Annotated in this window: 224 protein-coding genes, 1 tRNA gene, 1 other RNA gene, 1 pseudogene, 1 riboswitch and 1 other annotated feature (2 of these 229 cut by a window edge); of the genes and pseudogenes, 177 read left to right on the top strand and 50 right to left on the bottom strand. The window is 44.6% G+C overall.

Translation table 11 applies throughout. From position 1 onward, the window contains the following. The 27 genes from comFA to minJ all read left to right on the top strand — a co-directional run. Positions 1–736, top strand: the 3' portion of a protein-coding gene (gene comFA / locus ACZ07B_RS14640; RefSeq protein WP_464877351.1) for an ATP-dependent helicase ComFA. Its footprint begins 656 nt before the window's first position; the window shows 736 of its 1,392 coding nt (coding positions 657–1,392); the start codon falls outside the window, past its left edge; its stop codon occupies positions 734–736. Between the two features lie 59 nt (positions 737–795). After that, a complete protein-coding gene (gene comFB / locus ACZ07B_RS14635; protein WP_015483764.1) occupies positions 796–1,092 on the top strand; it encodes a late competence protein ComFB in 297 nt (98 codons plus the stop codon). After that, positions 1,056–1,778: a comF operon protein ComFC gene (gene comFC, locus ACZ07B_RS14630; protein WP_464877350.1), complete on the top strand. Its 723-nt coding sequence runs from the start codon at positions 1,056–1,058 to the stop codon at positions 1,776–1,778. Before comFB ends, comFC begins: the two co-directional genes overlap by 37 nt. Before the next feature lie 73 nt (positions 1,779–1,851). Then, complete coding sequence (locus ACZ07B_RS14625) at positions 1,852–2,271, top strand: TIGR03826 family flagellar region protein (RefSeq protein WP_464877349.1); 420 nt, start codon at positions 1,852–1,854, stop codon at positions 2,269–2,271. Positions 2,272–2,351: 80 nt separating this feature from the next. Beyond that, positions 2,352–2,618 carry a flagellar biosynthesis anti-sigma factor FlgM gene (gene flgM / locus ACZ07B_RS14620; protein ID WP_015384783.1) on the top strand — a complete coding sequence of 89 codons (267 nt, stop codon included), beginning with the start codon at positions 2,352–2,354 and terminating at the stop codon, positions 2,616–2,618. A gap of 15 nt (positions 2,619–2,633) precedes the next feature. Then, positions 2,634–3,116, top strand: a complete 483-nt coding sequence (flgN, locus tag ACZ07B_RS14615) for a flagellar protein FlgN (protein ID WP_464877348.1) — start codon at positions 2,634–2,636, stop codon at positions 3,114–3,116. An 18-nt stretch (positions 3,117–3,134) separates the two neighbouring features. Beyond that, positions 3,135–4,658, top strand: a complete 1,524-nt coding sequence (gene flgK / locus ACZ07B_RS14610) for a flagellar hook-associated protein FlgK (RefSeq protein WP_003228001.1) — start codon at positions 3,135–3,137, stop codon at positions 4,656–4,658. A 10-nt stretch (positions 4,659–4,668) separates the two neighbouring features. Next, positions 4,669–5,565 carry a flagellar hook-associated protein FlgL gene (flgL, locus tag ACZ07B_RS14605; protein ID WP_015714797.1) on the top strand — a complete coding sequence of 299 codons (897 nt, stop codon included), beginning with the start codon at positions 4,669–4,671 and terminating at the stop codon, positions 5,563–5,565. Positions 5,566–5,611: 46 nt separating this feature from the next. After that, positions 5,612–6,187, top strand: a complete 576-nt coding sequence (locus ACZ07B_RS14600) for a DUF6470 family protein (RefSeq protein WP_024572058.1) — start codon at positions 5,612–5,614, stop codon at positions 6,185–6,187. A gap of 20 nt (positions 6,188–6,207) precedes the next feature. Next, positions 6,208–6,639, top strand: coding sequence for a flagellar assembly protein FliW (fliW, locus tag ACZ07B_RS14595; protein ID WP_003228007.1), 432 nt, complete (start codon positions 6,208–6,210; stop codon positions 6,637–6,639). Then, positions 6,633–6,857, top strand: a complete 225-nt coding sequence (csrA, locus tag ACZ07B_RS14590; RefSeq protein WP_033884178.1) for a carbon storage regulator CsrA — start codon at positions 6,633–6,635, stop codon at positions 6,855–6,857. The genes fliW and csrA overlap by 7 nt, the downstream gene beginning before the upstream one ends. A 143-nt stretch (positions 6,858–7,000) precedes the next feature. Beyond that, a complete protein-coding gene (gene hag, locus ACZ07B_RS14585; RefSeq protein WP_033884628.1) occupies positions 7,001–7,840 on the top strand; it encodes a flagellin Hag in 840 nt (279 codons plus the stop codon). Between the two features lie 232 nt (positions 7,841–8,072). Continuing rightward, entirely contained in the window at positions 8,073–8,402 is a 330-nt protein-coding gene (flaG, locus tag ACZ07B_RS14580; protein WP_015714794.1) for a flagellar protein FlaG, read from the top strand. A gap of 17 nt (positions 8,403–8,419) precedes the next feature. Beyond that, the gene (locus ACZ07B_RS14575; protein ID WP_015714793.1) at positions 8,420–9,916 is read left to right on the top strand and encodes a flagellar hook-associated protein 2; all 1,497 of its coding nucleotides are present in this window, start codon (positions 8,420–8,422) and stop codon (positions 9,914–9,916) included. Between the two features lie 21 nt (positions 9,917–9,937). Further along, on the top strand, positions 9,938–10,339 hold the full coding sequence (gene fliS / locus ACZ07B_RS14570) for a flagellar export chaperone FliS (RefSeq protein ID WP_014481041.1): 402 nt from the start codon (positions 9,938–9,940) through the stop codon (positions 10,337–10,339). Then, entirely contained in the window at positions 10,336–10,677 is a 342-nt protein-coding gene (gene fliT / locus ACZ07B_RS14565; protein ID WP_014481040.1) for a flagella biosynthesis regulatory protein FliT, read from the top strand. Before fliS ends, fliT begins: the two co-directional genes overlap by 4 nt. A gap of 9 nt (positions 10,678–10,686) precedes the next feature. Continuing rightward, a complete protein-coding gene (locus ACZ07B_RS14560; protein WP_029318318.1) occupies positions 10,687–11,064 on the top strand; it encodes a DUF8042 domain-containing protein in 378 nt (125 codons plus the stop codon). 190 nt (positions 11,065–11,254) lie between these two features. Continuing rightward, positions 11,255–11,824: a ribosome hibernation promotion factor gene (hpf, locus tag ACZ07B_RS14555; protein WP_003228031.1), complete on the top strand. Its 570-nt coding sequence runs from the start codon at positions 11,255–11,257 to the stop codon at positions 11,822–11,824. Between the two features lie 167 nt (positions 11,825–11,991). Beyond that, positions 11,992–14,517 carry a preprotein translocase subunit SecA gene (gene secA / locus ACZ07B_RS14550; protein ID WP_024571530.1) on the top strand — a complete coding sequence of 842 codons (2,526 nt, stop codon included), beginning with the start codon at positions 11,992–11,994 and terminating at the stop codon, positions 14,515–14,517. A gap of 69 nt (positions 14,518–14,586) precedes the next feature. Continuing rightward, positions 14,587–15,688 (top strand): peptide chain release factor 2 gene (gene prfB, locus ACZ07B_RS14545; protein ID WP_010886623.1). Its coding sequence is split into 2 segments (ribosomal slippage): positions 14,587–14,658 and positions 14,660–15,688, totalling 1,101 coding nucleotides; the frame shifts between segments, so codons are not numbered across the junction. Between the two features lie 167 nt (positions 15,689–15,855). After that, positions 15,856–16,701, top strand: coding sequence for a YitT family protein (locus tag ACZ07B_RS14540; protein WP_015483762.1), 846 nt, complete (start codon positions 15,856–15,858; stop codon positions 16,699–16,701). 48 nt (positions 16,702–16,749) lie between these two features. After that, entirely contained in the window at positions 16,750–17,088 is a 339-nt protein-coding gene (gene cccB, locus ACZ07B_RS14535) for a cytochrome c551 (protein ID WP_003242725.1), read from the top strand. A 231-nt stretch (positions 17,089–17,319) separates the two neighbouring features. Beyond that, positions 17,320–18,006, top strand: a complete 687-nt coding sequence (gene ftsE, locus ACZ07B_RS14530; protein ID WP_003228039.1) for a cell division ATP-binding protein FtsE — start codon at positions 17,320–17,322, stop codon at positions 18,004–18,006. Next, positions 17,999–18,889, top strand: coding sequence for a permease-like cell division protein FtsX (gene ftsX / locus ACZ07B_RS14525; protein WP_077671158.1), 891 nt, complete (start codon positions 17,999–18,001; stop codon positions 18,887–18,889). The genes ftsE and ftsX overlap by 8 nt, the downstream gene beginning before the upstream one ends. 139 nt (positions 18,890–19,028) lie before the next feature. Beyond that, positions 19,029–20,471: a carboxy-terminal processing protease CtpB gene (ctpB, locus tag ACZ07B_RS14520; protein WP_086344377.1), complete on the top strand. Its 1,443-nt coding sequence runs from the start codon at positions 19,029–19,031 to the stop codon at positions 20,469–20,471. Positions 20,472–20,854: 383 nt separating this feature from the next. Further along, on the top strand, positions 20,855–21,208 hold the full coding sequence (gene swrA, locus ACZ07B_RS14515) for a swarming motility protein SwrAA (protein ID WP_015251121.1): 354 nt from the start codon (positions 20,855–20,857) through the stop codon (positions 21,206–21,208). 78 nt (positions 21,209–21,286) lie between these two features. Further along, on the top strand, positions 21,287–22,480 hold the full coding sequence (gene minJ / locus ACZ07B_RS14510) for a cell division topological determinant MinJ (protein WP_003228042.1): 1,194 nt from the start codon (positions 21,287–21,289) through the stop codon (positions 22,478–22,480). 47 nt (positions 22,481–22,527) lie between these two features. Here the strand turns inward: minJ and ACZ07B_RS14505 are convergent, their stop codons facing one another. From ACZ07B_RS14505 to ACZ07B_RS14495, 3 genes are all read right to left on the bottom strand, one after another. Continuing rightward, entirely contained in the window at positions 22,528–23,862 is a 1,335-nt protein-coding gene (locus ACZ07B_RS14505; RefSeq protein WP_029725985.1) for an MFS transporter, read from the bottom strand. Positions 23,863–23,892: 30 nt separating this feature from the next. Further along, positions 23,893–24,462 (bottom strand): TetR/AcrR family transcriptional regulator, encoded by a 570-nt coding sequence (locus ACZ07B_RS14500; RefSeq protein WP_017695297.1) that lies wholly within the window; start codon positions 24,460–24,462, stop codon positions 23,893–23,895. Between the two features lie 75 nt (positions 24,463–24,537). After that, on the bottom strand, positions 24,538–27,033 hold the full coding sequence (locus ACZ07B_RS14495) for a PEP/pyruvate-binding domain-containing protein (RefSeq protein WP_217020121.1): 2,496 nt from the start codon (positions 27,031–27,033) through the stop codon (positions 24,538–24,540). Between the two features lie 447 nt (positions 27,034–27,480). Between ACZ07B_RS14495 and ACZ07B_RS14490 the strand changes: the two genes are divergently transcribed. From ACZ07B_RS14490 to hag (ACZ07B_RS14475), 4 genes are all read left to right on the top strand, one after another. After that, a complete protein-coding gene (locus ACZ07B_RS14490) occupies positions 27,481–27,711 on the top strand; it encodes a CsbA family protein (protein ID WP_003228053.1) in 231 nt (76 codons plus the stop codon). Between the two features lie 185 nt (positions 27,712–27,896). Further along, on the top strand, positions 27,897–29,882 hold the full coding sequence (gene uvrB / locus ACZ07B_RS14485) for an excinuclease ABC subunit UvrB (protein ID WP_003243787.1): 1,986 nt from the start codon (positions 27,897–27,899) through the stop codon (positions 29,880–29,882). Between the two features lie 7 nt (positions 29,883–29,889). After that, complete coding sequence (gene uvrA, locus ACZ07B_RS14480) at positions 29,890–32,763, top strand: excinuclease ABC subunit UvrA (protein WP_033884617.1); 2,874 nt, start codon at positions 29,890–29,892, stop codon at positions 32,761–32,763. A 338-nt stretch (positions 32,764–33,101) separates the two neighbouring features. Then, a complete protein-coding gene (gene hag / locus ACZ07B_RS14475; protein WP_029318328.1) occupies positions 33,102–33,923 on the top strand; it encodes a flagellin Hag in 822 nt (273 codons plus the stop codon). Between the two features lie 198 nt (positions 33,924–34,121). Here the strand turns inward: hag (ACZ07B_RS14475) and ACZ07B_RS14470 are convergent, their stop codons facing one another. After that, entirely contained in the window at positions 34,122–34,352 is a 231-nt protein-coding gene (locus tag ACZ07B_RS14470; RefSeq protein ID WP_003235419.1) for a hypothetical protein, read from the bottom strand. A 217-nt stretch (positions 34,353–34,569) separates the two neighbouring features. Between ACZ07B_RS14470 and yvlA the strand changes: the two genes are divergently transcribed. The 5 genes from yvlA (at position 34,570) to ACZ07B_RS14445 (ending at position 40,650) form a co-directional block, all read left to right on the top strand. Further along, positions 34,570–34,896, top strand: a complete 327-nt coding sequence (yvlA, locus tag ACZ07B_RS14465) for a protein YvlA (protein WP_003244375.1) — start codon at positions 34,570–34,572, stop codon at positions 34,894–34,896. 24 nt (positions 34,897–34,920) lie between these two features. Next, positions 34,921–36,018: a DUF4097 family beta strand repeat-containing protein gene (locus ACZ07B_RS14460; RefSeq protein WP_014481027.1), complete on the top strand. Its 1,098-nt coding sequence runs from the start codon at positions 34,921–34,923 to the stop codon at positions 36,016–36,018. A 4-nt stretch (positions 36,019–36,022) separates the two neighbouring features. Then, positions 36,023–36,220, top strand: coding sequence for a PspC domain-containing protein (locus tag ACZ07B_RS14455; RefSeq protein WP_015384763.1), 198 nt, complete (start codon positions 36,023–36,025; stop codon positions 36,218–36,220). A 1-nt stretch (position 36,221) separates the two neighbouring features. Further along, entirely contained in the window at positions 36,222–36,581 is a 360-nt protein-coding gene (locus tag ACZ07B_RS14450; RefSeq protein ID WP_003228066.1) for a phage holin family protein, read from the top strand. A 199-nt stretch (positions 36,582–36,780) separates the two neighbouring features. After that, a complete protein-coding gene (locus ACZ07B_RS14445; protein ID WP_464877347.1) occupies positions 36,781–40,650 on the top strand; it encodes a lamin tail domain-containing metallophosphoesterase family protein in 3,870 nt (1,289 codons plus the stop codon). A gap of 21 nt (positions 40,651–40,671) precedes the next feature. Here the strand turns inward: ACZ07B_RS14445 and nagR are convergent, their stop codons facing one another. From nagR to nagA, 3 genes are read right to left on the bottom strand one after another with little or no spacing between them, the layout of a single operon-like run. After that, positions 40,672–41,403 (bottom strand): N-acetylglucosamine utilization transcriptional regulator NagR, encoded by a 732-nt coding sequence (gene nagR / locus ACZ07B_RS14440; protein ID WP_015251129.1) that lies wholly within the window; start codon positions 41,401–41,403, stop codon positions 40,672–40,674. 17 nt (positions 41,404–41,420) lie between these two features. Next, positions 41,421–42,149 carry a glucosamine-6-phosphate deaminase gene (nagB, locus tag ACZ07B_RS14435; protein ID WP_129092734.1) on the bottom strand — a complete coding sequence of 243 codons (729 nt, stop codon included), beginning with the start codon at positions 42,147–42,149 and terminating at the stop codon, positions 41,421–41,423. After that, on the bottom strand, positions 42,146–43,336 hold the full coding sequence (gene nagA, locus ACZ07B_RS14430; RefSeq protein WP_014481023.1) for an N-acetylglucosamine-6-phosphate deacetylase: 1,191 nt from the start codon (positions 43,334–43,336) through the stop codon (positions 42,146–42,148). Before nagA ends, nagB begins: the two co-directional genes overlap by 4 nt. A 181-nt stretch (positions 43,337–43,517) precedes the next feature. Between nagA and hprK the strand changes: the two genes are divergently transcribed. The 5 genes from hprK to hprF are packed head-to-tail and all read left to right on the top strand — an operon-like array spanning position 43,518 to position 47,404. After that, positions 43,518–44,450, top strand: coding sequence for an HPr(Ser) kinase/phosphatase (hprK, locus tag ACZ07B_RS14425; RefSeq protein ID WP_024571931.1), 933 nt, complete (start codon positions 43,518–43,520; stop codon positions 44,448–44,450). A 13-nt stretch (positions 44,451–44,463) separates the two neighbouring features. Next, positions 44,464–45,273 (top strand): prolipoprotein diacylglyceryl transferase, encoded by an 810-nt coding sequence (gene lgt / locus ACZ07B_RS14420; RefSeq protein WP_003242661.1) that lies wholly within the window; start codon positions 44,464–44,466, stop codon positions 45,271–45,273. A 23-nt stretch (positions 45,274–45,296) separates the two neighbouring features. Next, entirely contained in the window at positions 45,297–46,235 is a 939-nt protein-coding gene (locus ACZ07B_RS14415) for a nucleoside recognition domain-containing protein (RefSeq protein ID WP_086344372.1), read from the top strand. Then, entirely contained in the window at positions 46,232–46,882 is a 651-nt protein-coding gene (ppaX, locus tag ACZ07B_RS14410) for a pyrophosphatase PpaX (RefSeq protein ID WP_041055175.1), read from the top strand. Before ACZ07B_RS14415 ends, ppaX begins: the two co-directional genes overlap by 4 nt. 3 nt (positions 46,883–46,885) lie before the next feature. Further along, a complete protein-coding gene (hprF, locus tag ACZ07B_RS14405) occupies positions 46,886–47,404 on the top strand; it encodes a heptaprenylglyceryl phosphate O-acetyltransferase (RefSeq protein WP_086344371.1) in 519 nt (172 codons plus the stop codon). A gap of 19 nt (positions 47,405–47,423) precedes the next feature. Here hprF and pelC read toward each other — a convergent pair whose 3' ends face one another. Further along, positions 47,424–48,089: a pectate/pectin lyase PelC gene (pelC, locus tag ACZ07B_RS14400; protein WP_003242578.1), complete on the bottom strand. Its 666-nt coding sequence runs from the start codon at positions 48,087–48,089 to the stop codon at positions 47,424–47,426. Positions 48,090–48,328: 239 nt separating this feature from the next. Beyond that, entirely contained in the window at positions 48,329–49,081 is a 753-nt protein-coding gene (locus ACZ07B_RS14395) for a C39 family peptidase (RefSeq protein WP_003243552.1), read from the bottom strand. Positions 49,082–49,331: 250 nt separating this feature from the next. Between ACZ07B_RS14395 and ACZ07B_RS14390 the strand changes: the two genes are divergently transcribed. From ACZ07B_RS14390 to ACZ07B_RS14290, 21 genes are all read left to right on the top strand, one after another. Continuing rightward, the gene (locus tag ACZ07B_RS14390) at positions 49,332–50,507 is read left to right on the top strand and encodes an ATP phosphoribosyltransferase regulatory subunit (RefSeq protein ID WP_124059586.1); all 1,176 of its coding nucleotides are present in this window, start codon (positions 49,332–49,334) and stop codon (positions 50,505–50,507) included. Next, positions 50,500–51,141, top strand: coding sequence for an ATP phosphoribosyltransferase (hisG, locus tag ACZ07B_RS14385; protein WP_015251138.1), 642 nt, complete (start codon positions 50,500–50,502; stop codon positions 51,139–51,141). The genes ACZ07B_RS14390 and hisG overlap by 8 nt, the downstream gene beginning before the upstream one ends. Further along, the gene (gene hisD, locus ACZ07B_RS14380) at positions 51,138–52,421 is read left to right on the top strand and encodes a histidinol dehydrogenase (RefSeq protein ID WP_124059216.1); all 1,284 of its coding nucleotides are present in this window, start codon (positions 51,138–51,140) and stop codon (positions 52,419–52,421) included. The genes hisG and hisD overlap by 4 nt, the downstream gene beginning before the upstream one ends. Continuing rightward, the gene (hisB, locus tag ACZ07B_RS14375) at positions 52,418–53,002 is read left to right on the top strand and encodes an imidazoleglycerol-phosphate dehydratase HisB (RefSeq protein WP_042975253.1); all 585 of its coding nucleotides are present in this window, start codon (positions 52,418–52,420) and stop codon (positions 53,000–53,002) included. The genes hisD and hisB overlap by 4 nt, the downstream gene beginning before the upstream one ends. Then, positions 53,003–53,641 (top strand): imidazole glycerol phosphate synthase subunit HisH, encoded by a 639-nt coding sequence (gene hisH / locus ACZ07B_RS14370; protein ID WP_124059214.1) that lies wholly within the window; start codon positions 53,003–53,005, stop codon positions 53,639–53,641. Continuing rightward, positions 53,638–54,375, top strand: a complete 738-nt coding sequence (hisA, locus tag ACZ07B_RS14365; RefSeq protein ID WP_024571939.1) for a 1-(5-phosphoribosyl)-5-[(5-phosphoribosylamino)methylideneamino]imidazole-4-carboxamide isomerase — start codon at positions 53,638–53,640, stop codon at positions 54,373–54,375. Before hisH ends, hisA begins: the two co-directional genes overlap by 4 nt. Further along, positions 54,372–55,130 carry an imidazole glycerol phosphate synthase subunit HisF gene (gene hisF, locus ACZ07B_RS14360; RefSeq protein WP_003244585.1) on the top strand — a complete coding sequence of 253 codons (759 nt, stop codon included), beginning with the start codon at positions 54,372–54,374 and terminating at the stop codon, positions 55,128–55,130. Before hisA ends, hisF begins: the two co-directional genes overlap by 4 nt. Next, positions 55,127–55,756, top strand: coding sequence for a bifunctional phosphoribosyl-AMP cyclohydrolase/phosphoribosyl-ATP diphosphatase HisIE (gene hisIE / locus ACZ07B_RS14355; RefSeq protein ID WP_285299222.1), 630 nt, complete (start codon positions 55,127–55,129; stop codon positions 55,754–55,756). The genes hisF and hisIE overlap by 4 nt, the downstream gene beginning before the upstream one ends. A gap of 245 nt (positions 55,757–56,001) precedes the next feature. Continuing rightward, on the top strand, positions 56,002–56,727 hold the full coding sequence (locus tag ACZ07B_RS14350) for a lipoprotein (protein ID WP_003244157.1): 726 nt from the start codon (positions 56,002–56,004) through the stop codon (positions 56,725–56,727). A gap of 1 nt (position 56,728) precedes the next feature. Beyond that, positions 56,729–58,639, top strand: a complete 1,911-nt coding sequence (locus tag ACZ07B_RS14345) for a DUF6792 domain-containing protein (RefSeq protein WP_464877346.1) — start codon at positions 56,729–56,731, stop codon at positions 58,637–58,639. Positions 58,640–58,653: 14 nt separating this feature from the next. Then, a complete protein-coding gene (locus ACZ07B_RS14340) occupies positions 58,654–59,013 on the top strand; it encodes a hypothetical protein (RefSeq protein WP_086344365.1) in 360 nt (119 codons plus the stop codon). Between the two features lie 164 nt (positions 59,014–59,177). Beyond that, positions 59,178–60,947 (top strand): multidrug resistance ABC transporter ATP-binding protein/permease BmrA, encoded by a 1,770-nt coding sequence (gene bmrA / locus ACZ07B_RS14335; protein WP_086344364.1) that lies wholly within the window; start codon positions 59,178–59,180, stop codon positions 60,945–60,947. A 125-nt stretch (positions 60,948–61,072) separates the two neighbouring features. Continuing rightward, on the top strand, positions 61,073–62,527 hold the full coding sequence (locus tag ACZ07B_RS14330; protein ID WP_130572893.1) for a tetratricopeptide repeat protein: 1,455 nt from the start codon (positions 61,073–61,075) through the stop codon (positions 62,525–62,527). A 380-nt stretch (positions 62,528–62,907) separates the two neighbouring features. Continuing rightward, positions 62,908–64,317, top strand: coding sequence for a peptidoglycan DL-endopeptidase CwlO (gene cwlO, locus ACZ07B_RS14325; protein WP_134154536.1), 1,410 nt, complete (start codon positions 62,908–62,910; stop codon positions 64,315–64,317). A gap of 218 nt (positions 64,318–64,535) precedes the next feature. Beyond that, positions 64,536–65,486 (top strand): thioredoxin-disulfide reductase, encoded by a 951-nt coding sequence (gene trxB / locus ACZ07B_RS14320; protein ID WP_003228139.1) that lies wholly within the window; start codon positions 64,536–64,538, stop codon positions 65,484–65,486. 318 nt (positions 65,487–65,804) lie between these two features. Then, positions 65,805–66,281 carry an 8-oxo-dGTP diphosphatase gene (locus ACZ07B_RS14315; RefSeq protein ID WP_010886622.1) on the top strand — a complete coding sequence of 159 codons (477 nt, stop codon included), beginning with the start codon at positions 65,805–65,807 and terminating at the stop codon, positions 66,279–66,281. Between the two features lie 24 nt (positions 66,282–66,305). Continuing rightward, positions 66,306–67,193 (top strand): RNase adapter RapZ, encoded by an 888-nt coding sequence (gene rapZ / locus ACZ07B_RS14310; RefSeq protein ID WP_003243903.1) that lies wholly within the window; start codon positions 66,306–66,308, stop codon positions 67,191–67,193. Position 67,194: 1 nt separating this feature from the next. Continuing rightward, positions 67,195–68,148: a gluconeogenesis morphogenetic factor gene (gene mgfK, locus ACZ07B_RS14305; RefSeq protein WP_003244450.1), complete on the top strand. Its 954-nt coding sequence runs from the start codon at positions 67,195–67,197 to the stop codon at positions 68,146–68,148. A gap of 22 nt (positions 68,149–68,170) precedes the next feature. Further along, a complete protein-coding gene (gene whiA / locus ACZ07B_RS14300; RefSeq protein ID WP_003228147.1) occupies positions 68,171–69,121 on the top strand; it encodes a DNA-binding protein WhiA in 951 nt (316 codons plus the stop codon). A gap of 23 nt (positions 69,122–69,144) precedes the next feature. Further along, positions 69,145–69,402, top strand: coding sequence for an HPr family phosphocarrier protein (locus ACZ07B_RS14295; RefSeq protein ID WP_003219835.1), 258 nt, complete (start codon positions 69,145–69,147; stop codon positions 69,400–69,402). Further along, positions 69,403–70,167, top strand: a complete 765-nt coding sequence (locus ACZ07B_RS14290) for an arylamine N-acetyltransferase family protein (protein ID WP_134154534.1) — start codon at positions 69,403–69,405, stop codon at positions 70,165–70,167. It abuts the gene before it with no gap. A 35-nt stretch (positions 70,168–70,202) separates the two neighbouring features. On the opposite strand, the gene ACZ07B_RS14285 is transcribed toward ACZ07B_RS14290, so the two are convergent. Next, positions 70,203–70,412, bottom strand: a complete 210-nt coding sequence (locus tag ACZ07B_RS14285) for a hypothetical protein (RefSeq protein ID WP_134154532.1) — start codon at positions 70,410–70,412, stop codon at positions 70,203–70,205. A gap of 146 nt (positions 70,413–70,558) precedes the next feature. On the opposite strand from ACZ07B_RS14285, the gene psdR reads away from it, so the two are divergent. The 4 genes from psdR (at position 70,559) to psdB (ending at position 75,113) form a co-directional block, all read left to right on the top strand. Then, on the top strand, positions 70,559–71,272 hold the full coding sequence (gene psdR / locus ACZ07B_RS14280) for a two-component system response regulator PsdR (RefSeq protein ID WP_015384738.1): 714 nt from the start codon (positions 70,559–70,561) through the stop codon (positions 71,270–71,272). After that, entirely contained in the window at positions 71,266–72,336 is a 1,071-nt protein-coding gene (gene psdS / locus ACZ07B_RS14275) for a two-component sensor histidine kinase PsdS (protein ID WP_134154530.1), read from the top strand. The genes psdR and psdS overlap by 7 nt, the downstream gene beginning before the upstream one ends. 82 nt (positions 72,337–72,418) lie before the next feature. Beyond that, positions 72,419–73,198, top strand: coding sequence for a lantibiotic ABC transporter ATP-binding protein PsdA (psdA, locus tag ACZ07B_RS14270; RefSeq protein WP_003228167.1), 780 nt, complete (start codon positions 72,419–72,421; stop codon positions 73,196–73,198). Continuing rightward, complete coding sequence (psdB, locus tag ACZ07B_RS14265; protein WP_134154528.1) at positions 73,173–75,113, top strand: lantibiotic ABC transporter permease PsdB; 1,941 nt, start codon at positions 73,173–73,175, stop codon at positions 75,111–75,113. The genes psdA and psdB overlap by 26 nt, the downstream gene beginning before the upstream one ends. A gap of 37 nt (positions 75,114–75,150) precedes the next feature. Here psdB and ACZ07B_RS14260 read toward each other — a convergent pair whose 3' ends face one another. After that, the gene (locus ACZ07B_RS14260) at positions 75,151–76,128 is read right to left on the bottom strand and encodes a 2-hydroxyacid dehydrogenase (RefSeq protein ID WP_464877345.1); all 978 of its coding nucleotides are present in this window, start codon (positions 76,126–76,128) and stop codon (positions 75,151–75,153) included. A 382-nt stretch (positions 76,129–76,510) separates the two neighbouring features. Here ACZ07B_RS14260 and ACZ07B_RS14255 point away from each other — a divergent pair, with 382 nt between their 5' ends. Together ACZ07B_RS14255 and ACZ07B_RS14250 are read left to right on the top strand one after the other, a co-directional pair. After that, complete coding sequence (locus ACZ07B_RS14255; protein WP_010886620.1) at positions 76,511–77,104, top strand: beta-class carbonic anhydrase; 594 nt, start codon at positions 76,511–76,513, stop codon at positions 77,102–77,104. An 18-nt stretch (positions 77,105–77,122) separates the two neighbouring features. Further along, entirely contained in the window at positions 77,123–78,715 is a 1,593-nt protein-coding gene (locus ACZ07B_RS14250) for a SulP family inorganic anion transporter (RefSeq protein ID WP_003244488.1), read from the top strand. 25 nt (positions 78,716–78,740) lie between these two features. Here the strand turns inward: ACZ07B_RS14250 and ACZ07B_RS14245 are convergent, their stop codons facing one another. Then, positions 78,741–79,061 (bottom strand): MazG nucleotide pyrophosphohydrolase domain-containing protein, encoded by a 321-nt coding sequence (locus ACZ07B_RS14245; RefSeq protein ID WP_003242570.1) that lies wholly within the window; start codon positions 79,059–79,061, stop codon positions 78,741–78,743. 116 nt (positions 79,062–79,177) lie between these two features. Here ACZ07B_RS14245 and ACZ07B_RS14240 point away from each other — a divergent pair, with 116 nt between their 5' ends. From ACZ07B_RS14240 to pgmB, 10 genes are all read left to right on the top strand, one after another. After that, a complete protein-coding gene (locus ACZ07B_RS14240; protein WP_014665480.1) occupies positions 79,178–79,753 on the top strand; it encodes an LOG family protein in 576 nt (191 codons plus the stop codon). 205 nt (positions 79,754–79,958) lie between these two features. Next, positions 79,959–80,909, top strand: coding sequence for a LacI family DNA-binding transcriptional regulator (locus ACZ07B_RS14235; protein WP_217002854.1), 951 nt, complete (start codon positions 79,959–79,961; stop codon positions 80,907–80,909). A gap of 112 nt (positions 80,910–81,021) precedes the next feature. Further along, positions 81,022–82,791, top strand: a complete 1,770-nt coding sequence (gene mdxD / locus ACZ07B_RS14230; protein WP_464877344.1) for a maltogenic alpha-amylase — start codon at positions 81,022–81,024, stop codon at positions 82,789–82,791. 95 nt (positions 82,792–82,886) lie between these two features. Next, positions 82,887–84,140, top strand: a complete 1,254-nt coding sequence (gene mdxE / locus ACZ07B_RS14225) for a maltodextrin ABC transporter substrate-binding protein MdxE (RefSeq protein WP_464877343.1) — start codon at positions 82,887–82,889, stop codon at positions 84,138–84,140. A 41-nt stretch (positions 84,141–84,181) separates the two neighbouring features. Further along, complete coding sequence (gene mdxF, locus ACZ07B_RS14220; protein WP_029318351.1) at positions 84,182–85,489, top strand: maltodextrin ABC transporter permease MdxF; 1,308 nt, start codon at positions 84,182–84,184, stop codon at positions 85,487–85,489. Continuing rightward, a complete protein-coding gene (mdxG, locus tag ACZ07B_RS14215) occupies positions 85,490–86,326 on the top strand; it encodes a maltodextrin ABC transporter permease MdxG (protein WP_015251161.1) in 837 nt (278 codons plus the stop codon). Between the two features lie 4 nt (positions 86,327–86,330). After that, the gene (locus ACZ07B_RS14210; protein ID WP_144482853.1) at positions 86,331–87,215 is read left to right on the top strand and encodes a DUF1189 domain-containing protein; all 885 of its coding nucleotides are present in this window, start codon (positions 86,331–86,333) and stop codon (positions 87,213–87,215) included. Beyond that, complete coding sequence (gene mdxK, locus ACZ07B_RS14205) at positions 87,193–89,466, top strand: maltose phosphorylase (protein ID WP_464877342.1); 2,274 nt, start codon at positions 87,193–87,195, stop codon at positions 89,464–89,466. The genes ACZ07B_RS14210 and mdxK overlap by 23 nt, the downstream gene beginning before the upstream one ends. Then, entirely contained in the window at positions 89,459–91,144 is a 1,686-nt protein-coding gene (gene malL / locus ACZ07B_RS14200) for an oligo-1,6-glucosidase (RefSeq protein WP_464877341.1), read from the top strand. Before mdxK ends, malL begins: the two co-directional genes overlap by 8 nt. Beyond that, entirely contained in the window at positions 91,141–91,815 is a 675-nt protein-coding gene (gene pgmB, locus ACZ07B_RS14195) for a beta-phosphoglucomutase (protein WP_464877340.1), read from the top strand. Before malL ends, pgmB begins: the two co-directional genes overlap by 4 nt. A gap of 62 nt (positions 91,816–91,877) precedes the next feature. Here pgmB and clpP read toward each other — a convergent pair whose 3' ends face one another. After that, positions 91,878–92,471 carry an ATP-dependent Clp endopeptidase proteolytic subunit ClpP gene (gene clpP / locus ACZ07B_RS14190; RefSeq protein WP_003228214.1) on the bottom strand — a complete coding sequence of 198 codons (594 nt, stop codon included), beginning with the start codon at positions 92,469–92,471 and terminating at the stop codon, positions 91,878–91,880. A gap of 269 nt (positions 92,472–92,740) precedes the next feature. On the opposite strand from clpP, the gene ACZ07B_RS14185 reads away from it, so the two are divergent. Next, positions 92,741–92,816: transfer RNA gene (locus ACZ07B_RS14185), tRNA-Arg, on the top strand. Between the two features lie 400 nt (positions 92,817–93,216). Here the strand turns inward: ACZ07B_RS14185 and cotR are convergent. Beyond that, complete coding sequence (gene cotR, locus ACZ07B_RS14180; protein ID WP_024573362.1) at positions 93,217–94,179, bottom strand: sporulation hydrolase CotR; 963 nt, start codon at positions 94,177–94,179, stop codon at positions 93,217–93,219. A 189-nt stretch (positions 94,180–94,368) separates the two neighbouring features. Here cotR and ACZ07B_RS14175 point away from each other — a divergent pair, with 189 nt between their 5' ends. Both ACZ07B_RS14175 and ACZ07B_RS14170 read left to right on the top strand, forming a co-directional pair. After that, on the top strand, positions 94,369–94,650 hold the full coding sequence (locus ACZ07B_RS14175; RefSeq protein WP_217002861.1) for a poly-gamma-glutamate hydrolase family protein: 282 nt from the start codon (positions 94,369–94,371) through the stop codon (positions 94,648–94,650). 2 nt (positions 94,651–94,652) lie between these two features. Further along, entirely contained in the window at positions 94,653–95,165 is a 513-nt protein-coding gene (locus tag ACZ07B_RS14170) for a DUF3231 family protein (protein ID WP_014478056.1), read from the top strand. Between the two features lie 35 nt (positions 95,166–95,200). On the opposite strand, the gene ACZ07B_RS14165 is transcribed toward ACZ07B_RS14170, so the two are convergent. The 6 genes from ACZ07B_RS14165 to sacB form a co-directional block, all read right to left on the bottom strand. Next, positions 95,201–95,521: a QacE family quaternary ammonium compound efflux SMR transporter gene (locus ACZ07B_RS14165; RefSeq protein ID WP_003228222.1), complete on the bottom strand. Its 321-nt coding sequence runs from the start codon at positions 95,519–95,521 to the stop codon at positions 95,201–95,203. After that, the gene (locus ACZ07B_RS14160) at positions 95,521–95,856 is read right to left on the bottom strand and encodes a DMT family transporter (RefSeq protein ID WP_217002862.1); all 336 of its coding nucleotides are present in this window, start codon (positions 95,854–95,856) and stop codon (positions 95,521–95,523) included. Before ACZ07B_RS14160 ends, ACZ07B_RS14165 begins: the two co-directional genes overlap by 1 nt. Positions 95,857–95,937: 81 nt before the next feature. Continuing rightward, the gene (locus ACZ07B_RS14155) at positions 95,938–96,522 is read right to left on the bottom strand and encodes a TetR/AcrR family transcriptional regulator (RefSeq protein ID WP_175405003.1); all 585 of its coding nucleotides are present in this window, start codon (positions 96,520–96,522) and stop codon (positions 95,938–95,940) included. Between the two features lie 94 nt (positions 96,523–96,616). Then, complete coding sequence (gene aspP / locus ACZ07B_RS14150) at positions 96,617–98,179, bottom strand: aspartate/proton symporter AspP (protein ID WP_003228228.1); 1,563 nt, start codon at positions 98,177–98,179, stop codon at positions 96,617–96,619. Positions 98,180–98,285: 106 nt separating this feature from the next. Continuing rightward, the gene (gene levB / locus ACZ07B_RS14145) at positions 98,286–99,836 is read right to left on the bottom strand and encodes a 2,6-beta-fructan 6-levanbiohydrolase (RefSeq protein WP_464877339.1); all 1,551 of its coding nucleotides are present in this window, start codon (positions 99,834–99,836) and stop codon (positions 98,286–98,288) included. A gap of 76 nt (positions 99,837–99,912) precedes the next feature. Next, positions 99,913–101,331, bottom strand: a complete 1,419-nt coding sequence (gene sacB / locus ACZ07B_RS14140) for a levansucrase (RefSeq protein ID WP_153256516.1) — start codon at positions 101,329–101,331, stop codon at positions 99,913–99,915. A gap of 680 nt (positions 101,332–102,011) precedes the next feature. Here sacB and ACZ07B_RS14135 point away from each other — a divergent pair. From ACZ07B_RS14135 to padC, 5 genes are all read left to right on the top strand, one after another. After that, a complete protein-coding gene (locus ACZ07B_RS14135) occupies positions 102,012–102,578 on the top strand; it encodes a C1q-like domain-containing protein (RefSeq protein WP_341284183.1) in 567 nt (188 codons plus the stop codon). A 148-nt stretch (positions 102,579–102,726) separates the two neighbouring features. Then, positions 102,727–104,082 (top strand): serine hydrolase, encoded by a 1,356-nt coding sequence (locus ACZ07B_RS14130; protein WP_464877338.1) that lies wholly within the window; start codon positions 102,727–102,729, stop codon positions 104,080–104,082. A 15-nt stretch (positions 104,083–104,097) separates the two neighbouring features. Next, positions 104,098–104,781 carry a broad specificity amino-acid racemase RacX gene (gene racX, locus ACZ07B_RS14125; RefSeq protein WP_464877337.1) on the top strand — a complete coding sequence of 228 codons (684 nt, stop codon included), beginning with the start codon at positions 104,098–104,100 and terminating at the stop codon, positions 104,779–104,781. Positions 104,782–104,912: 131 nt separating this feature from the next. Next, positions 104,913–105,368 carry a DUF3237 domain-containing protein gene (locus ACZ07B_RS14120; RefSeq protein ID WP_464877336.1) on the top strand — a complete coding sequence of 152 codons (456 nt, stop codon included), beginning with the start codon at positions 104,913–104,915 and terminating at the stop codon, positions 105,366–105,368. A gap of 22 nt (positions 105,369–105,390) precedes the next feature. Then, the gene (padC, locus tag ACZ07B_RS14115) at positions 105,391–105,876 is read left to right on the top strand and encodes a phenolic acid decarboxylase (RefSeq protein ID WP_003228238.1); all 486 of its coding nucleotides are present in this window, start codon (positions 105,391–105,393) and stop codon (positions 105,874–105,876) included. 26 nt (positions 105,877–105,902) lie between these two features. Here padC and ACZ07B_RS14110 read toward each other — a convergent pair whose 3' ends face one another. The 3 genes from ACZ07B_RS14110 to slrR form a co-directional block, all read right to left on the bottom strand. After that, positions 105,903–106,094, bottom strand: coding sequence for a hypothetical protein (locus tag ACZ07B_RS14110; RefSeq protein ID WP_003228241.1), 192 nt, complete (start codon positions 106,092–106,094; stop codon positions 105,903–105,905). Between the two features lie 2 nt (positions 106,095–106,096). After that, on the bottom strand, positions 106,097–107,566 hold the full coding sequence (pnbA, locus tag ACZ07B_RS14105; protein WP_217020150.1) for a para-nitrobenzyl esterase: 1,470 nt from the start codon (positions 107,564–107,566) through the stop codon (positions 106,097–106,099). Between the two features lie 74 nt (positions 107,567–107,640). After that, positions 107,641–108,099 (bottom strand): HTH-type transcriptional regulator SlrR, encoded by a 459-nt coding sequence (gene slrR / locus ACZ07B_RS14100; RefSeq protein WP_003228245.1) that lies wholly within the window; start codon positions 108,097–108,099, stop codon positions 107,641–107,643. Between the two features lie 245 nt (positions 108,100–108,344). Here slrR and ACZ07B_RS14095 point away from each other — a divergent pair, with 245 nt between their 5' ends. The 15 genes from ACZ07B_RS14095 (at position 108,345) to ACZ07B_RS14025 (ending at position 124,085) form a co-directional block, all read left to right on the top strand. Then, the gene (locus tag ACZ07B_RS14095) at positions 108,345–109,049 is read left to right on the top strand and encodes a YveK family protein (protein WP_217002868.1); all 705 of its coding nucleotides are present in this window, start codon (positions 108,345–108,347) and stop codon (positions 109,047–109,049) included. 5 nt (positions 109,050–109,054) lie between these two features. Beyond that, a complete protein-coding gene (epsB, locus tag ACZ07B_RS14090; RefSeq protein ID WP_128738262.1) occupies positions 109,055–109,738 on the top strand; it encodes a protein tyrosine kinase EpsB in 684 nt (227 codons plus the stop codon). Between the two features lie 234 nt (positions 109,739–109,972). Next, on the top strand, positions 109,973–111,793 hold the full coding sequence (locus tag ACZ07B_RS14085) for a polysaccharide biosynthesis protein (protein ID WP_172401337.1): 1,821 nt from the start codon (positions 109,973–109,975) through the stop codon (positions 111,791–111,793). An 11-nt stretch (positions 111,794–111,804) separates the two neighbouring features. Beyond that, positions 111,805–112,950: a glycosyltransferase family 4 protein gene (locus tag ACZ07B_RS14080; protein ID WP_464877335.1), complete on the top strand. Its 1,146-nt coding sequence runs from the start codon at positions 111,805–111,807 to the stop codon at positions 112,948–112,950. Next, positions 112,947–113,783, top strand: coding sequence for a glycosyltransferase EpsE (epsE, locus tag ACZ07B_RS14075; protein ID WP_003244557.1), 837 nt, complete (start codon positions 112,947–112,949; stop codon positions 113,781–113,783). Before ACZ07B_RS14080 ends, epsE begins: the two co-directional genes overlap by 4 nt. Continuing rightward, complete coding sequence (locus ACZ07B_RS14070; protein WP_464877334.1) at positions 113,776–114,930, top strand: glycosyltransferase family 1 protein; 1,155 nt, start codon at positions 113,776–113,778, stop codon at positions 114,928–114,930. The genes epsE and ACZ07B_RS14070 overlap by 8 nt, the downstream gene beginning before the upstream one ends. Beyond that, positions 114,927–116,030 carry a biofilm exopolysaccharide biosynthesis protein EpsG gene (gene epsG, locus ACZ07B_RS14065; RefSeq protein ID WP_015714749.1) on the top strand — a complete coding sequence of 368 codons (1,104 nt, stop codon included), beginning with the start codon at positions 114,927–114,929 and terminating at the stop codon, positions 116,028–116,030. Before ACZ07B_RS14070 ends, epsG begins: the two co-directional genes overlap by 4 nt. 24 nt (positions 116,031–116,054) lie before the next feature. Further along, positions 116,055–117,089: a glycosyltransferase family 2 protein gene (locus ACZ07B_RS14060; protein ID WP_029318366.1), complete on the top strand. Its 1,035-nt coding sequence runs from the start codon at positions 116,055–116,057 to the stop codon at positions 117,087–117,089. Between the two features lie 4 nt (positions 117,090–117,093). Beyond that, positions 117,094–118,170: a polysaccharide pyruvyl transferase family protein gene (locus tag ACZ07B_RS14055; protein WP_464877333.1), complete on the top strand. Its 1,077-nt coding sequence runs from the start codon at positions 117,094–117,096 to the stop codon at positions 118,168–118,170. Continuing rightward, positions 118,167–119,201, top strand: a complete 1,035-nt coding sequence (locus ACZ07B_RS14050; protein ID WP_130572873.1) for a glycosyltransferase — start codon at positions 118,167–118,169, stop codon at positions 119,199–119,201. The genes ACZ07B_RS14055 and ACZ07B_RS14050 overlap by 4 nt, the downstream gene beginning before the upstream one ends. After that, a complete protein-coding gene (locus ACZ07B_RS14045; protein WP_217020160.1) occupies positions 119,198–120,715 on the top strand; it encodes an MATE family efflux transporter in 1,518 nt (505 codons plus the stop codon). The genes ACZ07B_RS14050 and ACZ07B_RS14045 overlap by 4 nt, the downstream gene beginning before the upstream one ends. Beyond that, positions 120,712–121,320, top strand: coding sequence for a sugar transferase (locus ACZ07B_RS14040; protein WP_014480945.1), 609 nt, complete (start codon positions 120,712–120,714; stop codon positions 121,318–121,320). The genes ACZ07B_RS14045 and ACZ07B_RS14040 overlap by 4 nt, the downstream gene beginning before the upstream one ends. Next, positions 121,317–121,967, top strand: coding sequence for an acetyltransferase (locus ACZ07B_RS14035; protein WP_086344342.1), 651 nt, complete (start codon positions 121,317–121,319; stop codon positions 121,965–121,967). The genes ACZ07B_RS14040 and ACZ07B_RS14035 overlap by 4 nt, the downstream gene beginning before the upstream one ends. 4 nt (positions 121,968–121,971) lie before the next feature. Further along, positions 121,972–123,138, top strand: coding sequence for a DegT/DnrJ/EryC1/StrS family aminotransferase (locus tag ACZ07B_RS14030; protein ID WP_217020162.1), 1,167 nt, complete (start codon positions 121,972–121,974; stop codon positions 123,136–123,138). Beyond that, positions 123,117–124,085, top strand: coding sequence for a polysaccharide pyruvyl transferase family protein (locus ACZ07B_RS14025; RefSeq protein WP_217020164.1), 969 nt, complete (start codon positions 123,117–123,119; stop codon positions 124,083–124,085). Before ACZ07B_RS14030 ends, ACZ07B_RS14025 begins: the two co-directional genes overlap by 22 nt. 9 nt (positions 124,086–124,094) lie before the next feature. On the opposite strand, the gene yvfG is transcribed toward ACZ07B_RS14025, so the two are convergent. Then, positions 124,095–124,313 carry a protein YvfG gene (gene yvfG, locus ACZ07B_RS14020; protein ID WP_003219905.1) on the bottom strand — a complete coding sequence of 73 codons (219 nt, stop codon included), beginning with the start codon at positions 124,311–124,313 and terminating at the stop codon, positions 124,095–124,097. Positions 124,314–124,391: 78 nt separating this feature from the next. On the opposite strand from yvfG, the gene rpoN reads away from it, so the two are divergent. Beyond that, a complete protein-coding gene (gene rpoN / locus ACZ07B_RS14015) occupies positions 124,392–125,702 on the top strand; it encodes an RNA polymerase factor sigma-54 (RefSeq protein ID WP_128993432.1) in 1,311 nt (436 codons plus the stop codon). Positions 125,703–125,728: 26 nt separating this feature from the next. Here rpoN and lutP read toward each other — a convergent pair whose 3' ends face one another. Next, positions 125,729–127,420, bottom strand: a complete 1,692-nt coding sequence (lutP, locus tag ACZ07B_RS14010; protein WP_464877332.1) for an L-lactate permease LutP — start codon at positions 127,418–127,420, stop codon at positions 125,729–125,731. A 227-nt stretch (positions 127,421–127,647) separates the two neighbouring features. On the opposite strand from lutP, the gene lutR reads away from it, so the two are divergent. The 7 genes from lutR to ganB all read left to right on the top strand — a co-directional run bounded on the left by lutR (position 127,648) and on the right by ganB (position 136,552). After that, positions 127,648–128,370, top strand: a complete 723-nt coding sequence (gene lutR, locus ACZ07B_RS14005) for an L-lactate utilization/bacilysin biosynthesis transcriptional regulator LutR (protein WP_003228277.1) — start codon at positions 127,648–127,650, stop codon at positions 128,368–128,370. A gap of 181 nt (positions 128,371–128,551) precedes the next feature. Next, positions 128,552–129,544 carry a galactan degradation operon transcriptional regulator GanR gene (ganR, locus tag ACZ07B_RS14000; RefSeq protein WP_134154492.1) on the top strand — a complete coding sequence of 331 codons (993 nt, stop codon included), beginning with the start codon at positions 128,552–128,554 and terminating at the stop codon, positions 129,542–129,544. 140 nt (positions 129,545–129,684) lie between these two features. Then, entirely contained in the window at positions 129,685–130,950 is a 1,266-nt protein-coding gene (gene ganS / locus ACZ07B_RS13995; RefSeq protein ID WP_124059157.1) for an arabinogalactan oligomer ABC transporter substrate-binding protein GanS, read from the top strand. A gap of 39 nt (positions 130,951–130,989) precedes the next feature. Further along, entirely contained in the window at positions 130,990–132,246 is a 1,257-nt protein-coding gene (gene ganP, locus ACZ07B_RS13990) for an arabinogalactan oligomer ABC transporter permease GanP (protein WP_029946017.1), read from the top strand. A gap of 3 nt (positions 132,247–132,249) precedes the next feature. Next, positions 132,250–133,101: an arabinogalactan oligomer ABC transporter permease GanQ gene (gene ganQ / locus ACZ07B_RS13985; RefSeq protein WP_198878484.1), complete on the top strand. Its 852-nt coding sequence runs from the start codon at positions 132,250–132,252 to the stop codon at positions 133,099–133,101. A gap of 18 nt (positions 133,102–133,119) precedes the next feature. Beyond that, positions 133,120–135,183: a beta-galactosidase GanA gene (gene ganA / locus ACZ07B_RS13980; protein WP_101169616.1), complete on the top strand. Its 2,064-nt coding sequence runs from the start codon at positions 133,120–133,122 to the stop codon at positions 135,181–135,183. Between the two features lie 79 nt (positions 135,184–135,262). Further along, a complete protein-coding gene (gene ganB, locus ACZ07B_RS13975) occupies positions 135,263–136,552 on the top strand; it encodes an arabinogalactan endo-beta-1,4-galactanase (RefSeq protein WP_130572867.1) in 1,290 nt (429 codons plus the stop codon). Between the two features lie 52 nt (positions 136,553–136,604). Here ganB and rsbP read toward each other — a convergent pair whose 3' ends face one another. Further along, positions 136,605–137,816 (bottom strand): phosphoserine phosphatase RsbP, encoded by a 1,212-nt coding sequence (gene rsbP, locus ACZ07B_RS13970; protein ID WP_130572866.1) that lies wholly within the window; start codon positions 137,814–137,816, stop codon positions 136,605–136,607. 35 nt (positions 137,817–137,851) lie between these two features. Then, complete coding sequence (gene rsbQ / locus ACZ07B_RS13965; RefSeq protein WP_003228292.1) at positions 137,852–138,661, bottom strand: sigma factor SigB/phosphatase RsbP regulator RsbQ; 810 nt, start codon at positions 138,659–138,661, stop codon at positions 137,852–137,854. Between the two features lie 283 nt (positions 138,662–138,944). Between rsbQ and ACZ07B_RS13960 the strand changes: the two genes are divergently transcribed. From ACZ07B_RS13960 to ACZ07B_RS13910, 11 genes are all read left to right on the top strand, one after another. Further along, positions 138,945–139,850 carry an ABC transporter ATP-binding protein gene (locus ACZ07B_RS13960; protein WP_464877331.1) on the top strand — a complete coding sequence of 302 codons (906 nt, stop codon included), beginning with the start codon at positions 138,945–138,947 and terminating at the stop codon, positions 139,848–139,850. Continuing rightward, the gene (locus tag ACZ07B_RS13955; protein ID WP_464877330.1) at positions 139,851–140,588 is read left to right on the top strand and encodes an ABC transporter permease; all 738 of its coding nucleotides are present in this window, start codon (positions 139,851–139,853) and stop codon (positions 140,586–140,588) included. 3 nt (positions 140,589–140,591) lie between these two features. After that, positions 140,592–141,707, top strand: a complete 1,116-nt coding sequence (gene yvfT, locus ACZ07B_RS13950) for a two-component system sensor histidine kinase YvfT (protein ID WP_335449606.1) — start codon at positions 140,592–140,594, stop codon at positions 141,705–141,707. A 16-nt stretch (positions 141,708–141,723) separates the two neighbouring features. Continuing rightward, positions 141,724–142,326, top strand: coding sequence for a two-component system response regulator YvfU (yvfU, locus tag ACZ07B_RS13945; RefSeq protein WP_015251201.1), 603 nt, complete (start codon positions 141,724–141,726; stop codon positions 142,324–142,326). Positions 142,327–142,448: 122 nt separating this feature from the next. After that, positions 142,449–142,778 carry a PadR family transcriptional regulator gene (locus tag ACZ07B_RS13940; protein ID WP_041333190.1) on the top strand — a complete coding sequence of 110 codons (330 nt, stop codon included), beginning with the start codon at positions 142,449–142,451 and terminating at the stop codon, positions 142,776–142,778. Continuing rightward, entirely contained in the window at positions 142,775–143,392 is a 618-nt protein-coding gene (locus ACZ07B_RS13935; RefSeq protein ID WP_341284163.1) for a DUF2812 domain-containing protein, read from the top strand. Before ACZ07B_RS13940 ends, ACZ07B_RS13935 begins: the two co-directional genes overlap by 4 nt. A 174-nt stretch (positions 143,393–143,566) precedes the next feature. Continuing rightward, a complete protein-coding gene (gene lutA / locus ACZ07B_RS13930; protein ID WP_042975336.1) occupies positions 143,567–144,283 on the top strand; it encodes a lactate utilization iron-sulfur protein LutA in 717 nt (238 codons plus the stop codon). A gap of 26 nt (positions 144,284–144,309) precedes the next feature. Next, entirely contained in the window at positions 144,310–145,749 is a 1,440-nt protein-coding gene (lutB, locus tag ACZ07B_RS13925) for a lactate utilization iron-sulfur protein LutB (protein WP_014480926.1), read from the top strand. After that, positions 145,749–146,471 carry a lactate utilization protein LutC gene (gene lutC / locus ACZ07B_RS13920; RefSeq protein ID WP_064671573.1) on the top strand — a complete coding sequence of 241 codons (723 nt, stop codon included), beginning with the start codon at positions 145,749–145,751 and terminating at the stop codon, positions 146,469–146,471. The genes lutB and lutC overlap by 1 nt, the downstream gene beginning before the upstream one ends. A 107-nt stretch (positions 146,472–146,578) precedes the next feature. Then, entirely contained in the window at positions 146,579–147,613 is a 1,035-nt protein-coding gene (locus ACZ07B_RS13915; protein WP_464877329.1) for a glycosyl hydrolase family 18 protein, read from the top strand. A 97-nt stretch (positions 147,614–147,710) separates the two neighbouring features. Beyond that, positions 147,711–147,946: a binding site (T-box leader), on the top strand. 68 nt (positions 147,947–148,014) lie between these two features. Then, the gene (locus ACZ07B_RS13910; RefSeq protein ID WP_101169610.1) at positions 148,015–149,358 is read left to right on the top strand and encodes an amino acid permease; all 1,344 of its coding nucleotides are present in this window, start codon (positions 148,015–148,017) and stop codon (positions 149,356–149,358) included. Positions 149,359–149,398: 40 nt separating this feature from the next. On the opposite strand, the gene ACZ07B_RS13905 is transcribed toward ACZ07B_RS13910, so the two are convergent. Next, complete coding sequence (locus tag ACZ07B_RS13905; protein WP_029946021.1) at positions 149,399–150,316, bottom strand: DMT family transporter; 918 nt, start codon at positions 150,314–150,316, stop codon at positions 149,399–149,401. Positions 150,317–150,415: 99 nt separating this feature from the next. On the opposite strand from ACZ07B_RS13905, the gene ACZ07B_RS13900 reads away from it, so the two are divergent. Beyond that, a complete protein-coding gene (locus ACZ07B_RS13900; RefSeq protein ID WP_003243271.1) occupies positions 150,416–151,294 on the top strand; it encodes a LysR family transcriptional regulator in 879 nt (292 codons plus the stop codon). A gap of 156 nt (positions 151,295–151,450) precedes the next feature. Further along, positions 151,451–152,461: an LLM class flavin-dependent oxidoreductase gene (locus tag ACZ07B_RS13895; protein WP_106610879.1), complete on the top strand. Its 1,011-nt coding sequence runs from the start codon at positions 151,451–151,453 to the stop codon at positions 152,459–152,461. A 48-nt stretch (positions 152,462–152,509) separates the two neighbouring features. Here ACZ07B_RS13895 and araR read toward each other — a convergent pair whose 3' ends face one another. Beyond that, on the bottom strand, positions 152,510–153,598 hold the full coding sequence (gene araR / locus ACZ07B_RS13890; RefSeq protein ID WP_003243070.1) for an arabinose utilization transcriptional regulator AraR: 1,089 nt from the start codon (positions 153,596–153,598) through the stop codon (positions 152,510–152,512). 203 nt (positions 153,599–153,801) lie between these two features. Here araR and araE point away from each other — a divergent pair, with 203 nt between their 5' ends. The 8 genes and pseudogenes from araE to ACZ07B_RS13850 all read left to right on the top strand — a co-directional run. Further along, a complete protein-coding gene (gene araE / locus ACZ07B_RS13885) occupies positions 153,802–155,196 on the top strand; it encodes an arabinose-proton symporter AraE (RefSeq protein WP_003243899.1) in 1,395 nt (464 codons plus the stop codon). Between the two features lie 297 nt (positions 155,197–155,493). Further along, positions 155,494–156,516: a gapA transcriptional regulator CggR gene (cggR, locus tag ACZ07B_RS13880; RefSeq protein ID WP_077671067.1), complete on the top strand. Its 1,023-nt coding sequence runs from the start codon at positions 155,494–155,496 to the stop codon at positions 156,514–156,516. A 46-nt stretch (positions 156,517–156,562) separates the two neighbouring features. Further along, on the top strand, positions 156,563–157,570 hold the full coding sequence (gene gap / locus ACZ07B_RS13875) for a type I glyceraldehyde-3-phosphate dehydrogenase (RefSeq protein WP_003219957.1): 1,008 nt from the start codon (positions 156,563–156,565) through the stop codon (positions 157,568–157,570). Positions 157,571–157,886: 316 nt separating this feature from the next. Next, a complete protein-coding gene (locus tag ACZ07B_RS13870) occupies positions 157,887–159,071 on the top strand; it encodes a phosphoglycerate kinase (RefSeq protein ID WP_003243051.1) in 1,185 nt (394 codons plus the stop codon). A gap of 30 nt (positions 159,072–159,101) precedes the next feature. After that, a complete protein-coding gene (gene tpiA / locus ACZ07B_RS13865) occupies positions 159,102–159,863 on the top strand; it encodes a triose-phosphate isomerase (RefSeq protein ID WP_077671068.1) in 762 nt (253 codons plus the stop codon). After that, a complete protein-coding gene (gpmI, locus tag ACZ07B_RS13860; RefSeq protein WP_003228330.1) occupies positions 159,856–161,391 on the top strand; it encodes a 2,3-bisphosphoglycerate-independent phosphoglycerate mutase in 1,536 nt (511 codons plus the stop codon). The genes tpiA and gpmI overlap by 8 nt, the downstream gene beginning before the upstream one ends. Positions 161,392–161,420: 29 nt before the next feature. After that, positions 161,421–162,713: a phosphopyruvate hydratase gene (gene eno, locus ACZ07B_RS13855; RefSeq protein WP_003228333.1), complete on the top strand. Its 1,293-nt coding sequence runs from the start codon at positions 161,421–161,423 to the stop codon at positions 162,711–162,713. 93 nt (positions 162,714–162,806) lie between these two features. Further along, a pseudogene (locus ACZ07B_RS13850) lies at positions 162,807–163,101 on the top strand (MFS transporter); the annotation flags it as partial. A gap of 45 nt (positions 163,102–163,146) precedes the next feature. On the opposite strand, the gene ACZ07B_RS13845 reads toward ACZ07B_RS13850, so the two are convergent. Continuing rightward, complete coding sequence (locus ACZ07B_RS13845) at positions 163,147–163,608, bottom strand: GNAT family N-acetyltransferase (protein WP_160831774.1); 462 nt, start codon at positions 163,606–163,608, stop codon at positions 163,147–163,149. Positions 163,609–163,734: 126 nt separating this feature from the next. On the opposite strand from ACZ07B_RS13845, the gene ACZ07B_RS13840 reads away from it, so the two are divergent. Continuing rightward, the gene (locus ACZ07B_RS13840) at positions 163,735–165,552 is read left to right on the top strand and encodes a zinc ribbon domain-containing protein (protein WP_464877328.1); all 1,818 of its coding nucleotides are present in this window, start codon (positions 163,735–163,737) and stop codon (positions 165,550–165,552) included. 35 nt (positions 165,553–165,587) lie between these two features. Here the strand turns inward: ACZ07B_RS13840 and ACZ07B_RS13835 are convergent, their stop codons facing one another. Continuing rightward, the gene (locus ACZ07B_RS13835) at positions 165,588–166,286 is read right to left on the bottom strand and encodes a zinc ribbon domain-containing protein (protein ID WP_185183964.1); all 699 of its coding nucleotides are present in this window, start codon (positions 166,284–166,286) and stop codon (positions 165,588–165,590) included. A gap of 131 nt (positions 166,287–166,417) precedes the next feature. Beyond that, entirely contained in the window at positions 166,418–167,032 is a 615-nt protein-coding gene (locus ACZ07B_RS13830) for a PH domain-containing protein (protein ID WP_003243118.1), read from the bottom strand. A 149-nt stretch (positions 167,033–167,181) separates the two neighbouring features. On the opposite strand from ACZ07B_RS13830, the gene ACZ07B_RS13825 reads away from it, so the two are divergent. After that, on the top strand, positions 167,182–167,817 hold the full coding sequence (locus ACZ07B_RS13825) for an NAAT family transporter (RefSeq protein WP_003228343.1): 636 nt from the start codon (positions 167,182–167,184) through the stop codon (positions 167,815–167,817). A 16-nt stretch (positions 167,818–167,833) separates the two neighbouring features. Here the strand turns inward: ACZ07B_RS13825 and opcR are convergent, their stop codons facing one another. Next, positions 167,834–168,391 (bottom strand): opuC operon transcriptional regulator OpcR, encoded by a 558-nt coding sequence (opcR, locus tag ACZ07B_RS13820; RefSeq protein WP_003228345.1) that lies wholly within the window; start codon positions 168,389–168,391, stop codon positions 167,834–167,836. 263 nt (positions 168,392–168,654) lie between these two features. On the opposite strand from opcR, the gene opuCA reads away from it, so the two are divergent. Genes opuCA through opuCD form a run of 4 tightly spaced genes read left to right on the top strand, consistent with a single transcriptional unit; the run spans position 168,655 to position 172,096 of the window. Continuing rightward, positions 168,655–169,797 carry an osmoprotectant ABC transporter ATP-binding protein OpuCA gene (gene opuCA, locus ACZ07B_RS13815; RefSeq protein WP_038829384.1) on the top strand — a complete coding sequence of 381 codons (1,143 nt, stop codon included), beginning with the start codon at positions 168,655–168,657 and terminating at the stop codon, positions 169,795–169,797. Between the two features lie 22 nt (positions 169,798–169,819). After that, positions 169,820–170,473: a glycine betaine/carnitine/choline/choline sulfate ABC transporter permease OpuCB gene (opuCB, locus tag ACZ07B_RS13810; protein WP_464877327.1), complete on the top strand. Its 654-nt coding sequence runs from the start codon at positions 169,820–169,822 to the stop codon at positions 170,471–170,473. A gap of 19 nt (positions 170,474–170,492) precedes the next feature. Next, complete coding sequence (opuCC, locus tag ACZ07B_RS13805; RefSeq protein ID WP_464877408.1) at positions 170,493–171,404, top strand: osmoprotectant ABC transporter substrate-binding lipoprotein OpuCC; 912 nt, start codon at positions 170,493–170,495, stop codon at positions 171,402–171,404. 17 nt (positions 171,405–171,421) lie between these two features. Next, complete coding sequence (gene opuCD / locus ACZ07B_RS13800) at positions 171,422–172,096, top strand: glycine betaine/carnitine/choline/choline sulfate ABC transporter permease OpuCD (protein WP_014478003.1); 675 nt, start codon at positions 171,422–171,424, stop codon at positions 172,094–172,096. Between the two features lie 31 nt (positions 172,097–172,127). Here the strand turns inward: opuCD and ACZ07B_RS13795 are convergent, their stop codons facing one another. Next, positions 172,128–172,661 (bottom strand): GbsR/MarR family transcriptional regulator, encoded by a 534-nt coding sequence (locus tag ACZ07B_RS13795; protein WP_014480910.1) that lies wholly within the window; start codon positions 172,659–172,661, stop codon positions 172,128–172,130. A gap of 283 nt (positions 172,662–172,944) precedes the next feature. On the opposite strand from ACZ07B_RS13795, the gene opuBA reads away from it, so the two are divergent. From opuBA to opuBD, 4 genes are read left to right on the top strand one after another with little or no spacing between them, the layout of a single operon-like run. Next, on the top strand, positions 172,945–174,090 hold the full coding sequence (opuBA, locus tag ACZ07B_RS13790) for a choline ABC transporter ATP-binding protein OpuBA (protein ID WP_086344325.1): 1,146 nt from the start codon (positions 172,945–172,947) through the stop codon (positions 174,088–174,090). Between the two features lie 16 nt (positions 174,091–174,106). Continuing rightward, positions 174,107–174,760, top strand: coding sequence for a choline ABC transporter permease OpuBB (opuBB, locus tag ACZ07B_RS13785; protein WP_017695164.1), 654 nt, complete (start codon positions 174,107–174,109; stop codon positions 174,758–174,760). 11 nt (positions 174,761–174,771) lie between these two features. Then, a complete protein-coding gene (gene opuBC, locus ACZ07B_RS13780) occupies positions 174,772–175,692 on the top strand; it encodes a choline ABC transporter substrate-binding lipoprotein OpuBC (RefSeq protein ID WP_464877326.1) in 921 nt (306 codons plus the stop codon). Between the two features lie 16 nt (positions 175,693–175,708). Further along, a complete protein-coding gene (opuBD, locus tag ACZ07B_RS13775) occupies positions 175,709–176,389 on the top strand; it encodes a choline ABC transporter permease OpuBD (protein ID WP_128993418.1) in 681 nt (226 codons plus the stop codon). A gap of 39 nt (positions 176,390–176,428) precedes the next feature. Here opuBD and ACZ07B_RS13770 read toward each other — a convergent pair whose 3' ends face one another. The 4 genes from ACZ07B_RS13770 to rghR all read right to left on the bottom strand — a co-directional run bounded on the left by ACZ07B_RS13770 (position 176,429) and on the right by rghR (position 179,531). Beyond that, complete coding sequence (locus tag ACZ07B_RS13770) at positions 176,429–178,129, bottom strand: methyl-accepting chemotaxis protein (protein ID WP_464877325.1); 1,701 nt, start codon at positions 178,127–178,129, stop codon at positions 176,429–176,431. 127 nt (positions 178,130–178,256) lie between these two features. After that, complete coding sequence (gene catR, locus ACZ07B_RS13765; protein ID WP_003242888.1) at positions 178,257–178,583, bottom strand: catDE operon transcriptional regulator CatR; 327 nt, start codon at positions 178,581–178,583, stop codon at positions 178,257–178,259. A gap of 91 nt (positions 178,584–178,674) precedes the next feature. Continuing rightward, positions 178,675–179,094 carry a helix-turn-helix domain-containing protein gene (locus ACZ07B_RS13760; RefSeq protein WP_014480905.1) on the bottom strand — a complete coding sequence of 140 codons (420 nt, stop codon included), beginning with the start codon at positions 179,092–179,094 and terminating at the stop codon, positions 178,675–178,677. Positions 179,095–179,123: 29 nt separating this feature from the next. Continuing rightward, complete coding sequence (gene rghR, locus ACZ07B_RS13755; RefSeq protein ID WP_003220034.1) at positions 179,124–179,531, bottom strand: transcriptional repressor RghR; 408 nt, start codon at positions 179,529–179,531, stop codon at positions 179,124–179,126. Between the two features lie 151 nt (positions 179,532–179,682). On the opposite strand from rghR, the gene ACZ07B_RS13750 reads away from it, so the two are divergent. Then, positions 179,683–179,916: a helix-turn-helix domain-containing protein gene (locus tag ACZ07B_RS13750; protein WP_009968172.1), complete on the top strand. Its 234-nt coding sequence runs from the start codon at positions 179,683–179,685 to the stop codon at positions 179,914–179,916. 39 nt (positions 179,917–179,955) lie between these two features. Here the strand turns inward: ACZ07B_RS13750 and ACZ07B_RS13745 are convergent, their stop codons facing one another. Continuing rightward, positions 179,956–180,726, bottom strand: a complete 771-nt coding sequence (locus ACZ07B_RS13745) for an alpha/beta fold hydrolase (protein ID WP_003228381.1) — start codon at positions 180,724–180,726, stop codon at positions 179,956–179,958. A 149-nt stretch (positions 180,727–180,875) separates the two neighbouring features. Here ACZ07B_RS13745 and secG point away from each other — a divergent pair, with 149 nt between their 5' ends. The 11 genes from secG to azoRB all read left to right on the top strand — a co-directional run bounded on the left by secG (position 180,876) and on the right by azoRB (position 190,751). After that, positions 180,876–181,106 carry a preprotein translocase subunit SecG gene (secG, locus tag ACZ07B_RS13740; protein ID WP_003220028.1) on the top strand — a complete coding sequence of 77 codons (231 nt, stop codon included), beginning with the start codon at positions 180,876–180,878 and terminating at the stop codon, positions 181,104–181,106. A gap of 131 nt (positions 181,107–181,237) precedes the next feature. Then, positions 181,238–181,978: an alpha/beta hydrolase gene (locus tag ACZ07B_RS13735; RefSeq protein WP_003242610.1), complete on the top strand. Its 741-nt coding sequence runs from the start codon at positions 181,238–181,240 to the stop codon at positions 181,976–181,978. 18 nt (positions 181,979–181,996) lie between these two features. After that, complete coding sequence (gene rnr / locus ACZ07B_RS13730; RefSeq protein WP_003228386.1) at positions 181,997–184,336, top strand: ribonuclease R; 2,340 nt, start codon at positions 181,997–181,999, stop codon at positions 184,334–184,336. 144 nt (positions 184,337–184,480) lie between these two features. Next, the gene (gene smpB / locus ACZ07B_RS13725) at positions 184,481–184,951 is read left to right on the top strand and encodes an SsrA-binding protein (RefSeq protein WP_003220025.1); all 471 of its coding nucleotides are present in this window, start codon (positions 184,481–184,483) and stop codon (positions 184,949–184,951) included. Between the two features lie 176 nt (positions 184,952–185,127). Then, positions 185,128–185,490: a transfer-messenger RNA gene (ssrA, locus tag ACZ07B_RS13720) on the top strand. 182 nt (positions 185,491–185,672) lie between these two features. After that, on the top strand, positions 185,673–186,467 hold the full coding sequence (locus ACZ07B_RS13715; RefSeq protein ID WP_003228388.1) for an SDR family NAD(P)-dependent oxidoreductase: 795 nt from the start codon (positions 185,673–185,675) through the stop codon (positions 186,465–186,467). Positions 186,468–186,577: 110 nt separating this feature from the next. Beyond that, positions 186,578–187,150: a TetR/AcrR family transcriptional regulator gene (locus ACZ07B_RS13710; RefSeq protein WP_124059112.1), complete on the top strand. Its 573-nt coding sequence runs from the start codon at positions 186,578–186,580 to the stop codon at positions 187,148–187,150. Beyond that, entirely contained in the window at positions 187,147–187,506 is a 360-nt protein-coding gene (locus tag ACZ07B_RS13705; protein ID WP_024572579.1) for a DMT family transporter, read from the top strand. The genes ACZ07B_RS13710 and ACZ07B_RS13705 overlap by 4 nt, the downstream gene beginning before the upstream one ends. Next, positions 187,503–187,904 carry a YvaD family protein gene (locus ACZ07B_RS13700; RefSeq protein WP_017695155.1) on the top strand — a complete coding sequence of 134 codons (402 nt, stop codon included), beginning with the start codon at positions 187,503–187,505 and terminating at the stop codon, positions 187,902–187,904. Before ACZ07B_RS13705 ends, ACZ07B_RS13700 begins: the two co-directional genes overlap by 4 nt. A 165-nt stretch (positions 187,905–188,069) precedes the next feature. After that, positions 188,070–189,956: an FUSC family protein gene (locus ACZ07B_RS13695; protein WP_464877324.1), complete on the top strand. Its 1,887-nt coding sequence runs from the start codon at positions 188,070–188,072 to the stop codon at positions 189,954–189,956. Positions 189,957–190,115: 159 nt separating this feature from the next. Further along, positions 190,116–190,751, top strand: a complete 636-nt coding sequence (gene azoRB, locus ACZ07B_RS13690; protein WP_003235159.1) for an FMN-dependent NADH-azoreductase AzoRB — start codon at positions 190,116–190,118, stop codon at positions 190,749–190,751. Between the two features lie 36 nt (positions 190,752–190,787). Here the strand turns inward: azoRB and iolW are convergent, their stop codons facing one another. After that, positions 190,788–191,864, bottom strand: coding sequence for a scyllo-inositol 2-dehydrogenase (gene iolW / locus ACZ07B_RS13685; protein ID WP_464877323.1), 1,077 nt, complete (start codon positions 191,862–191,864; stop codon positions 190,788–190,790). 127 nt (positions 191,865–191,991) lie between these two features. Between iolW and csoR the strand changes: the two genes are divergently transcribed. The 7 genes from csoR to ACZ07B_RS13650 all read left to right on the top strand — a co-directional run bounded on the left by csoR (position 191,992) and on the right by ACZ07B_RS13650 (position 199,607). Further along, positions 191,992–192,297 (top strand): copper-sensing transcriptional repressor CsoR, encoded by a 306-nt coding sequence (gene csoR, locus ACZ07B_RS13680; RefSeq protein WP_003228404.1) that lies wholly within the window; start codon positions 191,992–191,994, stop codon positions 192,295–192,297. 73 nt (positions 192,298–192,370) lie between these two features. Beyond that, positions 192,371–192,580 (top strand): copper chaperone CopZ, encoded by a 210-nt coding sequence (gene copZ, locus ACZ07B_RS13675; RefSeq protein WP_003244260.1) that lies wholly within the window; start codon positions 192,371–192,373, stop codon positions 192,578–192,580. Positions 192,581–192,663: 83 nt separating this feature from the next. Next, positions 192,664–195,075, top strand: a complete 2,412-nt coding sequence (gene copA, locus ACZ07B_RS13670; RefSeq protein WP_464877322.1) for a copper-exporting P-type ATPase CopA — start codon at positions 192,664–192,666, stop codon at positions 195,073–195,075. Between the two features lie 416 nt (positions 195,076–195,491). Next, a complete protein-coding gene (locus tag ACZ07B_RS13665; RefSeq protein ID WP_464877321.1) occupies positions 195,492–197,600 on the top strand; it encodes a heavy metal translocating P-type ATPase in 2,109 nt (702 codons plus the stop codon). A 119-nt stretch (positions 197,601–197,719) separates the two neighbouring features. Continuing rightward, the gene (bdbD, locus tag ACZ07B_RS13660) at positions 197,720–198,388 is read left to right on the top strand and encodes a disulfide bond formation protein BdbD (protein ID WP_003228414.1); all 669 of its coding nucleotides are present in this window, start codon (positions 197,720–197,722) and stop codon (positions 198,386–198,388) included. A gap of 4 nt (positions 198,389–198,392) precedes the next feature. Continuing rightward, a complete protein-coding gene (locus ACZ07B_RS13655) occupies positions 198,393–198,809 on the top strand; it encodes a disulfide oxidoreductase (RefSeq protein WP_015384637.1) in 417 nt (138 codons plus the stop codon). Between the two features lie 186 nt (positions 198,810–198,995). Beyond that, positions 198,996–199,607 carry a trimeric intracellular cation channel family protein gene (locus ACZ07B_RS13650; RefSeq protein ID WP_003228419.1) on the top strand — a complete coding sequence of 204 codons (612 nt, stop codon included), beginning with the start codon at positions 198,996–198,998 and terminating at the stop codon, positions 199,605–199,607. A gap of 109 nt (positions 199,608–199,716) precedes the next feature. Here ACZ07B_RS13650 and ACZ07B_RS13645 read toward each other — a convergent pair whose 3' ends face one another. Further along, positions 199,717–200,151 carry a hypothetical protein gene (locus ACZ07B_RS13645; protein ID WP_464877320.1) on the bottom strand — a complete coding sequence of 145 codons (435 nt, stop codon included), beginning with the start codon at positions 200,149–200,151 and terminating at the stop codon, positions 199,717–199,719. 575 nt (positions 200,152–200,726) lie between these two features. Here ACZ07B_RS13645 and helD point away from each other — a divergent pair. The 4 genes from helD (at position 200,727) to ACZ07B_RS13625 (ending at position 209,047) form a co-directional block, all read left to right on the top strand. Then, positions 200,727–203,051, top strand: coding sequence for a DNA helicase IV (gene helD, locus ACZ07B_RS13640; protein WP_464877319.1), 2,325 nt, complete (start codon positions 200,727–200,729; stop codon positions 203,049–203,051). A gap of 170 nt (positions 203,052–203,221) precedes the next feature. Further along, positions 203,222–205,039: an assimilatory sulfite reductase (NADPH) flavoprotein subunit gene (locus ACZ07B_RS13635; RefSeq protein WP_464877318.1), complete on the top strand. Its 1,818-nt coding sequence runs from the start codon at positions 203,222–203,224 to the stop codon at positions 205,037–205,039. Between the two features lie 25 nt (positions 205,040–205,064). Continuing rightward, on the top strand, positions 205,065–206,780 hold the full coding sequence (cysI, locus tag ACZ07B_RS13630) for an assimilatory sulfite reductase (NADPH) hemoprotein subunit (protein ID WP_017696388.1): 1,716 nt from the start codon (positions 205,065–205,067) through the stop codon (positions 206,778–206,780). 254 nt (positions 206,781–207,034) lie between these two features. Then, complete coding sequence (locus ACZ07B_RS13625) at positions 207,035–209,047, top strand: Na+/H+ antiporter (RefSeq protein ID WP_124059098.1); 2,013 nt, start codon at positions 207,035–207,037, stop codon at positions 209,045–209,047. Positions 209,048–209,091: 44 nt separating this feature from the next. Here ACZ07B_RS13625 and yvgO read toward each other — a convergent pair whose 3' ends face one another. Beyond that, positions 209,092–209,577, bottom strand: a complete 486-nt coding sequence (gene yvgO, locus ACZ07B_RS13620; RefSeq protein ID WP_014480858.1) for a stress response protein YvgO — start codon at positions 209,575–209,577, stop codon at positions 209,092–209,094. 222 nt (positions 209,578–209,799) lie between these two features. Here yvgO and pgoN point away from each other — a divergent pair, with 222 nt between their 5' ends. Beyond that, complete coding sequence (gene pgoN / locus ACZ07B_RS13615) at positions 209,800–210,630, top strand: glyoxal/methylglyoxal reductase (RefSeq protein WP_015483687.1); 831 nt, start codon at positions 209,800–209,802, stop codon at positions 210,628–210,630. Between the two features lie 29 nt (positions 210,631–210,659). On the opposite strand, the gene modB is transcribed toward pgoN, so the two are convergent. Both modB and modA read right to left on the bottom strand, forming a co-directional pair. Next, positions 210,660–211,352 carry a molybdate ABC transporter permease subunit gene (gene modB / locus ACZ07B_RS13610; protein ID WP_124059094.1) on the bottom strand — a complete coding sequence of 231 codons (693 nt, stop codon included), beginning with the start codon at positions 211,350–211,352 and terminating at the stop codon, positions 210,660–210,662. Beyond that, on the bottom strand, positions 211,324–212,106 hold the full coding sequence (modA, locus tag ACZ07B_RS13605) for a molybdate ABC transporter substrate-binding protein (protein WP_251233246.1): 783 nt from the start codon (positions 212,104–212,106) through the stop codon (positions 211,324–211,326). Before modA ends, modB begins: the two co-directional genes overlap by 29 nt. 110 nt (positions 212,107–212,216) lie before the next feature. On the opposite strand from modA, the gene ACZ07B_RS13600 reads away from it, so the two are divergent. After that, entirely contained in the window at positions 212,217–213,143 is a 927-nt protein-coding gene (locus ACZ07B_RS13600; protein ID WP_464877407.1) for a substrate-binding domain-containing protein, read from the top strand. A gap of 28 nt (positions 213,144–213,171) precedes the next feature. Here the strand turns inward: ACZ07B_RS13600 and ACZ07B_RS13595 are convergent, their stop codons facing one another. Continuing rightward, positions 213,172–215,025: an LTA synthase family protein gene (locus tag ACZ07B_RS13595; protein ID WP_216995522.1), complete on the bottom strand. Its 1,854-nt coding sequence runs from the start codon at positions 215,023–215,025 to the stop codon at positions 213,172–213,174. Positions 215,026–215,124: 99 nt separating this feature from the next. Then, positions 215,125–215,607 carry a metal-dependent hydrolase gene (locus ACZ07B_RS13590; RefSeq protein WP_003228444.1) on the bottom strand — a complete coding sequence of 161 codons (483 nt, stop codon included), beginning with the start codon at positions 215,605–215,607 and terminating at the stop codon, positions 215,125–215,127. 166 nt (positions 215,608–215,773) lie between these two features. On the opposite strand from ACZ07B_RS13590, the gene sspJ reads away from it, so the two are divergent. Both sspJ and ACZ07B_RS13580 read left to right on the top strand, forming a co-directional pair. Continuing rightward, positions 215,774–215,914: a small acid-soluble spore protein SspJ gene (sspJ, locus tag ACZ07B_RS13585; RefSeq protein WP_003221612.1), complete on the top strand. Its 141-nt coding sequence runs from the start codon at positions 215,774–215,776 to the stop codon at positions 215,912–215,914. 116 nt (positions 215,915–216,030) lie between these two features. Further along, positions 216,031–216,210: riboswitch (Lysine riboswitch) on the top strand. 103 nt (positions 216,211–216,313) lie between these two features. After that, positions 216,314–217,723, top strand: a complete 1,410-nt coding sequence (locus ACZ07B_RS13580) for an amino acid permease (RefSeq protein ID WP_003228445.1) — start codon at positions 216,314–216,316, stop codon at positions 217,721–217,723. Positions 217,724–218,009: 286 nt separating this feature from the next. On the opposite strand, the gene ACZ07B_RS13575 is transcribed toward ACZ07B_RS13580, so the two are convergent. Further along, entirely contained in the window at positions 218,010–218,957 is a 948-nt protein-coding gene (locus ACZ07B_RS13575; protein WP_464877317.1) for an iron-hydroxamate ABC transporter substrate-binding protein, read from the bottom strand. A 207-nt stretch (positions 218,958–219,164) separates the two neighbouring features. Here ACZ07B_RS13575 and ACZ07B_RS13570 point away from each other — a divergent pair, with 207 nt between their 5' ends. The 6 genes from ACZ07B_RS13570 (at position 219,165) to ACZ07B_RS13545 (ending at position 225,305) form a co-directional block, all read left to right on the top strand. Next, positions 219,165–220,211 (top strand): FecCD family ABC transporter permease, encoded by a 1,047-nt coding sequence (locus tag ACZ07B_RS13570; protein ID WP_464877316.1) that lies wholly within the window; start codon positions 219,165–219,167, stop codon positions 220,209–220,211. Then, the gene (locus ACZ07B_RS13565; protein WP_024573356.1) at positions 220,211–221,221 is read left to right on the top strand and encodes a FecCD family ABC transporter permease; all 1,011 of its coding nucleotides are present in this window, start codon (positions 220,211–220,213) and stop codon (positions 221,219–221,221) included. The genes ACZ07B_RS13570 and ACZ07B_RS13565 overlap by 1 nt, the downstream gene beginning before the upstream one ends. A 15-nt stretch (positions 221,222–221,236) precedes the next feature. Beyond that, positions 221,237–222,046 (top strand): ABC transporter ATP-binding protein, encoded by an 810-nt coding sequence (locus ACZ07B_RS13560; protein WP_003243882.1) that lies wholly within the window; start codon positions 221,237–221,239, stop codon positions 222,044–222,046. A 170-nt stretch (positions 222,047–222,216) separates the two neighbouring features. Continuing rightward, complete coding sequence (locus ACZ07B_RS13555; RefSeq protein WP_042974746.1) at positions 222,217–223,410, top strand: efflux RND transporter periplasmic adaptor subunit; 1,194 nt, start codon at positions 222,217–222,219, stop codon at positions 223,408–223,410. After that, positions 223,394–224,083 (top strand): ABC transporter ATP-binding protein, encoded by a 690-nt coding sequence (locus ACZ07B_RS13550; protein ID WP_014480848.1) that lies wholly within the window; start codon positions 223,394–223,396, stop codon positions 224,081–224,083. The genes ACZ07B_RS13555 and ACZ07B_RS13550 overlap by 17 nt, the downstream gene beginning before the upstream one ends. After that, positions 224,076–225,305 carry an ABC transporter permease gene (locus ACZ07B_RS13545; RefSeq protein ID WP_014480847.1) on the top strand — a complete coding sequence of 410 codons (1,230 nt, stop codon included), beginning with the start codon at positions 224,076–224,078 and terminating at the stop codon, positions 225,303–225,305. The genes ACZ07B_RS13550 and ACZ07B_RS13545 overlap by 8 nt, the downstream gene beginning before the upstream one ends. Positions 225,306–225,338: 33 nt before the next feature. Here the strand turns inward: ACZ07B_RS13545 and rsiO are convergent, their stop codons facing one another. The 3 genes from rsiO to ACZ07B_RS13530 all read right to left on the bottom strand — a co-directional run bounded on the left by rsiO (position 225,339) and on the right by ACZ07B_RS13530 (position 227,239). Beyond that, on the bottom strand, positions 225,339–225,749 hold the full coding sequence (rsiO, locus tag ACZ07B_RS13540) for an acid stress-sensitive anti sigma factor RsiO (RefSeq protein ID WP_003243579.1): 411 nt from the start codon (positions 225,747–225,749) through the stop codon (positions 225,339–225,341). Between the two features lie 60 nt (positions 225,750–225,809). Further along, the gene (gene oxdC / locus ACZ07B_RS13535) at positions 225,810–226,967 is read right to left on the bottom strand and encodes an oxalate decarboxylase (RefSeq protein WP_015384622.1); all 1,158 of its coding nucleotides are present in this window, start codon (positions 226,965–226,967) and stop codon (positions 225,810–225,812) included. Between the two features lie 119 nt (positions 226,968–227,086). Next, positions 227,087–227,239, bottom strand: a complete 153-nt coding sequence (locus ACZ07B_RS13530; RefSeq protein ID WP_003244090.1) for a YvrJ family protein — start codon at positions 227,237–227,239, stop codon at positions 227,087–227,089. 201 nt (positions 227,240–227,440) lie between these two features. Between ACZ07B_RS13530 and sigO the strand changes: the two genes are divergently transcribed. The 4 genes from sigO to yvrG form a co-directional block, all read left to right on the top strand. After that, positions 227,441–227,971: an RNA polymerase sigma factor SigO gene (sigO, locus tag ACZ07B_RS13525; protein ID WP_014477957.1), complete on the top strand. Its 531-nt coding sequence runs from the start codon at positions 227,441–227,443 to the stop codon at positions 227,969–227,971. Between the two features lie 3 nt (positions 227,972–227,974). After that, the gene (gene rsoA, locus ACZ07B_RS13520) at positions 227,975–228,214 is read left to right on the top strand and encodes a sigma-O factor regulator RsoA (protein ID WP_021480583.1); all 240 of its coding nucleotides are present in this window, start codon (positions 227,975–227,977) and stop codon (positions 228,212–228,214) included. A gap of 152 nt (positions 228,215–228,366) precedes the next feature. After that, positions 228,367–229,080 (top strand): two-component system response regulator YvrH, encoded by a 714-nt coding sequence (gene yvrH / locus ACZ07B_RS13515; RefSeq protein ID WP_003243545.1) that lies wholly within the window; start codon positions 228,367–228,369, stop codon positions 229,078–229,080. Next, positions 229,077–230,686, top strand: the 5' portion of a protein-coding gene (gene yvrG, locus ACZ07B_RS13510; protein WP_015714690.1) for a two-component system sensor histidine kinase YvrG. Its footprint extends 133 nt past the window's final position; only the first 1,610 of its 1,743 coding nucleotides appear in the window; it begins with the start codon at positions 229,077–229,079; its stop codon lies beyond the right edge, outside the window. Before yvrH ends, yvrG begins: the two co-directional genes overlap by 4 nt.

Here is a 230,686-nt window from a genome sequence, read left to right as displayed (position 1 = left end):
GCTTTTGCGATATAAAGATGCAATCGATGTTATGATCATTGATGAAGTTGACGCTTTTCCATATTCTGCTGATCAAACCCTTGAATTCGCTGTTCAAAAAGCAAGAAAGAAAAACAGCACCCTCGTTTATTTAAGTGCAACACCTCCTAAAGAATTAAAAAGAAAAGCACTGAACGGACAGTTACATTCAGTTCGCATCCCCGCAAGACACCACCGGAAACCTTTACCCGAACCGCGCTTTGTATGGTGTGGAAACTGGAAGAAGAAATTAAACCGAAATAAAATTCCGCCAGCGGTGAAAAGATGGATAAAGTTTCATGTAAAAGAAGGGAGGCCTGTTTTTTTATTCGTTCCTTCCGTTTCTATTCTGGAAAAGGCTGCTGCGTGCTTTAGAGGTGTTCATTGCCGAACCGCATCTGTGCACGCGGAAGACAAGCATAGAAAGGAGAAAGTGCAGCAATTCAGAGATGGTCAGCTCGATTTATTAATCACAACAACAATACTGGAAAGAGGCGTCACAGTCCCCAAGGTGCAAACGGGTGTACTAGGAGCGGAATCACCTATCTTTACGGAAAGCGCACTTGTTCAAATTGCAGGAAGAACCGGCCGGCATAAAGAATATGCGGACGGCGATGTCATTTACTTTCACTTCGGCAAAACAAAGAGTATGCTCGATGCAAGAAAGCATATAAAAGAAATGAATGAATTGGCAGCAAAAGTTGAATGTACAGACTAGCCATTATTTGAAAACGTGGTACAGTATACTCATATAACCGATGATGAGGAGCTGTAAAAATGCTTGTCAATTCAAAAGAAATCGTAATGAAAGAACTGCTCGACCGATATATGGACCAGCTTCATATGGCCTGTACTTGCCAAGTATGCCAAAACGATGTATTGGCACTTTCTTTAAACAAAGTGAGTCCATCCTACGTTACTGATCTTAAAAAGATCGCATATACGAAAGCTGAGCTGGTAGATAAACAAAAAAACACAGCAATGCTTGTCATTTTGGCTGAATCTGCTGCTGTAGTTTCAGAGAGTCCAAGCGATTTATGTCAAACGAAACAGGAGGAGGCATTCATAAACTGATCTGTTTATTATGTGATTCGCAATTTTCTCAAGATGTTACATGGAGAGCCCTTTTTTTATTAAAGCCTGATGAAAAGGTTTGTTATTCTTGCAGAAGCAAATTAAAGAAAATCACAGGACATATCTGCCCCCTGTGCGGCAGACCTCAATCTGTTCATGCCGTATGCAGGGATTGCGAGGTGTGGAGAACAAGGAGCAGAGACAGTTTGCTATTGCGTCAAAACCGTTCAGTTTACACATATAATGATATGATGAAAGAAACGCTCTCCCGTTTTAAATTTAGAGGAGATGCAGAAATCATAAATGCATTTAAAAGTGATTTTTCTTCAACCTTTTCTAAGGTTTACCCCGATAAGCATTTTGTTCTTGTACCTATTCCGCTGAGCAAGGAACGGGAAGAAGAGCGCGGATTTAACCAGGCACAGCTCTTGGCAGAATGTTTAGACCGGCCTTCCCACCATCCCCTCATTCGCCTGAATAATGAGAAACAGTCAAAGAAAAAGAAAACAGAACGCCTGCTATCAGAGCGCATTTTTGATACAAAAAATAATTCAGCAGAAGGTATGGATATCATTTTAATAGACGATCTTTATACAACAGGCGCCACCTTGCACTTCGCAGCCCGCTGTTTATTAGAAAAAGGAAAAGCCGCTTCAGTGTCATCTTTTACCTTGATCAGAAGCTAAATGATTCTGTTTTTATGCCGATATAATCACTAGAAATTGACACAGGCATATTATCTAATAAGGAGAAAAAAAGATGGGAGAACTGGCTAATTGTCCGAAATGCAATGCTTTATTTTTAAAAACAAAGCTGCAAACCGTATGTCAGGCGTGTATTAAGGAAGAAGAAAAATCATTTGAGACTGTCTATAAATTTTTAAGAAAACAGGAAAACCGGCAATCAACTTTGAGCCGGATAACTGAGGAAACAGGTGTGGAAGAAGAGCTGATATTGAAATTCATCAGGCAGAAGCGAATTCAGATCACTCATCTCCCTAATTTGGCATACCCTTGTGAAAGGTGCGGGACATCGATTAGAGAAGGCAAGTTCTGCAAGGCTTGCCAGTCCGATATTAAGGATCAAATGGATCATTTGAACCACGAGGATGCTCTGGAAATCGAGAAAGAAAATAGTAAAAAAGACACATACTATGCCTATAATACCAAAAACAGCTGATTCCCTAAACTAACTGAAGACGCAGTCGATAAAAGGGTTAAGATTGTTTAAAGACTGCAACGGAAAGCGAGAGGAATCCTATGAAAATCAATCAATTTGGAACACAATCCGTTAATCCATATCAAAAAAATTATGATAAGCAAGCGGTGCAAAAAACTGCTGCACAGCCTCAAGATAAAATTGAAATTTCATCACAGGCTAAAGAAATGCAACATGCATCCGACGCAGTCGCTGGTTCACGACAGGAAAAAATTGCGCAGCTTAAAGCGCAAATTGAAAACGGGTCATACAAAGTAGACGCAAATCATATCGCGAAAAATATGATTAATTTTTATAAAAAGCAATAAAAAAGGAGAAAGCCCATGTCAGCGAAGGCAATTATTGAACAATTGAAGCGACTTTGCGTTCTGCATGAGCACCTGCTCACGCTGTCTGAAGAAAAGACGGAAGCGCTCAAAGCCGGCAAAACAAAAGAGCTTTCTAACATTTTGACAAAAGAGCAAAAATATATTCAAGCGATCACGCAGACAGAAGATGACCGGATCAAAACAACTTCGGCCTTTCTTGGATATAGCGAAAATAATACTATTTCCGCATGTATCGCCAAAACCTCAGGCAGTGAAAAGGAAGAGCTGCAACAACTATACGAATCTCTTTCTCAAGTTCTCGGACGTCTGAAAAAAGTAAATGAGATGAATAGGCAGCTGACAAGAGACGCGCTGCAATTCATCTCTATTTCGTACGATATGCTGGTTCCTAAGGAAAATAACTTCAATTACAGCAAATCAATTAAAGCTGAGCTGCCGAAAAGCAGCCAAATGAAACTGTTTGATTCAAAAGCTTAGCAGAAAGGAATTCAGAAAATGACATCTACCTTTATGGGGCTTGAAACTGCAAGGCGGGCGTTAAGCGCTCAGCAGGCAGCTTTAAGCACTACTGCAAATAACGTGGCAAATGCCAATACTGATGGTTATACAAGACAGCGGGTCTCATTGGAGGCAACTGACTATTTCCCTGCTGTATCCAAAAACGCAGAAAAAACAGCGGGACAAATGGGTACGGGCGTTCAAGGAAAATCAGTTGAGAGAATAAGAGATATCTTTCTTGACTACCAATACCGTCTTCAAAACAACAGTGCCGGATACTATGACACGAAGGCCAAAGCGCTGTCCCAAATGGAAGGCGTTTTAAATGAAACGGATGACAGCGGCTTGAACAGTGTGCTCAATTCGTTTTGGAATTCCCTGCAGGAATTATCGAATAATACAAATGAAGAAAGTGCACGTTCTGTTGTTGCTCGAAAAGGACAAGCTGTAGCTGAAACATTTAATTATATTTCTGAATCACTTACAAATGTCCAATCGAATTTAAAAGCAGAGCTAAATACAACTGTGTTGGATGTCAATTCTCTGCTTTCTCAGTTAAACAGTTTAAATAAGCAAATTGCACAAGTAGAGCCGGTCGGGCTTCTTCCGAATGGTTTATATGACCAGCGAGATTTGCTGATCGATAAATTATCCTCAATGGTTGATATCAAAGTCAGCTACAACAAATCAGGCGGGAATGCGCTTGCTTCTGCTGAAGGAACTGTATCAATTGAAATCCTCGATAAAAATAAACAGTCGCTAGGAACTGTTTTGGACGGTAAAAATTACGAGGTTTCAGAACTTGCAGCCAACTATGATAATGAAACTGGGTTAGTATCAAGTATTTCAATCGGAGATACAGCTGTGCAGGCGGAGTCCTTCAGCAGCAAGGGATCCCTTTTAGGATTTATAGAGTCCTACGGGTATATAACAGCAGACGGCCAAGAAAAGGGCGTATACCCGGAAATGCTTTCTGATCTTGACAATATGGCGCTTGAATTCGCGAAAGCTTTCAATGAAGTGCACAGAAATGGTGTGACCAAGAGCGGTGAACAAGGCGGAGACTTTTTTGATTTTACTGGCGGTGAAACTGAACCTGCCAAGGGCGCGGCGGGCAAGATCAAAGTGGCTGACAGCATAATAGATTCAAAAGGCGCAAACATTGCTTTCTCACTGACTGGTGCAGCCAACGATAACGCAAATGCTACAAAACTAGCAAATGTTTTAACCGGTAAAATTACTATTAACGGTAAAGAAACTAGTGTGTTAGATTATTATGCTGGTCTGATTGGCGAGCTAGGGATCGAAGCTCAAGAGGCTAATCGACTGGCGTCTAATACAGAAACACAGCTAAATGATGCTGACATAAACCGTCAGCAAATGAGCGCAGTTTCTTTAGACGAAGAAATGACGAATATGATTCAATTCCAACACGCATACAATGCAGCTGCAAGAATGGTGACTTTACAAGACGAATTGCTTGATAAAGTGATCAATGGCATGGGTGTTGGAGGAAGGTAGGTAGAGTCACATGAGAGTAACACAAGGCATGATACAGCAAAACTCACTGAGATATATCGGTTCGAGCTACTCGAAACTGGATAAACTCCAGTCGCAGATTTCTTCAGGGAAAAAAATCTCAAAAGCTTCCGACGATCCTGTAGTAGCAATGAAAAGCTTAAAGTATAATACGCAACTGTCTCAAGTGCAGCAGTACAAAAGCAATGCTTCTCAAGCCTTTACCTGGCTCGAAAACACAGAAACAAACATTACAGAAGGAATTGACATCTTGTCAAAGGTCAGAGAATTAGCGGTTGAAGCTCAAAATGATACAAACGGCGAGTCGGAGCGGCAAGCGATTGGCGTAGAGGTAAAGCAGTTAAAGGAACAGCTTTTAAATATTGCGAATACACAAGTGAACGGCAGATATATCTTTAATGGCACAAATTCAGATAAGCCTCCGGTTACAGATAACGGAGACGGAACTTATACAATTTCTGATACAGCTGATGTCGTAGTCAATATATCAAATAATATGTCATTGAAAGTGAATTCAGATCCAAAGTCAGCTTTTGGAGGCACTTCTGAAAGCGGGCAGAATGTATTTGAAATGCTTGATTCTTTTGAGAAAGCACTAAATTCTGGTTCGCTAGATGGCATGGACAGTGTTTTAGATGATATTGATCATTTTTCTGACGGCATGAGTGCTGAACGATCTGATCTTGGAGCGAGATATAATCGTCTTGAATTGGTTAATACAAGACTGTCAGCGCAAGAAGAAACAGCTACCAAAGTGTTATCAGACAATGAAGATGTAGAATTGGAAGAAGTAATTACTGAATTTATTGCGCAGCAAAGTGTGCACAGGGCTACTCTGGCCGTTAATGCGCAAATTGTTCAGCCTACATTGATTGACTTTTTAAAGTAAGCGGCTCTCAGGAGTTCGCTTTTTTTATAGTTCAGGAGGTAGAGTGATGCAGATTCCCAGATTGATTATGCATAGTGTTCAAGGAAAAATTGGTTTAACAACGACGCCTGCCAGCTTAAAAATGGAGCAGCCTCAAGCTGATCTAGAGATCGAACAGCCGAGTGCGGAAATGGAACTATCGGTGACACCTGGAAAACTCACGATTGACCAGACACAAGCATGGGAAGAATTAGACAGAAAGCATGTTTTCAAGAGAATTGAAGAAGCCGCACAACAAGGGCATGAGGATGTAATGGAGGGAATAGCGCGTACTGCAGAAGAAGGCGACGAGCTTATGAGAATTGAAAATAAAGGGAACCCAATCGCTTCGCAAGCAAGGAGGAACTCTGAAATGCACCAAATTCAATTAGGCGAAAATTATGCTCCTTCTCTATCTAGGGTGAAAATACAATATACTCCGTCACAGCTTGATGTTCAGATTACGCCGCGAAAGCCTGTTATTCAGGCTGAGCCGCATAAGCCAATTGTTGAATATACGCCAGGAAATGTTAAGGTTGACATGCTCCAATACCCTGATTTAAATATAGATGTAGAATACCCGAAAGAATCACCCGAAAAGTAAAAAGAAAAGGATCGTGAACAATGATCATTCATACGAAGTACCATGGCCAAATGAACATAAAAGAAGAACAAATCATTCTTTTTGAAAGCGGGATTCCAGGCTTTTTAGAAGAAAAACAGTTCGTCATACTTCCGCTTTCAGAAGACTCTCCATTCGTGGCACTGCAGTCCGTCACTTCAGAAAATCTTGCGTTTATCGTCGTAAGTCCGTTTATCTTTTTTAAGAATTATGAATTTGATCTTGATGAATCAACTGCTGAACTTTTGGATATCGATAATATTCAAGACGTAGAAGTCATGACAATATTGACTATGGCAGAGCCATTTGAAAAGTCTACTGCGAATTTATTGGCTCCCATTATTGTGAATCGCAAGAACATGATGGCTAAGCAAGTCGTTTTACACGACTCCTCATATACGACAAAGCATCCGATTGGAGGAGAATCATGCTAGTTTTATCGCGGAAAATAAGCGAAGCGATTCAAATAGGTGCTGATATTGAAGTAAAAGTGATTGCGGTTGAGGGGGATCAAGTGAAGCTTGGAATTGACGCCCCAAAGCATATTGATATTCACAGGAAAGAAATTTATTTGACCATTCAGGAAGAAAATAACCGTGCAGCAGCGTTATCCAGCGATGTGATCTCCGCATTATCCTCACAAAAAAAGTGAGGATTTTTTTATTTTTGTATTAACAAAATCAGAGACAATCCGATATTAATGATGTAGCCGGGAGAGGGCAAAAATGGCTCCGCCGATTACAAAATTGAGGCACAAGGACGTGCCTAAACAACATATTCAGGGAGGAAATAAAAATGAGAATTAACCACAATATTGCAGCGCTTAACACACTGAACCGTTTGTCTTCAAACAACGGTGCAGCACAAAAGAATATGGAGAAACTTTCTTCAGGTCTTCGTATCAACCGTGCGGGAGATGACGCAGCAGGTCTTGCGATCTCTGAAAAAATGAGAGGACAAATCAGAGGTCTTGATATGGCTTCTAAAAACTCTCAAGACGGAATCTCTCTTATCCAAACAGCTGAGGGTGCATTGACTGAAACTCACTCAATTCTTCAACGTGTTCGTGAGTTAACTGTTCAAGCGGGTAACACTGGTACTCAAGATGCAACGACAGACCTTCAAGCCATTCAAGATGAAATTGATAACCTTCTTGATGAGGTAGATGGAATTTCTCAACGTACAGCTTTTAACGGTAAAAACCTTCTTGATGGTACGCAGACAAATGGATTCACTTTCCAAATCGGTGCCAACAAAGGTCAACAATTAACAGTTAACATTGGGGATATGAGTACTGCGGCTACAGGTCTTGACATGTTAAAAGCAGATTACAAAGTAACAACAGCTACGGCAGCTAACACAGATGCGCTTTTAACTAAAGTAGATTCTGCAATTAACAAAGTATCTTCTGAGCGTGGTAAACTTGGTGCGGTACAAAACCGTCTTGAGCACACAATCAATAACTTGAGCGCTTCTGGTGAAAACCTGACTGCTGCTGAGTCTCGTATCCGTGACGTTGACATGGCTAAAGAGATGAGCGAGTTCACAAAGAACAACATTCTTTCTCAGGCTTCTCAAGCGATGCTTGCTCAAGCAAACCAACAGCCACAAAACGTACTTCAATTGTTACGTTAATTTTAAAAAAGACCTTGGCGTTGCCAGGGTCTTTTAATTTATATTTCTATCTCCGAATCATTCCTCATCCTGTCACTAACTCATGATATAATAACCGGATTCTCCACTAACTTTTTATAAATGTATTTCCAAACAAGAAATCTAAAACAGAAGATTTTTTTCCAAAAATATGTGTAATCTTATCTCCATTTAGTCGATATAAACGATAGATTGGGGCATAGGGGATGATCAATTGAACATTGAAAGGCTCACTACGTTACAACCTGTTTGGGATCGTTATGATACTCAAATACATAATCAGAAAGATAATGATAACGAGGTTCCTGTTCATCAAGTTTCAGATACCAATCTTGCTGAAATGGTGGGGGAAATGAACAAGCTTTTGGAACCTTCGCAAGTTCATCTGAAGTTCGAGCTTCATGACAAGTTAAATGAATACTATGTAAAGGTAATAGAGGACTCTACAAATGAAGTGATCCGCGAAATTCCACCAAAACGGTGGCTTGATTTTTATGCGGCTATGACTGAATTTCTTGGGTTATTTGTAGATGAAAAAAAGTAGAATAGGAGTGGTTTGAGATGGTCACAAGAATAACAGGTCTGGCGTCAGGAATGGATATAGATGATATTGTATCAAAGCTGATGCAGACAGAAAGAGCCCCGCTTGATAAGCTGAAGCAAAAAAAGCAGACTCTTGAATGGCAGCGTGACAGCTATCGTGAAGTCAATACAAAAATAAAAGAATTGCAAGATTATATGTCTAAAAATACGTTGACATATCCTAGCACGTATCAGAGCAAAACTGTGACAAGCTCTAATGAGTCTGTGTTAACTGCTACAGGAAGCGCAAGTGCACCAAACTCTTCTTCTACTGTTGAAGTGGCGAGCTTGGCAACCGCAGCAACGTATAAGGCAAACAATTATACGGGATACACTCAAGGCGATTACAATTTGGCATTTAACGTTGTTGCGCCTGGCGAAACAACGGCAAAAACAGTGAACATTAGTGTGACGAGCGCCGATACGATTGATAATGTGATTTCTAAACTTAACAGCTCAGATCTAGGAGTATCAGCTTTTAAAGATAAAATTTGGAATGGTACAGAGTACGTAGAAACAATTGCGTTTTCTTCTAAAGCAACAGGTGCAGGGGGCAGTATACAGGCAGCAGACTCTGCTACAGCTGACTTTATGTCCGGTCAGCTTGGTTTTTCTTTGGATGCTGATAATAAGCTCACTGCTTACAAAGAAGGCACAAATGCCAAAGTCACAATCAACGGCTTTGAAATGGAGAAGCTGACAAACAATTTCACGGTGAATGGTGTTACTTACTCGATTAAAAATACAACTGCAGCCACAGGCCCTGTTACCACATCTGTTTCTACTGATGTTGACGGGATTTATAACCAAATCAAAGAGTTTGTAGATAAATACAATGAAATGGTTGACAGCCTGAATGAAAAGCTGAAAGAAGAAAAATACCGAGACTATACTCCGTTGACAAGTGAACAAAAAGAAGCCATGTCCGATAAAGAGGTAGAGCTCTGGGAGGAGAAGGCGAAAAGCGGATTGCTTAGAAATGATTCCAGCATCAGCACCGGCACGAACCAAATGCGGACTGACTTTTATACTCAAGTTAATGCGGATGGGAAAACCTATCAATTGACAGAATTCGGCATAACAACCTCAAGTGCTTACCAAATGCGGGGGCATTTAGAGATTAATGAAGACAAACTGAAAGCCAAAATACAAGAAGATCCGCAAAGCGTTGCCGCTTTATTTACAAGTGGGTCGAACAGCAGCGCCTATAGTGATAAAGGGATTATGAAACGCATCGGTGACACCCTGAAAAGTACGGTGAAGAGCATTGAAGCAAAAGCCGGCAACTCGACAATGGGAACCAATGATTATTCAATCGGTAAAAATTTAAACACGATCAGCACAGATATTACCAAAATGCAGGACCGGTTGACCACAATAGAAAACCGCTATTATACAAAATTCAGTGCAATGGATTCTGCGATTCAAAAAATGAACGAACAAGCGTCCTATTTATCACAGCTTCTTGTACAATAAATGTAATTTGGAGGATGACACATGGCGATCCAAAATCCTTATACAGCCTATCAGCAAAATTCAGTGAATACGGCTACACCCGGTGAACTGACGCTTATGCTGTATAATGGCTGTTTGAAATTTATAAGACTTGCCTCTCAGGCCATCGAGAATGATGATATGGAACGTAAAAATGAGAATCTGATTAAAGCGCAAAATATTATTCAGGAATTAAATTTTACACTTAACCGTAACATAGAGCTTTCCGCTTCCATGGGTGCGATGTACGATTATATGTATCGAAGATTGGTACAGGCAAATATCAAAAATGATACGGGCATGCTGGCTGAGGTTGAAGGCTATGTAACAGATTTTCGCGATGCTTGGAAACAGGCCATTCAAAGTGAGCGGAAGGACCGGCACGGATCAGGCGGGATCGCATGAATAACATAGATCAACTATACACTGAGACGAAGAGTATGCTGTCACACATACAAAATACGCCGGAAAGCGATGAGCTTTTAAAACAAATTGAAGACTTTGTGGCTAAACGGTCTGAACTGATTCAGGAGATATCTCTGCCGCTTTCAGAAGAAGAGCGAAAGCAGATGAAGCTTGTGCTGACATGGGATCAGCTTATTGTGAAGGAAATGGAACGACTGAAGCAGTCAATCGCAGCAGAACTTCAGCAGATGAAAAGAAAACGTGTGATGCATACCACGTATTTAAATCCTTATAACAACATTACGATTGACGGCACATATTATGACAAGCGTAAATAGGTGAGTGCCTTGAAGAGCATTGAAGATTATACGCTTTTATCAGCTTATTATCATCTTCTTTTTACCATTGAAGAAGGGTTGTGTTATTTGATAGAGGCTGAAGAGAATTTATCAAAAACAGAAGGGGATCGGATCTACCAAGATCTGATCCAAGCCTTTTTTTATTTGGATTCAACACATTCAACACTTCTCTTCATTATGGATTCACGGTGTGCTGAAATTTGTGTGAAAGCATTTGACCAAATTTTTGCGGAGTTTGATCAATTGGTCTCTTTCTCTTTTCCCTCTCATGAGTTCTGTGAGTATTTAAAGGAATATTTTCTGATTCATTATAGAAAATGGATGCTGTCTATTCATCAATGTATGGAACCCTTTTTAATCAATTAGGCGTGAGTGAGGTATTTGTTTCGTTCAATCAGCATATACATATACCTCCGAACCGCCAATAACAGAGCAAATACAAACAAAATTCGACAAAGTTCACTGAATTTTCACAAAAGATTTATGTTTCAGCAGGAATTGTAAAGGGTAAAAGAGAAATAGATACATATCCTTAATAAAAGGGAGGCGTTCTTTGATGAACTATAACATCAGAGGAGAAAATATTGAAGTGACACCCGCGTTAAAGGATCATGTCGAGAGGAAGATCGGCAAGCTGGAGCGCTATTTTGACCATAGCGTGGATGCCGATGTGAACGTCAACTTGAAGTTTTACAATGACAAGGAGTCTAAGGTTGAGGTTACGATTCCGATGACAGATCTGGCGCTTCGGTCCGAGGTGCATAACGAGGATATGTACAACGCAATTGATCTCGCAACAAACAAACTGGAACGTCAAATCCGTAAGCATAAAACGAAAGTAAACCGTAAATTCCGTGAGCAGGGCTCTCCAAAATATTTATTGGCAAACGGCCTTGGCTCTGATACAGATATTGCGGTTCAGGATGACATAGAAGAGGAGGAGAGCTTGGACATCGTCCGTCAGAAACGCTTTAATTTAAAGCCGATGGATAGTGAAGAAGCGATCTTGCAAATGAATATGCTTGGCCATAATTTCTTTGTTTTCACAAATGCGGAAACAAACCTTACAAATGTCGTGTACCGCAGAAATGACGGGAAATATGGCTTAATTGAACCGACTGAATAATGAAGAGAAGCCTTCCGTGATGTCCGCGGAAGGTTTTTGTTTTTCTTATTTGCAAATTCTTTGGAAATAACAAAAGGTATGATATGATAATGAGAGGTATACATGGACTAGTAAATTATTTATACATGCCTTTAAAATAGGCATGTGATGATAGAGGAGCGTTATAAATGCTTGGAATTTTAAATAAAATGTTTGATCCAACAAAACGTACGCTGAATAGATACGAAAAAATTGCTAACGATATTGATGCGATTCGCGGAGACTATGAAAATCTCTCTGACGACGCGTTGAAACATAAAACAATTGAATTTAAAGAGCGCCTTGAAAAAGGGGCGACAACGGATGATCTTCTTGTTGAAGCTTTCGCTGTTGTTCGAGAAGCTTCACGCCGCGTAACAGGCATGTTTCCGTTTAAAGTCCAGCTCATGGGGGGCGTGGCGCTTCATGACGGAAATATCGCGGAAATGAAAACAGGGGAAGGGAAAACATTAACGTCTACTCTGCCTGTTTATTTAAATGCGTTAACAGGTAAAGGCGTACACATCGTGACTGTCAACGAATACTTGGCAAGCCGTGACGCTGAGCAGATGGGGAAAATTTTCGAGTTTCTCGGTTTGACTGTCGGCTTGAATTTAAACTCAATGTCAAAAGACGAAAAACGGGAAGCTTATGCCGCTGATATTACTTACTCCACAAACAACGAGCTTGGCTTCGACTATTTGCGTGACAATATGGTTCTTTATAAAGAGCAGATGGTTCAGCGCCCGCTTCATTTTGCGGTAATTGATGAAGTTGACTCTATTTTAATTGATGAAGCGAGAACACCGCTTATCATTTCTGGACAAGCTGCAAAATCCACTAAGCTGTACGTACAGGCAAATGCTTTTGTCCGTACGTTAAAAGCGGAGAAGGATTACACGTACGATATCAAAACAAAAGCTGTACAGCTTACTGAAGAAGGAATGACGAAGGCGGAAAAAGCGTTCGGCATCGATAACCTCTTTGATGTGAAGCATGTCGCGCTCAACCACCATATCAACCAGGCCTTAAAAGCTCACGTTGCGATGCAAAAGGACGTTGACTATGTAGTGGAAGACGGACAGGTTGTTATTGTTGATTCCTTCACGGGACGTCTGATGAAAGGCCGCCGCTACAGTGAGGGGCTTCACCAAGCGATTGAAGCAAAGGAAGGGCTTGAGATTCAAAACGAAAGCATGACCTTGGCGACGATTACGTTCCAAAACTACTTCCGAATGTACGAAAAACTTGCCGGTATGACGGGTACAGCTAAGACAGAGGAAGAAGAATTCCGCAACATCTACAACATGCAGGTTGTCACGATCCCTACCAACAGGCCTGTTGTCCGTGATGACCGTCCGGATTTAATTTACCGCACGATGGAAGGAAAGTTTAAGGCAGTTGCGGAGGATGTCGCACAGCGTTACATGACGGGACAGCCTGTTCTAGTCGGTACGGTTGCCGTTGAAACATCTGAATTGATTTCTAAGCTGCTTAAAAACAAAGGAATTCCGCATCAAGTGTTAAATGCCAAAAACCATGAACGTGAAGCGCAGATCATTGAAGAGGCCGGCCAAAAAGGCGCAGTTACGATTGCGACTAACATGGCGGGGCGCGGAACGGACATTAAGCTTGGCGAAGGTGTAAAAGAGCTTGGCGGACTCGCTGTAGTCGGAACAGAACGACATGAATCACGCCGGATTGACAATCAGCTTCGAGGTCGTTCCGGACGTCAGGGAGACCCGGGGATCACTCAATTTTATCTTTCTATGGAAGATGAATTGATGCGCAGATTCGGAGCTGAGCGGACAATGGCGATGCTGGACCGCTTCGGCATGGACGACTCTACTCCAATCCAAAGCAAAATGGTATCTCGCGCGGTTGAATCGTCTCAAAAACGCGTCGAAGGCAATAACTTCGATTCGCGTAAACAGCTTCTGCAATATGATGATGTTCTCCGCCAGCAGCGTGAGGTCATTTATAAGCAGCGCTTTGAAGTCATTGACTCTGAAAACCTGCGTGAAATCGTTGAAAATATGATCAAGTCTTCTCTCGAACGCGCAATTGCAGCCTATACGCCAAGAGAAGAGCTTCCTGAGGAGTGGAAGCTTGACGGTCTAGTTGATCTTATCAACACAACTTATCTTGATGAAGGTGCGCTTGAGAAGAGCGATATCTTCGGCAAAGAACCGGATGAAATGCTTGAGCTCATTATGGATCGCATCATCACAAAATATAATGAGAAGGAAGAGCAATTCGGCAAAGAGCAAATGCGCGAATTCGAAAAAGTTATCGTTCTTCGTGCCGTTGATTCTAAATGGATGGATCATATTGATGCGATGGATCAGCTCCGCCAAGGGATTCACCTTCGTGCTTACGCGCAGACGAACCCGCTTCGTGAGTATCAAATGGAAGGTTTTGCGATGTTTGAGCATATGATTGAATCAATTGAGGACGAAGTCGCAAAATTTGTGATGAAAGCTGAGATTGAAAACAATCTGGAGCGTGAAGAGGTTGTACAAGGCCAAACAACAGCTCATCAGCCGCAAGAAGGCGACGATAACAAAAAAGCAAAGAAAGCACCGGTTCGCAAAGTGGTTGATATCGGCCGAAATGCCCCATGCCACTGCGGAAGCGGGAAAAAATATAAAAATTGCTGCGGCCGTACTGAATAGTTCGCCCCGGCAAGTTTACTGACCGCGGCGCCTGCAGGCGCCTGCGGATCTTTTAATGAGGTGAATGAAATGGAATTATCAGAAATCAGAGCAGAGCTCGAAAATATGGCTTCTCGTTTAGCGGACTTTAGGGGGTCTCTTTGACCTCGAATCAAAGGAGGCCCGCATTGCTGAGCTAGATGAACAAATGGCTGATCCGGAATTCTGGAATGATCAGCAAAAAGCTCAAACGGTTATAAATGAAGCAAACGGTTTAAAGGATTATGTCAATTCGTATAAAAAATTGAATGAATCCCACGAAGAATTGCAAATGACTCATGATCTTTTGAAAGAAGAGCCGGACACTGATCTCCAGCTTGAGCTTGAAAAAGAACTAAAATCATTAACAAAAGAGTTCAATGAGTTTGAGCTTCAGCTTCTTCTCAGCGAGCCGTATGATAAAAATAACGCGATTTTAGAACTGCACCCTGGTGCTGGCGGTACAGAGTCACAGGACTGGGGCTCTATGCTTCTTAGAATGTATACAAGATGGGGAGAGCGCCGCGGCTTTAAAGTAGAAACACTCGATTACCTTCCAGGTGACGAGGCTGGAATCAAGTCAGTGACATTGCTCATCAAAGGACACAACGCTTACGGGTATCTCAAAGCAGAAAAAGGTGTCCATCGTCTTGTGCGGATCTCACCATTTGATTCATCAGGCCGCCGCCACACATCTTTCGTTTCATGTGAAGTCATGCCTGAATTTAACGATGAAATTGATATTGATATTCGTACGGAGGATATTAAAGTTGACACGTACCGTGCAAGCGGCGCGGGCGGACAGCACGTCAATACGACGGATTCAGCCGTTCGGATTACTCACTTGCCGACGAACGTAGTTGTGACATGCCAAACGGAGCGCTCACAAATTAAAAACCGTGAAAGAGCCATGAAAATGCTGAAGGCCAAGCTGTATCAGCGCAGAATTGAAGAGCAGCAGGCAGAGCTGGATGAAATTCGCGGTGAACAAAAAGAAATCGGCTGGGGCAGCCAAATCCGTTCTTATGTATTCCATCCGTATTCCATGGTAAAAGATCATCGGACTAATACAGAAATGGGGAACGTTCAAGCTGTAATGGATGGTGACATTGATACGTTTATTGATGCCTACCTGCGTTCTAAGCTTTCATAAGCTGAAAAACACACCTGATGCATACGGGTGTGTTTTTTTTATTCCTTATATCCTTGATTTCACTGCTGCTTTAGCATATTACCACTGTATTTGGGTGTTATTTACATCTAATCAGGGAAGGATTAAAATGCTATCGGAGAGCATTGGAAGAAACGGAGGATAATATGATGGACGTACGGAATAAAACATTGTGGATTTTGCGGGATTATGTATACATATTGTTAGGAGCAGCGATTACGGCCGTGTCCTTTAATGTATTTTTGCTTCCGAACAAGATTGCCGCCGGCGGTGTCAGCGGGATCAGTACGATTTTACAATCATATGGTTTTGAAGCAGCGTATGTACAGTGGATTATTAATATCCCTTTATTTATTGCTGGCGTCATTTTGCTCGGCGGGAAATTTGGACTAAAGACGCTTGCAGGTTCTGTGTTTTTGCCGCTAGTAGTGTTTCTGACAAGGGATATTCAGCCCGCCACTCATCATGAACTCTTGGCGGCGATTTTTGGCGGTGTCGGGATAGGTATCGGAATTGGTATTGTGTACTTAGGGAAAGGGTCGACGGGAGGAACAGCCTTGGCTGCACAGATCATTCATAAGTACTCCGGTCTGTCATTGGGGAAGTGTCTCGCCATCATTGACGGAATGATTGTTGTTACGGCTATGATCGTATTTAATATTGAGCAAGGCTTATATGCCATGCTTGGCGTCTATGTGTCCAGCAAAACCATTGATGTTGTGCAAGTCGGCTTTAATCGTTCAAAAATGGCGCTCATCATTACAAAGCAGGAGCAGGCTGTCAAGGAGGCTGTCTTACAGAAGATTGACAGAGGCGTGACAAAAATTTCTGCAGTCGGCGGATATACTGACGATGACCGTCCGATTTTAATGTGCGTGGTTGGGCAAACTGAATTCACCAAATTGAAACAAATCGTCAAACAGATTGATGAGTCAGCTTTTGTAATTGTAGCAGACGCGAGCGAGGTGCTGGGCGAGGGTTTCAAACGCGCTTAAACGAGGTTATAATATGGAAGAGATCGTAAAGGAGTTGTGCTTCTCAACATGAAATCAAAGTTATCGATACTAATGATTGGATTTGCGCTTTCTGTTCTGTTGGCTGCCTGCGGATCAAACGATGCAAAAGAAGAGAAGACAGACACTGGCAGCAAGACGGAAGCCACTGCATCTGAAGGGGAAGAATTATATCAGCAAAGCTGCGTAGGCTGCCACGGCAAGGATTTAGAAGGTGTGTCAGGGCCTAATCTCCAAGAGGTCGGAGGCAAATACGATGAACACAAAATTGAAAGCATTATTAAAAACGGCCGCGGCAATATGCCAAAGGGGCTTGTAGATGATAACGAAGCCGCTGTTATTGCCAAATGGCTGTCAGAAAAAAAGTAAGATAAAAACATCCTTGCCGAGTGCCGGCAAGGATGTTTTTATGCCTTGACATTGAATGAAAAGAAACTGTAATAGTATTATGTCTAAATTTGACGTATAATGAAGTGTATTGAAAAAGGGAACTTTCAGATTTTTCATCTTTTTACAAATGAATGGGTCATAAATTGTCGAATGCATTCGAAGAGTATGACCGTGTGATAGATAAAATGATATAAAAGATTAGGTGATTTCATGATAGAGATGAAGGAAGTATATAAAGCCTATCCGAACGGCGTAAAAGCGCTCAATGGGATTTCTGTTACCATTCATCCCGGTGAGTTTGTGTATGTTGTTGGTCCGAGCGGAGCGGGTAAATCTACTTTTATTAAAATGATTTACAGAGAAGAAAAACCGACAAAAGGACAAATTTTAATCAATCATAAAGATCTCGCGACAATTAAAGAAAAAGAGATTCCTTTCGTGCGCCGCAAAATAGGTGTTGTCTTTCAGGATTTCAAGCTTCTTCCGAAACTTACTGTTTTTGAAAATGTGGCATTTGCCCTTGAAGTGATTGGAGAACAGCCGTCTGTCATTAAGAAACGGGTGCTTGAAGTGCTTGATCTCGTGCAGCTGAAGCATAAAGCGCGACAATTTCCTGACCAGCTTTCAGGCGGGGAGCAGCAGCGTGTATCTATTGCCAGATCAATTGTGAACAACCCTGATGTTGTCATTGCTGATGAACCGACAGGAAACCTTGATCCGGATACGTCCTGGGAAGTCATGAAGACGCTGGAGGAAATTAACAACCGCGGGACAACAGTCGTGATGGCGACACATAATAAAGAAATCGTAAACACCATGAAGAAACGTGTCATTGCAATCGAAGATGGTATCATTGTGCGTGATGAGTCAAGAGGGGAGTATGGTTCATATGATTAAAATTCTCGGGCGCCACTTGCGTGAGAGTTTTAAATCTCTCGGGAGAAACACATGGATGACATTTGCATCCATTAGTGCTGTAACCGTTACGCTGATTTTAGTCGGCGTGTTTTTAGTGATTATGCTGAATTTGAATAACATGGCCACGAATGCTGAAAAACAAGTTGAAATCAAAGTGTTGATTGATCTGACTGCAGATCAGAAGGCACAGGACAAGCTTCAGAACGATATTAAGGAACTGAAGGGCATTCAGAGTGTCACTTTTTCATCTAAAGAAAAAGAGCTTGACCAGCTGGTTGACAGTTTTGGTGACAGCGGAAAATCCCTGACAATGAAGGATCAGGAAAACCCGCTTAATGATGCGTTTGTCGTCAAAACGACAGACCCGCATGATACGCCGAACGTGGCGAAAAAGATCGAAAAAATGGATCATGTTTATAAAGTCACTTATGGAAAAGAAGAGGTCAGCCGTTTGTTTAAAGTGGTCGGCGTTTCCCGCAACATTGGAATCGCGTTAATTATCGGCCTGGTATTTACGGCGATGTTCTTGATTTCCAACACCATTAAAATTACAATTTTCGCAAGAAGAAAAGAAATTGAAATCATGAAGCTTGTCGGTGCGACAAACTGGTTTATCCGCTGGCCGTTTTTCCTTGAAGGATTGCTGCTAGGCGTATTCGGTTCTGTGATTCCGATTGCACTGGTGCTGAGCACTTACCAATACGTCATCGGATGGGTCGTTCCAAAGGTTCAAGGATCATTTGTCTCTCTTCTTCCTTATAATCCATTTGTATTCCAAGTTTCGCTAGTGCTGGTTGCAATCGGCGCAGTAATTGGAGTATGGGGAAGTCTGACTTCCATCCGCAAGTTCCTGCGAGTATAAAGTGAAAAAGCCGTCCCGCTTTCGGGACGGCTTTTCATTTGCCTTCTTTTTCTTCTATGATTACATGAAATCTCCATCCTTTACATATACTATCTCTAGGTTTTGGTAAAGACAGTCTGGCATACAGGAGGAGTAAAGGATGAATCAAAAAATAATGGCTGTGATAGCAGCAGGGAGCATGCTGTTCGGAGGCGCCGGTGTATATGCGGGAATCAACCTGCTTGAGATGGATAAGCCCCAGACTGCAGCAGTTCCCGCGACGGCACAAGCTGACTCTGAACGGGATAAAGCTATGGACAAAATCGAAAAAGCGTATGAGTTAATTTCGAATGAGTACGTAGAAAAAGTAGATAGAGAAAAGCTGCTCGAGGGAGCCATCCAGGGAATGCTGTCTACGCTAAATGATCCTTATTCTGTTTACATGGATAAGCAGACAGCTAAGCAATTTTCTGATTCTCTTGATTCCTCATTTGAAGGCATCGGGGCTGAGGTTGGCATGGAAAACGGCAAAATTATTATTGTTTCCCCATTCAAGAAATCGCCAGCGGAAAAAGCCGGGTTGAAGCCTAATGATGAAATTATCAGCATCAATGGAGAATCGATGGCCGGCAAGGATTTAAACCACGCTGTGTTAAAAATAAGAGGAAAAAAAGGGTCCAGCGTTTCAATGAAGATTCAGCGGCCTGGAACGAAGAAGCAGCTGTCATTCCGGATCAAGAGAGCTGAGATTCCGCTCGAAACGGTTTTTGCATCAGAGAAAAAAGTACAGGGGCATTCTGTCGGATATATCGCCATCTCTACTTTTTCTGAGCACACCGCAGAGGATTTTGCAAAAGCGCTGAGGGAGCTTGAGAAAAAAGAAATAGAAGGACTTGTCATTGATGTACGCGGCAACCCGGGCGGATATCTTCAAAGTGTGGAAGAAATTCTTAAGCATTTCGTTACAAAGGACCAGCCGTATATTCAGATTGCTGAACGCAATGGAGATAAAAAACGTTATTTTTCAACATTGACCCATAAAAAAGCGTACCCTGTCAATGTGATTACGGATAAAGGCAGTGCCTCTGCATCAGAAATTCTTGCCGGCGCATTAAAGGAAGCTGGCCATTATGATGTTGTAGGCGATACGTCTTTTGGAAAGGGAACGGTTCAACAGGCTGTGCCAATGGGGGACGGCAGCAACATCAAATTAACACTTTACAAGTGGCTGACGCCAAATGGAAACTGGATTCATAAGAAAGGAATTGAACCGACCATTGCGATTAAGCAGCCCGATTATTTTTCCGCCGGGCCCTTACAGCTGAAAGAGCCGCTTAAAGTGGACATGAACAATGAAGACGTCAAGCATGCGCAGGTATTGTTAAAAGGTCTCAGCTTTGATCCGGGACGTGAGGATGGCTATTTCAGCAAAGACATGAAAAAAGCGGTTATGGCTTTTCAGGATCAAAACAAGCTGAATAAAACCGGTGTGATCGACACTCGCACTGCAGAGACATTAAATCAGCAGATAGAAAAGAAAAAATCAGATGAAAAAAATGATTTGCAGCTTCAAACAGCATTGAAATCATTATTTGTCAATTAAAGGAGATGGTATTCCATCTCCTGTTTCTTTGTGCTTAAAGATATTATGGATCATAAGTCACATAAAAAATGAGTTTTTGACAAGAAATTAAAAAAATTTTCACAAATAAACATTTATAAAGGACTGTTATTACCCGATATCAATATATGAGAGAGACTTTCTAACGAGTTAATATGCATTTAAAATGAAACTTTTGCAAGTTGCCTAGTCTTTGTTTACTTCATACAATATAAGAAGGTTCTAAAAAGAACAGTAATCAGGTTAATGGCAGCTGAACGACAGGTATTTAAAGAGTAACGTTAGCGAGAATGCTTGTTAGCACTCCAGTACTGCTGCTTATACTGGCCCGTGCTTATCTGTATAAAGAAAATGGGGGTTCACAATTGAAGAGGGCAAGTATTGTGCGTGAAAAAAAATATTATGAATTAGTGGAACAATTAAAAGACAGAACACAAGACGTAACATTTTCAGCTACAAAAGCACTAAGTCTTCTTATGCTGTTCAGCAGATATTTGGTCAATTACACCAATGTCGAATCAGTAAATGACATTAATGAGGAATGCGCCAAACATTATTTTAACTACTTAATGAAAAACCATAAGCGATTAGGAATTAATCTGACAGATATAAAAAGGTCGATGCATCTAATCAGCGGGTTATTGGATGTGGATGTAAACCACTATTTAAAGGATTTTTCACTATCGAATGTCACGCTGTGGATGACGCAAGAGAGATAAACTCTCCTGAGGATATCCAAGCCATTTAATATTTGATAGAATATGAGTAACATGTTTGGCTTGAGGCGGTGAGAGATAGTGTCTGTTCAATGGGGAATTGAACTGTTAAAAAGCGCGGGCTTGTTCTTCTTACACCCGCTTTTCTGGTTTTTTATCATCATAACCCTGGCTTTCGGCTATGTAAGAATCAAACGGGAACGAAAAACCTTTCATACAAGAATAGCAGATATTTATGATGATCTGAAATTTACATATACAAAGGGACTGATTCCAGGTCTTCTTTTGTCAGTTATTTTAGGTGGACTCGGAATATCGATTCCTCTCGGTTTACTTGCGATTATTGCCGTTATCACTGCAGCGGCAGCGTTCACTCTTCGCGCAAACTGGATGTCTGCTGCATATATCGTCAGTGTGAGTATGCTGATAGGTTTTGGACTGCAAATATATCAGGCGGAGCCCTTTCTAGAGAGATTTCCGCAAGGATTTGCAGTTGTTTGGCCGGCTGTGGCTGTGTTTCTAGGTTTGCTGATTATCACTGAAGGAGCGGTTGCTTATCGTTCTGCGCATGTGAGAACATCACCGGCACTTGTCGTAAGCAGCCGCGGTTTGCCGATCGGACAGCAGCTGGCAAACCGGGTTTGGCTTTTGCCGCTGTTCCTTCTCGTGCCCGGTAATGGTTTAGAATCGCACCTTAGCTGGTGGCCCGTGTTTACTGTTCCCGGCGGCTCATTCCATTTTCTATGGATTCCTTACTTTGTCGGATTTGGACAAAGGGTACAGGGATCACTGCCTGAAACGAGTATAAGGATCACAGCGAAACGCGTTTGTATTCTCGGTCTTGCTGTCGCAGTTCTCGGTGCAGCGAGTTTACTGTGGACGCCGCTTGCGGGTGCAGCGGTCTGTACTGCTTTGTTAGGGCGTATTTTTCTGTCCATAAAGCAAAGAGTGAATGATAACGCGGCTCCGTTTTATTTCTCGAAAAGGGATCAGGGCTTAATGGTGCTTGGGATTATCCCCAATACGCCGGCTGAGGATCTGGAATTGAAAATCGGGGAAATCATTACGAAAGTCAATGGCATACCGGTCAAGAACGTTTCTGATTTCTATGAAGCGCTTCAGCATAACCGTGCATATGTGAAGCTTGAAATTATCGGTTTGAATGGAGAAATTCGTTTTGACCAGCGAGCTTCTTATGAAGGAGAACATCATGAATTGGGCATCCTCTTCGTAAAGGATGACCGTGAAGACGAAGCAGCCGCTTCCGGATCATAAAAGGCAGCCCGGCACCGCAGGAAGATGCGATGCCGGGCTGTTTTGTGTTACGCTGAGTTTTTTTCTATCCGTGCCGTTTCATCAGATTTGATGCCCAATGAAACAAAAACGCCGATGATGGATACAGCAAAGAGAATCATAAATAGGATGTGATATCCCGAAATCAGGCCAATTAAGGCTGATGAAATGATGCTTCCGAAATAACGGAAGGTCGAGAAAATCCCAGATGCCACTCCTGACATACCGGGGTCTACTGTGGCAAGGGATGAAACCTGCATGCTGGTCAGACCGACTCCGGAAGCGAGCCCGCCAAGGATAAGAGAGAGCATGAGGAACAAGACAGAATGCGAGCTGCTTAACAGCAAAAATAATAGATTCGCACCAGCCATCATGGCAAATGAAAGAAAAATGATTTTTTTGGCTCCCCATTTGTGATGGAGCTGCGCTCCCACCCAGTTGCTGGCTGACATGAAGATCGAAAATACAGATAGTGCCATCCCGCTGTTAGATGTATTAAGCCCAAATTGGTTCGTCATAAATAACGGCATAATCAATAAGACGGCATACATCATCAAATTGCTTAACAAGACTGATAGATTCGCATTTGTAAAGGTTGAGCTTTTAAACAGTGCAAAGTCAATGATGGGGTGCTGGGTACGTTTTTCTCTTCTGAAAAAAAGCGGAACAAAAAGAAGTATCAATACACTGTATACCGCATATCCCCACGGAGCCTCATTTTTCGTCAGCAGGATAATTGAAACGATGCTGCCTGCAAGCAAGAGAGAGCCGATGATATCCAGCGGCGCGTCAGATTTATTTTCTTTATATTGAGGAAACATCGTTAATGCCGTAAATAAAGCAATGGCGAGGAACGGGATGTTGACCCAAAAAATCGAATGCCAGCTGAAGCTGTCAATCAGTATAGAGCCGATAAAAGGCCCGAGTGCTGCACCAAGTCCCGCGCCCAGTCCGAAAAATCCAAACACTTTCGGTAGGCGTTTTTCAGAAACAACATGCCGGATAATGGCAATGCTGTTTGGCGTAAGCAATGCCCCGCCGACAGCCTGCAATGCCCGAAAGACAATTAACAGGAGCAGACTCGGTGAAAGGGCGCAGCCTAGAGATGCGATTAGAAAAAGGCCGACTCCCCATAAGTACATTGTTTTATTGCCGTACATGTCACCGAGCTTTCCTGCAATCGGCTGTGTGACTGCCATCACGATTAAATAAACGGTAACCACCCAAGTGATGCTTGCGATGGACTCGTTATACGTATGGGAAATAGATGAGAGCGCGACCGCGATCATCGTTGAGTTAATGGGAACCAGAATGGCCCCCAATAATAGCGAGACGATCAGCGCCCATTCTTTTCTTGAGCTCATTGGGATCCTCCTTTTTATTATGCCAAGGAGTTAATCAGCAGAAATTCCTTTGACAAATAGAGCTGTGCTGTGCTCCAGCATTTTTTCCTGGGGCATTGATATGACCCGGTCTCCTAAGTGGAGACGGTGAATGAAATAACCGAAGATAATCGACATGAACACGTCGGAATTCTCCGCTTCATTTCCTGTCTGAATAACCCCTTTCTCACCCATCGTTTTGAGATAATCAACCAATAGCTGTTTCATAGATTGGGGATATTCAGTGACGTGGTTAATGACATCCTGAAACATGGCCGGTTCACGAAAGCTGATTTTAATGATATCTTTTCTATGTTCGAGCTCCTCCAAGAGACAGGTTCCGATATGAAGCAGGTCTTTGTACAAATCCCCTTCTGTTTGTTCCAAAATGCTGCCTCTGTTTGAAGAATGCTGAGAAAGCAAAGCCTCAACTAGTCCTTGTTTGTTTTTAAAGTTCCTGAAAATCGTCGCTTCACTTACATTTGCTTTTTCTGCAATTTCTTTTGTAGTTGTTGCGCGATATCCTTTTTTGACGAGCAGCTGCATGGCAGCGTCAAGGATTCTCTTGTTTGTCGGTCTCAATACGTTTCACCTCACGAATATACTGGCAGGACAAGTATACACCCGCCCCGCTTGTATAAGAAAGAGGGGGACGCATCAGGACCGGCTGACAACTGTGATTTTGCCGCTGCTTCCGTCAACAGTGATGATGTCACCGTCTCGCAGTCTTTCGGTTGCCGTGCGTGTGCCGAGAACGGCTGGAATGCCGTATTCACGGGCAATAATCGCAGCGTGAGACAAAATGCCGCCTGTGTCTGTAATAATCGCTTTGGCGTCTTGAAACAGGCTGGTCCATAGCGGTGTGGTCATTTTGCAAACGAGTACGTCTCCAGGCGCGAATTGAGAAAATTCATTGGCGTCCCGAATGATTTTCACCGGACCTGTCGCAATGCCGCTTGATGCCGCAATGCCAAAAATATGATTCTCTGTGTTTTTTTCATCCTCTATCACAGCGCCGACAATTTCTTCAGCAGCTTTGAGCTGTTCTTTTGTCGGGGTGCCGAGGTAGGCCGGGGCTTGGGCCAGCTCATACTCATGAAAAATCTGTCTGCGTTTTTCAGCCTTTTCTTGCAGGGATACAGGGTGAAGAAGCGCTTGTTCCACTTCGTCATCATATAAGAACCAAAGGTCCTCCCGATCTTGAATGACACCGTTTTCCGCCAGCAATTCACCTATCTTCAGCAGAAAGATTCTCGCCTTGGCATCCAGCATGGCGTCAATATAAAAGTGGTGATCATCTTTTATATTTGCAGAGTTCAGTGTCCATTGATAATAGCGATCAAATTCGGTGCGCAAACCGGGATCTTCTATGCTTTCCAAGAATTCATTGTATAATTTCTCTCGTTTTTCTTTCGTTTTCTGAAATTCATTGTCAAAATGATAGCCATTACGGACATAATTTTGAATATTGGCCAGAGCGAAATACGGATTTTCCATCCAGATTTGTTCAATCAGATCATGACTTTTAACAGATCTCCATCCGTATTCTTGCAAGAATTCATGGACGTTCTTCAGGAAGTGTCTTCCCTCATCTGTTTGTTCCAATTTCTCCTGGAGCTGTTCAGGCTTGTTGTTTTCAAAAATGGCCAGAAGGTTCGGGTTCTCCTGAACTTCCACAGAAAATAGCCATAAGCAACGGTCCGTTTCCAGTGATTTGTTCATTTTTCCTGTCAGCATCTCGTAAAAATGAGCGTTTTCGGACTCTCCTTGAATGTCCTGATACATCGCTTGCAGTTTGTTTGTTAAAAGGATTTGCGGGAAAACGATATTGAAGTGCTCTTCATAAGCCGTGAGATAAAAGGCCTTTAGTTTTTGAAAAGCATCCAGTGCGCTTTCTGCGGTATGCTCAGTTTGTGCGAGCTGGTCCAGTGTCCGGTAAAAAGGGAGGTATGTGTGATTAATGATGTCATACATATGCTCCGATAAAATCGGGAAAAGCTCTTTGCCGCAGTCTTCAGACGGAGGCTGCTGTCCGCCTTGGTTTTTGGAATAAATATGTCCGCGATAAAGTTTTACTTCATCAACAACTACACCAATCGGAAACTTTTGCATGCTCTTCTTCAAGCCATATTCCAACGCCGGCACGATGAAGGATGAAAATAACGGACTCACCGGACCTTCAATATTAGACTCCATGTTAAGCCAGAAATCATTCATATCAGTGTCGGTAATCATGAAGCTGCGTTTTTCTTCTGCCGCTTTTTTGTCCTGATCAATGGTTGTAATCGGACGAGCTTGCAGAAGGTATATTTGATGATCAGCAATTCCAAATTCTATATCGACAGGATATCCGTACAGGTCTTCGGTTTTTTTTGTGATTTCAGCCAATTCAATCACTTGTTCATCTGTAAGGCAAAGACGGCTGCGCATGTCTTCACTCGTTTCTTTTTCAGTAATTCCTTCTGCCGCAGACTCCATGTAGATTTCCTTTGCACCTATTTCTTTCTGAATCTCAAACGAAGATTTATTAACAATGAACGTGTCTGGGGTAACACTTCCTGAAACAACAGCTTCACCCAACCCGTAGCTGGCGCTGATTAAAAGCTCTCTATCATCATGGGTAACAGGGTTGCGGCTGAAGATAACACCTGACATTTCTGAATCGATCAGCCCCTGAACGACTATTCCCATTAACGGTTCTGCGATTTGATTGTTCATTTTTTTCTTATAGCTGCTGACCCGCCCAGAAAAAAATGAGGCCCAGCATTCTTTCACTTTAGCCAGAAATTCTTCCTCTGTTTTGATATTTAAGTAGGTTTCATATTGACCCGCGAATGAAGCGCCTTCTAAATCTTCCGAGGCAGACGAAGAACGCACGGCTACGGATCGATATGATTCTCTAAGCTTATAAAAGGAACTAGTCAGCTCATCTTTCAGCTCATCCGAAAATGTTCCGGAAATGATCCCGCTTTCGACGTTTTCACTAGTCTCTTGAAGCTGGTTGTCCTCCATAAAACGTGCGAGCGCATTCGTTTGAATAATAAACCCGTCCGGAACAGGAAGACCGTGTTTGGTCAATTTAATCAAATTCATTCCTTTTGCTCCAGCCAGCTGGCTGGACTCTTCTGCCTGGCGAAATAAAACAGAATACATATTTGAAACCCCTCTTTTCTCCATTCATTTTGTTTTTCTCTCTAGTCTTTTTATTGCGGAGCCTGTGTTTTAAAAAAATGATAGTAAACACTATCATTCAATTGTAGGTTTTCAGGAAAATGCTGTCAAACGCAGAAAGTCCTAAATAAAATGAATAGTTAAGTTAGTTAGATTATCATAAAAAATGCGGCCGTACTGGTACTGTATGCCTATTTTCTTTTATTCTCGGAATCTGGCGGCGGACTTGATGATGTAATAAAAAAAGTGCCGCTGATTAGAACAGCGGCACCATGGAATAAGTTTTGACCGGCACCAAAATGCAAATATGGTGATTGATTTTGGCTGAAAAGGGGTATGGTGTAGTAGAGGGAGCGAATGCACGATTGTCCGATTCTTCATTTTTTACTATAATCAGATCAGATGAAGAATCCCTGAGGAGGGTTTTTGTTGATTACAAAAGCCGTTTTTGCATTGTTTTTCCCTTTTATGCTTGTTGTTTTATTTACTAGAGTCACCTTTAATCATTATGTGGCGATCGCTTTAACAGCTGCATTGCTGTTTGCCTCTTATTTAAAAGGCTATACAGAAACGTATTTTATTGTAGGATTGGATGTTGTGTCTCTTGTGGCTGGCGGACTGTATATGGCCAAAAAAGCTGCAGAGAAAAAAGAAGAATAAATCGGACATAATGAATATAAAGACTGAATACCTGCTTTTACGTTTTAAAAGCAGGTTTTTTATACACAAAAACAGCTGGAAATAAAAAACCACCGAACTTTAGTTCGTATTTTTAGTGATTTTGCTTTCCATTGTGTTACTATATCTATAGGAAGATTTCGTTAAAGAAACGGAGGCTTATTTTTGTGAAAGATCGCTTTGAGTTAGTCTCGAAATATCAGCCCCAGGGAGATCAGCCGAAAGCCATTGAAAAGCTTGTGAAAGGAATTCAGGAGGGCAAGAAGCATCAGACTCTGCTGGGTGCAACAGGAACTGGGAAAACATTTACGGTGTCCAATTTGATTAAAGAAGTCAATAAACCGACTCTCGTGATTGCCCATAACAAAACCCTTGCTGGACAGCTTTACAGTGAGTTCAAGGAATTTTTTCCGAACAATGCTGTCGAGTATTTTGTCAGCTACTATGATTATTATCAGCCGGAGGCGTATGTGCCTCAAACGGATACATTTATAGAGAAAGACGCTAGTATTAATGATGAAATTGATAAACTGAGACACTCCGCCACATCAGCTTTGTTTGAGCGTAGAGATGTCATTATTATTGCGAGTGTGTCTTGTATATACGGCCTCGGTTCGCCTGAGGAATACCGGGAAATGGTCGTGTCACTGCGGACTGAAATGGAAATTGAGCGCAACGAGCTGCTCAGAAAACTTGTAGACATCCAATATGCCCGCAACGATATCGACTTTCAGCGCGGTACATTTCGTGTGCGCGGGGATGTAGTGGAAATCTTTCCGGCATCCCGTGATGAGCATTGTGTCAGAGTTGAATTTTTCGGTGACGAAATCGAACGGATTCGGGAAGTAGATGCGCTGACAGGAGAAATTCTCGGCGACCGAGATCATGTTGCGATTTTCCCGGCATCCCACTTCGTAACGCGGGCCGAGAAAATGGAGAAGGCGATTCAAAATATCGAGAAGGAGCTTGAGGAGCAGCTGAAGGTCATGCACGAAAACGGAAAGCTCCTTGAAGCGCAGCGTTTAGAGCAGCGGACAAGATATGATCTTGAAATGATGCGTGAAATGGGTTTCTGCTCCGGCATCGAGAACTATTCAAGACATTTGACTCTGCGGCCTCCAGGTTCAACGCCGTATACGCTTCTTGATTATTTCCCAGACGATTTTATGATCGTGGTGGATGAGTCGCATGTGACAATTCCTCAGGTGCGCGGCATGTTTAACGGAGACCAGGCGCGGAAACAGGTGCTCGTGGATCACGGCTTCCGGCTTCCATCAGCGCTTGATAACCGTCCGCTTCGTTTTGAGGAATTTGAAAAGCATATGCACAATATCGTGTATGTATCAGCAACACCAGGGCCGTACGAGATTGAACATACAGATGAAATGGTCGAACAGATTATTCGTCCGACGGGGCTTCTTGACCCGCTTATTGACGTCCGTCCAATCGAAGGTCAGATTGACGACTTGATCGGCGAAATTCAAGCAAGAATCGAGCGGAATGAACGGGTGCTTGTGACAACTTTGACGAAGAAGATGTCAGAGGATCTGACCGATTATTTAAAGGAAATCGGCATTAAAGTAAACTATCTGCATTCTGAGATCAAGACGCTTGAACGGATTGAAATTATCCGCGACCTGCGCCTTGGCAAGTACGATGTGCTTGTCGGCATCAACCTGCTGAGGGAAGGTTTGGACATTCCCGAAGTATCCCTTGTTGCGATTTTGGATGCGGATAAGGAAGGTTTCCTTCGTTCGGAGCGGTCGCTGATCCAGACCATCGGACGGGCAGCGAGAAATGCGGAAGGCCGCGTCATTATGTACGCCGATAAAATAACGAAGTCTATGGAAATTGCAATTAATGAAACAAAACGCCGCCGCGAGCAGCAGGAGCGGTTTAACGAAGAGCACGGCATTACGCCGAAAACGATAAATAAAGAAATTCGCGATGTCATTCGTGCCACAGTAGCAGCTGAGGATAAAGCGGAATACAAAACAAAAGCCGCGCCGAAGCTGTCGAAAATGACGAAGAAAGAACGCCAGAAAGTCGTTGAACAGATGGAGCATGAAATGAAGGAAGCCGCCAAGGCGCTTGACTTTGAGAGAGCCGCGGAGCTTCGCGATTTACTTTTAGAGCTAAAAGCGGAAGGATGATGAACAAATGGCTATGGATCGGATAGAGGTGAAGGGAGCCAGGGCGCATAACCTGAAAAATATAGATGTAACGATTCCGAGAGATCAGCTTGTCGTTGTCACGGGTTTGTCCGGATCAGGTAAATCCTCCCTTGCCTTTGACACGATATATGCTGAAGGACAGAGACGGTATGTCGAGTCGCTGTCTGCTTATGCCCGCCAGTTTTTAGGGCAAATGGATAAGCCGGATGTGGATGCAATTGAGGGGCTCTCTCCCGCCATCAGCATTGATCAGAAAACAACGAGCCGCAATCCGAGGTCTACTGTCGGTACGGTAACTGAGATTTATGATTATCTGCGTCTTTTATATGCGAGAGTAGGGAAGCCTCATTGTCCGGAGCACGGAATTGAGATTACATCCCAGACCATCGAGCAAATGGTGGACAGAATTCTGGAATACCCGGAACGGACGAAGCTTCAGGTGCTGGCGCCGATTGTCTCGGGCCGAAAAGGCGCTCATGTCAAAGTGCTTGAACAGATTAGAAAACAAGGCTATGTCAGAGTCAGAATTGACGGCGAGATGGCTGAGCTTTCTGACGATATCGAATTAGAAAAGAACAAGAAGCATTCCATTGAGGTTGTCATTGACCGGATTGTGGTGAAAGAAGGCGTGGCAGCCCGGCTGTCAGATTCATTGGAAACGGCGCTTCGTTTAGGTGAAGGACGGGTTATGATCGATGTCATCGGTGAGGAAGAGCTGATGTTCAGCGAGCATCATGCCTGTCCGCACTGCGGATTTTCAATTGGTGAGCTTGAGCCGCGTCTGTTTTCGTTTAACAGTCCGTTCGGGGCGTGTCCGACGTGTGACGGTCTCGGAATGAAGCTTGAAGTGGATGCCGATCTTGTCATCCCCAATCAAGATTTGTCATTGAAGGAGAATGCGGTCGCCCCTTGGACACCGATCAGCTCACAATATTATCCTCAGCTGCTTGAGGCAGTCTGCACCCACTACGGGATTGATATGGATGTGCCGGTCAAAGATTTGCCGAAGCATCAACTGGATAAAGTGCTGTACGGCAGCGGGGATGACCTGATTTATTTCCGATATGAAAATGATTTTGGACAAATACGCGAAGGTGAAATTCAATTTGAAGGCGTATTGCGCAACATTGAAAGACGCTATAAGGAGACAGGCTCCGATTTCATCCGTGAGCAAATGGAGCAGTATATGTCTCAGAAATCTTGTCCGACGTGCAAAGGCTATCGGTTAAAGAAAGAGGCGCTTGCCGTACTGATTGACGGCCGCCACATTGGAAAAATTACCGAGCTGTCTGTCGCCGACGCACTTGCCTTCTTTAAAGATCTTACCCTTTCTGAGAAGGATATGCAGATCGCCAATTTGATTTTGCGCGAAATTGTGGAGCGCTTAAGCTTTCTGGACAAAGTCGGCCTCGATTACCTGACATTGAGCAGGGCAGCGGGTACATTGTCCGGAGGAGAGGCGCAGCGCATCAGGCTGGCGACTCAAATTGGCTCGCGCTTATCCGGTGTGCTTTATATTTTAGATGAGCCGTCTATCGGTCTGCATCAGCGTGATAACGACCGCTTGATCAGCGCTCTGAAAAATATGAGAGACCTCGGGAACACGCTGATTGTTGTCGAACATGATGAGGACACGATGATGGCAGCAGATTATTTAATAGATATTGGACCGGGAGCCGGTATTCACGGCGGACAGGTGATATCTGCGGGTACGCCGGAAGAAGTGATGGAAGATCCAAACTCATTAACGGGCAGCTATTTATCAGGGAAAAAGTTTATCCCATTGCCTCCTGAAAGAAGAAAGCCGGACGGACGTTACATTGAAATTAAAGGTGCTTCAGAAAACAACCTGAAAAAAGTGAATGCCAAGTTCCCGCTTGGGACGTTTACAGCAGTTACAGGTGTTTCCGGTTCAGGAAAGAGTACACTCGTTAATGAAATTTTGCATAAGGCGCTGGCGCAAAAGCTTCATAAAGCGAAAGCGAAGCCCGGCAGCCATAAAGAGATTAAAGGTTTGGATCATTTAGACAAAGTCATTGACATTGACCAGGCGCCAATCGGAAGAACGCCGAGATCCAACCCTGCGACATACACCGGTGTATTTGATGACATTCGTGATGTATTCGCGCAGACAAATGAAGCGAAGGTCCGCGGCTATAAAAAAGGCCGTTTCAGCTTCAACGTGAAGGGCGGACGATGTGAAGCCTGCCGCGGAGACGGGATTATTAAAATTGAAATGCACTTCCTTCCTGACGTATACGTTCCATGCGAGGTGTGTCACGGCAAACGCTATAACCGTGAAACACTTGAAGTGGCGTACAAAGGAAAAAGCATCTCTGATGTGCTTGATATGACGGTTGAAGATGCTCTTTCTTTCTTTGAAAATATCCCGAAAATCAAACGCAAGCTCCAAACCCTTTATGATGTTGGTTTAGGTTATATTACGCTCGGCCAGCCGGCGACGACCTTGTCAGGCGGAGAAGCGCAGCGCGTGAAGCTCGCGTCAGAGCTGCACAAACGCTCGACCGGACGCACGCTCTACATTTTAGATGAGCCGACGACAGGTTTGCATGTCGACGATATCGCCAGGCTTCTTGTCGTGCTGCAACGGTTGGTAGACAACGGAGACACTGTACTGGTTATTGAGCACAACCTTGATATCATTAAGACAGCCGATTACATTGTGGATCTGGGCCCGGAAGGCGGAGCCGGGGGCGGAACCATTGTCGCGTCTGGAACGCCTGAGGAAATCACTGAAGTTGAAGAATCGTATACAGGCCGTTATTTAAAGCCTGTTATCGAACGTGACAAAGCACGCATGAAATCGCTCTTGAAAGCAAAAGAAACAGCTACATCTTAAAACCCTCTGTTAAGAGGGGACAGCTTGTCAGCTAGTCCATCCTTGGGCTTAGCAGGCAAGCTTTTTCTTTACGGCATAATAGGTTTAGAATCGTCTTTGGGTAAAATTTCTTTGGGAAAACGCCTAAACATTTACAAATTGCTGTCGATATATGAATTGAAAGGCGGATGATGATTTCCAAATTAAGCAGACAAATCCTATTAAGGGGCTTAAAGGCATCCTTAATCAATGACTGAATTTACATAGGTTAGAAGCTTTATTGGAATCTGATACGCCAGAAATCAAAGAAAAGGAAGTCTTTGATTTCAAAAACATATACACATGGAGGTATTTTTCACATGAGAATCAACCACAATATTGCAGCGCTTAACACATTAAACCGTTTGTCTTCAAACAACAGCGCGAGCTCAAAAAACATGGAGAAACTTTCTTCAGGTCTTCGCATCAACCGTGCGGGAGATGACGCAGCGGGTCTTGCGATTTCTGAAAAAATGAGAGGACAAATCAGAGGTCTTGAAATGGCTTCTAAAAACTCTCAAGACGGAATTTCTCTTATCCAAACAGCTGAGGGTGCATTGACTGAAACCCATGCAATCCTTCAACGTATGCGTGAACTTACTGTTCAAGCAGGAAACACAGGTACACAGCAAACTGAAGATTTAACTGCAATTAAAGATGAAATGGATGCTTTAACTGAAGAGATCGATGGAATTTCTCAACGTACTGAATTTAACGGAAAAAAACTTTTAGACGGTAGTGAAACAGCAGGATTTACATTCCAAATTGGTGCAAATGCTGGCCAAAATATTAATGTTACAATTGGCAACATGGATGCAACAACTTTAGGAGTAAAAGGTATCGATGTTTCAGCAGATGATTTTAGTTTTGACACTGAGATTGTTAAAATCGATAGTGCAATTACAAGTGTTTCAAACCAACGTGCTAAACTTGGTGCGGTACAAAACCGTCTAGAGCACACAATAAACAACCTTGGTGCTTCTTCTGAAAACCTGACAGCTGCTGAGTCTCGTATCCGTGACGTTGACATGGCGAAAGAAATGAGCGATTTCACAAAGAACAACATTCTTTCTCAAGCTTCTCAAGCGATGCTTGCTCAAGCAAACCAACAGCCGCAAAACGTGCTTCAATTGTTACGTTAATTTTGAACGGCTATCTCTTTCTGATAGTTACAGCTTGCCGACAGAGTCCATTAACTGGATGTGCCGGCAGGCTTTTTTTGTTACAATCATTTTGTGACAGCCAGGGAATCACTTGTTTTTTCAAAACAAAAAAGGCAAGATATTGTCATCTAACCTTTAGCTTTGTTTCAGTTATAATGAATGATATGTTTTCCGCAATTACAAAGTCTTCTTATACAGCTGCTTACTTACACTCATTAAATCTTGAACAATATGCGTGTTGCTGCTGTCGAGCAGCACTTTTATATATTGGATATCGTGAGAGATCGGGAAGGGTCCGTGAATCTGCTCAAGCTCGGCGATCATTTCACGATTCATTCTTTTTTGTTCATGAATCAGCTTTAACACTGATTCTTGTGTTACTGTATAGTCACTGGGATCTTTCTCCATTGCTTGTCCAGCCTCCTTGGTTGCCGTAAGCTTTTTACATATTGTAATCGGTATAGCCGGAAGATTCTACTTCTAAAACTTTTTAAAATCCAATTTCCGTAAATCGGAGCATGTCTAAAGAATGAATTTGAAACCTGAAGAGATTTTAAACGTATAAATAAGTAAAACGTCCCTGATCTTTTGTCATGGACAATTCACAATAGGAGTGTGGAATGAATTGAACCGTAATCAAGCTATTATTGCATCACTTTGTTATTTCAGTGTGTTTATTGCGCCAATCATTGTGCCGATTGTCGCTTATTTTGTTGTAAATGAGAAAGAAACAAAACGCCATGCGATACGCTCTCTTATTTCTCACATAGTTCCGTTTGTCGGCTGGCTGTTCCTTTTTATTGCTTTACTTGGCGGAGCCGTTGCGATTGATGGAGACAGCTTGCTTCCTGTATTTGTAATCATTGGGGGAGCGGTTATTTATTTCTTGGTTGTCATTGGCATTATCATTTGGAATGTGATTCAGGGCATTAAGGTCCTGCGTGCAGCATAAGTAGACAATGGGGAGGAGATCGTAATGATGCAAGAAAAGGAACGAATCCTTAAGCTTGTTGAGGAAGGAAAGCTTACAGCACAAGAAGCTTTGACACTGATTGAAAAGCTTGACAGCGACTACAAGGAAAAAGAAGAGAAAATCACAGCGCTCTCAGTTCACGTTCATGACGAGGAAGAGCCATTTACAACGGCAAAAAAAGAAAGTGGCAAGCCGTCTTTAGGAGCCAAGCTGTTTGACTGGATTGATTCTGCTGTGAAAAAGGTCAAGGAAGTTGACCTTGATTTAAACTTTGGCCATGCGTATGATGTTCAGCACATTTTTCAATTTAAAGATACTGACTTTTCCAGTGTTGAGCTGCAAATTGCGAATGGCAGCGTGAATATCGTCCCTTGGGAAGATGACGATATCAGAGCGGAATGCCAGGCGAAGGTATATCGCGCTGACAGCCAGGATGCGGCGAGACACGCATTTCTTCAGCATATTGAATGTGAAATCAAAGGAAATAAATTTTTTATCCGTACTGAGAAAAAGACGATGAAAACGAATGTCACTTTGTATATTCCTCAGAAGGAGTATGATAAGATTCGGGTGAAGCTGTTTAACGGTCCGGTCAGAGGGGAACATTTACATGTAAAAGAGTTCTCAGCGAAAACGACAAACGGCGTGCTGTCGTTCTCGCACTTAACAGCCGAAAAAGCCATAGCTGAAACGGCCAACGGGCAAATTAAACTCGCCAGCCACAGCTGCGGAACGATAGAAGCGGAAACCATTAACGGATTGATCGATCTCCGAGGGAAAAGCGAATCCATTGACGTTCAAAGCTTTAACGGAAATATTGCGATTAACGTAACAGAATCAGACTGCCGCTCCATTTATGCAAAAACAACGACTGGAAGTGTGGAGCTTGCGATTCCGGACGATCTCGCAGTGAAGGCAGAGCTGAAAAGCAATCTTGGTTCGCTGTCCCATGAATTAATGGATGTTGAGATGCTGAAGGAAAAAAATGATACCATTCAAAAAGAAATGATGTTCACTTCAAATCAGGCACATGATCAAAACATCACCGTCTTCTCAGAATCACTAACAGGCGCCATCAAACTAAAGTACTCACAGAGGTGATCGAATGAATAAGCTTTATCGCTCAGAAAAAAATAAGAAAATCGCCGGTGTTATCGGAGGTCTCGCGGAATATTTCAATTGGGACGCATCACTCCTCAGAGTCATAACTGTTATCTTAGCCATTATGACAAGTGTTTTCCCGGTTTTGCTCATTTATATCATTTGGATTTTTATCGTCCCGTCAGAAAGGGATATGAAATGACATGGTAAAATGGGCAGTCAGCATTTTAGTCAATGCATTGTTATTAATCGTCATTGATGGATATATTGACTCCATCCATATCAGCAGCATTGGGGCAGCGATTATCGCCAGCCTCATTTTATCGATCTTAAACGTGCTGATTAAACCGCTTTTAATTATCTTTACACTGCCGGTCACCATGGTGACGCTTGGGCTCTTCTTGTTTGTGATTAACGCCATCACGCTTATGATGACCGCGTCCATTATGGGTGACAGCTTTCAAATCGACGGCTTCGGCACAGCGATATGGGCATCCGTTATCCTGTCGGTCTTCCATTTGCTGATTCAAAAAGGCATTTTAGAGCCGCTTAGAAAAAAATAAAAAAAGCTGCCCGCAAAGGCAGCTTTTTTACATGTTCTGCAGCCTCCTTAAAAAATTGTGAAGTGAAGTGTTCGCTTTTTGTCAGCAGTCCCGCGTATATGTCGTATACTATCTGCTTTGTCAGATTGGATATTGTTTAAAAATGAACTCATAAGCTTCCCTGTTCAGACGCAAAATACATGAAAAGGGAGGTGCTTTGATGAGGAAATACACGGTTATTGCTTCTATATTACTGTCTTTTCTTTCCGTTTTGTCTGGCGGCCATCATGAATCGAAAGCTGTTCCTGTTGTACAGCAGGAACTATTTCAAACGCCTCATTACATACCCTTGCTTGAAAATCCTCCTCAAATTGATGTGAAAGCTGAAATGAGAAACAATCTAATGATTGAGGCTCAAGTTCGCGATAATTCGTATCAAGCATTTTCCGCCTTTCTTTTTTATAAACAAAGTAATGAGCTGGGCTACAAAATGGTGCCGATGGACCCGACCCCCGGAGCGGTCCGCAAGTTTTTGGCACAAATTCCGAAACGTTTGATTTGGAACAGCGAGCTTGAGTATTACATTGTGATGTCGAATGGGAAGCAGCGGGTGAAGTCGGAGACGAAGAAACTGAAGCTTGAAGGATACCAGGCTGACCTTGCCCATATTCCGGAGCTTCTGATCACAGAGCTGGCGGTTGATACGAAGAATATAGGACGCGCAGACGGTTATGAATTTATTGAGATTTTTAATACGACTGACAGAACGATTGATTTTAAAGACTACCATATCCGTTACCGCTACCCAAAAGAAGGGCCTGACTCCGATCTGATTTGGAGACCTGATGAAAGGATCTTGATACCATCCGGCGAAACGTTTGTCGTCTGGCTGAAGCCTGCCGGGCATCCAGAATTGACGTCAGAGGATTTCAATCGTTATTATCAGACACAACTAAAAGAAGGAAAAAATCTCGCGGTGATAGACGAGACAGAGGGTATGGCCAATACGAGGCCGCGGGCCGTTGTGATATCAACGAATACAGGAAAGGACATTTCGGTTGCGCATTATCGGAAACATGCGCTGCGCCGGCTGTCATCAGTGCTTTATAAGTATCCGCTGAACGGAACCGCAGAACTTCTGAACATTTCAATCGGGGAAAAGAATCCATCTCCCGGAACCGTATTACAGGCACAGGTGCCCGAGCAGAAACGGAAAATCAAGCTCGATAAAGAAAAGCCGGTCATTGAGGATTTAACTGACCGCAAGCCTGTCCGCCCTGCTGAAAGCATTGAGCTGCGGGCTGACATACGGGACCGAAGTCTAGTGAAAACAGCGGCCTTTTACTACCGGACGGATGAGAACAAACCGTTTAAGCGAATTCTTGCTGAAAAAGACCGCAACGATAATCTCTACCATTATATTGTGTATTCGCCTGAATTGATCGGGAAGGATCAGCTAGAGTATTATGTGGCGGCCGGGGACGGGATCAATGAAGCGAGAACGCCGGTCAAAATGATTGATATTAAACAAACAAGCAAGTCGCACGGTCTGCGGATGAATATTGAAAACAGAGACACGCTGTCGGGAACTCAATTTCTCAAAGCCACGACAGAAGGGCGAGCTGACAGCATTAAGCTATGGATTGACGGGAAAAAACAAGTGACAGAGCCCGCGATGGAAAAAGAAGTATATTTTGCATTCGATACGAGGAAAACGAACCTTTATTTTAAAAACGCGGTAACGATGGAAGGCAAAGTGCTAAAGGTGTTCGATGATACAACAAATAAATACCGCACCTATTCTGTTCCATTGCCAGAGACACTGCTTCGGAAAGGGAAGCAGCTGCAGCGTATTACGATACGATCGGGTTCGAAGGTGTCCCCGTTTGATACGGCTGAAAACCGTGATGACTTCTTAGTCAAAAACGCCCGATTGGTGTTATCGGATGGAACGGTGATCAGGGATCAGAGGGTGTCCCCTGAGAAGGAACTCTTTATTGGCGATAATCAGCGCTCGAATAAAAGCTGGCAATTTCAGTTCAATCTGCCTGACGGACTGTTTACATCACAGCTGCTGGAGTGGGACACATCAAAGCTTTCTGAAGGCGCTCACCATATTCAAGCAAGCGATGGCAAGGAAAATGTCAGCCTGGTTGTACGGGTAGATAATTCAGGACCTCACATTGAGCCGAATATCACCGAGGGGCAAACGTATAAAGGAAACCTTATCCTGCAGGCGGATATGTATGATAAATGGAGCAAAATTGAGGAAGCGAAGGCGTCTTTAGATGGAGAAAGCATTACACTCCCATATCATACGTCATCTTCTGACCTTTTGCCGGGAAAACATTCTCTAAAAGTGACAGCAACGGATCTCGCGGGCAATAAAACAGTGATTGAGAGGACGTTTAAAACCGAACGAGAGCATCCGGACCAGCCGGAGGTTATAGACAGCGAAGCCGACACGCATAAGGCCAAGCTTTCTGTACGGGTGAAAGATCCGACGAATGATGCCATGGATGTTGGTTTTTATAGGGGATTTCAATATACAGCGCGAAATCATGTGAAAATATTTAAGCACGCGTCACTGACTGAACCGCCGAAAAGCTTTGTGCCGGAAAATGAGACCCCATTTACGAATAAAGAATTGGAGCGGGTATCTGCTGCTGATGGAAAAACAGTATCGACAGAAAACAAAGAGCTTTTCCCTTATCATCGCTTTGAAGTGACGGTTGATCCATCAATTGATGAGAATGATCTGGCAGAAGCAGTCTGGAAGGGCAGTTCTTTGCCGGGGAGAAAGGTGACGATGTATGCTTGGAATTATCGGACAAACGAATGGCAGCCTGTTGACAGCTTCGTCGCGAAGGATGACAAACCGTTTACGCTGAGAGCGTCTGTGATTGCCGCCGATTTTGTACGGGAGTCGAAAATGAATGTGATTGTACAGGATGAAATTCCCCCTGCGGAGGATATGTACACATTTGTCTGGATGTCTGATACACAGTATTACGCCGAAAGCTATCCGCATATTTTTGATAAACAGACCGAATGGATAAAAGATAACCAAAAGCAGCTCAATATCAAATATGTGTTCCACACGGGTGATATTGTAGATGATTCCGCCGATATCAGACAGTGGAAAAACGCTGATCGGTCAATGTCCGTTCTGGATAAGAGCGGAATTCCTTACGGCGTGCTGGCCGGCAACCACGATGTCGGGCATAAGGACGGCTCCTACAGGGCGTTTGGCAAATATTTTGGCAGCGATCGTTTTGATAAAAAATTGCATTATGGCGGTTCCTATAAAAACAACCGCGGACATTATGACCTGATTTCTAGCAACGGCAATGATTATATCATGCTGTACATGGGATGGGGCATTACGGATGAAGACATCGCGTGGATGAATCAGGTGCTGAAGAAGCATCCTGACCGGATGGCCATTTTAGCTTTTCATGAGTATTTGCTGGTCAGCGGAAACAGAAGCCCAATCGGAGAGAAAATATTCAAAGAAATCGTAAAGCCGAACCCGAATGTCGTGATGGTGTTGAGCGGGCATTATCATAGTGCGATGAGAAAAACAGATGAGCTGGATGATGATGGTGATGGGAAGCCGGATCGTCTTGTGCATCAAATGCTGGCCGATTATCAGGGCGGGCCAGAAGGCGGTCAAGGGTATTTGCGTTTGCTTCAATTTGACCAAGCCAATGACATGGTGCACGTATCGACGTACTCTCCGTATGTAAAGGATAAGAACTACTATGATACGGATACCTATGGCAACAAGGATGAATTTTCCCTTTCGCTTGATTTGAAGCCAAGAATCAAAAAGGTGGAAACCGATTATTTTGAATGTAACGTATATACCAATGAAGAGCTCGGAAAACGGGAGCAAGTGAAGAGCGGGGACACAGCTGAATTCCGCTGGGATCATCTTGAACCGCAGTCTGTTTATTATTGGTACATTATAGTGGAAGACAGTTTTAACGGCAAAACGAAATCACCGATCTGGAAGTTCAAGACGAAAAAAGAGACATATCGTCCAGCACCAGACCAGTTTGATTTTCGCCATGTCTCCAATCCTTAAAAAGGGTTGGAGGCTTTTTTTTTATGAAAGACGATCCATATAGTGGACAAATGTATAACGGTCGCCTCTGTATACAGATTTTGCATGCTCAAAAGCAGTTCCGTTCTGCAGATATGTTGTTCGTTTGATTAATAGGACCGGCGCTCCCTTTTGAATACCAAGAATGTTCGCTTCTTCCGTGGTGGCAGCGCTTGGCTCAAGCTCCTGTTTTGCACGGGAAATCGGTATGCTGTTGTACCTTTCAATATGATCATAGATCGACGACTGAAAATGCGATTCGTTCAATTCACCCGCAAGCTCAAACGGAATATGTGAGGACTCAATCGCCATCGGAATATCATTTGCCAGCCGCACCCGAGTGATTTTATGGATAGAGGAGGGGTGCCCGCAGCCTAATATAGCCGCGAGTTCCTCAGTCGAATCAATAAGCTGATAATCAATGAGCCTGCTGCCCGGTGTCATCCCGCGGCTTTTCATATCCTCGGTAAAGCTTGTCAGCCCTTGAAGTGCTTGTTCCATTTTTGGCTTGCTGACAAAGGTGCCCCGCCCCTTCAGGCGATAGAGCAAGCCTTCATTAACTAAATTAGAAAGCGCCTGGCGAACTGTCATCCGGCTGATCCCGAATTGTTCGGCATATTCGCGCTCAGAAGGAAGAGGCATATCCGGCTGCAGCTCTCCGCTCTTAATTTGGTTTTTTAATTGCTCCATAATCTGATAATAAATCGGAATAGGCGATTGTTTATTGATATTCATAAGTCAGCATGTTCCTTTCAAGGTCTTAATGACGCGGCTTCACGATCAATCAAAACCGTAACATCGGAATGCAGGTGCAAAGCAGATGCGGGAAAATCTTCGCTTATGTTTCCTTCTAACAGCTTACGAACAGCTTCCGCTTTGCTTTTTCCAGAAATGAGCAGCAGAATGCGCTTGCTTGAGAGTATCGTTTGAATTCCCATTGTGAGTGCTTTTTTCGGCACGCTGTCTATGGAAGGAAAATATCTGGCATTCGCCTGGCGGGTTTGCTCATTTAATGTCACAACATGAGTTCGCGACTTGAAAGACGTTCCCGGTTCGTTAAAGCCGATGTGTCCGTTTCGGCCGATGCCGAGAAGCTGAATGTCAGTGCCGCCGAGGGAATCGACTAACTGTTCATACCGTCTGCATTCGGCCTCCAAATCGTCTGCATTTCCATTCGGAATAAAATGCCGGCTAGGCTTGCTGTCGATATGCTGAAAAAAACGGTCGTTCATATAGAAGTGATAGCTGTTCGGGTCATCGCTTGAAAGTCCGGCGTACTCATCCAAATTAACTGTAGTGATGTTTTGAAATGAGAGATTCTCAGTTTGGTGCAGGCGGATCAGCTCGCGATACGTGCCTTCCGGTGTGCCGCCCGTCGCTAAACCGAGAACAGCATCAGGTTTTTCTTTGATTGTATCTGCCGTTATTCTGGCTGCTATTTGGCTTAGCTCTTCATACGTTTGACATTCCATTACTTTCATATCTGGTCAGCCTCCTTGGATATAAATGCAATGTTTCCGCGGCAAATGGTGAGAATCACCTCGCAATCACTGCTGACAATCACCAAATCTGCATCTTTTCCTACAGTCACACTGCCTTTTCGGTCAAAGATGCCCAGCTGTTTGGCCGCGTTTGCAGAAGTTATATTAGCTATATCCGTCCAAGAGCAATTTGTAAACTCACGCATATGCCGTGCGCCTTCGTTCATTTTGAGGATCGAACCGGCAAGGGTTCCGTCTGAAAGAAGTGCTGTTCGTCCTCTTACCGTCACACTTTGGCCGCCAAACTCATATACGCCGTCTTTCAGGCCTTTTGCCCTCATGGAATCGGTAATTAAAATGAGCTTGCTGCTGCCTTTCGCCAAAAAAGCAAGCTTTGCAGCTAAAGGATGGGAGTGAATGCCATCGGCGATAAGCTCTGTCACAAACCCATCATGGGCCAGCGCCGTTCCGATCACTCCGGGCTCTCGGTGATGAAACGGGCTCATCGCGTTGTACAGATGAGTCATATGGCTCGCCCCTGCTTTTGCGGCATCCGACAGCAATGCGGAATCGGCATCCGTGTGCCCCATGGACGCGATAATCGATTCGTCTTTCAAATGGCGGATCAGTTCAAAATGCTGATCCTCCTCCGGCGCAAGTGTAACAATTTTGATCAGTCCGCCCGCCTCCTGCTGCCACTTTTTGAAAAGCGCAACATCCGAAGGCCTAATCCACTCTTTTGGCTGCGCTCCGGCTCTTTTAGGCGAAACAAAGGGGCCCTCTAAATGAATGCCGAGCAGTTCTGCACCTAATAAAGAGGACTCTTCAGCCGCTTTCCACTCTCTTGCGTTCACCAAAGCTTGAGAAATGTTCCCATGCTCTTGGGTAATCGTTGTGGCTAAAAAGCTCGTCGTGCCTTCTTCGGGCAGTCTTGACGACATGATGTCGAGCGTGGAAAAGCTAGCATCCATTGTATCTGCGCCATAGCCGCCGTGGATATGAATGTCAATCATGCCGGGAAGCAAAACGGAATCCGCAGGTGCTTGAATCTCTTTTGAATATGACTCCTTGGGCCGTTCTGTTGAGACTGTGCTGATTTTTCCGTCATTGATTCCGACATAGCCGTTTTTGATTACTTCATTTTCTGTCACGATCGCAATGTCTTTAATAAGAAGACTCTCTGCCATAGATGATCCGCCTTTCTGGAATTTGAATACCTTTATTTTACTCTTTTTCAGACTAGTGATCTAGACCAGCTGAGGTGTTTTCCCCCCTTTTATAAAATCTGTTTTAGGTTCAAGCCCGAAAGTGATAAAATGAAAGTATTGTGAGCAAGCTCGGGGCAGCCCGGAACAGGAGGAACATATCGTGGCAAAGGTTCGCACAAAAGACGTAATGGAACAGTTCAATTTGGAATTAATCAGCGGAGAAGAAGGAATTAACCGCCCGATTACAATGAGTGACCTATCAAGACCAGGCATTGAAATTGCCGGATATTTTACATATTACCCGAGAGAGCGCGTGCAGCTTCTCGGAAAAACAGAGCTTTCTTTCTTTGAACAGCTTCCGGAAGAGGATAAAAAACAGCGAATGGATTCTCTGTGCACTGATGTAACACCAGCTATTATTCTTTCTAGAGATATGCCCATCCCTCAGGAGCTGATTGACGCCTCCGAGAAAAATGGGGTGCCTGTCCTCAGATCGCCGCTGAAAACGACAAGACTGTCAAGCCGTTTAACCAACTTCCTTGAGAGCCGGCTGGCGCCTACCACGGCGATTCATGGCGTTCTTGTCGATATATATGGTGTCGGCGTGCTGATCACAGGAAAAAGCGGCGTCGGGAAAAGTGAAACAGCGCTGGAGCTTGTGAAAAGAGGGCATCGCCTTGTTGCCGATGATTGCGTTGAAATTCGGCAGGAGGATCAGGATACTCTTGTCGGAAACGCTCCGGAATTAATTGAGCATCTCCTTGAGATCAGGGGGCTTGGCATTATCAACGTGATGACGCTATTTGGCGCCGGCGCGGTCAGAAGCAATAAACGAATCACGATTGTCATGAACCTTGAACTTTGGGAGCAGGGCAAGCAATACGACCGTCTCGGGCTTGAGGAAGAAACCATGAAAATCATTGATACAGAAATCACAAAACTGACGATTCCCGTCCGTCCAGGCCGAAATCTGGCAGTCATCATCGAAGTGGCAGCAATGAACTTCAGATTGAAGCGGATGGGGCTGAATGCCGCTGAACAATTTACGAACAAGCTGGCGGATGTCATTGAAGACGGTGAACAAGGAGAATAGGAGTTGGCGTTAAATGAATGAAGCGATAGAACCACTCAATCCGATAGCTTTTCAGCTGGGGCCGTTAGCCGTCCATTGGTACGGAATCATTATCGGTCTCGGCGCTTTGCTCGGGCTGTGGATAGCGATGAGGGAAAGTGAAAAACGGGGGCTGCAGAAAGATACGTTTATTGATCTTGTCCTGTTTGCCATTCCAATTGCGATTATTTGCGCACGAATTTATTACGTTGCCTTTGAATGGGATTATTATGCGGCACATCCGGGAGAAATCATTAAGATTTGGAAGGGCGGCATTGCCATTCATGGCGGATTAATCGGCGCCATTTTAACGGGATATGTGTTTTCGAGAGTGAAAAACCTTTCGTTCTGGAAGCTTGCAGATATTGCCGCGCCCAGCATTTTGCTCGGCCAGGCGATCGGCCGCTGGGGGAACTTCATGAATCAGGAAGCGCACGGCGAGGCTGTCAGCAGAGCCTTTTTAGAAAACCTGCACCTGCCTGAATTTATCATCAATCAAATGTATATCAATGGGCAATATTATCATCCTACTTTTTTATATGAATCACTATGGAGCTTTGTCGGCGTCATTGTTTTACTGCTGCTGCGCAGAGCGAATTTGCGTAGAGGCGAGATGTTCTTGATCTATATCATTTGGTATTCAATCGGAAGATACTTTATTGAAGGAATGCGGACTGACAGCTTAATGCTGACTGATTCACTTCGCATCGCTCAGGTGATTTCAATCGTATTGATTGTTTTGGCTGTGGCAGCCATCATCTTCAGACGCGTCAAGGGATACTCGAAGGAGCGGTACGCGGAGTAGACGTCAACAAAGGGGGATGAGGGATGAAGAAGATCTTTCTGGCCGGTCTTGCAGCAGGTTTTCAAACAACATGGACGTTGGGTAAAGTGATTTTCCCGGTAACGCTATTGGTCACTTTGCTTCAGCATACCCCTGTCATGGATTGGCTTGTACGGCTGATCACACCGGTAATGAGTCTCTTCGGGCTTTCTGGTGAAGCAGCCATTCCGCTTGTACTGGGAAATATGCTGAATCTGTATGCGGGAATTGCCGGGATTTTAACATTGGATTTATCTGTGAAAGAAGTCTTTATTTTAGCTGTTATGCTTTCATTCTGTCATAACTTAATTATCGAATCGACAGTTGCCGCAAAGGTTGGTATCAGAATTGGCGTCATATTGGCGGTGCGCATCGGTTTGGCCGCTGTGTCAGCCATCGTCATCAACCTCATTTGGCATGGCGGACAGGAAACGGCGCAGTACGGTTTTATCGCTGCGAAGAGCGCCGCGCCAGACAGCTGGCTGGCAATGCTGGCAGAAGCTCTAATGAAAGCCGGACTTGGTGTTTTGCAGCTGGCGGCAATTGTCATACCGCTGATGATCATCATCCAGTTTTTAAGAGATTTAGGCTGGCTGCATCGGTTCTCCAGGTGGCTGTCTCCGTTTACGCAGCTGCTTGGCATGAATAAAAATACGTCTATGACGATGGTGGCGGGACTGACGATTGGTCTGGCCTACGGAGCGGGTGTCATGATCAAAGCTGTCGAGGATGATGGCGTGAGCAGGCGGGATATGACATTGGCATTTATATTTCTCGTTGCCTGCCACGCGGTCGTAGAAGATACACTTGTCTTTATTCCGCTTGGCATACCGGTCTGGCCTCTTCTTGTGATTCGTGTCACCACAGCAGTTCTGCTGACAATGGCTATTGCGCATACATGGAAAAAGTGGAAACCCTCAGCGGTTGGAAAGGAAGCAATATGAGTGACAAACAAGTAACGACAATTCTGTTTGATTTAGACGGAACGCTTATTAATACGAATGAATTAATTATCGCGTCCTTTTTGCATACACTGGAGCATTATTATCCGAGCAAGTATAAACGAGAAGATGTCCTTGCGTTTATCGGACCGTCTCTTTTTGAAACGTTCTCTTCGATGGACCCTGATAAATGCGAGGATATGATCGCCATGTACAGAGCATACAATCATGACATGCATGATTCACTCGTGACTGAATATGAAACGGTATATGAGACTCTGGATGCATTAAAAAAAGCCGGCTTTACATTAGGAATTGTGACAACAAAATTAAGAGATACTGTCAACATGGGCCTCAAGCTCACGGGAATCGGCGAATTCTTTGAAACAGTTGTTACCCTTGATGATGTGACGAATGCAAAGCCTGATCCCGAGCCTGTGCTTTTAGCGCTGAAACAGCTAGGAAGCGAGCCGGCGGAAGCCATTATGGTCGGAGATAATTACCACGATGTGCTAGCTGGGAAAAACGCCGGTACAAAAACGGCAGGAGTCGCATGGACGATTAAAGGGCCGGAAATGCTGGCGAAGTATGAGCCGGATTTTATGCTTGAGAAAATGAGTGATCTATTACAAATCGTTGGAGTGAAGTAATCTGTGAGAAAAACAGATCGTCATCCGGTCTCGGGGGCCAACTCACTGTGGCATGTCTATCAAACGGTACCTTTTTTAAAGGTCGTCAAAAATTTCATTGTCATTCAAATTGCGAGATATACGCCGTTTATAGGGATGAAAAACTGGCTGTACCGCACATTTCTGCGGATGAAGGTTGGAAAACAGACATCCTTTGCCCTCATGGTGATGCCAGATATCATGTTTCCGGAAAAGATCTCAGTCGGAACAAATACAATCATCGGGTACAATACGACCATTCTGGCCCATGAGTATTTGATTCACGAATACCGGATCGGCAAAGTTCTGATCGGGGACGAAGTGATGATTGGTGCCAACACGACCATTCTGCCCGGGGTGAAAATAGGAGATGGCGCAGTTGTGTCCGCCGGAACGCTTGTCCATAAGGATGTGCCTGATGGGGCATTTGTCGGCGGAAATCCGATGAAGATCATCTATACGAAGGAAGAAATGCAAGAAAGATTGAAAAAGTCCGCTGAATAACATCAGCGGACTTTTTTTGTTAAAATTGAGTGTTGTTGTTTTCGTAAATATGCTGAACACCAATCCATTTTTGACCGACATTAGAGTAGCGTGTATTTGTCATTCTGACCGTGCTTGTTTTGCTGTCCGTCCGGAATATCGCTTCCTTCATGTTTGTGATGGTGCACTTGTCGATGATCACATCAACGTGGAAGGTTGAACCACCAAGCTGTCTAATGAACTTCCCGCCATTGTCCGCCGTGAAATTTTTCACTGTGAAGGTACTGGCTTTATTGATTTGGAATATCTTATCTGACGCTTTTTGAGCAGAACCGCCGTCGATCGTCACTTTTCCTTCCTTCTTCACCGTTAACGCATCCTCACCAACATCTTCCCATTTCACATTCTGAATGTTAACGTTTCCATAAGTGTGCACGCCATCAGCTGCAGGTGCACCAAGCACCACATTTTTCAGGGTTGCTCCATCCTCCACACGAAAAACAGGGTCTTGGTTTTCTGACTGGCTTCCGTCACCTAATTCTTTCCCTGCCACAAACCGCTGTCCTTTCCCGTCATATGTTGTATTTTTTGGTACGATAATTGTTTCGTGCACCACTTTGTCAGCTGCAAAAACGGTTGATGGCTGAAACTGGCTGAAACCCATAACCAAACCGAACATAAATAGGATAGACACGATTTTTTTCAATGATAAATCCTCCCCGGATATCTTTCATTTTTTGCAAGAGAAGCGTCAGCGACTTGCACCGGCTTCTCTCGCATAGATCGGGGCAAGGCTGAATCTGCTTTAATCATAAAAACAGACAGCCTGAAAGTAAAGACAATTTTGGGTGAAAAATGGAAAATGAATCGATCTTACCGATTGATACAAAAAGCATGAATATTGTCGTATTTGCTCAGGATAGAGCATAGTGAGGCTTCAGGTGTTTACTTTTGAATAACCACGGCCTGGCTGCCCATTTGTTTCCACGCTTTTTCAAAGCTTGTTCTATCGGTTTTTCTGTTTTTATAGCCATACGGATCATTGAGATACACATATTTATCATCATATCCCGTAACGGCGACGCTGTGTTCGCTGTACGTAATTTCTATCGTTCCGTTTGGCGTTTTCCATGTCTGCATGTTGTCAACTGGCGTAAAGTTGGCTGTCGTAATAACCCAAACTGGATTGCCTTTTTCAAGCTGCTGATAAACAGCGGAAATACTTTTTCCAGTCAGATCAGACACTTTGTCTCCCGCATAGGTTTTCGCCAGCTGATAGATCGGTCGATGGTAGACACCGAGACCAGGGCCATTCGCCATATCCCCGACAAATCCGTCATTCGGATCACCCTTTAATCCGCTGCTGTATGTCAAAGGCACTGTGGCAACCTGATTTGCCAGGGTATTTTTTGTCACGTCGTATCCCGCATAATTCAGCACCATCGCAAGGCTTGTTACTTCACAGCCGTTATAGAGCCGGGGTGCGTCCATTTGATTGTAAAGGATGACATCCAGCGGTTTTGCGCTTCCCTTCAGCTCCTTTTTGCTATTCGCAGCTGAGTCTGTATCGCTATCAGAAACCACTTTTTTAAGGCTGTTCAAAAAAGGAATATCTATATCTTTTGCATCTATTTTAAGTCCGAAAAAAATAACGCCTGAAAGAATCATCAGGACACATAGAGTTCGCAGTGTTTTCATCTTTATCTCCTTGTTCTCTATTTGATTTGTATTATAGCATGCCAAACATAAAGAATTTGAGATATTACGTACCTTTAATACATTATTCATGATTTTTTCATAATGAGGAGAAGGATATTTGAACTAAAAATATCCTTACTGAAGTTAAGCGTTGATTTTCATTCTTTCATCTGCTAACATATTATCATATTAGCGAACTAAAGGATTCGGAATTTTCCTTCATAAGATAACAGCGGAGGTGCTCGGGTTGATGTTTATGTTTGAAAAACCGCACGGCATGAGAGATACACTGCCCGGTTTATACGAAACGAAAAAAAAGGTGAGACGATCGTTAACCGATTTGATTGATAAATGGGGATATCAATTTATGGAAACGCCGACACTGGAGTTTTACGATACCGTTGGCGTCCAGTCAGCAATTGAAGAGCAGCAGCTGTTTAAGCTACTTGATCAGGACGGCAAGACATTGGTGCTTCGCCCGGATATGACGGGGCCGATTGCAAGGGTGGCGGCATCGAAGCTTCTGAAACACGGTCATCCGCTAAGAGTCGGCTATGCGGCAAATGTATTCAGGGCTCAGGAGCGTGAAGGCGGACGTCCGGCTGAGTTCGAGCAGGTCGGAGTGGAGTTAATCGGTGACGGCACGACGAGCGCGGATGCGGAGGTCATTGCTTTAGTCGTCGGGGCATTAAAAAACGCTGGGCTGGCATCCTTTAAAATTGCAATTGGCCATGCCGGCATTGCGGATGCTTTGTTTGTTGAGGTGCTCGGAAACGTTGAACGAGCTGATGTGCTGCGGAGGTTCTTATATGAAAAGAACTACGTCGGCTACAGAGAGCATGTCAAGTCTCTCCCGCTTTCCTCCATTGATAAAAGCAGGCTGCTTGAGCTCCTTGAACTGCGGGGCGGTATAGAAGTATGCGGACGTGCCGAGGAAATCGTCGATTCTGCGCAAGGAAAAAGCGTGGTTGATGAGCTGAAGGCGCTGTGGAGCATTCTTGAGGATTACGGATGTACGGAAAATGTCCGCCTGGATCTGAATATGGTCAGTCACATGAGCTATTACACAGGGATTTTATTTGAAGTGTACGCCGAGAATGTCGGTTTTGTCATTGGAAGCGGCGGCCGTTACAACAAGCTGCTGGGCCATTTTGATTCACCTGCACCGGCAACAGGCTTCGGGCTTCGGATCGACCGGCTGATTGAAGCCCTTCATATGAAGGACGAACCTTGTGAAATAGACGCTGTTATTTTCAGCAAAGAGCAGCGGGCGCAAGCCATCGCTTATGCGAATGAAGAACGCATGAAAGGGAACAAAGTGGTTCTTCAAGATTTATCGGGAATAGAAAATATCGACCAGATGACAAAATCTTTTGCAAACGTCACTTATTTTATCGGTGCCAGAAAGGAAGAGCAAAATGGGTAAGTTACTCACAATGGCGATGCCAAAGGGCCGGATATTTGAAGAAGCGGCAGGGCTGTTGAGGCAGGCAGGCTACAGGCTCCCTGAGGAGTTTGAAGATTCGAGAAAACTGATCATCGATGTGCCGGAGGAAAATCTTCGTTTCATATTAGCGAAGCCGATGGACGTAACCACGTATGTGGAGCATGGCGTGGCAGACGTCGGAATTGCGGGCAAGGATGTCATGCTGGAGGAGGAACGCGACGTGTATGAGGTACTGGATTTAAAAATCAGCAAATGCCACTTAGCTGTCGCCGGACTTCCGAATACAGACTGGAGCGGCGTAGCGCCAAGAATCGCGACAAAGTATCCGAATGTGGCTTCCAGTTATTTCAGAGAGCAGGGAGAACAAGTCGAGATCATTAAGCTCAACGGTTCAATTGAACTGGCTCCGCTCATTGGGCTTGCAGATCGGATAGTGGACATTGTTTCCACAGGACAGACGCTGAAAGAAAATGGGCTTGTTGAAACGGAGCACATTTGTGACATTACCTCTCGCTTTATTGTCAACCCGGTAAGCTATCGCATGAAAGACGATGTGATTGACGAAATGGCATCCCGCCTATCTCTCGTTGTGGAAGGAGAGACGGCAAAATGAAGATCAAAACCATCAGCGGAGCGGAACGGCTTTCTCTCAAGCGTTCCATCGATGCCGGAACGGAAGAGCAAAGAAAGACGGTCCGGTCCATTATAGAAGATGTTAAAGCAAACGGTGATCAGGCGGTTCGCAGCTACACGGCGAAATTTGACGGCATCGAAATAGACAGCCCGCTCGTCACAAAAGAAGAATTTGAGGAGGCATACACCTCACTGGATACACGTCTTCTTCAGGTGATTAGGCAGGCAATCGAAAATATTAGGGAATATCACGAAAGACAGCTGCAATCCTCCTGGTTTTATCACAGAAAGGATGGCACAATGCTGGGGCAGAAAGTGACGGCGCTGGATTCCGCGGGTGTATATGTGCCGGGGGGAACGGCCGCATATCCTTCATCTGTTTTGATGAATGTGATTCCGGCGCTTGTAGCGGGCGTTGAAAGAATCGTTCTCGTCACGCCTCCGGGAAAAGACGGTCTGCTGTCTCCTGGAGTTTTGGTTGCTGCAGCCGAGCTGGGCATAAAAGACATTTACAAAATGGGCGGCGCTCAGGCGATTGCGGCGTTAGCATACGGAACAGAAACCATTGAGCCGGTGGATAAAATCACGGGTCCGGGCAACATTTATGTCGCGCTTGCCAAACGAGAAGTGTTCGGCGATGTCGATATCGATATGATTGCCGGACCTAGTGAAATCGTCGTGCTGGCTGATGAAACAGCGATTCCGAGCGAAATTGCAGCCGATCTGCTGTCACAGGCGGAACACGATAAGCTCAGCTCATGTGTGTTTGTCACAGATTCCATGGCGCTGGCCGAGGCGGTTTCAGCCGAGGTGAGTAAGCAGCTGGAAACCTTGCCGCGAAGAGAAATAGCGGAAGCTTCAGTGAGAGATTACGGTTGTATATATGTGGCGGAAACAATGGTGGAAGCGATTGATACTGTCAATACACTCGCGCCAGAGCATTTAGAAATCATAACACAGTCTCCGGAAGCTTTGCTTGGGAGTATCAAACATGCGGGTGCAATTTTCTTAGGCAGATACAGCCCTGAGCCTGTCGGTGATTATTTTGCCGGACCGAACCATGTGCTTCCGACAAACGGAACAGCCAGATTTTCAAGTCCATTAAACGTAACTGATTTTCAAAAGAAATCGAGCATTATTTCTTACAGTCAATCAGCCTTTGAAGAACATGCCGAAAGCATCGCGGCTTTTGCCAGACTGGAAGGGTTAGAAGCCCATGCCAGATCAATTGAAGCGAGAGAACGGAGGATTTCTAAATGAGAAAAGCGGAACGCGTCAGGAAAACAAACGAAACAGATATTGAGCTGGCATTTACAATAGACGGCGAGGGACAAGCGGATATCAAAACAGATGTGCCGTTTATGACACATATGTTGGATTTATTCACGAAACACGGCCAATTCGATCTTTCCATTAACGCAAAAGGCGATGTTGATATAGATGATCACCACACGACTGAAGATATCGGCATCTGCTTAGGGCAGGCGCTGCTCGAAGCGTTGGACGATAAAAAAGGAATCAAACGCTACGGATCGGCGTTTGTGCCGATGGATGAGGCACTTGCTCAAGTTGTGATTGATTTAAGCAACCGGCCGCACTTAGAAATGCGCGCTGATTTCCCGGCTGCTAAAGTCGGAACTTTCGATACGGAGCTTGTACATGAATTTTTGTGGAAGCTGGCGCTCGAAGCTCGAATGAACCTGCACGTCATCGTTCATTATGGCACAAACACCCACCACATGATTGAAGCCGTTTTTAAAGCACTGGGACGTGCGCTTGATGAAGCGACAACGATCGATCCGCGTGTTAAAGGAATACCGTCAACGAAAGGGATGCTGTAAATGATCGGCGTGATAGATTACGGAATGGGGAATTTATACAGTGTCTCAAAGGCGCTTGAACGTGTCGGCGTGCCGTATTTTGTTTCTGAAAAGCCGGAGGAGCTGAAAGAAGCTGATGCCTTCATTTTGCCGGGAGTTGGTTCATTTGGAGACGCGATGGACAATTTGCGCTACACGAAGCTTGATCAATTGATTCACGATATGGTCTCAGAGGGAAGGCTGCTTCTCGGGATCTGCCTCGGCATGCAGCTTTTATTTGAAGAAAGCGAAGAAAACGGCACCGCTTCAGGACTCGGGCTGTTAAAAGGAAAAGCAGTCAGGCTGAAAGCAGAAGATGAAAAAGGAAACAAGCTGAAGGTTCCGCATATGGGCTGGAATCGTCTTTCTTTTCATAATGAATCTCCGCTGCTGTCTGAAACAGAACAAGGCTACGCTTACTTCGTTCATTCTTATTACATTGATGGGATGGAGGAGAACGCGCTTCTGGCAAGCGCCGATTATGGTGTGCGAGTGCCTGCTGTAGTCGGAAAAAGAAACGTCTTCGGCGCCCAATTTCATCCGGAAAAAAGCAGCACGGTCGGAATGTCTATTTTAACCCAATTTACGAAAATGGCAGAAGAACAGAAGGTGAAAAAATGAGTGCTTTTACATTATATCCGGCAATTGATATGAGAAACGGCAAATGTGTCCGCCTTGTTCAAGGGGATTATAATAAGGAAACGATATATGGCGATTCACCGTACGACATGGCTGAGTTATTTGCGAAAGAGGGTGCCGAATGGATCCATCTCGTTGATCTCGACGGGGCCAAAGAAGGGAAAAGAGTGAATGACCGCCATGTGATTGAGATTGCGCAAAAGCTGAACCTGAAAGTCGAAATCGGCGGCGGGATCCGTTCCGAAAATGACGTCTATGAATATTTATCAGCAGGAGTCGATAGGGTGATCCTGGGAAGCTCAGCAGTTTCTAACCCTCCGTTTGTCAAAAAAATGCTGAAACAATATGGCGAGAAAATTGCAATCGGACTGGATGCGAGAAACGGTTTTGTTTCAACAGAGGGATGGCTTGAAACATCAACCCTTAAGGCAACTGAACTGGGCAAAGAGCTAGCCAATGAAGGTGCGGAAGTCTTTATTTTTACTGACATCGCGACAGACGGAATGCTGTCAGGCCCCAATGTTAAAAGCACGGTCGAGCTTGCTAAGGAAACGGGGAAATCGGTGATCGCTTCCGGCGGAGTCAGCTCCGTCGCGGATCTCGAAGCTCTCGCCCGCTATGAGGCGGACGGCGTCTCTGGAGCGATCATCGGAAAAGCGCTGTATACCAATCAGTTTACGCTGAGTGAGGCGCTTGAAAGGGTGAAGCGCAAATGATCACAAAACGGATTATTCCATGCCTTGATGTCAAAGAAGGACGCGTTGTCAAAGGAATTCAATTTCTCGAATTGAAGGATGCAGGTGACCCAGTTGAACTCGCTGAAGTGTACGACCGGGAAGGTGCGGATGAACTTGTTTTTCTTGATATCTCCGCCTCGCACGAAGGACGAAAGACGATGGTTGACGTTGTGGAGCAGGTTGCCGCGAAGCTCGCGATTCCGTTTACAGTCGGCGGCGGCATCAATCAGCTCAGCGATATGAAAACGATTCTGCGTGCCGGAGCGGACAAAGTGTCGGTGAACACGGCAGCTGTTCTCCGCCCTGAGCTGATTACAGAAGGAGCCGAGTTTTTCGGTTCTCAATGCATCGTTCTTGCCATTGATGCCAAGTACGACAAAGAATCTGACACATATAAGGTCTACACGCACGGCGGCAGAAAGAAAACAGATTGGGAGGTCACCGCGTGGGCAAAAGAAGGCGTCAAACGTGGGGCAGGAGAAATATTGCTGACAAGCATGGACTCTGACGGTGAGAAAAAAGGCTTCGACCACACGCTGACAAAGCTTGTTTCCGAAGCTGTCCCCGTCCCTGTTATCGCCTCGGGAGGCGCGGGAAACGCACAGCATATGCTTGAGGCTTTTACAAAAGGAGAAGCCGACGCCGCGCTGGCCGCCTCAATTTTTCATTATAAAGAAACATCGATTAAAGAAGTGAAATCATACTTGAAAGAGTACGGGGTGAATGTGAGATGAAACAGGCAGATGAGCTGCGTTTTAACGAGGACGGATTAATTCCTGCTATCGTGCAGGATGCGGCAAGCAAAGAAGTGCTGACACTTGCGTATATGAACAAGGAATCGTACGAAAAAACGCTGGAAACGAAGGAAACATGGTTTTACAGCCGCTCACGCCAAGCGTTATGGCATAAAGGAGAAACCTCAGGGAACACGCAAGCCGTCAAAGGTATCCGGTATGACTGCGACCAGGACGCATTGATCGTACTTGTAGAGCCGTCCGGCCCGGCATGCCACACTGGCAGCTACAGCTGTTTTATGAAGGAACAAACAGAAGAACAGACCGCAGGCCGATTCGGCATCATGAACGAACTGGAACGCGTGATCGCGGAACGCCAAGCGGAAATGCCTGAGGGAGCTTATACTACTTACCTTTTCCGCGAAGGCGTCGATAAGATTTTGAAAAAAGTCGGAGAAGAAGCATCCGAAGTCATCATCGCCGCGAAAAACCGGGACCGAGAGGAACTCAAATGGGAAGCGGCAGACCTGCTGTATCACCTGCTTGTCCTGCTCAGAGAACAAGCCTTGCCGCTGGATGATGTGCTTGACGTATTGAAAAAACGCCATACTGAGAAAGAAGAGTAAAGAGCCGTATGATACGGCTCTTTTTGTTTTGTGAAAAAAGTAATAGGTATTTAGATTTATACTAGGTGTTATATATGATTAGTTAATAAAAGGAGATCAAAACCGAGTCTGATTTCCTATTTATCCAAATTCCGCCATGATGTAACATGAAAAAGGATGAAATAATCATCACTTAACCAGGTCAATAGAATTATTTTTGGTATAAAAATAGAATACTATTCTCACAAAACCCGTGGAGGTTCGTAATGAAAAAGATCATCTTTATTTGCTTCAGCTTATTACTTGCCCTGACAGGAGGATGCAGTATGAATGACAATGATAAAAACAGCACAAATGACAATAAAACAGAAGCGGTAAAACCCAAAGACATGGATCCCAAGGATCTGCCTCAAGTACCTGCGTTTCAGGACGAGAAAACGAGAGAGTACATGGTGTCAACAAAAGAAGAGGAACCAGGATATTATTTGTTGGAATCTAAGCTGAAAGGGTTTAGGATGTTGTTTCCGGAGGATGGGAAGTATCTATCAAGAAGATCATCGTTAACCGGGAAAAACAAAGAAAGTATTGGATTTAATAGTTATGATAAAGACACCAATGTAATGTTTGATGGCCATGTCACATATTACAAAGAAGAAAGTTTTGCGAATGAACCTAAGACAATGCTAGATATTGTTAGTGGAAAAAATGATTATAAAGGCGAATACAAAAAAAGCAGCAAAAAGAAAACGGATATTTACACTGCCAAGAAAAAAGACATCTTTGACGATATTGATAGAAAATATAATTATTCATACAGTTATTTTGGATATGTTAAGTCTACAGAGGAAGATAACCTAGGAGTAGAATACGCCTTTACCCTTGGATGCAAAAATGAAAATCAACCATGCTCCTTAGATGAAGAAAAGGCTAAAAATAAAGTTGAGAAATTAATTAATTCTATCACCTTTTTAATAGATAAAAAGGAGAAATAAGATGGGAAATAAAAATGTATTTGAGAATGAGAACGTAAAGTTAAGGCTAATTGATTTAGAATATGACTATAAACAAAAGTTTGCCTCAACTATTGCGAGTGAAGTTAAGAAAGCTAAGAAGGATTTCGAAGCAGATATACGCAGAATTTATAAAGAGGAAACCCACCACGATCTTCCTGAGAATATGAAAATTGAAATTTACACCTCCAATGAACTTGTAAATCAGAATACAAGTATACAAAGGTCGACCAGAGAATCAGGTTACGATGGAACGGCAATCCATATAATAGATGAGAAAAAACAAATTGATCATCTTCAGATTATTTCAGAAGGTAGTGCCGATAATAAGGATTGGTCATATAACTTTTTTGGTCTTTTTTTAGGAATTGATCATAGTCAGTATGAGGCTACAAAGGAGTTTACTAACAAAGCAAAGAAAGCAGCAGGTAACTCTGAGGATTTAAAAACATTCGCCTTAGGACATTCACTTGCAAATAATAACCAAGTTATGGTGCAATTGATTGATGGAGAATATGATGAAGTTTATGGGGTAAATGGAGCTCAAGTCAATATTGATCAATTACTTGAAACTGATGAAAGTTTATATAGATATGTTATTAGGAAATTTAGTTATAAATATGAAGATATAGATTCCATTCCGCCAGAAAAGTTAAAAAAAGAAATCCAAAAATATTATGAAGACAAAGGCGTCACAGCAAACATCACCCAACGCATCTCAAAAGATGACCCGCTGTATGGAGTCAGCGGCAAGGCCGATTTCATTACATTCGGTGATGTGAAGATGGCAGATACAAATACAAGTGTAAAAGGCATCCGCAACATTATGGATGGGGTTCCTGACGAAGATGTGAGGTCAATTCAAAAATTCCTTCAAAAATATAAGGATGACTATGAAAAAGACGGCTTGAACGGTTTTATAAAGGCAGCCAGCGGGATAGACATAGACCTGATTGAAAGAGTGAAAAACACAGACGGCGCTTTAAAGAAAGTAAGTGTCCTATATGAGCATTTTGATGATGTTAAGCAAATGTATGGCCGAATAAAAGAGGAACTGCCGTCGTTTTTAGGTTTTCTTCATACCTTGTTGAGAAACAGCGGACCGGTCGTAGATCAGTTAGCTGAAAATGGTTATATTGATGAAACGCAAAAGAAAGTGATCAAAAAAGAATTAACGAATATTAATGCGAGTATGCGAGGCATAGAATTACGGTACGAACATTTCATAGACCATCTAAAGCATGGCCAATTTATGCAAGCTTTAAAAGACGTTGGTGAAATAGTGGACTACGTAAAATCAATTCTGTCCTCATTGAAAACACTCGACACAGAAACAAAAGACGCACTAAAACTTATCGTCGACGGCCACAGTATCGTTCAAATGCTCAACGCCTTGTCAAAGGAAAAAGGCTTCAGCTATAAAGGCTCCGATATTTATTTTACAGGGAAGAGCGGCTCGGGAGAAACGATTCAAGTCAATCTCTCATCCGCTGTCAGAATCTATCAAAACGGTATGAAAATCGTTGAAGATTTGGAAGATGCGATTTCTAAGTACCAGAAGGTTTACAGTCAGGAAATCGATGAAGATTTCATAGACAAAAAGCAGGCGATCATCACTGCTATTCATCATATGGAAGAAAACCCTTCGCATTATGCCTTCGATCTTCAATTCCGGCTTGCAGCTGGTTTCAGCCACACATTCGATAAATTGGAGAAAATCTCAGTTCATGAATCATTTCACACAGGTGCGCTACCTGCTAATGATGGAATTGTTGCTGAATTAAAAAAACAGACAACAGAAAAAAGAGATTTTATCAAAAGTATCCGCGAGAGTATTGAAAAGCTGTTTGAAAAAGAAGAAATGATTTCTCAGTTATTTGATTTTCAGCCTTAGGAGGAATATGAAGAGTGACTTCCTTATTTTCAGAAAGTGAAATAGAAATTGTATCAACGACCTATATGTTTCTTACCCAAGATGAAATGAAGGGGAAAGCGGGCACCCTCAATCAACCGATCAACGACTTTCTCAGCCTGACAAAGAAATTTGAGTCTTCATTAAAAGAGGAAATCAAAGGGCAAAAAGGATTGATTGTAAAAAAAATAAAAAAAGAGCTTGAGTCTAAAAGTGAAAAACGAAAAGCCGCCCTTGAGATGATAAAAGAAGAACATACCGCAAAAGTTGATCGGTACAAAATGATAATTGAAGACCTGCGACAGCAGGATGTAACATTGACTTATAGAAAAAAGAAGCCAGTTAAAGATGTCTAACATAAAAATCTCCTATTCAAACAATGAGTGGGAGATTTTTATTTTGATCACGGCAAAAATATACTGAAAAAGTCTTTCTCCATTGATATGATTGAGAAAGAGTAAAAATCATCCTTTTGCTATGACTTTTCACCTTTCTGAACGCTGAAACAGGAGGAAAATATATGCCAACCAAGAAACAAAAATCTAAAAGTAAATTGAAACCCTTTTTTGCCTTAGTAAGACGGACCAATCCTTCTTATGGAAAGCTTGCCTTTGCGCTTGCCCTCAGTGTTGTAACCACGCTGGTCAGCCTGCTCATTCCATTATTAACGAAGCAGCTTGTCGATGGTTTTTCTATGTCAAATCTGTCAGGCACGCAAATCGGTTTGATCGCGCTGGTGTTTTTCGTTCAGGCGGGTTTAAGCGCTTATGCCACCTATGCGCTTAACTATAATGGACAAAAAATCATTTCCGGGCTGCGGGAGTTACTATGGAAGAAATTAATTAAGCTTCCTGTCTCTTATTTCGATACAAATGCTTCCGGAGAAACAGTCAGCCGTGTAACGAACGATACAATGGTGGTCAAAGAATTGATTACAACCCATATCAGCGGATTTATTACAGGCATCATTTCTGTCATTGGATCATTGACAATCTTGTTTATTATGAACTGGAAGCTGACACTGCTTGTGTTAGTGGTCGTTCCGCTGGCCGCTCTCATCTTGATGCCGATTGGCCGGAAGATGTTTTCTATCTCACGGGAAACGCAAGATGAAACAGCCCGTTTTACAGGCCTGCTTAATCAAATTCTCCCGGAAATCAGACTTGTCAAGGCTTCAAATGCGGAGGATGTCGAATATGGGCGCGGGAAGATGGGGATTTCCTCATTATTTAAGCTTGGCGTTCGTGAAGCCAAGGTTCAATCACTTGTCGGCCCGCTTATCTCACTCGTGCTAATGGCAGCGCTTGTCGCAGTGATCGGATATGGCGGCATGCAGGTATCTTCAGGCGAACTCACGGCGGGAGCGCTCGTGGCTTTTATTTTATATTTGTTTCAAATTATAATGCCGATGGGCCAGATTACAACGTTTTTCACACAGCTGCAAAAATCAATCGGTGCAACAGAACGAATGATTGAGATTTTAGCAGAGGAAGAAGAAGATACAGTGACAGGAAAACAAATTGAAAATGCGCATCTCCCTATTCAGCTTGATCGCGTGTCTTTTGGATACAAGCCTGATCAGCTGATTTTAAAAGAAATCAGCGCCGTCATTGAAGCAGGTAAAGTCACAGCTATTGTCGGTCCGAGCGGCGGGGGGAAAACGACGCTGTTTAAGCTGCTTGAACGTTTTTATACTCCGACTGCAGGGACCATTCGACTGGGGGACGAGCCGGTCGATACTTACTCGCTTGAATCGTGGAGGGAGCATATCGGGTATGTATCGCAGGAAAGCCCGTTAATGTCCGGGACAATCAGAGAAAATATTTGCTACGGGTTAGAACGAGATGTGACGGATGCTGAGATCGAAAAAGCCGCGGAGATGGCATATGCGCTCAATTTTATAAAGGAGCTGCCGAATCAGTTTGATACAGAAGTAGGCGAACGCGGCATTATGCTGTCAGGCGGACAAAGGCAGAGAATCGCAATTGCGAGAGCGCTTCTCCGTAACCCAAGCATTCTTATGCTCGATGAAGCGACCTCAAGTCTCGACAGCCAATCTGAAAAATCAGTTCAGCAGGCGCTTGAGGTGCTGATGGAGGGCCGCACAACGATTGTGATCGCTCACCGCCTATCTACCGTTGTAGATGCGGACCAGCTTTTGTTTGTTGAAAAAGGGGAAATTACCGGTCGTGGAACACACCATGAGTTAATGGCTTCCCATGGCCTTTATCGGGATTTTGCTGAACAGCAGCTGAAAATGAATGCGGACTTAGAAAACAAAGCCGGGTAAATTTTGGTCGAATCAGCCAATAAAAAAGAGGAGGGATTTTCCCAATCCTTCCTTTTGAACTATTGAGGGGCTTACGATTTATGGTATACTACTGACGGTAATATTGTATAAAACGGAGGGTAGTTGTGGGAAAACACACTTCTGAACATAAAAATCACGCACAAATTGTCCAGCTGCTTCAAGATGGACAATATTTTTTTCATAAAGGCTTGAAAGCGTATAAAGAGCGCAATCTAAAACGGGCAAGCAAACTGATTCAGCGCGCGGTTCATTTGGAGCCGGAGGATTCAGAGATGCTTTCACAGCTTGCGGTCATTTATTCGGAAATGGGCCAGTATCAAGAGTCGAACGATCTTCTTGACTATATCATGGCAAATCTGGAGGCCGAAATGCCGGAGTGCCATTACTTTAAAGCGAATAACTTTGCCCATCTGGGGCTCTTCCAGGAAGCTTATAAAGAAGCGGCCGCTTATTCTGATGCGGACCCGGATGGTGAATTCGCCGAAGAAAACGATAGTCTGCTTGATTTGCTCGATTTAGGAGACGACGGCATTGAAGATTCGTTGTATGATCAGGATGAACTGCTGGTGAAACAGGATCGGGCAAAGTCATTGCTGGAAAGCGGCCAGCTTGCTGAAGCGGTTGCGGCGCTTGAGGAAATCACAGCTGAATATCCGGAGCTTTGGTCAGCATACAACAATCTCGCGCTTGCCTATTTCTATTCAGGAAACGTTGTAAAAGCGAAGCAAACCGCTTATGAAGTGCTTTCTCATAATGAAGGAAATCTTCACGCCTTATGCAATCTTCTCGTTTTCTACTATTATGAAAGAGAAGACGAAAAAGTGGCGGAATTGAGTGATCAGTTCTCCAATGTCTATCCGATGCTAATGGAGCAGCGTTATAAATTGGGTGCTACTTTGGCGCTTGTCGGCCGCTACGAGATCGGATATAAATGGCTCAAATCATTATATAAAACCGGCTTTGAAGGTGACGACACCTTCTTTTACTGGCTTTCCTGCTCTGCTTATTTTACGGGACATACCGACTTTGCCGAGACGATCTGGAGAAAAGTCGAGTCGCAATATCCCGGCGAAGACCGCCCGGCGCCTTGGATTGAGCGGAGGGAAGCTCTTCCTTCATCTGTGGAGCAGCGTCTCGCAGCCTATTATATCAGCAGCACAAAGGGAGAAACAGAGCATCTTGAAGCGGTGATACGCTCAAAGAGAATAACCGCTCCTTTTGAAAATCAGTTTGTAAAGCTGCTTCTAAATGGAGATTCTGCGGCTGCTGACGTTTCAGAGGATGCACTTTTCGCCTATCAAACGGTCAAACTATTAGAGCAAGCTGAAAAAGAAGAGATGAAAACAGAAGTCATGAGCTGCTGGGTTTTCCATGTCATCCAGCAAATTCGTGCAGCTGGTCCATTGAAAAATGAGAGGGGCTGGGCAGCGGCGATTTGCTATATTTGGAAAGAAGCCCATGGCAAGCAAGACACGAAAAAAGACACAGCGGCCCAATTCGGCATCTCTCCGGCAACGTTGACGAAATATATGAAATATATTGATGATATTCTAGAATAGTAAATTTTAAAGAGTCGATTTATTTAATCGACTCTTTTTTTGTTTGATAGATTATATTAAGAAAATAATATCGACAGTTTTTTTACACGCTTAAGAAAAATGACAAATGATGTGTGACTTGACATCTGTTTGAAACATAAATGTAATAAAATTTATCGCTAATTTGTCGAAACTTGATGGTATAATGATTCTCGTACATAAGGAATTAGTGTTTTTTACATATGATGTGAAATAAACGCTATACAACCAGAATAAGAGATGCACAGAATAATTAACCATAAACAACCATCATTCCTCGTAGAGTATGAGGAACGAAACTTGATGTTCAAAATACGATTCCAAATGAGGACAGGTTCACAGTAAAAGGGAGGATATAAAAAGTGAGAAAGAGTTTAATTACACTTGGTTTGGCTTCCGTCATCGGGACAAGCAGTTTTTTGATCCCATTTACAAGTAAAACTGCATCGGCGGAAACATTAGATGAAAAGAAACAAAAAATCGAAAGCAAGCAATCTGAGGTTGCTTCCAGCATTGAAGCGAAGGAAAAAGAATTAAGTGAGCTTCAGGAAAATCAATCAAAGATTGAAAAAGAACTGAAAGACATTAACGCTAAGGCGCTTGATACAAGTAACAAGATCGAAGATAAAAAAGAAGAAAACGATAAAACAAAAGAAGAAATCAAAAAACTGAAAAAAGAGATTAAAGAAACAGAAGCACGTATCGAAAAACGCAATGAAATCCTGAAAAAACGCGTTCGTTCTTTACAGGAAAGCGGCGGATCTCAAGGATACATAGATGTTCTTCTAGGATCAACAAGCTTTGGTGACTTTATCTCTCGTGCGACTGCGGTTTCATCTATTGTGGACGCAGACAAAGATTTAATCAAACAGCAAGAGCAGGATAAAGCGAAGCTCGAGGATTCTGAAGCGGATTTGAATGACAAGCTGAAAGAAGTTCAAGCTGCATTGGCTAAATTAGAAACAATGCAAAAAGACCTTGATAAACAGCTTAATGAAAAAGACAAGCTTTTCGACGAAGCAAAAGCAAGCCAGAAGAAAACGGCTAAAGCGATTTCTGAATTAAAATCAGAGGCGTCTGAACTTGCAAATCAAAAAGCAAATACTGAAGCTGAACAAGCACGCATCAAAAAAGAACAAGAAGCAGCGGCTGCTTTGATCAAAAAGCAGGAAGAAGCACAAAAAGCATCTGATGAAACACAAACAAATGACAGCCAAACGGCTACAACTGAATCAGCAAAAGCAAGCTCATCTGATGATTCTTCAGACAATTCTTCTAACGGTTCATCAAACAGTTCGTCTAACGGCTCATCTTCTAAGAAGAGCAGCGGCTCAAACAGCAATTCAGGCGGCACTGTTATCAGCAACTCCGGCGGAATTGAAGGCGCGATCAGCGTTGGTTCAAGCATTGTAGGACAATCTCCATACAAGTTTGGCGGCGGACGCAGTCAGTCTGATATCAACAACCGTATTTTTGACTGCTCATCATTCGTACGCTGGGCATACGCTTCTGCAGGTGTTAACCTTGGACCTGTCGGCGGAACAACAACTGATACGTTAGTTGGCAGAGGACAAGCTGTCAGCGCATCGGATATGAAACGCGGAGACTTAGTTTTCTTTGACACATATAAAACAAACGGTCACGTTGGAATTTACTTAGGAAACGGTACTTTCCTAAACGACAATACATCTCATGGTGTATCTGTTGACTCTATGAGCAATCCTTACTGGAAAGCAGCATTTAAAGGCGTTGTAAGACGTGTTGTTCAATAATAAATAAGACAAGGGCCTTCTATGGACAGAAGGCTCTTTCTTTATTAATATACATACCCTTTTGAAATACATTTAATCGCGGTTCGAAAAAAATGAGCAAAAAAATAGCGTATCACCATGAGATTTTATAGGATATGGGTAAGGAATACGTTTGATGGGGATTCTTATCTTATAAGAAAGAGCCCAAACTTGAAAAGATGGTTTAAGGAGTGAATAGTGTGTCAGAAGAAAAAATTTATGACGTGATTATAATCGGCGCGGGCCCTGCTGGGATGACGGCCGCTGTATACACATCAAGAGCGAATTTATCGACATTAATGATTGAAAGAGGAATTCCTGGCGGACAAATGGCCAATACGGAAGATGTAGAAAACTATCCTGGATTCGAAAGTATCCTTGGGCCTGAGCTTTCTAACAAAATGTTTGAACATGCGAAAAAGTTCGGCGCTGAATACGCTTATGGCGATATTAAAGAAGTCGTTGACGGCAAAGAGTATAAAGTAGTCAAAGCCGGTTCAAAGGAATATAAAGCGCGTGCCGTCATCATTGCTGCAGGTGCGGAGTATAAAAAAATCGGCGTGCCTGGCGAAAAAGAATTGGGCGGACGCGGTGTATCTTATTGTGCAGTATGTGACGGCGCTTTCTTTAAAGGCAAAGAACTAGTCGTTGTTGGCGGCGGAGATTCCGCGGTTGAAGAAGGCGTATATCTGACTCGTTTCGCTTCAAAAGTAACGATTGTTCACAGACGTGATAAACTCCGTGCTCAAAGTATTCTTCAAGCGAGAGCATTTGATAATGAAAAAGTTGACTTCCTATGGAACAAAACCGTGAAGGAAATTCATGAGGAAAACGGCAAAGTCGGTAACGTAACGCTTGTCGATACGGTAACCGGTGAAGAAAGTGAATTCAAAACAGACGGCGTATTCATTTACATCGGCATGCTTCCTCTGTCTAAACCGTTTGAAAACCTGGGCATTACGAATGAAGAAGGCTATATCGAAACAAACGACCGCATGGAGACAAAGGTTGAAGGGATTTTCGCTGCCGGAGACATCCGCGAAAAATCACTGCGCCAAATCGTAACGGCTACAGGAGACGGAAGTATTGCGGCGCAAAGCGTACAGCATTATGTTGAAGAGCTTCAAGAAACGCTGAAAACCTTAAAATAAAAAGGGCTGTCATACGAGTTTCACATTACGTTACTGGGTTTTAATTCCGTTGTAACACATGTGTAATGCTTTTCGGTTATGATTAATAAAGTAATTGACCCCCTTTTTATAATGAATACACTTTTTTGGCACGGATTCTCCAGTTATCCGTGTCCTTTTTTTGTCCATAAATAAAAGATGAATGCCAGTTACAGCAAAATCTTCTGAATTAAGGAATGAATATGCTGTAAAATAGAAGAAAAGATTGTCAATGTCTCTTCATTGTGGGAGGCATCTTGAAGCGGTATAATAAAGAGACGATGACAGGACGAAGGTTAGGTGACGTACTTGCAAAGAGTGACAAATTGTGTGCTTCAGACGGATGACAAAGTTCTTCTGCTTCAAAAGCCGAGACGCGGATGGTGGGTCGCGCCGGGAGGCAAGATGGAGAGCGGAGAATCAGTCAGAGACTCCGTCATCAGAGAGTACAGAGAAGAGACTGGTATCTATATCATAAATCCTCAATTAAAAGGCGTTTTTACCTTTATTATTAAAGACGGTGACCACATTGTCTCCGAGTGGATGATGTTTACGTTTGTCGCTGATTCATATACAGGACAAAATGTATCAGAATCAGAGGAAGGCAAACTGCAGTGGCACGATGTCAATGACATTCAGAACCTGCCTATGGCCCCTGGAGACGGCCATATCCTTGATTTTATGATGAAGGGACAAGGGCTGCTGCACGGCACATTTACGTATACACCGGAATTTGAGCTGCTAAGTTATCGTTTAGACCCGCAGCACATCAAATAGAAAGACAAGTCAGGGGGGAGAAAGATGAGTGTTAGTGAATCACATGATATTCAGCTTGTCATTATAACCGGAATGTCGGGAGCGGGGAAAACTGTCGCCATTCAAAGCTTTGAAGATCTCGGCTATTTCTGCGTCGATAATCTTCCGCCTTCATTGCTTCCGAAGTTTTTAGAGCTGATGAAGGAATCAAATTCGAAAATGAGCAAAGTTGCGCTCGTGATGGATCTACGCGGCCGCGAATTTTTTGACCGGCTGATTGAAGCGCTGGATGAAATGGCCGAAAATCCGTGGATCACACCGCGAATTTTATTCCTGGACGCGAAGGATTCCATTCTCGTCACAAGATATAAAGAAACGAGACGCTCGCATCCTTTGGCAGCGACTGGCCTGCCGCTTGAAGGCATCGCGCTGGAACGAGAGCTGCTTGAGGAATTAAAAGGCCGCTCTCAAATCATTTACGATACGTCTGACATGAAGCCGCGTGATTTGCGTGAAAAAATCGTGAAGCACTTTGCGACAAACCAAGGAGAGACATTTACCGTGAATGTCATGTCATTTGGTTTTAAATACGGTATTCCAATTGATGCAGATCTCGTCTTTGATGTCAGATTTTTGCCGAATCCGTACTATATCGAAAGCATGCGGCCGCTGACTGGCAAGGATAAAGAGGTTTCCTCTTACGTCATGAAGTGGAATGAAACACAAAAGTTCAATGAGAAATTAATTGATCTGCTGAGCTTTATGCTTCCATCTTACAAAAGAGAAGGAAAAAGCCAGGTTGTCATTGCGATCGGCTGCACAGGGGGCCAGCACCGCTCTGTGACATTAGCCGAGAATTTAGCTGATTATTTCAAAAAGGATTACTATACTCATGTTACTCACCGGGACATTGAAAAGAGAAGCCGGAAATAAGATGGGACAAAAGCCGAAAATCGCAATCTTTGGCGGCGGTACAGGTCTTTCTGTATTGCTTAGGGGCTTAAAGCATAAACCTGTTGACATCACGGCCATTGTAACAGTTGCCGATGATGGGGGAAGCTCTGGCCGTCTGCGGAATGAACTGAAAATTCCGCCTCCCGGAGACATCAGAAATGTGCTTGCCGCTTTATCCGATGTGGAGCCGCTTGTTGAAGATCTTTTTCAGCACCGCTTCAATAAAGGGAATGACTTAACAGGCCATTCTCTCGGGAATTTGATTTTGGCAGCGATGACAAATATAACCGGTGATTTTTTTCACGCTGTCACAGAAATGAGCAAGGTGCTGAATGTAAGAGGAAAGGTTTTGCCGGCTGCCAATGCCAGTGTCGTTTTGCATGCTGAGATGGAAGACGGCCGCGTGGTCTCAGGCGAGTCAACGATCCCGGAATACGGACAGCGTATTAAGCGTGTTTTTCTCACGCCTGAACAGATTGATCCGCTGCCGGAAACAATAGACGTGATCAGGGAAGCGGATTTGATTATTATCGGCCCGGGAAGCCTCTATACAAGCATTCTTCCCAATTTGCTCGTCCCAAAAATCGGGGAAGAAGTGATAAAGGCGCCGGCGAAAAAAGTATACATTTGCAACGTGATGACTCAGCCCGGCGAAACGCTCCATTACACCGCTGCTGATCATGTGAAAGCGCTCAATCAGCATATGGGCTGCGGTTTTATTGATACGATATTAGTAAACAGTGAAGACATTCCCGACGAAATAAAGCGTAAGTACGAAATGGAATCGGCGCGTCCTGTTGATTTTGATATCGAAGAACTGAAAGCGATGGGGCTTGAAGTCATCAGAGATCAAATTGTAACGTATAAAAATGACGTAATACGTCACGATACACATAAAGTGGCCTCTCTTCTTGTTGATTTACTGAAAGAATGAAGCCTTGAAATGAGGTGGCTATATGTCATTTGCATCAGAAACAAAAAAAGAATTAACGAATCTGGAAGTGAAGGACTGCTGCATTAATGCCGAGCTGTCTGCACTCATTCGGATGAATGGAGCTTTATCATTTACAAACCGCCATCTCGTACTCGATGTTCAAACCGAAAACGCGGCGATTGCCCGCCGCATCTATACATTGCTGAAAAAACAATATGATGTGTCGGTCGAGCTGCTGGTCAGAAAGAAAATGCGGCTGAAAAAGAATAACGTCTATATTGTGCGTTTTTCAGAAAATGCAAAAACGATCTTAGAGGATTTAAAAATACTCGGGGAGAACTTTGTGTTTGAACGAAGTATTTCGAAAGAGCTGGTTAAAAAGAGGTGCTGCAAGCGTTCTTATATGAGAGGAGCATTTTTGGCAGGAGGTTCGGTCAATAACCCGGAAACCTCCTCGTATCATTTAGAAATCTTCTCTCTTTATAAGGAGCATAACGATTCATTATGTGACCTGTTAAATGAGTTTCAGTTAAACAGCAAAACGCTTGAACGGAAAAAAGGCTACATTACCTATTTAAAAGAGGCTGAAAAGATTACAGAGTTTCTGAACGTAATCGGCGCTCACAATTCGCTTCTGCGATTTGAGGATGTCAGAATCGTTCGGGACATGAGAAATTCGGTCAACCGCCTTGTCAATTGTGAAACAGCCAACTTAAACAAAACGATCGGCGCATCGCTGAGACAGGTGGAAAATATTAAATACATCGATGAAAGAATCGGCCTGGAGGCGCTGCCTGAAAAACTTCGGGAAATTGCGCAGCTTCGGATTGATTATCAGGAAGTGACGCTGAAAGAGCTGGGGGAAATGGTAGCAAGCGGGAAAATCAGCAAATCAGGGATCAATCACAGGCTGAGAAAACTTGACGAAATCGCAGAACAGCTGCGGACAGGGCAAACCGTCACTTTAAAATAACCGTAAAGAAAAGGGGAGATCTTATGGTTCAACAGAAAGTGGAAGTTCGATTAAAGACAGGACTGCAAGCACGTCCTGCTGCTTTGTTTGTACAAGAAGCAAACCGGTTTACGTCAGATGTGTTTCTTGAGAAGGATGGGAAAAAAGTAAACGCCAAAAGCATCATGGGGCTGATGAGCCTTGCGGTAAGCACAGGCACTGAGGTTACCTTGATTGCCCAGGGAGAAGATGAACAAGAGGCCCTGGAGAAGCTGGCTGCTTACGTTCAAGAAGAAGTTTAGGTGATAAAAATGAGTGACTTTCTAAAAGACTGCTTTCAGAAAATCGGCTGGGAGAAAGACCATGTCAGCTTTGGCGATCTTCCCCTTTTTCTCAAAGCAATGGCATACCGTTTTCCATTCGAAAACCGTGCCGTACTTGCAAAAGAGAATTATAGGGTAACAAAAGAAGATCTATGGCGCCGTCTGCTCAAAGATCAGCACGGTGGCCTATGCTACGATCTAAATGGTTTCCTTTATTTTGTTTTGCGTGAGGCCGGGTTTCATGTGAAGCTTATTCGAGGAACGGTTTATGCAGGCGATCAAGAGGGATGGGCATTAGAAGGGACGCATGCTGCTGTATGGCTGTCTGCGGAAAACGGCGATTACCTCGTTGATATCGGCTTCGGCATCAACCTGGCGCTCCAGCCGATACCGCTTTCCGGAGAAACGGTACAGTCACCAGTCGGGTTATTCCGAATCAAAAAGGAAGAGACAGAAAAGGGCAGCCATGTTCTGCTGATGGACAAAGGAGAAGGCTGGCAAATTGGGTACGCCTTTACCCTTGAAGAGAGTGATCTCGGTGATTTAGATAACATGAAGGACATCATTCACTCTCATGAAAAATCTCCTTTTAACAAATCCCTGCTTGCCTCAAAGCTGACGCCGAGCGGAAGGATGGTCATGTCAGAGCGCCATTTTACGATTTATGAAAACGGCGGTAACATTCAAAAAAGCGACATCGGCCCTTCAGGATTTGAAGAGAAATTAAATACTCATTTTTTGTAACGTGAAAAGCTTGCAGGTTATCTGCAAGCTTTTTCTTATGAACAAGTATTGATTGCTGTATCAAATGCATCTTCTGGGATATACAGTTTTCCCTTTTCGTATTTATAAGGAATTTCATTCTCTTTAAAGCACTCTTTGGTATAGTCAGTTAGTGTATCCCCAATTTCTATGTATTTCCCGGTATAGTTGGGCTGACATGCTGAAAGAATTGACGTCATTACCAGAAACAGCATGATTTTCTTCATCACGACACCTGCCTATTATGAAAATTTTACCTTTATTATTCTATCACAACGAAAAGAAAAAGACCGATTTACTATTTCGCACATGCTATAATAATTTTGGAATCTTCTAGAAAAATCATCGTGATGTACATATAAGGGGGATCAACGTGTATCGGATTTTGCTTGTGGAAGATGATGAGCGGATTGCTTCTTTGCTGGGCGGTCATCTTCAAAAATACGGATATGAAGTGAAAATTGCTGAACAGCTGAATGATATAAAATTGGAATTTGCAGAAATGAAGCCTGATCTTGTGCTGCTTGATATCAACCTGCCTTTTTTTGACGGGTTTTATTGGTGCAGGCAAATCCGTACCATTTCCAATGCGCCGATTATCTTTATATCGGCACGGACCGATGAGCTGAATCAGGTAATGGCGATTGAAAATGGCGGCGATGATTATATCACAAAGCCGTTTCATCTAGAGGTAGTGATGGCCAAAATCAAAAGCGTCCTGCGCCGCACATATGGTGAATATTCGCCCTCTTTGCCGCAGGAATCTAGAATAGTGGAGCTTGGCGGGCTGACGATTTATCCTGATCAAAATGAGGCCGAATGGAACAGCTCCCGTATTCTGTTTTCCCAAAAAGAATTTCAGCTTCTCTCTATTTTTGTGAGGGAGCATAAAAAAATTGTCTCTCGTGATGAACTATTGGAGGCGTTATGGGATGACGTTGATTTTGTCGATGACAATACGTTAACGGTCAATGTCAACCGGCTGCGGAGAAAACTGGAGAATGCCGGACTGAAAGATTGCATTTCCACAATCAGAGGACAAGGCTATCAATTTCAAGTCAATCGGAAGGATGAAGCGGAGTGTTAAAGACGTATCTCATCGACCGCTTAGCCATTATTCTATTTTCATTATTAGGGATAGGATCCGCCATGCTGATTGCGTATTTAAGCATTATCGAGAGCGGCGCAGAACCTTCCAAAGAAAATATGATATACATATGGATTTTGCCCGGTACTCTTTTAGCCGCAGGTTTTGCTTCTGATTATGTTCGGCAATTTTCCTTTCTCACATATGTTAAAAAGCTTGCAGAACAAGCCTCTTCTTCGAATGACATCGGACAGTCTTTGAAAGCCAGAAAGCCAAGAACAGGAGAGCAAGCGCTTTGGACGAAAATGATCAACGCACTCGGGCAGCAATACGAAAGCAGGCTCTCACAATATATCAATCAGCAAAAACAGCATTATACCTTCACCAACCAATGGGTCCACCATATGAAAACACCGGTATCCGTCATATCCTTAATGATTCAGGAAGGAAAAAACGGAACTTCATCCTCTTTTCCGACGTTTTTAGAGGAGCTGGAGGATGAGAATGAGAGATTTCGCCACGGTCTTGATATGATGCTGCAAACGGCCCGGCTGGAGGAATTTGCATTTGATGTAAAGCCGCAAACCTTTGATTTGGCAGAAATGGTTCGTTCACTGATCAATCAGGAAAAACGTCAGTTTATTAAACGGCGCCTTTTTCCAACATTACATGTGCCGCCAAATGCCGTTCAGATTTCCAGTGATCAAAAGTGGCTTTCCTTTGTTGTTGAGCAAATCCTTTTCAACGCCTTAAAATATTCAAAGCAAGGTGTGGGAGACCCTATTACAATCCGGATTGAAACACAGGGACATGAGACGCGATTGTCGGTTGCCGACGAAGGAATCGGCATACCGCCGCAGGATCTGCCGCGGATTTTTGACGCGTTTTTTACCGGAGAAAACGGACGAACCATGAAAGAGGCAACTGGAATGGGCCTTTATTTAGCAAAACAGGTGTGCAGCCGTCTCGGCCATAAGCTGTATGCGGAATCAAAAGAAGGGGCTGGCACTGTGATGACCATCGTGTTTTCAAGTGACACCCTCGTGAATGTGACAGCATTGTAAGATTGGGGAGCGGAATTGCAAGAAAGTTCGATGGGAGGATGCTGACTTCCTTTTTATAATAAAGAAAAAGGAGGAGCAGAACATGAACGTGTTGCAAACAACGAACCTATCGAAAACATACTATTCAAATAAAGGAACAATATCATACCAAGCGCTCAGCGCCTTTGATCTTAGTGTGTCAAAAGGAGAATTTGTCGGGATTATGGGGCCGTCGGGAAGCGGAAAAACCACGCTCCTGAATTTGCTGGCTACCATTGATAAGCCGACCCAGGGCGAGATGATGATCAACGGCATTCAGCCGAAAACGTTAAAGGACCAAGAGCTGGCTTTGTTTCGCAGAAGAGAACTCGGCTTCGTCTTTCAGGATTTTAATCTGCTTGATACGCTGACGATTCGTGAAAATATTCTCTTGCCGCTCGCATTGGATAAGGTAAAGCTGAGAGAAATGGAAGCCCGATTGGATGAACTGGCGGATACGCTGCAAATAAAGCATATTCTCGATCACCGCACATATGAGGTGTCGGGCGGACAGCAGCAGCGGGCAGCTTGTGCCAGAGCGATTATTCACAATCCGGCGCTCATTCTTGCCGATGAACCGACAGGAAACCTCGACTCAAAATCGGCAAAGCAAGTGATGAACACACTGGCTCAGCTGAATGAGGAAAAGGAAGCGACGATTCTGTTGGTTACGCATGATGCCACAGCAGCAAGTTTCTGTAAACGAATTGTTTTTATTAAAGACGGACGTTTCTTTTCAGAGATTCACAGAGGAACAAACAGGCAGGTGTTTTATCAAAGTATATTGGATACCCTGAGTGTGTTGGGAGGCGATTTTCATGAATTTGAGAACTATCGCCCGTAAAAACATTCTTGGGAATCTGCAACGGTATGTGGCCTACTTTTTAAGCTGTGTGTTTGCCGTTTCGGTGTTTTTTGTCTTCACATCATTTATTTTTCATCCTGATGTCAATGAAGACAATATATATGGCGGAAGCCTTGTCAAAATATGCTTGAGCGCAGCTCTTGTCGTCATCATTGTGTTTTGTATATTTTTCATCACATATTCCAATTCAGCGTTTTTGCAGGCAAGAAAGAAAGAGTTTGGGCTGCTGACACTGTTTGGCACATCAAAGCAGCAGCTTCGCAAGATGATTTATTATGAGCAGTCACTTATTTCTCTTGCGGCGATTGCGGCCGGCATTGGAGCAGGCCTGTTATTTTCAAAACTGTTTTTTATGATCATGACATGGATGCTCAGCGTGAAGGTGCCGATTTCGTTTGCCATTGTGCCGAAAGCGTTTGTGATGACAATTGCCGGCTTTCTCATCCTGTTTCAGACGCTGCTCATTTTATCACTGGGACGGATTCGGAAGCTGGAAATCATTGAACTGATTAAATCGGCCAAAAAGCCGAAAAGTTTGCCAGTTTATTCGAAATGGCTCACTGTATTGTCTTTGCTATGTCTTGGCAGCGGTTATTATCTATCTGCAACAGCCAATGCAATTGACATGATGTTTCGGGTATTTCCAATTTTGATTTTAGTGTTAATTGGCACGTATTTCTTTTTTACCCAAAGCAGTGTGGCGTTTTTCCGCATGCTGTACCGAAAGAAACACAGCTTCTACAAAGGCACGAATATCATTGTGCGTTCCAACATGATATTCAGGCTGAAGGATCATGCACGCATGCTGTTTTTAACCTCTGTCATTACAGCGGTCATATTAACAGCTACAGGTGTCATCTATATGTTTTATTCCGATTTACAAAGGCAGGAGGAGCAAAGCATTCCTCAGTCTGTTTCCTGGGTGGAAAAGGATGCTTCCCGCTTTCAGGTCATGAAGCCTGAGACAGCTGAGAATACATTGAAAAAAGCTCATGCTGTTATCAAGTATAAGGTGGATGCCACAGGGATTCCTGTCACTTTTCAGTCAGACTTGCCGTATGGAAATAAGAAGATGGAAGCGGAAGCTCTGCTGATTTCAGAAAAAGTCTATAATCAAGTCGCAAAGGAAAAAGGGTTCCCAGTTATTCATTTACAAGAAAATGAAGCATTTATTAATGTTTCTTTTCAAATGATGGTGAAAGACACATTTGGAGAAGGGGAAACAGCAGCATTTCATATGAAGTCAGGAAAAACCCTTTCCTACGTCATGAAAAAGCAGCAAAACAAAGGGATATTGATGTCTGTCGATGGAGTCAGCCGTTTATTGGTTGTCAGCGAAAAGAGCTTTGACAGTCTGTCACAGGATGTGCCGCTGAAGGAACAGATGAGAATGGTAGGTTATGAGCTTGAGCATTGGCAGGAGACGGTGGATGTCTCTGAAAAGCTTGAAAACATGGTGCCGAAAGAACATACATCTGATTTTCAAACACGTGCTCCCAGTTATCAAATTGTAAAGCAGGGAGTTGCATTAATGCTGTTTATTGGTCTGTTTGTCAGCGTGCTGTTTTTTATCGTGCAAGGAAGCATGCTGTATTTGCGGATGTTTACGGAAATAGAAGATACGAGAGTGCAGGTGTTAGCCTTAAAAAGGATAGGGGTTACGGACAAAGAGATTCACTCGATCCTTGGAAAGCAAATAGGATTTTTATTCTTCATCCCATTTATCGCAGGTACGATTCACGCGGGCTTTGCGTATGCAGCGTTAAGTAATATGCTGAATTCCAATTTATTTCTTGAGGCCGTAATTGTCATCTTCATTTATTTTGTATTCCAAGCTCTTTATTATATCGTTACCCGTCATATTTATAAGCGTGCTGTTCTTCAGCGTATGTAATATGAAATCCGGTCTGTTATCAGACCGGATTTTTGATTTATTGAAATTCTCTTGAAAGATTTTTCGGTGTTTGTCCTTGAATGGCTGCGATCATATTTTCGGCGGCCTGTTTGCACATGTTGAAGCGCACTTTAGCTGTTGCTGAACCGATATGAGGAAGCAGCGTGACATTATCCAGCTGCAGGAGCGGATTATCTTGGGTGACAGGCTCTTTTTCGTATACATCTAAGCCGGCTCCCCTGATCCAGCCTTCCTGAAGAGCGCGAATCAGTGCTTTTTCATCAACTGTCTTTCCCCGGGAAATATTGACGAAAATTGCTGAATCCTTCATCAACTTAAATTCGCGTTCTCCTATCATGTGATAGGTTTCATCAGTCAGCGGCGTAATGAGAAGAATAAAATCAGATTGCTCCAGCAATGTATCAAGCTCTGCATACTTAACGCCGATGCTGTCTTCTGTTTCTTGTTTGCGATGTCGGTTATGATAAAGCACTTCCATATCAAAACCAAATTTGGCGCGTCTCGCTGCTTGTTCTCCAATTCTGCCCATGCCGATAATGCCTAACGTTTGATGATGAACATCAATTCCGAAAAGCGCTTCCTCTTCCACGGTCCCCCATTTTCCTGCTCTGACAAAACGGTCCAGTTCGGCAACACGTCTGGCGGAAGATAGAATCAGTGAAAAAGCCAGATCTGCAACTGTGTCATCCAGTGTATAAGGTGTATGAGTCCCGACGACTCCTCTTTCTTTCATTGCTTCTATATCGAAGTTATCGTAGCCTACTGATTGGTTGCTGACCACTTTGAGTTTAGGCGCGTGTTCCAGCAACTCACGATTGATTGACGGTCCGGACGTCCCTGATGTTAAAAGCCCCTCCGCTTCTTTTAATTTTTCAAATAGCACGTCACTCGGAAGCGTATCCTCCTGCCATACTTCATAACGGCAATGTTCACCGATGAATGCTTCAATCTCTTCAGGAATCGGTTTTGTGATAAATACAAATGGTTTCAACAAGGCTCCCCCTTTATGGCTGTTGTCTAATTCATTATATCGGAAATAAATAGATGTTAAAAATATAGCTGCGTTTTTTAAATTTCTGGTTCTTTTGAACTTAAAATGAAGATCGAACAGCTAAATCTGCTTAAAAAAGTTTTTTAATTATCAGAATTCACCCATATTTTTTGTCAGACAAATCATCGATATGCGAACTGCAGCCGGATTATAGGATGCATTAAATATAAATTTTATTATCTTTGAAAGATATAAATGTTTATGTTTTGATTCTACAGTCCAATTATAGTGTCTTTTTTTGAAAGCCTTTTCTTGGCTTATTCCTATGCTATAATTCCTTACTGTAAGCTGGGTAAGAAGGCTTGCAAAATCATATGGATGGGAGATGAATCAAATGGTTTCTTTAACATCAATTTTGGAACACAATCAGCGGTTTGTCAGTGAGAAGAAGTATGAACCGTACAAAACGACAAAGTTTCCTTCGAAAAAGCTCGTCATTGTCACCTGTATGGATACAAGGCTTACAGAACTTCTTCCGCAAGCAATGGGGCTTAAAAACGGTGATGCTAAAATTGTAAAAAACGCGGGAGCCATCGTTTCTCACCCATTTGGAAGCGTGATGCGAAGCATACTGGTCGCGATTTATGAATTGCAGGCTGAAGAGGTATGCATTGTCGGCCATCATGAATGCGGAATGTCAGGGCTGAATGCGTCCTCGATTCTTGAGAAAGCAAAGGAACGCGGGGTGGAGGATAGCTGCCTGAATTTGCTGACGAGCGCCGGACTCGATTTGAAAACGTGGCTGACCGGTTTTCACAGCGTGGAAGAAAGCGTTTCCCACAGTGTGAACATGATTAAGAATCATCCACTGCTTCCGAAAAAAGTGCCGGTTCACGGACTTGTCATTCATCCTGAAACAGGAAAACTTGATGTGGTCATTAACGGTTATGAAACTGAGCTTATAAACAATCACTCATAAGGGAGGTTATAACAAAATATGCGATTCTCAGGGAGATTCAAGGGATACAATTTGCAGAAATTTCAGAAAGACTTGATTGCAGGTATCGTAGTAGGTGTCGTGGCAATTCCTTTAGGAATGGCGTTTGCCATTGCCTCGGGAGTCGAGCCTGAATATGGGCTATACACTGTTGTTATAGCAGGGATTTGTATTTCTTTGTTTGGAGGATCAAAATATCAGATTGGCGGTCCGACGGGCGCCTTTGTCCCGATTTTATTCGGCATTATCATGCAGTACGGCTTGGAAAATCTGCTGATTGCGGGGTTTATGGCAGGAGTGATGCTGGTACTGTTTGGGCTGTTTAAGCTCGGAAAAATAATGAAATTCGTGCCCAAACCCGTTATCGTCGGTTTTACAGCCGGAATTGCCGTGCTGATCTTTACGGAACAAATCGCTAATTTTCTCGGATTGAGAAATGTTGAAAAACATGAGAACTTTCATCACAACATGTTTGAAATTGTGCAGCAGCTCGGCACCTTTAACGTGTATGCCATTTTGACAGCTGTGATCGGGCTCGTCATTTTGCTTGTATCCGCCAAGGTGATGCCTAAAGTGCCGGGCGCTTTGTTGGCGCTTCTTATTTCCACAGTGGTCGCGGTTGTCTTTTTCCCTGACCGCATGGCAACGATCGGGTCAACTTATGGAGAAATCCCCCGCCATTTGCCGGAATTTCAGTTTCCTGAGCTTACTTTGGATAAAATGGTTATGCTGTTTCCAGCTGCGCTTGTCATCGCGCTTCTTGGAGGACTTGAGTCGATTTTGTCCGCAATGGTCGCTGATAACATGAAGGGCTCAAAGCATGACAGCAACAAGGAGCTTGTCGGCCAGGGGATTGCGAATATGGCAGCGCCCCTGTTTGGCGGAATCCCGGCTACAGGAGCGATTGCGAGAACGGCGACCAATATAAAAAACGGAGCGGTTTCCCCAGTTTCCGGCGTCGTTCACGGCGTAGTCGTTCTCCTTGTCCTGCTTGTATTTGCGCCTTATGCGTCCCATGTGCCGCTCGCCAGTATGGCACCGATTCTCATGGTGGTCGCATGGAATATGAGTGAGCGCAAGGAAGTCGCAAACATGCTGAGACTGAAAAATGCTGATTCCTTTATTTTGGCGGCGACCTTCGCCCTTACGGTTCTTTTTGACTTAATCATCGGTGTGGCAACCGGATTGCTGCTTGCATTCGTGTTCTTTATCAGAAGAATGAGCGAAGCGACCCGCATCCACAATCAGGAAACGCATCCTGTTCTGGCGAAGAGAGAAGATCCATCTGTCAGCATGTATGCCATAGAAGGGCCGCTGTTTTTCGGATCAATTGATTCCCTTGAATCGTCATTGCTGGAGCATGTACAGAAAAAACCGAAAACCCTTATTCTGCTCATGAATAAGGTGCACTATATGGATACGTCAGCTGAAGCGGTGCTTGGGAACATTATGAATCGAATTAAACGCCACAATGGAAAGCTGATGATTGTAGGATTGCAATCGCAGCCAAAGGAGCTGCTGCATAAAACAGGCCTTTTTCACAAAATAGGAAAGCAGCATTTCTTTGATCACCATGATGAAATCACAGGTTAAAAAAGCGGCCATCGCGGCCGCTTTTTTATGCATGCTCAAATCGTTTTGTCAGTTTTTCTTGGTGGGCCTTCATGACGTCTTCTAAAGAGACACCATACATATCAGCAAGAATGGCGATATTTCCGATGACATCTCCCATTTCTTCAATCAATTCTTGTTTTTGCTCAGCGCGTGACGATTCTTTCTCATCCGGCCGGTCTCTGCCGATTTCATACGCCCTGACAGCCCGGGCCAATTCTCCGGCTTCCTCCATTAAAAAGCCGACGCGAATAAAAGGTCCGTATTCTGTCCAGCCTCTTTTTTCGTAAAACTCTTTCATCCATTTTTCTGCATCAGCCAGCTGCAACCTCATCACTCCTGCATTCTTTATGTATTTCATATTGATATTATCACATGAAGATGGGACAATATATAGTGTGTTTTTGAATGTTTAACACGATATATAGATGCGGAGATGACAAGATGAAAACCATTTGTGTATTTGCGGGATCAAACCCTGGGGGAAATGAAGCGTATAAAAGAAAAGCGGCAGAGCTTGGCACGTACATGGCTGAGCAGGGAATCGGCCTTGTCTATGGAGGCTCCCGCGTCGGCTTGATGGGCACGATTGCTGACGCGATTATGGAAAACGGCGGAACTGCAATCGGGGTCATGCCGAGCGGTTTGTTCAGCGGGGAGGTTGTCCATCAAAACCTGACTGAGCTGATTGAAGTAAACGGGATGCATGAACGAAAGGCTAAAATGAGCGAGCTGGCGGACGGCTTTATCTCGATGCCGGGCGGCTTCGGTACATATGAAGAATTATTTGAAGTGCTGTGCTGGGCACAGATCGGCATCCACCAAAAGCCAATCGGACTGTATAATGTAAACGGGTATTTTGAGCCAATGATGAAAATGGTGAAATACAGCATTCAAGAAGGGTTTTCTAACGAATCGCACCTAAAACTGATTCACAGCTCGTCACGGCCGGATGAGTTAATTGAGCAAATGCAAAATTATTCTTATCCGATTTTAGAAAAAAAGTGGACAGAAATTTAAAAAAGAGACTTTCTCATGGAAGTGGAGAGAATGAGTCAGCAACCTAGCGTATGAATTCATGAAAAATCGAGTGTTTTTAACAAAGTGAGGTTTCCTTAAGGGAAATCTCTTTTTTATTTCTCTTTTGCCTGCATCGTATATTTAGCAGTAATAGAGGACTTTATCACTAGTTTGGATAATAAGCACTGATAAGGAGGGGATGAAAATGGCAACATTGTCAGATGTAGCGAAAAAAGCAAATGTTTCGAAAATGACGGTATCACGAGTGATCAATCACCCTGAGACGGTGACAGATGAATTGAAAAAGCTTGTTCATTCTGCGATGAAAGAGCTGAATTACATCCCTAATTATGCGGCGAGAGCGCTCGTGCAAAACAGAACACAGGTTGTGAAACTATTGATACTTGAGGAAATGGATACGACAGAGCCATATTACATGAACCTGCTGACAGGAATCAGCAGGGAGCTGGATCGCAATCACTATGCTCTCCAGCTTGTGACAAGAAATTCTCTTAATATTGGCCAATGTGACGGCATTATTGCCACCGGCTTGAGAAAGACCGATTTTGAAGGTGTAATAAAAGCTTTTGAGAAGCCGCTCGTCGTATTTGGGCAAAATGAAATGGGCTATGACTTTATCGATGTGAATAACGAGAAAGGCACTTTTATGGCAACCCGCCATGTTATGGGGCTGGGGGAGCGGGAAGTTGTCTTTTTTGGCATTGATTTAGATGAGCCATTCGAACGTGCAAGAGAACAGGGGTACATACGGGCGATGAATAAAAGCTTAAAAAAATCGAATATGTTTCGGATCGACAACAGTTCTAAGAAAAGTGAATGCCTTGCAAGAGAACTGCTGAAATCCATGGACGATCAGGCCGCATTTGTCTGCGCATCTGATCGAATCGCGCTCGGCGTCATTCGTGCGGCGCAATCCCTTGGAAAGAGAATTCCAGAAGACGTTGCGGTTACCGGGAATGACGGTGTGTTTCTTGATCGCATCTCCTCGCCGCGCTTGACTACGGTCAGACAGCCTGTTGTTGAAATGGGGGAAGCCTGTGCGAAAATGTTGCTGAAAAAAATGAATGAAGACGGCGCTGCACAAGGAAGTCTATTTTTTGAACCAGAGTTAATTGTACGAGAATCAACGCTGTAAGCGCCTTATTCTGTTATCGGTAACAGGGTGAAAAGGATTGTTCCCACAATTTCATCATGATACTTTCAAACTATGAGCCGGCTTCAATAAAACGGAAATCAAAGGGGGAAACATGATGGAATATGCAGCGATTCACCACCAGCCATTCAGCACAGATGCTTATTCATATGATGGGCGGACTGTGCATATCAAGATTCGGACGAAAAAAGGTGATGCAGATCACATTCGATTCATTTGGGGTGATCCCTATGAGTACAACGACGGCAAATGGTCGGCAAACGAGCAGCCGATGAGAAAAATTGCTGCAACAGAAATGCATGACTATTGGTTTGCTGAAGTGGTGCCGCCATTTAGGCGTTTACAATATGCGTTTGTTGTAACAGACGATCATGAAGACATCTTTTTCGGAAGTTCGGGTGTATGCCCTTATAACGAAAAAACACTGGAAACGATTCATTATTACTTTAAATTTCCGTTTGTTCACGAGGCTGATACATTTCAAGCGCCTGAATGGGTCAAGTCAACGGTTTGGTATCAAATTTTTCCGGAGCGTTTTGCAAATGGAAGAGAAGACTTGTCACCGAAGAATGCATTGCCGTGGGGGAGCAAGGACCCGGGCGTCAATGATTTTTTTGGAGGAGATTTGCAAGGGATTGTTGACAAGCTTGATTATTTAGAGGATTTAGGGGTGAACGGCATTTATCTGACGCCGATCTTTTCCGCGCCTTCTAATCATAAATACGACACGCTGGATTACTTTTCTATTGATCCGCATTTCGGGGATCCAGAGATTTTTCGTACATTGGTCAGCCAGCTTCATCAGCGGGGGATGAGAATTATGCTAGATGCGGTTTTTAACCATATAGGAAGCGCGTCTCCGCAATGGCAGGATGTCGTCAAAAACGGAGCTCGATCCCGCTATAAAGACTGGTTCCATATTCACTCTTTTCCCGTCACAGACGACAATTATGACAGGTTTGCTTTTACAGCTGATATGCCGAAGCTAAACACGGCTAATCCCGAAGTGCAGAAATATTTGCTTGATATTGCTTTGTACTGGATTCGCGAATTTGACATTGACGGCTGGCGTTTGGATGTCGCAAATGAAGTGGATCACGTGTTTTGGAAGACATTCAGGCAGGCTGTATCAGCAGAAAAGTCTGATGTTTATATTTTAGGTGAGATCTGGCATTCTGCCGAACCCTGGCTTAGAGGGGATGAATTTCATGCGGCGATGAACTACCCTTTTACAGAGCCCATGATTGAATACTTTGCTGACCAGACGATCTCAGCTTCACGTATGGCTCACCGTGTCAATGCACATTTGATGAATGGGATGAAGCAGGCCAATGAGGTGATGTTTAATTTACTGGATAGCCATGATACAAAGCGCCTTTTGACCAGATGCCGCAATGATGAGAAGAAAGCACGCGCGTTGCTGGCCTTTATGTTTGCCCAGACAGGCTCACCATGCATTTATTACGGAACGGAAATCGGGCTGAACGGCGAAAATGATCCATTATGCCGGAAATGTATGGTTTGGGAAAAAGAGAAGCAAAACCAAGACATGCTGCAATTTATGAAACGGTTAATTGCTTTACGCAAGCAGGAAAACACTTTATTGACAGAAGGAAATCTTGAGTGGAATCTGCTGGATGACCAAAACGATTTTATTAGCTTTTCACGGACTCTTGATGAAAAAATAATGATTTATTTCTTTAATCAAGGGAATGCGGTTCAACATGTCAGTTTACTGGATTTGAATATTGAAAGGAATAAGAGGATCTGTGATGCATGGACAGAGCAGCCGCTTCAGCATCAAGATGTCATTGCCGTTCAGCCGGGAGAATTTTTGATTTTGAGTGCTGCCGCCCCTGTATAACATTCTGTTATCGGTAACAAATCGAAAGTTGTTGTAACCGCTTTCTATAGGACAATACAATTGTTATAGTTTCGTAAATAGAAGGGGGAAAAGAGATGGTTCTTTTTAAAAAGGGGTTCGCCATATTGGCGGCATCATTTCTGGCAATCGGCCTTGCCGCCTGCTCAAGTTCAAAAAATCCAGCAAGCGCTGATGGCAAAAAGGTGCTGACTTTGTCTGTCGAAGAAACGTATAAAGAATACATTGAAAGCATAAAAACAAAGTTCGAAAAAGAGAATGATGTCACAGTAAAAATTGTTGAAAAGCAAATGTTCGAACAGTTAGAAGCGCTTCCTCTTGATGGCCCGGCGGGTAATGCGCCTGATGTTATGCTTGCTGCATATGACCGGATCGGCGGTTTGGGACAGCAAGGACATTTGCTTGACATTAAGCCATCTCATACAAAAAGCTTTGGTGATAAAGAAATGCAGCAGGTGACAGTTGACGGCAAAGTGTACGGAATGCCGCTAGTCATTGAGACACTTATTTTGTATTACAACAAAGATCTTTTAAAAACAGCGCCAAAAACATTTAAAGACCTTGAAAAGTTAACGGAAGATCCTCGATTCGCGTTTGCTTCGGAAAAAGGAAAATCAACCGGATTTTTAGCAAAATGGACTGACTTTTATATGTCGTACGGCTTATTGGCTGGATACGGCGGATATGTGTTTGGAAAAAACGGCACAGATTCCGGGGACATCGGCCTGAACAACAAAGGAGCTGTAGAAGCGGTGAAATATGCGGAGAAATGGTTTGAAACATATTGGCCGAAAGGAATGCAAGACAATTCAAGCGCAGACGACTTTATTCAGCAGATGTTTTTAGAAGGCAAAGCGGCTGCGATCATTGGCGGTCCTTGGTCAGCTGCCAATTATAAAGAGGCTAAATTGAACTACGGAGCGGCTCCCATTCCGACATTGCCCAATGGAGAAGAATATGCCCCTTTTGCGGGCGGGAAGGGCTGGGTAGCTTCAAAATATACAAAAGAACCCGAGCTGGCTGAAAAATGGCTTGAGTATGCCGCAAATGATGCCAATGCTTACGCTTTTTATCAGGATACAAACGAAGTTCCGGCCAACACAGCCGCCAGGAAGAAAGCCGATGAGCAAAAGAATGAGCTGACGTCAGCTGTGATTAAACAATATGAAACAGCGACGCCGACTCCAAATATTCCGGAAATGGCTGAAGTATGGACAGGAGCGGAAAGTTTAATTTTTGATGCAGCTTCAGGAAAAAAATCGACACAAACATCAGCGAATGATGCTGTAAACGTCATAAAGGAAAATATTAAAGAAAAGTATGTGAAATAAAACGGCGGGATAGCGTCCGGAAGAATAGAGGGCGGAAAAAAATGAATAAACATCACACACTTGCAAAGCAAAAACGAAAGGCAGGGCTTTTATCGATCATTCCAGGACTTGGGCAGATTGCGAATCAGCAATTGTCAAAGGGGCTCTTATTTCTTGCCATCACAGGCTTGTTTGCTTTTGAATTATGCGTTTTCGGTATACAGGCGCTAACCGGATTGATGACATTGGGAAGTGTTCCCGGTGAAGACCACTCGCTGTTTATGCTGATTGAAGGCACGCTGCAATTGATCGTGACAATGATTTTCCTCATGTTCTATATCTTTAATATTCATGATTCACGTAAGACCGCCGCTATGAAAGCGGCGGGTTTGGAAGTCAATACAACAGCCAAGGATATGATCTGTCATGCGGGCGATAAAGGGTTTCCATATCTATTTACACTGCCGGCATATATCATGATGGTGTTTGTGATTATCTTTCCGGTTTTGGTGACTCTGTTTGTTGCATTAACAAACTATGATTTTTATCATATTCCGCCTAATCGTCTGATTGACTGGGTCGGGTTTAAAAATTTCCTGAATATTTTTTTCCTTGGCTCCTATCGTGAAACATTTGTGAATGTACTGGGCTGGACGGTTATCTGGACAATCTGTGCAACAACGCTGCAAATCATTTTAGGTATTGTGACGGCACTTTTCGTCAATCAGGATTTTATAAAAGGCAAGCGGATATTTCGAATGATTTTCTTATTTCCATGGGCTGTTCCGGCTTTTATTACAATCATGAGTTTTTCCAACATGTTTAACGACAGCATAGGAGCGGTGAATGCACAGGTGATTCCACTATTCAATCACCTGCCGTTTGTTGAGCTGCCTGCGATCGCGTGGAAGACTGATCCTTTCTGGACAAAGACAGCCCTCATTATGATTCAGACGTGGCTCGGCTTTCCATATATTTATGTCATGGTAACGGGAGTGCTTCAGGCGATTCCAGGTGAATTGTATGAAGCGGCAAAGATTGACGGGGCCACTTTTATTCAGCGTTTTCGGCATATTACATTCCCGATGATTTTATTTGCCACAGCACCCGTGATGATTACTCAGTATACGTTTAATTTCAATAATTTCTCGATCATCTATTTATTTAATGAGGGAGGGCCAGGCAGTGCGGGAGCCGGGGCCGGATCGACCGATATCTTAATTTCGTGGATTTATAAACTGACAACAGGCACATCACCCCAATATTCCGTTGCGGCGGCTGTGACACTGTTAATTTCTTTCATTGTCATTGGGATTTCACTGATTGCTTTCAAAAAATCGAATGCTTTTGGCAATGAGGAGGTTATGTAGGTGAACGCGAGCACTGCCAGAATGCTTAATAAAATCTGTACGTATTTATTTTTGACGCTTTTAAGTATTGTCATTATATATCCGTTGCTGATTACGGCATCATCAGCCTTCCGTGTGGGAAATTCGGCGGCTTTTCAGCTCGATTTTTCGGGTTCTTGGACGTTGGATCATTTTAAGCGGCTATTTGACGAAACGCTTTATCTCAATTGGTACAGCAATACACTTGTCATCGCGCTATCGGTCATGGTTTTGCAGGTTACAATCGTGACACTTGCCGGGTACTCGTACAGCCGCTATCGGTTTGCAGGCAGAAAAAAGAGCCTGATATTCTTTTTAATCATTCAAATGGTGCCGACAATGGCGGCGCTGACTGCTTTTTATGTCTTGGCGATGCTAATAGGCGCACTCGATCAATACTGGTTTTTAACAGCGATCTATATCGGCGGCGGAATTCCGATGAACACGTGGCTGATGAAAGGTTATTTTGATACTGTGCCGAGAGAAATTGATGAAGCCGCGCGAATTGACGGAGCGGGACATCTGAGGATTTTCGCTTCAATTGTTCTGCCGCTTGTTAAGCCAATGCTCGCGGTGCAAGCGCTTTGGGCATTTATGGCACCGTTTGGCGACTATTTGCTGGCGAAATTTTTGCTTCGCTCACCGGAAAGGCTGACCATCGCTGTAGGATTACAATCCTTTATTTCTAATCCCCAGCAGCAAAAAGTAGCTCTATTTGCGGCTGGTGCCATCCTTGCCGCACTGCCGATATGCGTTCTATTCTTTTTTCTCCAAAAGAACTTTGTGTCCGGTTTGACAGCCGGCGGAACAAAGGGGTAATTCAATGAAGAATCTGGAGAATAAAAGCTTTATCATCCGCTGCCTGAAAGCGGCTGCATCTCCATCAGGTGTTTGCAGCTATGGGAATACCTTCAGCTGGCTGCAGCTCTCTTTTCTCTTTATGTTTTTAACGGCCTGCTTAATGGCGCCGTTAGCGGTTTCGTTTGTGAAAATGGATCGCTTCAGCGTTGCATCTTTTATGCCGTCAGCGATTCAAGGGGTTAATGATCAATTTGCTGATCAATTACAGGGTTTTCAAATTAGGAACGGAAAACTAACAGGCGGGAAGAGCTCTGAGAGGATTGAAGATGGGCAGAATGTGATGGCAGTTGATATGAAGCATGAATATGAGACAAGCGGTGAAAATGGGCGATTGAAAGTAACTGGATTTGAAAACGCCGTCATATTTCAACCTGATCAACTGGTGATCACCGATCAAAACGAAACGGGGTTTTCTGTTGGCTATGCGAAAATGGACGTTAAGCTCGAGAAACCAAACGTCCATGATGTAGAGGTTTTGATCGATACATTATGGTTGGCACAGTATAAGCCGATGATCATGATGCTGGCATATGCGGTAATCTTTATGATCCAGCTTTTGTTAACGTTTGTTCTTGCAGGTGGCCTCTGGATCACAAAAATATCAAACATGATCTCTATTGCGTCATTCAAGGAAGCAGTATCTACGGCGATTTGCGCCTCGGCACTGCCGGCATTTGCGGCAGCTGCTATCGGCATGGTTCATTTTGATTTGATTACTGTATTGATGATCCATTCGTGTGGCGTTACTTTGATGATTTCTTTTGCATTTAGATATTTGACCAAAACCCGCCGTGATAATGGAAACTTACATTCGGGAGGAAATGATGATAAATCAGCGGTTATTTGAGATTGATGAATGGAAAATCAAAACAAATACATTTAATAAGGAGCATACACGGCTGCTGGAAAGCCTGACGTCTCTTGCCAATGGCTATATGGGGGTCAGAGGGAATTTTGAAGAAGGCTATTCAGGCGACAGTCACCAAGGCACATATATTGCAGGCGTGTGGTTCCCCGACAAAACGCGAGTAGGCTGGTGGAAAAACGGGTATCCAGAATATTTCGGAAAAGTGATCAATGCGATGAACTTTATGGGCACAGGCCTATATGTTGACGGTGAAAAAATCGATCTCCATCAAAACCCAATCGAATCATTTGAGGTAGAACTCAATATGAAAGAGGGGATTCTGCGGCGAAGCGCTGTTGTCCGCATTCAGGATAAATCCGTCAGAATCAGGTCAGAGCGGTTTCTTAGCCTTGCTGTAAAAGAACTCTGTGCGATTCATTATGAAGCGGAGTGCCTGACGGGAGATGCTGTCATTACGCTTGTTCCTTACCTGGATGGAAATGTGGCAAATGAAGATTCTAACTACCAAGAACAGTTTTGGCAGGAGGAAGCGAAAGGTGCTGATTCTCACAGCGGCCATTTAGCGGCAAAAACGATCGAAAATCCATTTGGAACACCGCGCTTCACGGTTTTAGCCGCAATGGCAAATGAGACGGAGGGTTTTGTCAATAAAAGCTTTAAAACGAATGAAATGTATGTCGAGAATCGCTACAGCTACCAAACGAAGGCATCATTGAAAAAGTTTGTGATTGTCACGACTTCCCGTGATTTTCGGGAGGAAGAGCTTTTATCGAAAGCCAAGGAGCTTTTGTCGGATGTGGTAGAGAACGGCTATGAAGATGCAAAACGGAGGCACACTGATCGATGGAAGGAAAGATGGGCAAAAGCGGACATTGAGATTAAAGGAGATGAGGAGCTTCAACAAGGAATCCGCTACAATATCTTTCAGTTATTCTCGACATATTACGGGGGCGATGCCCGTTTGAATATCGGGCCGAAAGGATTTACTGGCGAGAAATATGGAGGTGCCGCATATTGGGATACTGAGGCGTACGCCGTTCCGATGTATTTGGCGACAGCCGAGCCGGAGGTGACGAAAAACCTGCTTTTGTATCGCTTTCATCAGTTGGAGGCTGCCAAACGAAACGCTGCAAAATTGGGGATGAAGGGGGCACTTTATCCGATGGTGACGTTCACCGGTGATGAATGCCACAACGAATGGGAAATCACCTTTGAAGAAATTCACCGCAATGGCGCGATCTGTTATGCGATCTACAATTATATCAATTATACAGGCGACCGAGACTATATGGAAGAATACGGGATAGACGTACTTGTGGCAGTCAGCAGATTTTGGGCCGACCGTGTTCACTTCTCGAAACGAAAAAATAAGTATATGATCCATGGCGTCACTGGGCCGAATGAATACGAAAACAACGTTAACAACAATTGGTATACGAATGTCATTGCGGCTTGGACGTTGGAGTATACTCTACAAAGTCTCGAAAGTATCTCAGCGGAGAAACGCCGCCTTCTGGATGTGCTGGAAGAAGAATTGAAAGTCTGGAGAGAAATCATCCAGCACATGTACTATCCGTATAGTGAAGAACTGCAAATTTTCGTTCAGCATGACACGTTCTTGGACAAAGATCTGCAAGCAGTTGACGAATTAGATCCAGCGGAGCGGCCTCTTTATCAGAATTGGTCATGGGACAAGATTCTCCGCTCCAATTTTATTAAGCAGGCAGATGTTCTCCAAGGCATTTATCTATTTAATGACCGTTTTACAATGGAAGAAAAACGGCGAAATTTTGAATTTTATGAGCCGATGACTGTTCATGAATCAAGCCTATCGCCCTCTGTCCATGCGATTCTCGCAGCCGAACTCAAGCTGGAAAAGAAAGCGCTCGAATTATATAAGCGCACAGCAAGGCTTGATCTTGATAATTACAATCATGATACGGAAGAAGGCTTGCATATTACTTCAATGACGGGGAGCTGGCTGGCAATCGTTCATGGCTTTGCAGGCATGCGCACCGCGAATGAGACGCTGTCATTTGCTCCGTTTTTGCCGAAAGAATGGGACGAATATTCATTCAACATCAATTATCGAAATCGATTAATCAATGTGACGGTTGACGAAAAGCGCGTTATTTTTGAGCTTGTAAAAGGCGAGCCGCTGCACATGAACGTTTATGAGGAACCAGTTGTCCTACAGGGACGATGTGAAAGGAGAACGCCTAATGAGTGAATGGTGGAAAGAAGCTGTCGTTTATCAAATTTACCCGCGCAGTTTTTATGATGCCAATGGAGATGGATTCGGGGATTTGCAAGGTGTGATTCAAAAGCTGGATTACATCAAAAATCTCGGGGCGGATGTCATCTGGCTCTCCCCGGTATTTGATTCCCCGCAGGATGACAACGGATATGATATCAGCGATTACAAAAACATGTACGAAAAGTTTGGGACAAATGAAGATATGTTTCAGCTGATTGATGAAGTCCATAAACGCGGAATGAAAATCGTCATGGATTTGGTCGTGAACCACACGTCGGATGAGCATGCTTGGTTTGCTGAAAGCCGCAAGTCGAAGGACAATCCTTACCGGGATTATTATTTTTGGAAAGATCCTAAACCGGACGGCTCAGAGCCGAATAATTGGGGATCGATCTTTTCAGGCTCAGCGTGGACATACGATGAAGGAACAGGGCAGTATTATTTGCACTACTTTTCAAAAAAACAGCCTGATTTAAATTGGGAAAACGAAGCCGTTCGCCGGGAAGTTTATGATGTAATGAGATTCTGGATGGATAGAGGCGTTGACGGCTGGCGGATGGATGTGATCGGCTCTATTTCTAAATACACCGATTTTCCGGACTACGAAACGGATCACAGCCGCAGCTATATTGTCGGCCGTTATCACTCTAACGGCCCCCGTCTTCATGAGTTTATTCAAGAGATGAACAGGGAAGTGCTTTCTCATTATGACTGCATGACAGTCGGAGAGGCAAACGGCTCTGATATTGAAGAGGCGAAAAAGTACACAGATGCAAGCAGGCAAGAGCTGAATATGATCTTTACATTTGAACATATGGATATTGATACAGAACAAAACTCGCCAAATGGGAAATGGCAGATCAAGCCGTTCGATTTGGTTGCTTTAAAAAAGACGATGACAAGGTGGCAGACCGGGTTAATGAATGTCGGCTGGAATACCCTGTATTTTGAGAACCATGACCAGCCGAGGGTTATTTCCCGCTGGGGCAATGAAGGGAAGCTGCGTAAGGAATGTGCGAAGGCATTTGCAACGGTTCTGCACGGCATGAAAGGAACGCCGTTTATTTACCAGGGAGAAGAAATCGGCATGGTCAACAGCGATATGTGGCTGGAGATGTATGATGATCTTGAAATAAAGAATGCATATCGTGAACTAGTCGTCGAAAACAAAACGATGTCAGAAAAAGAGTTTGTCAAAGCCGTGATGATAAAAGGAAGGGATCATGCGAGAACACCGATGCAGTGGGATGCCGGAAAACATGCGGGATTCACGACCGGAGACCCGTGGCTACCGGTAAATTCCCGCTATCAAGCTATCAATGTGAAAGAGTCCTTGGAAGATCAAGATTCGATTTTCTTTTACTATCAGAAGCTCATTCAATTACGAAAGCAATATAAGATTATGATATATGGCGATTATCAGCTGCTGCAGGAGAATGATCCGCAGGTCTTTTCTTACCTTCGAGAATATCAAGGGGAAAAGCTTCTTGTCGTTGTGAATTTATCGGAAGAAAAGGCTCTGTTCGAAGCGCCTCCAGAACTGATTCATGAGCGTTGGAAAGTGCTGATTTCAAACTATCCGCAGGAGCGGGCTGACTTAAAGAGTATTAGCCTCAAACCTTATGAAGCTGTGATGGTCATTAGTATATGAAAGCGGTCATTTTTGATTTAGACGGAGTGATAACAGATACGGCTGAATATCATTTTCTCGCTTGGAAGCATATCGCAGAACAAATCAATATCCCTTTTGACAGAGACATGAATGAAAGGCTAAAAGGAATCAGCAGAGAAGAGTCACTTGAAAGCATCTTGATCTCTGGCGGTGCGGAAACTAGGTATACAAATGCGGAGAAACAAGAACTTATGCATCGGAAAAATCACGATTATCAAACGCTGATCAGCAAATTGACGCCGGAAGATCTTTTGCCGGGGATTGGCAGGCTCCTATGTCAATTGAAAAACGAAAATATAAAAATCGGGTTAGCATCTTCAAGCCGCAATGCTCCTAAGATTTTAAGACGTTTGGCAATTATCGATGATTTTGATGCCATTGTTGATCCGACGGCTCTTGCGAAGTGGAAGCCTGATCCTGACATCTTTTTAACAGCTGCAGCGATGCTCGATGTTTCCCCTGCTGATTGCGCGGCAATAGAAGACGCAGAAGCAGGTATTTCTGCAATCAAATCTGCCGGGATGTTTGCGGTTGGTGTCGGTCAAGGACAGCCGATGCTTGGTGCTGATCTAGTTGTGAGGCAGACGAATGATTTGACACTTGAGCTGTTACATGAGGAATGGGAGCAGTATAGAATAAAAAGTGTTTAAGGGAGTCAATTCCTTGAAATGAAAAAACCTGCAAGAGACGCAGCTCTTGCAGGTTGTGTTGATTATTTTTTGTCTTCTGTGTGAGTCAAAATTTTGTCAATCAGGCCGTATTCAAGCGCTTCTTCAGCAGACTTGAAGTTATCACGGTCTGTGTCGCGTTCGATCACTTCAAGCGGCTGGCCAGTACGTTCAGCAAGGACTTTGTTTAATTTGTCGCGAAGCAAGAGAATGCGTTTCGCGGCAATTTCAATTTCTGTCGCCTGACCTTGCGCACCGCCAAGAGGCTGGTGAATCATGACTTCACTGTTTGGAAGCGCATAGCGTTTGCCTTTTTCGCCGGCTGCAAGCAGGAACGCGCCCATTGACGCAGCCATACCGATACAAATTGTAGATACCTTCGGCTTAATAAACTGCATGGTATCATAGATCGCCATACCGGCTGTAATAGAGCCGCCCGGGCTGTTGATGTAAAGAGAAATTTCTTTTTCAGGGTCTTCTGCTGCTAAGAATAAAAGCTGTGACACGATGGAGTTCGCAACGTTGTCATCAATCGCAGATCCAAGCATGATGATACGATCCTTTAATAGACGAGAATAAATGTCATACGCTCTTTCCCCGCGGTTCGTTTGTTCAATGACTGTAGGTATTAAATTCATAATGCTCCTCCTTCACCTTTTAGGTAAGTATGTAGTTACATGATACATTTTTGGTCAATAAAGGTCAAACAAAAAGCTGGCCTGATATGCAAAGTCGTCTCTTTTTCCCATTTTCCCCAAAAATACAGGGGTTCAAACCATCATATGTCAAATTGCCAAATCAGATGATGTGTCCGTTTAAAAAAACCGCTCTTGAAAAAGAGGGTTGTTATTTGGATGGAATTATCGTATAATTAGTTGTGCTGACGTTCTTAAAACGCAGTCATTCTGCGCTCGTAGCTCAGTTGGATAGAGCGGTGGTTTCCGGTACCACGTCTGTCGGGGGTTCGAATCCCTCCGAGCGCGTCCAATAGAACAACAGGAAAGACAAGGGTTTGGCGATTTGCCGCTCTTGTCTTTTTTGTGTGAAAAAAGAGGCATAGTAAACCTTCGAGTTTTGAAATAAACTTCAAATCAATCATTATGCGATTTGAACCACCATTTTCAAAAGAGGAAATTTGAATTTATTTATTTGTCTTATTAGCTTTAATAACACTTAAAAAAAATCCGGTTCTTACTGATACTTTGCAAAAATGTTATTTACTTGTTGGAATCCAAAGAGACATTACACTTGTAAACAACTTTATTGTCAAAACTAGAAGAAAAAAATTCTTTTTACCCATTGCCTGTTTTTATTCGAGAATACTTTTCTCAGAGAAAAGTGGTAAGTTAGAAATGTAAGTGAGAATAGTTTTAAAATAAAAATTTATTTGGTCCTCCAGTTCTTCTCTATAAATTGAATCACAGGTTGTAAATTGGTTTTGTTCGCAATCTCAATGAGAGCGGGAAACACGGTAGGATCCGTTTTGGAGAAGTTTGGAATTCGTGGATCTAGCCGAAAAAAGCGATCTCCCAGAAGATTCGCGCTGACCATGGATTCGTAGTAACCATTTCCGCCAGAGATCATCTGAAGAAATGGCAGTAGAGGTTCATTAGGCGATCTGTCCAAAAGAACTCCCCAATTTGGAGGAAGGTTCTTCAGATTTTCAGGACGTATGTTATCTGCACTTACCATTCCCCACCCCCTCGTATCTCTTCTTAAACGAGTCGGGGCTTCACCTGTTCCAATGGATAATGCCGCAATTTGATCCAGTGGTACGTTGGCTTTACCAACCGCAAACGCGATACTGGCTGTACTAGGATTCGTTGCTACTACATATCCGTCCACATAGTTTTGATAGGCCCGTTGCGTCGCGGGAGCACCGCTGCTCCGCAGTATGACATCACTTACTTTCTCATTGAAATAGGGAGAGCCGGGAAAGTTGTGAAATAATACAGGAGTCCAACGATCCAGTTTTGGAGAATATAATTTGAATGATGGGACAACAATTCGTTTTCTTACATCTTTAAGACGAAGGTCTGCTGGGAAAAAATTTCGTACTGCTTTTATAAAACCGGAGTATGGTAATTGTTGATTGAAAACAGGTCCGCCCGGCCGGGAAATGCTGAATGCGGGCAGGATTTCATCCTCAAAATACTGAAGTGTTTCCTTCGGAGATCTTCCGCTTGCTAATGCAAGGGCAGTAAATGAACCGATTGAATTTCCCGAAAATACATGAGTTCGACTTATTAATGTTGGATTTTGTTTAGCCAGTCTGTTCATCAGCTGTAAACTTAAAGCACCTAAGGTACCTCCCCCATCAAAGGTTATGATCCGATATTTTGCCAAAGCTGGTTTCTCCTTTCTAATTAAAACTATCTTTCAGTATATGTTTATCTAGAGTCTGTTGTATGGATGAATGAATGAACATCTCTTGTCCTAATCATTCGATTTTTCAACCTTCATCATGCGTTATCCCATTTTTATCTCACTTTTCTTTTTACCACGATCGAATATTTACACGGAAAAAATCTGTACATGACTCTAAAAACGATAAGAAAAAAGATTCTTGTTGGAGGGTTTGACAGGAAGATTGCTCAAAAGCTTACGAAAAAATTAGAATCAACTGGTTTCTCAGCAGGCCTTACCGAGAAAAAAGGCTGTTTAGCAGGCGAACATAAAAAGAGGAAAGACAAGAGTTTTGGCATTTCACCACTCTTGTCTTTTTTGTTTCATAAATCTCTCCCGCTGAAACATAAATTTTCCTTCTCTCGGGCACGTTATGGAATGTGTGCGATATTGAATTTGCGAGGAGGATGAACATGGGTATTTTAAGCGGAAATCCGCAGGATGAGCCGATGCATTATGGTGAGGTATTCGGCTTGTGGAGTTATGTGATGGCGGGCAATAAAATGGTCGGCAATTACCAAATGCTATTGAATCATGTCGGTGATGACGACCTGAAGAAGCTGCTTCGTGAGTCCATTGAGAAGTGCCAAGATGAAATCAAACAGGTCAGCACGATCCTGAAAGAAAACGGGGTGGCGCTGCCGCCGGCTTCTCCTGAACCGCCGACAGCAGATCTTAACGACATTCCGCCTGGCGCACGGTTTCTCGATCCGGATGTGGCGGCCTCCGCGGCAGCACAAAATGCTGCAGGTCTTGTGACATGCAGCAAAATGATGGGGCAATCGATTCGTGAGGATATTGCCATGATGTTTGGGCAATTTCATATGTCGAAAGCGGCAACCGGCGCAAAATACTTAAGGCTGCTAAAAAACAAAGGCTGGCTCATCCCGCCGCCGCTTCATCTTCAAAAACATCACGAAGCTTAATGGCAAAGGCATATACAGCTGTATATGCCTTGATTTTATGAAGATGACGTAAGACGCAGGCCGATGACGCCGGCTAGGATAAGGCAAAGTGAAATCACCTGTGAAAGCTGAAACCGCTCCTTAAACCAAATGAGCCCGACCGCCGAAACACCAATGCTTCCAATGCCAGTCCAAACGGCATATGCGACTCCGGCAGGCAGGACGATCATCGCTTGGGACAGGCAGTAAAAGGATAAGCCGAATCCAACAGTCATCACAATGATCGGCCATTTTTTTCTTGTTCCGTCTATATATTTCATGGCAATGGCAGCTATAATTTCTTCTATGCCGGCAATCACTAATAAAAACCATGCCATTATTGTTCACCTCCCGGCTGAGATTTGCTTTCTTTCGTAAATAATTTCATTCCTAAAATGCCAGCCAGCAATAAAGCTAAAAAGAACATTTGGGCTGCTGAGAAGGATTCGCCCAGAACAATTCCAGTCAGATATGTTCCGACGGTTCCGATTCCGACAAACACAGTGTACGCCGCGGCCATCGGGATTTTTTGATAAGAGCGGATCAACAGGATAAAGCTGACCGCGATTAAGATAAAAATGAAGATCCAATCCAAAAGCGAATCGGCATGTTTGAGGGAAGAGGCCCAAACAACCTCTAAAAGCCCTGCAATAAAAACAAGAACCCAATTCAAATGAAACACCTCTCTATTTTATGAATGAACGTCAGTCATTTTTAGGGCATTAAAAAATGAGCGGTGTTACCCAATCATTTTTTAAGCAGTACCTAAGCTCCGTTTTAAGAAAGTGAAAATTTCCTTTTTATACACTTCAATATTTTCATCTTGTTCAAATCCGATATAGAATCGTTCCGCAGTATTCTCGACCAAGTTGATAATCGTTCTGGCCGTCCATTTTGAATTGATTCCTTCCGTTACCTCATGGTTTGCAATGGCCTTGTTGATGATTTGTTCAAGCCAGGAATAATAAGGCTGATAGATCGTCTCCCATTTTTCCATGGAGTGGTCGATCGCAAGCCCGGAATAACAGAGGACAATAATATCCTTATGGCGTTCTGTAATGAGAAATGTCTCATCAATTAATATATCTAAAACGGTCCAAAAATCTTCGTCCCCATGCAGCCTTCCTTTGATTTGATCAAGTGTATGGGTGAGAAGATTTTCTGCAATGGCCGGTATGAGGGCATTTTTAGATGAAAAATACAAATAGAATGTTCCTTGGGCAGTGCCGGCCTTTTTGACAATATCAGAAATAGAAGCTTTGTCGAGGCCTTTTTCAGAAATGACTTCTATGGCAGCCTGCAGAATTTTTTCATATTTGCCCGATGTTTGTTTTGGCATGAGGAACACCTCCAATAATGACTGACTCTCATTCATTTTATCGCGTATATGTATGTTTGTAAAGAATAAAGAAGCAAGAAAACCTCTTGCTTCTTTATTTATCGTAATCAATGGCGGCTTTTGGGAGCCCGGTATACTTTGCCCAGTAATAAATCGCAAGTGAGCCGATCGCGACTAAAATGAGGTCGACGGGATTGCTGATAATCCCTAAACCATGTCCGAAAGAACCGATGTAGGAAAAGATCAGCATCATAATATAAAACCCGATAAGCCACCAGGCTGATTTCAGCTGCTGAGCAAGGCTGACATCTTCTTTAGGCGTATATTTGCTGAAACAGAGATAGATCAAAAACATCACGAGCTGTGAACCGAGCAGCCAGGAGACTGTTTTCCATCCTGACCAGTACACGATAAAAGCTGTAAATATAAAGGAAAGCGGCCCGATAATGCTCATTCCCTTTAAATAAAACGGCCTGTTTAAGTCCTTCGCGTTGACCCTCAGCGCAGCTGAAGAAATGGGTGCAATCGCATATGAAAGAATGAGCGCGACTGAACAGACATTGACGAGTGCGTTCCACGAAGGAAAGGGAAGTGTCCAGAAAATGGACAGGGCAAACGAAAGCCAAAGCGAAGCGCGGGGTGTCCCCGTATCTTTATTGACCTTTGAGAATATGCCAAATAATGTGCCGTTACGCGCCCAGGCGTAAACAAGGCGGGATGTCGTATTCATAAAGATATTCCCGTTTCCTCCGGGAGACAGAATGGCGTCTAAAATGACAAGCGTTGCAAGCCAGCCTAATCCGAGCATGACCGCAATATCCTTAAACGGCAATGAGAACTCCCGGCCAATTGCGGGCCAGCCATGTTTCAGTGTTTCTGTCGGGATTGCACCAATAAAGGTGACCTGCAAAACAGTATAAATGATGGTTGAAACGATGATGCAAATGATTAAAGCGATCGGGATATTGCGTTTTGGATTTTGGACTTCACCTGCTACAGATACAATCGGGTGCAGGCCGAGATACGCAAACATGACGCCGCCTGTCGAGATGGCAGCCTGAATACCTGTAAATCCAAACGGTGCAAATCCTTGAACGGATAAATTCTCCGGCTGAAAATGAAAGATCAGCACAATAATGATGGTAATCGGCACAATATATTTAAAAATCGATATGATGAAATTCGCCTTAGCGAAGGTTTTGACGCTCCAATAATTCAGCAGGAAAAACAAGCATAATAGGGCAAACTGCAAGATCCAGCCGGAAATGGTCGGCGAATCAGACCCTTTAATGGTCAGGCCGGGAAACCAATAGGCCACATACTGGCGCACAGCTGTCACTTCAATTGAAATCAAGCTTGTATAAGCGACAATCGTGACAAACGAAATTAAGTAGCCGACAAGGTGGCCATGTGAATAAACGGGGTATCGAATGATGCCTCCGGTACGGGGCAGAGCGGCTCCGAGCTCCGCATATACGAGCCCGATTAACAAAATAATGGCTCCTCCGAGGATCCAGGAAAAAGCGCCGGAGGGCCCTGCTTTTGAAGCGACATTACTGACAGCGAACAGCCACGCTGATCCAAAGATGGCTCCCATCCCAATCAAAATCAGATCAAACAGTGACATTGATTTTTGAAAATTTCCTTGTTTAGACATTCGCTTCCTCCTTTGAAACCAGCCTTATATTTCTTACAATGCCCAATATGTAACAGAGAATACCGCTCCTAATAAAAAAACAGGGCAGCCTGCGCTGCCCCTGTTTTTATTCATGAATCGAATCAAAATGTTTCACTGTTATATTTTTGAAGGAGACTGTGCCGCCATCAGAAAAAAGGGTAATGCCTTTATCTTCAGGCTTTGGGAAGACTTCATTTGAAAAAACGGTTTTCCCATCTCCAACAAATACTTCTATCGTTGTTTTATCGACAAGTATTTTCAAATGCACCTTACGTTTGCTTACATCATAAGGAGCTTTGCTTTCGACATAGGTATTGCTTTTGTCAGGCTGATTTGTGGCTGCTCTATTGACATAAGCATAGCCGCCTTCAGCGAAAATACCGACATCAATATGGCGTTTTTGGTCTTCTGATTCTCTGAGCCTGACGCCTGCATTCTTTAGCTCTGACCAAGAAAGATCCGTATCAAGCTGGTACGTATCACCTGTTATCGACAATGTTTTTGATCCGTTCACATCCTGATCCTCTATTTTGTCAGTTGAAACAGTCAGCTGCTCCAAAGCTTCAATCGGCTGTGAGACGAGGCTGTATGTTCCATCCTGCTCCTTCAGCCGGAGTTCGCGTATGACAGAATCTGTGCCGTTAAAGCCGTTCTTCATTGTCGGGGTGTTGTTGGCATAATCCCAATTGTTCATCCAGGCAAGCGCGTACCGCTTTTCTAATGGATCTGTGCTTTTGCTGTCTTCGAACGTCACACCGCCATACCAGTCGAAGCCATAGTCAAGCCATTGGGCTTCAGTCTGATCCGCTTTGAATTCTTTTCCGTCGAAGCTTCCGGTCCAGTAGGCGTACGTATTTGGTTTGCCCCACGGTTTGCCATTCGCGCTGGCACCGAGAACCCACTTATTCGTTCCGTCGCTTGCCCGCATCATGTAGAGGTCGGGGCATTCCACCATTCCCGCCTGTTCTGGGAAGAATCCGCTTGTGTAATGCCAGTCCTTAAGATTATCGGATTCATAAAAGCCGATTTTTGATCCTTCAGCCATGACCATGACCCATTTGTTACCTTGGTCATCCCATATGACTTTCGGATCTCTGAAATCGTCTGTACCCGGATTAGGCATAACGGGGTTGCCACTGTAGAATTTGAATGATTTTCCTTTGTCTGTGCTGTACCACAAATATTGCTCCTGTTTTTTGTCTTTGGCTGAGGGCTGTGTCACAATCGCGACAAGCGCATTTTTCCCGAAGCCGGCTGTGTTCTCTTTATCCACAACGACGGAACCGGTCCAAATATCACCGTCCGGGTTTGTATATTTCGGAATCGCCACGCCTTCATCGGTCCAGTGCACCAAATCCTCTGAGACGGCATGGCGCCATTCTGTGCCGTTGCCTTTTGGATAATCCCGGTTATATAGATAGAAATAATGATACTTGCCATCAAAATAGATCGGTTTTTGAGGGTCATTTTTCCATTTATCCGGCGTCGTAAAATGATATGCCGCTCGGTAGTCCGGCTTCTGTTTTGATTTTGTTTTTTGGTCATGTTCTTCTTTTGGAAATAAGTCGATAAACAGCAATATTCCTAAAAAGGTTAGGAATACGGTTAGCCATTTGCCTGCTTTTATATAGTTCATATGGGATTCACCTTTATGTTGATAAGAAATAAAAGAAAATGCCAATAGGATATCGGCATTTTCTTTTGCGTTTTTATTAGTTAACTGTTAATTGTCCTTGCTCAAGGATGCTGTCTTTGACAACAGATGTTTTCTTGCCTTTGATGTTCAGCAGGAAGCTTGGCGCAAACGTTGATTGTTTGTCTGCGTAGAATCCTCTGTTTGTCATATAGCTTGTAATCACGACATTGTTTCCTTTCGCTTGAGGTACAGCGAAGTGTGAGTAAGTAAAGGTTACATCGTTAGGATCAAGATCCATTTTTAACACAAGGCCAGTTTTGTTCAGCGGCTTGTATGGGCCAGTTAAAGAATTAGAAACATAACCAAGCATGTAAATATCGTTAGACGTAATGCCGTCAATCGTCATTTTTGACCCGCGGGAGTCAGTGAACAGATACCATTTGCCGTTCATTTTAAAGACGTTCGCGCGTTCAATTTCATCTGTTACTGTGTTAGATGCAATCAGCGGTTTCATCACTTTTTTCAGTGTGTAATCATCATTTAGCTCAATCATGCCGAGTGCGCCGTTTGCTAATTCAGCAGTGCGCTTTTTATCACTTTGCAGAAGCTTTTGACTTTCTTGACGGAAGAATGATGTGCTTTTGCCATAGTATGCTTTGTTAAATAAAGATTCTTCGCCTTGGTAGCCATCTTCAGTTCCAGTGTTTGCTTCAAATACTAAGTATTTGTGGCCTTTATCTTCTACGTAGTGAGGATCTCTCAGCGTATGGTTGTCGCCTGAGCTGTAGTTGCCTTCATCGATGAACTGCTGTACATTTTGATACGTTTTGCCGTCACCGTCAAAGATTGATTTATAATCCTCTACACCGTTGATGTTCAGAGAGCTGTCTGATGCTGATACGTTAACCTGTGCAGTTGTCAGTGTTTGTTTGCCGTAATGTTTACCGGAGAAATCAGTGTAGAATAAACGGATGTGACCGTCAGATGTGAATGTCGCTGAGCCAGACCATTCTTGTGTTTGGTCTTTCAGGATTGAATCATTTGCATCGAATTTGTCGCTGTCTTTGAAGACGCGGCCAGCGTTTTTCCAGCTGTCAATAGAAGTTTCGCCGACTTTTTGATAGAACATGTAAATCGATGTGTCATCCGCGTTTTTAGGATCCCCGGCTAATGCAAAGACGATGTGGTAGCCGTGATAGTTTGCGACAGTGCCGTCAGCGTTTTGTAATGGCCAGCTGTCCCAAACGTCCAGGCCTTTTGCAGAAGAGATATTTTTAATTGTGGACGAATCGAATTCAGGCACTTGATATTTTTCATTTTTTTGCTGTTCAGGGATTTGCAGCATATCATGGCGTGTAATATGGGAAATGCCGTATGTTTCCTTATATGGCTTTTGGTTCGTTTCTTTCGCAAATGCTTGAGTAGCGCCTCCTGCCAGCAGTGCGGTAGTAAAGGTTAATACTGTTGCTTGTTTTGCAAACTTTTTGATGTTCATCGTTCATGTCTCCTTTTTTATGTACTGTGTTAGCGGTCTGCTTCTTCCAGCCCTCCTGTTTGAAGATGGCAAGTTAGTTACGCACAATAAAAAAAGACCCAAAATATGTAAGGGGTGACGCCAAAGTATACACTTTGCCCTTTACACATTTTAGGTCTTGCCTGCTTTATCAGTAACAAACCCGCTCGATTTACTTTTCGACCTCATTCTATTAGACTCTCGTTTGGATTGCAACTGGTCTATTTTCCTCTTTTGTTTGATAGAAAATCACAAAAGGATTTGCGGACTACGGGCCTAAAGAACTAAAAAATCTATCTGTTTCTTTTCATTCTCTGTATTTTTTATAGTTTCTGTTGCATGGGCATAAAGTTGCCTTTTTAATCACAATTCAGAAAATATCATAATATCTCATTTCACTAAATAATAGTGAACGGCAGGTAGATGTGATGGGTTAAAAAGGATCTCTAACTGAGGTCTTTCATATAAGGTTAGCTAATGCCTTAGTACAGCATGCCTCTTGGATCAGAAACAGTAATCTGTTTTGGGAACATGCTGCTGTTATTTCTATTTTTGAGTACAGTCGGGCAGATACCGTTTCAATGTCTGTAACGATCAATATAATAATGTATTCACTAGCAAACAAATGATAGAAGCGTAAGGCTTATAAGGAGGAAAAAGTTATGCCGCCACGTCCAACTAAATGGATTAAGAGGAACGATCGACCGGAACCTCTTTTATCACCAAGTGTCATGCAAGGCAGAAATGGAAATACCCCACCAGCTCAACAAAACCAGCTCTTCGCACCAATTACAGCAAATAGTAACCAGCCTATTTCTGCTTTCCGAGCCACCAGCGATACGAATCTGTCAGTGGCTGCAAATGCAGCTGCCGGAGTCTTTTTTCAAAATGTGCAATTTGATTTGGCGAATGAATATAACCCTAACACATCTACATTTTCACCGAGAACAGCAGGCGTGTATTCTCTTAATGCATCAGTTGAGTTTCAACCGAATGCAATTGTTGACTTCAACTTAGAAGTCGTATTTCTCGTAAATCAAAATGTGGTAGGCGGAAATAACAAATCTCAAGCAGGGAACATCCCGGCAGTCGTAGCAATAACTGAAATTCTTCAGTTAAACGCCGGAGATACGGTGACAGTTGCAATGAGGAGTACTGCCGCCGGAGTCATTCAAGCGACTACGAGAACCCATTTTGCAGCCGCTAGAGTTCCTTCTCCGACTTCATAAAAGGGGATTTTTTGATTCATGCAGATCTAATACCGCTATATTAAAGTTGATTTTTCCTGTTTGAGGATTGATCAGCTTTTTTTATTATCTTCAAAATATTTGAAACGTTAGTAGCTTAGTAACGTACAGAAATATGGGAGGTGGAGGAATGAAGCAGAATAAAAGAAAGCATCTTCAGACGTTATTTGAGACATTAAGCGAAAAACATCAGTTTAACGGGACGGTTCTGGCTGCGGAGGGTGGCGATATTTTATATCACCACTCTTTTGGCTATGCGGAAATGACGGAAAAACGCCCGTTGAAAACCAACTCTTTGTTTGAGTTAGCGTCTTTGTCAAAGCCTTTTACAGCATTGGGAATCATCTTGCTGGAGGAGAAGGGGATTCTTGGCTATGAGGATAAAGTGGATCGCTGGCTGCCCGGTTTTCCGTATCAGGGCGTAACGATTCGGCATTTATTGAACCATACGTCAGGGCTTCCTGATTATATGGGATGGTTTTTTGCCAATTGGGATTCACACAAGATTGCGGTGAATCAGGATATTGTCGATATGCTGATGAATGAGGGGCTATCTGGTTATTTTGAGCCGAATGAAGGCTGGCTGTACAGCAATACGGGGTATGTGCTGCTGGCGGTTATCATTGAAAAAGCATCTGGCATGAGCTATGCGGATTTTATGAAAACAAGTATTTTTTCACCGGCCGGCATGAATGAAACAAGAGTGTATAACAGGAGGCTTTCGCCTGAGCGAATTGATCAGTATGCATATGGATATGTGTATGATGTACATTCCGAAACATACGTCCTCCCTGATGAGCTAGAGGAAACGAACTATGTTGTGTATCTCGATGGCATACAGGGAGATGGGACGGTGAACTCTGTCACAAGCGATTTGTTTCGATTTGATCAGGCTTTATATCAGGACGATTTAATCAGCAAGGCTTCTAAGGAATCTGCGTTTTCTCCAGTGCGCCTCAACAATGGAGAAACAATTGATTATGGCTTTGGCTGGGTACTGCAAAACAGTCCTGAAAAAGGGCGGGTTGTCAGCCACAGCGGAGGATGGCCCGGCTATTCGACGATGATGATCCGATATATCGATCATCGTAAAACGCTGATCTATTTGAGTAATAAGGAAGAGGATACTGAATATGAACAAGCGATTCTGAAGGCGGCGGAACATATTCTATTTGGCCAGTCATATGAGGTCCCGGAACGTCCTGCTGATAAAAAGAAAAAAGCAATTGATACGGCGATATACAGCCGCTATGTTGGCAGCTACCTGTTGCAGGATGGGACGGCTGCACAGGTGACAGCCGAGAATGAACGGCTTTATTTGGAGATCACCGGGCAGCTGAGACTGGAGTTATTTCCTTCCTCGGAAACCCGTTTCTTTCTGCGATCACTGTCTGTTGAAATTGAATTCATGTTAGGTGAGGATGCTGCGAAAAGCTTTATCCTCTATGAGGATGGCTCAGAGGAAGAAGCGGTCCGTACGAATTAGAAAGGAATGAATTTGATGATCGGAATATTAGCCGGAATGGGGCCGAAATCGACCTCGCCGTTTATTGATAAGGTGATTGATTACTGTCAGAAGCTGTATGGGGCTTCAAACGATATTGACTACCCGCACATGATGATCTATTCATGCCCGACGCCCTTCTATGCAGATCGTCCAATTGACCATGACGAGATGAAAAAAGCGATTATCGACGGAGCGGTAAAGCTCGAGAAAACAGGAGTGGATTTCATTGCGTTGCCTTGTAATACGGCGCATGTCTACTATGAAGAGATTCAGCAGGCATTGTCGGTTCCTATGTTGCATATCGTTGAGGAAACGATAAAAGAGATTCCGCATCCTGCAAAAAAAGCGGTGGTTTTAGGAACAGAGCCAACCATCCAATCCGCCATCTACCAAAAAGTTCTGAAGGCAAATGGAAAAGAAGTTGTTCACAAGGACTATTGGCAGCAGGCTGTGAACCAGCTTATCGCCGCAATCAAACAGCCAAATCATATGCAGCATACACAAGCATTGTGGCAGACGCTATATGAAGAAATCAGTCAGCATGCAGACATCATCATTTCAGCCTGCACGGATTTAAATGCGGTGTTAGATCATATTCAAAGTGAGATTCCGATTATAGATTCCTCTGCCTGTCTTGCCAAAAGCACTGTCAGCACATATCTTGCTTATCAAAGCTAGCTTCAGACAAGGACTGTCTTCAAACAGTCCTTGTTTTTTTATGTTCCTATTGTTTGACAGTTAACTGCAATGGTGTTAAAGTAAACATGTAAATAGTTACATGATTTTTTTCTGAAGGTGAGGTGGTTCTCGTGAAGAAGCCGGTTTTAAAACCATTCGCCTCTTTAGAAATCAAGGTTGATCCGCCTATTACGATTGGTGAGACAGGCCTGGGACTGAGACGATTCATTCCGATTCGTTCGGGAACAATAAACGGGGAAGTAAAGGGACATATTTTGCCGGGCGGTGCCGATTCACAAATGATTCGCACTGACGGCAGAACAGATTTATCTGCCAGGTATGTGATTGAAACAGCAGATCATGAACTGATTTACATTGAAAACAATGGAATACGGCAAGTCAGCGAGCCGTTTCGAAAACAAGCGGCAGCCGGGGAAATCATTGATCCGGAGCATGTTTATTTTCGTACGGTACCGACGTTTGAAACAGGCAGTAAAGTCTATCAATGGCTCCATGACCGCTTGTTTATCGGTTCCGCAGAAAGAACCCCTGATTACGTTCGACTAGACATTTATGAAGTACAGTAAAAGACTAAGGAGAGTGTGAAAGATGGAAAACTTTATCGGAAGCCACATGATTTATACGTATGAAAACGGCTGGGAGTACGAGATTTATATTAAAAATGACCATACAATTGATTATAGAATTCATAGCGGAATGGTTGCCGGACGCTGGGTTCGGGATCAGGAAGTGAATATTGTCAAACTAACAGAAGGCGTATATAAAGTGTCTTGGACAGAGCCGACTGGCACGGATGTTTCATTAAACTTTATGCCAAATGAAAAACGCATGCACGGCATTATTTTCTTCCCGAAATGGGTGCATGAACATCCTGAAATTACGGTTTGCTACCAAAATGACCACATTGATTTGATGGAGGAATCCCGCGAAAAATATGAAACGTATCCAAAATACGTTGTACCTGAATTTGCGGAAATTACATTTCTGAAAAATGAAGGAGTCGACAACGAAGAAGTGATTTCGAAGGCACCTTATGAGGGAATGACAGACGATATTCGCGCGGGAAGATTATAATAAACATAAAAACCCGGAAAAGAGAATTACTTCTCTTTTCCGGGTTTTCTTTTTGCTGAGTATGCGGGAACCATCACAATTCCCGCGAAAAACAGTATGATGCCAGTCCAGCGCATAGGCTGGTAATAGACTGTGTCCCGTAAACATACCACGGCCGACAAAATAATGATACAAGCTGCCACAACAATGGCAGCACCAATGTATCCTGTTTTCCCCATATTTATTCTCCTTTTGAAGGGAATAGCTTCTGCCTTTTATCAGATTCGGGATCGTTTTCGATCGTAATCTCTGAGTCTAAAATCAGCGTCTCTCTCGTTTCTTCATGATACGCCGGCCAATTCACAGCTTCGGTGCTTGGGTTTCCTGTTTTAGCGAACGTGATCCACGCTGATTGTATCGTGTGAGAAAGCTGTTTCACCTCATCCGTAATCTCCGCTTTTGCCATTCGTTCTAATCCGTCCAGATTTCCAAAGACAAAAGGAAGCTCTAATGCGTGAAACGCTTTATTGTACGGCGGCTTCTCCGGGTGCCAATCGAACCGGTACATCCAGACAGGGGCGTAATGGGACTGTGCGGATGCATAGGCGACAGCGGGGCGCCAAAATAATAAATCAGTCATCATATGAATTTGGCTTTCCAAAGAACGCGGATACAAATCGGCAGCTTTCTCTGCCAGCGGCTTCCCTAGTAAATACTCAAGCGCTGCATCAAGCGTTTCCTGAGAATGAACGTCTGAATCCGGGGTGAAAAATAAATATCCTTCATCACGGGTTGTTCCGATTAATAGCGGAATGCCGGAAGCGGCCCCTTCTGCGATCGCTTTTTCTGGTTCAGCAGGCAGCGTTTTTGGATCAAGGGCGGGCTGGAAGAACAGCTGAAAGATATTTTCTTTTTCTGCGATCCGAAGCTGATCGGCCGCTTTAAGCAAATCTTCCGCTGCTACAGTATGCAATCTGTCCAGCTGGCTCTCATTAATTCCAAGGACTTGTAAAAAGGCAGCCGCAGTGCTTGCCGCTTGTTCTTTTGTCATTGTTCGGGAAGCGCCGCTTTCCATGATCGCTTTCTGGAACAGGCCTTTTGCCGCAGGCATAGCAAGCAGCGCGGCAATGCTCATGCCGCCAGCGGATTCTCCAAATACTGTTACGTTATCGGGATCACCGCCAAACGCTGAGATATTCTCTCGCACCCATTTCAGCGCGGCGGCTTGGTCTAAAAGCCCAAGGTTATCGGAATACGCCTCATCAAATGAAGACAAGTGCAAAAAGCCAAACGGCCCCAGCCGATAGTTCAGTGTAACGACAATGACCTCTCCCTGCGCCGCAAGTTTTGATCCGTCATACAATGGCTCACTGCCCGCTCCAAGATAAAAAGCGCCTCCGTGAATCCACACCATGACAGGCAGGTTTTGACTTGGAGTGTCAGGCGCAAATACATTGACAAACAAGCAATCCTCGGACTGGCGGGGCAGCTCAGTATACGAAAGTGACAGCAAATCAGACGGCTGCGGGCAAACAGGGCCGTACGCTGTGGCATCAAGGACATCTTCCCACACTTCAGGCGGCTCAGGTGCTTTAAAACGCCATTGTCCGACAGGCGGCTTGGCATAGGGGATGCCTTTCCACTTATGTACGCTGTTTTCCGTTGTGCCTTTTACTTTGCCGTATTGAGTCGTTACTATTTGATGAGTCATTGTGTTCTCTCCCTTTTTCCCCCATTATAAACAGATTTACCCTATAGATGCGAACGTTAGCCCTTAACCGATCATCATCTTCCCATTGTTTTTAAAAAGGATTTGACTTCATGGACAGTCAAGCCGATTTCTCTTGCTTCCGCCATCAGCGCTTTCCATTCTTCTATATTGGATTCTGTCAGTTTGCGGTTGCGGTAAGAGGCAGTTTCAGGCTGTTCTTTCTTCAGTCTGTTCGTAAAAGTGAACAATTCTTCCTTTTCCATTCCGGCTTGTACGGCTTGCACTAAATGAACGCGCCATTCTTCTTCACCGCCGCTGATTTTTTCATACATCATTGTTTCTGCGTCAAATAATTCTGTTAATTCAACTTCCAGTGTGGCAGAAACTTTTTTTAAAAATTGAACGGACGGATTCGTGTGAACGCCTCTTTCAATCTTGCTTAAATAGGATTTGGATACGCCTGACTCAACAGCCAGCTGATTAATAGAATAGCCTTTTCTTTTGCGGTACAAACGGATAATTCTTCCAATCATAATATGAAATTCTCCTCTATTCCTGTCGTTATTTTGTTCATTATAAGGAATTTTTTGTTCTTTATAAAATTTAAAATAATAAGGGAAGTGCAGTAAATTAGAGGAAAATCACGTTTTTGTTCTCTAAAGAGAACTTATTGGCTTATTTTGCAATTTTTAAATAATAACGTTTTCTTTTATAATCCAATCATTAACAGAAAGGGGCGCGGGAAGCCAGCCGCGGGAAGGCTGAAGGCTATGAATACATGAATGAGAATATGAGTTTCAAAGAATTATATGCGATTGTCAGACACAGATTCGTGCTGATTCTGCTCATCACAATCGGCGTCACCCTTATTATGGGTTTTGTGCAATTTAAGGTCATTTCACCGACCTACCAGGCGTCGACACAGGTGCTGGTTCATGAATCAGACGGTGAAGAAAACTCGAATCTCAGTGACATCCAGCGAAATCTTCAGTATAGCAGCACGTTCCAATCGATTATGAAAAGCACTGCCTTGATGGAAGAAGTTAAGGCGGAATTGCACCTATCTGAATCGGCTTCCTCGCTGAAAGGAAAAGTGGTTACCAGCAGTGAAAATGAATCAGAAATAATCAACGTTGCCGTTCAGGATCACGATCCGGCGAAAGCAGCTGAGATTGCGAACACGTTAGTGAACAAGTTTGAAAAAGAAGTAGATGAAAGAATGAATGTACAAGGCGTACATATATTATCAGAGGCGAAGGCTTCTGAAAGCCCGATGATCAAGCCGGCCAGGCTGCGAAATATGGTCATGGCTTTTGGCGCTGCTGTCATGGGCGGCATTACACTGGCATTTTTTCTGCATTTTCTCGATGATACTTGCAAAAGCGCACGGCATCTCAGCGAGAGAACCGGATTGCCATGCTTAGGCTCCGTTCCTGATGTCCACAAAGGGCGGAATCGCGGGATAAAACATTTCGGGGAGTGAAGCGAGTGATCTTTAGAAAAAAGAAAGCAAGGCGAGGTTTGGCTCAAATATCTGTTTTACACAATAAATCAGTTGTTGCGGAACAATATCGCACCATTCGGACAAACATTGAGTTCTCATCTGTCCAGACCAACTTGCGATCTATCCTCGTCACCTCCTCTGTGCCTGGTGAAGGTAAATCGTTCAGTGCAGCGAATCTTGCGGCTGTCTTTGCGCAGCAGCAGGAAAAGAAAGTACTGCTGGTGGATGCCGATTTAAGAAAGCCGACCATCAATCAGACGTTTCAGGTTGATAATGTAACCGGGCTGACAAATGTGCTGGTCGGCAATGCTTCATTCAGTGAGACGGTGCAAAAGACGCCGATCGATAACTTATATGTACTGACAAGCGGGCCGACCCCGCCAAACCCGGCAGAACTGTTGTCTTCAAAAGCAATGGGAGACTTAATATCTGAGATCTATGAACAATTCAGCCTCGTCATCTTTGATTCCCCTCCGCTTTTGGCTGTTGCAGATGCTCAGATTCTAGCAAATCAAACAGACGGCAGCGTGCTCGTCGTTTTAAGCGGAAAAACAAAAACCGATACCGTTCTGAAAGCAAAAGATGCACTGGAACAATCCAATGCGAAGCTGTTAGGCGCTCTTTTAAACAAAAAGAAAATGAAAAAATCGGAACACTATTCCTACTAGTTTTTGTAAAGGTGATGTCTCCTGACCTGTATCAATGGAGGCACTCGGCTCTGCTGTGGGCAGCTGAAGTTGCTGCCTTAGATGCTGGTCGTCACTGGCGGGGCGTGAGGATGGGTTAAATGCCCACTTATCTGATATATACATAGGACGTATTGTCGGTTTAGCTGCTGCCGATTTTTTGGAGAGACGAAAACCGCCGCAGCTAAACCGATAAAAGAATTAGGGGGGAAAAGGTTGAGTTACCGGAGAAGACTGTCAATGATTATTGCGCTGGATACTTACCTCGTTTTAAATTCAGTTATTGCAGGATATCAATTTTTAAAAGATTCCTATCAATTTTATGACTCCGGAGCATTACTGCTTACCGCTGTCAGCTTGCTCCTCAGCTATCATGTGTGTGCTTTCCTGTTCAATCAGTATAAACAGGTGTGGACATACACCGGACTCGGCGAGCTGATTGTCCTGCTTAAGGGCATTACGCTTTCCGCCGCTGTGACCGGTATCATTCAGTATGCTGTGTATCATACGATGTTCTTCCGTCTGTTAACCGCGTGCTGGGTGCTTCAGCTTTTGTCTATTGGAGGGACCCGTATTTTATCCAGAGTATTAAACGAAAGCATCAGGAAAAAACGCTGCGCCTCGTCCCGTGCGCTGATTATCGGGGCGGGCTCAGGTGGGACTCTGATGGTCAGGCAGCTGCTTTCGAAAGATGAACCTGATATCATACCTGTCGCTTTTATTGATGACGACCAAACGAAGCATAAATTAGAAATTATGGGGCTGCCCGTAATCGGCGGAAAAGAAAGTATCATGCCTGCGGTGCAAAAGCTCAAAATTAATTATATTATTATTGCCATTCCTTCACTCCGCACCCATGAGCTTCAGGTGTTATATAAAGAATGTGTGCGAACAGGAGTAAGCATTAAAATTATGCCTCATTTTGATGAAATGCTGCTTGGCACACGAACTGCCGGACAAATCAGAGATGTAAAAGCTGAGGACTTGCTCGGCAGAAAGCCGGTAACCCTCGACACTAGCGAAATTTCGAACCGCATCAAAGGAAAAACAGTTCTCGTCACGGGAGCGGGCGGATCAATCGGCTCGGAAATCTGCCGTCAGATCAGCGCGTTTCAGCCTAAGGAAATTATTCTGCTCGGCCATGGGGAAAACAGCATTCATTCGATTTATACAGAGCTGAACGGACGATTCGGCAAACACATTGTGTTCCATACGGAAATCGCTGATGTGCAGGACCGCGATAAAATGTTTACCTTGATGAAAAAATACGAGCCGCATGTTGTCTATCATGCAGCTGCCCATAAGCATGTGCCTTTAATGGAACATAATCCTGAAGAGGCGGTCAAAAACAATATTATCGGAACAAAAAATGTCGCGGAAGCAGCCGATATGTCGGGAACAGAGACATTCGTGCTGATTTCATCGGACAAAGCGGTGAACCCAGCCAATGTAATGGGGGCGACAAAACGATTCGCAGAGATGATTATTATGAATCTTGGGAAAGTCAGCAGAACCAAATTTGTCGCTGTTCGCTTCGGCAATGTACTCGGGAGCCGCGGCAGCGTCATTCCGATTTTCAAAAAACAGATTGAAAAAGGCGGCCCGGTGACAGTAACACATCCGGCAATGACCCGCTATTTCATGACGATTCCCGAGGCATCAAGGCTTGTGATTCAGGCTGGGGCACTGGCGAAAGGGCGTCAGATTTTCGTTCTCGATATGGGAGAGCCCGTAAAGATTGTGGATCTTGCCAAAAACCTCATTCATTTGTCCGGCTACACGACTGAGCAGGTTCCGATCGAATTCACAGGCATTCGTCCGGGCGAAAAAATGTATGAAGAATTACTGAACAAAAATGAAGTCCACGCTGAACAAGTCTTTCCAAAAATTCATATCGGCAAAGCGGTAGACGGCGACTGGCCGGTGCTGATGCGCTTTATCGAGGATTTCACTGAACTGTCGGAAGCCGACCTGAGAGCGAGGCTGTTTGCGGCAATCAATACATCAGACAAAATGACGGCTGCCAGCGTTCATTAGGGGGAGTGAAAATGACGAAAAAGATATTGTTTTGCGCGACTGTTGATTATCATTTTAAGGCCTTTCACCTCCCTTATTTTAAATGGTTCAAGCAAATGGGCTGGGAGGTTCATGTCGCCGCGAACGGACAAACCAAGCTGCCGTATGTGGATGAGAAATTCTCCATCCCGATTCGCAGGTCACCTTTTAACCCTCAGAACCTGGCCGTTTATAGGCAGCTGAAGAAAGTGATCGACACCTATGAATACGATATTGTCCATTGCCATACACCGGTCGGCGGTGTTCTCGCCAGACTGGCGGCGAGGCAGGCACGGCGGCACGGAACAAAGGTGCTGTACACAGCGCACGGATTTCACTTCTGCAAAGGAGCACCGATGAGAAATTGGCTTCTTTACTATCCGGTCGAGAAATGGCTTTCAGCATATACGGACTGCCTGATTACGATTAATGAAGAGGATTACAGACGGGCGAAAGGACTTCAAAGGCCGGGCGGAAGGACGCAAAAAATTCACGGCATTGGCGTCAATACCGAGCGTTTCCGGCCTGTCAGTCCGATAGAGCAGCAAAGACTCAGAGAAAAGCACGGGTTCCGTGAAGATGATTTTATATTGGTTTATCCGGCTGAGCTCAATCTGAACAAAAACCAGAAGCAGTTAATTGAAGCCGCAGCCTTGCTAAAAGAAAAAATTCCCTCACTCCGCCTTGTGTTTGCCGGGGAAGGGGCAATGGAACAAACGTATCAAACGTTAGCTGAAAAGCTTGGCGCTTCCGCCAATGTCTGTTTTTACGGCTTTTGCAGCGACATACATGAGCTGATTCAGCTTGCGGATGTATCTGTCGCATCCAGCATTAGAGAAGGCCTCGGCATGAATGTGCTTGAGGGAATGGCGGCAGAAAAACCGGCGATCGCCACAGATAATCGCGGGCATCGGGAAATCATCCGCGACGGAGAAAACGGTTTTCTGATCAAAATCGGTGACAGTACTGCTTTTGCCCGCCGGATTGAACAGCTTTACCATAAGCCGGAGCTCTGCCGAAAGCTGGGACAGGAAGGCCGAAAAACAGCCTTGCGCTTCTCGGAGGCGCGAACGGTGGAAGAAATGGCAGATATTTATTCCGCGTACATGGATATGGATACAAAGGAGAAAAGCGTATGAACTCAGGACCGAAAGTTTCTGTCATTATGGGCATTTATAATTGCGAACGCACTTTGGCAGAAAGCATAGAATCCATACTCAGCCAATCCTATAAAAATTGGGAGCTGATTTTGTGCGATGATGCGTCAACAGACGGCACGCTCCGCATCGCGAAGCAGTATGCCGCTCATTACAGCGACCGCATCAAACTGATTCAAAACAAAACAAATAAGCGGCTTGCCGCATCATTAAATCATTGTCTTTCGCATGCGACAGGAGATTATATCGCACGTCAGGACGGAGATGATCTTTCGTTCCCGCGCCGCCTGGAAAAGCAGGTCGCGTTTTTAGAAAAGCACCGACACTATCAGGTGGTTGGCACCGGCATGCTTGTGTTTGATGAATTTGGCGTAAGAGGCGCCCGCATTCTGCCTTCTGTTCCGGAGCCGGGCATCATGGCAAAAGGGACCCCATTTTGCCACGGCACGATTATGATGAGAGCGAGTGCCTACCGCACGCTGAAAGGCTACCGGTCGGTGCGGCGAACGAGACGAATGGAAGATATTGATTTGTGGCTTCGCTTTTTTGAAGAGGGCTTCAGGGGCTATAATCTTCAGGAAGCCTTGTATAAAGTGAGGGAAGACAGCGATGCATTCAAACGGCGGTCATTTACGTATTCAATTGACAATGCCATTCTTGTCTATCAGGCGTGCAGACGCTTGAAGCTTCCTTTATCTGATTACATATATATCGCAAAACCGTTAATCCGCGCGTTTATGCCTGCAGCCGTGATGAATCGCTACCACAAAAAAAGAGTGATGAACCAAAAGGAAGGGCTTGTCAAGCATGAATAGCAGCCAAAAACGCGTGCTCCATGTTCTCAGCGGCATGAACAGGGGCGGCGCGGAAACCATGGTGATGAATTTATATCGGAAAATGGACAAAAGCAAAGTGCAATTTGACTTTTTAACGTATCGAAATGATCCGTGCGCTTACGATGAAGAGATTTTATCTTTAGGCGGGCGGCTTTTTTATGTCCCGAGCATTGGGCAAAGCAATCCCCTTACATTTGTGAGGAATGTGAGAAACGCGATAAAAGAAAACGGGCCGTTCAGCGCCGTTCATGCGCACACGGATTTCCAAACGGGTTTTATCGCCCTTGCGGCAAGGCTCGCCGGAGTGCCGGTCAGGGTATGCCACTCCCACAATACGTCTTGGAAGACCGGCTTCAATTGGAAGGATCGCTTGCAGCTGATAGTGTTCAGGCGGCTCATCTTGGCGAATGCGACAGCGCTGTGTGCCTGCGGAGAGGATGCGGGCAGGTTTTTATTTGGACAGTCCAATATGGAGCGGGAGCGTGTTCACCTTCTTCCAAACGGGATTGACCTTGAGTTGTTCGCCCCAAATGGGCAGGCGGCTGATGAAGAAAAAGCAGCACGCGGCATTGCAGCCGACCGGCTCATCATTGGCCATGTGGCCCGGTTTCATGAAGTGAAAAACCACGCGTTCCTGCTGAAACTTGCCGCACATCTCAAAGAAAGAGGCGTTCGCTTTCAGCTCGTTCTGGCGGGAGACGGGCCGTTGCGCGGGGAGATAGAGGAGGAGGCGCGGCAGCAGAATTTGCTTTCAGACGTCCTCTTTTTAGGCACGGAAGAACGGATCCATGAATTGATGCGCACATTTGATGTATTTGTCATGCCGTCTCTGTACGAAGGCTTGCCGGTTGTGCTTGTGGAAGCACAGGCGTCGGGGCTTCCATGCATCATTTCAGACAGCATTACAGAAAAAGTCGACGCCGGTCTCGGGCTTGTCACAAGATTAAGTCTTTCTGAGCCGATCAGCGTCTGGGCTGAAACCATTGCAAGGGCGGCCGCCGCAGGCAGGCCGAAGCGTGAGTTCATCAAAGAAACACTTGCTCAACTTGGCTACGATGCACAGCAAAATGTAGGAGCGCTGCTGAATGTATACAACATCAGCACGGAAAAGGACCATGACCGATGATTGTATATGCCGTCAATATGGGGATTGTATTTATTTGGTCTTGGTTCGCTAAAATGTGCGGCGGCCGTGACGATTCGCTTGCCACGGGGTATCGGCCGAATAAGCTTTTGATCTGGATTCCGCTCGCTTCACTTGTGCTCGTGTCAGGTCTCCGCTATCGAGTCGGCACGGATTTTCAGACGTACACGCTGCTGTACGAATTGGCGGGCGATTATCAAAATGTGTGGCAGATATTCGGTTTCGGCACTGCGAAAACAGCGACAGATCCGGGGTTTACCGCACTCCTTTGGCTGATGAATTTCATCACGGAAGATCCTCAAATCATGTATTTTACGGTGGCGGTCGTGACCTACAGCTTTATTATGAAGACACTCGCCGACTATGGCAGGCCGTTTGAGCTGAGTGTCTTTTTGTTTTTGGGAACCTTTCATTACTACGCGTCTTTTAACGGCATCAGGCAATACATGGTCGCAGCTGCTTTGTTTTGGGCGATCCGTTATATCATCAGCGGGAACTGGAAGCGATATTTCCTGATTGTGCTGGTCAGCTCTCTCTTTCATTCGTCGGCGCTGATTATGATTCCAGTGTACTTTATTGTCAGAAGAAAAGCCTGGTCACCGGCGATATTCGGCCTATCCGCTTTATTTCTCGGCATGACATTTTTATATCAAAAATTTATTTCTGTGTTTGTCGTTGTACTTGAAAACAGCTCATACAGCCATTATGAAAAATGGCTCATGACGAACACAAATGGAATGAATGTGATCAAAATCGCTGTGTTGGTTCTGCCGCTGTTCCTTGCATTTTGCTATAAAGAACGACTGCGGAGTCTGTGGCCGCAAATCGATATTGTCGTTAATTTGTGCCTGCTTGGTTTTTTGTTCGGCCTTTTGGCCACAAAGGACGTGATTTTTGCCAGATTCAATATTTATTTCGGTCTGTATCAAATGATCTTAGTCCCTTATTTCGTCAGGATATTTGATGAAAAATCGAACGCCCTTATCTATATCGCTATCGTTGTTTGTTATTTTCTTTACAGTTATTTGCTTATGCCGGTTGATTCATCCGTTCTGCCTTACAGAACGATTTTTTCCCGGTAATTTATGCAAGAGGAGCCGGTCATTATGGAAACACCTGCGGTTAGTCTGTTAGTCGCTGTTTATAACACAGAAACATATATCAGAACGTGTCTCGAATCACTGCGGAACCAGACAGTGGACAATATAGAAATCATCATTGTTAATGACGGTTCAGCAGACGCAAGCCCGGATATTGCAGAAGAATACGCCAAAATGGACAATAGGTTCAAGGTGATTCATCAGGAGAACCAGGGTCTCGGTGCGGTTCGGAATAAAGGCATTGAGGCAGCACGCGGCGAATTTATCGCGTTTATCGATTCAGACGATTGGATTGAGCCTGATTATTGCGAGCAGATGCTCCGGGCAGCAGGCGATGAAACTGATCTGGTCATTTGCAATTACGCCGCAGAGTTTGAGGACACTGGCAAAACCATGGACTCTGACATTGCCCAAACCTATCAGGATCAGCCGAAGGAGCACTATATCAAGGCGTTATTCGAAGGGAAGGTCAGAGGGTTTTCATGGAACAAACTGTACAGAAGAAGCATGATTGAAGCCCATCGGCTATCGTTTCCGCTCCGAGGCGAGCTGGAGCATGTCGAGGATCAGTTTTTCAGCTTCAGGGCTCATTTTTTCGCCCGCTCAGTAGCCTACGTAAAAACGCCGCTCTATCATTACCGAATTCACCTTTCCTCCATTGTGCAGCGCTATCAGAAAAAATTGTTTGAATCAGGACTTGCGCTGTATGAGGCGAATGCGGCGTTTTTACAGGAGAACAACAAACTGGAGGAGTATCGCAAGGAGCTTGATACCTTTATCGTTCTTCACAGCAGCATCTGTATGCTGAATGAATGGAAAACGAGCGGCAGCCGCCGGCTGTTTGAAAAGCTTAGAAATGTTGGCGTGATATGCGCGGACCCGGTGTTTCAAGAGAGTCTTTCAAAAACGGGTACTGCTCCTTTTGACGCAAAACGGTCATGCCTTCTTCTGATGGCGAAATACAGAATGATTCCGTTCGTCGCTATGGCATCGGCTGTGTATCAGCGGGTGATCGAGTACAAAATGAGAAACAGAGGGTGAGGACATGTCGTTACAATCGTTGAAAATCAATTTTGCAGAATGGCTGCTGCTAAAGGTCAAATACCCGTCCCAATATTGGCTGGGAGCGGCAGATCAACCGGTAAAGGCCGCAGCACATCAGAAAAAAATCATACTGACCCTGCTGCCGTCCCATGACAATTTGGGAGATCACGCAATTGCTTATGCCAGCAAGGCATTTCTTGAGCAAGAATACCCGGACTTTGACATCGTCGAGGTCGATATGAAGGACATTTACAAATCAGCAAAAAACCTGATCCGCTCGCGCCATCCGGAGGATATGGTCTTTATCATCGGCGGCGGAAATATGGGGGATTTATACCGTTATGAGGAGTGGACGCGCCGCTTCATCATTAAAACATTCCATGACTATCGGGTTGTCCAGCTTCCGGCAACGGCTCATTTTTCTGACACGAAAAAGGGGCGCAAAGAGCTGAAACGGGCACAGAAAATTTATAATGCGCACCCCGGCCTATTGCTCATGGCACGGGATGAAACAACGTATCAATTTATGAAACAGCATTTTCAAGAAAAAACAATTTTGAAGCAGCCGGACATGGTGCTGTATTTAGATAGAAGCAAGACCCCCGCAGAACGCGAAGGGGTTTATATGTGTTTGCGCGAGGATCAGGAAAGCGTGCTTCAGGAGGACCAGAGGAACCGGGTCAAGGCTGCGCTATGTGAGGAATTCGGCGAGATCAAATCCTTTAAGACAACGATCGGGCGCCGGGTCAGCCGCGATACACGCGAACAGGAGCTTGAAGCGCTGTGGTCTAAGCTGCAAAGCGCAGAAGCCGTCGTCACTGACAGGCTTCATGGCATGATTTTTTGCGCGCTGACAGGAACGCCGTGTGTTGTCATTCGCTCCTTTGACCATAAGGTGATGGAGGGCTATCAATGGCTTAAAGACATCCCGTTCATGAAGCTGATAGAACATCCGGAGCCAGAGCGCGTAACAGCCGCAGTCAATGAGCTTTTAACAAAAGAAACATCCCGTGCAGGCTTTCCGAGAGATGTGTATTTTAAAGGTCTGCGTGACAAAATCAGCGGTGAAGCGCAATGACCCCGCTCGTCAGCATTATTGTCCCGATGTATAATGTTGAACCATTTATAGGGGAGTGCATTGATTCTTTGCTTCGTCAAACGCTTTCTGATATTGAAATCATCCTCGTGAATGACGGAACACCGGATCGTTCAGGCGAAATTGCAGAGGATTATGCAAAACGGGATGCGAGAATCCGGGTCATTCATCAGGCAAACGGCGGGCTTAGTTCAGCGCGAAATACGGGAATAAAGGCCGCGCGGGGCACTTACATCGGCTTTGTAGACGGAGACGATTATGTATCTTCCGCCATGTTCCAGAGGCTGGCTGAAGAAGCGGAGGAAAATCGGCTCGACATCGTCGGATGCGGTTTTTACAAACAGTCATCGGACAGGCGGACATATGTGCCGCCGCAGCTTGAGGCAAACCGCGTGCTGACAAAACGAGAAATGACTGAACGGCTTAAACATGCTCACGAAACGAGATTTATCTGGTATGTATGGCGTTATCTTTACCGCCGTGAGCTTTTTGATAGGGCGAATCTGATGTTTGATGAAGACATCCGTTTTGCTGAAGACTCTCCCTTCAATTTGTCCGCTTTTTGCGAAGCGGAGCGGGTGAAAATGCTTGATGAGGGATTGTACATTTATCGTGAAAACCCGAACAGCCTGACAGAAATCCCTTATAAGCCGGCGATGGATGAACATCTTCAAAAACAATATCAAGCTAAAATCGCATTCTACAATCACTATGGCTTAGCAGGCGCATGCCAAGAAGATTTGAATGTGTACATTTGCAGGCACCAGCTTCCGATGCTTTTGGCAAATGCCTGTGCTTCTCCGAATTCGCCGAAAGACATCAAAAAGAAGATCAGACAGATTTTATCCTATGACATGGTGCGGCAGGCTGTCAGACATACACCGTTTCAGCATGAGAAATTATTAAGAGGAGAACGTTTGGTATTAGCACTGTGTAAATGGCGGCTCACTTTTCTCATCAAGCTGTTTTTCGAGCATCGGGGGACAATGAAAGGCAGTGCGAAGCAAGCATGAAATTCACGATAAACTTCAGCGCTAATCTCACGGCTTTTCTCTTGTCCGTTTTCCTATCGGTTTGGATGACGCCTTTTATTGTCAAAACGCTCGGTGTGGAAGCGTTTGGCTTTGTTCACTTGACACAAAATGTGATTAATTACTTTTCGATTATTACCGTGGCGCTCAGCTCGGTTGTCGTTCGGTTCTTTTCTGTTGCTGCCCACAGGGGAGAGCGGGAGAAAGCAAATGCGTATATCAGCAATTATTTAGCGGCCTCTGTTTTGATTTCATTGCTGCTCTTGCTGCCGCTTGCGGGTTCGGCTTTTTTTATTGACCGCGTCATGAATGTGCCGCAAGCGCTTTTGGCAGATGTGCGTTTGTCGATTTTGATCGGCAGTGTGCTGTTTATTTTAACATTTCTGATGGCCGGTTTCGGCGCTGCACCATTTTATGCCAACCGCCTTTATATCACCAGTTCCATTCAGGCGGTGCAAATGCTTATACGGGTGCTGTCTGTACTGCTCCTGTTTGCATGCTTTGCGCCGAAAATCTGGCAGATCCAGCTTGCAGCTTTAGCTGGTGCTGTTATTGCGTCTGTGCTGTCTTTCTATTTCTTCAAAAAGCTGATTCCGTGGTTTTCGTTTCGTATGAAGGATCTTTCATTCCGTACAAGCAAGGAGCTGTTTCAAGCGGGCGCATGGAGCTCCGTCAATCAAATCGGCGTCCTGCTTTTTTTGCAGATTGATCTGTTAACCGCCAATTTGATGCTGGGGGCGTCTGCATCCGGGAAATACGCGGCGATTATCCAGTTTCCGCTGCTTTTGCGCAGCTTGGCCGGAACGGTCGCATCCCTGTTTGCGCCCATCATGACTTCATATTATTCAAAAGGCGATATGGAAGGATTGATGAATTACGCCAATAAGGCAGTAAGGCTCAATGGTCTTTTGCTTGCACTTCCTGCTGCCTTATTGGGCGGATTGGCGGGACCTTTTCTGACAATCTGGCTCGGATCGTCCTTTTCAACGATAGCACCGCTTTTATTTATTCATGCCGGATACTTGGTTGTCAGCCTCGCCTTTATGCCGCTGTTTTATATATGGACCGCTTTTAATCAACAAAAAACACCGGCGATTGTTACCCTGCTGTTAGGTGCGGTGAATGTGGTGCTGGCGGTCACGCTGAGCGGGCCGGCTCATCTCGGTCTGTACGGCATAACATTGGCAGGGGCCATTTCTCTTATTTTAAAAAATGCCATCTTTACGCCGCTTTACGTATCCCGCATTACAGGCTACAAAAAGCACGTGTTCTTTAAAGGCATAATCGGGCCTCTTTCAGCCGCTGTGTTTGCCTGGACGGTCTGTAAGGCAATTCAGTTCGTTGTGAAGATTGACAGCTGGCCGTCACTGATAGCGACGGGAGTGACAGTCAGCTTTTGCTACGCTGTTTTCGCTTTTATGCTCGTTTGTACAAAAGAGGAAAGACAGCTGATACTAAAACGGTTTCGAAAAACGAAAGGAGCTGTGAATCTTTGATCCTGAAACGACTTTTTGATCTGACGGCCGCCATTTTTTTGTTGTGCTGTACGAGTGTGATCATTCTGTTCACCATCGCCGTTGTCAGGCTGAAAATAGGATCACCTGTCTTCTTTAAGCAAGTAAGGCCAGGCCTGCACGGCAAACCGTTCACCCTATATAAGTTCCGGACAATGACGGATGAACGGGACAGTGAGGGAAATCTGCTGCCAGATGAAGTCCGGCTGACGAAAACGGGCAGGCTGATCAGAAAGCTGAGCATTGATGAGCTTCCGCAGCTCCTGAATGTCCTGAAGGGCGATCTTAGCCTTGTCGGGCCGCGGCCGCTTTTGATGGACTATCTGCCTCTTTATACAGAAAAACAGGCACGGCGCCATGAGGTGAAGCCGGGTATCACAGGCTGGGCGCAAATCAATGGCAGAAACGCGATTTCCTGGGAAAAGAAATTTGAATTAGATGTATGGTACGTTGACAACCGGTCATTTTTTCTCGATTTGAAAATTTTATGTTTGACGGTGCGAAAGGTCCTTGTTTCAGAAGGGATTCAGCAAACCAATCATGTGACCGCAGAACGGTTTACCGGAAGCGGAGATGTGTCCTCATGAAAAACGTGGCCATTGTGGGTGACGGCGGACACGGAAAGGTGATCAGAGAGCTGATAAACGCCCGCTCAGATACGCGCTTAGCCGCGGTGCTGGATGATAAATTCAAAACGTTCGAAGGCGGAAAAGAATGGTACACAGGACCGCCGGAAGCCGTTACTGAACTGCGCAGGCTCATTCCGGATGTGCTGTTTCTGATTGCTGTTGGGAATAACAGTGTCAGAAAACAGCTGGCGGTGCGACTGGGACTGAGGAAAGATGATTTTATTACATTGATTCACCCGTCAGCCATCGTCAGCAAGTCGGCTGTCATCGGGGAAGGGACAGTGATTATGGCGGGCGCGATCATTCAGGCGGATGCGCGCATCGGCGCTCATTGCATCATCAATACGGGTGCAGTGGCAGAGCACGACAATCAAATCAGCGATTACGTTCATCTGTCCCCGCGTGTCACGCTGTCAGGAGCGGTTTCCGTTCAGGAAGGCGCTCACGTCGGAACTGGTGCATCCGTCATACCGCAGATCACAATCGGGGCTTGGAGCATTGTCGGAGCCGGCTCCGCGGTGATCCGTCCCATACCGGACAGGGTAACGGCGGCCGGTGCTCCGGCACGCATCATTTCTTCCATTCAAACATCAAACAAAGGATGATTCTATGCATAAAAAAATCTACTTATCTCCCCCTCATATGAGCGGCAGGGAGCAGCACTATATTTCAGAAGCCTTTCGCTCAAACTGGATCGCGCCGCTTGGACCGCTCGTGAATTCATTTGAAGAACAGCTGGCAGAACGAGTCGGTGTAAAAGCAGCAGCTGCGGTCAGCTCAGGAACGGCGGCGATTCATCTGGCCCTGCGTTTGCTTGAGGTAAAAGAAGGTGACAGCGTGTTTTGCCAGTCCTTCACATTTGTAGCAACCGCCAATCCGATTTTATATGAAAAAGCGGTGCCCGTCTTTATTGATTCTGAGCCTGATACGTGGAATATGTCGCCGACAGCCCTTGAAAGAGCATTGGAGGAAGCGAAAAGAAACGGAACACTGCCAAAAGCGGTTATTGCCGTCAATCTATATGGGCAAAGCGCGAAAATGGATGAAATCGTAAGCCTGTGTGATGCATACGGAGTTCCTGTCATTGAGGACGCAGCCGAATCCCTCGGCACAGTCTATAAAGGGAAGCAAAGCGGAACATTCGGGCGCTTCGGCATTTTTTCATTTAACGGGAACAAAATCATTACCACATCAGGGGGAGGGATGCTCGTTTCAAATGATGAAGCCGCAATGGAAAAAGCAAGATTTCTAGCTTCGCAGGCACGAGAGCCGGCTGTTCATTATCAGCACAGTGAAATTGGACACAATTACAGGCTGAGCAATATCTTAGCCGGCGTCGGCATTGCCCAGCTTGAGGTGCTGGATGAGCGAGTGGAAAAAAGAAGGACCATTTTCACGAGATACAAAAATGCGCTCGGTCACATAGACGGCGTCCGCTTTATGCCGGAGTACGCAGCCGGCGTATCCAATCGCTGGCTCACCACGCTCACACTTGATAACGGGCTCAGCCCATATGACGTAGTTCAACGTCTTGCTGAAGAAAACATTGAAGCCCGTCCGCTGTGGAAGCCGCTCCATACCCAGCCGCTGTTCAATCCGGCTTTATTTTATTCTCATGAAGATACAGGAAGCGTATGCGAAGATTTGTTCAAGCGAGGAATCTGTCTCCCATCGGGGTCCAATATGACAGAAGATGAGCAAGACCGGGTCATTGAAGTGCTACTGCACTTATTCCAAACTGCCGAGGTGAAGAAATGGACAGCAAGCATTCGATGATCAGCCTAAAACAGAAACTGTCCGGGCTGCTCGACGTCATTCCGAAACAATCAGAGATTATATATGCTGACTATCCTCTATACGGAAATGTAGGGGATTTATTTATTATGAAAGGAACAGAAGCCTTCTTTAAAGAACACGGGATTCGGGTCAGAAAACGCTGGAATCCTGACAATTTTCCAGTCGGGCGAAAGCTTGATCCGAATCTGATCATCGTCTGCCAGGGAGGCGGAAACTTCGGGGATCTGTATCCGTACTATCAAGGCTTTAGAGAGAAAATCGTTCAAACCTATCCGAACCACAAAATTGTGATCCTGCCGCAATCGATTTATTTTCAAAACAAAGACAACCTCAAACGGACGGCAGAGATATTTTCTAAGCATGCGAACCTTCACATCATGACAAGGGAAAAAGCCTCCTATGCTACGGCACAGGCCTATTTTACAACAAATCACATTCAGCTTCTGCCTGATATGGCTCATCAGCTGTTTCCCGTCATTCCCACGCAGCAGCCGTCCAATCAAAAGCTGAGATTTATCCGAACAGATCATGAAGCAAACCAGGCGCTTCAGGAACACGCAGAAGCGGAAAGCTACGACTGGCGCACGGTGCTGTCAGCTTCAGACCGCCGGACGATTGCTTTTCTCCAAACGCTGAACGTCTTGAATAAAAAAGCAGGCAACCCTTTGCCCATTGCGTATATATGGGAAAAATACTCGGATTATATCGTCCAAAAAGCGATTCGGTTTTTCAGCCGTTACGAATCGGTGGAAACATCAAGGCTGCACGGCCACATCCTGTCTTCTCTTCTTCAAAAAGAAAACAAGGTCATTGATAATTCCTACGGGAAAAACGCCAATTACTTTCATACCTGGATGGAAGGCGTGCCAAGCACCCGTCTCATCCAGCACGCCTCAAAGAAGGAAAACCTTCCTGCTCACATGTGAGCGGAAGGTTTATTTTGATTCTCCACGTTTGACTTTGTTGTATGCTTCATCTAGATGCTGAATCCGTTTCAGGACAACTGCGTTTTTCGTCAGCTGGTCCTGCACTAGTGTTGAGACGACGGAACGGTAGTAGCTGTTCATCGCGTGGATTTTATCCTCAGACTGATTCATTTCAATATGCTGTTTTAAATTCTCAATAAAATAAGGGACGGAAAAAAGTTCAGACATTTCTTTGGCAGCTCCTTTTTCATAAATGTATACGGTGTGATCTCAATCATGTACAATGAAGAAAGGGGAGTGAGCAAGATGGATATGAAACTTCAGCAAGTACAAGTATTAAAGCCTCAACTGACACAGGAGCTCAGGCAGGCCATCACGCTGCTTGGCTATCATTCGGCAGAACTCGCCGAGTACATTGATGAGCTCTCACTGGAAAACCCTCTTATTGAACGAAAGGAAACAGACACACCGCCACTATCTTACCATAAAACAAATAAAAACAGGATGAATGCACAGGAAGCGGGCCTTCAATTAAGTGATCCGCAAAAAACATTGCAGGATGCGTTAAAACAGCAGTCACTCGATATGAATCTGACAAACACTGAAAAAAAGATTTTTAATTATCTGATTCATTCGCTTGATTCAAACGGGTACTTGGAAGAAGATATAGAGGAGGCAGCACGGCGATTATCTGTATCGGCCAAGGAAGCGGAGGCTGTTTTGGCAAAACTCCAGTCATTAGAACCGGCTGGAATCGGCGCGAGATCTTTGCAGGAATGCATCCTTCTTCAATTACAGCGGCTGCCGAACAGAAATGAACAAGCGGAAATGCTGGTTTCAGCTCATTTTGATGCTTTTGCACAAAAAAAATGGAAAGCGCTTTCAGTGGAGGCAGGAATTCCGCTTCATACCATTCAAGATATCTCAGATGATATCGCGGCTCTTCATCCTAGACCTGGCCTTCTGTTTGCCCGGCCAGAGCAAGATGTGTATATTGAGCCTGACATTTTTATCACCGTAAAAAATGGGCACATCGCAGCGGAACTGAATACCCGCTCGTTTCCCGAGATCGATCTGCATCCGCAGTACAGAACGCTTTTATCATCCGGCTCCTGTCAGGATACTGTCTCCTATTTATCTGCGAAATATCAGGAGTGGCGCTGGCTGAGCCGCGCGCTGCGGCAGCGAAAACAGACAATCACGAGAATTATCAATGAACTGATCACACGCCAAAAGGATTTCTTTCTGAAAGGGCGAAGCGCAATGAAGCCGCTGACTCTGAGAGAGGTGGCGGACTGTCTAAGCCTTCATGAATCAACTGTGAGCCGGGCCATTAAAGGGAAAACAATACAAACGCCTTACGGGCTGTTTGAGATGAAACTCTTTTTCTCAGCAAAAGCCGAGGCTTCAGGAGAGGGAGATGCGTCGAATTATGCAGTCAAAATGCATCTTGAAGACCTGATCAATCAAGAGGACAAAACAAAACCGCTTTCAGATCAAAAGCTTGTCGATTTGCTGTATGAACAACACGGCATCCAAATCTCGAGACGCACCGTGGCAAAATATCGCGATCAAATGAATATTCCGTCATCGGCAGCGAGAAAGCGATATAAATAAAATCCTCCCTAGACGGGAGGATTTTTTTAAGGAATCATCCAGCTGAATACGTGATGCTGCAAAAAGGTGATGATACAAACGAGCAGCAGCAAAAACAGACTGTGTTTAATGGTAAAGCGGAAAAGATCTGACTCCTTTCCAGCGAGTCCTACGGCGGCGCACGCCACCGCTATCGACTGCGGTGAAATCATTTTTCCTGTGACACCGCCTGAAGAATTGGCGGCCACAGACAGAACGGGGTCCATGCCGACTGATAATGCGGTGACTTTCTGCAGGTTGCCGAACAGCAGGTTGGCGGAAGTATCCGAGCCGGTAATGAAGACGCCGAGCCAACCGAGAACGGGCGAAAAGAAGGTAAACATCGAACCTGTCAGCGCGAGTGTCATCCCGAGTGTCGTGCTCATTCCCGAGGAGTTGGTGACATAGGCAAAACCAACGACAGAAGCGATGGTCAAAATCGGAAGCTTCAATTCCTGGACTGTTTCTTTAAAAACGGTTCCCCAGTCTTTCCACGAAATCGCCGTGATGAACTTTGACAGCACTGCGGCAATCAATATCGCGGTGCCGGCTGAACCAAGCACCTCAAGCTTGTAAACCGCCTCAATCGGCGTACCGTCAGCATTGACAATCTGATTGTTCAAAAAAGGCACACCGGGGGCAAAAGTCAGTTTTTCTCCAACAGCATTCAGCCACTTCAAGAACACCGCAGAGCCTTCATAATGCCCGGTTAGTGCAGATTTGACAGATGGAATGCCCCATACGGAAATCATCGCCGTCAGCAGCAGAAATGGCGACCAAGCCTTAAAAATCTGTCCGCCGCTGTACGCAGGCGCCGCCGGATTTGTGCGCGCCGTTTCAATTGAGGCGGCCGACTCTTGTTCACCGGCAAACCGGAATGTTGTTTTCGGCTTCCACCATTTCAAAAACACAGCAAGTGCAGCCATTGAAACAAGAGCTGACAAAACATCGGGCAGCTCAGGCCCTAAAAAATTGGAACTGAGATATTGAACAACAGCAAAGGAAACACCAGATACGAGAATCGCCGGCCAGATCTCCAAGGCTTTCCTGAACCCGCTCATGATGATGATTAAATAAAGAGGAATAAATACGGATAAAAACGGCAGCTGCCGCCCGACCATTTGCGAAATCTCCATCGCCGGAATCCCTGTCGGCCCTTCTACGGCTGTAATTGGAATCCCAATTGCGCCAAAGGCGACAGGCGCCGTATTGGCGATCAAACAGATCCCCGCAGCATAAAGAGGATTAAAGCCGAGACCGACCAGCAGCGCGGCAGAAATGGCGACCGGCGCTCCGAAGCCTGCTGCCCCTTCTAAAAAAGCCCCGAATGAAAAAGCGATCAAGAGAGCCTGAAGCCGTCGGTCATCAGTAATCGAGAGAACAGAGCTGCGAATGATATCAAACTGTCCCGTTTTCACAGTGATTTTATACAAAAAAACAGACGTCACAATGATCCAGCCGATCGGCAACATTCCGTATACGGCTCCTTGTGTCGCGGACATCAGCGCTTTTTCCGCAGGCATCCGATAAACCAATACAGCAATGATAAGGGCGATCCCCAATGTGGCCAAGCCAGCTGTATACCCCTTCATCCGTTTAATCGCGAGTGCCCAAAAAAAGAAAATAATCGGTACAAGTGCGGCAAGCGCTGATAATAGCAAATTTCCCCCTATAGGCGTATATGCCTGTGTCCATTGCATCCCAAACCCCTCCTTGAAACATAAACTGGCGCCATATGTAAGCGGTTTCTATAGATGATATGATCATCTGATGACTGGGTAATAAGACCAGTTACCTAGCATTATATTTTGAAAAAAATCAAAGTACAAGACTTTTTGACAAAATAGTCAAAATCTTTTGGCGGCCCACAAAACAGAGTATAATAGATCGTAAACAGCCAGACCTACAAGTTACGGGGTGAATTGCATTGAAATACAAACAGATTAAAACAAAAAAAATATATGAAGAAGTAGCGGATGCACTATTAGATATGATCAAAAACGGCGAATTGAAGCCGGGGGATAAACTGGACTCTGTTCAGGCGCTTGCTGAGAGCTTTCAAGTCAGCCGTTCAGCGGTTCGCGAGGCACTTTCTGCGCTAAAAGCGATGGGGCTTGTCGAAATGAAACAGGGAGAAGGCACGTATCTGAAGGAATTTGAGCTCAATCAAATTTCTCAGCCGCTCTCAGCCGCCCTTCTGATGAAAAAAGAGGACGTCAAGCAGCTGCTCGAGGTCAGAAAACTGCTTGAAATCGGCGTGGCTTCACTAGCGGCTGAAAAAAGGACAGAAGCAGATCTCGAAAGAATTCAGGATGCACTGAAGGAAATGGGCAGCATTGAAGCGGACGGGGAGCTGGGAGAGAAAGCAGACTTTGCATTTCATCTTGCGCTTGCGGACGCTTCTCAAAATGAACTTCTTAAACACTTGATGAATCACGTGTCATCATTGCTGCTGGAAACAATGAGGGAAACGAGGAAAATCTGGCTGTTTTCCAAGAAGACCTCCGTTCAGCGGCTGTATGAGGAGCACGAACGGATTTACAATGCTGTGGCTGCCGGGAACGGTGCACAGGCGGAAGCCGCCATGCTGGCGCATTTGACGAATGTGGAAGATGTGCTTTCGGGATATTTCGAGGAAAATGTGCAATAACCAACTCATTTCCCGGGCAATTCCGCCGGTTCCGAATGATACGAACAACTGAGACTGAGCCGCAAATGGTTCAGTCTTTTTACATGAGGCAGCCAGAGGGCTTTGTGCACTTGACATTTGCGAAAAAGAAAGTAAAATATTTTACTAAAACAATGCGAGCTGAATAATGGAGGCAGATGCAATGGCGACAATTAAAGATATCGCGCAGGAAGCGGGATTTTCAATCTCAACCGTTTCCCGCGTTTTAAATAACGATGAAAGCCTTTCTGTTCCTGATGAGACACGGGAGAAAATCTATGAAGCGGCGGAAAAGCTCAATTACCGCAAAAAAACAGTAAGGCCGCTGGTGAAACATATTGCGTTTTTATATTGGCTGACAGATAAAGAAGAATTAGAAGATGTCTATTTTAAAACGATGAGATTAGAAGTAGAGAAACTGGCGAAAGCATTCAATGTCGATATGACCACTTATAAAATAGCGGATGGAATCGAGAGCATTCCAGAACATACGGAAGGGTTTATTGCCGTCGGCACATTTTCATATGAAGAGCTGGCTTTCCTCAGAAATCTCACTGAAAACGGCGTGTTCATCGATTCAACTCCTGATCCCGATCATTTTGACTCGGTAAGGCCCGATTTGGCACAAATGACAAGGAAGACGGTAAACATCCTGACTGAGAAGGGGCATAAGAGCATCGGTTTTATCGGCGGCACATACAAAAATCCGAATACCAATCAGGATGAAATGGACATCCGTGAACAAACCTTCAGATCCTATATGAGGGAAAAAGCCATGCTGGACGAGCGCTATATTTTCTGTCATCGCGGATTCTCTGTAGAAAACGGCTACCGCCTGATGTCAGCAGCGATCGACACATTAGGCGATCAGCTTCCGACTGCTTTTATGATTGCAGCGGACCCGATTGCAGTGGGCTGTCTGCAAGCCCTGAACGAAAAAGGAATTGCCATACCAAACAGGGTAAGCATTGTGAGTATCAACAACATCAGCTTCGCGAAGTATGTCTCGCCTCCTCTGACGACGTTTCATATTGATATACATGAATTATGTAAAAATGCTGTTCAATTACTGCTTGAACAAGTGCAGGACAAGAGAAGAACGGTAAAAACATTATATGTGGGCGCAGAATTAATCGTCAGGAAGAGTATGAATTAAAAATGACTTAGGACACTAAGTCATTTTTTATTTAAGTAAAAAAATTTACTCTGTGAGGTAAATAGTTTGTTTACACATTTTCTCAGGCGTGCTATATTATCTTTAAAGCGCTTTCATTCCTACCGAAAGGGTGACAATCAATGAAAATGGCAAAAAAGTGTTCCGTATTCATGCTCTGCGCAGCTGTCAGTTTATCCTTGGCGGCTTGCGGCCCAAAGGAAAGCAGCAGCGCCAAATCGAGTTCGAAAGGATCAGAGCTTGTTGTATGGGAGGATAAAGAAAAGAGCATCGGCATTAAAGAGGCCGTTGCTGCGTTTGAAAAAGAGCATGATGTGAAGGTCAAAGTCGTTGAAAAACCGTATGCCAAGCAGATTGAAGATTTGCGAATGGACGGACCGGCCGGCACAGGCCCTGACGTGTTAACAATGCCAGGGGATCAAATCGGAACCGCTGTCACGGAAGGATTACTCAAGGAATTACATGTCAAAAAAGACGTTCAATCACTTTATACTGACGCTTCCATTCAGTCTCAAATGGTAGATCAAAAGCTTTATGGACTGCCAAAAGCGGTCGAAACGACTGTGCTTTTTTACAACAAAGATCTCATCACAGAAAAGGAATTGCCCAAAACGCTGGAAGAGTGGTACGACTATTCCAAAAAGACTGCTGACGGCAGCAAATTTGGCTTTTTAGCCCTATTCGATCAAATTTATTATGCAGAAAGTGTGATGAGCGGATATGGCGGATACATTTTTGGAAAGGCCAAAGATGGGAGCTATAACCCGTCAGACATTGGAATCAATAATGAAGGAGCTGTCAAAGGTGCGGCGCTGATTCAGAAGTTTTACAAAGATGGCCTGTTCCCGGCTGGCATTATTGGAGAACAAGGGATTAACGTATTGGAATCGCTGTTCACAGAAGGAAAAGCCGCCGCAATTATTTCTGGTCCATGGAATGTAGAAGCCTTTTCGAAAGCAGGAATCAATTATGGCATTACGAAACTGCCGAAGCTGGAAAATGGGAAAAACATGAGCTCCTTTATCGGCGTCAAAAGCTACAACGTCAGTGCATTTTCAAAGAATGCAGAGCTGGCGCAAGAATTAGCCGTTTTCCTGGCAAATGAAAAAAATTCTAAAACACGATATGAAGAGACGAAAGAAGTTCCTGCTGTGAAATCCCTAGCCAATGACCCGGCTATTATGAAAAGCGAGGCGGCACGGGCAGTTACTGAACAATCCCGTTTCTCAGAGCCAACACCAAATATTCCGGAAATGAATGAAATATGGACGCCGGCTGATTCAGCATTACAGACGGTTGCAACAGGGAAGGCGGATCCGAAACAAGCATTGGATCAAGCCGCTGAAACGGCCAAAGGACAAATTAAGGCAAAGCACAGCGGAAAATAAAGAGGAAGCTAGATTTGTATTGTAAGAGAGGTGAAAACGGTGCAGCATCGTCAAGTCGCTTTGTTGCTTTCTATCATCCCGGGGCTCGGGCAATTTTATAACAAGCAATGGATAAAAGGTATTGTCTTTCTTTTCTTAGGCGCATCGTTTTTTGCGGTCTTTGGAGATCTGCTCAATATGGGGTTTTGGGGAATCTTTACACTGGGAACAGAAGTGCCGCGGGATAATTCCGTTTTTCTGCTGGCGGAAGGAATTATCGCTGTCATCGTGACCTGCTTTGGCCTTGCGGTGTATTATGTGAATCTTCGCGATGCGTTCCAAAGCGGAAAACAGCGTGATGAAAATAAGCCATTAAGTTCCTTAAAGGAACAATACCAACATATCATTTCTGAGGGCTATCCTTATGTCGTCAGCGGCCCATCTTTGTTTATTTTAATTTTCGCCGTGATCTTTCCTATCTTATTCAGCTTTGCATTAGCGTTTACAAACTATGATTTGTATCATTCTCCTCCTGCAAAATTAATTGATTGGGTCGGTTTTCAAACGTTCGCAAATATTTTCACAGTTGATATTTGGAGGTCGACTTTTTTTGATGTACTGGCTTGGACGGTGGTTTGGACACTTGCTGCATCCACACTGCAAGTCAGCTTGGGGATTTTTCTCGCGATCATTGTTAACCAGAAAGACCTTCGGTTTAAACGTTTTTTTCGGACGATTCTGATTTTGCCATGGGCCGTTCCCGGTTTTGTGACGATTTTAATTTTTGCGGGACTGTTTAATGATAGCTTCGGTGCGATGAATCACGACATCTTGGCTTTCTTCGGGATAGATCCGCTTCCGTGGATGACAGATGCCAATTGGTCGAGGCTTGCGTTGATTCTCATGCAGGGCTGGCTCGGATTTCCGTACATCTTTCTCGTCTCAACAGGCGTATTGCAATCCATCCCGGACGATCTGTATGAAGCAGCTACGATTGATGGCGCTTCTGTCTTTTCAAAGCTGAGATACATCACGCTTCCGATGGTGTTCATTGCAATGGCTCCGATTATTATTACTCAGTTTACGTTTAACTTTAATAACTTTAATATTATCTATCTATTCAATGGCGGAGGTCCGGCTGTAACCGGATCAACAGCCGGCGGGACAGATATCCTCGTTTCATGGATTTATAAATTGACAATGCAGTCAAGCCAATATTCACTTGCTGCGGCTTTAACCATTTTATTATCTGTATTTGTTATCTCCATCGCATTGTGGCAGTTCAGACAGACAAAGTCTTTTAAAGAGGAGGCATAAGGCATGCTGACAGATATGAAGGTCAGAAAATATATCCGTCTCCTTTTCTCTTACTTGTTGCTAGCCTTTATGGCGGTCATCATTGTTTATCCTCTCCTTTGGACGGCAGGCGCAAGCTTTAATCCTGGCAACAGCTTAATCAGTACATCCATCATTCCGAAGCATCCGACATTCGACCATTACAAGGAATTATTTGCGGGCAAAGAAAGCCTTCAATATGTGCAGTGGTATGTCAACTCAATGAAGATCAGCCTGTTTACAATGGCAGGGTCTTTGCTCTGTGTGACGTTTACAGCCTATGCGTTTTCGCGCTTTCGCTTCAAAGGCAGGAAATACGCTTTAACGCTCTTTTTATTGCTGCAGATGATTCCTCAGTTTTCAGCTTTAATTGCCTTGTTTGTGCTGGCGCAAATCTTGGGAATGATCAATAGCCACTGGCTGCTAATCTTGCTTTATATCGGCGGCCTGATCCCGATGAATACGTATTTGATGAAAGGGTACATGGATTCCATTCCGATGGATTTAGACGAAAGCGCCAAGATTGACGGAGCCAGCAGCACCAGAATCTTCTTCCAGATCATTCTGCCATTATCAAAACCGATGGCGGCAGTCGTGGCCATGAACGGCTTTACCGGTCCGCTCGGAGATTTTGTGCTGTCCTCAACCATATTGAGAACGCCTGAATCATATACATTGCCCGTCGGTCTATTCAATTTAGTGAATGATGTCATGGGGGCCAGCTATACGACATTTGCGGCCGGAGCCCTGCTTATCAGCATACCGGTTGCCGTTATCTTTATCATGCTGCAAAAGAATTTTGTATCCGGATTAACCGCAGGCGGAACGAAGGGCTAAGAGAACAAGGAGGAGAATGTGATGTCAAAGCTTGAAAAAACGCACGTAACAGAAGCGAAATTTATGCTCCATGGGGGAGACTACAACCCCGATCAGTGGCTGGATCGGCCCGATATTTTAGCTGACGATATCAAACTGATGAAGCTTTCTCATACGAATACGTTTTCTGTCGGCATTTTTGCATGGAGCGCACTTGAGCCGGAGGAGGGCATATATCAATTTGAATGGCTGGATGATATTTTTGAGCGGATTCACAGTATAGGCGGCCGGGTCATATTAGCAACGCCGAGCGGAGCCCGTCCGGCCTGGCTGTCGCAAACCTATCCGGAAGTTTTGCGCGTCAATGCCTCCCGCGTCAAACAGTTGCACGGCGGAAGGCACAACCACTGCCTCACATCTAAAGTCTACCGAGAAAAAACACGGCACATCAACCGCTTATTAGCAGAACGATACGGACATCACCCGGCGCTGTTAATGTGGCACATTTCAAACGAATACGGGGGAGATTGCCACTGTGATCTATGCCAGCATGCTTTCCGGGAGTGGCTGAAATCGAAATATGACAACAGCCTCAAGACATTGAACCATGCGTGGTGGACTCCTTTTTGGAGCCATACGTTCAATGACTGGTCACAAATTGAAAGCCCTTCGCCGATCGGTGAAAATGGCTTGCATGGCCTGAATTTAGATTGGCGCCGGTTCGTCACCGATCAAACGATTTCGTTTTATAAAAATGAAATCATTCCGCTGAAAGAATTGACGCCTGATATCCCTATCACAACGAATTTTATGGCTGACACAGCGGATTTGATCCCGTATCAGGGCCTCGACTACAGCAAATTTGCAAAGCATGTCGATGTCATCAGCTGGGACGCTTATCCTGTCTGGCACAATGACTGGGAAAGCACAGCTGATTTGGCGATGAAGGTCGGTTTTATCAACGACCTGTACCGAAGCTTGAAGCAGCAGCCTTTCTTATTAATGGAGTGTACGCCAAGCGCGGTCAATTGGCATAACGTCAACAAGGCAAAGCGCCCGGGCATGAATCTGCTGTCATCCATGCAAATGATTGCCCACGGCTCGGACAGCGTTCTCTATTTCCAATACCGCAAATCACGGGGGTCATCAGAAAAATTACACGGAGCGGTTGTGGATCATGACAATAGCCCGAAGAACCGCGTCTTTCAAGAAGTGGCCAAGGTAGGTGAGACATTGGAACGGCTGTCCGAAGTTGTCGGAACGAAGAGGCCGGCTCAAACCGCGATTTTATATGACTGGGAAAATCATTGGGCGCTCGAGGATGCTCAGGGGTTTGCGAAGGCGACAAAACGTTATCCGCAAACGCTTCAGCAGCATTACCGCACATTCTGGGAACACGATATCCCTGTCGACGTCATCACGAAAGAACAAGACTTTTCACCATATAAACTGCTGATCGTCCCGATGCTGTATTTAATCAGCGAGGACACCATTTCCCGTTTAAAAGCGTTTACGGCTGACGGCGGCACCTTAGTCATGACGTATATCAGCGGGGTTGTGAATGAGCATGACTTAACATACACAGGCGGATGGCATCCGGATCTTCAAGCTATATTTGGAGTTGAGCCTCTTGAAACGGACACCCTGTATCCGAAGGATCGAAACGCTGTCAGCTACCGCAGCCAAATATATGAAATGAAGGATTATGCAACCGTGATTGATGTAAAGACAGCTTCAGTGGAAGCGGTGTATCAAGAAGATTTTTATGCGCGCACGCCAGCGGTCACAAGCCATGAGTACCAGCAGGGCAAGGCGTATTTTATCGGCGCGCGTTTGGAGGATCAATTTCAGCGTGATTTCTATGAGGGTCTGATCACAGACCTGTCTCTTTCTCCAGTTTTTCCGGTTCGGCACGGAAAAGGCGTCTCCGTACAAGCGAGGCAGGATCAGGACAATGATTATATTTTTATCATGAATTTCACGGAAGAAAAACAGCTGGTCACGTTTGATCAGAGTGTGAAGGACATGATGACAGGAGACATATTGTCAGGCGACCTGACGATGGAAAAGTATGAAGTGAGAATTGTCGTAAACACACATTAGGCTGATGCTCCGCTCGATATGGGCGGATTCTTTTTTCTATAGAATGAAACCGCTTACTAAGTCTTGGGGGGATGAAATCATGAAAAGCAAAGTGAAAATGTTCTTTGCGGCTGCCATCGTGTGGAGTGCATGTAGTTCAACAGGATATGCCGCTGCCATTGAGAAGGAGAAGCACGTGTCAGAGCTTCGGGCAGAGGATCTTTTTGTTAAAAAAGTAGAGGGAATGAACAAGGACTTTATCAAAGGGGCAGATGTATCCAGCGTTATTGCTTTGGAAAACAGCGGTGTCACCTTTTACAATACAAGCGGAAAACGCCAGGACATCTTTACAACCTTAAAACAGGCTGGGGTCAACTATGTTCGCGTCCGCATCTGGAATCACCCGTATGATTCAAATGGCAATGGGTATGGCGGGGGGAACAATGATGTTCAAAAAGCCATCGAAATCGGAAAAAGAGCGACAGCGAACGGAATGAAGGTGCTGGCCGACTTTCACTACTCTGATTTCTGGGCCGATCCAGCGAAACAAAAGGTGCCCAAAGCCTGGGTGAATCTCAGCTTTGAAGCAAAAAAAGCAAAGCTCTATGAGTATACGAAACAAAGCCTGCAAAAGATGATCAAGGAAGGCGTTGACATCGGCATGGTTCAGGTCGGAAATGAAACAACAGGAGGATTTGCCGGTGAGACTGATTGGACGAAGATGTGCCAATTATTTAATGAAGGAAGCCGAGCGGTCAGGGAGACAAATTCAAATATTTTGGTCGCCCTGCATTTTACCAATCCTGAAACGGCTGGAAGGTATTCATTTATTGCAGAAACACTCAGCAAAAACAAAGTGGATTATGATGTGTTTGCGAGCTCCTATTATCCTTTCTGGCATGGCACATTACAAAATTTGACCTCCGTGCTGAAGGCTGTTGCCAATACTTACGGCAAAAAAGTCATGGTGGCGGAGACATCGTACACCTATACCGCTGAAGATGGCGATGGGCATGGAAATACAGCACCAAAAAGCGGGCAGACGCTGCCATATCCAATTTCTGTTCAAGGCCAGGCAACTGCAGTAAGAGATGTAATGGAGGCAGTGGCGAATACGGGCAAAGCAGGACTTGGTGTTTTCTACTGGGAGCCTGCGTGGATTCCGGTCGGACCGAAAACACAGATAGAGAAAAACAAAGTGTTATGGGAAACATACGGGTCAGGGTGGGCTTCCAGCTACGCTGCTGAATACGACCCTGAAGACGCCGGGAAGTGGTATGGGGGAAGTGCTGTAGATAATCAAGCTTTATTTGATTTTAATGGACACCCGCTGCCTTCCTTGCAGGTGTTTCAATATGCGGAGTCAGGACATATTCCAAAGAAACGCTGAAACAAAAAATCCATGAGATGTAACAAATCATTGTTAAGTCTCATGGATCATTTTATTTTACATCAACTAATATAAAACATTCGTCATCACTCTTATGATGGGCTTCCTTTTGATGCTGCAGTGATGTAAGGATGTTCTCCTTCAGGTCAGCGATCGGCGAATCAGGATGATCCTTTAGTAAATCATATAAATAACATGAAGCCGTAGGATCCATCACGCCATCTGTATACAGAAGCAATCTTCCGCCCTCCGTGTATGAAAGGCTGCTTGACTGAAATACTAAGTCTTCAAACATTCCGATCGGAGGCGAAGTCGCGTGAAGCAGATGTTGAGTTCCGCTATCGTCCTGCCAAAGTGCCGGCGGATGTCCTGCGTTGACATAATCAATTCTTTGCCGTGCTATGTCAATCTCGAGATAAATAGCAGTGCAATAATGTCTTGCTTCCTCATCATTTTGAAACAAGCTGTGAAGGTGCCGGTCCAATTCCTTCATAACTTTAACGGGGCTGAGACCTTGCGTGATCTGGCGCTGAAACAAAGGATGAAGAGACATCGTAATCAATGCAGATGAAATTCCGTGCCCCATCACATCAAGGATAATAATGCCGTAACGGTGTTCATCGATTTGATAATATCCGTAAAGATCACCTGACAATTCACTCGATGCATTGTAATAAGAGTCAATCTGAACCTGATCGTTTACAATCGGTTCAGTCAACGAGTTTTTCTGGATCTTTCTGGCGAGTTCAAGCTCTCTTTTGGTGTTTAATTTAAATTGTTGATTTTGTTTGTTGATCTCAAGAAGTTCTTCTTGCTTTGCTTTCAGCGTTTCCAAGGCAATTTCTAACTCCGCATTGGCTTTCTGTTTGGCAAGCAAAGCTTCCTGAGCCTCATTTCTGGCTATCAGCAGCTCATTTTCATATTCATTTCGCTTTCGCATTGGAATAAGAACACAATCAAAGACAGAAGCCCCGCTATCGTGTCTCGCAATAGCATTGATAAGGACGGGAATTTCTTCTCCATCTCTAGCTTTCAGGGAAATGTATATTTCTTCGATGTGATGCTCTAATTTCAAAAGCGGAAAAAAATAAAGCTGGCAGAAAAGCTGTGCGGGAATGGTCAACATCATATTCATATGCTGGCCGATAACCTGCTCCGGTTCATAATCCAGAATCTTGATAAGGGTGCGGTTGGCAGCTATGATCGACCCCTCTTCTGACAAAGCGAGGAAACCGCATGGTGCATCATTCAATTGTTTGTCCATCTAAGAGGGTCACCTCTATCCCTTTCGTTCCTATATCACACGTGTGCTTTTAAATAATCGCCGATCAGCTGTATCGTCTCATCTGGATGGCTCATATGAGGGCAATGTCCGCGAGCCTCCATTTGTTTCAGACTGCTATAAGGCAGATGCTGATGCATATACTTACCTACTGTTGCAGGTGCGATGATATCATCTGCACATTGGAGAATAAGAGAGGGAACCGTTACCTTCGAAAGATCCTCTCGGTGATCAGAAAAAAACGCCGCTTTCGCGAATTGGCGGGCAATGACAGGATCAGTAGAACAAAAACGGCTTTCAAGCTCTTCCTTAATTTCAGGCCGATCTGGCTGATTCAGAACGGTTGCCGCAAATACAGTCGCCCAGCCGATATAATTTTTCTCCATCATCTCCAGCAAGCCAAGGAGCTGCTCCTCTTCAAATCCTCCGTAATACTCAGGCGGATCATTCAAATAGCAAGGAGAAGGCCCCACCATCACCAGATGGGAAAAAAGCTCCGGGCGGCGGATGGATGCAAGCATCCCAATCAAGGCCCCGACGGAGTGACCCACAAACACGGTTTCCTTCAGATCTAAAGCTTCACAAACATCAAGAACATCCTGGGCATAGCCGTCAAGTGTCTGGTAACGATTCAGGTCATATGCGCGCAAATCTGAATGTCCCGAACCGACGTAATCAAATAAAATCACCCGATGATCTTCTTCAAAGGCAGGTGCCACGGCATTCCACACGCTTTGATCGCATCCAAAACCAGGTGCGAACATGATAGATGCTTTGCCGCTGCCTTTCACCTTCACATGATTTCTAGACAAAATCGCTTCGTTCATGATTGGCTCCTTTCAGCCGGAAAGTAATATAAAGTTCAATATTTCTATCATAACACTCGGATGGTTTGAAGAGTGTATCTTTCTATGAATGTCACAGCAGTTTAAAAGAAAGAGGACATGGGAGATAGAAAAGATGGATGAATTGGAAGATGCAGGAGGAGGATTGCCTAGACACCGGGGTGAGAAAAAAATGACATTTGTCACTCCATCATCATGACACCCCATACTAACATCGTCTTCTCCGTCATTTTACAATCAATGTAAACGATCAGGAGGTGCTCATGTGATGAAAGAAGCAGTAACAGTAAGCAACGTGACAAAACATTTCCAGCGAAAAACCGCTGTAAACAACATCAGCTTCAGGATTGAAAAAGGAGAAATTGCAGCCATTCTCGGGCCAAATGGGGCAGGGAAGACGACCGTCATCTCGATGATATTAGGATTGCTGAAACCGAGTGAGGGAGAAATCAAACTATTTAACCGGGTTCCCGATGATCAACAGGTTTGTGAAAAAATAGGTGTAATGCTTCAGGAAGTAAGTGTCATGCCGGGCCTTAAGGTGGATGAAATCCTTGAACTCTTCCGGAGCTATTATCCGAATCCATTGTCCATGAAAGAACTCGTTTCGTTAACAGCACTCACCAAAGAAGATTTGAAAACAAGAGCAGAAAAATTATCCGGCGGACAAAAACGCCGTTTGAGCTTTGCTTTGGCTCTTGCCGGGAACCCGGAGCTGCTTATACTTGATGAACCGACAGTCGGCATGGACACTTCATCAAGACACCGATTCTGGCAGACCATTCACGGACTGTCGGACCAAGGAAAAACGATTATTTTTTCAACTCATTATTTACAGGAAGCAGATGATGCCGCACAGCGAATCCTATTTTTTACTGAAGGACAGCTTGTTGCAGACGACTCACCAATGCAAATCCGCTCAAGAATTCAAAAACAGTCTGTTTCCTTTACGCTTCATTCAAGTGAATCATTGGAAAGGCTGTCTTGTCACCCGGAAGTCGAGAGAGTGATCCACGAGCATGAGAGAACCATCATCCAGACATCAAATACAGACAAAGTGTTGGCGCTGATCTTTCAAGAAAACATCCCAGCACGAAATATTCGAATTGAGCAAGCGACGCTCGATGAGGCATTTCGCCAGCTGGCTGACGGCAACAGGGAGGCGATGTGAGTGAACATGCTGCAAAAGCAAAGCATCGCTGAAATGAAAAGGGTGCTTAGGAACAAGTATTTTGTGCTTTGGTCTCTGATCATGCCGATTGCCTTTTATTATTTCTTTACAAATGTAGTGAATACCAACGTCCCTGATCAACGTGCATGGGAAGCCCATTACCTGATGTCGATGACAGTCTTCAGCGTGATGGGTTCCTCTATCATGACGCTTGGCATCCGAATGGTACAAGAACGGTCACAAGGCTGGACCGCCTTTATCCGCCTTACGCCTCTTCCGGATCATATCTATTTATCAGCTCAGATGATCGGCCAAAGTGTCATTCACGTTTTATCGATTACCGTCATATTTCTGTTCGGCACAATCATCAATGATATTGCCTTGTCACCGTTTGAATGGATGATGAGCGGACTGTGGATTTTGTTTGGCGCATTGCCTTTTTTAGCATTAGGCACACTAATCGGCCTCATGAGAAAAGTAGAAACAGCGGCCGGAATCAGTAATGTGCTTTATATGCTGCTGGCTTTAGGCGGAGGGATGTGGATGCCGTTTGAGGTCATGCCTGACATGATGCAGAGCATTGGCCAGTGGCTTCCGTCTTATCATTTCGGGAGCGGAGCGTGGGAACTTGTCCGGGGTGGGAGTCCCACTTGGAAAAATATTCTGATATTAATCGCTTATATGATGCTCTTCATGCTACTATCTAAATATATAAGAAGAAAACAAGAAGCGGTGTAATACATGAAAAAGGCAATATCTATTTTCCCGAAGGAATTCGGGTTTTTCCCTTATATCTTTCTGGTGTATACGATTATGCCGTTCCTTTCTTTATTAAAAGAATCAGGTGTCAAACAGGGGATCGGATATGGCATGCTGCTCCTTTTTGTAGCGGCATATCGCCAGTTATTCTGCAGCGTGGGCAAAGCTTCGTTTACATATTGGCTTATCGTGCAAATGGCGGTTATTTTGATATATAGTGTGTTTTACAATATCACCTATATATACTTAGGTTTTTTCCCGGCAAACTTTGTTGGTTATTACAAAGAGAAAACGAATTTTAACCGTGCGTTCTGCGCTTTAATCTTTATACTGCTTTTTCCATGTCTATACCAATTTATCGCGAATTCGGTCTCGCTCCGGGAGCTTTTTTCTGTTCTCCCGTTTCTCGTCATTATGCTCATTTCTCCATTCGGCATTCGTTCTATGTTTCGGAGGATTGAGCTTGAAAATAAGCTTGCACAAGCCAACGAACAGATAAAAGAACTCTCTAAAAGAGAGGAGCGTGTTCGAATCGCCCGTGATCTTCACGATACTCTTGGCCACACCCTGTCGCTGCTTACATTAAAAAGCCAGCTCATTCAGCGGCTGGCTGCATCTGATATAGAACGGACCAAGCTTGAGGCAAAAGAAATGGAAACCAGTTCACGCTCCGCACTCAAGCAAGTTCGAGAGCTGGTTTCTGATATGAGAACGGTCACGATAACAGAGGAGCTCGTAAACATTCAGCACATATTAAGAGCGGGGAACATTACCTTTCAATACGAAGGAGCCGACGACTTTTCAGTGATATCTCCCGTCACTCAAAATATTATCAGTATGTGTATGCGGGAAGCCGTGACTAACATTATCAAGCACAGCAAAGCAACCCACTGTGCCATCACCATTTCTCAGTTTGCTGACAAAATGAGGATCGTGATACGGGATGACGGAAAGGGAGTGGCGAAGGAGAAATTGTTTGGGAATGGCCTGCGGGGAATGGAGGAACGGCTCATGCTCATTGAAGGGGGATTAACGGTTTCAGATCATAACGGAACGGTTGTGGCACTGACGATTCCGCTTATTAAAAAAGCAGAATGATTGGAGGACGAAAAGAATGATTCGTCTGTTTATTGCTGAGGACCAGCGAATGCTTTTAGGGGCTTTGGGATCTTTGCTTGATTTAGAAGAGGATATGACTGTCATCGGACAAGCATTAAACGGGGAAGAGGCGCTACATGCTATTTTGAAGCTGGAGCCGGATGTATGCATTATGGACATTGAAATGCCGGTTCGAAGCGGGCTGGATGTGGCAGAGGAATTAATGAAAAAAGGCTGCGTCAGCAAGGTCATTATTTTAACCACCTTTGCCCGCCCCGGATATTTTGAACGCGCCGTAAAGGCCGGTGCACATGGCTATCTGCTGAAAGACGGCGAAATTGACGATCTGGCCGATGCCATTCGAAAATGTGTAAAGGGAAAACGTGTCTTCAGCCCCGAGCTGACGTTTAATATGATGCGAGACGAAAATCCGCTAACCGTTAGAGAGCAAGAAATTCTGAGGCTTGCGGCTTTGGGCAAGACAACAAAAGACATTACGCTGGAGCTCTATTTATCTCAAGGCACAGTTCGAAACTATATCTCAGAAATCATCCAAAAGCTTAATGCGAAAAATCGGACAGAAGCCGCCAGCATCGCTGAGGAAAAGGGCTGGATTTAATGGAAACCTGGTTATTTATAGCCGGGTTTTTTTGTGTTTAGCTGGTCATTTATGGTTGTAATATTCAGTATAACTGTATATGATGGGATTATACAGTTATACTGAATATTGGAGGCTGTTATATGAATGAAAATAAGCATTTGCCGCTGACTGAGACTGTTTACTATGTTCTTTTATCTTTGTTACATCCTGCTCACGGCTACATCATTATGAAAAATATTGAAGATCTTAGCGGCGGAAGAGTTAAAATGGCGCCTGGAACTCTTTATGGCGCAATTGAAAACTTATTGAAGCATCAATTGATAGAGCCTTATCCAAGTGAAGATCGCCGCAGAAAAACATATATCATCACTGAACTCGGAAGAAATGTGTTGTGGAAGGATATGGAGAGAATGGAGCGGCTGGTTGACATAACGAGGCAGGAAGTAAATAAAAAGGGGGAGACCATATGAAGAAATACAGATATTTTATGGACATAGACAGTGAGGAACAATGGCTGAATAAGATGGCAGATAAGGGGTGCGAATTAAAAGGGAAAGTTTTTTTATCCTATTGTTTTTCAGATGAAACATCGTCTGACAATTCTACCGTCAAAATAGACTATCGCACCTTTAAACATCCGGGAGATTTTACTGATTATCGAACTCTCTTTGAAGACAGCGGATGGAAGCATCTTTTCAGTTCACAAGGCCTGCATTATTTTAGAAAAGAGAAAGCCAGTGCATCAGACGATATTTTTTCGGATACAGAATCCAGAGCCGGAAGATATAAACGTCTATTGCAATCGTACTTTGCACTTTCTTTTATATTCTTATCCTTCATCATGATCCTCTTTACTACCAATGGTTTGACTGCTGATTTATTTATCCGTCCCCAGAGTTTGTATTATACGCCGGGCCTGTGGGATAAGACGGGAGCAGCTTTTATCAGAGCCTTTTTGTTTGAAACACCTTTTGCACTGATGAGAGGGGGAGCGGGCTGGATTGTTCTCCTTAGTGCTCTTAGCTTCTTTTATTCATTTGTAAAGACATTTAAAAAATACAGAAAGTGCCTGTATGGCCATTAAAAAGTGTGTAGTGCTATGAACGTCTGTCCAGTGGAACAGGCGTTTTTTATTGCCGAGATGTTTAGAAAACCCTTCCCTTCCATTGTCAGAATAGTGTACGATATTCATATAGTTATTTTAACTCAGGTCATCAGATGACCTGATCATATATTGGGGATGAGAGAGGGGTTCATCATGAAAGTCTCACTTTTTGTCACTTGTCTTGTTGATATGTTTCAAACAAATGTCGGAAAAGCAACGGTTGAGCTGCTGGAGCGGCTTGGGTGCGAGGTTGATTTTCCGGAAGGGCAGATTTGCTGCGGGCAGCCGGCTTACAACAGCGGCTATGTAAATGACGCCAAAAAAGCAATGAAACGGATGATCGAAACGTTTCAGGATTCCGAATATGTTGTCAGTCCTTCCGGTTCCTGCACAACGATGTTCCGGGAGTATCCGCACCTGTTTCAGGATGATCCGAAATGGGCCGATAAAGCGCAAAAGCTGGCGGATAAAACGTATGAACTGACAGATTTTATTGTGAACGTACTTGGAGTAGAGGATGTCGGCGCGACCCTTCATACAAAAGCGACCTTACATACGTCGTGCCATATGACAAGGCTGCTGGGTGTTCGGGAGGAGCCGATGAAGCTGTTGAGCCATGTGAAGGGCCTGCAGTTTACAGAGCTTCCGGGCAAACATAACTGCTGCGGATTCGGAGGAACGTTCTCCGTCAAGATGGCGCAGATTTCTGAGCAGATGGTCGATGAAAAAGTCGAATGTGTGGAGGAAACGGGAGCAGAGGTGCTGATCGGTGCTGACTGCGGCTGTTTGATGAATATCGGGGGACGGCTTGACCGTAAAGATAAGAATGTCAAAGTGATGCACATCGCCGAAGTGCTCAACAGCAGATAAAACTGGATTCAGAGGGGGAAAGGATCATGGCGATGAAAATCGGTACTGACGCTTTTAAAGAGCGGGTATCACAGGGGATTGATAATGAATTTATGAGAGGTGCTGTTTCGGGTGCACAGGAGCGTCTGCGGACGCGGCGCCTAGAGGCAGCAGAAGAACTGGGAAACTGGGAGGAGTGGCGCTCATTATCAGAGGAAATCAGGCAGCATGTCCTTGAAAACCTTGATTTCTATCTCGGACAGCTTGCCGAAAATGTGGCGAAAAGAGGCGGACATGTCTATTTCGCGGAAACAGCGGAAGAGGCGTCTTCTTATATTCGTGATGTCATTCAAAAGAAGAACGGGAAGAAAATTGTGAAATCTAAATCAATGGTCACAGAGGAAATCAATCTGAATGAGGTGCTGGAGAAGGAAGGCTGTGAAGTCGTAGAAACCGATCTCGGCGAGTATATTTTGCAGATCGATGATCACGATCCGCCGTCACATATCGTAGCACCCGCCCTTCATAAAAATAAAGAGCAGATACGCGATGTGTTTAAAGAAAGGCTGGACTATCAACATACAGAAAAACCGGAAGAGCTGGTGATGCATGCGCGCGCCATTCTCCGGAAAAAGTTTCTGGAAGCGGATATCGGCATTACCGGCTGTAACTTCGCCATCGCTGACACGGGTTCCGTCAGTCTTGTGACAAATGAAGGAAATGGACGGCTTGTGAGCACCTTGCCGAAAACACAAATTACCGTCATGGGAATGGAGCGGATTGTCCCGTCATTTTCTGAATTTGAAGTGCTTGTCAGCATGCTGACAAGAAGTGCTGTCGGACAGCGGCTGACAAGTTATATTACAGCTTTGACGGGTCCGAAGCTGGAAGGTGAAGTGGACGGTCCGGAAGAATTCCATCTTGTCATCGTTGACAATGGACGATCCAATATCCTTGGAACGGAATTCCAGTCTGTGCTGCAATGTATCCGCTGTGCCGCCTGTATCAATGTCTGTCCTGTGTACCGCCATGTCGGCGGACATTCATACGGCTCAATCTACTCGGGACCGATCGGAGCGGTTTTATCGCCGTTGCTCGGCGGTTATGACGATTATAAGGAGCTGCCGTACGCGTCTTCACTGTGCGCTGCTTGTTCAGAAGCCTGCCCGGTCAAAATCCCGCTTCATGAGCTGCTACTCAAGCATCGTCAGAATATCGTCGAAAAAGAAGGCAGAGCGCCGATCAGTGAAAAGCTTGCAATGAAAGCATTCGGACTTGGCGCATCCTCTTTATCGCTTTACAAAATGGGCTCAAAATGGGCGCCGGCCGCCATGACGCCTTTTACAGAGGACGAAAAAATTTCGAAAGGGCCCGGCCCGCTTAAAAATTGGACACAGATCCGTGACTTCCCGGCACCGCATAAATCGAGATTCAGAGACTGGTTTGCGGACAGAGAAACAAGTGAACGCACGAAGGAGGAGCAGTGATGACGAAGGGAACCATTCAGAATCAAGAGAGCTTTTTAAATAGAATCGCATCCAGCCTGGGCCGTGAAAGAAGAACAGGAGGCGTGGCAGTTCCTGAATGGGCGCATCAGCCGCAATATAAAACACTTGAAGGTTATTCAGCGGATGACTTAGTCACAGTGCTCAAAAACCATTGTGTCAAAATCCATACAGAGCTGATTGAAACGGATTCAACCGGCCTTTATGATGCCCTGCGCGAGCAAGTCAGCCGCTTTTCCGGAGGCCCTGTCATCATTCCGAAGGACCCCCGCTTTGAAGAATACGGACTGAAAAGCCTGCTCACCAAGGACTGGCCGAGTGAAGGAACGCCGGTCTGGGAGTGGGATGCTGACAAAGGCGAGGAAAATATCAAAAAAGCGGAGCAAGCCAATGTAGGGATTACATTCAGCGAAATTACATTGGCTGAGTCGGGGACGGTTGTCCTCTTCTCCTCAAAAGACATCGGCCGATCTGTCAGCCTTCTGCCGACGACTTATATTGCGATCGTGCCGAAATCAAGCATTGTACCGAGAATGACACAAGCCAGTGATATCATCCGCCAAAACATTGCGAACGGTGACACTGTTCCTTCATGTATCAACTACATTACCGGACCGAGCAACTCAGCAGACATTGAAATGGATTTAGTTGTGGGAGTGCACGGACCTGTAAAGGCAGCATATATTCTCGTCTCTGACCGCTGAACTCAGGAAGCCCGGCAGGCATATGCCGGGCTTTTTGCTTGAAGAAACTTCAACTTCCAATTTTTTGGCCGATGAGAAGAGTATGACTTGATACAGGAGGAAATGCGATGAAAAAATGGCTGATCATAGCGGTTTCACTGGCGATTGCGATTGTTCTGTTTATGTATACAAAAGGAGAAGCGAAGGCAGCCGGAATGACACTAGGCTACACGACTGGGGATACGGCTTCATACAATTCTCTTACGAAATATCATACATACATGAATGCCATCGCAACCGATACATTTGCGTTTGAAAAAAACGGACGAATCATTGGCGATGCCCCAAGCAAGCAGCTGACATATGCGAAAAAGAAAAAAATCAAGACATGGGCTGTCATTTCAAACTATAATGATGCCATTTATGATTTTGACGGAGATTTAGCGAGTCGAGTCATGAGTAATAAAACAGCGAAAAAACGATTCACAGATCAGTTAATAACACTGGCCAAAAAGCACTCATATTACGGAATCAATATCGATTTTGAAGCAGTAAATCTAGAAGACCGCGCTGCGTACTCGAACTTCATTCAATATGTCTCACAGGCTTTGAATAAGAAACATATTAAAACAATGGTATCCGTTCCTGCCAAAAGCGCCGATGATAAAAGTGATGACTGGAGCTGGCCGTATGATTATGCGAAAATCGGCAAATATGCCGACTTCGTACAAGTCATGACCTACGACGAACATGGCATTTGGGATGAGCCGGGGTCAGTGGCAAGCACAAACTGGATCAAAAGTTCTCTGCAGTTTTCAGTCAAAAAGATCAAAGCCAATAAAGTCATCATGGGAATCCCTGCGTACGGCTATGACTGGGATGTAAAAGACGGAAGTACCAGCACAATAAGGGAATGGAATGAGCTCAAATCCCTCATCAAAAAACAAAAAGCAAAGCCGGCATTCAACAAAAAATCAGGCTCGATGACGTTTTCTTATGTTGACAAAAAGAAGCATAAACATGTCGTGTGGTATGAAAACGAAAAAACCGTTCAAACGAAAAGCCATCTGGCAAAGCAATATAAAATAGCAGGTGTTTCAGTTTACGCATTAGGAAACGAGTCAGAATCCTTTTGGAAAGCCATTCGAAAAGGGACAAAATAACAGTTTCTTTTTTCTCTGAAGTTATTGACAGTTAAAAGAGAAGCACGTATATTATGTTAATATATTCAGATCATAAAATTTGAGTTTTTCAGAAAACTAAAACACATAGATTGGGAGCAGTAAAAGAAAGTGATCAGAACAGAGAGCTGCGGGGTGGTGCGACGCAGCCTGATTCTTCTTTGAACTCGCCCGGGAGTGGTAAGACGGAACGGAATAGATTGAATATTCCCTATGTTTTAACGGCTAACCTTCGTTACAGGTCAAAAGCAGGATTCTTCATGAAGAATCAACAAGAGTGGTACCGCGGTCAGCCGAAGGCTCGTCGTCTCTTTATCTATTAGATTAGGTAGGAGACGGCGGGCTTTTTTGTTTTTGAAAACGAGAAGGAGAGGTAGAAGAGGATGAAAAACGACAATCAAACGTTAAAACGCACGATGACGTCCCGCCATATTATGATGATGGCGCTGGGCGGCGCAATCGGCGCAGGTTTATTTAAGGGGAGCAGCTCAGCGATCGATGTGGCAGGGCCATCTGTCATTCTCGCATATCTGCTCGGCGGGATTATTTTGCTGTTTATTATGCAGGGGCTGGCGGAAATGGCTGTTCGAAACCGTAACGCCAGAACCTTCCGTGATCTTGTCCAACAGGTATTGGGAAATTACGCCGCTTACTTTTTGGACTGGATCTACTGGAAAATGTGGGTGCTCAACATTGCGGCTGAAGCTGTTGTAGCTGCGATTTTCATTCAATATTGGCTGCCGGGCTGCCCGATCTGGGTGTTGGCATTAGGAATTTCTCTTATCGTCACGATTGTAAACTTGCTTTCTGTTAAAATCTTCGCCGAAACCGAATATTGGCTGGCAATGATCAAGATTACCGTTATTATTATCTTTATTATTCTGGGATTGCTGCTCTTATTTGTATCATTCGGTGATCATACAGCATCCGGATTTTCGAATCTAACAGACCACGGCGGATTTTTCCCGCACGGCGGCACAGGGCTGATCACGGCGATGCTTGTCGTCATCTACTCTTACGGCGGTACAGAAATTATCGGTGTAACGCTTGCAGAGACAAAAAATCCGGAAAAGGTTGTCCCGAAAGCTGTCCGCAGCACACTGACACGGATTGTCGCGTTTTACCTGCTGCCGTTTTTCATCATCGTCAGCCTGATTCCATGGAACCAAGTCAATTCCGTTCCGGAAAGTCCTTTCGTGATGGTCTTTAAAATGGTAGGCATTCCGGGCGCGGATCATATCATGAATGCAGTCATCCTGCTGGCGATCATTTCTTCTATGAATTCAGGTTTATACGGATCATCACGCATTTTATATACACAGGCAAGTGACGGAAGGCTTCCAAAGGTCTTCTCTAAGCTTTCATCGAAAAACGTACCGATGTTTGCGATTCTGATGTGCACTTCTTCTCTCTATATTGGCGTATTGATTTCTCTGTTCGCAGGAAGCCAAACATTTAATTATTTAATGGGATCATTGGGATATACCGTTTTATTCATTTGGCTGATCATCGGATTCGCTCATTTAAAATCGAGAAAACAGCAAACGGAAACACCGGCCTATTATGTAAAATGGTTCCCGTACACGACATGGTTTGCGATTGTGGCATTACTCGCCATTCTGATCGGGGTCATCATGACAACATCAATTGTCATTACCGGCATTACTGCGGCGATCTACCTTTTGATTACAGTTGCATATTTGGTCAAAGGACGCAAGCATCAGTAAATAAGAAACCCTCTTGCCGCATCCGGCAAGAGGGTTTTTATTATTGTGCAGCTTTCTCGTTTATACCAATCGCCGCAGCTTTCTGCGCTTTTGATTTTGTATTCACGAGACAGATGCTCGTGACAATCAGCAGCAGCCCTGCCAAGAGGCTAAGGGTGAGCGGTTCATGCAGGAAAATGGAGCTGGCCACGATTGATATGAGCGGAATCAAAAAAGTATAAGATGCGACCTTGCTTGCTTCTCCTGAACCGACAAGCGTAAAAAAGACAAGCCAGCCGAGTGCGATAACGAATACGGAGATAAACAGCAGGCTCGTGATAAACGGAGCTGTCCATTGGATCGCCGAAAAGCTTTCTGTCCAAAAGCCGGATATAAGCAGAAACACGCTTCCGATCGTCAGCTGCAGAGCGACCATCCAGATGGAATCGACGCGGCTGCCTGTTTTTTTCATATATACCGTTCCGAGCGCCCAGCTGATTGCGGAGCCGAGAGCCAGCAGAACCCCAATGACAGAAATATGCCCGCCAAAGCCCGCAGCACTAATGACGGCTACTCCCGCAAAACCGAGGATGAGTCCGATCACTTTCATTACAAACATGGATTCGCCGAGCCACAGCCAAGAAAATACACCCATCAGAACAGGCTGGAAGAAGACGATTGCAGAAAACAGGCCGGCCGGAAGATAATTCAGCCCGATCGTTTGCAGGCCGTAGAATAATGTAATATTTAAAAGAGCAGAAACAAGATAAATCGGCCACGTTTCTTTTAAGCGTAATTTATGAATACGCGGCAGTGCGACAATGACTAATAAAAGCCCGCCGATCAGCGTTCGGATGCCCGCGAACAATAATGGCGGAGAATAGGCGAGCGCGGCTTTGGACAGCGGCCAATTGACGCCCCACATGATGACGAGAAATGCGAGCAGGAGAGCTGTCCGCGTTTTTGAGAGCTGCTTCATTGTTCATTCACTCCTTGTAGAACTTTTCCATCATATGATACGGTAGAACATAAGATAAATAAAATGAATCTTTTTTATAAGGAGCATAAGTAAATTGTTATGACCATTACTCAATTAAAGGTTTTTGTGAAAATAGCTGAAACGGGAAGCTTTACAAAAGCGGGTCAGGCGCTGAACATGACACAGCCGGCTGTCAGCCATGCGATTTCTGCGATCGAAGCTGAGCTTGATGTAAAGCTGATCATTCGTGACCGCCGCAATGGCCTGATGCTGACGGATACGGGAAAACAGATCTTAGTACACATCAGAGAAGTCTTAAAAGGCATTGAAAAAGTTGAGCAGGTAGCAGCAGCGGAAAAAGGGCTTGAACTGGGAACGATCCATATCGGCACATTCTCAACTGCCTCGGCTTATTTTATGCCGAAGCTGATCAGTGAATTTAAACAAAAATATCCGAAACTTGAGCTCGTGCTGCACGAGGGAACTGTAAATGAAGTCAAGGAGTGGCTTCATACGCGGATGATAGATGTTGGGATTCTTCTGTATCCAACAGAGGAGATGGAGTACATTCATTTGAAAAAAGACAAAATGGCTGTCGTGCTCAGGGACGATCACCCGCTTGCCAGTCATTCAGCCATTACGCTGAAAGATCTTGACCATGAACCGATGATCGTCTGTGACGGCGGCTATGAATCACCATTTATCGATATGTTCAGGCAGGCGGGTGCTACGCTGCACCCAGCTTTCACGGTCTATAACATCAACACCTCGATCAGTATGATCAGAGAAGGCCTGGGCCTGGCCATTTTATCAGAAATGTCCATGTCGGGGATGCCGCTGCCAGAGCATGTGGTGACCCGGGAATTGGACCCGCAGGTATACCGTGATGTGCAGCTTGCTGTTCCGTCGCTAAAGGAGGCTTCTCTGGCGGCTAAGCTCTTTATTGAGATGGCTAAGGAGTTGTTTGGAGCAGAATAATGTTCCAAACCGTTCGTTTTATATTGTTCGAATTTCATCGAATCAAATTCTTTTATTCCTGAATGCAGTTGTGTTATGGTGTGATAGAAGTTCTTTCAATCATGACCTGACAGCTTTGGGCTGTTTACTGATAACACATTTGCAAAGGAGAACAATATGTCTAACAACCAACGCAAAGATACCTTGCTTTCTGTCTTGAATTTATCTCCGGTTGTTCAGGGAGGAACGATTGCAGAATCATTCCGAAACAGCATGGACTTGGCGCGCCGGGCAGAGGAATGGGGCTATCACCGTTACTGGCTTGCTGAACATCATAATATAGAAGGTGTTGCAAGCTCTGCCACCGCAGTTTTGATTGGCCATATTGCCGGAGGCACGAAGAAAATCCGCGTCGGTTCCGGCGGCATTATGCTCCCGAACCACTCTTCATTAGTCATTGCTGAACAATTCGGCACACTGGAAACACTGTATCCCGGGCGGATTGATCTGGGGCTTGGACGTGCGCCGGGAACAGACCAGTTGACAGCCAGAGCGCTCCGCAGAAACATCAACAGCGGGGAGGATTTTCCAGAACAATTAGAGGAACTGCGCAATTATTTTAAACCGTCAGGAAATGTGCGCAATCAAGTTCGCGCCATTCCCGGAGAGGGCATAGACGTGCCGATTTGGCTGCTGGGCTCAAGCGGCTTCAGCGCCCGTCTGGCAGGTGAACTAGGTCTTCCGTTTGCCTTTGCCGCTCATTTCTCACCGGCGAATACGGTTCCTGCTTTGGAGCTGTACCGCAATTCCTTCACGCCGTCAGACGTGCTCGACGAACCGCATGCGATGGTCGGTGTCACCATTATCGCAGCAGATACAAACGAGAAAGCGCAGCACCTTGCGACTTCGCATTATCAAAGGTTTCTTGATCTTGTCCGCGGTACGCCGAACCAGCTTAAACCGCCTGTTGAGGATATGGATCAAATTTGGAGCCCGTATGAAAAAGCGATGGTCAATGAGCAGCTGAGCTCCACGATTGTCGGAGGTCCGGAAGAAGTGAAGGCGAAGCTTGAAGATTTCGTCAAAACGACACAGGCTGACGAAATTATGGTTAACTCAGAAACCTTTGAACACGCAGACAGAATGCGTTCGTTTGAAATCATCGCTGACGTTTGGAAAAACAGATAACAGCTATAAAAAAAGCAATGTGACGGGGAGACCCATACATTGCTTTTTTTATTCATTCAGTTTTCGTGCGGACTGGCGAATGATCAACTCAGGCTCAAATATGACATCCTCTTGCTTCGGCTTTTTATGCTCTAAGCAGTCAATGACATATTTGGCTGCTGCTTTTCCAAGCACTGATTTCGGATGTTTGACAGAGGTTAGTTTCACTTCTGAGATTTGGGCGAAATGTGAATCATCGTACCCGACAATAGACATATCCTCCGGCACTTTAAGATCCATCTCCCTCAGCATATCAATCACCTTCAGCGCAATTTCATCGTTATAACAAAGAATGGCTGTCGGCATGTGCTTGCTGTTTTTCTCCAGTGTGGCTTTTACTTTCTCCAGAAGTTTTGATTCTTTTTCTTCCGTTGTAAATGTCACGATCATATCCGGAGAAGGAAACAACTCACGCTCCCGGTGCGCCTGTATAAATCCGTTCATCCGTTTCACGCCTTGTGTGTCATCAGCTTTAAAAATACCCATCATATGCGTGTGGCCGAGAGAAAGCAAATGCTCCGCCGCCATCATCCCGCCTTTCACATCATCCAAGGTAAAACTCGGTGCGGCAAGCTCGGCATATGACGCGTTAATCATCGCAAAAGGAATGCCGTTTTTCTCCAAGTTCAGATAGTAGCCGATGTTTGGGGTTTGAAGGGCGCTTTTTGTCGGTTCTACGATGAGTCCGTCAATATGCTGGGACAGCAGGTTTTCTAAGCCTCTTCTTTCATTGTCCGGGTTGTTGTTTGTGCTTGTCAAAAGCATAGAATACCCCTGCTCGCTTAAATAGGACTCGATTCCTCTGATGATGCTCGGGAAAATATAGTCTGATATGTAGGTTGTCAAAACACCGATCGTTTTATTGGAATGCAGCGCTGACTTAGCAGAGCGTGAAGCGACAAAGGTACCCCCGCCTTGCACGCTGTACAGCAGACCTTGTGATACGAGGTCTCCGATCGCTTTGCGGATGGTATGCCGGCTGACGCCGAATTGCTGCATTAATTCGTTTTCGGTAGGGATTTTTTGATCGGGCAGTATTTTGCCTTGATTAATCCATGAACTGATTTCTTCTTTTACTTGCGCGTATTTTGGTAACATATCCATTCCTCCAAAATGTATACGGACAAATTTCAGTATATCACAGCGTTCTTTGTAAGAAAACATTGACAGAAAATGCAAACAAGATTATTCTATATTTGTACGTACTAATTAAATGTAATTTTCGTTAAATTTTAATATAAGTACGTACAATTGAAGGTTTAAATGAAAACGCTTTACTCAACATTCGGGAGGGCAGGGAAATGAAGAATACTCCAACTCAATTAGAACCAAATGTTCCTGTAACAAGAAGCCATTCAATGGGATTTGTCATTTTGATCTCATGTGCGGCGGGGCTTGGCGGCTTATTGTATGGCTATGACACGGCAGTGATTTCTGGCGCCATCGGTTTTCTGAAAGATTTATATAGCCTGAGTCCGTTTATGGAGGGACTTGTCATTTCAAGCATTATGATTGGAGGAGTTGTGGGCGTCGGGATATCCGGATTTTTAAGTGACAGATTCGGCCGGAGAAAAATTTTAATGACAGCCGCTTTGTTATTTGCGATATCAGCAATCGTTTCAGCGCTTTCTCAAGACGTGTCCACCTTAATCATTGCAAGGATTATCGGGGGGCTGGGAATCGGGATGGGCTCATCGCTCTCTGTTACGTATATTACAGAAGCGGCACCGCCCGCCATACGCGGAAGTTTATCTTCCTTATATCAGCTCTTTACGATACTGGGGATTTCCGCAACATACTTTATTAATCTAGCTGTGCAGCGGTCCGGAACATACGAATGGGGCGTGCACACCGGCTGGAGATGGATGCTTGCTTATGGAATGGTGCCGTCCGTCATTTTTTTCCTTGTCCTGCTCGTCGTCCCGGAAAGTCCGAGATGGCTGGCGAAAGCGGGCAAAACAAATGAAGCTTTAAAGATCCTGACACGAATTAATGGAGAAACTGTTGCAAAAGAAGAATTAAAGAACATTGAGAACTCTTTAAAAATAGAACAAATGGGGTCGCTCTCCCAGCTGTTTAAGCCGGGGCTCAGAAAGGCGCTTGTCATTGGAATCCTGCTGGCGCTGTTTAACCAAGTCATCGGCATGAACGCGATTACTTACTACGGGCCGGAAATCTTTAAAATGATGGGATTCGGGCAAAACGCCGGATTTGTGACGACTTGTATCGTCGGGGTTGTAGAAGTTATTTTTACCGTTATTGCGGTGTTGCTGATTGATAAAGTCGGACGAAAAAAACTGATGTCCATCGGTTCTGCTTTTATGGCTATTTTTATGATTTTAATCGGGACGTCGTTTTATTTTGAGTTAACAAGCGGGATCATGATGATCGTCCTTATATTAGGTTTTGTCGCTGCTTTCTGTGTCTCGGTCGGACCGATCACATGGATTATGATTTCTGAAATCTTCCCGAACCATCTGCGTGCGCGGGCCGCGGGCATTGCGACCATCTTTTTATGGGGAGCAAACTGGGCGATCGGACAGTTTGTGCCAATGATGATCGATTCTTTCGGGCTCGCCTATACATTTTGGATCTTTGCGGTGATTAACATCCTTTGTTTCCTGTTTGTCGTTACGATCTGTCCGGAAACGAAGAACAAATCGCTCGAGGAAATTGAAAAGCTTTGGATAAAATGAAAACGCTTTAATGAAACAGCCCTTTCTACGGGAAGGGCTGTTTATATTGGGATGCACCATTTGGCGCTTTCTGTATAAGATAAAGATATATAGGATAAAATATTGCTGGATAAAACGACGCGGCATGAAAACTCTGCGAATATTGTCGATGAATTGGCTCTTAACAGTTGAATAAACAATTCCACCCTGTTAAAATAATTAAAGAAAGCAGAAATGATTTTTTTTGGCTATGACGGGACGTTTTTTGTCATAGCGGGACATATAATGTCCAGCAAAAAAGGAAGGAACGTTTGAGTCATGAACCAGTTAATACAAGCTCAAAAAAAATTATTGCCTGATCTTCTGTTCGTTATGCAAAAGAGGTTTGAAATCTTGCAGTATATCAGGCTGACAGAACCCATCGGGCGAAGAAGCCTGTCTGCCAGTCTCGGAATCAGCGAGCGTGTGCTGAGGGGCGAGGTTCAGTTTTTAAAGGAACAGAACCTGGTCGATATTAAGACAAACGGCATGACATTGACAGAAGAGGGCTATGAACTGCTTTCTGTTTTGGAAGATACGATGAAAGATGTTTTAGGTTTGACTCTTTTGGAAAAGACATTAAAAGAACGTTTAAATCTGAAGGATGCCATTATCGTATCCGGAGACAGCGATCAATCCCCATGGGTCAAAAAAGAAATGGGAAGAGCGGCTGTCGCATGTATGAAAAAAAGATTTTCAGGCAAAAATATCGTCGCTGTAACTGGCGGTACGACAATTGAAGCTGTCGCCGAAATGATGACGCCGGATTCTAAAAACCGCGAGCTTTTGTTTGTGCCTGCAAGAGGCGGTTTAGGCGAAGACGTGAAAAACCAGGCGAACACCATATGCGCGCATATGGCGGAGAAGGCTTCAGGCACTTACCGGCTTTTGTTTGTTCCGGGACAGCTGTCACAAGGCGCCTATTCATCTATTATTGAAGAGCCTTCTGTCAAAGAGGTGCTGAACACCATTAAATCAGCGAGTATGCTGGTTCACGGAATCGGCGAAGCTAAAACTATGGCTCAGCGCAGAAACACGCCTTTAGAAGACTTAAAGAAAATAGATGATAACGACGCGGTGACAGAAGCGTTCGGCTACTATTTTAACGCGGACGGCGAAGTGGTTCACAAAGTGCATTCTGTCGGAATGCAGCTGGATGACATAGACGCCATCCCCGATATTATTGCGGTAGCGGGCGGATCATCAAAAGCCGAGGCGATCGAGGCTTACTTTAAAAAGCCACGCAACACGGTTCTCGTCACAGACGAAGGAGCCGCAAAGAAGTTATTAAGGGATGAATAATCCCTCAATATAAATATCTCTCACTTATTTAAAGGAGGAAACAATCATGGCAGTAAAAGTCGGTATTAACGGTTTTGGTCGTATTGGACGTAACGTATTCCGCGCAGCATTAAACAATCCTGAAGTTGAGGTAGTAGCGGTTAACGATTTAACAGATGCTAACATGCTAGCTCACCTTTTACAATATGATTCTGTACACGGAAAATTAGACGCTGAAGTTTCAGTTGACGGTAACAACCTTGTTGTTAACGGCAAAACAATTGAAGTTTCTGCAGAACGCGATCCTGCTAAACTTAGCTGGGGCAAACAAGGCGTTGAAATCGTAGTTGAATCTACTGGTTTCTTCACAAAACGCGCAGACGCTGCGAAACACTTAGAAGCTGGCGCGAAAAAAGTAATCATCTCTGCTCCTGCTAACGAAGAAGATATCACAATCGTTATGGGTGTTAACGAAGATAAATACGATGCGGCTAACCACGATGTTATCTCTAACGCATCTTGCACAACAAACTGCCTTGCGCCGTTTGCAAAAGTACTTAACGATAAATTCGGCATCAAACGCGGTATGATGACAACTGTTCACTCTTACACAAACGATCAGCAAATCCTTGATCTTCCGCACAAAGACTACCGTCGTGCGCGTGCAGCAGCTGAAAACATCATCCCAACATCAACTGGTGCTGCTAAAGCAGTTTCTCTAGTTCTTCCTGAACTAAAAGGCAAACTGAACGGTGGAGCAATGCGTGTTCCAACTCCAAACGTTTCTCTAGTTGACTTGGTTGCTGAACTGAACCAAGAAGTAACAGCTGAAGAAGTAAACGCAGCTCTTAAAGAAGCGGCTGAAGGCGACCTTAAAGGAATCCTTGGCTACAGCGAAGAGCCATTAGTTTCTGGCGACTACAACGGAAACAAAAACTCTTCTACAATCGATGCTCTTTCTACAATGGTTATGGAAGGCAGCATGGTAAAAGTAATCTCTTGGTACGATAACGAAAGCGGCTACTCTAACCGCGTTGTTGACCTTGCAGCTTACATCGCAAAAAAAGGTCTTTAATTTATAGCTGAAAAAGGACCTGACTTGGTTCTTTCGAATAGAAGCGCTATAATGAAAGCGGACAAGGGAAGGGGACGGACTCCCTTTCCCTTTTTCCATGAAGACCGGCTTTCAGAAAACGCTCTGTGATAGAGAAACGACCGCGTTTTAAGCAGCTTTGCCGGCACTTTCGCCTAAGGCCGCTGCCCTGGCTTTTAGACGAACTGCCCTGTGCCGAAAAAGACTGCGATCTGCCCTAGCGGCGTTATCGCTTGAACAGACGGTTTCACGTTTTTCGTGCTGTATGCAAACCATTTTGAAGGAGGATCTCCTAGGCATGAATAAGAAAACTCTCAAAGACATCGACGTAAAAGGCAAAGTTGTATTCTGCCGCGTCGACTTTAACGTTCCAATGAAAGACGGGGAAGTAACAGACGATACACGTATCCGTGCTGCGCTTCCAACAATCAAACACCTTGCAGACCAAGGCGCGAAAGTCCTTCTTGCGAGCCACTTAGGCCGCCCGAAAGGCGAAGTGGTTGAGGAGCTTCGTTTAACTCCTGTCGCTGCACGTCTCGGCGAACTACTTGGCAAAGAAGTGAAAAAAGCGGATGAAGCATACGGCGATGCTGTAAAAGCACAAATTTCCGAGATGAAGGACGGAGACGTTCTTGTATTGGAAAACGTACGTTTCTATCCTGGTGAAGAGAAAAATGACCCTGAGCTTGCAAAAGCATTTGCTGAGCTTGCAGATGTATATGTAAATGACGCATTCGGTGCTGCCCACCGTGCTCACGCATCTACAGCTGGAATTGCCGAGCATCTGCCAGCAGTTGCAGGTTTCTTAATGGAAAAAGAGCTTGATGTACTTGGAAAAGCGGTTTCCAATCCTGACCGCCCGTTCACAGCGATCATCGGCGGAGCGAAAGTAAAAGACAAAATCGGTGTAATCGAAAGTCTTCTTGATAAAGTAGACAACCTGATCATCGGCGGAGGTCTTGCTTATACTTTCGTAAAAGCGCTTGGCTATGAAGTCGGTAAATCTCTTCTTGAAGAGGATAAAATCGAGCTTGCGAAATCATTTATGGACCGCGCTAAAGAAAAAGGCGTTAACTTCTATATGCCTGAAGATGTACTCGTTGCAGATGATTTCTCTAACGATGCAAACGTGAAAATTGTGCCGATCTCTGAAATCCCTAGTGATTTAGAAGCAATCGACATTGGTACGAAAACACGCGAAACGTATGCTGACGTCATCAAAAACAGCAAACTTGTCGTGTGGAACGGACCAATGGGCGTATTCGAAATCGACTTGTTCGCTCAAGGAACAAAAGCGGTTGCGGAAGCATTGGCAGAGGCGAAAGATACATACTCTGTCATCGGCGGAGGAGACTCTGCAGCAGCGGTTGAAAAATTCGGCCTTGCTGACAAAATGAGCCACATCTCAACAGGCGGCGGCGCATCCCTTGAGTTTATGGAAGGCAAAGAGCTTCCAGGGGTAGCTGCACTGAACGATAAATAATCTCAAAACTGCTATAAGGAAGTGGAACAGATGAGAAAACCAATTATCGCCGGTAACTGGAAAATGAACAAAACACTCGGCGAAGCTGTCAGCTTCGTTGAAGAAGTAAAATCTTCCATTCCAGCAGCAGACAAAGCTGAAGCTGTTGTTTGCGCGCCAGCGCTTTTCTTAGAAAAGCTTGCTTCTGCTGTTAAAGGCACTGACCTAAAAATCGGCGCTCAAAACATGCACTTCGAAGAAAGCGGCGCGTTCACAGGCGAAATCAGCCCGGTTGCTCTGAAAGACCTTGGCGTTGACTACTGCGTCATCGGCCACTCTGAGCGCCGTGAAATGTTCGCTGAAACTGATGAAACAGTTAACAAAAAAGCACACGCAGCTTTCAAACACGGCATTGTGCCGATCATCTGTGTAGGTGAAACGCTTGAAGAGCGTGAAGCCGGCAAAACAAATGATCTTGTTGCTGACCAAGTGAAAAAAGGCCTTGCTGGTCTTTCTGAAGAACAAGTTGCTGCTTCTGTTATTGCGTATGAGCCAATCTGGGCAATCGGAACAGGCAAATCTTCTACAGCGAAAGATGCGAATGACGTGTGTGCGCATATCCGTAAAACCGTCGCTGAAAGCTTCAGCCAAGAAGCTGCAGACAAGCTTCGCATCCAATATGGCGGAAGCGTAAAGCCTGCAAACATTAAAGAATATATGGCAGAGTCCGATATTGACGGTGCTTTGGTCGGCGGCGCGAGCCTTGAGCCACAGTCATTCGTTCAATTATTGGAGGAAGGTCAATATGAGTAAAAAACCAGCTGCACTCATCATTCTTGATGGGTTCGGATTACGTAACGAAACAGTAGGGAACGCAGTCGCTTTAGCGAAAAAACCGAATTTTGACCGCTACTGGAACCAGTATCCTCATCAAACATTGACTGCTTCAGGCGAGGCTGTAGGTCTTCCTGAAGGGCAAATGGGGAACTCCGAAGTAGGTCACTTAAATATTGGTGCGGGACGTATTGTGTACCAAAGCTTAACACGCGTAAATGTTGCCATTCGCGAAGGAGAGTTCGAACGCAATCAAACATTCCTTGACGCGATCAGCAACGCGAAAGAAAACAACAAAGCCTTGCACCTGTTCGGTCTTTTATCTGACGGAGGCGTGCACAGCCATATCAACCATTTATTCGCACTGTTAAAGCTTGCGAAAAAAGAAGGGCTGACAAAGGTTTATATCCATGGCTTCCTTGACGGCCGTGATGTAGGTCCGCAGACAGCGAAAACGTACATCAACCAGTTGAACGATCAAATCAAGGAAATCGGTGTGGGTGAAATCGCCAGCATTTCCGGACGTTACTACTCTATGGACCGCGACAAACGCTGGGACCGTGTAGAAAAAGCGTACCGCGCAATGGCATACGGCGAAGGCCCATCTTACCGCAGCGCCCTGGATGTTGTTGATGATTCATATGCAAATGGTATCTACGATGAATTCGTGATTCCATCTGTCATCACAAAAGAAAACGGTGAGCCTGTTGCGAAAATCCAAGACGGCGATTCTGTGATTTTCTATAATTTCAGACCGGACCGCGCCATCCAGATTTCCAACACGTTCACAAACAAAGACTTCCGTGACTTCGACCGCGGCGAGAATTATCCAAAGAACCTGTATTTCGTCTGCCTGACTCACTTCAGTGAAACAGTTGACGGCTATGTAGCGTTTAAACCGATAAATCTTGATAACACAGTCGGAGAAGTATTATCTCAGCACGGGTTAAAACAGCTTCGAATTGCAGAAACTGAAAAGTATCCGCACGTCACGTTCTTTATGAGCGGCGGCCGTGAAGCTGAATTCCCGGGTGAAGAGCGTATTCTCATCAACTCGCCTAAAGTTGCAACGTATGACTTGAAGCCTGAGATGAGTGCGTATGAAGTGAAGGACGCGCTTGTCAAAGAAATTGAAGCTGACAAGCATGACGCGATCATTCTGAACTTCGCAAACCCTGATATGGTCGGCCACTCCGGAATGGTTGAACCAACAATTAAAGCAATTGAAGCAGTGGACGAATGCTTGGGCGAAGTCGTTGACGCGATCCTTGCTAAAGGCGGACACGCTATCATTACTGCTGATCACGGTAATGCTGACATTCTGATTACAGAATCAGGCGAACCGCACACTGCGCATACAACAAACCCAGTCCCTGTGATTGTAACGAAAGAAGGCATTACGCTGCGTGAAGGCGGAATCCTAGGCGACCTTGCACCAACGTTATTAGACCTTCTTGGTGTTGAAAAACCGAAAGAAATGACAGGAACATCTTTAATTCAAAAATAATTTGAAAATCAAAAGGAGAGACAAAACTCATGCCATACATTGTTGATGTTTATGCACGCGAAGTATTAGACTCCCGCGGCAACCCAACAGTTGAAGTTGAAGTATATACAGAAACAGGAGCTTTCGGCCGCGCATTAGTGCCAAGCGGAGCTTCTACAGGTGAATACGAAGCGGTTGAGCTTCGTGACGGCGACAAAGACCGTTACCTTGGAAAAGGCGTGTTAACAGCTGTTAACAACGTAAACGAAATCATTGCTCCAGAGCTTCTTGGCTTTGATGTAACTGAACAAAACGCAATCGACCAGCTTTTAATCGAGCTTGACGGTACTGAAAACAAAGGCAAACTTGGCGCGAACGCAATCCTTGGCGTATCTATGGCTTGTGCGCGTGCTGCTGCTGATTTCTTACAGATTCCTCTTTACCAATACCTTGGAGGATTCAACTCAAAAACGCTTCCTGTACCGATGATGAACATCGTAAACGGCGGAGAGCATGCTGATAACAACGTGGATATTCAAGAATTCATGATCATGCCTGTAGGTGCTCCTAACTTCCGTGAAGCACTTCGCATGGGCGCTCAAATCTTCCACAGCCTGAAATCAGTATTAAGCGCAAAAGGCTTAAACACTGCTGTAGGTGACGAAGGCGGATTCGCTCCAAACCTTGGTTCTAACGAAGAAGCGCTTCAAACAATCGTTGAAGCAATCGAAAAAGCCGGCTTCAAACCTGGCGAAGAAGTTAAACTTGCTATGGATGCTGCATCTTCTGAGTTCTACAACAAAGAAGACGGCAAATACCATCTGTCTGGCGAAGGCGTTGTGAAAACATCTGCTGAAATGGTTGACTGGTATGAAGAGCTTGTTTCTAAATACCCAATCATCTCTATCGAAGACGGTCTTGACGAAAACGACTGGGAAGGCCACAAGCTTCTTACTGAGCGTCTTGGCAAAAAAGTTCAGCTTGTTGGTGACGACCTCTTCGTTACAAACACGAAAAAACTTTCTGAAGGTATTAAAAACGGCGTAGGCAACTCTATCCTGATCAAAGTAAACCAAATCGGTACATTGACTGAAACATTCGATGCGATCGAAATGGCGAAACGCGCAGGCTACACAGCTGTTATCTCTCACCGTTCTGGTGAAACTGAAGACAGCACAATCGCTGACATCGCTGTGGCAACAAACGCAGGACAAATCAAAACAGGTGCTCCGTCTCGTACGGACCGTGTTGCGAAATACAACCAGCTTCTTCGCATCGAAGATCAGTTGGCTGAAACTGCTCAATACCACGGTATCAACTCTTTCTACAACTTAAACAAGTAATAAAAAGACCGCCGAGATAAATCTCGGCGGGTTTTTTATGCAAACCTTAGCACTAGTTTTTATTATCCATCTATTTATTTCCTTGATGATTTTGTACTTTTTTTGGTGCTAGGCGTTATTATTTTCTATATTGATGTACAAACAGTTCTGTATGTTCAAAAGACTGTCCCGATTGAACTCCTTCGGAAGAATTTTCTCACTTATTTTTTCTATCGTAAAGATGGGAGAACCTCTTTCAGCAGCTGTTTACACAGTGCTTCTTGTGTTTATGGACGCTGATTATATTTTTCTGGCTGTCGGTCTGACTCTCGTCCTGACTTTTTTTATACTGTCAGTGAGGAAAGGAATGCAGCGGGATACCGGAAAAAAAGCGAATCAGTTTTTTTAATTTCTATATGAAAGAGCTGCCGATGATCATGCGGCAGCTCTTTTATTAAAGATCCAAATAAAGCCTTACCATATCGCGGCATTGAATCCCGTTTTCAAAAATGTCCTCATCATAATGTCTGACAAAGAAATCGTGGTCGATCGCCTGAATGCGGAATCCGCATTTTTGATAGAGGGAGAGCTGATGAATGCTGGAATTCCCCGTGCCGATTTCAATCGTGTCCGCCCCCAGCTCCTTCGCCTTTTCGATGGCGTCAAGTACAAGCTGTTTGCCAAAGCCCTTCTTCTGAAGAGATTCTTTTACCGCAATATTTACAATTTCAACTGTTTGCGGCCTTGTTTTTAGCAATACATAAACACCTGCAAGCTCATCACCGGCCAAAGCTGTGTAACATTCTCCCCTCTCAAGATATTCATCTACAATGTCTTTCGATGGATCGGCGAGCAGCAATAGATCATATAATTCGTCATTTGTTTCTTTTTCTAATTCAATCCTGAGCTTTTGCATATTCGTACCACCTTTTTTAGTCTGATAGACATTTAATTTTTTCATTCGTTCCCAATTTCATTCTGTTTTATTATAAAATATGAAAAGCAGTAAATGTTATCAAATTAGTAGAATAGGAGGAAAGTCATGTTTTTTTGTAAGAATTGCGGCTCCCAGAATAATGATGGAGCCAAGTTTTGTAAACAATGCGGCACCCCGATCGGAGGGGGCAGCAAACAGGCGAATCAAGAAACAGCTAGCACTGCAGAAACAAGGCAGGCTCCGCGAAAACCGATCCCTAAGAAAACCATCATTTTATGGAGCAGCATTGCCGCGGCGTGCGTTATATTATTCGCCGCATATAAAACCGGAGCGTATTTTACTTCAAAGGATAGGTTAGTTAACAAGTTTGAACAGGCCGTAAATGATGAGGATCAGGACCAAATCGCGACTCTACTTACACCGGTAAATGACAATCTTAAACTCACTAAAAATAATGTAAAACCGTTTCTTACATATTTGAAGGATCATCCAGACAAAAAAGATGAACTTTTTGCATCGCTGCGGGATGAAACAGCCCAGAAGGATATCGTATATGCAGAAAAAGACGGGAAAAGCCTGCTGGTATTTGACCATTATGACTTAAAGGTAGCACCTGTTTATTTTGAAGTGAGCAGCAATTATAAAAATACCGATCTATATGTCAATAAAGAGGAAGCCGGATCTGTAAAGAAAGCAGATCAAGCACAAACCCTCGGTCCGTACATTCCCGGCGAATATACAGTCTCAGCCAAACTGAAAAACGATGTCGTCGATCTTGTGAAAAAGGAAGACATTCAGGCGGTTGGTGATAGCAGCTTTCGTGTTGATCTCTCATTGGAAGCAGACGATGTGACATTCAGCTTAGCGGATGACATCAAGAGCGGGAAGGGAGATTTGCTGATTAACGGCAAGTCGATTCATAAAGACCCATTCAAATCCGTAACATACGGTCCGCTGCTGACAGATGGATCAATGACAGCTTCAGTCGAGGCAGAATTTCCGTGGGGAAAAACAAAAACTGCCGGCGTTCCGATCGATGATAAAGAAATGGAGTTAACGTTAATTCCTGATCAAGATACACAGGAACAGATTATGAACACAATTGTCAAAACAACAAAACAATACTCCAAAGCTCTATCTGATGGAAATACAGCCCAGATGACAGAGGCAAGTGCCAATTGGAAGGCGGAGACGAAGGACACCGTCGATTCTATGAAAAGCGCGGATTCATACTTAAAAGATAGATACTTGGAAACTGATTTTGACCTGGACACATTTGCCCTCTCTCAGAAAAACGACGGAACGTGGCAGGTATCGGTAACAGGAAAAGAACTTCACCAGTCTTCTTCGTATAACGACTATACAAAATCTGAAATGACTGACGACAGTCCGAGTTATGAATATCTTCTTTCATATGATAAAAAACAGAAAAAGTGGATTTTCGAAGATGCAGAATCAACATTCCAATCTGCAGGCACAAATATAAAGAAAATCAAAAATGATAAACCAGAGACATACACTTCCGCCTGGGCTGGCTCGAAAAACAAAGGCAGTGAAAGCTCTGCAAGCGGCGATGTTACAGATGAACAAGTGACATTATTTATGGGCAGTTATCTGCAAAGTCAGGCAGATGCCGTGAATCAAAATAATTTCTCACTGATGGAAGACAGCCTTGAAAAAGGCAGTTCCCTTTATTCCGACCAGCAGCATCTCGTGTCGAAATTAAATAAAGAGGGGACAACAGAAGACTTTAATAACTATGAAGTGAAAAGCTGGAGCCAAAATGGGTCGGCTATCACGATTAAGACGTATGAAGAATTCTATATCACAAAATCAGGCGGCAGTCCAAAGCTCAGAACATATAACTGGACCTATACCGGCGTAGTGAAGAACGGAAGAATTTACTTAACGTCTATTCAATAAAACAATCCCATCACCAGCAGGTGATGGGATTGTTTTTAAAAGAGCATATAACGGAAAATTTCTTTGACATAGTGTTCGATAATAAGCTGAAATGTAACGCAGATGATCAGATAAATCACAATCGTTGAGTAAATGACATCAATTTTCCCTTTATATGAATGCTGGTAACTGCTCAGCATCGCAGGAGGAATGGCGAAAAATGCACCGATTAAACCAATGGCTAATATAGTAAAGCAAATGTCTGTATGTAATAAAAAGAAGAAAAGGGCAAGAATCAAAATAGCCGTAAACGGTATGAGAAACGCTCCGAATCTTGAGAATGAATCCTTGAAAGATACTTGGTTTCCCGCGATTTTCAGGGCGAAAAAGATGCATGCATGCAGGCCAAATAGAAATAAAATAAAATAAATGGTTGGCTCTAAGAAGATTGCTGTAAAGCTTACGCTTCCGGGACCGTCTGAAAAAAGAATATAAAACATCAAAGGGGTCAGCAAACTGAAAAGAACCATCGTAATGATTGCGCTGATCAGCTGTTCTCCGCCTGTTGCTTTACATTCCTGATAAGGGCGTTTCAGGACGGATAAGACAAATGAACCGAACTGTTTTGCTGCTTGCTTTGCAGCGGCTCCAGTTTGAGCTGCATGCTGGTGGCCTGATTGACCGGGGAGCGGTGATCCGCATTTCTCACAAAAATTTCCGCCATCTGTTTGATGGCCGCATTGAGGACAATACATAAAATAACTCCTTTATCTGTAATATAGGGAAAATAGACTAATAGTTTTATTATAAAAGAAAAAAGTTGTAAAGTAATCAATATTCATACAAAAAAAGACACGAGCACGATAGCAGCTGTGTCTTTTTTTATCTAGTTATTAATATATTTCTCAAATACATCCCCAAAATCCTTAATATGATACTGCGAGCGAACGGATGTCAGCCAAGTGAATCCGAATTCGGTCAGCTCTTTGTATTGCGTTTCAATATTGACGTGCTCAGGGCGGGTATGGTGAAGAATCGTCACTGCTTTATCTAAGCTTTGCTCCGCTTGATTGATTAAAATGTCATTTTCATAGGTTGTTTCAGCGATGCGAAGCAGTGCTTTATAAAGGTCTTTTAACTTTTCAATCTGGTCTTTGTGGACATCAATGTCGAATTGTTCACCGCCCAGCTTGAACTTAATTTCAACATCCAAATCCACTTTTCCGGCAGTTTCAAGAAAAACGTCAGAGATTTTATATTGCGAATAAGGATAGCGTTTCAACGTTCGTTTCGAGGAAGTGGCGCGTTCGCCGTCTACATGGATCAGGGCCAGGTTCGTAAAGCAATACTCGTCTGCTTTTGTTTTAATCAAGAAATAAATTTTCTCATTATCTTCATGCATGACATAGTCATCTGCGTCTGTTTTGTCATAGTCCTGAGGTTCGATAATTTTTCCGATATCAGATAAGCCCAAGGCATCTGCCGCAATTTTTTTGAACATCTGTATACGTCCTTCCTATTCAATTTGTCACTTCATTGTAGCATGGCGCGTTTCTGACAGGCTATAAAGGTTTACCGGGAAATCGCCTCCGGGTAAAAGGGTGGAGAATAATTCTATTTTCTGTGCAGACACTACCAACAAGGAGGTATATGATGTTCTCATTCATCGTTCACGTCTTCATTTCTTTATTCGCAGTATCGAATCCGATCGGAAACGTACCGATATTTCTGACGCTGACAGAAGGCTATACTGCAGCGGAAAGAAAAGCGATTGCCCGGAAGGCAGCTATTTTATCCTTTTTTATTCTCGCAGCTTTTTTGGTTTTCGGCCATCTTATCTTTAAACTGTTTGATATCAACATTCACGCGCTCCGAGTGGCGGGCGGCATATTCATTTTCGGCATTGCCTATAATCTATTGAATGCGAAAGAATCGCACGTGCAATCTCTTCACCATGATGAACATAAGGAAAGCAAGGAAAAAGCGGATATATCAGTCACACCTTTATCCATTCCGATCATTGCTGGGCCCGGAACGATTGCAACAGTGATGAGCCTTTCCGCCGGTCATAGCGGCATTGGTCATTATGTGGCTGTCATGATCGGTATAGCCGCCGTTATTGCCCTGACCTTTCTCTTTTTCCACTATTCTGCTTTTATCAGCAGCAAACTCGGAAAAACCGAGATGAATGTGATTACCAGACTGATGGGATTAATCTTAGCCGTGGTTGCGGTCGGGATGATTGGTGCGGGGCTGAAAGGCATGTTTCCGATCTTAACCTCATGATGCAAAAAGCAGCTCCTTATTTTAGAGAGCTGCTTTCTTTTGTTTTTGGCACGTACCGAAAGACTTCCTCACTCTCAAAAAATTCAATCAACCTGCTCAGCCAATCATAGTAATGAAGCCATTCTTTTAATTCATTCAGCAGCTGATTGACTTTCTCTTCCGCTTCCGGGGTAAGCCCGTCCCTTTGTAAAAGATCACTCAGCTCCCGGTTTAATTTTTTATACAGCACTTTGTTTTTGCTCACGACCTTTGTCCAATTCGCCGCGAATAAAGAAATGAAGGTTTGATAATAATCCTGCTCGACGTCATAAAGGTCTTTTCGTACGCCTTTTTCAAACACCTTTTCGGCGATATTGGCATCGATCATTTCCCGGACAACCTGGCTCATCCGTGTTTTGCTCATGCCCGTTGCCTCAGAGAGCTCGCTTAAGGTCATTGGTTTTCGATTCATATAAATAATTCCGAGCACACGTCCGACAGTTGAAGGCATTCCAAACGTATGCATATTTTCGGCAATCTTCTCAATGAGATGCTCTTCAGCATGTTCAATGATGTCGAGAGCGGTTTTTTTCACAGCTGATCATCCCTTCAAATGGCAATTGATGGTGTCAATATATCATATTTCTACCTGGTGTTGAAAATAGCTGAATGCAGAGGAAGTGGGAGGTATCCGGCGTAATTGTAAGAACACCCTTTCCGTCTCGGTCATAACAATAAATAATCTATAAATAACATATAATTTCAACACATTGTAAACTTTTTATTTTACAAAGTTCAAACTATAATAAGGATTATACTTTTCAGAAAATTTAAAGGAAACCTGCGGAGGTGCACGGATTGCTGAAATTGGAACAAGTGTCAAAAATATATAAAGGCGGCAAAAAAGCTGTGAACAGCATTGATTTAGATATTGCCAAAGGTGAATTTATCTGTTTTATCGGCCCGAGCGGCTGCGGAAAAACGACGACGATGAAGATGATTAACAGACTGATAGAACCATCGTCTGGAAGGATCTTTATCGACGGAGAAAATATTATGGAACAGGACCCGGTTGAGCTGAGGAGAAAAATCGGCTATGTGATTCAGCAGATTGGTTTGTTCCCCCATATGACCATCCAGCAGAACATCTCACTCGTACCAAAACTGTTGAAATGGCCTGAGGAAAAACGGAAAGAACGGGCGCGCGAGCTGTTAAAGCTTGTGGATATGGGCCCAGAGTATTTAGACCGTTATCCGCATGAACTCAGCGGCGGACAGCAGCAGAGAATCGGCGTGCTGCGCGCCCTGGCAGCGGAACCCCCTCTCATTTTAATGGATGAACCGTTCGGAGCGCTTGATCCGATTACGCGTGATTCCCTTCAGGAAGAATTCAAAAAACTGCAGAGAACCTTAAACAAAACGATTGTGTTTGTAACCCACGATATGGATGAAGCGATTAAGCTTGCTGACAGGATTGTGATATTAAAAGCGGGAGAAATCGTTCAAGTCGGCACACCTGATGAGATTCTTCGAAACCCGGCAAATGAGTTTGTTGAAGAATTTATCGGGAAAGAGCGCCTGATTCAGTCAAGACCGGATATCGAGCGGGTAGAGCAAATGATGAACAGAACGCCGGTGACGGTATCTGCGGACAAAACGCTTTCTCAGGCGATTCAGCTGATGAGAGAAAAACGTGTTGACTCGCTGCTCGTTGTGGACCGGCAAAACGTGCTGAAGGGCTATGTTGATGTGGAAATGATTGATCAAAACCGCAAAAAAGCGAGCATCGTTGGCGACGTATACCGTTCAGATATATATACCGTTCAAAAAGGGGCGCTTCTTCGCGATACAGTCCGAAAAATTTTGAAGCAGGGGATCAAGTATGTTCCGGTGGTCGATGAACAGAACCATTTAGCAGGGATTGTGACAAGAGCGAGCCTCGTTGATATCGTATACGATTCCATTTGGGGCGACGAGGAAAACCAGCTCATGACGATCTGACCAGGGGAGGAGCTCTTTTAAGATGAATCAAATGATGACTTTTTTGCAAACGAACGGCGGAGAGCTGTTGTATAAAACAGGAGAGCATTTATATATTTCACTCATAGCCGTTGTATTGGGCATTATCTTTGCAGTGCCGCTCGGCGTTGCTCTTACCAGAATGAAAAAAGGCGCAGGTGCGGTAATCGGTTTCGTAAACATTGTGCAAACCCTGCCGAGTCTGGCGATTTTAGCCTTTTTTATTCCGCTTCTCGGTGTAGGAAAAGTGCCTGCGATTGTCGCTTTATTTTTCTATTCGGTGCTGCCGATCCTGCGCAATACGTATACCGGCATTAAAGGTGTAAATAAAAACCTCCTGGAATCGGGGAAAGGGATTGGCATGACCGGCTGGGAGCAGATTCGGCTCGTTGAAATCCCGCTGGCGATTCCCATCATCATGGCGGGGATCCGCACATCAACGATCTACCTAATTGGCTGGGCGACACTTGCGTCGTTTATCGGGGGAGGCGGCCTCGGGGACTATATTTTTATCGGCCTGAACCTATACCAGCCTGAATATATCATTGGCGGTGCCGTGCCTGTCACAATTCTGGCAATTATCATTGATTATGTCCTAGCCGTGACAGAACGAAAGGTGACGCCGAAAGGCTTGCAAGGGATGAAGGAAGTTTCGTAAGGAGTTGGCTCAGTTGAAAATGACAAAAATCAAATGGCTTGGCGCGTTTGCTCTCGTCTTTGTCATGCTGCTAGGCGGCTGCTCTCTGCCGGGTCTCGGCGGCGCTTCTGACGACACAATCAAAATCGGGGCGCAAAGCATGACAGAATCAGAAATTTTAGCGAATATGATCGCGCAGCTTATTGAACATGATACAGATTTGAATACCGCTTTAGTGAAAAACCTCGGCTCAAACTATGTTCAGCACCAAGCGATGCTGGGCGGTGACATTGATATTTCAGCCACGCGCTATTCCGGAACAGATTTAACAAGCACCCTCGGCAAGGAAGCGGAGAAAGATCCAAAAAAAGCGCTGAACATTGTGCAGAACGAGTTTCAAAAGCGCTTTTCTTATAAATGGTTTGATTCCTACGGCTTTGATAACACGTATGCCTTCACCGTAACAAAAAAGTTTGCGGAAAATAAGCATATTAACACCGTGTCCGACCTGAAAAAAAATGCCTCCCAATATAAATTAGGCGTCGACAATGCTTGGCTGAAACGAAAAGGTGACGGGTATAAAGGCTTTGTCAGCACATATGGCTTTGAATTCGGCACAACTTATCCAATGCAGATCGGGCTTGTCTATGACGCAGTCAAAAACGGGAAAATGGACGCCGTTCTGGCTTATTCAACGGATGGACGGATTAAAGCCTATGACTTGAAAATCTTAAAAGATGATAAGCGTTTCTTCCCGCCGTATGACTGTTCACCGGTGATTCCGGAAAAGGTGCTTAAGGCGCATCCGGAGCTTGAAGGTGTGATCAATAAGCTGATTGGGCAAATCGACACGGAAACGATGCAGGAACTTAATTATGAAGTGGATGGCAAGCTGAAGGAGCCGTCTGTCGTAGCAAAGGAATTTTTAGAGAAACATCATTATTTTGACTAAGAAAAGAGGTGGATCATATGGAAGTACTACAGCAGCTTGGCACATACTATTCGCAAAACGGCGGTTATGTGCTGCAGGAGTTTTACCGCCATTTTCTGATGTCGGTATACGGCGTTTTATTTGCCGCCATTGTTGGAATTCCGCTCGGCATCCTGATAGCCAGATACAGAAGATTAAGCGGATGGGTTTTTGCGGTCACGAACGTCATTCAGACGATCCCGGCTCTCGCCATGCTTGCCGTGCTGATGCTTGTCATGGGGCTGGGCGCTAATACGGTGATATTGTCATTATTTCTGTATTCTCTTCTGCCGATTATCAGAAATACGTATACAGGGATTATCAGTATTGAGCACGCCTATCTTGAATCCGGAAAAGCAATGGGGATGACAAAATTTCAAGTGCTGAGGATGGTCGAGCTTCCGCTTGCGCTTTCGGTCATAATGGCCGGCCTGCGCACCGCGCTTGTCATTGCCATCGGCATTACGGCCATCGGGACATTTGTCGGTGCAGGCGGTCTCGGGGACATCATCGTCAGGGGATCAAACGCCACAAACGGAACCGCGATTATATTAGCGGGAGCGATCCCCACAGCTCTGATGGCGGTGATTGCCGATTTGGTCATGGGCTGGCTTGAACGAGCATTAAGCCCGATTAAAAAGAGAAAGAAGAAAAACTTGGCAGGTGCCGCATAAGAAAAAACGCCTTGTAATGACAGGGCGTTTTTTACGGCTTCGGCACATATTTAAAAATTTCTTCGCTCTCAAAAAACTCAATCAAACGGCTGAGCCAATTATAATAATCAAGCCATTCCTTTAATTCTTTCAGCAGTTCATTCACTTTTTCTTCCGCTTCAGGAGTAAGCTCTTCATCCAACACGCTAAGCAGCTCCCGATTGAGTTTTTTATGCATCATTTTGTTTTTGCTGACGACTTTGCTCCAGGTGGCTGAAAACAGCGTGATAAATGTTTGATAGTAGTCCTGCTCAACCTCATATAAATCTTTTCGGACGCCTTTTTCGAACACCTTCTCGGCAATGTTGGCATCAAGCATTTCCCGCACTACCTGGCTCATGCGTGTTTTGCTCATGCCGGTGGCCTCAGATAATTCCGTAAGCGTCATCGGTTTTCGATTCATATAAATAATGCCCAACACACGTCCGACGGTAGAGGGCATTCCAAATGCATGCATGTTTTCCGCGATTTTTTCTATAAAATGGTCCTCGGCTTGTTCAATGATCGTTAACGGATCTTTCTCCAACGGTTTCATCCTTTCAGCTAACAATTCCGATGTCAATATACCACATTTTTGATACGGCGAAAATGCTGTCAAAAGAGAATTTGGCAGGAAATTGGAGCAATAAGGAGATCAACACACGTCAATGCGGGTAAATCAGCGTTTACACATACTTTATAAATAATATGAACAAATTGTAAACTTTTTATTTTATAAACTTTATTCTATAATGTGAAGCATTCAATTGTCTAAAAAATTAAATTTAAACTGAACAAATTGAATAAACTTAATTTTGGAGGTGCGATGTTTGCTGACATTAGAAAATGTCTCGAAAACATACAGGGGCGGCAAAAAAGCCGTGAACAACGTAAATCTTAAGATTGCAAAAGGCGAATTTATCTGCTTTATCGGGCCGAGCGGCTGCGGGAAAACAACAACAATGAAAATGATTAACCGATTAATTGAACCTTCCGCCGGGAAGATTTTCATTGACGGCGAAAACATCATGGACCAGGATCCTGTAGAGCTCAGGCGCAAAATTGGCTATGTGATTCAGCAGATCGGCCTGTTTCCCCATATGACCATTCAGCAGAATATCTCACTCGTCCCAAAACTGCTGAAATGGCCGGAGCAGCAGCGGAAAGAGCGGGCGCGTGAGCTTTTAAAATTGGTCGATATGGGGCCTGAATATTTAGACCGTTACCCTCATGAATTAAGCGGGGGGCAGCAGCAGCGAATTGGTGTATTACGGGCACTTGCCGCGGAGCCGCCGCTTATCTTAATGGATGAACCGTTTGGGGCACTCGACCCGATTACGAGGGATTCCCTCCAGGAAGAATTTAAAAAACTGCAAAAAACCTTACATAAAACCATCGTATTTGTTACCCATGATATGGATGAAGCGATTAAGCTGGCAGACCGGATTGTGATTTTAAAAGCGGGAGAAATCGTTCAAGTTGGAACGCCCGATGACATTTTAAGAAATCCGGCAGACGAATTTGTTGAGGAATTTATCGGCAAGGAGCGGCTGATTCAGTCATCCAGCCCGGATGTTGAACGGGTTGACCAGATTATGAACACACAGCCTGTAACGATCACCGCGGATAAAACGCTTTCTGAGGCCATTCAGCTGATGAGGCAGGAACGGGTCGATTCATTGCTGGTCGTCGATGACGAGCACGTTCTGCAAGGCTATGTCGATGTTGAAATCATTGATCAATGCCGGAAAAAGGCCAATCTCGTAGGTGAGGTTTTACATGAAAATATATACACAGTACTGGGCGGCACACTGCTGCGCGACACGGTCCGCAAAATTTTAAAACGGGGTGTCAAATATGTTCCCGTTGTGGATGAAGACCGACGCCTGATCGGAATTGTGACGAGGGCAAGTCTGGTCGACATCGTGTATGACTCCCTCTGGGGAGAAGAAAAGCAGCTCGCAGCATTGTCATAGGGAGGGGCGATAAGTCATGCATCATATTGTTCAATTTTTGCAAACCAATGGGGGCGAGCTTCTTTATAAAACATACGAGCATATTACGATATCGCTCATTGCTGTGATCCTGGGCGTGCTGGTTGCCGTCCCCCTCGGAGTTGTACTTACCAGAATGAAAAAAGGAGCCGGCACCATTATCGGCATTGTCAATATTATTCAGACGCTGCCGAGTCTGGCCATCCTCGCTTTTTTTATCCCGCTCCTTGGTGTAGGGAAGGTTCCGGCCATTGTGGCTTTGTTTTTCTATTCCGTATTGCCGATTCTTCGCAACACGTATACCGGCATTCGCGGCGTCAACAAAAATCTGCTCGAATCTGGTAAAGGCATAGGAATGACGCCGACTGAACAAGTCCGCTTGGTGGAGCTGCCGCTTGCCGCGCCAGTGATCATGGCGGGAATCAGAACATCGACGATTTACTTAATCGGCTGGGCCACGCTTGCTTCCTTTATCGGAGGCGGTGGATTGGGTGATTACATTTTTATCGGCCTGAATTTATATCAGCCGGAATATATCATCGGGGGCGCGGTACCTGTCACGATATTGGCAATTGTGATTGATTATGTGCTGGCAGTTGCTGAACGAAAACTGACACCTGCCGGCATGCAGAGATTGAATGAATTGTCATAAGGAGGCGGCTCATGAAAAGAAAATATCTCAAATTAATGATAGGTTTAGCACTTGCGGCAACGCTGACGCTGAGCGGCTGTTCGCTTCCTGGTCTCAGCGCTGCTGCAGACCAGACCATTAAAATCGGCGCGCAAAGCATGAGCGAATCAGAAATCATCGCCAGTATGCTTGGCCAGTTGATCGAACACCATACTGATCTCAAAACAACAACGATTAAAAATCTTGGCTCCAACGCGGTGCAGCAGCAGGCTTTAATGAACGGGGAAATTGACATTGCGGCCACAAGATATACGGGAGACGCGCTGACAGGCACGTTGAGAATGGAACCTGAAAAAGATCCGGACAAAGCGCTGGCGCTTACTCAGCGGGAGTTTAAAAAAAGATATGATTTAAAATGGTATAACTCCTACGGGTTTGATAATACATATGCCTTTACAGTCAGCAAGGAACTGGCCGACCAATACCATTTAGAGACCGTATCAGACGTTAAAAAATGGGCGCCGCAATTAAAGCTGGGCGTTGATAACTATTGGATGAAGCTCAAAGGAAACGGCTATCAGGATTTTACAAAAACCTACGGCATGACATTCGGCGGCACGTATCCGATGCAGATCGGCCTTGTGTACGACGCGGTGAAGAGCGGAAAAATGGACATTGTGCTTGCGTATTCAACCGATGGAAGAATCAAGTCCTATGGTCTCAAAATGCTAAAGGATGATAAACAATTTTTCCCGCCGTACGACTGCTCTCCGGTTGTTCCGGAAAAGGTGCTCAAAGAACATCCTGAGCTTGAAGGCATCATCAAGAAAATGCTCGGAAAAATCGACACAGCCACGATGCAGGAGCTTAACTATGAAGTCGACGGCAATCTCAAAGAACCGTCTGTCGTTGCCAAGGAATATTTAGAAAAACATCGCTACTTCGAATCGTGAAAGGGGGACGAGGTCAATGAACGTGTTTGAACAGTTAATGACGTATTACGCGCAGAATGGCAGTTACGTCATGGATGAATTCAGCCGCCACTTTCTCATGTCGGCTTACGGCGTATTGTTTGCCGCTGTCGTCGGGGTTCCGGTCGGAATCCTCATCGCGCATTTTCGCCGTTTGTCAGCCTGGGTGTTTGCCGTAACAAACGTTATTCAAACAATCCCGGCGCTCGCTATGCTGGCCGTCTTAATGCTTGTTATGGGGCTCGGCGCAAATACCGTGATTCTATCATTATTTCTGTATTCCCTGCTGCCGATTATTCGAAACACGTACACAGGCATTATCAGTATTGAGCATGCCTACTTAGAATCGGGGAAAGCAATGGGCATGACGAAATTCCAAGTGCTCAGAATGGTTGAGCTCCCGCTCGCACTATCTGTCATTATGGCGGGCCTTCGCACGGCTCTCGTCATTGCCATCGGAATTACAGCGATTGGCACATTTGTCGGTGCCGGAGGCCTTGGGGACATGATTGTCCGCGGCTCAAACGCGACAAACGGAACTGCGATTATTCTAGCCGGAGCGATACCAACTGCGGTGATGGCGGTAGGGGCGGATTTGCTCATGGCCTGGCTGGAGCGGGCATTAAGTCCGGTGAAGAAAAAAAGAACCGGGGCGAAACACGTTCAATCAGCTGCATAGAATAGAAAAAGAGGCTGGAGTCCAGCCTCTTTTTTCTATTTAAATCGTAAACTGACCCATCTTCTCATTAAGCTCCTTGGCCAGCTGCTCAAGCTCTTCAGCATTTTGAAGCACTTGATCCATCGAATGGGCGGATTGCTCGGTTATTGAAAATGTTTCTTCAATGCCGGCGGCCGACTCTTCGGATACAGAAGCGATATTTTCAATCGATTGATTGATAGTAATCGATTGGTTTGTTAACTGCTTCAGGCCATCCGTTACTTCCTTAATGCTGTCTGCAACATGAGTGACGGATTGCTTGATATGCTGCATAGCCTGCCCGGTGTCTGTCAGGTTTTCCGTTCCTTTTTCGACTTCTGTAAAGCTGCTTTCCAAGTACGTAATGACAGTGTGGATCTCCTGCTGTGTCCCGCCTACAATCCGGGTAATATCCTGCACGGAATCAGAAACGCCGTCAGCCAGCTTTCTGACCTCCTCTGCCACAACGGCGAAGCCTTTGCCGCTTTCTCCTGCGCGAGCAGCTTCAATCGCGGCGTTAAGGGACAGCAAATTCGTTTGCTCGGCAATTCCGTTGATGACCCGAACGAGCTTGTTGATATCCTGAGAATGCTGTTCCAGTGATCTCACTTTATGCACGGCTTCTTGAACAATATGATGGATGGTTTTCATTTGCTGTAATGACGTAGCCATATTTTCGTTCCCGCTTACCGCGAGTTCGAGAACGTTTTGAGACGTATCGCTGATTGTGATGCCGTGATTATAGGCTTTATCAATGCTTTCGGTAAACTCATTCATCGATTCGGCAATCGTCACGGCGTCTTGGGCCTGCTGTTCAGAGCCCTCAGCCATTTCGTTCATCGTCTCGGTAATATGTTTGCTGCCGGATCTTGTTTCATTCGTTGCGGTTGCAAGCACCTGTGAAGAAGAAAGAACCCGGCTTGATATGTCTTTAGAATATCCGACAATATCTCTCAGATTCCCTACCATTTTTTGCAGCGCTTCATTCAGATCACCCAGCTCGTCTTTTGAGTTGAGCGCCTCCATATCGTTCGACAAATCGCCTTCGGCAATATGATTGGCAGATTCCTTCATGCGAATGATAGGCTTTACAATGTTTCGCGTGATATAAAGCCAGATGAAAATGCTGATGAGGATCGAAGCTGCCACAAGCAAAGCAGTGTAAATGAGCCCTTTATGATAGACGGCCTTCGTTTCTTTTACCGCTGTGTTGCTGCCTTCTTGATTTAAGTCAACAAGCTGAGTGATTGTTTTTTTCATATCCTCAAAGCTGGCCTCAGTCTGAACCAATAAACCTCTTGCTTTGTCCATGTCATTCGTGCGGCCGCTTTCGATAATTTGCGCATGAATATCCATATAGGTGTTCACTTCAGTTTGAAGCTGCTCGAACAGTTTCTGCTCTTTATCAGTGGAGATCGTTTTTTCGTAGTTAGCAAGCTTTTGGTTAATGTCTTCCATGATTTGATTCATTTCTTGATCAAGTGTATCCATTTTACTTTTGTCTGTATAAATCAGAAAGTCCTTTTCTTTAGAAGACAGGTGCTCGGTTACATAATTAATTGAAGTGATTCCTTTGATGCCGTCAATCCATTTTGTGTTGATTTCATCTGTTTTTTGAATGATATGCTGCATATTAAGAACGCCTATTCCGCCTACAAGTAAATTGATCAGGATCAGTGTCAAAAATACCAGGCTGAATTTGCGGGAAATCGTCAGTCGCATATAGTGGTCTCCTTTAAAAACGTAATGTGTGGATGTACTATATATCGGCTGAGAAATCGTTTTTTCACCTGGGAAAAAATAAAAAACGGCTCTTTTCTCGTCTTTGAGATCAGAACCGTTTTAGCAATTAGTCAAGAAAGGAAGGGTCAATCCATTCAGTCGCCCATTTAGAAATCTCACCTAATATGGGTGCTAGTGCCTTTCCTTTATCAGTCAATGAATATTCGATGCGAACCGGAGTTTCAGGGATGACATCCCGCTTCACTACTCCTTCAAGCTCAAGTTCTTTCAGCCGTTCTGACAGAACTCTGCCGCTTAGATTTGGAAGTGCTGCTTCAATTTCGCTAAATCGCTGCGACCCGTTCAAGAGCTGAAATACGATTAAAGCGACCCAGCGTTTACTTAAGATGTCGACTGCTTTTTCAAATCTAGGACACATTTCTGATTGGTTCATACTTTTCACCTCGTCTGTCACTATTATAACGCAAATAACGAGGGAGGGTATGCAAGCGTGATTGATAAAATATAGAAAGAGAAACAGGGGATTATGAGGAAGAGGCGCGTTTTTTTGCTTCTGAAGACAAAAAATCGAAGTATTTGCTGAGATTTTCAATATCCTGCTTTGAGAGATGTTCCCATTTTTGACTATTGAAAATCGGGAGGTGCTCCGCTCCGCGAGTGACAGCCGTCTGGTAAATTTCATAAACGGATTGATAGCTTTCAGATGCTTCGCGGATTTCTTCAGGAAAGGCCTGAATATGGCCTGCGGCGGCCATGAGGTTTTCGTACGGCACTTTCAGGACGGCTGCCAGTTTTTTAATCGTGGCGGGTTTTGGCGTCCCTCGTTTGCCGTTTTCAATTTTTGAAATGGTGGCCGAGCTGATGCCTGAGTACACCGCAAGCTGATTCACTGTCAGTTTGCGGGCGCGGCGCAGCTCCCGTAATTGCTGTCCGAACGGTGACATGGTCTATCGCCTCACATTTCTATCAAGAGTCAGTCATCAGCAGACCGTTTTTTGGCTTCGTCTGAAATAAACGAAAAATAATGATCCAGCATGAGCAAATCTTCTTTATTGAGATATTGCCACTTTTCGTTCTCAAGAAGCGCAAGGTTTTTCAGGTCATAGGCCTCCGCTTTTTCAAGCAGCTTGCACTTCGTTTCATAAGGGGCCCTGGCTTCATGCACTTCTTCGATGTAACCAGCCTTGTACATAAGCCCCTCATAAGGAATTTTTAAGGCCTCTGCCAGTTTTTTGATGGTGGCAGGTTTGGGAACGCCCCGTTTTCCGTTTTCGATTCTGGAGATGCCGGCTGCGCTTACGCCTGAATAAGTCGCCAGCTGGTTGACTGTTAACTTTCTCTCTTCACGCAATGCCCGTAATTGTTCGCCAAAGCTTTCCATATATCTCACCCCGTCCCTCACTGTTACTCATATTTTAGTATGTTTATTGACTAAAGGGAATAGGTAGACTGGAAATGTATTGACAAAAGTTAACATAAGCCGTAATGTAAAAGTATAGAAAAAAGTTTTTCAGGAATGGAAGGTGAGGAAAGTGCCAGTAGAAAAGATACAGATTAGACGTGATTATGTCTTGCAGTATATGGTTAATAACGATTATTCCCTTAATCAGCTTGCGCTGGAAATCGGAGTCTCACCCGCCACACTGAGCCGCGTGCTGAATGGAGAAAGACGGCCGGGGCAGCTTGTGATTGGTAAAATGCTTCACTATTTTAATTTGAAATTTGAGGATCTTTTTTACTATGATTTTGTTGACAAAAGTCAATAAAGTAACAAAAAACGCAAGGAAGCCAAGCGTTTTCTATTCCTATGAATGATGTGTCAGCACAAACCCTGTCACCAGCTCATTGCACGTTTTCCATTGTTTTGTCGGCAATTGATGTCCCTGATATTCCAATCTGAAAAATTCGGCATGTCTGCACGATCTTCGGTAATAGCCTGCGTTTGTAAAGGTCCAGTCCCGCAGGCCGCCATACATAAACAGCATTGGCATTTCTAGGCGGGGCAGCTGTTCAATGCAGTTGTAGCCAAGCGAATCCAGATAATACTGATGCCAATGGGCCTGGTCTGCTTTTTTCATATGGTCTGTTAATATGCTGCGAAGCTGTCTGTCTTTTGTGTGGCTGCCAGCGAGGATTTTCATGAGCAAACCGGGGTTTTTTTCAAGCAGATACATTCCCAGTTTGTGCAGCTTCTGGCCGATTACGTTATGAACAGCGGGGTAGGCGCCGGACAGAATAAGGTGTGACACTTTGTCCGGGCGGGTGAAGCCGATATGCTGCGCGATTAAGCCTCCGGCAGAATACCCGAATAACACAGCTTTATCAATGTGCAAAGCGTCCATGAATTGCGCGATCTCGTTTGCGTAATAGGAAATAGACGCTGGCTGATCGATGTGATCACTATCACCGTGGCCACTTAAATCGGGAAAAATCACCCTGAAATGCTTGGATAGAAGGCGCTGATAATAAAAAACCTTGCGTCCCATGCCCGGCGGGTGGATAAAAATGATAGGGATTCCCTGTCCATATTCTTCATAAAAAAGATGTTTCCTGCTGTCTATGCTGATAAGCGGCATCGCTTTTCTCCTTTGACCTTTTCATTATGAATAGGGTAACCAAGATAAAACGTCTTATCCGGCCTTTTGGCGTCTGATACAGCGTGACATGCCAACCCTTTTCATGTAAAATAGAAGTAATGTAGCCAGTGAGTCTGGAGGTGTATGGGATGCACGCAGTTTTGATTACCTTATTGGTTATCGTCAGCATTGCACTTATTATTGTCGTTTTGCTTCAATCCAGTAAAAGCGCCGGATTATCTGGTGCGATTTCAGGCGGAGCGGAGCAGCTCTTCGGGAAACAAAAAGCAAGAGGTCTTGATTTAATTTTGCACCGCATTACGGTAGTGCTGGCAGTCTTGTTTTTCGTGTTAACGATTGCGCTTGCTTATATCCTATAGGGCAATGTTTGTATAAGGTCTGATGTGAAGTCAGGCCTTTTTCACGTTTCTGGATGATATTCAAAACGTTTTTTTCTGATTAAACTGTGGAAAACTAAAATGATCGTGCAGATAGAAAGGGAGACATGAGCATGAAAGTTGTGACACCAAAACCATTTACATTTAAAGGCGGAGACAAAGCGGTGCTTTTGCTGCATGGCTTTACAGGAAATACAGCGGATGTAAGGATGCTGGGACGATATTTGAATGAACGCGGCTATACGTGCCACGCGCCTCAATATGAAGGACATGGCGTCCCGCCTGAAGAACTTGTACATACGGGGCCCGAAGACTGGTGGAAAAACGTAATGGATGGCTATGAATACTTAAAATCTGAAGGCTATGAGAGCATTGCTGCCTGCGGACTGTCGCTTGGCGGGGTTTTTTCGCTGAAATTGGGTTACACTGTACCCATAAAGGGAATTGTCCCAATGTGCGCACCGATGCATATTAAGAGTGAAGAGGTTATGTATCAAGGCGTTCTTTCATACGCTCGCAATTACAAAAAGTTTGAGGGGAAAAGCCCGGAGCAAATTGAAGAGGAAATGAAAGAATTCGAAAAAACGCCGATGAATACCCTCAAGGCGCTGCAAGACTTAATTGCTGATGTGCGGAATAATGTCGATATGATTTATTCACCGACATTTGTGGTGCAGGCCCGTCATGACCACATGATTAATACCGAAAGCGCCAATATTATTTACAACGAAGTGGAAACTGATGATAAACAGCTGAAATGGTACGAGGAATCAGGGCATGTCATTACACTCGACAAAGAACGTGACCTCGTCCATCAGGATGTGTATGAATTTTTAGAGAAGCTCGATTGGTAATCAACAGGAGGTCGGATAATGGAAAAAGAAGCATTTATGGAAAAGCTTCTCTCGTTTATGAAGGAAGAGGCGTACAAGCCTCTGACCGTTCAGGAACTTGAGGAGATGTTAAATATTACGGAAGCCGAGGAGTTTAAAGAGCTCGTCAAAGCGTTAGTCGCCTTGGAAGAAAAAGGGCTTATCGTACGGACGAGAAGCGACCGCTACGGCATTCCGGAGAAGATGAATTTAATAAAAGGAAAAATTTCAGCCCATGCGAAAGGATTCGCCTTTTTGCTGCCTGAGGATACGTCGTTAAGTGATGTGTTTATTCCGCCTAATGAGCTAAATACGGCAATGAACGGCGATATCGTCATGGTGCGTCTGAACTCACAGTCAAGCGGCTCCAGGCAGGAAGGAACCGTCATACGGATTTTAGAAAGAGCGATTCAGCGGGTTGTCGGCACGTATACAGAAACGAGAAACTTCGGCTTTGTCATTCCGGACGACAAAAAAATCACGAGTGACATCTTCATTCCGAAAAATGGGAAAAATGGAGCTGCGGAAGGGCATAAGGTTGTTGTCAAGCTGACGAGCTATCCTGAAGGCCGTATGAACGCAGAGGGTGAGGTTGAAACCATTCTCGGCCACAAAAACGACCCGGGCATTGATATTTTATCAGTCATTCATAAGCACGGCCTGCCGGGAGAATTTCCAGCTGACGCGATGGAACAGGCATCAAGTACGCCTGACACTATTGATGAAAAAGATCTGAAAGACCGCCGTGATCTCCGTGACCAGGTGATTGTCACCATTGATGGTGCGGATGCGAAGGATTTGGATGATGCAGTTACCGTGACGAAGCTTGATGATGGAAGCTACAAGCTTGGCGTTCACATAGCTGATGTCAGCCATTACGTAACCGAAAACTCGCCGATTGACAAAGAAGCGCTTGAAAGAGGGACAAGTGTGTATCTGGTTGACCGTGTCATCCCGATGATTCCGCACAGATTGTCAAACGGCATCTGCTCCTTAAATCCAAAGGTTGACCGCCTGACGCTTTCTTGTGAAATGACAATTAACAGTCAGGGACAGGTGACAGAGCACGAGATATTCCAAAGTGTCATCAAAACAACGGAAAGAATGACATATTCAGATGTGAATAAAATTCTTGTTGACGATGATGAAGAGCTGAAACAAAAATACGAGCCTCTTGTTCCGATGTTCAAAGACATGGAGCGTCTGGCTCAAATTCTGCGCGATAAGCGGATGGACCGCGGCGCCGTTGACTTTGATTTCAAAGAAGCAAAGGTGCTTGTTGATGACGAAGGAGCGGTTAAAGACGTTGTGATCAGAGAACGCTCTGTCGCCGAGAAGCTGATTGAAGAATTTATGCTTGTAGCAAACGAAACAGTGGCGGAGCATTTCCATTGGATGAACGTCCCGTTTATATACCGGATTCACGAAGAGCCGAATGCTGAAAAGCTGCAAAAGTTTTTAGAGTTTGTGACGACATTTGGCTATGTGGTGAAAGGAACGGCGGGGAATATTCATCCGCGCGCGCTGCAAAGCATTCTGGACGCTGTGCGTGACAGACCAGAGGAAACGGTTATATCTACTGTTATGCTCCGTTCGATGAAACAGGCGAAATACGACCCGCAAAGCTTGGGGCACTTCGGTCTGTCAACGGAATTCTATACGCATTTCACATCGCCGATCCGCCGTTACCCGGACTTAATCGTTCACCGTCTGATCCGAACGTATTTGATCAACGGCAAAGTCGATGAAGCGACACAGGAAAAGTGGGCTGAACGCCTGCCGGATATCGCCGAACATACATCATCTATGGAGCGCCGTGCAGTTGACGCCGAGCGTGAGACGGATGATCTGAAAAAAGCGGAATACATGCTTGATAAAATCGGTGAAGAGTTTGACGGCATGATCAGCTCTGTGACAAACTTCGGAATGTTCGTCGAGCTGCCGAATACAATCGAAGGGCTCGTCCACGTCAGCTTTATGACAGATGACTACTACCGCTTTGACGAACAGCATTTCGCAATGATCGGCGAGCGGACAGGCAACGTCTTCCGCATCGGGGATGAAATCACAGTCAAGGTTGTCGATGTCAATAAAGATGAGCGCAATATCGACTTTGAAATCGTCGGCATGAAGGGCACTCCGCGGCGTCCGAGAGAATTGGACAGCAGCCGGAGCAGAAAACGCGGAAAGCCTGCCAGAAAACGTGTTCAAAGCACCAATACGCCTGTTTCTCCAGCTCCGTCTGAGGAAAAAGGGGAATGGTTCACTAAGCCGAAGAAGAAAAAGAAAAAACGCGGCTTCCAGAACGCGCCGAAACAGAAACGGAAAAAGAAGAAATAGCAGCTCAACCAGCAAATAGGGCCGCAGCGCTCTATTTGCTTTCTTTCGGAAACAGCTTTTCATTGTAGCGGTACGTGACATTTGGTAAAATAGAGCGTATCGCAAAAGGTGGACAGTTTTTCCTTAGAGAGAGGAGGTTCTGGCATGCCAAAAGGGTCAGGAAAAGTATTATCTCAAAATAAGAAAGCCAACCACGATTATTTTATAGAAGAAACCTATGAAACAGGCATCGTTCTGCAAGGAACCGAAATCAAATCGATTCGCGCCGGCCGCGTAAACCTTAAAGATTCCTTCGCCAAAATCGAACGGGGAGAAGTGTTTCTCCACAATATGCACGTCAGCCCCTATGAGCAGGGAAACCGCTATAACCACGATCCGCTCCGGACAAGAAAGCTGTTAATGCACCGCAAGGAGATTAATAAACTGATCGGGTTAACAAAGGAAAAAGGCTATTCTCTCGTTCCGCTGAAGCTGTATTTAAAAAATGGCTTTGCCAAAGTGCTTCTCGGCCTTGGAAAAGGGAAGAAGAACTATGACAAACGGGAAGACCTGAAGCGCAAGGACGCGAAGCGGGAAATCGAAAGAGCGTTCAGAGACAGTCAAAAAGGCTTCTAAAGGCATAGTGCTTGATTCGAAAATCAGGCCTGTGCTATACTGTGTTCACGATCAGATCACGTCGCCATTCATTTGAAGGATTTGACAATTGAAAAGAGCCGTGATCATGTTATAATAAGACTATAGCCAGTTTGAGTGAGAGCTTGATATTTTCTCCCGTATTTCCCTTATACCAAGGGGACGTTACGGATTCGACAGGGATGGATCGAGCTTGAGCTGCGAGCCGAGAGGCGATCTCGTAAACACGCACTTAAATATAACTGGCAAAACTAACAGTTTTAACCAAAACGTAGCATTAGCTGCCTAATAAGCGCAGCGAGCTCTTCCTGACATTGCCTATGTGTCTGTGAAGAGCACATCCAAGTAGGCTACGCTTGCGTTCCTGTCTGAGAACGTAAGAAGAGATGAACAGACTAGCTCTCGGAAGGCCCGCCCGCAGGCAAGAAGATGAGTGAAACCATAAATATGCAGGCTACGCTCGTAGACGCTTAAGTAATCGATGTTTCTGGACGTGGGTTCGACTCCCACCGTCTCCATACATACTGACAATAAAGCAGAACCTCTTAGAGGGTTCTGCTTTATTTTTTCTCCAAACCACAGGCACCAAAAAGTGCGTACTTCCATTTCAATCCCAGCTGTTTCATACTGATTGCAGAGCAGGTGTTTCACCAATCAGATTTCTGTCAATAAATAAGAGGAATCAAAAACGGAGGGATGAATAATGAAGCTGAATTTACAAGGAAAAACCGCACTGGTGACCGGTTCGACATCTGGGATCGGAAAAGCTATTGCCTCTTCGTTAGCTGAAGAAGGTGCGGCAGTGATCATTAACGGACGCCGGGAAGAGAAAGTGAATCAGACGATAGATGAACTGAAAACACAACATGCTGAAGCGGTTCTTTATCCGGCTGCATTTGATTTGGGAACAGAAGAAGGCTGCAATGAGCTGTTTCAGGCATATCCAGAGGTTGATATTTTGGTCAACAATTTAGGGATTTTTGAACCGGCGGAGTACTTTGATATTCCCGACGATGAATGGTTTCGTTTTTTTGAAGTGAATATTATGAGCGGTGTAAGGCTGACACGCAGGTATTTGCATAACATGATAGAGAAAAAAGAAGGGCGTGTGATTTTCATTGCCAGTGAAGCGGCGATTATGCCGTCACAGGAAATGGCGCATTACAGTGCGACAAAAACGATGCAGCTGTCCATTTCCCGCAGTTTGGCGGAGCTGGCAACCGGCACGAATGTCACAGTCAACACCGTCATGCCGGGCTCTACCTTAACAGAGGGTGTGGAAACCATGCTGAACTCGCTGTATCCTGGTGAAAACCTGACTGTTCAAGAAGCTGAGGCACGTTTTATGAAAGAAAACCGGCCGACATCTATTATTCAAAGACTGATCCGTCCGGAAGAAATCGCCCACTTCGTTACATTTTTAAGCAGTCCGCTTTCCTCTGCGATCAATGGCGCGGCACTTCGGGCGGACGGCGGTTTGGTCCGCAGTGTCTTTTAAACCTCTCCCAATAGGAGAGGTTTTTTTATATATTGTTGATTTCCATAAATTTCTCTCGTATAATATTGGTACCAAAATAGTTTTCTTGGTACTGAAAGCGGGGGATTAATGTGGAAAAAAGAATTATGGCGGAAACCATCCGGCTGATTAAGCAGAAAGGATTTTCATTTACGATGAATGATTTGGCGGCAGCGCTGGGAACGAGCAAGCGGACGCTCTATGCATATTATTCATCTAAAGATCAGCTTGTTGAGGCGGTTGTCGAACAATTTATAGCTGAAATGAAGCAAATGGAAAGAGACATCTATGAAAATGATAGTTTAAATGTGCTTGAAAAGGTGAAACAAATGCTGATCAGCCTTCCGCAGGGGATGGAACTGCTGAACATGGGATTATTAAATGAACTAAAGAAATACCATTATGATGCGTGGCTTACATTAGATGCGTTTATTAAGGAAGAATGGGCGATTGTCCTAGCATTATTAAACGAGTGCAAACAGCAAAAGAGAATCAGAAACATCAATCCGGACCTGTTTGTTCACATGTATATAGGGAGCATCAATCAAGTGTATGACCCTGAATATCCACTGAAACATCAGTTCACGACAGGAGAGGTGCTTGAATCAATTGTAGATGTTTTGTTTAACGGTATAACAGCTGATGAGGAGGCTGATGCCACGTGAATTGGGTGTTTCTATGCTTGGCGATTTTGTTTGAGGTTGCGGGAACGGTCAGCATGAAGCTATCGTCCGGTTTTACAAAGCTTATTCCCAGTTTGCTGTTGATTTTCTTTTATGGAGGAAGTCTTTTCTTTCTGACGCTTACGCTTAAATCCATTGATGTATCAGTTGCTTATGCTGTATGGTCAGGGATGGGAATCGTCCTGATTACAGTCATTGGTTTTTTGTTTTTTCAAGAACATGTTAGTGTCATGAAAGTCATTTCAATTGGTTTGATTATTGCCGGTGTTGTGTCTTTAAACCTGATCGAGCATGCTACGGTGTCTGAGCCGGTACATAAAAGCGGGCAGTACAAATGAGATATATGAAGCTGTTTTTTCTCGTGACTGATATCGGTTTTATCTTGTACTGGCTGTCAGCCGGGTTTTCGCTCATACCGGAAAGCTGGGCTTTTAAACATCATGACCATCCGTTTATGATCGCTTGGAACTGGTCTTTTTTTCCGCTGGATATCCTGATTTCTGTCACAGGGTTGTACAGCTTGTACCTACAGCGGGTGAATCGTGCTGACTGGAAGCTGATGGCGCTGATTTCTCTTGTGCTGACCTGTTGTTCAGGTCTGCAGGCGCTATCATTCTGGACATTCAGCAGGGACTTTGATCTTGTGTGGTGGCTGTTTAATGGGTATCTATTGATTTATCCTTTATTTTTTATTCACCTGCTCTTAAAGGAAGGCAGAAGGACAAAACAGTCCTGACAGGTGCCGCTTTTATGATAATAAACTGATGTAATGAAGCAGAGACGGTATAAGTCTCTGTTTTTTTATCGGGCGCACCAATTGAGAAGCTAACCGCGTTTTTGGGCATACTAAAGCGAAGAAACGGGAAAAGTTCTACACATTCATTGAAAAGGATTTTGTCAAATGAACAAAACTGCTGCGAACAATCAAAGAATCATGCCTATCGTGAAGGATGCCTTTCGCATTCATGCAAATCCATTTCCTTGGAAGAAGGCTATCGGATCAGGTTTCGCTTCAGGGTTTCCTGTGCTGGTCGGTGCATTGGCAGGTCACACGGATTACGGATTAATTACAAGTATCGGAGGCTTTGTTTATTTATATGCGGGCGGTGAATCGTACAAAAAGCGCGCCTTGAAGCTGCTCTTGGTTTCTATTGGGATCGCCCTCTCATTTGGTTTAGGGACGCTTTTGTCCGGGATGCTTTGGATGATGGCGGCTGTTTTGGGGCTGATCGGGGCAGCGGCGATGTTTATTTTTAGCGCGCTCGGCATTCAAGGCCCTGCGCCGATGTTTTTTGTCCTGGCCTTTTTAGTCAGTTCCGGGCTGCCGGCCGATCCTTCACAAGCGCTGTTCAGAGCGGGACTGACGTTTCTCGGCGCCATTTTCGCCATGGGTATCGCTTTAATCGGCTGGTTATGGAACAAACATGGACCGGAGGGAGCGGTGCTGCAAAAAACATATCATCAGCTGGCTGCATGTCTTTCAGCCGTCGGAACGCCAGGTTTTCATAACGCACAGCATCAGACCGTGCTCATGCTTAGAACAGCCCGCCAAACGGTTCTTGGGAAAGGGAACAGACGGAAAAAATCGCGGCATGATGAACGATTTTTCCGCCTCCTTGAAAAAGCTGACGACATATTCCTTGCCATTATTCATTTTTCAGCTGAAACGCCGGACAGAGAGACCGCGCAGATTGAAAAGGCACTTCGCCAAACCGGAGATATGCTTGCGCATGCACGGGTTTCCGGTACGTTTCAGATTAATGAGAACGAATCTGAGCCTAGGCGGAAGCTGTTTGAAGAAATCAATGAGGTTTTGCATATCGCTTCAGGACGTTTTGATAAGCAGCTTGACGGGGAACCGAGCCGCCTGCCATCCTCTTTTTACTTTTTGAGAAATGCCTTTGACTGGAAGTCTCCGGTTTTGATTAGAGCGTTAAAGTATGGAATTGTTCTGTTTGCCGCCGATATGTTTGCCCTCGCATTCGGCTTTGCACGTTCCTATTGGATTCCGCTTTCGGCAGCAGCGGTCATGCTTGGCACTACTGTTGTTTTTACGCTTCACAGGGCTATTCAGCGTTCGGCCGGAACGGTGATCGGTGTTATACTGGCAGGCGCAATCCTGTTTTTTAAGCCGGGCGGTGTTTATATTGCGTTTTGTATTGCAGCGCTGCAATGTCTTCTTGAGATGCTGATCGTCCGCAATTATGCGCTGGCTGTTCCCTTTTTAACCGCAAATGCGCTTGTTATCACAGAAAGTATGCATGGCGGCGCGGGCGCCGGTTATTTTATGATAGCGAGGCTGACTGATGTAGCTGTCGGCAGCGTGATCGGGCTGTTGGGAACAATGCTTTTGTGGCGGCGGTTTTCAACCAAGCGGCTTCCAGAACTTGTGCGGCGGTTGGAAGGGCAGTTTATGGAGAAACTGTTAACCGGGCAGAATGCCGACGAACACAAGTTAAGGGTGAGCCTTGTCAGGCTTCGGGATGCGTATGACAAGGCCCTTGGAGAGTTTCCTCATGCGAATGCGGAGGCGCTCTGGCCTGCCATTTCCGGTGCTCAGCACTTAGGGTACTATTTGCTCTCGGCGCAAGCTCACCGCCGTCCGCCTGCTCCGTTTTCTGATGAAGAGATCAACCAGCTGCGGGCGTTTTTTGAACAGGCTGAGCAATCCTTAATAGTGAAAAGGATGCCTGCGGATATTCAAGTGCCGCATGTCCCTCATTATCCTCGGATCAGTAAAGAATTGTCCGCGCTGTATTCCGGCTTGAGAACAGCTTTTGAAAAGTAAGCTGTTTGGGAAAGTTAAATAATCTTTAATTCGAGATGTTTTACTTGAAAGTAAATTTCTTTGTCTCTATAATAAAGTCTAAGAGAGACAGAATAATCATTATGCATCTGTATGATAATAATTGATGTGTGATTTTTAAAAACGAAAGGGCTGGTAAAAATGGCAAAAGTATTATATATCACTGCTCATCCACATGACGAAGCAACTTCGTACAGTATGGCAACAGGTAAAGCATTTATCGAATCTTACAAAGAAGCGAATCCAAATGATGAAGTTGTACATATCGATTTGTACAAAGAAAACATCCCGCATATTGACGCAGATGTATTTAGCGGATGGGGAAAGCTTCAGTCAGGTACAGGCTTTGAAGAGCTTTCTGAAAGCGAAAAAGCGAAAGTAGGCCGTTTGGGAGAGCTTAGCGATCAATTTGCATCAGCTGATAAGTACGTATTTGTTACTCCTTTATGGAACTTCTCATTCCCGCCAGTGATGAAAGCGTATCTCGATTCTGTTGCTGTTGCAGGAAAATCATTCAAATACACAGAACAAGGCCCTATTGGCTTGTTGACTGATAAAAAAGCAATTCATATCCAAGCGCGCGGCGGCTACTATTCAGAAGGCCCTGCGGCTGAGATGGAAATGGGGCACCGCTACATCGGCATCATGATGAACTTCTTCGGCGTACCATCATTCGATGGCATTTTCGTAGAGGGACATAATGCGGAGCCTGATAAAGCACAGCAAATCAAAGAAGACGCGATTGCGCGTGCGAAAGAAGCAGGAAAAACATTCTAATGAAAAAGCCTCCCCTTATTTGGGGAGGCTTTTGTTTTATTGCTCCAGCATAATGGTTCGTTTCTCTTTACCGCTTTTCATCGCGGCTTCAATGATGCGGATGACATCAATACCTTCCTCAGCAGTGACTGGCAACGCAGCACCTTCTCGTATGCTTTCCGCTATTTTACGGTAATAAGTAAGGTAGGAGCCATTTACTGATGGAATCGTTTCTGTTTTTTTGTCGGAGCCACGAATGGTTGTAAGCTGTCCGTAAAACTCCGGATCATCCGCACCCCAGCTGTCATCCTCTGGTTTTCTTCCCGCTCTGAGTGCGTCTTCCTGTCCGTCAATTCCGTATTTGATAAAGCTGGAATCTTTTCCATGGATTTGATAACGAGGTCCGTTTGCCGGAACGATTGATCCTCCGTATAGAATGGCTTGAAGCTTGCCATAATCCAGGGTTAAATGAAAATAGTCAACCGTTTCGGCATTTTCCCGCTGGGCCATCACGTTTGCAGTCACGGCTTTAGGCATCCCAAACAAATGCAGGGTTTGGTCTATGATGTGGGAGCCGAGATCATACAGCGTACCAGTGGCAGTGCCTTCTTTTTCCCGCCACCGCGCTTGAACTTCAGGTCTGTAGCGGTCATAGGAAACTTGATATGTATTGATATCTTCAAGGGATCCCTCAGAGATCAGCTTTTTAATCGTTAAAAAATCGTTATCCCAGCGTCGGTTATGATATACGCTTAATAATACGCCTTTTTCATCGGCAGCCCTTTTTAATGTTTCCCCCTCTTCGGCCGTTGCTGTCATTGGTTTTTCCATCACAACATGTTTTCCGGCCTGTATGCATGCCATAGCATGCTCGTAATGAAGGCCGCTCGGGGTGGTGACAATGACAAGCTCAATGGCAGGGTCATTTGTGATTTCCTCAAGCTCATGTACAACCTCAGCATCTGGAAAATCCCGTTTCACTTCTTCTGTCCGAGATGTCATGATTTTGCTGATTTGATATTCATCCAGAACATCCAGCAGCGGCCCGTGAAAAACAGAACCGGACAATCCGTATCCTAATATTCCAACCTTGATCGTATCCACTTTTCTTCTCCCCTTTAAAAGCGTTATCAACAGAAGTATATACCCTCCTGATCAAATGGTAAAACCTAACTGATTCATTTTTTGGATCGGCATGCTTAGACAACCGTTTGGACAATCAGTATAATGGGAATTAATATCATTAAACAGAGGTGTACGCATGGAAAAGCATAACGAACATAAAACATTAAACCATAAAAGCTCGAAAGAAAAGGATCAGATTACAAACCGGCTTAAGCGGATTGAGGGCCAGGTCAGAGGCATTCAAAACATGGTGGAAAACGACAGATATTGTGTAGATATTCTTGTGCAAATTTCAGCTGTTCAGGCGGCAATGAAAAATGTGGCGCTTCATTTGCTTGAGGATCATGCCCATCATTGTGTAGCAGATGCCATCAAAAGCGGAGACGGGGAACAGGCCATTTCTGAGCTTTTGGACGTATTTAAAAAGTTCACAAAATCATAAAGCGTTTTTTATTGTAATACCCTACGGGGGTATGGTAGGATGAAAATAGAAAGAATAAACAGGAGGAATTGATATGGAACAAAAAACATTGCAAGTTGAAGGAATGTCTTGTCAGCACTGCGTCAAAGCAGTAGAAACAAGCGTAGGAGAACTGGACGGCGTCAGTGCCGTTCATGTCAATCTGGAAGCGGGTAAAGTCGATGTTTCGTTTGATGCTGACAAAGTATCAGTCAAAGATATTGCGGATGCGATAGAAGATCAGGGCTATGATGTAGCCAAGTGATTCAAGGTATCGCGCCTTTAGGGAGGCGCGATATTTCTTTCATTTTTATATACCCCCCAGGTGTATATAAAGGAGTGAGTATGTTGAGTGAACAAAAGGAAATCGCGATGCAGGTCTCTGGTATGACCTGTGCGGCATGTGCTGCCAGAATTGAAAAAGGCCTGAAGCGGATGCCCGGTGTCACGGATGCAAATGTTAATCTGGCAACGGAAACATCAAATGTAATCTATGATCCTGCTGAAACAGGGACTGCAGCGATTCAGGAAAAAATAGAGAAGCTGGGCTATCACGTCGTTACAGAAAAAGCTGAATTCGATATTGAGGGCATGACCTGTGCGGCTTGCGCCAATCGGATTGAAAAACGGCTTAACAAAATAGAAGGCGTCGCAAATGCACCAGTAAACTTCGCTTTAGAAACGGTTACGGTCGAGTACAATCCGAAAGAAGCGTCTGTCGGCGATTTGAAAGAAGCGGTAGATAAGCTTGGATATAAGCTAAAGTTGAAGGGTGAACAGGACAGTGAGGCTGCTGCTGCTAAAAAGAAAGAAGAACGGAAGCAAACGGCGAGACTGATTTTTTCAGCTGTCCTGTCATTTCCATTGCTTTGGGCGATGGTGAGCCATTTTACATTTACATCATTCATTTGGGTACCGGATATATTTCTCAATCCGTGGATGCAATTTGCGCTGGCGACACCAGTCCAGTTTCTGATCGGCTGGCCGTTTTATGTGGGTGCGTATAAGGCGCTTAGAAATAAAAGCGCCAATATGGATGTATTGGTCGCCCTCGGTACGACGGCTGCTTACGCTTATAGTCTTTATCTTACTTTTCAAAGCCTTGGCTCCCATGGGCATACAGACGGCCTTTACTATGAAACAAGCGCGATTTTGCTGACGCTGATTTTATTAGGCAAGTTGTTTGAAACAAAAGCAAAAGGCCGTTCCTCGGATGCGATTAAAAAGCTGATGAAGCTTCAAGCGAAAACAGCGACTGTTGTAAGAGACGGACAGGAGCAAATTATCCCGATCGACGAAGTGCTTGTTAATGACATTGTTTACGTCAAACCTGGCGAACGAATTCCTGTCGACGGAGAAGTGGTTGAAGGCCGCTCAGCAGTTGACGAATCGATGATTACAGGAGAAAGTCTTCCTGTTGACAAAAATCCTGGTGACAGCGTGACAGGTTCAACCGTTAACGCAAACGGCTTTCTGAAAATTAAAGCTGTCAACGTCGGAAAGGATACTGCGCTTTCTCATATCATCAAAATTGTTGAGGAAGCACAAGGGTCAAAAGCGCCGATCCAGCGTCTCGCTGACCAGATTTCAGGTATTTTTGTTCCCATTGTATTGGGGATTGCCGTTCTCACTTTTCTCATTTGGTATCTTTGGGCGGCTCCTGGCGATTTTGCCGAAGCGATCAGCAAGTTCATTGCGGTTCTTGTCATTGCCTGTCCTTGCGCCCTCGGTCTTGCCACTCCGACGAGCATAATGGCTGGATCTGGACGCGCTGCTGAATTCGGGATTTTATTTAAAGGCGGCGAGCATTTAGAAAAAACACATCGTCTCGATACCATTGTTCTTGATAAAACCGGAACCGTGACAAACGGGAAGCCGCGTCTGACAGATGCCATTCCATTCGGCCATTTTGAAGAAAAAGATTTGCTTCAATTTGCAGCGGCAGCGGAAACGGGATCAGAGCATCCGCTTGGCGAAGCGATTATTGCTGGCGTGAAAGATAAAGGGCTTGAGATACCGAAGCTAACCCGTTTTGAAGCAAAAGTCGGCGCAGGCATTTTGGCTGAAGCCGGAGGAAAAAGCATTCTCGTCGGCACAAGAAAATTAATGGAGAGCGAACAGGTTGAGCATGGGGCTCTTCTCGCCAAAATGGAAGAGCTAGAGGCAGAAGGAAAAACAGTTATGCTTGTATCCATTGATGGAGAAGCAGCTGGGCTAGTAGCGGTTGCAGATACGATTAAGGACACGTCACGGAAGGCTGTTGCCCGTCTGAAAGAGTTGGGCCTTGATGTCATCATGATGACAGGAGACAATCGCAGAACCGCAGAAGCCATCGCGAAGGAAGCGGGAATTACGAATATCATTGCGGAAGTCCTTCCAGAACAAAAGGCAGCAGAAATTGCCCGCCTGCAAAAAGAAGGCCGCCAGACAGCAATGGTAGGCGACGGAATTAACGATGCGCCGGCGCTTGCCACAGCTGACATCGGCATGGCGATTGGAACTGGAACGGACATTGCCATGGAAACAGCAGACATTACACTGATTCGCGGCGATCTGAACAGCATTGCCGACGCAATCCGCATGAGCAGATTGACAATGAAAAACATTAAACAAAATTTATTCTGGGCGCTTGGCTATAACAGCCTCGGCATCCCAATCGCAGCACTTGGATTTTTAGCACCGTGGATAGCAGGAGCAGCAATGGCATTCAGCTCCGTTTCCGTTGTTCTGAATGCTCTTCGTCTGCAAAAAGTAAAATGAAAAACCGGCTATATGCCGGTTTTTCAGCGTGTCGACAAACCCTCACATTCGTTGTCAGGCCTGCACGTCGGTGCTCACGAATGATGAAGGAACAGCGGCTAAATGCTTAGGCGTCCTGCCCAAACACCGTTGTCATCACATCCTGTGAAAGTCTGCTCCGATGCTCACCCTTCCTAGACTTCAAGGGTTTTCAATCACGCTAAATAGATGACATAATCATAAAATGAAAACCATTTTATGATTTTATCAACAATCTAAAAAACCGGCATATGCCGGTTTTTGTTTTTCATTGACACTTTCTTGGAAAACAACATATAATAGGTGTAACTTATATATGAGTATATGCTCATATATATAAAATAAATACAATACTCATTGATACGCTTTGAAGAGGGAACCCTAAATCGGAAGGTAAGGTGAGACTAGTGAAACAGGAATACGTTCTGGACGGTTTGGATTGCAGCAATTGTGCCCAAAAAATCGAAAATGGAGTCAAAGGCATAAAAGGCATTGACGGATGCGCGGTAAATTTTGCGGCAAGCACCTTAACTGTCTCAGCCGATGGGAAAGAAGAGCAATGGGTCACGAATAAAGTAGAGAAAAAAGTGAAATCAATTGATCCGCATGTAACGGTTCGCCAAAAGCATATAAAGAAATCAGCTGATGATGGCTATCGTAATAGAATGGTCAATATGCTGATCAGAATGGCGGCGGCTGTCATTCTCGGCGCAGCGGCATATTTGGTTCATTCGGGAACCATTGAATTTTTCCTTTTCCTCGGTGCTTATTTGATTATCGGCGGTGACATTATAATCCGCGCAGTCAAAAACATCATCCGCGGTCAGGTGTTTGATGAGCATTTCTTAATGGCTCTTGCCACAATCGGCGCTTTTCTGATTCAGCAATACCCTGAGGGGGTCGCCGTTATGCTGTTTTATCAAATCGGTGAGCTTTTTCAAGGAGCCGCGGTCAGCCGTTCCAGAAAATCAATTAGTGCGTTAATGGACATACGGCCTGATTACGCCAATCTCAAAACAAAGAACGGCATCGAACAGGTTTCCCCGGAGGACGTTCAGACAGGAGACATCATTGTGGTTAATCCGGGAGAAAGCATACCCCTGGACGGTAAGGTCGTGCAAGGGTCAGCGATGGTTGATACATCTGCTTTAACAGGTGAGTCCGTTCCGAGAAAAGCTGCGGAAGGACAAGATGTAATGTCAGGCTTTATCAATCAAAACGGCGTTCTGCATATTGAAGTCACAAAGGGCTATCAGGAATCAGCAGTATCAAAAATATTAGACTTGGTTCAGAATGCGAGCAGCCGTAAAGCCCGGACAGAAAACTTTATCACGAAGTTTGCCAAGTATTATACACCTGCTGTGGTGATCATTGCGGTATTGCTGGCCTTTGTTCCGCCGCTTGTTCTTTCTGGCGCCGCGCTTTCCGATTGGGTGTACCGCGCGCTTATCTTTTTAGTGATTTCTTGTCCTTGTGCGCTTGTTGTCTCTATTCCGCTCGGTTTCTTCGGCGGAATCGGAGCGGCCTCAAAGGCCGGAGTGCTTGTAAAGGGAAGCAATTATTTAGAAGCCTTGAATCAAGTCAAATACGCAGTGTTTGATAAAACGGGAACACTAACAAAAGGCAGCTTTGAAGTGACAGAAATCAAACCCGCGGAAGGTTTTACAAAGGATAGATTACTTGAAGCGGCGGCATACGCTGAGCTTCATTCACAGCATCCGATTGCTGAATCTGTGCGTAAAGCTTATGGGAAAATGCTTTCCTCCGATGAGATAGAGTCATACGAAGAAATCCCCGGCCACGGCATTTTTGCAAAGGTAAATGGAACTGAGATCCTTGCCGGGAATAAAAAGCTCATGGAAAGAGAACAAATTGAGGATGTCCCGGATGAAAATGCTGGAACAATCGTACACGTTGCTGTTGATCAACGCTATGCCGGAGCAATCATCATAGCGGATGAAGTAAAGGAAGACGCAGCACAGGCGGTTGCTGATCTGAAGTCGCTTGGGATCAAACAGACAGCTATGCTGACGGGTGATTCGAAACAAACGGGAGAAGCCGTCGGAAAACAGCTTGGGATTGGTGAGGTATATGCAGAGCTGCTGCCGCAAGATAAAGTCGCGCAGGTCGAAGCATTAGAAGCTAAGCTTTTGCCTAGTGAAAAACTCATTTTTGTCGGTGACGGCATCAATGATACGCCGGTGCTTGCACGCGCAGATATAGGGGTTGCGATGGGAGGCCTTGGCTCAGACGCCGCGGTAGAAGCCGCAGACATCGTGCTGATGACAGATCAGCCGTCAAAAATAGCAGAAGCGATTCGGATTGCGAAACGGACACGGCGAATCGTGTGGCAAAACATCGGCTTTGCTTTAGGTGTGAAAGCGATCTTTCTCATTCTTGGAGCATTTGGAATTGCAACCATGTGGGAAGCGGTTTTCTCAGATGTCGGTGTTACACTGCTCGCTGTGGCAAACGCGATGCGCGTCATGCGTCTCGAAAACAGATAAATTGTCGGAGAGAATTCATTTTTTCGGGGTTTTCTTATAGGCGCTTGTCTTGTTAAAATAAAGAAGTGGGTCAATTGCGATCCGCTTCTTTTTTAATTTTAAAACGATGAGGTGTCGGAGTGAAAAAGAAACAGCAGTCTTCTGCGAAATTCGCGGTCATCCTTACGGTTGTGGTTGTTGTATTGCTAGCAGCCATTGTCATCATTAATAACAAAACGGAACAAGGCAATGATGCGGTGTCCGGACAGCCGTCTATCAAAGGGCAGCCTGTGCTTGGCAAGGACGATGCACCGGTAACTGTAGTAGAATTCGGAGATTACAAATGTCCGTCTTGCAAGGTGTTTAACAGTGACATCTTTCCAAAAATACAAAAAGACTTTATTGATAAGGGCGATGTGAAATTTTCTTTCGTGAACGTCATGTTCCATGGAAAAGGTTCAAGATTAGCGGCTCTTGCATCTGAAGAAGTATGGAAGGAAGACCCTGACTCTTTCTGGGATTTCCATGAAAAGCTGTTCGAAAAACAGCCGGATACGGAACAGGAATGGGTAACCCCAGGCCTCCTTGGTGATCTTGCAAAAAGCACCACAAAGATAAAACCTGAGACGCTCAAGGAAAATCTTGATAAGGAAACATTCGCTTCTCAAGTGGAAAAGGATTCTGACCTTAATCAAAAAATGAACATACAGGCAACACCGACGATTTACGTCAATGATAAAGTGATCAAAAATTTTGCGGATTATGATGAAATCAAAGAGACAATAGAAAAAGAGCTGAAAGGGAAGTAACGATATGAAAAATAGAATCGTATTTTTATATGCTTCCTGGGTTGTGGCTCTTATCGCTATGCTGGGCAGCCTGTATTTCAGTGAAATCAGAAAGTTTATTCCATGTGAACTGTGCTGGTACCAGCGTATCCTCATGTATCCGCTCGTCCTGATTTTAGGCATCGCCACCTTTCAAGGGGACACACGAGTGAAAAAATATGTGCTCCCGATGGCGATTATAGGGGCATTCATTTCGACTATGCATTACTTAGAGCAAAAAGTGCCCGGTTTTAGCGGCATTAAGCCGTGTGTAAGCGGCGTGCCGTGCTCGGGCCAATATATTAACTGGTTTGGTTTTATTACGATTCCATTCCTGGCCCTGATTGCTTTTATCCTGATTATCATTTTTATGTGCCTGCTGAAAGGCGAAAAATCTGAATAACAAAAAAAGCGCCCGCGTATGCCGGGCGCTTTTTTAATTTCGCAAACTCATGTCCATCAGCAATAGCCGTATTCCCTCTAAATTTATCTTTTTTTCTCATAAAAATGTTATTGATTTTACGCTTGAGCGATTATAAAATCTAGAGGTCGTCAGAAAATTTAACAAACATAAAAGGGAGTCATCAGAATGGCTTGGGAGCTGCTCAGTGTGATTGGCATCATTGCGTTTGCAGTCAGCGGCGCAATTGTTGCGATGGAAGAGGAATATGATATTTTAGGAGTTTATATATTAGGGATTGTCACAGCTTTTGGAGGAGGAGCGATCCGCAATTTGCTGATCGGTGTTCCGGTGTCAGCGCTATGGGAACAGGGAGCTTACTTTCAAATCGCGCTTTTATCTATTACGATTGTGTTTCTGTTTCCGAAGCTGCTGCTGAAGCATTGGAATAAGTGGGGCAATTTATCAGATGCGATCGGCCTCGCTGCCTTTGCTATCCAAGGCGCACTGTATGCCGTCAAAATGGGCCATCCGCTTAGTGCCGTGATCGTGGCTGCGGTGCTGACGGGAAGCGGGGGCGGAATCATCCGTGACCTTCTTGCCGGGCGCAAACCGCTTGTGCTGAAGGCAGAAATTTATGCAGTCTGGGCGGCTCTCGGCGGTTTAATCGTCGGCTTGGGCTGGCTGGGGAACTCGTTCGGCTTATACGTTCTGTTTTTCGTGCTCGTTGTTTGCCGGGTTTGTTCCTATATGTTTAATTGGAAGCTGCCAAACCGTTCTTTTCGCTTAGATAGTCAGTAAAATAAAAGAAACCTCTCCATGACGGAGAGGTTTCTTTTATGGTAGCCTGCCGGGATCAAATAAAAAGTCCTTTTCGAATGCTGACCGCGCAGAGCAAAGCTATTTGAAATTAATAGGTAGCCCAAAAGGTATAGCTGATGGTTTTTTTAGTTCCTGTGTTAGTGAATTTGAATCTGTATTTTGTTTTGTAGCTTTTAGAAGCTTGTTTGTAACTTAAATTTGTAGAGCCTTTTTTTGTTGCATAAAAAGTTTTAACATTTTTCCAGCCTTTATTTGTCTTTTGTTGCAGAGTTGCTGTAATTTTCCCGCTGCCTGATCCGTTTGCTGTCATGTTGGCCCAAGTTCCTTGTCCTGGATAATAAATATGAAAAGTTGGCGAGTAAGTATAGTTTTTAAATGAGCCCGAATGATAATAAGTACTCCATATTTGACCTTTTTTAACCCAATCTTTAGCTTCCGCTTTGTTGTTTACTAGGTCAATAGCCGTAAAACTTGTTACGGCTACGACGAATGCCAGCAACATCATAGATAGCTTTTTCTTCACTGAGTATTTCCTCCTAACTAATTCTGGTTCTTTCTTCATGTTCATATCATAAACCGAGAGAAATAATGTAACATCGTCCTATTCTCCCAAATGAAAAACTTTAATTTGTTGAAATATGTCGAAATTGGATGAAAAATGACTATTTTACTGCGACTATAGATACGATAGCAAGGATGTAGTCGCTTTATGGAAGATGACAATAATAAGTTTAGTCATTCTTCACGTTAGATGAACAGACAAACACGGTAAAGCTCTGCGGTGTTTTTAAAATGAAAAAGATATATTATATCGAAGATTGAAAGGAATAAGGAATCGATACTGATGAAAGAGAAGATTCGCAGCCTAAGAAAAGCACGTCCAACAGTGATCAATGTGAAATCATAAGAGAAAAAACCGATTTCGAGTTGAAATCGGTTTTTTCTGCATATAAATAACCCAAACCTTGATTGGTATTGGGTGAATGTGCTAAGATAAATTGTATTTGCCAGTTTTCATCATATATTTAATATACGTATCCAATTATATTTTACAGTGTTTCATCTATGTTTGTCAACTATTTTCTGGAGGTGCCGTTCATGAATCAGCAGGATAAGGAATGGAAGGAAGAGCAGTCGAGAATAGATGAGGTGCTGCAGGAGCTCGAAAAAAAAGAGCGGTTTCTGGAAACGTCTGCGGGCGGGTTGAAGCATGATATCATCGGATTAAGAAAAAGCTTTTGGGAGGATGTTAAGGTTAATTTTGATGATGCCCATGAAGCGATTGAAACGATGGCAAGCATTAAGCAGCAGGCAGAGCTCCTGTCTGATCGGGAACACAATCATCGGCGCATGGATCAGCAGCTCAAACGAATTCATCAATTAAAAAAATCGCCTTATTTCGGCCGGATTGATTTTATTGAAAACGGCGAGGAGCAGGCAGAGCGAATTTATATCGGTTTAGCTTCCTGTTTGGATGAGAAGGAGGAACACTTTCTGATTTATGACTGGAGGGCGCCGATATCAAGTTTGTACTACAATTATTCCCCAGGAAAAGCGGAGTACGAGGTGCCCGGTGAAACGATAGAAGGAGAAATGGTGCTGAAACGCCAGTTTATGATCAAAAACGGCACTCTCAAGGCGATGTTTAATACCGATATGACGATTGGCGATGAAATGCTGCAAGAGGTATTAAGCCATCACTCCGATACCCAAATGAAAAACATCGTGTCTACGATTCAGAAAGAACAAAATCAGATTATCCGTAATGAAAAAAGCAAGATCCTGATCGTGCAGGGAGCGGCTGGCAGCGGGAAAACATCGGCTGCGCTTCAGCGTGTCGCTTATTTGTTATACAGGCACCGCGGCGTTATTGATGCCGGACAAATCGTTTTGTTTTCTCCCAACTTCTTATTTAACAGCTATGTATCCTCTGTTTTGCCTGAGTTAGGAGAAGAGAATATGGAGCAGGCGACGTTTCAGGAATATATCGAGCATCGTCTTGGCCGCAAGTTCAAATGTGAAAGCGCCTTTGATCAGCTCGAATATTGCCTGACCGAAACTAAGGAAGGCGATTTTCCAACAAGGCTTGCGGGAATCACATGGAAGGCGGGTTTATCTTTTCAGCAATTCATTGATGAATACGTCACACGGCTTTCTTCTGAAGGGATGATTTTTAAAAATATCATATTCCGCGGACAAAAGCTGATCACAAAGGAGCAAATTCAATCCTATTTTTACTCATTGGATCAAAATCACTCCATTCCGAATCGGATGGAGCAAACCGCGAAGTGGCTGCTGAGTGAGCTTAACAAGCTTGAGAAAAAGGAACGGCGAAAGGATTGGGTTGTTCATGAAGCTGAGCTGCTTGACAAAGAGGACTACTTGGACGTGTACAAAAAACTGCAGGAAAGGAAACGGTTCAGCGAGAGTACGTTTAACGATTATCAAAGAGAGCAGCAGCTGCTTGCCGCCATCATTGTGAAAAAAGCTTTCAAACCGCTCAAACAGGCGGTCAGACTCCTTGCATTTCTTGATGTTACACAACTTTATTTGCAATTGTTTTCTGGCTGGGGAGGAAAATTTCAGCATGAGAAGATGGACGCGATAGGTGAGCTGACCCGTTCGGCATTTACGGATAATAAATTGCTCTATGAGGACGCGGCACCGTTTCTTTATATGCAGGATCTGATTGAGGGCAGAAAGAAAAATACGAAAATCAAACATCTATTTATTGACGAAGCCCAGGACTATTCACCGTTTCAGATGGCTTACATGAGAAGCATTTTTCCGGCTGCCAGCATGACAGTGCTCGGTGATATCAATCAGTCCATCTACGCGCATACCATAAACGGGGATCAGCGTATGGATGCGTGCTTTGAGGATGAGCCTGCTGAGTATGTTCGTTTAAAGAGAACATACAGATCAACAAGGCAGATTGTCGAGTTTACCAAAGCGATGCTTCAAGATGGAGCGGATATTGAGCCGTTTAATAGAAGCGGGGAAATGCCGCTCGTTGTCAAAACTGAAGGATATGAGAGCCTTTGCCAAAAGCTCGCGCAAGAAATTGGCCGGCTCAAGAAAAAAGGGCACGAAACAATAGCCGTCATCTGCAAGACTGCGCAGCAATGCATACAGGCGCACGCCCACATGAGTGAATATACAGATGTTCGCCTGATTCATAAAGAAAATCAACCATTCCAAAAGGGTGTTTGCGTGATTCCGGTTTATTTAGCGAAGGGAATTGAATTTGACGCAGTGCTTGTCTATGATGCATCTGAAGAACACTATCATACAGAGCACGACCGCAGGCTTTTATATACTGCGTGCACCCGTGCGATGCACATGCTGGCGGTATTTTATACAGGTGAAGCCAGTCCGTTTGTAACCGCTGTGCCGCCACACTTATATCAGATTGCTGAATGAAGAGAAGGGAGTCCTTCTCTTTTTTCTATTTATATGAAGCATAGCCGTTTTATCATTAGGATTCTTAATAGTTATCATCATGTAAATATATTTTACTTAAGCCTAGTATTCCGGTAAAGTTCAATTAGATGCAATTTTCGATCAGTTTATAACTTTGTGAGGTGGATACGTTGCAACTTCAGGTAATGAACAGTCCGTTTAATCAGGAGCAGGCAGAGCTCCTTAACCGCCTTCTGCCGACCTTGACCGAATCCCAGAAAATCTGGCTGAGCGGATACTTATCCGCGCAATCTGTTTCCGCCCAAGAAACTGCGGGTGCGCCGGCGGCAGCTGTGTCTGCGGAAGCGGCGGCACCAGCCGTTTCAAAAGAAGTGACCGTTCTTTATGGTTCACAGACGGGAAACGCACAGGGGCTTGCAGAAAATGCCGGCAAGCAGCTTGAACAGAGCGGTTTTCAAGTGACCGTCTCATCCATGAGCGATTTTAAGCCGAATCAGCTGAAGAAAGTAAACAATCTTTTAATCGTCGTCAGTACGCATGGAGAAGGTGAGCCGCCTGATAACGCGCTGTCGTTTCACGAATTTCTGCACGGAAGACGGGCGCCTAAGCTTGAAGATCTGCGCTTTTCCGTTTTGGCGCTTGGTGACAGTTCGTACGAATTTTTCTGCCAGACAGGGAAAGAATTTGATCAGCGCTTAGAAGAACTCGGCGGAAAACGGATTTCTCCGCGCGTTGATTGCGATCTTGACTATGATGAACCGGCAGCCGAATGGCTTGAGGGTGTATTGAAGGGATTAAATGAAGCTGGGGGCGGAAGCGCCGCGCCTGCGCCGGCGGCAGCGTCTCAAACCGGTGAGTCTTCGTATTCCAGAACAAACCCGTTTCGGGCTGAAGTGTTAGAAAATTTAAATTTAAACGGCAGAGGATCAAATAAAGAAACACGCCATGTGGAGCTGTCTCTTGAAGGATCTGGCCTGACTTACGAGCCTGGTGACAGTCTTGGCGTCTATCCGGAAAACGATCCGGAACTTGTCGAGCTGCTCCTTAAGGAAATGAATTGGGACCCGGAAGAAATTGTGACGCTTAATAAGCAAGGTGATGTCCGTCCGCTGAAAGAAGCGCTGATTTCTCACTATGAGATTACCGTTCTCACAAAACCGCTTCTTGAACAGGCAGCCCAGCTGACAGGGAACGATGAGCTTAGAGAGCTTTTAGCCCCGGGAAATGAGGAGAATGTAAAAGCCTATATTGAAGGGCGCGATTTGCTTGATCTCGTCCGTGACTATGGCCCATTTAGTGTATCTGCGCAGGAGTTTGTCTCGATTTTGCGAAAAATGCCTGCCCGCCTTTATTCGATTGCAAGCAGTTTATCCGCAAATCCGGATGAAGTGCATTTAACAATCGGCGCAGTCCGCTACGATGCGCACGGCCGTGAACGAAAAGGCGTCTGCTCGATTTTGTGCGCGGAACGTCTGCAGCCGGGAGACACACTGCCGGTTTATGTACAGCACAATCAAAACTTTAAGCTTCCGAAAGACCCTGAAACACCGATTATCATGGTGGGCCCTGGGACAGGCGTCGCACCTTTCCGTTCCTTTATGCAGGAGCGTGAGGAGACGGGAGCGGAAGGAAAGGCATGGATGTTCTTTGGCGATCAGCACTTTGTCACGGATTTCCTTTACCAGACAGAGTGGCAGAATTGGCTCAAAGACGGTGTGCTGACAAAAATGGATGTGGCGTTCTCACGTGATACGGAAGAAAAAGTATATGTGCAGCACCGCATGCTCGAACATAGCGCAGAATTGTTTGAATGGCTTCAAGAAGGAGCGGCTGTTTACATTTGCGGAGATGAAAAGCACATGGCGCATGACGTCCATCACACATTGCTTGAAATTATCGAAAAAGAAGGCAATATGAGCCGCGAAGAAGCGGAGGCTTATCTTGCCGATATGCAGCAGCAAAAACGCTATCAGCGTGATGTATATTGATTTGACTTGAAAGGAGTTTTTCAACATGGTGACCAAAATTCTAAAAGCACCGGACGGCTCTCCAAGTGATGTTGAACGCATTAAAAAAGAAAGTGATTATTTGCGCGGCACGCTGAAAGAAGTGATGCTCGATCGAATCAGTGCCGGAATTCCGGATGATGACAACCGCCTGATGAAACACCACGGCAGTTATTTGCAGGATGACCGTGACCTCCGAAATGAGCGCCAAAAGCAGAAGCTTGAGCCCGCATATCAGTTCATGCTGCGCGTGCGTATGCCAGGGGGCGTCTCAACGCCTGAACAATGGCTTGTCATGGATGACCTGTCCCAGAAATACGGGAACGGCACATTAAAATTGACGACACGTGAAACGTTCCAAATGCACGGGATTCTGAAATGGAACATGAAGAAAACCATTCAGACGATCCACTCAGCACTTTTGGATACGATCGCAGCCTGCGGAGACGTAAACCGTAACGTCATGTGTGCATCAAACCCTTATCAATCTGAAATCCACTCAGAGGTATACGAGTGGTCTAAAAAATTAAGTGATGATCTGCTGCCGCGGACGAGAGCATATCATGAAATTTGGCTTGATGAAGAAAGAGTTGCCGGCACGCCGGAGGAAGAAGTCGAGCCAATGTACGGACCGCTCTATCTGCCGCGGAAGTTTAAAATCGGTATTGCCGTTCCGCCGTCTAATGATATTGACGTCTTTTCACAAGATCTCGGATTCATTGCGATTGTCGAGGATGGCAAGCTGATCGGTTTTAACGTGGCGATCGGCGGCGGTATGGGAATGACGCATGGCGATACTGCGACATATCCGCAATTAGCCAAGGTCATCGGATTCTGCCGGCCCGATCAAATGTATGACGTTGCTGAAAAAACGATTACGATTCAGCGTGATTACGGCAACCGTTCTGTCCGTAAAAATGCGCGGTTCAAATACACAGTTGACCGCCTAGGTTTAGAAAACGTAAAAGAAGAATTGGAAAACCGTCTCGGCTGGAGCCTGGAAGAAGCGAAGCCTTATCATTTCGATCATAACGGCGACCGCTACGGCTGGGTGGAAGGCATCGAGGATAAATGGCATTTCACGCTGTTTGTCGAAGGTGGCCGTATAACGGATTACGATGATTATAAGCTGATGACAGGCTTGCGGGAAATTGCCAAAGTTCATACAGGCGAGTTCCGGCTGACAGCCAATCAGAACTTAATGATTGCGAACGTTTCAAGCGATAAAAAAGAAGAAATCAGTGCTTTAATTGAACAATACGGACTAACTGACGGCAAGCACTATTCAGCGCTTCGCCGCAGCTCGATGGCGTGCGTCGCTCTTCCGACCTGCGGATTGGCAATGGCTGAAGCAGAACGTTATTTGCCGACCCTGTTAGATAAGATTGAAGAGATTATTGACGAAAACGGCCTTCGTGATCAGGAAATCACCATTCGCATGACAGGTTGTCCGAACGGCTGTGCACGTCATGCACTCGGTGAGATCGGATTTATCGGAAAGGCGCCGGGCAAATATAATATGTATCTTGGCGCTGCGTTTGACGGAAGCCGTTTAAGCAAAATGTACCGTGAAAACATCGGTGAAGCAGACATTTTAAGCGAGCTGCGCATCCTTCTTTCCCGCTATGCGAAAGAACGCGAGGAAGGCGAGCATTTCGGTGACTTTGTCATTCGCGCGGGCATTATTAAAGCAACAACTGACGGTACGAATTTTCATGATTGAGAAAGAAAGACGAGAGACAGGGAGTAGCTTCCTGTCTCTTTTTTCTATAATTTGCTCTTCTGCAAAAAAGTTCACTGTGAGCATATCATGAGAAAAAATACCCTAAAAAGGGTACTATAAAAGAAGACAAGTGTGGAGAGAACTCCTGCGAAACCACATAGCGGATGCAAGGCCACCCTAGCTCAAGGGCTTTTAGACAAACAGATTTTTTGGCTCATCATGCCGACACACAACAGACGAAGGAGGTCATGCATTTGGACATATTTTTAGTTGTGCTCGTATTATTAACGATTATTGCGATTTCTAATATCGTGAACCGGTTTATTCCGTTTATTCCGGTGCCGCTGATTCAAGTGGCTCTTGGGATTCTTGCCGCCTCATTTCCACAGGGACTTCATTTTGAATTAAACACCGAATTGTTTTTTGTTCTGTTTATCGCGCCTCTGCTATTTAATGATGGAAAGAGGACACCGCGGGCAGAGCTTTGGAATTTAAGGGCTCCGATTTTATTGCTTGCACTCGGCCTTGTATTTGCGACTGTGATTGTAGGCGGCTACACGATTCACTGGATGATTCCTGCTATTCCGCTGGCAGCGGCCTTTGGACTTGCGGCCATTCTTTCACCGACTGATGTCGTCGCTGTCAGCGCATTATCAGGAAGAGTGAAAATGCCAAAAGGGATTCTTCGCCTGCTGGAAGGTGAGGGGCTGATGAATGACGCATCAGGTCTGGTGGCCTTTAAGTTTGCGATTGCAGCGGCAGTGACTGGTGCATTTTCATTAGCACAAGCGGCTGTCAGCTTTGTCTTTATTTCTCTCGGAGGCTTGCTGTGCGGGGTTGTCATTTCATTTTTGATTATTCGCTTTCGCCTATTTCTGCGCCGCCTTGGCATGCAGGATGTCACGATGCATATGCTGATTCAAATTCTGACGCCGTTTGTGATTTATTTGGCAGCTGAAGAAATCGGCGTTTCGGGCATTTTAGCTGTTGTAGCTGGCGGTATTACCCATGCGGTTGAACAGGATCGCCTGGAATCAACGATGATCAAGCTGCAAATCGTCTCCTCAAGTACGTGGAACATTATTTTATTTATTTTGAACGGCCTGGTCTTCGTTATTCTCGGCACGCAAATCCCTGATGTTATTTCTGTTATCTTTAACGACACTGCCATCAGCAACATGAAGGTGATCGGCTATATCCTAGTCATCACATTTACATTAATGCTCCTTAGATTCCTGTGGGTGCTGTTCTTCTGGAACGGCAAATGGTTCTTTAATAAAGATCAGAACATCTATAAACCGGGTCTTCGTTCGACGCTGTTAATTTCGATTTCCGGTGTGCGTGGAGCAGTAACGCTTGCGGGTTCTTTTTCTATTCCGTATTTCCTGGAGGACGGCACGCCGTTTCCGGAAAGAAATCTGATTCTCTTTTTAGCAGCCGGCGTCATTTTATGCACGCTTGTCATTGCCACCGTTGTGCTGCCAATTCTGACTGAAAAAGAAGAAGAGGACGAGGAACGAAATAAGAAGCTGCTGACGGCGAGACGCAAGTTGATCAAAACAGCCCTTCAAACGATTAAAGAGGACATGAATGAGACAAACAAAACGGCCTCTCTTGCGGTGATAGCTGAATACAATGAGAAAATGAAAAATCTTCGTTTTCAGCAGTATACATCATCTAATCGCATTAAGAAGCACGAGCGAAAAGTCCGTGCGCAGGGGGTTAAGGCTGAGCAAGAGGCGCTGATGAAAATGCTGGAGCGGGGAGACATCCCGGAAGAAACAGCAAATGTGCTGCAAGAACGATTTAACGAGTTGGAAATTTTGTATGCGAACCCATTTAAAGTCGGATTATCAAAAACAAGGCTCAAGCGGCTGATGTATTGGATTTTCTTCGGTGAACATAAAAAGCCGGAGATGTCGATTTTAAATGAAGCGGGATTGATACGGGCAACAAGAGTGAAAACGGCAAAAGCAGCGATAGAATATCTGGAAAAACATAAGACGGAAGAGCATAAAGAAGTGTTTTTATCTGTCATTTCGTTCTATAAACAGTTAATTTTCAGGCTGGAGCACAGCCATCATGAGCTGAAATCAAGCGCCCATTTTGAAAATCAGAAGCTGGAAGTAAAGCTGAAGGCTGTGCAGGCGATCAGAAATGAAATTCAAACGCTCTTCGAAGAGAGGGAAATTTCCCGGGACATTTCCCATGAGCTTCGCCAATACATTAATGATGTCGAAGCCGCCATGCTTGAAGGCGGCGAATAAATGCAGCAAAAAAGCTGGCGTTAGAGCGCCAGCTTTTTTCTATATTAAGGGCGATGAAATGCGACAGTGCTGCCATCCCGGTCGAACCAGCCTCTGAAGGCCCAGTTGATCCAGCCGCCATCGCCTTTGTTTGTAAAGGTTCCATCTTCAAATACCCAAATGCCATACGTAATGCCGTCGTAAACGGCTGAGCCGTAAAATTGCACACCGTTCAAATGATCTTCATATTCCTGGCTTAAATTAAAGACCATGACATTATATTTTTGGCCGGATGCGTAGAAGGAAGACTCCATGAGGTTTTTCACAAAGCCATCCCTGTTCTGTGCGGATTTGATGGCATCAGCGATCTGGTTGGCAATTCCAAGTACATCCAGATTGACGTTTAAACCTACATCAGCGGCAGTTGTTCCAGCAGCAGTTGTCTGCGACATCTTCGGAGCAGGATTTTCTTCAGCGGAAGCAAAGGACAAAGGGGCAATTGTCAAAGCGGCACCAAGAGCAAGTGTCATTGGGATACGAATACGTTTCAAGTTGTTTCCTCCTTTGTTTTCATTTGGTTACACTCAACGCATACCCTGCTCAATGTATTTGTAATCTCAATATTGTTAAAATAGGAAAAAAATAGTGTTTGGATTTGCCTGTGCTGTGAAAAAAGAAGCAAAAAGATGGTCTTAAGCGTATTATTGGTATCGGCTGAGAGGAATGTGAGATAATATAGACGCTTACATTTCAGTGAAAGGGTGGATGTTCAAGTGCCAACAAGTTTAAAAGATACTGTAAAGTTACATAACGGAGTTGAAATGCCTTGGTTCGGTCTGGGTGTTTTTAAAGTAGAAAATGGTAATGAAGCGACTGAATCAGTGAAAGCGGCAATTAAAAATGGCTATCGCAGCATTGATACAGCAGCGATCTACAAAAATGAAGAAGGCGTTGGCATCGGGATTAAAGAATCCGGTGTGGCAAGAGAAGAGCTCTTCATCACATCAAAAGTGTGGAATGAAGATCAAGGCTACGAAACAACGCTTGCTGCCTTTGAAAAGAGTCTGGAAAGATTGCAGCTTGATTACTTAGATTTATATTTGATCCACTGGCCTGGCAAAGATAAATATAAAGATACATGGCGCGCGCTTGAAAAGCTGTACAAAGACGGCAAAATCCGCGCGATCGGCGTCAGCAACTTCCAAGTTCATCATTTAGAAGAGCTGTTGAAAGATGCTGAAATCAAACCGATGGTGAACCAAGTTGAGTTTCACCCTCGCTTGACGCAAAAAGAATTAAGGGATTACTGCAAAGCGCAAGGCATTCAGCTGGAAGCGTGGTCTCCGCTCATGCAGGGACAGCTTTTGGATAACGAAGTGCTGACACAGATTGCTGAAAAACACAATAAATCTGTGGCTCAAGTGATTTTGCGCTGGGATCTGCAGCATGAAGTTGTAACCATTCCAAAATCCATTAAAGAACACCGTATCATTGAAAACGCTGATATTTTTGATTTCGAATTGTCTCAAGAAGACATGGACAAAATTGACGCATTAAATAAAGATGAGCGTGTCGGTCCAAATCCTGATGAGCTTCTGTTTTAATCAAAAAACTCCCCGTTACGGGGAGTTTTTTAGTGCGTTTTTTTCTGTTGAATGAAAAACAGCATCAAAAAGGAAATGACAACAATACAGACGACCCACGCCCAGGCAAGGGTATTGTTGCCGGAATCCAATGCGACATATATCGCCGTCGGCAGTGTTTGCGTAACACCGGGGATGTTCCCTGCAAACATGAGTGTTGCGCCAAATTCTCCGAGCGCCCGCGCAAGGCTGAGGATGCTTCCGGTCAGCAATGAAGGATAGGCAAGCGGGACGGAGATATGGATAAACACTTTCCATCTGCTAGCGCCGTCTACCATTGCCGCACCTTGTATATCGGGGTCAATGTCAGCAAATCCGGTTTTGGCTGATTGGTACATAAGCGGAAAGGCTACAACAGCCGAGGCGATCACAGCGGCCCACCAGGTGAAAATGACAGGCTGCCGGAAGATCCACTCGATGGCTTGTCCGATGAAGCTGTGCTTTCCGAAAATGACGATCAAAATAAAACCGACAACAGTAGGCGGAAGAACGAGCGGAAGCATAAAACATGTTTCGAGTGCCGTTTTTCCAAAAAATGATGCCCGTGACATCCATGCTCCAGCAAGTGTTCCGAGAATAATGACAGCAATTCCGGCAACTGCCGCCACCTGAAAGGAAAGCACAACGGGTGTGAAAAATTCTGAAGCGCTTATGCTACTCGGCAGTAAAGCCATATTTCTCAAATACTTTCATTGCTTCATCAGATTGCAGGTATTCGTAAAATTCCTTCGCTTCCTTACGGTGTTTTGTATCTTTTACGATTCCTAACGGATAGACAATTGGGCTGTGTGTATCTGCTTTTGCCTCGTCAATAATGTTGACCTTTTTCGAGACCAGGGCATCTGTTTTATAAACAATACCTGCGTCTACATTGCCGGTTTCAACATAAGAAAGAACTTGGCGAACGTCTTTTCCATACACAATTTTATCCTTCACTTTGTCCCATAGAGACAGCTTTGTCAGTGATTCTTTCCCATAAGCTCCTGCCGGTACGGATTCCGGAGTGCCAAGGGCGATTTTTTCTGATTCAGCCAGATTGCTGAAGCTTGCCACAGGTGAATCTCCGTTTTTCGGTACGACCAGCACAATTTCATTACCGACTAAATCAGTGCTGTCTTTTTTTGCGATATCTCCATCATCCACCAGCTTTTTAAATTTATCCTCAGCAGCTGAGAAGAACAGATCGGCTCCTGCTCCTTGAGAAATCTGTTTTTGCAAGGCGCCGGATGAGCCATAGTTATCTTGGATGGTAATATTTTGATGTTCTTTTTCATAATTTTTTTGGATTTCCTCAAGTGCATCCTGCGCGCTGGCGGCAGCTGAGATGGTTAACGTTACTTTTTTCTCGCTGTCCGTTGAAGACTGGTTTGAAGAACAGCCTGCTGCAAGCAGAAAAGCGGTTAAGGCTGCGATTAAAATAGAATACTTCTTAAACATGATTGCACCCCTTATCATTAGATATAACTAATTATAACTGATTATGTTTGGTTTATGTGGGTTTTTTTACATTCAACGAAAAGGTATAATAAAATAGGAGAGTGATGATGATGAATGAAACCTCTTCCTATACGATAGAAGAAGTTGCAGGTCTGCTGAAGGTATCAAAGCTGACCGTTTATGATTTGATTAAAAAAGGCGTGCTGCCTGCTTACCGTGTCGGAAGGCAGATGCGTGTGGATGAAGAAGATTTAAAGCAATATAAAACAAATATGAGAATGTCTCAGCCCATCGCTGCAACTGAAGCGCCGAAACAGGTGCAGGAGGCTGAGCCGGACGGCAGACCGAATGTCATGATCAGCGGACAGGACATTTCGATGGATATCCTCAGCAAGCATTTGGAGAATGCCATTCAGGAGACGCCGCTCCGTAAATACAAAGGAAGCTTAAACAGCCTGATTGATATGTATCAAGGCAAGTGTGACATTGTAAGCCTCCATTTGTACGATGCAGAAACCGGCCAGTATAACGCGCCTTATGTGAAACGGATCTTGACAGGTGAACCGTTTTGTCTCATCAATGTCGTTCTCCGCAAAGCAGGACTGTATGTGCAAAAAGGGAATCCGAAAAACATTCAAGGCTGGAAAGACTTGAAAAGAGCCGATATCCGGATCATCAACAGGGAAAAGGGTTCTGGCGCAAGGGTGCTCCTTGATGAACAGCTTGGCTTGCTTGGTGTGAATCCGGCTGATGTAGTGGGATATGGCGATATCGTGACTGATCATTACGCTGTCGCTTCACAAGTTTCAAGCGGACAGGTTGACGCGGGAATCGGGGCGCAGCACGCGGCACATATGGGCAGTGTTGATTTTATCCCGCTCATCGACGAACAATATGATATTGTCGTTTTGAAAAAACATGAGCAGCTGCTGAAGGCCGTGAAGGAGATTTTGAATTCTGAGGAATACAAGGCGAATTTGTCTCATTTAAACGGCTATGAAACAAAGCTGACTGGCAAGGTGATATTGGAAACGTAAAAAATCCCTCTTGATAGAGGGATTTTTTTCATTCGGAAAACCTGAGCAGGTCACCATTTAAAATTTTATCAGAGAGAGAAAGTTCTTCGTTTGCTTTCTCCTTGTAAGGGAGGCACGCATCCTGATCTTCCAGCACTTCACCTGTTTTTTGGCTATAGCACGTGTTCTTTGTGTATATATAATCGTTCGTAATAAAGCTGCCGTTTCGCAGAACGGCGAATGGGGTGCGGTCGCTGGACAGTAAATCATTGCCGAATTGGATATCGCCTTTTGTCTCAACGCCGAGCAAATGCATCAGCGTCGGCCTGACGTCGACCTGTCCCCCGGCATCAGGGATGGTTTCCGGCTTTTGATCGGTGATTCCCGGGATATGTATGATAAACGGCACCCGCTGGAGCTGAACGTTGTCATACGGTGTGATTTCGTCTTTCCCTAAAAACTCAGCCATTGCCTCGTTATGGGCTTCAGAAATGCCGTAATGATCTCCCATAAATACGATCATCGAATTTTCGTATAAGCCTTCGTCCTTCAGTTTTTTGATAAAATGCTTCAATGCCTCATCCTCATAGCGAACCGTGGTCACATAGCGGTTTAACAAATCACTGCTTGAATCGAATTCATCTATCAGCTGATCCTTTTCATCAATCTCAAACGGAAAATGATTCGTTAACGTGATAAAACTGCTGTAGAACGGTTGCGGCAGGCTTTTCAGCTTTTCGGCGGACTGCTCTAAAAATTCTTTGTCTTTTAAACCCCAGCTTGTCGATGTCCCGGGAGTGACATGAAAATCATCAACATCAAAAAAGCGGTCAATGCCAAATGTATCGTACATGACATCTCTGTTCCAAAATGTTTTATGGTTAGCATGAAAGACGGCTGAATAATAATCGTGCTGCTTCAGCGATTTATACATCGTATGAAATTGATGGTCGCTTTTCGTGAAAAAGACGGCGCCGCTAAGGGAAGGATACAGTGAGTTAGCGACGATAAATTCTGAATCTGATGTTTTGCCTTGTTCTGTTTGCTGATAGAAATGATCAAAGGAATAGCTTTTTTTAATGAGATCATTCATAAATGGGGTAATTTCTTTTCCATTTACTTTTTCATTCAGAACAAAGCTTTGGGTCGACTCAAGTGTTACAAAGATGACATTGCGCCCCTTTGCAAGACCGAATTTGCTTTGATCAGGCTTGCTGTAATCAGCCTCTGTGTAGTTTTTAATGGCAGTTATACTGTCTTCATCGGCAAAAGCTTTCGCGCTGATATTAACAGTCTGAGAAATTGTATCGTAAATATGGAACTGAAACAGACCGATGCTTTTGACTAGCATTTCCCGGTCAAAAGAATGTGCCAAAAGCTTCGGCTGCTGTACTTCTGCAAGTGCCAGTGTGCATAAAAGCATGCCGCAGGAAGCTGCATAGTACCGTTTGATCGTGCGGGGAGCGGCTTTTGTCTGTGGGTGTTTGGTTTTTCTGGCGAACAGCAGCAGAAAAACCAAATCCACAAACAGGGCGATAAACAGAGGATGGAACAGTTCTTTTACACTGCTGCCCATATCGCTCATGTTGCTGGCCTGAAATAAAACCGGGATGGTAATAAAATCGATATAAAAGCCGTAAAAAATCGTATTGGAGATCAAGATGACGGTCAGAACCAAATTGGCAATCAGCAAAAAGACCCGCTGCTTGTTTTCTTTTAAAAGCAGGCCGATACCGAATAAAGGAAGAATAAAGCTGAGCGGGTTGACCAGCAGCATTAGCTCCTCCAACAGAGTATCGATTTGCAAATCAAAGCCGAGTTTATATATCATATACGTTTTGATCCACATAAATAAGATCGAAAAACATAAAAACCGCTGATTGTGAAAAAAGGTTCCTTTCATCAATATGACTCCTCACGTTTTCTTGATCATCTGCATGAAATGCTTCTTAAGTAAAACCTACTAAAAACAGCCGGTTCAGACAAGTCTCAGCACTCATGTTTAAAACATGCGCCCATGAAACAGCATATAAAAGTAGTAACATGAAGCAAGGGTCAGGCCGGCTAGCACGAGCTGCTCAGAAAAACTGCCTGTCTTCATATATAATGGAAGCCGAACGCGGATCGTTGAAGGGAATAATAATTTGATTCCGTTCACCGTCCAAGCGTCAAGAATCAAGTGGCTCGCCATTCCGATCATCAGGCCGGCTGATATGTTTTTATCTGGAATGTATGTAGAAGTGATAAAAAACATGATGAGCATAAACAGCAGGCTGTGTGTAAAGGTGCGATGGCCAAAAACGGAGCTGACCACTTTCGATAAAATAGGAAATTTTCTCCCGATTTTGCTTTGTGTGTGGCAGATATCGGGTATTAATGCTCCAACCGCGCCTGACGCAGCCATAAGCACTGGATCAAATCCATAATAATAAGCCGCTGCCGTACAAGAAGCGATGCCTCCCATGATGTGTGTTTTTCCTGTCATTTGCCGCTTCTCCTTTTATCTTTTGCAAAAAATCTCTGAATTACAAATATATCAAGAGAATGTATGTTTGATCAACAGGACTTTGGACGATAAAAAATATCTCGCATAATTTTTCAGGAAAAAGGCATCTTAAACATGTACCTATTTTTTAAAAGAGGTGATACGAATGGGTTTCTTTAATAAAGATAAAGGAAAACGTTCCGAAAAAGAAAAAAACGTAATCCAAGGAGCTCTTGAAGATGCTGGTTCAGCTCTAAAAGATGATCCGCTTCAAGAAGCTGTGCAAAAAAAGAAAAATAATCGATAACCACATGCGGATAGGGCTTGGCTCTATCCGTATTTTCCATCTGTTCCCTTTGACAGATCATCCTTTCTTTGATAACCTTCTGGGAGTAACTGAATAATTAAATCCTCACTCTTTCTCAGTGAGGTAGAGGTTGCGCGGATGATAAGTCACACATGCCAGGCTGACAGGGGCTGTTAAACATGTGTAAAAGGCATCAGCGCCGAAGTGTGGAGAAAGCCGATCCTTCTCTATGCTGGGACTGTATCTGAATAAGTGCAGGACTGCCGCGTGCTTTTTCGCGGAGGGCTATCCGGAGATCAAGGGTGTGTGTTTCTTTAAGCATGGACTTTTGTTCAGGCTTTTTTTGCGTTTATATGATCTCGGGGTCTGGTCCGTACAAAGAATCATGGAGGTACTGGAATGGAACAGACAAAAAAATGGGGTTTTTGGTTATTAACGGCGTTTGTCGTTGGAAATATGGTTGGATCAGGAATTTTCTCCTTGCCGAGCTCGCTTGCTTCAATTGCGAGTCCGTTTGGAGCTACGTCCGCCTGGCTTTTGACAGGTGCCGGCGTGCTGATGATTGCACTTGTGTTCGGACATTTGTCCATTCGCAAGCCTGAACTGACAGCGGGACCGCAAAGTTATGCAAGAGCGCTGTTTTCTGACCCGAAAAAAGGCAACGCTGCCGGTTTCACAATGGTGTGGGGCTACTGGGTGGCGAGCTGGATCAGCAACGTGGCGATCATCACAAGTCTCGCCGGTTACTTGACTTCGTTCTTCCCGATCTTGGTTGATAAACGTGAGATGTTTTCGATCGGCGGGCAAGAGGTGACACTCGGCCAATTACTGACGTTTGCCGTATGTACGATCTTGTTATGGGGAACGCACGCGATTCTTGTTGCCAGCATTAACGGCGCAAGTAAATTAAACTTTGTCACAACGCTTTCTAAAGTATTAGGTTTTGTCTTCTTTATCGTTGCCGGTTTGTTTGTGTTTCAAACGGCATTATTCGGTCATTTTTATTTCCCGGTTCAAGGAGAAAACGGCACAAGCATTGGAATTGGCGGCCAGGTTCATAACGCCGCGATTTCTACACTGTGGGCGTTTGTCGGAATTGAATCCGCGGTGATCCTGTCCGGCCGTGCGCGCTCTCAGCGTGATGTGAAACGTGCGACAATTACCGGCTTGCTGATTGCCTTGAGCATATATATTATTGTGACTTTAATTACGATGGGTGTTCTGCCGCATGATAAGCTTGTCGGCTCTGAAAAACCATTTGTTGATGTACTCTATGCGATTGTTGGAAACGCGGGAAGCGTGATTATGGCGCTTTTGGCTATCCTTTGTTTATTCGGAACGATGCTCGGCTGGATTTTGCTTGGCTCTGAGGTGCCATACCAAGCCGCTAAAGCAGGAGATTTCCCGGCATTTTTTGCAAAAACGAATAAAAAGGGAAGTCCGGTCATTGCACTCATTATTACAAACGTCATGTCACAGGTCTTCATTTTCTCGGTTATTTCCCGGACAATAAGTGACGCATTTACATTTTTAACGACAGCGGCTACACTTGCATATTTAATTCCGTATCTGGTATCTGCAATCTACAGCTTGAAGGTAGTCATCAAAGGTGAAACGTATGACCAGCTGAAAGGCTCCCGTGTAAGAGACGGATTGATCGCGATACTGGCGTGTGCATACTCCGTGTTTGTTATCGTAACAGGCACAGCAGATTTAACGACATTTATCCTCGGCATCGGTTTATTCTTTGTCGGCTTAATCGTTTATCCATTTGTGAGTAAAAAGTTCCAGAAAGAAAAACAAGCATAATGAAAAGACACCTGATTTGCTCAGGTGTCTTTTTTATAAAATCACAATTTCTCCTGTTAGGAATCCGTTCGTTAACCTAGCTGACAGGAAAGCTGAAATCGAAAGAAAAACCTTAAGGCACAATCGAATATGCAAAAAACGTTTTTCAGTCTCTCCAGCATAAAAAAACTGATCGCGATGAGGATGCAGCTTAATATGAATGGCTCAAAGAAAATATCTGATATGATTCAAATTGAGCCGTTCCTTATAAATCAGCAAAAGAGCCGCGGGCAGTCGGCTCTTTTGTTTATTTAGTCAAGCTTTCCGTAATAAACTCCAGTTGTCCTTCTAATGAAATCGGGTCAGAGAAATAGAATCCGATCGGATCCATCTTGTAGACATGGCCATTTTTAACGGCATTCAGGTTCTTCCAAATGGAGCTTTCAAAAACGCCGCCATCATCACCGCCTGATTGCCATGGGCCCGCGAAAATGTAATCTCCGGCGAAATCAGGGAGCTTCTCTAATGAAATACTTGTATAACCTGGCCCCTGGTTAATGGCTTTTTCTTTTGTCAGCTTTGTAGCCTGCAGGCCGAGGTCTTTGTAAATGATGCTTCCGCCTCTTCCAAAGTCTTTACCGAATACGTAAATGTCTTTTCCGTTCGTTTGCATAATGGAAATGGTTTTGTCACCGACCGCTTTTTTGATTTTTGTTTTAGCTGCCGCAACTTTTTTATCCCACTCGGCCAGCCATTTTTCAGCTTTATCTTCAGTTCCCGTCATTTTTGCAAATTCTTTTAGCTGTTCAATGTTGTCGAGCTTATCGTATTTTACTGCGACAGTCGGCGCAATTTTTTCAAGCTTTTTAATATCAGCGCCCTGTGTTGTCCAGACGATAATCAGGTCAGGGTTCAAATCAATGACCTTTTCAACCGAAGTGCCGTCTCCGATGTTTTCGACGCCGTCAGTTTTTCCTTTGTAGTAAGGGTTTTTAAATACATTCTCAGGCGCGCCGACAACGTTGATGCCGAGTGTTTTGAAGTAGCCGTAATAGCCGTCTGCCATGACAACCACCCGTTTAGGATGCTTCGGGATTTTTACATTTCCGTTTTCAGCCTTGTATGTAAAGGTTTCTGCGCCTTTTGAATCAGAGGCAGAACCTTTGCTTTCTGAGTTATTCCCGCAGGCTGCCAGCGCTGCAATCAATAACAGGGCAAAAAACGCGGCTCCGAGTTTCTTGTATATATGGGTCATATCTCATACCTTCTTTCTAAAAAAATAGATGAAAAAGAGAATCATTATCATCTGTGATTATACCACTGCAAGTGCCGGTTGACACGATATTTTTTGCAAATGCATTTTCATTTTTGTTCAAAACACTCTATTAAATCAGCTGAAAAAAGTGATATACTGAAACAGCAATTGATAATCATTATCAGTAACAGAAAGGAAGTACGGCAGTTGAGTCAACATAAAAATATACAGACTGCATCAGAAGAAATCCAATGGACGTCAAGGACATATGGCGGGGTCATCGTCCTTATTGCAGGTCTATGCCTGCTTTGCCTTGGCGCATTTTTATCCATATCCCTCGGTGCAGCGGATATTCATTTGCGCACTGTATGGGACGCCATTTTTTATTATCAGCCGACAAAGACATCTCACCAAATTATACATGATCTTCGGCTGCCGAGAACGGCGGCTGCCGCGCTTGTAGGCGCATTGTTGGCAGTGTCGGGAGCAATCATGCAGGGGATGACGAGAAACCCTTTGGCAGAGCCTTCGATTATGGGTGTGACATCAGGCTCTGCGTTTGCGGTTTCGATTGCGTTTGCCTTTTTTCCCGGGCTTTCTGCAATGGGGCTTGTGCTATTGTCCTTTGCGGGAGCGGGACTGGGGGCATCGACGGTAATGGGCATCGGCATGTTTTCAAGGGGCGGACTTACGCCTGTAAAGCTTGCTCTGGCGGGTACGGCAGTTACTTATTTCTTTACCGGCATTTCAACTGCCATTGCAATCCGCTTTGATGTCGCTCAGGATATCAGCTTTTGGTACGCAGGCGGGGTAGCGGGTGTGAAATGGTCGGGGGTCCAGCTTTTGCTTATTGCAGGGGCTGTCGGTTTAACGCTCGCGTTTTTCATCGCCCGGTCTGTTACAGTGTTAAGTCTCGGTGACGATCTGGCAAAAGGGCTTGGACAATATACATCAGCGGTGAAACTGGTTGGCATGCTTATTGTAGTAATTCTGACCGGAGCTGCGGTTTCCATTGCCGGCACCATTGCATTTATCGGGCTGATCATTCCGCATATTACCCGTTTTTTGGTCGGTGTGGATTATCGGTGGATCATTCCTTGCTCGGCGGTGCTCGGTGCTGTTTTGCTTGTTTTTGCTGACATAGCGGCCAGACTCGTAAATGCGCCCTTTGAAACGCCTGTCGGCGCGCTGACTTCTCTTATCGGCGTTCCCTTTTTCTTTTATTTGGCACGTCGTGAAAGGAGAGGGCTGTAATGAAAACAAAAACAAACAAACCGCTCGTCGTAATGGCTGTGACCTTTTTGCTTATCGTGGTGGTCTTTTTTATCAGTCTCAATTTGGGCGTTATCAAAATTGCACCGCTTAAAACGCTTCAGGTTTTTTTCGGCCAAGGAACGGCGCGTGATGAACTTGTCTTATTTGAGTTCAGGCTGCCCCGGATCATCCTTTCTTTGCTTGTTGGAGCAGGGATCTCCGTAGCTGGAGCCATTTTGCAAAGCGTGTCTCAAAATGAACTTGCCGAGCCTGGTATTCTCGGAATTAACGCCGGCGGTTCACTTGCTGTAGTGCTTTTTATATACTTTTTTCAAGGGTCAGCTTCAGATCTCAGCTTTTTCGGAACATTTATGCTGCCGTTCAGTGCTTTGGCAGGAGCAATCCTCGCTGCGTTTCTCATTTATATTCTGGCATGGAAAAAAGGCGTGACACCGATTCGGCTGATTTTAGTCGGCATAGGGGTGAATGCCGGATTCAATGCCCTGTTGCTGATTTTTCAGCTCAAGATGGACCCTCATGATTTTATGCAAGCCGCGGTTTGGATATCCGGCTCAATATGGGGGGCGAACTGGAATATGATCTGGGCGATTCTCCCTTGGATTGTGATCTTGCTTCTGTTTACTTTATATAAGGCACGCTATTTGAACATTATGCAGCTCGGAGACCAATTGGCGACCGGGCTGGGCACCGCTGTTGAAAAGGAAAGACGGATTCTTCTTCTGGCAGCGGTCACTCTTGCCGCTTCATGCGTGGCAGCTGCGGGGGGCATTGCGTTTCTCGGATTGATCGCGCCGCATGTGGCTAGAAGGCTGACCGGTCCACGTCACCAGGCGCTGATACCGGTCTCCGCCTTCATCGGCTCATTCCTGTTTTTGCTTGCTGATACGCTGGCGAGAAATGTATTGGCACCATCAGAAATTCCGGTCGGACTTGTCATTTCCGTGCTAGGCGCGCCTTACTTTATTTATTTATTGATGAAAGCGAATTAGAGGAGGGGGCCGAATATGAATTCATTATCAACGGAACAGCTTGGAATCGGTTATGGCGACAGGGTGATTGTAGAGGATTTAAATATATCGATTCCTAAAGGGAAAATTACCACCTTAATTGGCCCGAACGGCTGCGGGAAATCAACGATTTTAAAAACAATGTCCAGAATTATGCGTTCACATGCAGGTGCCGTCTATTTAAACGGCAAAGCGATTCATAAAATGTCTACAAAGGACATTGCGAAAGATATGGCGATTCTTCCACAGACACCTGAAGCGCCGAGCGGCCTAACAGTGCACGAATTGGTGTCGTACGGCAGGTTTCCGCATCAATCAGGATTCGGCAGATTAAATGACGAAGACCGCCGGATTATCAAATGGGCGCTTGAAGAAACAGGCATGGCTGAATATGCTGAACGGCCGATTGAGGCATTGTCAGGCGGACAGCGTCAACGCGTGTGGATTGCCATGGCGCTTGCGCAAGGGACGGAACTGCTTCTGCTGGATGAACCTACAACGTATCTTGATCTTGCACATCAGCTTGAAATTCTGCAGCTGCTTGACAGACTCAACAAAGAGCAAGGGCGGACGATTTTAATGGTCATTCATGACCTTAACCATGCAGCTCGTTTTTCTCATTATATGATCGCGCTCAAAAAAGGCACGGTCATCAAGGAAGGAACTGCACTGGAGGTCATGACACCGGACATTTTGAAGCAGGTATTTCAGATTGATGCCGAAATCGTGACTGATCCCCGTACAAATAAACCTGTATGCTTGACATATGACTTGATTAAAAATGAAAAAGAGCTAGTTACTGTATGAAAAAATCCCGGTTTGAAGCCGGGATTTTTTTTATTCGGCTTTGAAAATACAATTTTTCTATTTGATTCAATCATTTCAATAAAAGGATTGCAAGTCTTTTTGAATTAATAGATAATATTGGTTAGAATGTTTCGAAAATATTACATAGTTTACAGAAAGAGGAGATCGTTGTGTCCAAGAAGAAAAAATGGCTTATTGGCGGTGCGATATGTGCCGGTGTGCTTGTATTGGCTGGGATCGGCGCTGGCGGTTTTTACTTTTTTACCCACATGAACCAAGTTGCCGTATCATCGGAGCCCTATGCTGAATCGGTCGCGGTATACATGGGAGGAGATTCAGAATCAGGCCAAACGTTTTCTGGAAAGGTTGAACCTGAGAAACAGCAGAAAGTATACATAGATTCAGAAAAAGGCAGCATTAAAAAAACATACGTCAAAGAAGGCGATCAGGTTAAAAAGGGCGATAAGCTTTTTGAGTATGAGGGCGAGGATCATTCTGATGAAGTGGAGCAAGCAAATTTGCAAATTGAAATGACAAATCTGCAAATCAACCGTTTGCAAAAATCAATAACGGAAACGGAAAAGAAGCTGAAAGCGGCAGGAAAAGAAGAGAAAACCCAGCTTCAAGATGAACTTGATCAGGCCAATTTCGATTTGAAAACAAGCCAGCTTGAACTGAAGCAGCATCAAAAAGAACTGGCTGGCCTGACGAAAAACAAAGGTTCCAATGTCATTACAAGCAAGCATGACGGAATCGTTCAAAGCGTCAATCAGGATATCGCTGACGGTGCAACAGGCGACCAGGCAACGGGCCCGTATATCCAGATTGTTTCGACGGGCAAATATCTGGTCAAAAGCCAAATCAATGAGCTGTTAATGGACACGATCAAAAAAGGCAGCAAAGTCAGGGTCACGCTGAAAACAGGCGGTGAGGGCGAGTGGAAAGGTAAGGTCACCTCGATCGGCAAGCTTCCAGCGGGAGCAGGCGAGGGTGAAGAATCAGAAAGCTTTGCTGATGAAGAAATGAATCCCCAGTCCTCTAACTATCCTTTCACCATTTTATTAGACAGCCATAAAGGTCTTGAAGTCGGCTATCATGTCAACATCGAAGTGATGAGTGATAATGCTGATGCGGACACGATCAAGCTGCCGTCCGACATGGTCATTCAGGATGACGGCGAACCGTATGTGTGGAAAGCTGATGAGAATCAGAAAGCGGTTAAGCAGCCTGTTGAAATCGGAGAGACTGATGAAAATGACATGGTGGAAATTAAGAGCGGCCTGACGCCGGAAGATTATGTGATCTATCCTGATCCCGCGGTCAAGGAAGGAAAGCAGGTTACAGTCAATGCTGACACTGAATAATATTTCGAAGTCGTACAAGCTGGGAAAAGAAGAAGTTCCAATCTTGAAACATATCAATCTGACTGTTCAGGCGGGGGAGTTTTTAGCTATTATGGGGCCTTCGGGTTCTGGAAAGTCAACGTTAATGAATATTATCGGCTGTTTGGACAGGCCAACCTCAGGAACCTATACGCTTGACCAGATCGATATATTGAAAGGGAAAGACGGGGCTTTAGCCGAAATTCGCAATGAATCAATCGGGTTTGTGTTTCAAACTTTCCATTTGCTGCCACGTCTCACCGCGCTGCAAAATGTCGAGCTGCCGATGATCTACAATAAAGTGAAGAAAAAAGAGAGAAGGCAACGGGCATATGAAGCGCTGGAAAAGGTCGGATTAAAAGACAGGGTCTCTTACAAACCGCCTAAGCTGTCCGGCGGCCAAAAGCAGCGGGTGGCGATAGCGAGGGCCCTTGTCAATCAGCCGAGGTTTATTTTAGCTGATGAACCGACCGGGGCGCTTGATACCAAATCAAGTGAACAAATTTTGTCACTGTTTTCTGAACTGCATCGGGAAGGCAAGACTATTATTATGATAACCCACGACCCGGACGTCGCCAAAAAAGCTGACAGAACCGTTTTTATCAGAGACGGAGAGCTGGTATTAGATGAGAGAGGGGATATCAGCCATGCTTGAACATATTCGAATCTCCTTTCAATCCATTTTCTCTCATAAATTAAGATCCATTCTGACAATGCTCGGCGTGATTATCGGCATAGCGGCAATCATCGCGATTGTTTCAATGCTGAAGGGCCAAAGTGAGCAATTAAAGCAAAGTATGATCGGCATGGGAAACAACGCCATCAACGTTGTCTACCAGCCGTCTGGCGGAGAAGAGGAGAGCGGCGGCCCTCAGGTGTCGTATGCGTCCGCGCCGCCTGTAGCGGAAGAAACAGTAAAGGCGATCAAATCAGATCCGATGGTCAAAGGATTATCCTTATATTACTTGTCAGAAGGCGCGAGCGTTTTTCATTTAACAAACGTTTCGTATCCCCAAGTGTATGGAGTGGACGATGATTACTTTGACATGTTTCCAATCCGAATAACCGAAGGGAGAAAGCTGACGGAAAACGATTTAAACAGCACACACCAAGTAGTGATGATCAATGAAGCTGTCAGAGATGAACTGTTTCCAGACGGAGAAGCTCTGCATAAAAACATTGAGATGAATGGTGTGCCGTTTAAGGTCGTCGGTGTTTTTAAAGAAAAAAATCAACAGGAAAGCATGTTTGAAGGCGACTATGCGAACCCGGTTTTGTACGTGCCGAAAAAAGTGTGGCCGCTTATTGAAGGGTTTGACGCGCCAACGCAGATTGCCGTGCAGGCTGATTCTTCTGAGCATATCCAAGAAGCGGGTGTAATGGCTGCAGATCTTTTAAATCAGGGACTGTCAGAAGCTGAGCTGGAAAAAGCAGAGTACAGTGTAATGGATCTTCAGGAGATCGCGCAGGAAGTGGAGTCCTTTAATCAGTCATTTGCATTGCTGCTTGGCGGAATCGCCAGTATTTCACTTTTGGTGGGCGGTATCGGCGTCATGAACATTATGCTCGTTTCCGTAACGGAGCGCACGAGGGAAATCGGAATTAAGAAAGCGCTCGGTGCTAAGCGGCGTGTGATTTTATTTCAATTTTTAACCGAGGCTGTCGTGCTGACAAGCATTGGCGGAATACTCGGTGTGCTGGCGGGCTTCGGCATCGCCAAGCTGCTGACGGTCATTTTTCCGATGCCTTTTATCGTCTCCATTCCAGCTGTTGTCGGAGCACTCATCTTTTCAATGGCAGTCGGCATTATCTTCGGCTTGCTTCCGTCCATCAAGGCTTCGAAGCTTCAGCCTGTAGACGCGCTTCGCTATGAATAAAAAGAACGCATCCAATTGGAATGCGTTCTTTTTTTAGCTGGGAAGAGCCGAGTTGCATTTGTCTAAAATCAAAAAAACGGCTGCGACAATCATTTCTTCTGTGGTGGACAGCCAGATGTCGCTGATCAATTGGTCTGTTGTATGAGCAGTCATCCACAAAAACAGCAGCTGTACGATGCCGGCAAGGAGAATGAATAGACGTTTTCCTGTCTTGAAAAATGTAAAGCTATGTATCATCAGCCTTTCAAATGGTTCAAAGCATAATCCGAGAACAAGGAATACCACGGCAAAAAGCAGGACATGAGCTGCTGAGCGGTAGCTCGTTCCCGCTAAAGAAAACAATATATAGATGACAGCAAAATAGGTCAACACCACTGCTGCTGCGGCCAGCAAGTACTTTATGGAGAGCCGCAATAAGCGTTTTGAAGGGTTTTGATGTTTCACTGGTTCAGCTCCTTATGAAGGCTTGCAGAGAACGAGTGCTCTCTGCAAGCCGCAAGTCTTTTATTTACTGCATTTCTTTTTCACTACTGGGTGCTTTTCTTTTGAAAGCACATCAGTAAAGTCTTTGCCCAAGTCAAGGTGCGCTTGAACAAATTTTTCAGGAAGCATGGCAAGCCATTGGTTTAAAGATACATCAGCATAATGGTCGTCTTTGAAGATTTCTAAAAAGACAAGCGGTTCATCCCCGATGTTTTCAACGTAATGACCCATTGCAAATGGTACATATCCGACATCACCGGCTTGGTAATTAAACGTTCTGGCATGGCCGTCAGATGCAAAAACGGTCATCCTAGCTTTACCGGAGATGTAGTATTGCCATTCGTGTGTATTCGGATGCCAGTGCAGTTCCCTCATGGCGCCGGGTTCTACTGTTACGAGCGCTGATGCGATGGTTTTAGACACTTTGAAGTTTGTCGAATCTGCAATGTATACTTTTCCTCCCTCAGATTCGATCGGCTCTTGTTCAAGAAGGCGGTAAGTAAATGGATAAGGCACTTCGCCATTCGGCCCTTCCACAATATCATCTTTTAAACTGCCAGGGAGTTGGTTTTCAAATATATATTTTTCTTTGCCAGGCAAATTGGCAATCTCTTCTTTTGTCACGCCGAAGTTCGCAGCAATGACTTCTTTTGGAGTGTGGGCAAGCCAATCTGTCAGCTGGAACGTGCTGTTTTCAGAGAATGATCCATCGTCAAACACGAGCAGGAACTCAGCTCCCTCATCCAGCGCTTGTATGGAGTGCGGCAAGCCTGACGGGAAGTACCAAAGGTCTCCTTCACCTACATCGTCAATAAAGCTGCGCCCTTTTTCATCTACAATTGTGACTCTTGCACTTCCGTAAATCATATAAGCCCATTCTGCTTCTTTATGCCAGTGAAGCTCGCGAATGGCGCCTGGCTTCAGCCGCATATTTACGGATGCAAGGTTTTCTGAAATCGGCAATTCACGTACTGTCACTTCACGGGCATATCCGCCCTTTTCTAATCGGTTATGAGTATCAGAGAACGAAAACTTCATATTGCTGACGGTGCCATGATCGGTTTCAGGCGGAACGAGCATATCAGGGTTTTGCCGGTCTCTTTCAATATTGCGCGGGATTTTTACCGTTGCTCCTTTGTCTCCTCTAATTGGCTGCGGAATGTCATTTTGTTTTTTCATGAAATGTTTCCTCCTTAAATTTAATGTGATAGCAGAAAGAGAAGGTGAAAGGCCTTTCGTTTTCCCTTCTGTTTTGTTAAGTGAAAAAAAACAGTGAAAAGTCAACTTCGATTGAAAAATTATTTTTTTGCATGATCTTTCAGTTCTGTCATTAGTTCTATTAGTTGATCAAACTTCTTTTCGAATCGGGTCAGCAGATACATTGCAATCAGCGCGGGAAACCCCAAATTGCCGATCTGTTTTACGACTTCCTCTATAAAAACCTGATCCATAGGAAAATACCTCCCTTCTTTTTCTGCAGTCATGTATGTAAGTGAAGGAAATCCGATAAAACGTAAACTGCTGCAAAGTATTTTGGAAGACACTAGTCGGAAAGTAGTAGTTTACTTTTTTTTGCTTTCCTTCATTTAATTTAGTAGGGAGGCGGTTTAATGGACTATCAAAGTCTTTTACGGTCAAAATGTAAGGAGATAATGAAGCATCCCATCGTGAAGCATTTTTTGAGCAATCCTCAGCATTACCGTTTGTTCAAAAACGTAATGGAAAGCCCTAACGAAAAAGATGCAAAATCATTGGACGAGCTATTTAAGCAGTTTTATAAAGAAATCCGCATCGTCAAGTATATGAATTCAATGATTCGCATCTTTTCTATTGATTTTGATAAGCGGGTTCGCAAAAACCAAAAACGGTATCCGCTGACGGTTGATCATCCGGAGGCAGGAGATCGGCTTCCTTCCGAAACAGGAAGCGATGCATTTGAAGAATTTTTAGACAGGCAGGATGATTTGAGCCAGCATGTTCAGGATTATCAGCTCTACCAAGCGATCCAGAAGCTGACTGACAAACAAAAAAGTGTGCTGACGAAAGTGTATCTTCACGGTGCCACGATGCAGGAGATTGCAGATTCATTAGGGGAGTCCCGACAAAACATCTCCAACATTCATAAAAAGGGGCTGGAGAATATCAGAAAGCAGCTAGCGGCGCAAAAAAAGGGGGAAAAGTAAGCTGTGAACGGCCAGTTTGAACAAAAAAAGAAACAAAAAGACGAGACTTATGACATTGAGCACCTGATTGCATGCTTTTCACCGATGATCAGAAAAAAACTCAGCAATACGTCCTATCAAGAAAGAGAAGATTTAGAGCAAGAGCTGAAGATCAAAATGTTTGAAAAGGCTGATATGCTTTTATGTCAGGATGTACCGGGGTTTTGGGAGTTTATTTTGTACATGGTAGATGAGAACTCATAATATTTTCATATGTAAAAAACATCAAAAGGGAGCGCTTGTTTGCTCCTTTTTTGCTGTTTTGATTTGCCAAGCTCCAATGTATTCAAAAATGTACCATAAATAAACGATATAATGATAAGATGAAAAAAACAGTGACAGAAAGGAACATAAAAGTGGAAAATGCGTCAATTTTAATCGTAGACGATGAGAAAGCGATTGTGGACATGATCAAACGCGTTCTCGAAAAAGAAGGTTATCGAAATATACTGGATGCGGCAAGCGCAGAAGAAGCGATTCCCGTTGTGAAGGCCAATAAGGTTGACTTGATTGTGCTGGATGTCATGATGGGCGGAATGTCCGGTTTTGAAGCCTGCACATTGATCAGAGAGTATTCAGACGCTCCGATTTTTTTCCTGACGGCAAGATCATCCGACGCGGACAAATTATCGGGCTTTGCGGTTGGAGCTGATGACTATATCACAAAACCATTTAATCCGCTGGAATTAGCGGCGCGGATCAGAGCACATCTCAAGCGTACATATCAATCAAAAGAAACAAGTTCAAATCAAACCTACACATATGATTATTTTACTTTTTCTCCGCAAAATGCCGAGCTGATCGTAGGCGGGGAAGCCGTTGCCTGTTCAGCCCAGCTTCTGCAGCTTTTGCAGTATTTTTGTGAACACCCTAACGTGGTGCTTTCCAAAGATCAAATATATGAAAAAGTATGGGGCTATCCTTCCTACGGTGACAACAACACCGTCATGGTTCATATTCGCAAGCTTAGGGAGAAGATTGAGCGCGATCCGAGCAATCCGGAGTATATTGTAACCGTTCGAGGTCTCGGCTATCGTTTTATCCCAAATCCTGAAGGCAAGCGGTCATGAGGTTAAGATGGAAGTTTTTGTTTCACTTTTTCGGCCAGATGCTGATTGTGATCCTGCTGCTTACGGTTATGCTTGTTGCGTCGTTTTTCTATTTAGACGCTCGTTTTAGCGATGCGGAATCCAATTCAGGGCTGACGAAAGCAACGACCGACACACTTGAGGCATATCTCGATGTAAACGAAGACGGGACATGGGAAGTGGATAATTTCCTGAAGAAATCTGTTGATAAACAGCACGGCTGGATGCAAATCATTGATTCGGAAGGAAACACTGATTATTCCTACGGCGTGCCAAAAGACGTGCCGGGCACCTATACCAAGAAAGAGCTTTTGTCTATTTATAAAACCAAAAAGCTTCATAACTATAAACTGAATTATTGGGCCATCAATATTGAAGATAAGTCGTATCTTCTATTGTCCGGCTGGAAATCAAAAAGTGAACAGCTCCTGACTTCCGTTGAAAAGCGCGAACAAAAGATAGACTCACTAGCGCACTATAAGTCCAGTACCATCGACTATATTAAACGGAAAAAAGGCGCCATTTACCTGTTAGACAGCAATGGAAAGATTCTCGACAGCATCAACAGCACAAAAAGCGAAAGAAAAACGATGAACCAGCTGGAGCTGCTTAAATACAGCTCTAAGCCTTGGAACTATAAGCGGGAAATTTCCGTTAAGATCCTCAATAAAGACAGATGGATGGTCGCTACGGTGCCGAACCCTGTCTATGTAACCGATCAGGAGTTTAACAAATCATTCCTGAAGGTTGTATTAAAAGCGATGTTTCTCGTGATGGCCGTTTTGTTCATGTATATCATTTGGATGACCGTTTGGTATATGTTCCGATTCGGGCTGCCGATTTTTCACACGATTAGATGGCTGGTCAATCTGTCAAAAGGGAAGCTTGAGGAGCCCAGAAACCGGGAAGGCCGTCCTGTCAGCAAAAATAAAAAGGGAAAAATCAAACAGCCGTACCGCTTCTTTGGTGAGATATTTGAATCAATGGATCAGCTGACTGAAACGCTGAGAAGGGATAAAAGAAACAGAGAAAAAATCCAGGCGACAAGGGAAGAATGGATTGCCGGTTTGTCACATGACTTAAAAACACCGCTCAGCAGCATTTACGGCTACAGCATGATGCTCGAGTCGAAGCAGTATGACTGGTCGCCGGAAGAAGTGAAAGAAATGGGGCAGGTTGTCAGAGAAAAATCTGAATACATGTCCAAGCTGATTGAAGACTTAAATTTAACGTATCGGCTGAAAAATGATGCTCTTCCTATTGAGAGAAAGCTCACTAGCCTTATCCCGTTTTTTAAAAATGTCATTGAGGATTTTAAGAAAAATCCGTTTTCTGAAGGGTATGATATCTCGTTTGTATCCAAAGAAGAGCATATTGAATTTGCCCTTGATGAAGCGTGGTTCAGGCGCATATTAGAAAACCTCCTTGGGAATGCCGTGAAACACAACGGCAAAGGAACAGAGATTCAAGTCATTCTGGAACAAACAAAAAATCATATTTCTTTAAAGGTGAAGGACAATGGGAAAGGAATGGATGAAGAAACGATCACCCATTTGTTTAACCGTTATTACAGAGGGACGAACACAAA

This window comes from Bacillus sp. 9.4 (assembly GCF_055486415.1).
This window is presented reverse-complemented; position numbering and strand designations above follow the sequence as displayed.

Bases quoted from the DNA above. Each gene is read 5' to 3' on its own strand.
- comFB (WP_015483764.1), top strand. From the start codon at position 796: ATGCTTGTCAATTCAAAAGAAATCGTAATGAAAGAACTGCTCGACCGA.
- comFC (WP_464877350.1), top strand. From the start codon at position 1,056: ATGTCAAACGAAACAGGAGGAGGCATTCATAAACTGATCTGTTTATTA.
- ACZ07B_RS14625 (WP_464877349.1), top strand. From the start codon at position 1,852: ATGGGAGAACTGGCTAATTGTCCGAAATGCAATGCTTTATTTTTAAAA.
- flgM (WP_015384783.1), top strand. From the start codon at position 2,352: ATGAAAATCAATCAATTTGGAACACAATCCGTTAATCCATATCAAAAA.
- flgN (WP_464877348.1), top strand. From the start codon at position 2,634: ATGTCAGCGAAGGCAATTATTGAACAATTGAAGCGACTTTGCGTTCTG.
- flgK (WP_003228001.1), top strand. From the start codon at position 3,135: ATGACATCTACCTTTATGGGGCTTGAAACTGCAAGGCGGGCGTTAAGC.
- flgL (WP_015714797.1), top strand. From the start codon at position 4,669: ATGAGAGTAACACAAGGCATGATACAGCAAAACTCACTGAGATATATC.
- ACZ07B_RS14600 (WP_024572058.1), top strand. From the start codon at position 5,612: ATGCAGATTCCCAGATTGATTATGCATAGTGTTCAAGGAAAAATTGGT.
- fliW (WP_003228007.1), top strand. From the start codon at position 6,208: ATGATCATTCATACGAAGTACCATGGCCAAATGAACATAAAAGAAGAA.
- csrA (WP_033884178.1), top strand. From the start codon at position 6,633: ATGCTAGTTTTATCGCGGAAAATAAGCGAAGCGATTCAAATAGGTGCT.
- hag (WP_033884628.1), top strand. From the start codon at position 7,001: ATGAGAATTAACCACAATATTGCAGCGCTTAACACACTGAACCGTTTG.
- ACZ07B_RS14575 (WP_015714793.1), top strand. From the start codon at position 8,420: ATGGTCACAAGAATAACAGGTCTGGCGTCAGGAATGGATATAGATGAT.
- fliS (WP_014481041.1), top strand. From the start codon at position 9,938: ATGGCGATCCAAAATCCTTATACAGCCTATCAGCAAAATTCAGTGAAT.
- fliT (WP_014481040.1), top strand. From the start codon at position 10,336: ATGAATAACATAGATCAACTATACACTGAGACGAAGAGTATGCTGTCA.
- hpf (WP_003228031.1), top strand. From the start codon at position 11,255: ATGAACTATAACATCAGAGGAGAAAATATTGAAGTGACACCCGCGTTA.
- secA (WP_024571530.1), top strand. From the start codon at position 11,992: ATGCTTGGAATTTTAAATAAAATGTTTGATCCAACAAAACGTACGCTG.
- ACZ07B_RS14540 (WP_015483762.1), top strand. From the start codon at position 15,856: ATGGACGTACGGAATAAAACATTGTGGATTTTGCGGGATTATGTATAC.
- cccB (WP_003242725.1), top strand. From the start codon at position 16,750: ATGAAATCAAAGTTATCGATACTAATGATTGGATTTGCGCTTTCTGTT.
- ftsE (WP_003228039.1), top strand. From the start codon at position 17,320: ATGATAGAGATGAAGGAAGTATATAAAGCCTATCCGAACGGCGTAAAA.
- ftsX (WP_077671158.1), top strand. From the start codon at position 17,999: ATGATTAAAATTCTCGGGCGCCACTTGCGTGAGAGTTTTAAATCTCTC.
- ctpB (WP_086344377.1), top strand. From the start codon at position 19,029: ATGAATCAAAAAATAATGGCTGTGATAGCAGCAGGGAGCATGCTGTTC.
- ACZ07B_RS14505 (WP_029725985.1), bottom strand. From the start codon at position 23,862: ATGAGCTCAAGAAAAGAATGGGCGCTGATCGTCTCGCTATTATTGGGG.
- ACZ07B_RS14495 (WP_217020121.1), bottom strand. From the start codon at position 27,033: ATGTATTCTGTTTTATTTCGCCAGGCAGAAGAGTCCAGCCAGCTGGCT.
- uvrA (WP_033884617.1), top strand. From the start codon at position 29,890: ATGGCTATGGATCGGATAGAGGTGAAGGGAGCCAGGGCGCATAACCTG.
- hag (WP_029318328.1), top strand. From the start codon at position 33,102: ATGAGAATCAACCACAATATTGCAGCGCTTAACACATTAAACCGTTTG.
- ACZ07B_RS14470 (WP_003235419.1), bottom strand. From the start codon at position 34,352: ATGGAGAAAGATCCCAGTGACTATACAGTAACACAAGAATCAGTGTTA.
- ACZ07B_RS14460 (WP_014481027.1), top strand. From the start codon at position 34,921: ATGATGCAAGAAAAGGAACGAATCCTTAAGCTTGTTGAGGAAGGAAAG.
- ACZ07B_RS14455 (WP_015384763.1), top strand. From the start codon at position 36,023: ATGAATAAGCTTTATCGCTCAGAAAAAAATAAGAAAATCGCCGGTGTT.
- ACZ07B_RS14450 (WP_003228066.1), top strand. From the start codon at position 36,222: ATGGTAAAATGGGCAGTCAGCATTTTAGTCAATGCATTGTTATTAATC.
- ACZ07B_RS14445 (WP_464877347.1), top strand. From the start codon at position 36,781: ATGAGGAAATACACGGTTATTGCTTCTATATTACTGTCTTTTCTTTCC.
- nagR (WP_015251129.1), bottom strand. From the start codon at position 41,403: ATGAATATCAATAAACAATCGCCTATTCCGATTTATTATCAGATTATG.
- nagB (WP_129092734.1), bottom strand. From the start codon at position 42,149: ATGAAAGTAATGGAATGTCAAACGTATGAAGAGCTAAGCCAAATAGCA.
- nagA (WP_014481023.1), bottom strand. From the start codon at position 43,336: ATGGCAGAGAGTCTTCTTATTAAAGACATTGCGATCGTGACAGAAAAT.
- lgt (WP_003242661.1), top strand. From the start codon at position 44,464: ATGAATGAAGCGATAGAACCACTCAATCCGATAGCTTTTCAGCTGGGG.
- ACZ07B_RS14415 (WP_086344372.1), top strand. From the start codon at position 45,297: ATGAAGAAGATCTTTCTGGCCGGTCTTGCAGCAGGTTTTCAAACAACA.
- ppaX (WP_041055175.1), top strand. From the start codon at position 46,232: ATGAGTGACAAACAAGTAACGACAATTCTGTTTGATTTAGACGGAACG.
- ACZ07B_RS14395 (WP_003243552.1), bottom strand. From the start codon at position 49,081: ATGAAAACACTGCGAACTCTATGTGTCCTGATGATTCTTTCAGGCGTT.
- ACZ07B_RS14390 (WP_124059586.1), top strand. From the start codon at position 49,332: ATGTTTATGTTTGAAAAACCGCACGGCATGAGAGATACACTGCCCGGT.
- hisG (WP_015251138.1), top strand. From the start codon at position 50,500: ATGGGTAAGTTACTCACAATGGCGATGCCAAAGGGCCGGATATTTGAA.
- hisD (WP_124059216.1), top strand. From the start codon at position 51,138: ATGAAGATCAAAACCATCAGCGGAGCGGAACGGCTTTCTCTCAAGCGT.
- hisB (WP_042975253.1), top strand. From the start codon at position 52,418: ATGAGAAAAGCGGAACGCGTCAGGAAAACAAACGAAACAGATATTGAG.
- hisH (WP_124059214.1), top strand. From the start codon at position 53,003: ATGATCGGCGTGATAGATTACGGAATGGGGAATTTATACAGTGTCTCA.
- hisA (WP_024571939.1), top strand. From the start codon at position 53,638: ATGAGTGCTTTTACATTATATCCGGCAATTGATATGAGAAACGGCAAA.
- hisF (WP_003244585.1), top strand. From the start codon at position 54,372: ATGATCACAAAACGGATTATTCCATGCCTTGATGTCAAAGAAGGACGC.
- hisIE (WP_285299222.1), top strand. From the start codon at position 55,127: ATGAAACAGGCAGATGAGCTGCGTTTTAACGAGGACGGATTAATTCCT.
- ACZ07B_RS14350 (WP_003244157.1), top strand. From the start codon at position 56,002: ATGAAAAAGATCATCTTTATTTGCTTCAGCTTATTACTTGCCCTGACA.
- ACZ07B_RS14345 (WP_464877346.1), top strand. From the start codon at position 56,729: ATGGGAAATAAAAATGTATTTGAGAATGAGAACGTAAAGTTAAGGCTA.
- bmrA (WP_086344364.1), top strand. From the start codon at position 59,178: ATGCCAACCAAGAAACAAAAATCTAAAAGTAAATTGAAACCCTTTTTT.
- rapZ (WP_003243903.1), top strand. From the start codon at position 66,306: ATGAGTGTTAGTGAATCACATGATATTCAGCTTGTCATTATAACCGGA.
- mgfK (WP_003244450.1), top strand. From the start codon at position 67,195: ATGGGACAAAAGCCGAAAATCGCAATCTTTGGCGGCGGTACAGGTCTT.
- whiA (WP_003228147.1), top strand. From the start codon at position 68,171: ATGTCATTTGCATCAGAAACAAAAAAAGAATTAACGAATCTGGAAGTG.
- ACZ07B_RS14295 (WP_003219835.1), top strand. From the start codon at position 69,145: ATGGTTCAACAGAAAGTGGAAGTTCGATTAAAGACAGGACTGCAAGCA.
- ACZ07B_RS14285 (WP_134154532.1), bottom strand. From the start codon at position 70,412: ATGAAGAAAATCATGCTGTTTCTGGTAATGACGTCAATTCTTTCAGCA.
- psdA (WP_003228167.1), top strand. From the start codon at position 72,419: ATGAACGTGTTGCAAACAACGAACCTATCGAAAACATACTATTCAAAT.
- psdB (WP_134154528.1), top strand. From the start codon at position 73,173: ATGAATTTGAGAACTATCGCCCGTAAAAACATTCTTGGGAATCTGCAA.
- ACZ07B_RS14255 (WP_010886620.1), top strand. From the start codon at position 76,511: ATGAATCAAATGGTTTCTTTAACATCAATTTTGGAACACAATCAGCGG.
- ACZ07B_RS14250 (WP_003244488.1), top strand. From the start codon at position 77,123: ATGCGATTCTCAGGGAGATTCAAGGGATACAATTTGCAGAAATTTCAG.
- ACZ07B_RS14240 (WP_014665480.1), top strand. From the start codon at position 79,178: ATGAAAACCATTTGTGTATTTGCGGGATCAAACCCTGGGGGAAATGAA.
- ACZ07B_RS14235 (WP_217002854.1), top strand. From the start codon at position 79,959: ATGGCAACATTGTCAGATGTAGCGAAAAAAGCAAATGTTTCGAAAATG.
- mdxD (WP_464877344.1), top strand. From the start codon at position 81,022: ATGATGGAATATGCAGCGATTCACCACCAGCCATTCAGCACAGATGCT.
- mdxE (WP_464877343.1), top strand. From the start codon at position 82,887: ATGGTTCTTTTTAAAAAGGGGTTCGCCATATTGGCGGCATCATTTCTG.
- mdxF (WP_029318351.1), top strand. From the start codon at position 84,182: ATGAATAAACATCACACACTTGCAAAGCAAAAACGAAAGGCAGGGCTT.
- ACZ07B_RS14210 (WP_144482853.1), top strand. From the start codon at position 86,331: ATGAAGAATCTGGAGAATAAAAGCTTTATCATCCGCTGCCTGAAAGCG.
- mdxK (WP_464877342.1), top strand. From the start codon at position 87,193: ATGATAAATCAGCGGTTATTTGAGATTGATGAATGGAAAATCAAAACA.
- malL (WP_464877341.1), top strand. From the start codon at position 89,459: ATGAGTGAATGGTGGAAAGAAGCTGTCGTTTATCAAATTTACCCGCGC.
- pgmB (WP_464877340.1), top strand. From the start codon at position 91,141: ATGAAAGCGGTCATTTTTGATTTAGACGGAGTGATAACAGATACGGCT.
- clpP (WP_003228214.1), bottom strand. From the start codon at position 92,471: ATGAATTTAATACCTACAGTCATTGAACAAACGAACCGCGGGGAAAGA.
- ACZ07B_RS14175 (WP_217002861.1), top strand. From the start codon at position 94,369: ATGACTCTAAAAACGATAAGAAAAAAGATTCTTGTTGGAGGGTTTGAC.
- ACZ07B_RS14170 (WP_014478056.1), top strand. From the start codon at position 94,653: ATGGGTATTTTAAGCGGAAATCCGCAGGATGAGCCGATGCATTATGGT.
- ACZ07B_RS14165 (WP_003228222.1), bottom strand. From the start codon at position 95,521: ATGGCATGGTTTTTATTAGTGATTGCCGGCATAGAAGAAATTATAGCT.
- ACZ07B_RS14155 (WP_175405003.1), bottom strand. From the start codon at position 96,522: ATGCCAAAACAAACATCGGGCAAATATGAAAAAATTCTGCAGGCTGCC.
- aspP (WP_003228228.1), bottom strand. From the start codon at position 98,179: ATGTCTAAACAAGGAAATTTTCAAAAATCAATGTCACTGTTTGATCTG.
- levB (WP_464877339.1), bottom strand. From the start codon at position 99,836: ATGAACTATATAAAAGCAGGCAAATGGCTAACCGTATTCCTAACCTTT.
- sacB (WP_153256516.1), bottom strand. From the start codon at position 101,331: ATGAACATCAAAAAGTTTGCAAAACAAGCAACAGTATTAACCTTTACT.
- ACZ07B_RS14135 (WP_341284183.1), top strand. From the start codon at position 102,012: ATGCCGCCACGTCCAACTAAATGGATTAAGAGGAACGATCGACCGGAA.
- ACZ07B_RS14130 (WP_464877338.1), top strand. From the start codon at position 102,727: ATGAAGCAGAATAAAAGAAAGCATCTTCAGACGTTATTTGAGACATTA.
- racX (WP_464877337.1), top strand. From the start codon at position 104,098: ATGATCGGAATATTAGCCGGAATGGGGCCGAAATCGACCTCGCCGTTT.
- padC (WP_003228238.1), top strand. From the start codon at position 105,391: ATGGAAAACTTTATCGGAAGCCACATGATTTATACGTATGAAAACGGC.
- ACZ07B_RS14110 (WP_003228241.1), bottom strand. From the start codon at position 106,094: ATGGGGAAAACAGGATACATTGGTGCTGCCATTGTTGTGGCAGCTTGT.
- pnbA (WP_217020150.1), bottom strand. From the start codon at position 107,566: ATGACTCATCAAATAGTAACGACTCAATACGGCAAAGTAAAAGGCACA.
- slrR (WP_003228245.1), bottom strand. From the start codon at position 108,099: ATGATTGGAAGAATTATCCGTTTGTACCGCAAAAGAAAAGGCTATTCT.
- ACZ07B_RS14095 (WP_217002868.1), top strand. From the start codon at position 108,345: ATGAATGAGAATATGAGTTTCAAAGAATTATATGCGATTGTCAGACAC.
- ACZ07B_RS14080 (WP_464877335.1), top strand. From the start codon at position 111,805: ATGACGAAAAAGATATTGTTTTGCGCGACTGTTGATTATCATTTTAAG.
- epsE (WP_003244557.1), top strand. From the start codon at position 112,947: ATGAACTCAGGACCGAAAGTTTCTGTCATTATGGGCATTTATAATTGC.
- ACZ07B_RS14070 (WP_464877334.1), top strand. From the start codon at position 113,776: ATGAATAGCAGCCAAAAACGCGTGCTCCATGTTCTCAGCGGCATGAAC.
- epsG (WP_015714749.1), top strand. From the start codon at position 114,927: ATGATTGTATATGCCGTCAATATGGGGATTGTATTTATTTGGTCTTGG.
- ACZ07B_RS14060 (WP_029318366.1), top strand. From the start codon at position 116,055: ATGGAAACACCTGCGGTTAGTCTGTTAGTCGCTGTTTATAACACAGAA.
- ACZ07B_RS14055 (WP_464877333.1), top strand. From the start codon at position 117,094: ATGTCGTTACAATCGTTGAAAATCAATTTTGCAGAATGGCTGCTGCTA.
- ACZ07B_RS14050 (WP_130572873.1), top strand. From the start codon at position 118,167: ATGACCCCGCTCGTCAGCATTATTGTCCCGATGTATAATGTTGAACCA.
- ACZ07B_RS14045 (WP_217020160.1), top strand. From the start codon at position 119,198: ATGAAATTCACGATAAACTTCAGCGCTAATCTCACGGCTTTTCTCTTG.
- ACZ07B_RS14035 (WP_086344342.1), top strand. From the start codon at position 121,317: ATGAAAAACGTGGCCATTGTGGGTGACGGCGGACACGGAAAGGTGATC.
- ACZ07B_RS14030 (WP_217020162.1), top strand. From the start codon at position 121,972: ATGCATAAAAAAATCTACTTATCTCCCCCTCATATGAGCGGCAGGGAG.
- ACZ07B_RS14025 (WP_217020164.1), top strand. From the start codon at position 123,117: ATGGACAGCAAGCATTCGATGATCAGCCTAAAACAGAAACTGTCCGGG.
- yvfG (WP_003219905.1), bottom strand. From the start codon at position 124,313: ATGTCTGAACTTTTTTCCGTCCCTTATTTTATTGAGAATTTAAAACAG.
- rpoN (WP_128993432.1), top strand. From the start codon at position 124,392: ATGGATATGAAACTTCAGCAAGTACAAGTATTAAAGCCTCAACTGACA.
- lutP (WP_464877332.1), bottom strand. From the start codon at position 127,420: ATGCAATGGACACAGGCATATACGCCTATAGGGGGAAATTTGCTATTA.
- ganR (WP_134154492.1), top strand. From the start codon at position 128,552: ATGGCGACAATTAAAGATATCGCGCAGGAAGCGGGATTTTCAATCTCA.
- ganS (WP_124059157.1), top strand. From the start codon at position 129,685: ATGAAAATGGCAAAAAAGTGTTCCGTATTCATGCTCTGCGCAGCTGTC.
- ganQ (WP_198878484.1), top strand. From the start codon at position 132,250: ATGCTGACAGATATGAAGGTCAGAAAATATATCCGTCTCCTTTTCTCT.
- ganB (WP_130572867.1), top strand. From the start codon at position 135,263: ATGAAAAGCAAAGTGAAAATGTTCTTTGCGGCTGCCATCGTGTGGAGT.
- rsbP (WP_130572866.1), bottom strand. From the start codon at position 137,816: ATGGACAAACAATTGAATGATGCACCATGCGGTTTCCTCGCTTTGTCA.
- rsbQ (WP_003228292.1), bottom strand. From the start codon at position 138,661: ATGAACGAAGCGATTTTGTCTAGAAATCATGTGAAGGTGAAAGGCAGC.
- yvfT (WP_335449606.1), top strand. From the start codon at position 140,592: ATGAAAAAGGCAATATCTATTTTCCCGAAGGAATTCGGGTTTTTCCCT.
- yvfU (WP_015251201.1), top strand. From the start codon at position 141,724: ATGATTCGTCTGTTTATTGCTGAGGACCAGCGAATGCTTTTAGGGGCT.
- ACZ07B_RS13940 (WP_041333190.1), top strand. From the start codon at position 142,449: ATGAATGAAAATAAGCATTTGCCGCTGACTGAGACTGTTTACTATGTT.
- ACZ07B_RS13935 (WP_341284163.1), top strand. From the start codon at position 142,775: ATGAAGAAATACAGATATTTTATGGACATAGACAGTGAGGAACAATGG.
- lutA (WP_042975336.1), top strand. From the start codon at position 143,567: ATGAAAGTCTCACTTTTTGTCACTTGTCTTGTTGATATGTTTCAAACA.
- lutB (WP_014480926.1), top strand. From the start codon at position 144,310: ATGGCGATGAAAATCGGTACTGACGCTTTTAAAGAGCGGGTATCACAG.
- lutC (WP_064671573.1), top strand. From the start codon at position 145,749: ATGACGAAGGGAACCATTCAGAATCAAGAGAGCTTTTTAAATAGAATC.
- ACZ07B_RS13915 (WP_464877329.1), top strand. From the start codon at position 146,579: ATGAAAAAATGGCTGATCATAGCGGTTTCACTGGCGATTGCGATTGTT.
- ACZ07B_RS13910 (WP_101169610.1), top strand. From the start codon at position 148,015: ATGAAAAACGACAATCAAACGTTAAAACGCACGATGACGTCCCGCCAT.
- ACZ07B_RS13905 (WP_029946021.1), bottom strand. From the start codon at position 150,316: ATGAAGCAGCTCTCAAAAACGCGGACAGCTCTCCTGCTCGCATTTCTC.
- ACZ07B_RS13900 (WP_003243271.1), top strand. From the start codon at position 150,416: ATGACCATTACTCAATTAAAGGTTTTTGTGAAAATAGCTGAAACGGGA.
- ACZ07B_RS13895 (WP_106610879.1), top strand. From the start codon at position 151,451: ATGTCTAACAACCAACGCAAAGATACCTTGCTTTCTGTCTTGAATTTA.
- araR (WP_003243070.1), bottom strand. From the start codon at position 153,598: ATGTTACCAAAATACGCGCAAGTAAAAGAAGAAATCAGTTCATGGATT.
- araE (WP_003243899.1), top strand. From the start codon at position 153,802: ATGAAGAATACTCCAACTCAATTAGAACCAAATGTTCCTGTAACAAGA.
- cggR (WP_077671067.1), top strand. From the start codon at position 155,494: ATGAACCAGTTAATACAAGCTCAAAAAAAATTATTGCCTGATCTTCTG.
- gap (WP_003219957.1), top strand. From the start codon at position 156,563: ATGGCAGTAAAAGTCGGTATTAACGGTTTTGGTCGTATTGGACGTAAC.
- ACZ07B_RS13870 (WP_003243051.1), top strand. From the start codon at position 157,887: ATGAATAAGAAAACTCTCAAAGACATCGACGTAAAAGGCAAAGTTGTA.
- tpiA (WP_077671068.1), top strand. From the start codon at position 159,102: ATGAGAAAACCAATTATCGCCGGTAACTGGAAAATGAACAAAACACTC.
- gpmI (WP_003228330.1), top strand. From the start codon at position 159,856: ATGAGTAAAAAACCAGCTGCACTCATCATTCTTGATGGGTTCGGATTA.
- eno (WP_003228333.1), top strand. From the start codon at position 161,421: ATGCCATACATTGTTGATGTTTATGCACGCGAAGTATTAGACTCCCGC.
- ACZ07B_RS13845 (WP_160831774.1), bottom strand. From the start codon at position 163,608: ATGCAAAAGCTCAGGATTGAATTAGAAAAAGAAACAAATGACGAATTA.
- ACZ07B_RS13840 (WP_464877328.1), top strand. From the start codon at position 163,735: ATGTTTTTTTGTAAGAATTGCGGCTCCCAGAATAATGATGGAGCCAAG.
- ACZ07B_RS13835 (WP_185183964.1), bottom strand. From the start codon at position 166,286: ATGTATTGTCCTCAATGCGGCCATCAAACAGATGGCGGAAATTTTTGT.
- ACZ07B_RS13830 (WP_003243118.1), bottom strand. From the start codon at position 167,032: ATGTTCAAAAAAATTGCGGCAGATGCCTTGGGCTTATCTGATATCGGA.
- ACZ07B_RS13825 (WP_003228343.1), top strand. From the start codon at position 167,182: ATGATGTTCTCATTCATCGTTCACGTCTTCATTTCTTTATTCGCAGTA.
- opuCB (WP_464877327.1), top strand. From the start codon at position 169,820: ATGAATCAAATGATGACTTTTTTGCAAACGAACGGCGGAGAGCTGTTG.
- opuCC (WP_464877408.1), top strand. From the start codon at position 170,493: ATGACAAAAATCAAATGGCTTGGCGCGTTTGCTCTCGTCTTTGTCATG.
- opuCD (WP_014478003.1), top strand. From the start codon at position 171,422: ATGGAAGTACTACAGCAGCTTGGCACATACTATTCGCAAAACGGCGGT.
- opuBB (WP_017695164.1), top strand. From the start codon at position 174,107: ATGCATCATATTGTTCAATTTTTGCAAACCAATGGGGGCGAGCTTCTT.
- opuBC (WP_464877326.1), top strand. From the start codon at position 174,772: ATGAAAAGAAAATATCTCAAATTAATGATAGGTTTAGCACTTGCGGCA.
- opuBD (WP_128993418.1), top strand. From the start codon at position 175,709: ATGAACGTGTTTGAACAGTTAATGACGTATTACGCGCAGAATGGCAGT.
- ACZ07B_RS13770 (WP_464877325.1), bottom strand. From the start codon at position 178,129: ATGCGACTGACGATTTCCCGCAAATTCAGCCTGGTATTTTTGACACTG.
- catR (WP_003242888.1), bottom strand. From the start codon at position 178,583: ATGAACCAATCAGAAATGTGTCCTAGATTTGAAAAAGCAGTCGACATC.
- ACZ07B_RS13760 (WP_014480905.1), bottom strand. From the start codon at position 179,094: ATGTCACCGTTCGGACAGCAATTACGGGAGCTGCGCCGCGCCCGCAAA.
- rghR (WP_003220034.1), bottom strand. From the start codon at position 179,531: ATGGAAAGCTTTGGCGAACAATTACGGGCATTGCGTGAAGAGAGAAAG.
- ACZ07B_RS13745 (WP_003228381.1), bottom strand. From the start codon at position 180,726: ATGCCGCTTATCAGCATAGACAGCAGGAAACATCTTTTTTATGAAGAA.
- secG (WP_003220028.1), top strand. From the start codon at position 180,876: ATGCACGCAGTTTTGATTACCTTATTGGTTATCGTCAGCATTGCACTT.
- ACZ07B_RS13735 (WP_003242610.1), top strand. From the start codon at position 181,238: ATGAAAGTTGTGACACCAAAACCATTTACATTTAAAGGCGGAGACAAA.
- rnr (WP_003228386.1), top strand. From the start codon at position 181,997: ATGGAAAAAGAAGCATTTATGGAAAAGCTTCTCTCGTTTATGAAGGAA.
- smpB (WP_003220025.1), top strand. From the start codon at position 184,481: ATGCCAAAAGGGTCAGGAAAAGTATTATCTCAAAATAAGAAAGCCAAC.
- ACZ07B_RS13715 (WP_003228388.1), top strand. From the start codon at position 185,673: ATGAAGCTGAATTTACAAGGAAAAACCGCACTGGTGACCGGTTCGACA.
- ACZ07B_RS13700 (WP_017695155.1), top strand. From the start codon at position 187,503: ATGAGATATATGAAGCTGTTTTTTCTCGTGACTGATATCGGTTTTATC.
- ACZ07B_RS13695 (WP_464877324.1), top strand. From the start codon at position 188,070: ATGAACAAAACTGCTGCGAACAATCAAAGAATCATGCCTATCGTGAAG.
- azoRB (WP_003235159.1), top strand. From the start codon at position 190,116: ATGGCAAAAGTATTATATATCACTGCTCATCCACATGACGAAGCAACT.
- csoR (WP_003228404.1), top strand. From the start codon at position 191,992: ATGGAAAAGCATAACGAACATAAAACATTAAACCATAAAAGCTCGAAA.
- copZ (WP_003244260.1), top strand. From the start codon at position 192,371: ATGGAACAAAAAACATTGCAAGTTGAAGGAATGTCTTGTCAGCACTGC.
- ACZ07B_RS13655 (WP_015384637.1), top strand. From the start codon at position 198,393: ATGAAAAATAGAATCGTATTTTTATATGCTTCCTGGGTTGTGGCTCTT.
- ACZ07B_RS13650 (WP_003228419.1), top strand. From the start codon at position 198,996: ATGGCTTGGGAGCTGCTCAGTGTGATTGGCATCATTGCGTTTGCAGTC.
- helD (WP_464877319.1), top strand. From the start codon at position 200,727: ATGAATCAGCAGGATAAGGAATGGAAGGAAGAGCAGTCGAGAATAGAT.
- cysI (WP_017696388.1), top strand. From the start codon at position 205,065: ATGGTGACCAAAATTCTAAAAGCACCGGACGGCTCTCCAAGTGATGTT.
- modA (WP_251233246.1), bottom strand. From the start codon at position 212,106: ATGTTTAAGAAGTATTCTATTTTAATCGCAGCCTTAACCGCTTTTCTG.
- ACZ07B_RS13600 (WP_464877407.1), top strand. From the start codon at position 212,217: ATGAATGAAACCTCTTCCTATACGATAGAAGAAGTTGCAGGTCTGCTG.
- ACZ07B_RS13595 (WP_216995522.1), bottom strand. From the start codon at position 215,025: ATGAAAGGAACCTTTTTTCACAATCAGCGGTTTTTATGTTTTTCGATC.
- ACZ07B_RS13590 (WP_003228444.1), bottom strand. From the start codon at position 215,607: ATGACAGGAAAAACACACATCATGGGAGGCATCGCTTCTTGTACGGCA.
- sspJ (WP_003221612.1), top strand. From the start codon at position 215,774: ATGGGTTTCTTTAATAAAGATAAAGGAAAACGTTCCGAAAAAGAAAAA.
- ACZ07B_RS13580 (WP_003228445.1), top strand. From the start codon at position 216,314: ATGGAACAGACAAAAAAATGGGGTTTTTGGTTATTAACGGCGTTTGTC.
- ACZ07B_RS13575 (WP_464877317.1), bottom strand. From the start codon at position 218,957: ATGACCCATATATACAAGAAACTCGGAGCCGCGTTTTTTGCCCTGTTA.
- ACZ07B_RS13565 (WP_024573356.1), top strand. From the start codon at position 220,211: ATGAAAACAAAAACAAACAAACCGCTCGTCGTAATGGCTGTGACCTTT.
- ACZ07B_RS13560 (WP_003243882.1), top strand. From the start codon at position 221,237: ATGAATTCATTATCAACGGAACAGCTTGGAATCGGTTATGGCGACAGG.
- ACZ07B_RS13550 (WP_014480848.1), top strand. From the start codon at position 223,394: ATGCTGACACTGAATAATATTTCGAAGTCGTACAAGCTGGGAAAAGAA.
- ACZ07B_RS13545 (WP_014480847.1), top strand. From the start codon at position 224,076: ATGCTTGAACATATTCGAATCTCCTTTCAATCCATTTTCTCTCATAAA.
- oxdC (WP_015384622.1), bottom strand. From the start codon at position 226,967: ATGAAAAAACAAAATGACATTCCGCAGCCAATTAGAGGAGACAAAGGA.
- ACZ07B_RS13530 (WP_003244090.1), bottom strand. From the start codon at position 227,239: ATGGATCAGGTTTTTATAGAGGAAGTCGTAAAACAGATCGGCAATTTG.
- sigO (WP_014477957.1), top strand. From the start codon at position 227,441: ATGAAGCATCCCATCGTGAAGCATTTTTTGAGCAATCCTCAGCATTAC.